Below are 230,686 nucleotides of genomic sequence, written 5' to 3'. Positions count from 1 at the left end.
CGAACTTAGGGGAAGGAGTGTAAATTACGAAGTTTATCCTTTATCTTTTAAGGAGTTCCTTAGGTTTAAAGGGTTCATTTACAATCCCTTAATGGACTATACTCTGCAAAGAGGAAAAATACTCTCCCTTCTAAGGGAATATTTACAGTTCGGTTCTTATCCAGCAGTTGTACTTGAGGAAGATAAAGTTAGACTACTGAGGTCATATTTCGATTCAGTAATTGTTAGAGACCTTTCAATAGTAAAGCCTAGTATTGCTGAAACTTTCGCAAGTTTCCTTATAGCAAATTATTCTAACCCTATTACCGTGAATAGGGTTTACAATTACATAAAGGGGTTAGGAATTAAGATAGGTAAAGATACAATTCTTGAACTGTTCTCGAAGGCTAAAGAAACTTACTTTTCATTCTTAGTTGAGGAATTTGAAAAGAGCGAAAGTAAAAGGAGAGCTAATCCTAAAAAGCTCTATATAATTGATACCGGTTATCCGACAGCCTTAGGTTATGAATTCTCAATTTCTAGGGCAATGGAGAACGTAGTGTACATTGAGCTATTGCGAAGGGGGTGCAAGGAAGTATTTTACTGGAAAGGCAAAAAGAGGGAAGTTGACTTTGTTGTATCTAAAAATTTTGAGCCTAAGATTTTAATTCAAGTAACCTACGCTACAGATAAGATAGAGGAAAGGGAGATAGAAGGCCTTAAAGAGGCAATCTCGTCTTTGAAAGCCGAGGAGGGAATAATAATAACTTGGGATTATGAAGGAAAGGTGAACGGATTTAAAGCGATTCCTTTATGGAAGTGGTTATTGCATAGTAGGTAAGGTAGGTAATAGTAGCTGTATAAATAGAGAATCTCATCTAGATGAAGTGCTCTTGAAGAAAGTTATTTTAACTGGCTATCTTCCCAGTAACTTGAGATACCCCCGTTATTTGATCCTAAACCTAAGGAAGACCCTAAAGATCTCTTTGATAGAGAGAAAGAAATGGAAAAACTTAAGTTTGAAAAATTACCCAATGCCGGTTAATGAAGGCGTAAAAATCGATGATAAAAGGTTTACTGAATTATTTAATAATCTAGTAAAAGCATCATTTTTTTGGTAAAGGAATGAGAATTATATAAACCAGTTGACATAATGATAGGAAAGGCGTTTTCTAAGTAAATAGGAATTATATGTCTGCTCATTTTTTATATATCTAACTCTTTTCAAGTATTCTCCTTATATCATCCTCTGTAGTTAATAACAATCTTTTGAATATAAAATAAGCTGGTATTGATATTATCAAAATTAAAGTGCCTAAGAGCATAAAGATTGTTTTTATGCTCAAGAAATTGGAAAGAAGGCCGTAAATCGTTGCCATTACTGGAGAGGACGAGGTTACGAAAATGGTTATTAGTGAATTAGTTCTTCCTAGAATTTTATTCGGAATAAGCTTAATAATAAGAGATTCAAGTGGGATATTTAATAACGATGAACCAATTCCTAAGAATAATGTATATAAAGGCTCAAGGCAAGGAATGTCGACTATAGCTATTAAGTAGAAAAATATGGAAAAAGTGAAAATAATTATAGAAAAATATTTTGCGTTCAATAACCTTGCTGAAAATCTATGTCCTAATATACCTCCTAAGAGCAAACCTAAAGAAAAGGACAATACAAAAGTAGTATAAGTCAAGGCTCCCGTATGGAAAACGTCGTAAAATAATCCTGCTGCGAATACATATAATGCTATAAATACTCCGTTTAGGCTTAAGCTAAGTATTAATGCAGGCAATATGAATCTTATAATTCTAAACACGTGAGAATAGATTAACTCTACTATATTCTTTCTATTAGTTCTTATTTCACTACTTGGAAAACTTAGGATTATTGAAATTAATGAAGTTAACAACAATAAATCAGGGAATAATGACGGTGAAAAAGCAGCAGAAATTCCGCCTATTAATATTCCTGAAATCTCAGATAGGGCAGTAGAAATTGTTTCTACTGACATGGCCTTCGCTAAATACTCGCTCTCTACTAAATTCTTCACTAATGTATAGAATATATCTGACGAAATTAGAGAAAATATTGATGAAATCAAGTCCAAAAAATAAATTAATAGTAATGAAAATAAAAAGTAAAGGTAAATGTGACAAAAATAAAATGACTGAGGATATAAACATTATTTTCTCTCTATTAAACTTATCTAAAATATAACCTTCTGGAATTGAAACGAGCAAATATCCTAATAACGAAAACGTGGGATTAAGCTAACAAGGAAAATAGAGTTATATTCCGTGATAATTTTCCACATGAAAAATATAGAGAACATCAACGAACTAAGTCTTATAAAACTCTTGGCTATCAGAGATCTTAGAAAATCTCTTTTCATTGGAATAACAGAATTACAATTACTTTAAAACTTTGATGTAGAATTTTAGTTAAGCCAAGTTGGTTGAATATTCATAAGTTTAAACTAATGAGCAAAGGACAAAGAGACCTCAATTAACTGTATTTAAAGTTTGAAAAAATAAAGGAATTTATAAATATTCATATAAGTTCTCTTAATTCCTCTTTAACCTCTTTTTCCTCTATAATGTCTAATGGAAAGTAAGCAGTAACTATCCAGTTGGGGACATCTACTACCTGGCTAACTTTCAGATCGAGAACTGCACTAGCTAACATATAGGCCTCAACCGGTTGCATGAATCTAGATAGAATTGAAATAATACCCTTAACAGCTATTTTTGATGCAGTCCATAAATCGTTAGATATTCCAGGGTAAGCTATATACTCTTCATAATCCATTTCTTTAACCTTTTTTGCGTAAAACATCGGCTGGGAAATTCCTAAGTTCTTAATTACCTCAATTCTCATTTTTACCTTCAAAGGTGCTTCTATCGCACTTCCGCAAACTTCTCCATCACCTTGGGCTAAATGAGTATCTCCTACAGAGAGTAAGCCGCCTTTCTTAAAAACTGGTAAATAAAGCACTGAACCTACTGTTAAGTGTTTAATGTCCATATTACCTCCATTTTCCCTTGGCGGAATTGTACTCCACTTCCCTGGATAAGGTAAGGCAGTACCTATAACTCCAGGGAAGGGAAAATTCTTAACTTTTACGCTTACCTCACCGAATTTGGCAATGGAAAATCCGTCCTCGCTTTTCCATATCTTTAAAGCAGGCCCTGCTAAGTCCACGGGAGTGGTATAAGTGTCTTGAGCTAGAAAGCCGAAGCCTGGAATTACTGCAGTCCAGCCCCATCCCATGTCTTTGAATTCCAAAAATTCTACTTTCAATGCGTCACCGGGCTCTGCACCCTCAACTTCAATAGGTCCAGTCAGAGGATGAATCAAGTTGAAGTCTAACTTCTTTAAATCTTCTGCTGTAGATGAAGGAGTTATTTGATTATCTGAGGCCTCCTTTGTTTCTACCTCTATTATATCTCCACTTTTTATACTTATGATTGGTTTTAATGAATTATCCCATTTATTATGAGTTATTGCATGTATAGTGTACATGAGTTAATTATTAACGCCAGCTATAAATGGCTTACGTTAAATAAGTTTTGAATTTTGGTTAAAGAATTAAAAAGTTTTCTCTATCAATTACAGTAAAAATTAAATACTGTTTAATGTGAGACAATTTTATGTCCAAGAAGTTATTTATTAGAGAATCTTCTGGACTAGTAAGGCAAATGGGAGCTAAGCATGCCTTTGCCAAGGTTTTAGCTCTTATTGTGCCAATATCCCTTTATTATACTTTAATATATTCGCCATCAATACCTGCCGCAAATTGGTTTATAGGAATAATAATTGCTCCTATACTTGCTTTACCAATATTTTTAACATACTTAAAACTAGCTGAATATATTCCAAGATCCTCTGGAGAATATATTTATATATCAAGAATAGTTGGTCCCTTACCTGCAACGATTCAAGGAATAGCTAATATAATTTCCACTCCTTTATTAGCTGCGATATTATCACAAATACAAGTCTCGGCCGGTATAGTGCCAGCTTTTCAAATCATAGGCTTAGCCTTTCATAATTCCGCATTATTTAACTTGGGTACGTGTATTCTAGTTAATCCTACTTACTTCTTCATTGCAAGTTTGATTTCATTAATATTAATGTGGTTAGTGAGCATATCTCCTCAAAGGATTATGGGCAACTTCCTATTTGCAATAGCTAGTATGCAAGTGATTGGTGCTTTATTCATTATTGGCCTATTTGCAGAAGGAAATTCTGCATTCGTAACAGATTTTAATAAATTCTCTGCATCTTTCTCGGGGCCCTCATATTCCTACTTATATTCACAAGGATTATCTTACTATTCTCCAGTCACTAACCCCTTACAAACTCTAGTATTTTCAATATTAATGCTAATGTGGCTATTCATATGGTTCTTTGGACCGTCCTATTTTGCAGGAGAATACAAACAAGCGACAAGGTCTTTAAAGCTAGGCATGTTATCAGGGTATACTATAGCAACAGTCATTATTATTGCACTAACTTTTCTAACCGCATTTACCATGGGAATTCCATTCTTTAATTACGTTGCGCTATGCGGTTGGGGTAAATCTAATCCGGTCTCTGCAGGAGAAGGCTATATAGCTTGGGCAGGAATAATGACTTTATCCTCTCCAATCCTGGCATTATTAGTAGGCGTATTAAACATAGGCATACAGTTTGTTGCGGGTCCGTTATCTCTTGCAATACCCTCTAGAGTAATGCTTGCAATGGCATTTGATAGGATACTTCCAGAAAAGTTAGCATATGTAAACCCAAGACTTCAAACTCCTCTAGTAGCCTCAGGAGTTGCTTTAGCTTTAGGAATATTCTTTGATGTAGCCATACTTTATTTAGGTTTTGCTGTTTCAACTATTGCGTTGATAGCAATATTATTTATTTACCAATTTTTGCAAGCTACAATATCTGCAGCTGTAGCAGGATTTAAAGGAATAGTTGGCGTTGAGCTTACTGATAAAGAGAAAAGTATGCTTAAGATTTACGGTATACTTGGCTCTATAATACTCGCAATGTCGGTAATAGTCGCGATAGGTTACGCTTTCGTAAATCCCCTATATAATTCAATGGTATTTACTGGTAATTTGCTACTTAACATCGCATTGATTGCAGTAATTCCTGTACTGGGAGTTATAACGTATTTCATAGCAAAGAAATATAGGGAAAGTCAAGGAATAGAGCTTGGACTAATATTTAAAGAGATTCCACCAGAATAATTTATAAACTAAAGCCAATAACTTATTATATGTCATCATTAAATATAATTAAATCTTTTTCAATTTTATTTCTGATATTTTTATCTACTTTCCAATTTTTTGTGACTTCATCAAGTAGCCAAGTTTACTATATTTCAACGAACTCTCCCAAATACGATATACTACCCGGTTCAATATATGTTCAACCACTTCCTAAGAATTATACATTACCTTTTGCAGTTTTACTCAATTTTACTAATTATAGCAAGCTTATATGCATAACTTGCAAGCTAGCAAAACACTGTGAAACTATATATTTAACTCCCTGCCAATTTAGAGAAGATTTTTACCCCAGTAAGTCTTACGTGCATTGTTTAATTGACTATTTGGAATCCTTTGGGATAAAGTTCACTGGCTGTTACGGTCTAATATTAACCTTTAACGGTACAGTAGGAGAAATAGAAAAAGCGTTTAATACTGAACTTAACGTGTATTACTATCCTTGTAAAAACATCTATTGGTATGGATTATTAGGCATAGCTAATGTAGGTCCGTTCTATTATTTCAGTAATAATGTTACACCTTCATTACCTTACAACATAGGTAAATACGTTCTGGGAATCGTAGGGATAGACAGCGTAGACCCTAAAGTCTATCCTGTAATTAAAGAGGCTTGGAAGGTTAATTTACAAGGTCCTTCATTAGTATCTTCAGTTTTGGTAACTCCTTCAACAATTGCTCAATACTTTAATTTCACGGAATTGTATTCTCAAGGCTACACTGGGAAAGGAGAGAAAATAGCCATTGAAGGCGTTCCTGAGAGTTTCATTAATGAGAGCGACATTTATGCCTTTTGGAACCAGTTTTACATAGTTCCTAGAACAGGAGGGCTAAACGTGGTCTACTTGGGCAATATAACAAGTAGTGGTCAATCTGGAGAAAACGAGTTAGATGCAGAATGGGCTGGAGTATTTTCTCCTGCTTCTTGTATTTACGTAGTTTTCAGCAATGGATACGTAGGCGGTCAAGCGTTGGTAGGAAACTTGCTTAACTACTATTATGAGTTATATTACATAGTAAATTATATAGATCCTGATGTAATTTCAATATCCGTTGCATTGCCCGAGTCTTACCTTTCCGCATATTATCCTGCAATGTTATACATGATTCACAATATAATTATGCAAGCTGTTGACGAAGGAATATCGGTTTTAGCTGCTGCGGGAGATTGGGGATTTGAAAGCGATCATCCTCCACCAAATTTCATAATAGATGTATATAATACAATCTGGTATCCTGAGAGCGACCCTTACGTCACTGCAGTAGGAGGAATTTTTGTTAGAGCAAATTCAACGGGAGGAATAGTCAGCATTTCAGGATGGGATTACAGTACTGGAGGAATAAGTACTGCTTTTCCTAGGCAATGCTATGAGACAACGTCTTTAATACCGTTTACTCCTAAAATACCGCAAAGAACTTATCCCGACATAGCCTTCGTATCTGCAGGAGGATATAATATTCCAGAATTCGGTTTCGGACTACCTTTAATATATCAAGGTCAGCTCTATTTATGGTACGGAACTAGCGGTGCAGCTCCAATGACTGCTGCAATGGTTAGCCTTGCTGGAGTAAGACTTGGAATGCTGAATAGTATACTTTATCATATTTCTTATTGCGGAGAAATACTTACACCAAAAGGATGCATAAAAGGCTTACCGGCATGGATTCCTATAACTACTGGTGCTAATCCTACTCCTGCTCATTACGGATGGAACTATGTGACTGGACCAGGGACATATAATGCATACGCTATGGTTAAAGACTTTCTAATATATTACGACTTCATTACTAATGAATGTTAGAATAGTGAATATAATAATTAATAATTTTTTATATATCTTTTTTATCTGAAAATAATTTAAATTTTTTGCACTTAAATTAATAATACGCTCTAACAGTATAAGAGATTATGATCTAGTAGTAAAATATGAATATAGGAATTTAATACCTATTTAGAGTTTATCCTCGATTAAAATAATCTTTTCATTGTACTAAAATTCTCTCTTTACAGAAAATAAATCGAAATCTTTATCGTTAGAATAAACAACGTCTATTCCAAACCTTTTCATTTGGTTAAAGATAATTATGTCATCCCAAAGTTTATAACTTAATTTGGAAGACTGTAAAATTCTTGTTGCATCAATAAAATTTTCCCAAGTAGTTTCTATAATTTTAATTCCAGATTGTTTTAAATAGTTTATAAATATTGGAATTACTTCAACCTTTTTCCTACTCTCTAAATGGGCCAAAACTTGAGAAATAACCAGCGTGAAAGAATACGCATCTTCTTCCTCAGCAGTCTTTATAATTCCTTTGCTCTTTCACCGTATGAAGGGTCAGAGAAGAGCAAATAAGTACGTTTGTATCACTCATTATCTTCAAAACTTAATGCCTCCTCTATCTCCTCAATTTTAATGCTTTCCTTCCCAGCTATTCCGTAAATATTGCCAACAGTCAATCTCTTGACGCTAATTATAATCTTTCCGTCTTTTTCCATGTTTATCTCGACTTTACTACCTTCTTTTAAGTTTAATTTTTCTCTAACTTCCTTTGGTATCACTATCCTCCCCTTTTTATCCATTGTAACTATAATTTATTTTATATTCCCACTTTAAAAATTTTCCTAGAAGATTGCAACCTCGTTACAGAAATTGATCTTCAAGTCTGAATTTTACGTTAAGGAGTGTAGTAATATTTGTAAAGAAGAGATTTAGCTAATTCCAAAGAATTGAGTATTTAAGTTTGCTGTATAAAGTTATGATAGAGATGAAAAAGAGAGTCAAAGAGTTAACAGAAAAATGGTTAAAAGAAGGTTTACCTTTTGATTTACCTTCGTCTAATGACGTTATACGGGATAGAGAATAAAGTATCATATATGCTATTAGCTCGAACTAAAAGAGCGTGATTAAGAAATATGAATATGGAGTTTTACATTCAGTTTATTTCAAGAATTTGATGAGTTTACTATTTTAATATTATTCCCTTCCTTTCTGCTTTTTCCTTAGCTTTTCTCCTCATTTCCTCAGCATTTCCTACATAGAATATCATATTAGCAAATGCCTTTTCCCTTATAGAGTACATAAAACCGTCGATTTTCCCTAATTTTCTTGCTCCAAGTTTTTCTAAAACTTTCTGAGATCTTATATTTCTCTCATCAACCCAAGCCGTCACTATGCTAACGTTTGATAACGCATAAAACATTAAAGCATATATCAGCCCTTTTCCTCTAAATTCTTTAGCTACAGAATATGCAATCTCAGCAACGTGAGATTGCCTTAAAGCTCCAAAGTATTTTCCTCTCATAACTTGTATCGATCCTACGACCTTCCCTTTTTCTATGGCTAGAAATAAAGGGTAATCGTTCCACTTTATCTTTTTTACGTCCTCTAGCGTGACGTCATCATATCTAATGATTGTATAATTTTCAGGATCGTCCTTTAACGACTGTAAATATTCATAAAATTTTTCTGCATAGTCTTCATTGGCCTTGATGATTTGTATTTCTCTTCCTTCAAGTATCATCAAAAACCGTTAATCTAAGGATTTTTATTCTTTTTTATTGGCAGTTTTTAAAGTATATGACGATATTCTGACTTATATTAAAGATTTTACGATATTAGTTAAACATTAATAAAATAGGCAGACTATTACAAGAAAAGTTTAAAGAGTTAAAAAAAAGTCACTTTGTATTATATATATCTAGGCATGAAGTATATCAATAAGCATATGGAAACGAATTATTATCGCAGGTTTCATAATAGCTATAAGCATACTAGGGGTGTTTAATATGGTTAGAGCTTGCAGTTCAAGTTGCCCTAGTGTTAATACAAATAATCTAAGGCTCGTTTTAACTACACAATGGAGCTGTGCTTCTGCAAATTGTGGCCAAACTGTTGTCAGAGACGAAGTTAGTGTATATTATGCAAAAGGAATAACTGAAGTTAATGGTAATACCATACTTCCTGTATTTGTAATTAATTATGGACAAGTGCAAGCAAGTGATTACAGGTATGAAGACGATGGAGGATTAAGCGATTCAAATGGACCAACTATGATACAGTATATAAATATAACTAATAATCCTCCTAATACATGGATATATGAATGGTGTCCCAATAATTTCTGGCAACAAGACTGCTATGGAACTGTAATAGTGTCAAACAGCATTTCAACTACTATTATCGAGTGTTGTGTATCTGCTACTGTTACTGCAAGCATGTCAGTAAGTTATAAAGTGTATAGAATAGAAGGAAGAACTGGGCCTACTCCTAATCAAAGTTATATAAATGTATGGTGTTGGGCTCTTAATGAAGGTGGTAAAGGTTGGTGGGCTCAAACAAAATGGACATGGCCTACAATGACAGTAATATATACGCCGGCAAATGGAAAGTATTGCCCATTAAATCCAGAATATACTATAAAGTTTGTGGTGATGACCATAGGGAATTTTTGGGATGGTTCATATCCATGGACGGAACAGCATGGGCCAGGAGCAGGTTGGGTAGTTCAAATATGAGGTGATCTAAATGAATAAGTGGAAAACTATTTCAATAGTATTAATCTTTATAGTAGTAGTAGAAGGTATTATAATATTCAATCAATATAGGCACGTAAATCTAATAAATAATAATTCAGTGAATAATTCTGAGCAAATTCAGCCAGCTTATGCAGTTACAGGACCAGAATATAGGTTAAATCCAGTAATAGGCAGTTATCTATTCATAATCAATTCTACAACTCAATTTGTAAAAATATGCAATTATATGCTTATAGTAGCAGTGGTAAATATTAATTTAACAAAAGTAAAAGAAGGTGATTCCTTCTTACTTTATCCAGCAATAAACATTGGAAGTGTCGTAAGCGAAGCTTTATATAATAATCCTATATTAAACGTTACAATAACTTGTAATAAGTTATTTGAGCAAAATAGATGCCAATATCTTAATTTTACAATAATTGCAAATTCGCCGAAAAACTTCGAAGCGTATGGGGGAGTAACTTTACTTCTATCTCAAAAGAATCTATCTGCTACTTCTTTAACTCATTTATGCGAAAATACATATTTATTCACAGTGTTTAAGAGTGACGGAAATCCAGAAGAGATAACATTAGAATTTTACATAGCGCCTCTCTCTATCGGTTCTAAGTTATAATCTTTTTTCTTTTATCCTAAACTTTCATATTCTTGGTAAAAATACAAAGAATGTTCTATAGCCTTATAGAAGTTCTCCAACTTTACGTTCTCGTTTGGGGCATGTGCATTGGACGAAGGTGTACCAACGCCGTTGCCAACAGTTTTCGATGAACCGTAAAGTTTATATTATTTCATCATAAACTCTTATACAATGCTAAGACCTAAAGAAGTATGCCAACGCTTAGGAATATCCTATGCAACGCTTAGAGAATACGTAAAGAAGGGTTACATCAAACCAGTAATATTACAGAGCGGGAAGTGGAGGTTCAGAGAAGAGGACGTAGAAAAACTGATGGGTATTGTAAGAAAGAGAAAAGTAATATTATATGCTAGGGTATCATCAAACACACAGAAAGATGACTTGGTAAACCAAGTAAAATATTTACAAGAACAAGTAAAGGACTACGACCAAGTAATAACAGACGTAGGTTCTGGATTAAACATGAAGAGAAAAGGATTCCTCAAGTTGTTAAGAATGATACTAAACAACGAAGTGTCAAAGGTCGTTGTAGCTTACCCAGATAGACTAGTTAGATTCGGTTTCGAAATCCTTGAAGAGGTATGCAAAGCACATAATTGTGAACTCGTGGTATTAAACAATGAGGACAAAACACCGGAACAAGAGCTAATAGAGGATTTGGTCTCTATACTTGTATCATTTAGCGGAAAATTGCAAGGAATGGGGAGTCAAAAATACGAAAAGGTGAAAAAGTGTGTTGAGGAAATTAAGAATTAAATCACTCCAACCAGAAGAGGAGTACATTTACCTAACTTACTCCTTGGAGAATGATAAGAAGGAGGAGAGCAAGATATTATTAGAGAACTACAGAGTCCTACTGCAAAAAGCATTAGACTGGTTATGGGAGAGAACTAAGATGGAGAGAAAAGAAGTGAAGAAGGGTAAGAAAGTACTCACTAAGGTTAAAATAACCTTGCCTAAGAAAAAGCAAGTATACAATACGCTAAGGGATGAGTTAGAGAAGATCAACAACTTAGCTTCACACTACGTGGATAAGGCAATTAATGACGCTTATTCCATTTTAAGGAGTTGGAAGAGGAGAGTCGAGAAGGGACAAGCGTCATTGAGTAAACCAACACTGAGGAAGGTTTACGTTAGGGTAAAATCGACGCTCAGAAAGGTTGAGGGCGAAGAGGTTAGGATTACTGTAAGACCTTACGAGTATATTACCTTCTCTTGGTCTCACAAATGGTTCTCTAAACGAGTTAAAGGGCTAGAACTAGGTGAGCCCGTGATAAAGGAGGATAAGGTGTATTTACCATTCCGCTACAGATTACCCTGGTTTACTCCCCTTGACTTTCTCTCTATTGATAGTAACCTCTATACTCTAGACGCATATGATGGTGAGAAGTTCGTTACTTTCTCAATGAAGGAGTTGTACAGCATGAAGTATGGTATGGAGTTGAAGAGGGGTAGAATACAGTCTTTCGCTTCAAAGCATGGTAGGAAGGGGAAGGAGTTGTTGAGGAAGTATTCTCATAGAGAGAGGAACCGTGTACTGGATTATGTTCACAAGTTTGTGAATAAGTTGTTGGAAATGTATCCTCTCACGTTGTTTGCTGTTGAGAAGTTGGATAAACAAGAGATGTTTGAAGATGCTAACGACTCCCTTTCTAAAAAGATTTCAAGGACTGTGTGGAGGTCAATTCACCGTGTGCTAAAGTATAAGGCTCCTCTTTACGGTTCCTTTGTTAAGGAGGTGAACCCACACCTCACTTCCAAGTCCTGCCCCAGATGTGGATGGGTTTCCCGAAAGGTTGGCAGGACTTTTCATTGCGAGAGATGTGGGTTCACTCTAGATAGACAACTGAACGCGTCACTAAATATTTACCTCAAGATGTGCGGGTTTCCCCACATCCGTGATATTCCGCGGGTGTGGGTTGGGGTTATCCCGCTAAAGGGGCGGAGGGGTAACGGGTTTCCCCGTGACTCTGTTGAAGCCCAAGGGCTGAGGATTGATATTAAATATTATGAAATCCTATGAAGCCCAAACCCCAGCTGGATGCGTCTCTTATACCTTCTCCAGTAGCTGAAATCGAAGGTATCTTTAGGAATTCTTGATATTTACTTAAGAAGAAATCTAACTCTTCCTTTGAGAATTCCATAAAAATGATAGGCGGAAGAAGTATTTAAATAAAGTAGGTTGATTCAGAAATCTCAGCTATTATAGTATTGCATCTATCATTTTAGCACTCCTTTTATCAATGGCATTTAATTCTATCTCAAAAACGTCGTCTTCAGTATCTATTATGAACACTTTCCCGTCTACTTTAAATAAGCTATTCCTTCCCCTGGTTTTAAAGCTAGTATTTCCTTTATTAGTAATTACCTTCCATACGAACTCATCTCCAGTAGTGTCTATCTTTATTATCCTCTCTATCTTAGGAATGAAGTACTTCCTTTCCAGTTCTTCCTCTATAATTTTACTACCTTTTACTTTCCTAAAATCCTCCACTGTAAAATATCGTCCTTCGTTAGTCTCTATTAAGAGGAAATAAGGTCTCGTTATGGGAAATGGTTTATAATAAGATTTAACCTCGTAAACTGTTCCTTCATAGACTACCTTATTCTTAGATAAAATTTCCAAATCCACTGGTTTTAACATTTCTAAATAGTAAGAGAACCCTTTTCCCTCTATTCTAGGTTTAGTTTCCTCCATGTATGGGATTTGCGTTTGAAATATTTGGTAAAATTTGCTATCCTTCTTCTTCAGTAATTCCTCCAAAGTTCCTTCCTCAACTATTCTACCTTCTTCCATTACGATTATTCTATCCGCGTAGTAAAGCGTAGAAATCCTGTGGGCTATCATAATAATTGTAGAATCCTTAAATTGTGAGATGATAGTGTACATTATTTTCCTCTCACTATAACTATCGACAGAAGACGTAGCCTCATCAAGTACTAACATTTTAGGATTTTTAAGAAATAACCTAGCAATTTCTATCATTTGTTTTTGTCCGCTGGAAATCTTATTCCCTCTCTCTCCTAAGTGGGTATCGTAGGCAAAAGGCATTTCCATGATAAAGTCATGTGCTCCGCTTGCCATAGCTGCTGCAACTATTTCCTCTGGCTTAGCATCTATTTTACCGTATCTTATGTTGTACTCTACCGTACCGTAGAATATTGTGGGTTCAGCTTTTATTAACCCTAATTGTTCCCTATAATTCTTAAGATCTAACTCCTTTAAAGGCACGCCGTCTATTAATATTTCACCACTCTGAGGATCGTAAAGCCTCAGAAGGAGCTTTACAACGGTTGACTTACCGGAGCCTGATTTACCTACTATCGCAATTTTTTCTCCCTTCTTAACCTTCAGGCTAAAGTCCTTAATTATAGGCTTTACTTGATCGTAACTGAAGGTAACGTTATTTAACTCAACGTCACCTTTTACCTCTATCTTCTTAGGATTATCAGCAATTTTTACGTCACTTTCTGCGTTAAATACTTCCATTAGTCTGTCCATTGAAGTTAAGGATTGTTGAGTAAAAGGAATAACGTTGTTGATTAAGTTTTGTACTGGTTGATAAAACATTGTAGTATAAGTTACGAAAGCTACTAAGCTTCCTAGCTCTATTTTTCCAGCAAGTACTTCCTCACCGCCAACGTACCATATTAGGACTGAAATTATGGAAATTGAAGCGCTTATTAAAGGAAACCACGTAAGGTTTGTTTTTATTACATTCATTTGCGCATTTATTACTTCACTGTTTAGCCTCGATAACCTTTTACTTTCAAAGTCCTCTTTAACGTATGACTTTATTGAATCTATGTTTGGTACGGTGTCTGTTAGTAGGGAAGATATATCCGCAGTCCTTCTCCACAACTTATGGTAAGCTATTTTACTCCTTTTCCTATACATTATTGTTCCTAGCACTATAATTGGAAATGGAATTAATGCGTAAAGTCCCAGTGAAGGAGTTATTAAAAAGATAGCCACTCCTACACCTACTATTGTTCCCACGTTTGTTATAATCGAAGGAATACCCCATGTTACGAACCATAAAGTGTTGCTAATATCAGTAGTAAGCCTGGATAGAATTCTTCCAGTGTTATATCTATCAATGAAACTAGAGGACATTTCCATTACATGTTTATATAATTTTAACCTAAGTTCGTTAACTATCCTTTGACCGTTCAAGTTTAAGATAAAGTTCTGTAAAGCGGAGAGAATAACGTTAAGGACGTTAACTGAAATCAGCGAAGCAATGAGGATAGGGAATAAGTAAATCTCCCTAACTTGAAATACATTATTTATTAGAATTTTCAGTAAATAGGGTGGAATTAAACTAAGTATTACAAGAATAGATGAAAGTATTGTTCCTAATATTATTTTATATTTATAAGGAGATATCAAAGAGATGATAAAATGCCTAGTATCCTTTTTTCTTTTTGTTTTTATTCTCTCCTCTTCTTCCCTTTCTTCTTTTCTTCCATCATACCTATTTTTAAGCGCATAATATAGGGTTAGTAGTTCCTCCTTTTTCCTGTTAGTAAACTCAGCTACTAATACTCTCCTTCCTTTATACGTGATATAAATTCTGTTAATTCCCAAACCTTCCTCTAAACTTACGTCCTCAATATCTGATAAATTGTAAGAATTTCCATTAACTTCCAATTTACCGTCATGAAGAGAAATCTTAACTCTGGAAAACTTTCCGTCATTAACGTCGGCTTCAAAATCCATATTAGAAGTATATAAATATCGATTAAAAATTTTTGAGTGTAAACGATTTAATGCATAAACATGCGTAGTTAAACTCATGTAGGTAAATATTTCCTTATTTCTGCTTCTACATTTTCAGGAAATTTTACGTCTCTTATTATCTCTACTTTTCCAGATTTTAATATAATGTATATTGAGCCAACGTTAAATTTTCTAGCCAACAGACCAGAGGAAATGAAATAGTCGTCAATAACATTATATTTTATTAGCTTCTTGGAGTAGGGAGACTTAATAATTATTCCATCCTCGCTTATCTCATATAAATAAGCCTTCTTCCATAAAGCATACATAATTAACATGAGGAAGGCTATCAAAAGGAATATAAGGAAATTAAATAGAGTCTTGGGATTAATGTTTAAAAATATGGAAAACACTCCAATAAGGATCGAACCTTTAATTATTGTTTTCTTAAGTTCTGGTCTAGTAACCAACATGCTACACTTCTCCCGCCAATATCAAATAATGGAGGTTCTTTTTCCTTGCATATATTCATAACGTAAGGACACCTTGGATGAAACCTGCAACCGCTTGGTGGATTTATTAATGAAGGGACTTCACCTTCGGGGGGTTTTAGTTCTTTCTTAGACAAGGATGGAACTGATGATATTAAACTTTGAGTATAAGGATGTTTCGGAGACGAGAACACGTCTTCAACGCTTCCTATTTCAAAGATTTTTCCTGCATAAAGTACAGCTATCCTATCAGAAATGTACCTCGCTACGTTTATATTATGCGTAATAAACATGTAAGTTATCTTCCTTTCCCTTTGGATCTTTACTAGTAAATTGAGGATTTGAGCTTGTACTGAAACGTCTAAAGCAGAAGTAGGTTCATCAAGCACTATAAACTCTGGATTACTAACAAGCGCTCTCGCTATTGTAACTCTCTGTTGTTGTCCTCCAGAAAGTTCCCTCGGATACTTATTTGCAACGTAATCAAAATCTAAACCTACTTCTTCTAAAGTATCTTTTACTATCTTCCTCTTCTCTTCCTTAGGAATATTTCTAATCGGTTCTGCAACTATGTCGAAAATCTTCATCCTGGGATCCATACTACTTGCAGGGTTTTGAAAGACCATTTGAATTTTCTTCCTTATTTTCCCTACATTATCCTTAGTAATTTTTTCACCTTTAAATATAAGTTCTCCTTCAGTTGGTTGTTCTAAAGTTGCTAGAATTCTTCCTAAGGTTGTCTTACCGGATCCGCTTTCACCAACAACACCCAAAGTTTCATTTTCAAAAATGTCTATGCTCACATCGTCTAGAGCTCTTACAACTATAGGCTCTTTTTTACTTATCCTATCCAGTAGTCCATTTCTTCCTACGACGTAGTACTTCTTTATGTGTACAGCGGAATAAAGTACATCACCCATGACCTAGCCCCTTTGCTAAAAGTCCTATGATATCCTTATATAAAACGTTAATCTGAGCAAGCGTGAATCTCTTCTTCTTTAACATGAAATACATTATAACTATTTATTTTTAAATATTATGCACATCAATGCTGAGGTTTTAATTCTTTGAATTCATGCTAGTATAAACATTTACAATAAACTTAACGTTGCATAATGTTTAAAAATCAATTAGTATAAAGTACTTCATGCCAAGCGCAGAACTAATAAAGTTTACAATAAGGAGAATAATAAACGGAATCATTACATTATTACTCCTTATATTATTCGTATTTATATTAGTTCACGCCGCAGCACCTAACCCTTATGCATTAGCAAGAATATATGCAGGTAATCCTCACGCTCCTCCTACAGAAATTCAACAAATCATAAAGGAGTATGGATTAAATGAACCTATATATGAGCAATTTATTTCGTATATAACGGACATATTTAGAGGCAATTGGGGTTTAGATCCAATCTATAAAGTTCCAGAGATTACCTTGCTTTCAAAGTTCCTTGCAATTAGTTTGCAAATAGTAATTCCCGGAGATATATTAGCTGCAGTACTAGGCATAATCACTGGAGCAATAGCTGCTGCTAATAGAGGAAAAGCTAAGGACAAGACAATAAAGGTAGTATATATATTAACTTGGGCTTCACCGCCGTTTTTAGTAGCATTTTTACTTCAGTTATTTATAGCTTATGACCTAGGATTATTACCGGCGACTGGAACCGTAAACGTGCTTCTTCCAGATCCTCCTAATTATACTCCATTCCCAATTCTTAATGCATTAATAGCAGGAGATTGGCCTTACTTCATTTCAGCAGTAAGACACGCAGTTTTACCTGCAATATCTATAGCAGTAATAACATTTGGCCTTTTCACCAGAGTAACTAGGGCGTCAATGTTAGATGCTTTAGAATCAGAGTATACTAAATTATCCCTTGCAAAAGGCTTGTCAAGGAACTACGTAGTTTATAGAATAGCCTTAAGGAATAGTTTAATACCGGTCATGACGCTAATAGCCTTATTTTTTGGCTATTCAGTTGCCGGTGCAGTAGTAGTTGAGGATATATTTGATTATCACGGTATAGGTTGGTTTGTTACTCAAGCTATAGAAAGCTTGGACTACATTGCCGTACTGGATTTCACAATAATAATAGGTATTGCAATCATTATAGCAAACTTTATTGCAGATTTACTTTATGCAGTATTAGATCCTAGGGTGAAGTTAGGATGAAAAAGTACTTGCTAGGTGTCATCGTATACTTAGCCCTTAACTTAATATTATTTATGATATTCTCATCAAGGTCGACTTTAAGGTCAATGGGAATCCTTTCAGAGAACGCAGTTCCTTATATTCTATTCTTTTCCGTAAGTATTATGGCTAGTGCCGATTTTATACTGTTCTACTTTTTTAAGAATAGTGGTTCTATTAGAGCAGTTATGAGGAGTAAGATAGCACTAGTATCGCTAGTCGTCATCTCAGCTTACTATAGTTGGTCAATACTTGAAGGATTATTACAGTACGCTGCCTCTTCCCTGGATTATATTAAATTATCTTATATGCTCTTACCTTACAATCCTTTCGCCTTTAATTTTCCATTTCAATCCCTTCAACCTCCTTCATTAGCTCATCCATTTGGAACAAATTATAACGGAGAAGATATATTAACCAGAATACTTTATGCGACACCTTCTGCCGCTGAAATATCTACAGTAGTAGTTATATTTGCCGTAATTGTTGGTTCGATAATAGGAATATTTGCAGGTTATTTTGGAGGAATTATTGACGAAATTTTAATGAGAATAACCGACGTATTCCTAGCAGTGCCCGGGTTAATAATTGTAATAGCTATTAGCGTAATTTTACACCCTACTTATACTAGCGCAATGATAGGCTTAATGGTACCATGGTGGTCTACATATGCAAGGCTATTTAGAAGCCAAACTCTTGTAGTTAAGAACATGAATTATATAGACTCCGCAAGGCTTAGCGGTTTAGGAAACTTTGGAATTATAATAAAACATGTATTTCACAATACGATTGACCCAATAATAGCTTATGCAGCTTTAGATTTTGGAAACGTTATACTAACTTATTCAGTACTAACTTTCTTAGGAATAGGTCTTCAAGCTCCAGGCTATCCTGAGTGGGGTTCAATGGTTTCAAACGGAATGGATTACTTACCTCAAGCGTGGTGGTATCCTTTATTTCCTTCGTTAGCTATACTGCTAATAGTTTCATCATTTGTAGTACTAGGAGACAGATTACAAGACGTGATGGCAGGTAGAATAAGTTATTAAGGTGATTTCATGTTACTTCAGATAAAAGATCTCACGGTAAGTTACAAACTTCCTATCGGTAAAGTAAAAATTTTGGACAACGTCAGTATGAACATTGATAAAGGTGAAATAGTAGGCATTGTAGGAGAATCTGGATCGGGAAAATCTACTTTAGGACATTCTATAATTAGATTAACTCCTCCAAATACGGTCTTTGATGGTGGAGAAATAATATTTGATGGAAAGGATATACTCAAAATGAAGGAAGTTGAATTAAGGCAAATTAGAGGGACAGGAATTTTTATGGTTTTTCAAAATCCGCTAAATAGCCTTAATCCCGTTAAGATAATAAAACAACAACTTCTAGAGGCACTTAAAGTAAGAGCTGAAAGGGACGGAAAGGAAATTGACGATAAGGAAGCTGAGGAGATCATAATTAACACAGTAAAGGACGTTAGATTACCCGATCCTAAGGAAATTATTAAAAAATATCCTCATCAGCTCTCCGGAGGCCAAATACAGAGGGTAGTAATAGCAATGGCGCTTCTATTAAGGCCCAAATTACTAATAGCTGATGAACCTACATCTGCATTAGACGTTACAATTCAAGCTCAAGTAGTAAAGTTATTTAAACAATTGAGGGAAGAAGAGGGTACTGCAATAATATTCATATCCCACGATATTTCATTAGTATATGCAATAGCTGATAGGCTAGTAGTATTGTATGCAGGAAGACTTATGGAGGATGGAAAGATAGATGACGTGATAAAGAATCCCCTTCACCCTTATACTCAAGGACTAATATCAAGTATTCCTAATATAACTAAAAAGGAAGGAGAACTAAAGGCAATTGAAGGAAATCCACCATCGTTCCTTATCTTGCCAAAAGGCTGTAAATTCAGCCCTAGATGTCCTAAAGTCATGCAGGTTTGCAAAGAAAAGGATCCAGAAATTATAGAGAAAGACGGAAGAAAAGTAAGATGTTGGCTATACGACTAACGGGTATTAATTTTGTTTAGTTTTATTAAATAGCGTAATATAGAAGATATTAAACTATATATTATACTCTTTAAAAGCTGATAATTTTTAACATTAAATTAAGAATTCCACATAACTAATGGATAATTTTTTATACCATAAGTAGTCTTTTAAAACGATAAATATGTCTAATAAAAAACTCTTAGGATTGAGCAAAACTTTAGGCGTTATAATTGCTATAATAATTATAGTTGCTGTAATAGGAGGAGCAGTATATTATATCAGCACTACACATCATCCTACAACAGTTACTCCAACTATATCATTAGCCCCACCAACTACAGACACATTAACAGATGTTGCACAAACTGCACCACCAGACGCTCTAGATCCAGCAACTGGCTTCTACGTACAGGACGGTCCTTTGTTTACTGCTGTTTTTCAAGAGCTTGTTGAATTTAATGGCTCAAATTACCACGAGGTAGTTCCAGTAATTGCCGAGAATTACACAACTCCTAACTATCAGAATTACTACTTCTACTTGAGGCCTTGCGTGCACTTTGCTGATGGAGTTCAAGTTAATGCTTCAACCGTTTGGTTCTCCCTCTATAGGACTATATTAATGGGTCAAGGACCGGGAGTTGCAAACTACATCGGTTTACTATTTAACTCGACAGTTTACGCAGTTTCTGGTTACGCAATACCTTGGGGAGTATGTTACGCAATAGAGAACGCAACGGGATTACACACTGTAGGAAATTATAATTTAACCGCTCACGTATTAGCTTACATACTCTCTCATTTCAACGCAAATAATGCTACAATACAGAAGATAATGAGTTATCCAAACCAAGCAGTAGTAGTAAAAGGACCATATGAAGTAGAAATAAACACACTAGAGCCTTACAAGTTCTTCTTATATGATATAGCATCATGGTGGGGTGCTATTGTTAATCCTGTTTGTGTTGACATGCACGGTGGTGTAGTTCCTAATTCTCCAAACTCTTGCTTGGACGAGCATGGAATGAATGGTACCGGTCCTTACGTTATAGTTAAGGTCTGTCCGGGATTCTCAACGATTGAATTAGAAGCTAATCCTAACTACTGGGCAGTAGGAAAGAATGTTCCGGCAGTTGCTGAGCCTGCACACATAAAGTACATTATCATTAACTACGGATTGAGCCACAATGATAGGGTAGAAGACTTCGTAAAGAATCAAGCACAGATTTCGTATATATCAATACCATACTTATCACAAATACTAGGAACATCACCATATAATGAAATTCCAATGAATGCATCATTCAGAAACTTTGGTGCAGAACCAGGAGTACTGTATATTTCATTAAATACTCAGAAGTTCCCGACCAATATTACAGACTTTAGGTTGGCAATAGAGCATGCAATTAATTACAGTGCATTATTGTCAATATTCTCCTATAATGGCAAACCATTAGCAGCAGAATTTGTAGGCCCAATATCTCCACAATTCCCAGGTTACTATAATCCAGATAATTTATCAGTATATTGTTATAATCCTTCATTGGCAATGCACTACTTGAACGAAGCTGGATACATTGGTCACTTCTATGTGGTCCTACCAAATGGCACAACGATAGGTGACACTTCCGGAACTCAGTTACCACCGCTTTCCTTATATGCATTAGCTCCGGTTAACGAACTTGAGCAGGACGAGTTAGAAATAATATCTCATGATTTAAGTCAAATAGGAATATCAACAACAGTATATTACGTGTTACCATCAGTAACCGACGGTTGGACTACTACAAACGGAACGCCAGTAATGGTAGATTTAGGCTGGTTCCCAGATTGGCCTGACCCAGTATTCCAGCAATTAATGCCTTTAACTGACGTTCAATTCGGCGGAATTTCCGGTAACTTAGCGTGGGTTGATAATTCTGAATTACAATCAATGTATAATACTCTACCCTTCATTACTAATACAACACTACAAGAAGAAATGGTTGCAAAGGCATACAGCATAATTTACAACTGCGCACCATACGTATGGTTACCAGTGCCGGACACATACTTCTTCGTACAACCATACGTACACGGATTTGTATACAACCCCTATGTAGGATACTTCTATAACATGATGTACTATAACGGAACGTATACATATACAATGTAATAAGATATTTTTGTTTTTCCCCTTCCTTATTATGTAACTTGCTTGGATTCATTTAAAAAGAGAGAGTGCACGTAGATAATTTCCTTCTAATAATCTTTACGCGCAATAACATACGGAAACGCCTTTAATTCCCTTTTGCATGAATATTATATGCTAATAAAAAACGTAAAATTCCAAGAGGATAGTAATGAGAATCATTCTATATATATTAACGATGAGGGAATAATAGAGTGCATAGACTGCAATAATAAAGATGGAGAAATAATAGATGCTAAAGGTAGGCTAATTTCTAAACCTTTTGTAAATCCGCATGCTCATTTAGGTTATGCATTAACTTTAAACTATGCAAGACATAACTTGAGCGGTACGCTAATAGAAGGAGTTGAAATAATAAGGGAAGAGGTGTCTCAAAAAATAACTCAGGAAGATTTAGAGAAAAGATTAGAAAAAATAATAAGAATGCATTTCATTAACGGTGTATTTTATGTTAGGTCACATGACCCGGTTTGGAACGATGTTGTATTTAAAATGCTTAAGGCTAGGGATAATCCTTTAGTAGATATTCAAGTTGTTGCATTTCCTTCTCCTGGATTCTTTTTTAATGAAAACCTCGAAAAGATTAGGAAAGCATTAGAAGAAGGTGCAGAAGTTGTTGGGTTAATTCCTCACAGTGAACGTTCTTATGAAGAAGGCATTAAGTCTGTTATGGTTGCTTTTGATCTTGCTGTTGAGTATAATAAATTGATTGACGGTCACGTTGATGAGACTGACGATCCTAATTCTAGGTTTTCTGAGGTTGTTGCTAGGGAGGCTTTGAGCAGAAATTACGGTTCAAAGACTTCTATTAGCCATATGACTGCTTCCCACTCTTATGATAATTGGTATTTTCATAAGTTAACTCTCCTGCTGAGGGAGGCAGGAGTTTCAATAATTTCTAACCCAATTGTTAGCATGCATTTACAAGGCCGTTATGATAATTATCCTAAGAGGAGGGGTATTGCTAGGATTAGGGAGTTAATTAATGCAGGAATTAACGTAGCTTTGGGGAGTGATAATGTAGCAGACCCAATTTACCCCCTTGGTGACTATAACATGCTAAGAGTAGCACAAGAAGCATTCTTAGCAGACCACTTCACATCAAACGAGATTAACAAGCTACTTGACTTAATAACTACTAATGCTTATAAAGCGTTAAACATAAAGACTCCTCAGATAAGAGAAGGAGAAAAGGCAGAATTCATAATCCTACAAACTAAGACAATTTACGACGCAATAAGGACAGCATTACCACCATACTTAGTAGTAAGAGGAAAACACTACGCAATTAATGAAATAAAAACAAGAATAGACGAAAATGAAGAAACGGATAAAATAATAAACATAATGGATAAATAAGTCAAAATATGAGCTTCCTATAAAAGGAGCAGAATTAATGTCCGTTTAAATGAAGAAAAGTAAGTTCTGATGCAGATTATCTAGGCATAGGAGTTAACACTCTAAAATATATGTCTGCACAAGAGGATAATGTAGCAATAGTGTCATTCATACATCCCTCGTATTTTACTACTAACTTATATTCTCCTATACCATTACTGCATATTACTGACTTAGGTATGCATATTAGCACTTAATGTCCATTCTCGTTATAGGTATTTTTCCATATTAAGTTATTCCCCTTATAAAGGCAGGCTACTAGTTTTCCGAACATTACGTTTAAAGTAACTGGATTTTGTACGGGAGTACAGATAACACAATGAAAGCTCACATCAACGCTAAATATAATATAGCTTGGAAGACTATCAATGAAATATTCCGTATTTCCTGTTATATAAACGAGTGTACAATAGGATTTATAAACTTGATTTGAAGATATTCTAAAATAGTATACTGGAATATTAAACTTGAAGCCGTTAAGGCAATAAGAATATGAACTAGTAGCAACGCATACTAAAAATTGCTCGTTTATTGGACAACTTATTACGAAATTGTTATCATATGCTACTAAGCTTTCGCTACTTTGAGCTATTTCAAAATCTAATCCTGCTGAGGATAAAATTATTGGCATTGCAGCTTCAGGAGCGCCAGAAAATAAACCTAGAGCTAACGCAACAGCTCCTATTGTAAATCCCAAATCCAGGGTACCAGCCATCCCTTTCTTCAAATTGTGACGTATAGGATAAAAATTCTGACGGTTCACCATGTTTTGGTTCAGCGTGATAGTACGGTAAAAATTCTACGTCTTTAAGGTATTTAGTTAATATTTTATAATATTGTGAACTAGGATACGCATAAGATAAAGTATTAGGCTGAAAACATTTTATAAATGTCGTTACAGTATAATTATTTAATGGCTGTTCTTTATTTCCTCCGTTTTTATAGGCTTGAAATACTACAGCTTCAATTTTTCCTAAAACGTAGAGGAAACCAGAACTGGGATGAGATCTCCACCTATAGGAAGTGTGCTTGATATTAAACAGCAATGCGTAACTTCAGTTACTGGGCCTTCAATAGAATACTCAACTTCGCCATATTCATTCTCTAACGCAACGGAACCCCATATACATTTTATAAAAATTGTTAGAGTATCAGCACTATTTGCATTTGTCGTTGAATTTATAAATACAAGGGGTATTGGAATTATTGTAGAGACGTTACAGAATACTGGAACCCATCTAATATTCAAACAAGAGGAGGTAGTATAATTTATGAAATTATTAAGATTAACATCAACTATTGAAGGAATAAAACAACCATTAAAATTTAGAGTTGCGCTCCTAACTGCATAATACATTTTATTTCCTTCAACATAACTTATAAGGAATATTAAAGAAGGAGTATTGAAATTTCCTTGCCATACTGAAATTAGTCCAGAGAGTTGAAAAGATTGCAGAGAGGCATAACCTAAAAACGTAGTTAAGGAAGCTACTTGGGTTATTTTACTGCTTGAAGGATAGTCCGCAAAACCTGAACCTCTGCACCGTTTACCGGAGTTGAATTAAGGGTTACATATATTGTAAGTTTTTTATCAAACGCCGGAAAGCTGATAAAAGAATTAAAAGGAGGTATAACAGAAAGAATCTTGATTACTATTACTATTAAAAGTATAATGGAGATGTACTTTATTATGAGTTTTCCTTTCATATACTAAGCAATTTCTAACCTTATATTTAAGTCTTATTACTGCTAAGAAATGAATGAATTAAATATAAAATAAGAATATTAAAGATTTTAGATCATTTTGGTATTAAATTTGAATAGTACAAAGATCTAGCGAATTAGAATCTGTGATGCTATCGCTATTCTGGAGGAATTTCCTTGAAAGTTAAGGATAAATCTATTCCCTGCTTCTCCCTAATCTTTCTTACTACCTCATAAAGTGCAATAGAAACTATTGGAACTCCAACTATTATCCCTATATTTAAAGGTAAGTTAACGAAAACCACAGAGCTGAAAGCTTTACATATTATAGCGTAGAGTATCATTAATATTGCAGGGAACACTACTGCGAAGGCTGAGATACCGCCTAGAATCGCAAGTTTGTTATCTTTTACTCCGTACAATTTCTTCTTACTAATTACTATGGCAGAAATTGCGGCAGTAAAGTATTGATATAACATGAAAACTATTATAGTAGTCATTGCACTCTCGCTAAAGCCCAAGTATATTTCTAATACGTCAAATACTACTGCTAACGCTACAATGAATAGCGTAGAATATATTGGAGTCCTAAACTTCTCGCTGACCTTTGTAAAGAAAGAAGGGGCTAGCCAATCGAAGGCTATTGCGAATAAAGTCCTACTCGGTATTGCTAAGTCTATTATTGAATAAAGCAAATACCAGGTTATTGCGCCGGCTACAATTAGTATAATAAGCGGAACATTATTTAAGAAAGGTACTGCAACGTACGCCAACAGGGAAGTAGTTGCTATGGGAATTCCTCCGCTTGAAGAAGACCATCCCATTGAGGAGGTGTAATCGTAAAACCCTTCTCCTACAAAGTATTGTAATTCATATATAAGTATTATTGATAATATTGCAGTTATAATGTAAGAAATTATTATTCCAGAGAATAGGCTTTTTTCAGCCTTCTTAATTTCACCTCCAAAGTACGTTGGAGCGTTATTATATAGGAATAGAAAAGCTGCTATTGCTGACATCAAAACTAACGTCTGGACGGAGTTAAAGCTATATGACGTTGACGAGATTAATGAAGAGTAACTTGGCCCTCCAAAGCTTTCCGAGACCTTTGTGAAAATTGCGGGATAAGAAGATCCCACAAGTGCTAAGCCTATTATCATTCCTAGCGTACCAATAATTTGTACTGCAGTTAAAGTAGTAATTATCCTAGCAAAAATCTTAGTCCTTACTATTGTAACTAATGCTACTAATCCTATTATCAATAATGTAGTCCCAAAAAATATTGGAGAAGTCTCAGAGCAAAAAGCAAAGTTCCTTGCAAAGGAAATAAGCGATGGGTCGTGAAAGGTTATTCCCAAAATTTGTAATGAAGGCTCTAAAACTAATGGAAGTTCCAGTTGTGCTAATATAGGAACACCGCTTGCGAAAATGAAAATGTTTGATATTGCTTGTATAAATCCAATCCTGGGTCCCAAAGTTCTTGATATATAAATATAATCTCCGGCAGATCTGGGTATTATCCTCGAAAGATAGTAATACATTATAGCCACAGGGAACATTAATAAAGCTGCTATGACGCCGGAAATTATCCAACTAGCTCCAACTAACGCTACCGCAAAAGTTAGCGGATAAGCTACTCCAGCTGCAGGACCTAAATATGAGAAGTTCATGGAGAATGCATCCTTAGCATCAATTTCCCTAATTAGCCCAGACGATTCTCTAACAAAAGTTCTCTTACCTTGCATAGAGGACGTTAATAAGAATTATAAATAAATTTTCTTATCCATTACTTTAAACAGAGTTTACTTTATAGCCAAGTTTACTTTCCATTTATTAAAAATGTCTTGCATTACAGCTCTATCGTCTTAAATAGATTACATGAATAATGTATAAGAAAAAATAATATTATTCTACAAAAAACTAGATTATATAAAAAGTTTTTATAAATTAAGGGTTATATATTGTTAACTTTTTAACGAAAGTGATGTATTGAAAGCAATTAACTGAAAAGTTTTAAGAAGGCTGAGCCCTTTAATACAAAATTATCATTGTGCTAGATTGACCAAGGTCTTCCATAAATTATCTGGAATTTCTAAATCTTTTATATTTTTTAGTTTACTCTCTTTATTTAGTAAATAATAATTGCTTGGCAATCTTAATAAGACATTCTTGAAATTTTCGTTAGCTCTTAAAACCAACGCTATGAAAGGATTAACGTCCTCTTCGTCCGAGAACATTGTAGTAAATAGTTCTATTCCTAAGGCTATATTAAATCCCTTGTAATCACCTATCGGTAGTAAAGCACCGCCTTCTAAAAGGTCCTTCGGATTGTCACTCAGTTCGCCTTCTTTATTAACAATAACGTTCGAGTCTAACTTTTCTCCTTTAATATACTTTTCTAAGGCTTTGCCGAAGGATGTAACGCTTAACGCTGTATCTATTATTATTCCAGGAAAACCGAAGCTTATAGGGTTATTACCCAAAATCCTTCCTTTCATACCTTTTAACGAAATTAATGGCGGGGATCTTGCCATAATTAGACTGGCGTAGTTGCCTTTGGATAACCCCCTAGTAAAAGTGGAAAGTCTACCTAAATGCGAGATATTTTTTCCTATAACTACGTAATAATCCAGATTCTTTTCTAAGAGATAATTAACGAGCTTTCTCAAAACTACTTGGCCGAAAGTCATGTTCCCATTAACGGTAATAAGGTTTTCTCCACTTATCTCTACTTTTCCCTTAGGGTTAATTGGAGGAATTTTCTGTCCTCCTATATCTACTTCTTCTCCATTTGCTAATTTTATATAATAAGGAATTAGTTGTAGACCGTGGTCTGAATGTCCTTCAATTTCAGCCTCTACGAGTTCTTCGGATAAATATTTAGCGTATTCAGCATAAGTTACCTTAGAGAAGATCTTGTAAACCAATTCTTTTGCTTCTTCAACGTCTACCTTCATAATTAAAATGAGGCTCTTATATTTTTAAAACTTCATAAGCAAGCGGAGAGATAGCCCACGATGCATTTAATAAGGCCCAGAAAGAAATAGCATATGGTAAACGAGATAGAAATTGCTTACGAAAACGTCTGGAATTTTTTATTAAATAACAAGGAAGTATACGTCTTAAGAGCAAGCTATATTCAACCCGGAAAATACATTTGCAGGCATAATATACAGGAAGTTGAGTGTGTCATTGACCAAGTTATTGAAGCCAATCCAATGATAATGAGGCAGTATTTAGATAAGAGCGGCTTCTCCTCATTACCAGAGTGGATGATGAGTGCGGCTAAAGTTCACATGAGCCATGTTAGGGGAGGTCCGTTTAGAAAAATGATGTCCTTAGCTGATAAGAAGTATTTACTACATGTAGTGTTAGCCAAATAATTCTCAATTTAATGCACTATTAGAGAATGAGGGATTGAAAATTCTATCAAAATTTGATTTAGAAGTATCCGTTTCGCTCACTTTGTATATTATATGCAGTATATCTAAGAATAATCATTTGTTGTCCTCCTTCCTCTTCTTCTTATAGAGAATAGAAATTAAAAATGAAAGTAAAAACGCAAAGATCAAAATAACAATTGTAGCAATGATCTGATTGATTATAAGCATAATTCTCTAACAAAGGGATAAGCTAAAAGATTAAGTGCTTTCATCTCGTTAGCCTAATAAAGGATAAAAGCATAACTCATTTTAAATACTATTAATTATAAAATATTCATAGAATTCTCTCCTATATATAAAAAACTTAAACATTAATACAAAGGTAAAAGAGAGCATAGAATAATTTAGGTAAGAATAACTTACATCTCCTGCAATATTTTTTAATCCTCTTACCACTTTAAAAATTATGATTAATAAAGATGAAATAGTTAAGCAATTAAAGAGAGAGAATATAGAAACTTATGAAGACACTAAGTTAGTTAGGGAAAAATCTAGATTATTGAGTCTCAACCTTTATATTAGCCTGATCCAGTAGTACTTTAAGTACGGTTTTGCCTATTTTATCCCCAGTATATTTAGCCTCAAAATTATTTATCTCAACCCAATCCCTTAAAGAGCTGTAACCCAACGACTTCAACGCCTTATTAATTACATCACTATAATCGGATACATTTACCATTTCTTCATCTATGAACGTTGAAATCCAGAGGTTTAATATTCTCTCTAACTCCTTTATAGGTTCCTTATGATCGTCAACCCTTACGTCCACATATTTTCCTATTTTTATAGGGTTTATTTTGTCATTAACTGTAATGCTTTTCTCATCTTCCTTCTTAACTACAATAATAGCAGCACTCTGTTTTCCTCTTCTATCTCCTCCTTTATCCTCTCCAGCTTTTAACGCTCTCAGTATTCTTTCGTATATTTTTCCTCTCCCCTCGGCCTCTTTAGCCATTGCCTCTAATACTTCCTCTCCTGCCAGTATGTTACCTTGAACTGTGAATTTATCTCCCACAATATGCCCTGCATATGGATGGCACTCTTTTCCGGTAAATGCTACTGCTAATCCCTTAGAATCTACAATACCTACTTGCCTTCTCTCTCTTAAAGGATCGGAATCGATTAAAATTTTTAGGGTTTTGTCTGCGTCGTATTTCTCTAGTAATTCTAAACCTTTTCTTCCAAATTCAAGGTTAGCTAGGGCTTGAGTTGCTATTGCACCTACTCCTGCTTTTAGCCAAGGTACTAGAGAACCCACAGCTAAAAACTTACTTGCAACTCCTACTCCCCAAGCTTCCTCGTTTGGGTCGTATACAACGATTGAAAAGGTCATATGCATGATAGCGTAAAGGAGATAATTAATCTTATGGTAATTATACCTCGTTATTAGCCAACATTAACTTTTAAATAGGCCATGAAGTTAAGAAAGTTGAGCTAGTCGGAAAAAGCCTTGATGGTTCAACAGTCTAGAGAATATAAAGCAAATTTTATAACTAGAGAAAAAATGCATATCACATGCTAGCAATAAAAGGCAAGTTATTTGACGGAGAAAAAGTGGACGAAGGAGTAGTACTAATCGAAGGAGGGAAAATAATCAAGGTTGGTAAAGACATAGATACTTCAGACGTAAAAGTCATAGAAGGTGACTTCATAACCCCAGGATTAATTGATGCACACGTTCACTTCTTTGGAGTAAGTAATGACAACGTGTTAGAGTGGAATATAACCTCAGAAGGATTATCGACTGCAAGAAGCGTAAGCGATATGATAAGGCTTTTATCAGCTGGGTTTACCACCGTAAGGGACTTAGGTAGTAAATCTGCAGTTTATTTAAGTAAGGCAGAGAAAGAAGGGACGATTATAGGGCCTAGAGTTATAGCCTCAGGTTACTCAATAGCCGAAACCGGTGGTAATGATGACCCAAAGGATTTGCCTTTAGACATGGCTCAACGCCTTTCTTACTCTTTTTACTGCGATTCCCCTTGGGAATGTAGAAAAGCAGTAAGGCTGGCAATAAGGCAGGGAGCAGGAGTAATAAAAGTTTATGCCTCTGGTGCATTTTCGCAAGGAGGAAAGGTTAAGGTAGCATTAACTATTGACGATTTAAAGGCAATAGTCGACGAAGCTCATAAAGCAGGCTTAAAAGTTGCATCCCACGCTTACGGAGAAGAGGCAATAGCGAACAGCATTGAGGCAGGAGTTGACACAATCGAGCACGGACTAGGTCTCACAGAAAGCCTGGCAAAGGAGATAAAAAGGAAAGGAATTTGTTACATTCCAACGTTAGCAACTTACGACGTTAACCCTAAGATATCTAAGCTTGACGAGGAAATAAGGGAAAAGCGGGAAGAACTAATAAGGAGGCATTTTACAGACGATATGACGATTGCGGTAGAACATGAACTTAAGATAGCCGCAGGCACGGATTACGTTGGCTCAGCAGAGAGGCCTCATGGTATGAATTATAAGGAGATTGTTTTGTTAAGTAAGTACATGTCATTGGAGAAAGCGTTATCATCAGCTACTTCTATAGCTGGAGAATGCCTAGGTATAAATGCGGGGAAATTAAAAGAGGGTTACGTAGCTGACATTGCTATATTCGGTAAAGTTAATTCAGCAGAGGATTTGAATCCTTTCAACGTTAAATACACTGTTAGAAAAGGAAGATTATACGACTCTAAAGTACTTAGGGACTTATTCTGGGACACTATAAAGAGGTAAAAAGTTATCATAAATCTTGTTTATAAATTAAAAATATTTTTCTACTAATATGAGAAAGAATTAAATACTATTTATCAATAAATCTTAATATGTCAAAGGGACTCTTCATTAGGGAGTCTTCTGGTTTAGTAAGGCAAATGGATGCCAGACATTCTTTTTCTAAAGTATTTGTTTTTATAAATCCATTATCAGTTTATTATACACTACTTTACGCCCCGGCTCTACCTTCAGCCAGTTGGAGCATAGGCATAATACTTCCTGTAATACTTGCATTACCTGTTTTTCTAGTTTATTTATTCCTATCAGAATATGTGCCTAGGTCTTCAGGAGAATATATTTACATTTCAAGGATATTAGGTCCGATTCCTGCATCAATACAAGGTTATGCTACAATAATCTTTAACGTCCTAATAGCAGCAATTGCCTCACAGTTGGAAGTAACTGCAGGCATTTCTCCGGCTTTACAAATAATAGGACTTTCCCTTCACGACAACTCATTATTTAACCTAGGTACAAGTCTGTCTACTACTTATTTCTTTCCCTTTACTACAGCGTTAATCATAATCTTTTGGGTAATAAGCCTTCTTTCACCTAAATATTTTTCAACATACATATACGTTGTAGCCATTATGGATACTTTAGGTTCAATACTAATATCTTACCTCTTGTTATCCTCTGGGGTTGGAGTATATAGTAACGCTTTCAATCACTTCTCTTCATTATTCTCTGGTCCTACATATCAAAGTCTTTATTCACAAGGGCTTAATTATTATTCCACAAGCATAAGTCCTTTACAAACTCTAATTTTCTCAGTTTTAATGCTCATGTGGGTTTACGTTTGGTTCTTTGGGCCATCCTATTTCGCAGGAGAATATAAGCAGGCAACTAGGACTTTAAAAATAGGTATGATATCTGGCTATCTAATAGCCTCGATCATAACTATTTTACTGGTCTTAGGAGTAAGTTATACAATTAGTATACCGTTCTTTAACTTTGTAGCATTGCAGGGTTGGGGAAATATTCCAATTTCTCCATCAGAAGGATTTTTAGCTTGGACTGGAATTTTAACTCTTCCCTATCCTTTCTTTGCCATTATTACTATGGCATTAAGTGCTTCAATCTTTATGGCAATTCCGTTAAATTTTGCATTACCTTCTAGGGTTATCCTAGCAATGGCTTTTGACAGATTATTGCCAGAAAAATTAGCTTACGTAAGCCCTAGACTTAAAACGCCCATTATAGCTAGTGCAGTTTTACTTCCAATTTCAATATTCTTTAATTATGCTACAATTTACCTTAACTTAGCAGTATCTTTAATTGGATTGGTTATTCTAATCTTCATTTATCAATTTTTGTTAGCTACAATATCTGCAGCTGTTGCAGGATTTAAAGGAATAAGAGGAGTAAGCTTAACTAGTAATGAGAAACTGAAATTAATGATAAGCGGAATTTTAGCCTCAATTATTTTGGGGCTTTCGATAGTAGTAACGCTTTGGTACGGTTACGTTAATAGCTTATTTGGTAGTATGGTTTTTGCTGGAAACGAGCTAGGTACTTTAATCTTAATAGCTATTGATCCCTTGTTGGGAATTATAACTTATATTCTGGCAAAGTGGTATAGGAATAGACAAGGTATTGATGTCAACTTAGTATTTAATGAGATACCGCCAGATTAGAATATTTAAAAATTAATATAGAGTTTTAAAATTAAATTTATATCATAATATTTGAATTTTATGTTAACTTTTTATTACTAGATTGTGTAGTGGCCTCAATCACTTTTATCTTATCTTTGAATTTATGATATTTGTTCCATAAAACTACTGAGAATATTAGTGAAATTAATCCAAGAGCAATATAAACACTGAATCCCAAGGAATATCCTATCTTTCCTAATATTAGTACAAAGTACGCTAGCACTGGAGGCAATATTAAGCCACCTGCAGAACCTAATCCACCCACTAGGCCCGAAGCTCCACCTACCGCGTCTGGCTCGTATTTTGGTACTAACTTATATACTGCAGCATTGGCAATACCCATTCCTATTGCCATTACTATTTCACCTGTAATGGCGAAGGGGAGGGAATGGGCTAATATCATTATTGAACTGCCAACTATAAGTATGGTATAAGACATTATAGATATTCTCTCACCTCCGAATTTATCCGATAAAAAGCCGCCTAAGACTCTAATTAATGCTGCCAGTAATGAATATACAATACCAGTTAATATTCCAGCCTCAATTAGCGATATTCCTATGTATTTAGTCCAGTAAGTAGGAAACCACTCTGTTAAAGCTTCAAAGCCGCCAAAACTTGTAAAATACATTGTTACTAACAACCATGTTTGCCATTTCCTTATAGCATATTTTAGAGTAGCTTTTGCATTAGTAGGAAACACCTCTTGACCTAATGCTAAGGCCCTACTTTTAGCCTCCTCTTGACTATAGCCTCTCTTTAATAATTGTTGGTAATAATTATCATAACCAATAAGGACAAATACTATAGTCATAGCAACTAAGAACGCTAGCCATCCTTCGTATGCCCCTATTAAACCTAAAGACAATAGCGCATATGGAATGATAGCTGTAAATATTCCAGGTGCAGTATTTCCTAAACCTGCATATATTCCTAATGCGGTACCTTGCTTCTTCTCAGGATACCAATAGGAGACGTAAGTAATCCCAGAAGAGAAGATTGAGATTCCTGTCCCGGCTAATGCTCCAAATAATAGTAATAACCAGTATGCCTCTAAATCTGATAAAGATTTAAGCTTGTAAAGTGTAGAAATTATTCCTAATACTCCTATAATAGAGATTGTTAACTGTAAAAATATTATTCTCCTCCCTCCCCAAGTGTCAACTAAGGCTGAGAAGGGTATTCTAAGGAAAGCGCCAGTTACTAGTGGAATTGCTACTAACCAAGCTGCTTCAACAATGTTTAAGTGAAGTATTGGCTCTATCTTATGAACGGTAATTCCATATAAGGCTACAGCAGCGAAGCCTGCGAAAAACGCTATTGTACCTGCTACGAGGCTTACTTGTCTATTACCTTTAACTTCTGTCATATACACACCCTAAGGGGTCTTAACTTGAATTTTTTGTTTTTCTTCAAATTCTTCAAATCCTTGGACTTTCTCCATTAATCTCTCTTTTATTAGTTCAGAGTCTAAGTCATTTTCGTCAATCTCGCCTTTTTTAATCATATCTACTATAATCTCTGTAACTTCCATGTACTTATCAGCTGGAATAGAGCCGATCAGCTTACCTAGATTTTTATTTCCTCCACCTATTACTATGTTGAGTCTTACATTGCCCATATTAGCGACAGCTCCGAATCCTATGTCCATAATCCAATGCCTACCACAGGAATGAGTACACCCGCTGAATGATATGCGTAGTCTTATATTTTCCTGCTTTAATCTTTCGTAAACCTTTGCGGCCATTTCGGTAGTTGGAACTAGGGCAGGAGGACAGTAATCATTGCCTATACAAGAATTAACATTAAACGCTTTTTCCCATATTTTATTTGATAATTGATATGGAGATAATATGTCTACCTTCTCTTTTATGTCATTTTTTGTAATTGGAATATATAACTCTTGAGTGTTGAATAAATATCCGTAACCCTCATTTTCCTCCATAATTCTCACTAATTCTGGAACATCGTCTGTTGGTAACCATCCGCCAATAGGTTTAATTGTAAGAATTTTATCAAATTCAACTTTTTCTGGCGTCAAATCCTCGTTAAATATTGGTAAAGAGTTTGCTATAGAATTTGCCTCTTGAATAATCATTTCCTTAATCTTTTCTTCTCCATACCTCTCCACTACGTGCTTAAAACCTCTTTTTTCTTTCTCTCTTTTTAAGATATTTGCTACAGCAACACAAATTGGTAATAATTTATCTGGAGGCACGTCTGTAAAGAGGGTTTTTCCTTCAAAAGCCTGGTCACCGATTCCTCCACCTATCATTACATCAAACTTATCTTTATCCTTAGCTATAATACCTACATCCATAATAGCTGGAGTTGCACAGCCGATTTCGCATGCAGAAACGGATATTTTAACTCTCTTAGGTAACGCAGGATATTCATAATCTTTATTATGTCTGAAAAAGCTTGCAATAAATAGTCCTAATTTTTCAGCATTGACTTTAGCCTTTGGGCATAGCTGAGAAGGACAAGGTATTACATTTCTAACAGATGCTCCGCAAGAGTCCCTAGGATCTAAACCTACCGACTCTAGATCTTGTAATACTATTTCTAAGTTTTTCATGTCTATCCCATAAAGTTCTACATCACCCCTTGTAGTTAATTGTATCTTTTTATTTCCGTAGTTGTTAGCTATTTCAGCCAGTTTCTCCCATTGATTGGCATACCATTTTGCAGGATCCCTTCCAATGCCTTGCCTTATTCTTATTGATACTAACGGATTATCTCCTCTACTTGTATAGATTCCTTCATACCTTTTTGGGTAAAACTGTTTAAACTTATCTCTAAAGGTTATGCTCATAAGTGTACAAGCAGTTGAAAAAGTATAAAGGTATTATGGCCATAAACGTAAATTATTTTTAAATATAATGATAGATTCTTTTGAAGTAGATAAATGAATTTCATACTCTATAAGGAAAGTTCATCTCTTCGGAACTTGTTTTCTAGCTGTCCCTTATTATTAAAAATAGATTTATCTCGAACAATAAGAACAAGAAATAATAAAATCTACAAAGATTAGTATAAAAATTATTTTGAAACAAAGAAATTGACATCTAGCTCTTAACAACTTTAATAGAGCTTACTATAATTTCCTTAAATGCAGGTTCCTTACTAATTTTGTCGATTTTCCAATCCATTAAAGAGTTCGCTTTTCCCCAATGAAAAGGTACAAAGATAATACCCTTAGATAATCTATTAGAGGTCTTAGCTCTAAATATTAACGAGTTCTCCCTTGTACTTATTTCTACAATATCCCCAGTCTTTATCCCTAATTCTTTCGCGTCTTCTTCAGAAATTAACATTTCATCTTCTTCTATATCATTTATCATAATTAGTTTGAGATTATTCCTATATTTAGTGTTCCATAAGGCTAATAATCTCCCAGTTATTAATACAAACCCCTCCTGTAGACTATAATTAGGTTCAACAGCTTTTGTCCTTAATACTATTGGCTTATATTTGCTTTGCTTGTAACCGCTGAATTCACCATATCTTATCCCCTTGTAGTCTACTGGTGTATTTTCAGTAATTTTAACTAATTCATCAAATATATCCTTAATATCTCTGTTCATCTTAAAGTTTAATTTTTCTCCAACTATCTTAGCAATTTCATAATCAGCCTTAAGATTTGACTCACGTATCTTTGGCATATAAGATACAGTTCTATCTCCCGTAGTGTGAATTCCGGCTCTCTCACTCCAAGTAGCAACTGGAATAACCATATCCGAAGAGCTTACAGTCTCAGTCTCATAAGCGTCTTGAGTTACTACTAAATCAACATAAGATAATAATTCCTTGAACTTATTTGATCTAGGCAAAGATATTACTGGATTCGTACCTATAATCCAGAGAACTTTTATTTTTCTCTCCTCCATTAATTCGTAAAACTCTGTTATTGTATAATAATTTCTAGATATAGTGTAACGTGGAATCTGCCAGAAATCTTCGACTTCCCTAACTTGATCCTCGTTATCTACATATCTTAAACCCGGCAACATTCCAGCTAATGCTCCTATTTCCCTTGCGCCCATAGAATTATGCTGTCCGGTCAACGGCAATACTCCTTTACCTTCTCCGTAAACGTTATCCGTTAGCATAGCCATCGTAGCTATAAGTATCCCTAAATCTGTACCGTAACTCCTCTGATTTATTCCCATGCCCCACATAAATACTGTATTTGTATTAATTATTCTCTCAGCAACGTCTCTAATAACTTTCTCGTCTATGGACAAAAGTTGTGAAACCTTTGACGGATACCACGCCATTGCGATATTCTTTAGGTCTTCAATATTCTCTATTTGATCTATATTTCTAGATTTAGATATTAAATAATAAATTAATCCATACAATAAAATTATATCCCCACCAGGAGGTATTTTAATGAAATAATCTGCATGTTCAGCGGTTTCCGTTAATACTGGATCAATTACAATAATCTTCTTATCCTTATCAGAATTTTTTGCATGCAACATTTGATTCCACAATACTGGGTATGAAGAAGCAGGATTTGCACCTATTATAAATAGGGTTTCAGCTTTATCTATATCGTCGTAATTAGCTGTAGGCAACGGATATCCGAAAGAATACTTTAATGCGTAAGCAGCACTAGCCATGCAAAGCCTTACATTGGAGTCAAATACTCCAGTACCTATAAATCCCTTCCCAAGCTTCACAAAAAGATATTGATCCTCAGTAGGTATTTGAGCGCCCATGTAAAAAGCTATAGAATTTTTACTATATTTCTTTATATTTCTCCTAATATATGTGGAGAGTACACTTAAAGCATTGTCCAAATCAATTTCCTTACCGTCCAATGTAGGGTTAATAAGCCTTTTAGATTTCAGAGTGTCAGGAAGCAAAGCAGCCTTAATACACATCATTCCTTTATTAGTTATATATTTAGTAGGAGTTATCCTATCTTTTTCAAACTCTACTCCGCAACCAATTCCACAATAAGGGCAAATTGTTTTCATTTAGCTTTAATTTTTTATTAGTTAGATTTAAGAATTTTGCTCATAAAAATAAAAAATGATTAATCTTCATTATAATTATAATTAAGAAGATCTTTCTTTTTCCCTCTTTACGCTCCTCTATTAAATAATTTTGACTCACGTTAAAAACCATTCATGGGTATCTTATAATTATAAAAACTGAAAACCATGCTTAAAAGATTGTGAGACTTACCTTTTAATGCATGTGAAAAAGTCAATTTCCTTAAATATAATGACCAATAAATTTCGCATCTACTAGTCTATCAATTCTTCCTAATTTCCTTTAGAATAGTTGCAAATTCCAGTAAATTCCTCTCTAACTCCTCTTTATTTAGACTACTGAAGCTCATTCTGAAAGAGTCTTCTCCTAACCCTTTTTCGAAGTAAAACTTATCACCTCCCACTACTTGCACTCCTTGCAAACGTCTATAATTAAATCCGCTACAGAAAGTAAAGAAACCCCCTCTTGGGAAAGTGCATTGTATATAGTCCGGGAACTCCTCGCTAATTATCTTCATTGCTAAATCCCTTTTCTCCTTGTACGCCCTCTTAGCCTTATCCAAATTATTTAGGAATCTAGGATCCCTTATTACATCTTTAACTATTAACTGGTCTAATGACGATATTTGGTGGTTTACCTCCATCTTAATTTTTATTAGTTTATTAAGCAAGTCCTCATCATTAACTAGAATAAAGCCTACACGCAAGCCAGGAGAAAGTATCTTACTAAAACTAGATACGTAGATTACTGAGTCACTAAAGGATCTAAACGTATTTACGTCTTCTTCATACGAAAAGAACCCGTAAATGTCGTCTTCAATTATCCTAAATCCGTATTTTTCAGCTAATTCTATTATCTCCTTCTTAGTATAATCCGTTGTAACGTACCCTGTTGGATTATTTATAGTTACTGTGTAGAAGAACTGAAATTTATGATCTCTAACAATTTTTTCTAAGCTTTCGACGTTTATCCCATCTTCGCTTATGGGTACAGAATAAACGTTGGTAAGCCCTTTAAATTTCAGTATGCTTATAAAACCTTGATACGTAGGGGATTCTATTGAAACATCATTAAACAAATAAGAAAGCAAGAAAAGCGCCTCTTTCGCACCTCCGGTTAATATTATATTTTCCGGTCTAGCCCTCACTCCCCTTAACTTTAGGAAATCTGCTATAGCCTCTCTAACTTCATAAATCCCTTGAGCATCAACGTATTGCAACGCTTTATCGTATTCTTCATTAAGTACTCTAGCCGAGGCTTCCTTGATAATCTCTGTAGGCAATAGGCTAAGATCAGGTATTCCGTAAGCTAGGTTTATCATTTTTTATTTACCATTTTGCGTATTTTAGCCATTTTCCGTTGAATTTTAGTATCATTCTTTCGTTTCCTTTTTCGTCTTTTGTTTTATCCACGTCTATCATTACGTCTATCATGCTCATTATTCCGTCTCCGAACATTTCGTGTGCTACGTCCTTTATTGCTGGGCCGTATAATAGTACTGCCTCATATAACCTGTAAATGAATGGGTCTGTTGGCGGCCAAGGTTGTGCTGGAGTCCTCATCGGTACCTCCATTAATATATCCTTATACTCTGGAGGTAATTCCAAGAGTTTCACAATTTTCTCTGCCTCTTCCTCAGTAGCTTGACCGTAACCGTATAATAACATTGCAGCATAAACCGGATTACGACCAATTGCCTTACCAATCTCCTCCCAAGATAACTTCTTCTCCCTCTTCCTCTCCAACATAAATTCCCTAGCCTTAGACTTATCCAACATGCAAATTACCTAATTATTAAAACTTTTATATAGTCTATATTCTTTTACCTTTAGTTTTTAATAACTATTTTATATCAGTCGAGAGTATATTAACACTTTCTAAAAGTAATTGTTCTATAACAATCTCAAAAATAAAATTCTTTTAATTTATCTCTATTTATAGAATTATATTAATATTTAAATTTTCCCATTCAAACTTATTAAAGATCTTAATGAGCCTTAAGAGAGATAAAAAAGCAGTTTCCGTTCCAGATTTAGGAGCAGTAACAGATATTCAAATGAGAAAATCACTAAATAAACTTGAGTTACTGTTCCTTTCACTTCAAGGAGTGATTGGCTCAGGTTGGTTATTCGCATCGCTCTATACTGCAGCATATACTGGGGGTTCAGCGATAATAGCCTGGATAATAGGCGGTTTAATGCTACTTCCAATAGCGTTAACATATTCCGAAATAGCTTCAATAATACCAAAATCGGGAGGCGTAATAAGGTATCCTCATTATACTCACGGCGGCCTTTTAGGTTATATAATATCTTGGAGTTACTTCGCAGCAGGAGCCACTGTACCTGCAATAGAAGCTACCGCTGTAGTTACCTATCTTTCAAGCCTATTTCCCCAGCTTACAGTTAATGGCTATTTAACTACTTATGGAATTTTATTGGCATACGGATTAATATTTCTATTCTTTATAATAAATTACCTAGGAGTCAGTATATTAGGTAAAGTAGCCCACGGAGTAGGTTGGTGGAAGTTAATAATTCCCTCAGTAGCCGTAATTCTGCTACTGTCCTTCTATTATAACCCTTCTAACTTTACTGCAGGCGGTGGGCTATTTCCATCTCCTTCAAATTTAGCTACTTCTTACTATGGAATGGCTGCAGTATTATATTCAATCCCCGCCACCGGAATTTTATTTGCATATACAGGATTTAGGCAGGCAATAGAGTACGGTAGCGAAGCTAAAAATCCTAAAAAAGATATTCCGTTTGCGGTAGTCGGTGCAGTATTAATTTCAATCGTCTTATATACCTTACTTCAAGTTGCATTTATAGGGGCAATAAACTGGAGTGCAATAAACGTAAAAGTAGGAGACTGGGGAGGAATTCAAAATTCTATATTATCCTCCGGGCCTTTCTACGAAATTTTTAGCACTGCAGGCGTGAGCGGACTAGTAAGGCTAATATTCATTTCATTTGCAATACTGTTGTTAATTGATGCGGTAGTATCTCCTTCCGGGACAACGTTAGTAGGCATGGGTAGCGGTACGAGAGTGCTGTATGGCTTAGCGTCCAATGGATACTTTCCAGAAATATTCTTAAAATTGGGAAAAACTAGAGTGCCCGTAGTGTCTTTAATAACTGTTACAGTTTTAGGGTCTATATTCCTATTACCTTTCCCGGCGTGGATAGCGTTAGTAGGAATAGTGTCCTCAGCTGCTGTGTTCTCTTATATCATGGGAGGCGTAAGCTTAGAGGTATTAAGGAAGAAGGCCCCAGATGTAAATAGGCAATTTAAAGTACCTTTTAGTAAGGTTATAGCACCTTTATCCACAATCTCAGCCTTGCTGATAGTGTACTGGTCTGGATTTATTACATTGTTTGAAGTAGTAACGATAATATTTTCTGGAATTCCAATATTTATAGGTTATTATACTAGAAAGTTCTGGAACGTTAAGAAGAGCATTTTAATACCTTCCCTTGCGGTTAATATCTTTGGAATAGTGATAGGCACTGCCTTATTTTATATCCTTACTTCAGGTTTAAGTACAACAAATAACCTAGGATTTGTAATTTACATCGCAACACTCTCTGCAGTATCATTATTTGATTTTATTGTGGCATATAAATATGGGAACAGCGGTGAGGCTAAGGCTGGAGGATTAATGCTTTTCTTAATCTTAGCCAGTCTAGTTTTATCCTATTTCGGCAGTTTCGGTATGTATCCTATAATACCGTTCCCAGAAGATCTAATACCCGTCATAGCTCTAGGGCTTGCATTTCACTACTTAGCTATTAAAAATAGTCTTGGAGAAGAGGAAATAAGAGAAATAATAAGGAGGACGACTGAAGGATTAATATAAAAATATTTCAAGGTTTAGATTATAATAATATTTTTTATTTCTATTTCAAAATTCTTGTATAAAATCTTTTATAATTTCAAGAGATCTTCTGGAGTAATGCCTATCATAACGTATTTCTTTTCTGGATAGTTTACAGTAAATTTTATGGAATAAGGTTTTAATCTGGAATTTCTCCACATGTTATTCTCATAACATACCTTAAGTCTTGTAGCTTCTAATACTTCATTTTTGCCTGTTTTTATCTCTATATAATTATCGTATACCTTAAAATACATAGGTGTAGAAGAAAAATTATTAATGCAGAAAAATATTGAAGCTGTAAATATCAAAATTATTACAAATAGTAAAGGCGAGAGCTCGTATGTTCCAAAACATATTACAACATATATTATCTACGGAGTGAGAATTATAAAGATTATTACAAAAATAATGTAATAAACCTAAATATATTATAATATATTATTTAACTACATAAATCCTTGATAAAAGTAGGAATTGCCTATCTTACCTAATTAGATTTGGTTAACACATTGAACAACTAAGCTTATATAAAACTTCTAAAATGAATAGACTATGAAAGCATTAAGTAAGGTCTCATCCGTAGTTCTAATTTTAATTGTTATTATAGCTATAATAGGAGGAGTATTAATTTACAATCAAATATCTAAAAAAACTGTTACTACTACTACGATAGCTCTAAAACCTTCTAATACATCAGTACTTGTGGATGTAGCTCAAACGGTAGCTCCAGATTCCTTGGATCCTGCTACAGACTTTTTAGATCAAGTAGAACCCTTATTCTATGCGGTTTTCCAAGAGCTCGTAGAACCTAATGGAAGTAATTACTTACAAGTAGTACCTATAATTGCTCAAAATTATACAATATCATCAAATTATCAGAATTACTACTTCTACTTGAGGCCTTGCGTGCACTTTGCTGATGGCGTTCAAGTTAATGCTTCAACCGTTTGGTTCTCTCTCTATAGGACTATATTAATGGGTCAACCTCCAGGAGTAGCAGATTATATTTGTATTTTGTTTAATCAAACCATTTATTCAGTTAGCGGTTACGCAATACCTTGGGGAGTATGTTACGCAATAGAGAACGCAACGGGATTACACACTGTAGGAAATTATAATTTAACCGCTCACGTATTAGCTTACATACTTTCTCATTTTAACGCTAACAATGCTACAATACAGAAGATAATGAGTTATCCAAACCAAGCAGTAGTAGTAAAAGGACCATATGAAGTAGAAATTAACCTACTTCATCCGTATAAATACTTTTTGCTAGATATGGCAAATTCATGGGGCGCAATAGTTGATCCAGTTTACATTGATGAACATGGCGGTGTTCAACCTAATGAAGCAAATTGTTACATAAATGCTCATGGTATGCCGGGTACTGGCCCTTACGAGATAGAATATGTAGGTCCGTCATTTAATTGTGTTGTATTAGTTGCTAATCCTAATTATTGGGCAACTGGTAAGAACGTTCCGATAATAGCGGAATCACCACATATTAAGGTTATAGAAATATACTATGGAGTAACACACAATGATAGAGTAGAAGATTTCTTAGAAAATAAAGCACAAATATCCTACGTTTCAATACCTTATTTAGGTCAAGTGCTTAATCAATATCCTTACTCTAAGATTAATGAAAGTCAAGTTTTCTATAGTCTAGGTATTTTACCTGGAGTTCAATTTATTGCCATGAATACTCAGAAGTTCCCAACTAATATTACAGACTTTAGGTTGGCAATAGAGCATGCAATTAATTACTCACAATTGCTCTCGCTGTTCTCCTATAATGGTAAGGAATTGGCATCAGAATTTTTAGGGCCTATATCTCCTCAATATGGTAAACTTTATAATCCCAATAATTTATCTGTATACTCTTATAATTTGTCCATGGCTATACATTATCTGAACGAGGCTGGCTACGAGGGACATTTCTATGTAGTATTGCCTAATGGCAGTGTAATAGGTGATTCTAACGGAATTCAATTACCTACATTAGAAATCATTGCCTTAGCGCCAGTTACACAAGTAGAACAGGAAGAATTTCAGATAATAACGGAAGATCTAGCTAAAATAGGAATTTCAGTTTCTGTTCAATATGTTCTATTTTCAGTTATATCCTCATACACTTCACCTCAATCGACTCCTAATATGGTTGCGATAGGTTGGACTCCAGACTGGCCAGATCCAATATTTCAGCAAATGATGCCGTTAACTGATATAGCGTTCGGTGGTCCTTCGGGCAACTTCGCTTGGTTCAACAATTCTGATTTACAATCAATGTATAATACTCTACCCTTCATTACTAATACAACACTTCAAGAGAAAATGGTAGCAAAGGCGTATAGTATAATTTACGACTGTGCACCATATATATGGTTGCCGGTTACTTGCTCTTATTACTTAATTCAGCCATACGTAAAGGGCGTTATACTTAGCGTGGCCGACGGGTATCTAATATATTTCTATAATACTATGTACTATTCTAACTAAACTACAAGATTTACCATTTTTTCAATATCATTAAAGTTATTTAATAAATGAAGCATAGTACATATATATTGTGTAAAATTTAAATATTATTCTCCATAGACTATAAAACATCCAAGGAGATGACATGCATTGCATAAGGTTGCGTAAAATTTTAATTAATGCATTATAGAAATCAAGTCGATGAAAATGTATGCTAAAAAACATTTGGCGTTAAGTAAAATTAGTGCTATAATAATTTTAATAATTATAATTATTGCAGCAGCAGGCGGTATATATTATTTTGAGACTTCACATTATCACCATGCTGTAACCAAAGTTATTACTCTAGCTCCACCTAATCCTAATGAACTAACAGATGTCGCACAAACTGCACCACCAGACGCTCTAGACCCAGCAACCGGATTTTTTGTGCAGGACGGTCCTTTGTTTACTGCTGTTTTTCAAGAGCTTGTTGAATTTAACGGCTCAAATTACCACGAGGTAGTTCCAGTAATTGCCGAGAATTACACAACTCCTAACTATCAGAATTACTACTTCTATTTAAGACAGTGCATCCATTTCTCTGATGGCGTTCAAGTTAATGCTTCAACTGTTTGGTTCTCTCTCTATAGGACTATATTAATGGGTCAAGGACCGGGAGTTGCAAACTATATCGGTTTACTATTTAACTCAACAGTTTACGCAGTTAGCGGTTATGCAATACCTTGGGGAGTATGTTACGCAATAGAGAACGCAACGGGATTACACACTGTTGGTAACTACACATTGACAGCAGAAGTTCTAGCGTCAATACTCTCTCATTTCAACGCTAACAATGCTACAATACAGAAGATAATGAGTTATCCAAACCAAGCAATAGTAGTGAAAGGACCATATGAAGTAGAAATAAACACATTAGAACCGTATAGATATTTACCCCTTGTTTTAGCAGGTTGGTGGGGTGCTATTGTTAATCCTGTTTGTGTTGACATGCACGGAGGAGTAGTTCCTAATTCCGTAAATTCATATATCAATGAGCATGGAATGAATGGTACCGGTCCTTACGTTATAGTTAAGGTCTGTCCGGGATTCTCAACGATTGAATTAGAAGCTAATCCGAACTACTGGGCTGTTGGAAAGAATGTTCCGGCAGTTGCTGAGCCTGCACACATAAAGTATATAATAATCGACTATGGTCTAACACATAATGATAGAGTTGAAGACTTCGTAAAGAATAAAGCACAGATTTCGTATATATCAATACCATACTTATCACAAATACTAGGAACGCCGCCATATAACGAAATTCCAGAAAATGCGACTTTCGTCAACTTTGGTGCTGAGCCTGGGGTACTCTTTATTGCCATGAATACTCAGAAGTTCCCGACCAATATTACAAACTTTAGGTTGGCAATAGAGCATGCAATTAATTACAGTGCATTATTATCAATATTCTCATATAACGGTAAACCGTTAGCTTGTGAGTTCTTAGGCCCTATTTCACCAGAATGTAAGGGTTATTATGATCCGGCTAATCTTAGCATGTATAATTATGATCCTTCCTTAGCAATGCATTACTTGAATGAAGCTGGATATATAGGCGATTTTTACGTTGTGCTACCTAATGGTACTGTTTTAGGTAATCCTTCTGGAACTCAATTGCCACCGCTTTCCTTATATGCATTAGCTCCGGTTAACGAACTTGAGCAGGACGAGCTCGAGGTAATATCTCATGATTTAAGTCAAATAGGAATAGCAACAACAGTGTACTACGTGTTACCATCGGTAATACCGTCCTTTAATACACCTAATGACAGTCCACAACTACTTGATTTAGGTTGGTTCCCCGACTGGCCTGATCCGGTATTCCAAGAATTAATGCCTATTACTGATATAGAGTTTGGAGCTATAGATCATGCATGGTTTAACTGTCCTACTCTCCAGTCAATGTATAATACTCTACCGTTCATTACAAATGTAACATTACAAGAGGAACTAACGGCAAAAGCATATTCTATAATATATAATGAAGCACCTTATGTCTGGCTACCAGTTCCAGACGATTACTTCCTTGTACAACCATACATTCACTGCTTCCAATATAACGAATTTGTAGGATATTACTATAATATGATGTACTATAGTAATTATACATATACCACATGATCTCTCAATTTATTTATTTGTATTTTTGTAATTATTTTATTATATGGTATTATATATTGAAAATATTTTTCTATGAAACTGCTCACCTAACTAATAGCATTTATGTTCTTCTTAAAGTTTATACCAAATATGAAAGGGAAGCCTTTACTAGAAGGGCTGGAAACACCAGAGTAATTCCTTTACTTGCTAGTTTCATCTAATGCTTTGCCCGTAGTTGCTTTAGTAAATAGTAATAATATTCCACCAACTATCATCATCACAGCTAATATAAGCATAGTACTGAAGAATCCGTACTTAGCCGAAACCGTTAGGATTATTATTGGCATAAATGCTAATAACAAATGTGCTATTCCGTCAGTAAAAGCAAAAGCAGTTGCCCTAACTTCTGTAGGGAAGTGCTCTACTGTAAGCAGGTATGTATAAGGAAATATAAATGCACCTAATGAAGATAGTGATGCTAAAGATATATATATTAAAATAGCATTATATAACGTACCTAAAATTGCCATGAAAATACCGGTTAGGAATGCAGCTAGGTACTTTCTTTGAGTTTTTTCTGCAGTAAGTGCTGAAATAATATAGAATACAAATGCTACACTGCCAGAAACTACAAAGAATCTTAGCGTTGAAGCTAATGTATAGCCATGCTCTGTCAATATAGTAGGTACAGTTATACCTTCACCATCAAAAGCAGAATAAAACATAATCCATGAGAATAAAAATATAAGGAAATATTTTAGATGGCTTTTATCTACTAATATTTTCAAGTTAGAGAATGATGATTTGTGAGAATTATCATAAGTAGAAGGTATTAATGGTTCTTGAATATTTATATGAAGTTTTTCTAGAGTTAACTTAGCTTCATCTAATTTCCCTTTTTTCTCTAGCCATCTAGGAGACTCTGGTAAATCTTTTCTTAAAACCGCAAACGTTATGCCAACGATACCTCCTAGTATAAATACTAAACGCCAGCCTATATTTGGGATTGGAGCAAGCAAGTAAGATACGACAATAACTACTAATGCTCCTAGTGCTATACCTATCGATGAAGAGTAAGAAATTATTTTGCCCCTAGAACGTTTAGGTGACATTTCTGCCAAATAAGTTACAACTGAATTAAAATCTACGTAAGTCCCCCAACCTACAAAGAATCTTGTTATAATTAGCATAAGGATGTTTACTGATAACGCTGATAAAATCGTTGCCATTGAATATGTAACTAATCCAATTATTAACATGAACTTTCTGCCAAAATTATCCGATAAATATCCACCGCTTAGCTCGCCTATAACTCCTCCTATAAATGTACTAGTTAAAGCTAGTGATGCTAATGTTGAGGGTATCTTAAAAGTACTAATTATTGCTGGAAGTACATAACTTAAATCAAACAAATCGTACTCGACAAAAAAGTAGCTTGCGCTAATTACCAGAAATAACCATGTAGAAATAGGTATTTTCTGTAAATTATCCATAATTTCAGAGATTGAGCTATTAGTATTATTACCCATATATAATAATATTTCTTCACATTTTTAAACTTTTCTATTCATCACATTTATTTTATCGTTAATTCCTCTAAGTTATCTGGAAATTTAGTAAGTAATTCTATTCCATTTTCTCTTACCAAGACTGTATCAGAATGCCTGTACCCTCCTAAGCCGGGAACATATATTCCTGGCTCTACAGAGAATACCATGCCCGGTAAGAATTTACCATCATATCCTATGTCAATAAACGGTCTTTCGTGGACTTCTATACCTAATCCATGGCCTACATGATGGCGTAAGTACTCTTGAACCCCTAGTTCTTTTGCTTTTTCTCTAACAGCTTTATCTACATCTTTTATATTACCATAAGGTTTAATAGCATTTAGAGCAGTTTCTCTTAATTTCATCATTTTCTCGTACATACTTTTATGAGTATCATTAGCATATTTTACAAATAGAGTCCTTTCTAATTCTGCAGAATATCCTCCTATATCTGGTCCCGATCCTATGCCTAAAATGTCACCTTCCTTTATTCTCCTATAAGTTGATAACACGTGAGGAAATGCAGAGTACTCACCCACTTGGCCTCTGAAACCTACTACTAATGGATAAATAGACTTAATTGGTTTATATTCTTCTCCAAAGTATTCTTTAATTTTCTTACTAGCTTCTAAGCTGGCCTCAAGAGAGATCTCCCAATCATATTTCCCAGGTTTAATATAATTCATTGCAATTTCAATCGCCTTAGAAGCCCAATAACCACTCATTTTAATTAAATTAATTTCCTCCTCTCCTTTTATAATTCTCATTTCTTCAATAAGGTCTTTAATTGAAGTAATTTCTATTCCATTTTTACTCAGTATTTCTGACAGTAATGGACCATAGTATCCCCAATAAGACGGAGCCCCAGCTAAATTATCCATTCCAAGTCTCTTTATATTGTATTCTTTAGCTAAGTCTAAGATCTTATCTCTAATAAATAATATAACGTGAGGCTCTCCTGGAAAATCAAAATAGAAGTATTTTCTTCCTATAATTTTAGTCATCGTCTCAATATGATCTTTTTCAAGTAATGGTGATATAAGAGTGATTTCACCGTCTTTTGGTATAACTAATACAAATGGCCTTTCTGTAGATAAAATGTATAGATTCGTTAAATAGAATATATTTGATAAATTAGTTAGATAAATAGCATCTAAATTTAGTTCTGCCATTTTCTTTTTAAGATTATTGAGCCTATTCCATAATTCGTTTTCACTAATTCTAGGTATCATGAAGATTGATCTAATTGGATATATATAAATTTTTATATCTTATCTATTAATTTTGGTATAACATGTATTTAGGCTAGCGTATAATAATATTATCGATAAATATCATTTGCGGTCCATGACTCTCAAATGATGCCTAAGATAACTAAAAAATTAGGAATGATATTTATATCCAGCAAGGGAGGAATTATTCACTCGCAGAAGAATGAACTGATTGGGAAGACTCTTATAAGGGCGCGCAAGTACTAAAGCGGAGCGTTATCAATTTGGATCGAAATAATGATAGTCACACTTGAAAATAATAAGACGATTTTAACTATTAACGCTTAGACATTATTATTAACAATTTCATAATATAAATTTATATTAAAAAAATATTCTACCTTAATTTTTATGCCATTTTTATTACTCCGGTTTACCTCTTCTTCTTATTATGGTGAATACAACTGCTACTACTATTATTACTACTAAAATTCCTCCAACTATTGGTAATATACTAGATTTAGGTGCAACTGAGGGGGAAACAGTAGTCGTAGGAGGAGTTGGCTTTACATAGGTAGGCAAGTGTGGAGTAACGCCAGGCGGTACTATATAGCCCATTAGCAAACCTATTACTGGCCCCATATATTCAAAGTCGTATGCTATAAATGGGAATAAGATTGTAGATATTAAGGTTTGATTATGAGTAGATAATATAGCATTCCAGTTTGCTTCATAAGGATTAAGCTCTACTGGTTCTACTTTTTGTACATCAGCAATAGCAGGTAACCAGTAGTTGTACCACGCCATAAGCTTTCCTGTATCATTTATATACTGAGGAGAACCATATTGTAGAGTATGCATTTGAATAACTATTTGTGATACATTTATTGTATAATTTTCACCATTATAGATATACCATGTTGGTTTTGATAAATTAAACGGCGGTTGTGGTATTATGCTGGCTATTCTCCACGCATCTATAGTATCTGTAAATGGTGTAAAGAACGGTGCTGCTTCAAAATCTCCACTGAAGAACTCTGAATAAAAGTCGGACGTAGATAATTCATAAACCTGCGCTTTTATACCGAAAGCGTTTAGCTGCGTAGCAAATTCTTGTGATAATGCGACAAAATCTGTAAATCCTGATGGTACTATAATACTTATTGTTAACTGAGATCCGTTTGGTAAGACCCAATAACCATTTACTTTTTTCAATCCCGCTTCTTCTAGCAACTGGGTAGCCTTTTGTAAATTATATGAATAATTATTAAGACCTTGGAAAAACGATGAAGGAATCATTTTCTGGAACTCTGGTAAGAAACCAGAAGGAATTCCAGCAAAATTAGTTGGACCAGATATGTAATCTGGTGCATATGCCTCAGCAAGCTCTGTAGTGTTTATGGCATAGTATAAAGCTTGTCTTACTATTGGATTATTAAATGGGTATATTTGAGGATTAAGATAAAATCCTACGCCACCATAGGTACATGCCATGTATATTATATATCCCTCAGATTTTATTGTTTCGTATATGCTATATGGTATTGCAGTAACGCAGTAGCCTAATAGACCACCTTCTAAAAAGTTATAAGTTTGAGTGTTACCACTGGACCAATAAGTTATCATTTTAGGATAGTATTTTATAGACGAGTTAGGAAATGCCTGCTCGAAATATGGATTTGCTACCCAGCACATTAGTTCGTCGTTAATACTAGAGACGTTAGGGAAATAGAATCCATTACTTGTAGGAGTTACATTTAGAGATTCTATATAGCTAGTTAGGTTGCTTAGATAACTGCTTAATGCTAAATTTGACGTATTTAGAGTTGCCAGTATTTTAGCATATTTACCAAATTGGAAATATGGGGCTCCTATATAAGATGCTAAGACTATAGCTGCCGTTCTATCTAAGTTTTTCCAATAAATTCCTTTAAACCAAAACGCTACAGTATAATTATTTATTACAGTTACATTATATAATCCATAGTTTGAGTACCATCCGAATAATCTTATTCCTATCATATAAGTAGTCCATACGTCCCAGGCAGTAAATGGCTTTGGTCCGTTTACTGTATCCCAGTAATATGGATGTCTAAGCGTTACTATTAGTTCGTTTCCATTCCACGTCCAGTTAGTTGCTAAGATAGGTATGAACTGATGATCATTATGCACATAAACAGCCAATGGTAAGTATTGGAAGAATCCTAAAACTAAATTAGTAGGTGACCAGAAATTCCAATATATTCCCCCAGGAGTAGGAGGAGCTTCGGGTGCCCAAACCCATGTGCCATTAGTTATTTTATCCGTAAGTGCGGAATGCGTTATTACATTGAACCCATTAATAGTAGGTAGATAAAATCCTAGCATTACTATAATTACCAAAATTGAGGCATATAATCTACTCTTTTTATATAACATTTTTACTTCTCACGAGTTAATGCTCGATAAATTTATTTTTAAAAGTTATTTTAATAGGTCATTATATAATACTTATATATTTGTATTTTATTATTTAGTGATATATTTGTATTAATACTATCTATACTATGATTTTGAGATATAATTGATGTCTATACCGTCTTTTACATAAAATGCTCATAAATTTTACGAGGAAGTCACTTTAATTCCTAAGCATATTTATTAGATAAGTTTATATAGTATCAATTAGGAAACTTTATTTTATATATTTGAAATATAATATATTTCTATAATATCTCAGACATATTTCTTTACGAAAAGGTTTTATATTAAATTTATTTTACCATTATATATGAAAGTTAAGAGAAGAGATTTTATAAAATTGTTAGGATCTAGTATTGTATCCGTTACATTATTAGATAAATTGCCCTCCTCCATTATTTCTAGGTCACAAGTAATATGTACACCTTGCTCGTGGCAGTACGGAATTGAGAGCCCGCAACCCAATAAGACTATTTATGGCGGATTTATAATAATCAAAACTCCGAAAAAATTAGAGGACTTAGATTGCTTAATTGTTATATGGCCTTCATTAACTACTTCTACTGGATATTTTTATCAAGTATCTTTAGGATATCATCCAGAATGGGGCTGGCATGTTTCCGCTGGTTCAACTAATCCACAGTTATTCTGCGGATTAAGTTGCGGACCTTTTGCTGTAAATAACGAGCTTTTCAGACCAAAACCAGATAGCTTATATGAGCTAGGAATAAGATTAATTCCTAAAGAAAATACAAATGAAGTTTGGCTATATGTAGTTGATTGGCAAACCAAAATATTATATACAATATTTAAATTAACTGATCCAGGTAAAGTTGCTACACCAATTGGAGGCATTTTAGAAGGTTTTACAAAAAGTGAAGAAGCTTTATCCAAAATAAGTGGAGATAACGCATTTGAAATCATTACTGCAAATTGGTTAATAACTCCTTGGAGTTCCGAACTATGGCCTCATGGATACGTTTACGGTCCTACTCCTCAAACATGCACTCCTACTAATAACGGGTTTAGTGGATATGAGAGTGTACCATCATCGATTCAAATAAAGCCTCTGAAACTTGGTAAAATAGTAATAGGAGCCAATGTTGGAGGTCAACAATATGGGAGTGGTTACGAGTTATGGTAAAATATAGGGTCATTTTGATCTCTTTGATTTTAATAATATTAGCCATATTCCCTTACTTACCTACATCCATTATTAAAGCTCAGCAACCATATAATGTAACAACAATAACAGTCACTGTAACTATAATATGTACTACTACCATAACAGAGTATGTGACTTCGTATATAACTTCGATTCATACCGTGTTATCTACATCTATCATCACTAAGACTATAGTTCATACAGTACCATACAATTTGCCCGAGACTATTATAATAATAATTCTCGTAGCAATAATAATATATCTGCTAATACGTAGGAAATAGTAGTTAGGTTAAAATAATATGATATCAAAATAGGAACACGTGGCAGGAATATCTAATATCATAAAACTGATTATATTTCTTACTTTAGCGAAGCTTCTGGTATTTCTTCCAATATATTTTATTTCTGGTTCAAATTTCTTTTACTTGATAACTACTAAATGGGATTCTATACTTTTTGAAACAATAGCAGAATATGGTTATATAAAACCTTGCTTATTTGCGTTTCCACCTATATACCCTTTACTTATCAAGCTAGTCTATAATATTTTCAATAACTACTGCATTAGTGCTTTTTTAGTTACAAATATATTCGGATATTTGTTTCCAATAATAGTATATAAAACATTTAATTATAAAACTGCATTACTTTTGGAGCTGTTTCCGGTTTATATAATCTATTCTACACTTCCTTATTCAGATGTTATCTATTTAACAGCGGTTTCATTGACTTTTTACTTTTTAAAGAAGGAGAAGATCTTGTCGGCATCAATTGCAATGGGTTTTGCTATAGCAACATTTTATAGTATAGCTTGGACTCTACCTTCATTTATTATTAAACTTAAAAAATCATTCTTAAAATTTATTATTATTCCATTACTATCTGGATTTTCTATATTTGCGTGGTATTATTTATCTACCGGTGATCCATTCTATTATTTTAAACTAGAGAAAATAATTTGGGGAGTGAAATTAGTTACACCACTATGTCAAATTAATTGGCTACTTAATGGCTGGTTTACTACTCAAAACTGGACTATACTCTCCTTAAGCTTAAGCCCAATGGACTGGTTAGTTAGAAATTTAGGTTTTGAAATTTTCTTTATTATATTAACTATAAATATAATAAGGCTTAACGATAATAATAAGTGGTTATACTTTACTTATTCCATTTTAGCAATATCTCCATTACTTTTTATAATCGGTACACCGGCTATTTCGATACCAAGAATATTACTTTCAGCCTTTCCATCATTTTATTCATTAAAAATTGAAGGTATTTGGCTAATATTATATATAATAATTTCAATAATACTAACACCACTATTTGTATTATGGCAAATTTATGCCTTTTTCTCTTAATCTCTTTTTCTATCTTTATATTCTAAATAAATGAAAAAAACTAGTGCAGGAATTATGATTAATAGATCTAATATATCTATACTATAAAAACCAGCAAATGCGATTGAAAATAAGGTCATCAGAAGGAGAATAATTAATAAAGTTATTACTAAAGAGATAATGCCCATGTAATCACCTAAATGGGTCAAGGTACGACTCTAGTAATAATTTAGTATACTCATTTTTTGGCGATTTTATTATCTCTTCTGCATACCCTTCTTCAATAATTTTTCCATCATACATAACTATTATTCTACCTCTATCTTCAGAAAAATATTTAGCTATTCCTATATCGTGGGTAATGAGAATTATAGAAATGTTATAAGTTTCCCTTATTTCCTTAAGTAGTTTAATTACGTCTATTCTGAGACTAGCATCAAGCATAGAAACTACTTCATCAGCGAACAATATTTTGGGCTTTAATAAGAGTGCTCTAGCTAATGCAGCCCTTTGCAATTGACCTCCACTTAACTGGTGAGGATATTTAGTTTTAATAGACTCGTCTAGTCCTACCATTTGCAGATATTTATCTATTAAATTATCTGTCTCGTTACCCTTAGCTAGCTTATATTCTGATATTACTGTTTTGAAAGAATCACCCACTTTCCTAAATGGATTAAATGCGGAGTATGGATTTTGCATTATGTATTGTACACTTCTTCTAAATTCCTTATACTCTTTTCCTTTCAACTTATATACATTTTTACCGTTATAAAGTACATTACCTTTATTGGGCTTTTGAATTCCTGCTAGAACTAAACTTAATGTAGTTTTTCCAGAGCCGCTTTCACCTATAATAGATATATTTTCGTTATCAGATATACTAATTGATACATTATTTAATGCAATTTTTTCTCCTTTTTTAGTCTTAAAAATTACAGTAATATCTTTTCCTTCAAGTGTATACACTTTTCTCAACCTCAAAAGGCTTATTACACAGAACTTCGTGATCATTAATTCTAATATTAGGTGGGAATTCTTCACTACATATGGTAGTAGCAAAAGGACATCTTGAATAGAAAGGACAACCACGATTCTTATTAATATTATGTTTAACCATGAATTTTTCTCTAATCTTTATAAGTTTATTTTTACTACTTAAGCTGATGACGCTACTTAATAGATATAACGTGTACGGATGAAGAGGATGATTTATTATCGCTTCTTTACTACCACGTTCTACTATGTGCCCATTATATAACACAATTATCTCATCAGCAACGTAACTCGCAACAGAGATATCGTGAGTAGAAACAAGAAAAGTTATATTTAGCTCATTATTGATCTTTTTTAACAAGTCTAAAATTTTCTTCTGTGTTATTACATCTAATGCTGAAGTAGGTTCGTCTGCAACTGTAAGTAAAGGCCTTAAAAATATCGCGAGTGCTATTACAACTCTTTGCTTCATGCCTCCTGAGAGTTCAAAGGGATAGTAGTTTAGAATTTTTTCATCTAATCCTATTTGAGGCAAAATTTCTTTAGCGCTATTTAACGCAACCTCTTTAGGTATATTATAAGCCATAGCTGTATCAATAAAGTGAGACCTTATTTTCCGTAGAGGCGATAATACGCTCATTGCGTTTTGAGGAATATAGGAAATAAGTCTCCATCTATTAGTTCTAAATTTTTTGCTATATTTTCCGTTTTCCATAATTTTCTCGTTATTAAATATTATTTTACCACTTATTCTAGCATTCTGAGGTAAGAAGCCTAATATTGCAGACAATAATGTAGTTTTTCCAGAGCCGCTTTCACCTATAATTGCTGTTATACTAGATTTTTTAATTCCAAAGCTAACGTTTTCTATACCTTTTACTATACTATCTTCAAGTCTATAATTTACTGTCAAGTTTTGAACTTGTAAAATTTCATCTTCCACATAATCAAATCTAGTAAGCTTATATATAAACTATAATATACACTATATATGGAATTGAAAAGGTAAAGTTTCATATTAATCAATATTATTCCCATAATTATGAATACATGAATCTTCAAAAAGTTTATATAAACGGAATATGGAGAATTATATTAGATATGAATGACTTCTTTAAGTGGATAATAAAAAGAATATTATTGGCTATAATTACAATATATGTTGTAATAACCGCAACGTATATATTATTATACATATCTCCAGGAAATCCAGTGCAAATATATATAGACTCTCTATTGGCTAGAGGTTATTCTAAGGAATATGCTCTAATGAAAGCAAGGGAAGTTTTTGGAAATTATGTTAATCAAACCGCATTTCAAGCATATTTAAGTTATATAAATGGTTTACTCCATGGAGATCTTGGGAGGTCATTAATATATCATGAGCCAGTAATTAAATTAATAGCATTGGAGACTCCATATACGGTATTTCTTGTTTCGTCATCATTAATTTTATCTTATATAATTGGAGTATTAATAGGACTATTAACTGCAAAGTATTCTGGTGGAAAAATAGATAGTTTAATAACCATATTGTCGGCGGCATTTAATTCAATACCTAATTATATTGTTGCAATTATCCTTTTATTATTTTTTGCTATATATAATAATTATTTCCCAATAAGTGGTTCATACGGAATAGGAGTTCACCCAGGTTTTAATTTACCTTTTATTATTAATATGCTAGATCATTATACACTTCCTATTTTATCTTTTTCACTACCAATGATACCGGGTTGGATATTAAGTATTAGATCTGCTGCTTTCTCAATTTCACAAGAAGATTATGTAAGATACGCTAAACTTAGGGGAGTTAAGAGCAGAACTATACTTCTAAACTATATAGGTAAAACTGCAGTAATTCCGTCGTTTACTAGATTGATGTATTCTTTTGGATTATTGCTAGGTTCAGCTACTTTCATAGAATCAATTTTCGGACTTTACGGAATAGGAAGTTTATACGCTACTGCGCTGACTAGTAAGGATTACCCGCTTGCTATAGGTGTTCTATTAGTAATAGTCATAATTAGTATAATTGGCAATATATTAGCCGACATAATTTATGGAATATTAGATCCCAGGGTGAGGGTCGGTGAAGAATAAGTTCGTAATATCATTGTACAGACTATTTAAATTAATTTATAGAAATAAGATTTTCTTTGCTGGTTTTATAATATTTGTATTTTATATCCTAATGGGCACAGTAGGGTTATTGATAATACCCTACCCTTCTCCATCACTAGCCAATCCATTTAACGCATTTCAACCGCCTTCCTTAAATCATTTCCCATTATATATATTTGGCACAGATTATGAAGGTGAACCGTTATTACCAGAGATCGTGTGGGGCACGCCTTTTATATTAGAAGTTACTAGTATTGCATCTGTAATAACTATAGGTGTAGGTCTAATCTTAGGACTATTAGCTGGCTTTATGGGAAGATTCGTAGATTTAGCGTTAAATGCTTTTTTTGAAATAATACTTACACTTCCTGGATTTCCAATAACGTTAATTTTAGCCACAATAATTCATACTAGTAATCCATTAATATTAGCAGGGATTTTAAGTATGTTTTCCTGGGCTGGTCTTGCTAAGGCTATAAGAAGTTTTACATATTCTCTAAAGAAGCAAGAATACATTACCATGGCAAAAATTCTTGGGCTGAGCAAGATTAGGATATTGAAAGAGATTATTTATCCAATGAGTTCATATATTTTAGTACATCTATTTCAAGATATGATGTTTTACGTATTTGGTTTAGTAGCACTTTATGCTTTTGGCTTTCTACCTTTATCCAATAATAATTGGGGTGTAATATTAAATTTTGCAATAAGTATAGGAGGCGCGATATATTCGCCTTTGGGTTTTTGGAATTTAATAATACCTATGATAATTATAATAATTTATGAAATAGGCTTAATGATGATGTCAATAGGCTTAGGAAAACTTGTGGACCCAAGACTTAGAGAGTACTAATACGTTCCTAAGAGATATACACCAGGTTGAACCTTTAAAATTCTTATAAAAGGTTTGTTAATTACTCTATCTGGAGATGACAATAATGTTTGATAGTTATTTATATCAGATGTTCTCGAGAAATAGAATTTTAAACCTTTAAGCTTACAGCTCATTGTAAAAATATATGTAGGGTATTTAATCCAAATTCCTGAATATAAAATTTTATCAGTAATATTAATATTAGAGGCATAAACTTTTTTTCTAATATAAAAAAATTGGTCATCTATTGTTATTTTTACACCTTCTTCGACTATTCTACTTCTTGACACTACACCCATTGGTGGAATTAACTCTATCTCTCCTTCATTTTTAGACATTATTATTCCTTTTAGTCTTAACTCTACATAATTTTGATTTTCTATCATTGATGCGCTATAAAATATTACCGGATACTTATCATAAATTGTAATATACCTTAGAGAAGTTCTCTTTGCTACTCCAGTATCTAAAAGAAATCTAACAAATTTCTTATCCAATTGTCTATCAGTAAGAATAATCATATTCTTTTCCCTTAATTATAAAAAAATATCCTACTTTTGGTTCTAAACTGGTCTTAATCATAATACTATTCAAATTACATATCTTTATATAGTCCTTGACAACAATAAACTCCTTAGGCAATTCACCTGGGGTGTAATTTTTACTTTTTATTAAATCGATATCTAAGTTAATAATAGGTAATTGAAATGTAGCCATATATTTCTCTACTGGATAATTTGAGTTTTCAATAAAATACAATTTTCTGTTTTTTATGAGTTCTGCCAGATTTCTGAGTCCATTATCGTAAATAATAAGTTCTACATCTGTTGTAATTTTGCTCTTTGGTTTAAACGGTTTCTCCATTTCTGAGTATATATAAAAATGAAGTTTATTACCGAATTTTCTTACTTCCATATTGCTCGAAACAACATTATTATCTGTTGATCTGACTTTAATTTTATAGTATATAATGCTTGCATCATCAGAAAAAACGAGTCTTGTATCAGAATAACCGGTAATATTAGATGAGCTAACATTTTTATAATGAGTGAATGTATGCCTTTCATATAAGTATGAGCCTCGAATCTCGTAATGATTCTTCATAGAAGTTATTATTCCAGCATAATCTTTCTCACCTAATAACATAAGAAAGAGTTAGCTTATCTACTATAAAAACATTATTCAACTAATTTTAAGCGTTATAATTTCATAGTTATTATATTCTATCTCAATCTCATTTCTGGATATTTTTATTTTTCTTTTAATTTTATCTGATTCTAATAAATCTGTGGAAATCACATCCCTGGGTTCATACCAAAGCCTTATTTTTGCCTTACCTTTTTCGTTATAAATATTATAAAGTCTGATTATTATACCATCTCTATCTTCAGCTGGTTTTATTGCCTCTACTATTAAATCAGAAGCTAAGAAGCTCATTGAACCGCCTTTACCCTTTGTTACCCAGATAGGATAGGTTAATTCATAAGCCCTCTTAAATGTCTGGGCTTTTTTCCAATCACCTAAATGCGGATAAATATATATTTTAAAGCTATTTTCTTCTAGAAAATCAGATTCATAATCTGGATATAATGGCGTTTTAATAAGAGAAATTCCTACACTACTAAATTCTACTGTAGAGCCTTGTTTAGTATCAGAAATTATTGTAACTCCATAATTATCTTCAGATAAATCTAACCATTTATTAAATGGTACTTCAAACTTTGCTTTATCAAAGCTAGTATTTCTTAACGTGCTCCTATTTATTACTCCATAGGGTATCTCAAAAGTTGCATTATCTGTATTTAAATTGAAATAAAACCATTCCTTAATTAATAACTCTCTATCATAAGCTTTCATATTATATCTTAACTCTATTCTACGATCCTTAGCATAAAGGCAAACACGTTTAGAAAAATCTGTATTTCTAAACTTATAATTAAATTTTATACAAGCTCTTAACGGGCCATTCTCTACTATCTCGTGCGAATTAGCTTTGATTTTAAAACTTGTATTCTTAAAGGAAGGTTCAATATCCCACGCGTCCCAAACCGGTATATTCTCATATGCAATTATTTCACTAGGTTTACTTAATAGTTCTCTTTCAACTTCCTTATCATAAATTGATATAATATCGCCATCATTATTTAAAGAAACCTTTAGAATACTATTTTCTAACGTTAGGCCATTTATTCTTACTTTATCATCAACTCTCTCTGGATTGCATTCTGAATAACCAATAGAAGGTATTTTAATCCTAGCTAAATAGCCTTCGTCCGTTTTTTGACTATTGGGCAATTCAAAAGGTGATATTACATAATCTTCTCTATCCCAAGAAAGAGAATTAAAAGCTATTATTTTATCTCCTTCACCAGATATTTTCCTTAAAGAATTTAATACGATTTCTTCACATTTTTGAATTATATTCTCTAGTTCTTTATAAACTTCATTGTAAACTTCTTTTATTGCTGAACCCGGTAAAATATCATGAAATTCAGACTTCAACAAATTTAACCATAAAGGTTTTAAATCAACTTTTTCTCCGGCTATAGTACTCCATAATTCTGCTTCTCTTAAATATATTTCCGCCTTTCTATGTAAATACTTCATTTTAGAATGAGAAGTATAAACTCCTCTATGTGCTTCCAAATATATTTCTCCCTTCCAGATTTCCTTTGGCTCGTACTTTGGAATTTCCTTTAAGTTTACCTTTGGTAATACTGGTAGGTAATTTATTGCCTCTGCTCTAATTAGCATTTCCTCCGTCGGCCCTCCACCCCCATCACCGTAACCATACGAGTATAACATTGGCTGATCTTTATCTTTCCAGTTATTCCACTGCTCATAAATTGAATCTACACTAAAGTCTGAATTATAACCACCCCTGCCATTACCAAATGCTATCGCAGTAACAGAAGATCCATCAATGCCAACCCAGTTAAAAACTGAGTAAGGGAACTTATTTGTGTCGTTCCAAAAAACCTTATGGGTAGCAAAATATTTGATACCAGATAATCTCATTATCTGAGGTAATTGGGCAGAAAATCCGAAAGAATCAGGTAACCACAAAACCTCGGCAAATCTACCAAAATTCTCAAAAAAGAACCTTTGGGAATATAAAAGCTGCCTAACTAAAGACTCACCAGAAGGTAGATTTGTATCAAACTCTACCCAACCGGCACCCAAAATCCATTTACCTTCGGCAACTTTCCTCTTGATATAATTGAACAATTCGGGAAAATTATCCTTGATCCAGGAATAATACAAAGCCGAACTTTGAATAAATTGAAAATCGTACTTTGACATGAGTGTAAGTACAGTAGAAAAACTCCTTACTATTTTCCTTTTAGTTTCATCAAACGTCCATAACCATGCTGCATCGATATGAGCGTGGGCGATACCGTAAATTTTACCAAATTTTCCTAAGCCTAGATTAGATAATTCTTTCCTTAAATATTCTAGGGCATATAGGTATTTATCATCATCAAATCCTCCCTCTTCATATTTCATATCATTAGAAAAATATAGGAAATGCCTAGGAAAATCTTTCCAAACAGCAGAAGCGACAAGTAGTTGAGATCTAGATACAGAAGTGAAAGGAACTAGTGATAAAGTTTTGCTCAAGATTTCCAAAAGCTTATCTCTATAAATATATTTACTTGCTTCTAAAACAGTAACACCATAAACCCATAATTTATACGCGTTATGTAATTTGTTTACAAATGCTATTTTCCCTGTATACTCAGAATCTAATGTAAGTTCGTTAATACCAGATGGAATAGGAACTTCCTTGTGTGCACTGTCTATTTCGAAGTATGGCTGATTATTTACTAATAATTGAATAGCTTCATTATTATCAAGAAATACCATATAATTTCCACTAAGGACATGAATCGTTTTACCATTAATTTCAGTTATCTTAATATTTCTATATGAATTTGCCAATAAAAAACCTAGTCTTAGGCGTATTTCTGTCTCATTTAACATAAATTAAAAGATAATTCGAAGTATATAACTTTTACATTTAAAGGACTTTTTGGTATGTTCTAATGCAGTAATCTCATTGGATATTCTATTATAATAATATTATATTCTTTATAATATTCTGTGCTCTCTTGTGTTTAAAAAGTTTTTACATTTATCACTAATAAACCTTATAATATGGATACATTAAATTATCTTATGTCTAATAAAGGTTTAATATTTGTAAGAAATTCGTCAGGTTTAACTAAGAAAGTTAGTTTACTTGATGCCGTGATGCTTAATATAGGTAATATGTCGGCTGGTCTTGTATTATTTACAGCAGTAACTCCATTAGATCAGCCAGGTGCTCTTCTATGGGTAACTTCAATTATAGGATTTATTTTTGCTATTCCGCAATTAATAGTATACACATTATTAAACAAGGAAATACAGAGAACTGGTGGAGACTATATATGGATATCAAGAATTCTAAACGGACCATTAGGTGCCGTAATGGCTATGATACTAATGTTTCAGTCAGCTGCGTTTTTTGCGTTAACAGCATTCTTCTTTTCTTCTGCAGTTCAGAGTGTATTACAATTAATAGGAGAAATTAACTCTATTCCGTCATTACTATCATTATCTAACATAATCGTATCTCCAATTTATTCTTATATAATCGGCGCTATAGCTTTTACTGTATTTATAGCAATTAATATTTTTAAGGCAAAATGGGGATATAGTGTTATAACTTCACTTGGTATCATTTCTGTATCCATTACTATCTTGGCCTTCATAATTTTAGTTATTCATATGGGAGATTTTAAAACTGCCATAATACCCTTCTTAAAGGCCACTAAATCCCTTCCCCCTTCTTCCTATTATGTTCCAGGATTTTCATGGGCATCGACGCTTGCTATGTTACCAGTTTTGGCTTTATTTGCATATCCGTGGATGCAGGCTGGTCCTGCTGTATCTGCAGAATTTAAGAGCAGTAAAATAGTAAATTATAATATTTTGCTAGCATTAGTATTTACTGGAATTATAATAACTTTAGGTTTATTTATTCTATACTATGAAGGTGGATATTGCTTTACGACGTATGAATTTATTAATAATGGCTACGTATATAACTTCTGGTCCGTAGCAATTGGACTTTCTAATAATTACATCCTGGAGTGGATACTCGGTATTGGATTAATGAGTTGGGAGTTATTAGTATTATCTTATGGAGTCTTGGTCTTTTCAAGGTATATATTTGCTCTAGCCTTTGATAGAGTATTACCAGAAATATTTACTAAGTTGAACCAAGGAGGTTCTCCAGTATATACACATTTATTCGATTTAATTTTAACATTATTATTTTTAATTTTACCAGTTATATCCATTAACGGTGCCCTAGCGCTTTATGGAACAACCTTCATAGGTGCTACTTATTTTCTAATAGTAAGTATAGCTGGAGTAAAATATGGGCTTACTAAGAATAAAATTTTACTTTTAGTAGCATCCATAATATCAACGGGGTATTTTGCATATTTAGATTACCAAGCTTCCACAAATCCGCTTTTCGGCTTTATGGAGAGTAATGGATCAATTAACGTCATAACGCTAATTTTTGCAATTATACTCATTATAGGTGGCGTTTTAACATATATAATAGCATATTTAAGAAATAAAGCAAGAGGAATAGATATAAACATGGTTTATAAAGAAATTCCTCCAGAATGAACCAGCTTACCATTACTTATAACTAAGCGATTGGGAGATAATTTTCTTACAGCGTCAATGGGGGATTTAGCATCCAGAATAGCCAAATTAGCTGGCATATTTTCTACTATTCCTGGCTCACATACGTCTAATAAAAAATTGCTATCAATGTGTGCATGAGAATCGACAAAACCTGGAATTACTAATCTACCTTCTAAATCTTTCCCTAGCTTTTTATCATAGTATACCTTTGATATAATGGATATAGTCTTACCATCAATAGTCTTTAGGTTACCTAATATCATTAAAATATTAAATTCAAGAACATATCAAAACTTAACTTTTAGACTAAATATCTTACCATATCAAAAATTTATCCTTATTACTGCCGTTAAGAACTTGTCAATATATATGGATAAAAATAAGATAGAAATTAAATGCAAGTTTTAATAATTATTAATTATTTTGCCGTCTAAAACTTCTAATTTACCTTGTTTTATCACGTGAACCACTTTAGATACATCCTTAATATTTTCTAAAGGATTCCCGTCTATAACTATTATATCAGCATCTTTTCCTTCATCAATTAAACCAGAATTTAAACCCAATGCTTTAGCGGAGTTATACGTTGCAGCTCTTAAGGCTTCCTCATTAGATAAACCACCCACTTCAGTTAGAAGTAGTATCTCAGTCCAATTTTTACCTATATCGTAATCTTCCAAACCGGTCTCAAAGCCCATGTCAGTACCGGTTATAATAGTTATTCCTAGCTCTTTTGCCTTTCTTAATACTTTGTGCAAATTCTCTCTAACCTCAACAATCTTTTCCAATCCCCACTCGTCAACCCCTATTGTTTTACCATATTTATATATAATTTCGGTAATGGTCAGCGTAGGCGTTAAGCTGATGTTTTTCTCCAGCATTAGCTTTAACGTGTCTTCTTTAAGTAAACTTCCGTGTTCCAACGTCTTTATTCCAGCCTCTATAGCAATTCTTGCTCCTTTATCTCCATGAGCGTGAGCTGCAACGTAAGTTCCAGCTTTTTCTGCCTCATTAACTATTGCTCTTATTTCGTCAAAAGACAACTGTGGCATATCTGGTCTGTCTCTTTGAGACAATACTCCTCCCGTCGCAAATATTTTAATAAAATCGGATCCATCCCTTAATACTTTTCTAGCCGCATGGATACACGACTCAGTTCCATCACATATTTCTGAAAATCCTAGAGAAATCGAAAATTCTAAAGGTATATCATGGCTAAACTCTCCGTGACCGAAGGTTTGAGTTATTGGCTTCCCTGCTGCTATAATTTTAGGCCCTTTTATATATCCTTCATTGACAGCCCTTTTTAAAGAGATACTTATAGGTTCTCCGCAATCCCTCACCGTGGTGAATCCAGCCAATAGTAGTTTCTCTAACCATTTAGTAGCTCTTAATGCCCTATATTCTGGTTTTTCAAACATAATTTTTAATAAACTACCTCCCTTAAGCCCAGATATATGCATATGCGCATCTATTAAACCTGGCATTACTAACATATCTTTAGCATCTATTTCTTGTTTTGCATTAAGATCCTCTTTAGAAACTTTAGATATCTTACCATTGCTTATATAAATATTCATTTTACCTATGAATTCTGTACCGGTAAATACGTTCCCGTTTTTTATTGCAACGTCATATTGCATAATTATAACCACTTTTACATGCTTATATATGTTTTTTATTTATATTTTAAGTAATTGGCAGAGAGTTGATGATAAATATTTAAATTTAGGTTAATTTTATATTATGCGATCTGTTATGAGGAACGGTGAATCGGTTAAGAATTTAGTTCGAAAAAATAGAAAATTTTATATATTAATGATAATTCTTGCATTAATACCTTGGTTTCTTGAAGCCTATGATTCAGAATTATACTTTTTCGCTTCTCCGTACATAATAAATACGCTTAAGATAAGCCAGTCATATATAGGCATAACTGCCTCAGTCTTTGCAATAGGAATAGCAGTTTTTAGCATGGTAGGAGGATATTTGTTTGATAAAATATCACCCAAATACGTTATAGTATCTGCAGTAGGGCTTTTTACAATATTTACTATATTAACTGGATATGTATCAAATGGAATAGAACTAGTAATTTATAGGTTTTTAGTAGGCGTAGGAGTCGGAATCTTTCAACCAGCAACTGCGGCTTTTGCAGGAGATTTGCTAAATACTACAAGAGCTTTAAGAATTGGAGCTAATAGCGTTGCCTTTGGAATAGGGTTATTTGTAGCACCTTACGTAATATCGCCTTTCTTACCTAATTTTAGTTTGCCATTTTTAATCTCTGGAATTATGTCAATAATAAGCTTGGCACTGTTCTTTTATTTTGTTCCAGTTAACTATAGGGAGGAGGTAAGAGAAAGGATAGATCTTAGGAAAATTATAAATTTAAACACAATAATTCTAAGTATAATTATATTATCTTTTGGTATAGCTTTATTTGCGTTCCTAGGGTATTATTCCGACTACTTATTATACGGCTTAAATTTGAGCAAGTCTGAAGCTACAATAATAGCTTCAATGAACGGATTGGGAGAATTAGCTTTTCTACTTCCAATAGCTCTTCTAAGCGACAAGGTAAGTAGAAAAATAAGTTTAATCTCGAGTAGTATGATATTAACTTTAGCGTCAATAGGATTATTTATAGGTTATACAGGATATTTACAAATGGTTTTACTTACTATCGCTTGGGGAGCAGGATATGGCGGTTTAATAGTTAGCGTAATATCCTTCTCACAAGATATAGTTCCAGACGAGGTAGTAGGCTCCGTTACCGGCTTTATGTTTCTCACTTTTAATATTGGAGCTATATTCGGCGCACCTTTAATGGGATTGCTTATACAGAGCTATGGTTTTGAAAAAGCCGGCCTATTAGCTATAGCTCTTCCTAGTTTTATTGCTCTCTTATTAGCAGTAATTATTAGACATAAAAATGGTAAAAAAGATTAGTTTCTTTTTATTATTTTTCTATTCACTATCTTGCATAGTAATAAGTATGTTCCCAATGATATTAAAAAACCGGAAATCCATGAGGCATCTTTCATCAACTCAAGAATTAGTATTTTAGGTCCATAAAGTGGTTCGAACACTATAAAAAATGGGATAATCAGAGCAATAATGGCGTTTATATTGAAACCTTTGTAGTAAGTGTACTCTCCAAGTCTTTTATATACATCTTCTACTTTTATGTTAAATTTTTTCAATATAGCGTAATCAGCTACTATTATTCCTGCTATTGGGCCTAATAAGCCTGAAATATCATCTATCCACGTGCTAAAATAAACGTATGCGCCCTTTAGATATAAGGACCAAGCACCTATCATTATTCCAAGTAAAGTAACTATTATAGTTCCCTTATACCAGCTAAGCTTTGAAGGGAATGTATTGTTCAAATCATAAACTGGTGGAACTACGTTACTGAAAATATTAGTATTAAGCATTGTAAATGAATAAGCTAAGAGTATTAAAATTGCTATTAATGGCTCAGTAATGAATCTTACCACCAATAGGCTCGGGTCATATGTCACGCTGTTTGTTACTACCTTAGTTATTGCAGACATTATTGCACCGTAAGCTACTACGAGAGTATAAAATATTGGTAAACCTACTTGTCCTACTAACATATGCTTGAAAGATTTTCCGAACCTCATTATATCGGGCCAACTAATAATTTGTGTAGCATGAATATTAGAAGTAAGAAATATGAGAAGTATTGAAAGATCATAGACGTTTATGGGTTTAAAAGGTTGGTTAAAAGCTATACTTAACGCCTTAGGATAAAGGGAAACGAAATACAAAAAGGTTGCTGTTAGGGATATTATCGAAACTATAGGCATTACATAACCTAGCACTTTTAATGAAGGTGAAGCTTTAATTGGTTTAGCTAATAATAGAATTATGGTTTGCACCACGATGATAATAATAAACGTTCCCCAGAATAGGCAAGGAAAATTTGAGACTAGAATTTCGGGAGTAACCGCTGAATACTTAGACAATAAATAAGCTTTACCTTCAATCTCTAATGCTATTCCTACAGTTGCCTCAGTAATTAGGAAAGTTTGAACTCCGAAGAAGCCCATTGCAACAAAGAATCTAATCCAAGAAGGAATATAAGTACCCCATATTCCAAACCTTGTTCTGTCGAGCTGAGGCTCTGCTAAGCCGTATTTTACTGCACCGTGACTTTGTATAATTAGGGGAACAAGGGTTATTAAATCACCTAAAAGAGAAATTAGTATCACTTGGATTATATTAAATCCGAAAAGAATCCCTACACTTCCTACTAGCATTGAATTAGGTGCTGCTATACTAGCCCAAACTCCGAGTAAGGGTAAATATCCCCAGTTTTTAACTTTAGCCGGAGCTATATCAGGATTCCACAATAGTCTATCGAACTCGTTTTTCTTCTCCATATTTCATCTCACTTAAGAAAGTAATTTTCGTTTTTATATTTTATTTTCATTAACTTCTTCAAGTCTGAATCCAGTAGTCTTAGGAGTAAAAATTAACGTAAGTCCACCCATGATGAGTGCAGGAATCCATAAAATTCCCCAGACGCTTATATTACCTAAACTGTTGGCTAAGGGTAAAAGCGCTAATAAGCCTAAAGCCCCTCCTAAATGTCCTATTCCATCTGTTAGAGAATATCCAGTTGCTCTAGCAATGGTTGGAAAGTTATCAACGTCTAGGAGGTAGTAGACGTTAAACCAACCCACTCCTATAGTTTCAGCAATAAATGAACCTATAAAGAAGGTAGTGAAATTATGACCTACAGCGCCTATTGACATTATTATTGCACCTATCATATAAAATAACGCATCTATTATTGCGAGCTTCCTTCTATCGTATCTGTCTATAAAAAATCTCAGAATAATTGAACCTAATATTACTCCTAATCCAGATAACCCAAATAAGAATATTGCATAACTTAGCTGAGAGGACGAATAACCTAAATTTGCTTTCAACCATGTAGGAGTTAATACTAGGAAAGGATAATCTATAAAGTAAAACCAGAAGGATAGAAAAAATAGCACTATAAGTCTTTTTAAATATATTGGCTTTAATAATATTTTTAAAGGGTTTTCTTTTGGTGGCTTATAATTCATTATAATTGGATCGGGTAATTTGTCAATTTTGTATCTTTTTATTGAAATTTCCTCCATAATAGAGATAAGTTTTTCAGCTTCTTCAAGTTTTCCGTGAAATGCTAAAAATCTCAAACTCTCTGGTGCATATGCCCTTATTAGCAGTGCCCCTACTGCTAATATACCGCCTATCATGAAAACTATTCTCCAACCTATGTTAGGTATAGTAGTTACGACTTCGGCTGCTATATATGGGCCTATACCGAGTCCAGCATAACCTGCTATAAACGCAATATTGGAATATATCCCTCTCTTCTTTGCAGGCGACATCTCAGCTATGTATGTCATTACTAGAACTAGATCTGCGCCTATTGCCATTCCAGTTATAAATCTAAATAATGACAACATAGGAAAATTAACAGAGAAAGCGTCACCAAAGCTTCCTATAGCTATAAGGAAAGAAGTAAAGACCATTGCTGGTTTCCTTCCTATTCTATCCGAAAGAAAGGAAAATATTGGAGCTCCAACAACGTATCCGAAAAGTCCTAAAGATGCAACTAACGATGCTTCTGAGCTAGAAGTTATAAATGGTATATAAGGTAATGCAAAACCCACATTTATTACATCGTATAAAGTAATGAAGAAACTAAATCCCAGAGCCCAAAATATTATGTAACTTAATCCCCAGCCTGGTAACCTATCTAATCTAGCTATATATATTTCAGGGTTACCTTTAACTGATGCCATATAGTTTAGACATTTTGTACGGTATTTAAATATTGAGATCGATTGACTTGTACATTATACAAGAAATTTAAACAGAATAAGAGCGCATTCTAAGACTAACAAAACTATGAAAACATTAACTTTAATATTCAATAGTCTCTTTCTTTCTTTGATTTAGAATGATATTGGATAAAATAGATAAAATTGTAAACGAATATAAGGAAGAAATTATAGATAGCCTTAGGCAGCTAATTAAAATTCCAACAGAAAATCCTCCCGGTCTGAACTATAATGAATTTGTATCCTACGCTAGTAAATGGTTAAGTTCGTTAGGTTATTCAACAGAAGTTATAAAAGTTCCAAACACTGAGCTTCCAAAGTTAGCTAAACTGGGCTATGGCGATAGACCTAATTTAATAGCAACAACCGGTAAAGGTAAACTGTCCATCGCATTTAATGGGCATTATGATGTAGTGCCTGCAGGAAAAGGATGGTCAGTAAATCCTTACGATGCTGTAGTAATTAATGACAGAATATACGGAAGAGGAGCCTCAGACATGAAATCTGGGATAGTTGCGCAAATATATTCTGTAGAAGTCCTAAAGAAGATAATAAATGTGGATCAAGCTTTTAAAATAAGGCATTTTTTAGTCCCCGATGAAGAAACCGTAGGCAATGAAAACGCTGGAACATATTTTGTTATAAGGGAGGGATATTTATCAAAATCTAATACAGATTATGTAATTTTTACTGAACCCAGCGGCGTAGAGAACATATGTAATGGACATAGGGGATCTCTATGGGGGTTTATAAAAATCTTGGGAAAGAAGGCTCACGGAGGATCTCCTCAATTAGGTATAGACGCGATTAGAAAATCCACAGAAGTACTTACTCAGCTTTATTCCTTGCAAGATAAGTTATCTAACAAGAGGACTAAATATAATATTATTCCTTCTGATGTGAAGAGCCCAAGTTTAATAGTAGGCCAAATTAAATGCGGTGACTGGGTTAACATGGTGGCAGACGAATGCACGTTCGGTTTCGTGAGGCGTCTAATTCCTGAGGAAAAATTGGAGAATGCAAGAAAGGAGATAATAAATATTCTAGAGAGTAAGAAGACAAGAGATCCTGAATTTAAATATGAATACGAGGAGTATTATGCCGTAGATACGATAGTTGAGGACACTAAAAACCCCTTATACGAAAGTCTTAGTGAAGCTATAACTTCGGTTCTGAACGTTAAGCCTAAAATTGGACTACTTGCTGCGACTTTTGATATGAGGTTTACTCATTATGCGGGTATACCAGCGGTAAATTATGGTCCCGGAAAAATAGAACTTGCTCACGCTACAGATGAATATGTTAATATCGCAGACCTATTAAATTCAATTAAAGTGCTTTCGCTCTCTTTATATTTGTTAGGTAAGAAATACGGAATGCTGAATTGAGGTATGTTAGCTTTTAGATAAATGTTTATAACGGATTTTGCCGACTTAAATATATTTAATATTTACCGAAAATTCCATCATTACTTTTATGTCATGTGTAAAAAAGTTTACGTGTAAAATTAAACTCTTTAATGAACGTTTGGAAAGAAGAACGCATAAAATTTTTTATAAAGCATCAAAGAACTACATATGGAGACTTACAGGCTAAAAATAGGCGATATTAATAAATTAGCAATTGGATCTTCTTTACTTGGATCTGGAGGCGGAGGAGATCCTTATATTGGAGTTTCCATGCTAAAAAACGAGCTTGAAAAAAGGAAGACCGATGTAGAAATAATAATTGGAATCAATGAGTTGAATAAAAATGAGTATCTAGTATCTACTGCAATGATGGGGGCAACTACAATATCAATAGAAAAACCTCCAAACGGTAACGAAGTTTTAATGGCAATGAGAACGTATATTAGAATAGCGGGTAAAAATATAAGTTACATAACTCCAGTAGAGGTAGGAGGAGAGAACTCCATTACTCCTTTAATTTCCTCTCTAAAGACGGGAATACCAGTACTAGATGGAGACGGAATGGGAAGGGCGTTTCCAGAGTTACAAATGACTACGTTTTACTTTAACGGTGTAAGTCCTTCACCGCTAGTGCTTGTTGACGAAAGAGATAATGTGTCCGTAATTTATGGAATAGATGGGTTATGGTCGGAAAGAATAGCTAGAGCTGTAACATTAAGGTATGGTGGAAGTTCGTATGTAATATCTTACGGTATGAGCTTAAGGGACTACGCAACCTCATATATTCCCAATACGCTTAGTTTATCAATTGAAATAGGAGAGCTACTTAATGAACATAAACTAGATGAGGTTCTAGATAAGCTTCACGGAGTAATATTGTTCAAGGGTAAGATAGTTGACGTATGGAAGGGATTAGATAAAGGATTCAGTAAAGGTTATGTATTAATAGAGGGATTAGACGAGTATAAAAATATGAATTTACGTATACATTTTCAGAATGAATTTATTGTTGCGATTATTAATGAGAGCGTTGCTGCTTCCGCTCCAGATATAATTAGCCTACTTGACTTGTTTAGTCTAAAGCCCATTACTACTGATAGAGTAAAGTATGGACAAAAAGTTATTGTAGTTGGAATTCCGGCACACGAAAAACTCAAGACTGAAAAAGCATTAAAATATGTAGGACCTAAGGCATTTGGCTACAATATAGAATACTTTCCTTTAACAAGTAAAAAGAAATTATTTCTTTAAGTTTTTAGATATTATGCTAAGTCCCTCAAAAACTATTGATGCTGCTAAAGTTGACGTTATCTCTGCTACATCGTATGGAGGTGAAACTTCAACTACATCCATACCTATAATATTTAATCCATATAATTTTCTTACAAATTCTAGAATCTCTCTACTTGTTAATCCCCCTGGATCTGGGTAACCAGTCCCTGGTGCATATGCTGGATCCATCACGTCTATATCTATTGATAAATAAACTGGCTGGTCTCCTACCTTTCTTTTCAGCTGTTCTACAGTTTTAGATAGACCTTCTCATCTATTATCTTCATGGTTAATAAGTCATAACCTAGTGCCCTCACGCTTTCCATATCTTCTTTACTTGAAAAAACTCTAACACCGTAATGCACTGAAGATTCTCCAATTATTACGCCTTCTTCTACGCCTCTCCTAAATATCGTTCCGTGATCATATTTTTTACCGTATAGGATATCTAAACTATCATGATGGGCATCTACATGAACTACTGCTACTTTCTTGTACTTGGAACTTAAACCCCTAATTATCGGCAATGAGATTGAATGATCTCCTCCTAAAACAACAGGAATTACGCTAGAATTTTTCTTTAATATTTCTTTTACTTCTTTTTCAACCTCATTAAACATGTCTTCTATGTATCCTGCATGCACTTCAACGTCTCCGTAATCCACTATTTTTGTTACTTCAAAAGGATTAATATCAAGTACATAGTTATATTTCCTATTTGGTAATATGAAACTACTGGCATTCCTAATGTCTAGTGGGCCATATCTAGCTCCGGGTCTACTTGTCGCTAGGTCATCCCATGGTACTCCAATTATTGCAATGTTAGCATCACTAACGTCTTTAGTGTATTCTAATCTTGCATAAGTGTTTAAGCCAGTCGACACGTATAATCCAGATTTAGGTAAGTATTGAATACTCATTATATCTCACTAGTCTGGAGGTATTTCTTTGAATAAGAGGGTTAAATCAATATTATCTCTATACTGTCTTATTAACTTAGCAAGGAAATAGTATATTGCACCACCTACTGTAACTAGGGATACTGTAACTAGTGAAGGTATTCCGTTAACTCCGAAACTTGCATTGGTTAAGTATAAGTAAGCTATTAGACCTAAAGTTGCTAGCCATCCTATGCTAGCGATAGAGAAGACTGGAAACTTACCTATTTTCCACTTCTCGATGATTGTTCCTTTAATTAACATATTAGACTTACGTAGGAATGGTAAAAATATGAAAACTAATGCTTCTATTATCCATGCTAACACGTTTCCAAAAACTGCATTAAGTGAGAGTAAAGAGCTACCTACGGTCGAATATACTATAATCATAACTATCATAAGCGATCCGTTAATAATATGACTAGCATATGGAGTATGCCAATTCTCCTTCACTGCACCGAAAAAGCCCGGTAAAAGTCTGTCCATGCTTAATGCCAATACTACTCTTGAGCCGATCAAAAAGTTAAATGGTATTAGGGCGAAATTCCATGTTATGAACCCTATTCCAATTAATATAGATAAGGCAGGATTAATATAATTAGCAATTATAGAAGCTAAATAGAAATACGATGGAGATACAGGTAACGAATATGCTGATGGGTCAGTATTTGCTAGATAGTCGATGCTATTGATGAATGTGAGTCCGACTTTGTCTATAAAGAGAACTATTGTCAAAATTGATATTATACCAGATATGGCTAACGGTATAAGAGTACCGTAAAGACTTATTTTTGCCCTTCCTTTAATTTCTGCGGCCACGTATTGTTGGACAGAAACGTATAGGAAAGTCCATGCTGCAAGACCAACTATCCCTAAAGTACAATAGAAAGAGAAGGAAGTAGAGGAATAACCCAGTTTTTGAGCTTCTGAGATAATATACGAGTAATAATTGGTGTTAGAAACAAAACGAGCCGCGTAGGAATTGAAAATATTAACGAACTGAGAATGAGAGACCATAAGTAGGGATATTATTACTATAATATTAGCAAGCGTACCTAAGCCTACAGATATTGTCACAATGTTCATTAAAGCTTTATTACTTCTTACTGCTATAAAAATAAACGCTACTATCGTTAATATTCCTAGACCTAGAATATATGGTGTAGTCGTTAGTTGGGTTGATATATTTATTAAACTTGGTATCCCTAAAAAGTATCCTATTTCTGTTAACGTTATTGGTAATGCGTAAGTAATAAAGAAGTAAACGAAAGTTGCAGCCCATAACCAGGCCCAAAATAAGGTAGAAATAGCTATAGCAGTACCTAATGCTGGATGCGAACTTCTCGCTACCGTTACATAGTCACTATACGTTTTACCTACTGCGTGAGTCAGCATTCCGTAAACTATAGCTGGGAATATTCCTAGCAATGCCGCAATAGCTGTACCTAATATCATTGAGCCATTAGGGAAAAGATATCCGTCATTTATAATGTATATTAACCCAATTCCAAAAAGTAGGTTAGATAAATTAAGCGATGCAATATCCTTTAATCCAAATTCTTTTACCAATCCCGAAGATTCCCTTAGAAATATATTTTTACCAATCCTATTTGTATCTACCATCTTATCTCAATATTAGGCTTTTAAAACAGCTTATAAAGATTTCCAACATATCGTTTAAAAACTTTTTATTCTAACATAGTTAGTATTAACAAATAATTATAAGATTTATATATTGATATTAACAAAAAATGACTTTTATAACTTTTTATATATATCTTTTAGTAAATTTTTTAGTAAATTTTTGTCCAATTTATATACTTTTTCTGCAGTATCTATGGAAATATATTCGTTAATTATGTCATTTAATATAAGATTAAGGTCTCTCTCTACAGGATTTCCCCAGCCCCCACCACCTGCACTGTGTAAGCTTATTTTATCGCCATACTCCAGTTTTAACGCAGCGGCTTTTCTTATAATTCTAGGTTTTTCTCCCTTCTTATATACTACACAATAATTAGGAGGTCCATTCATACCTCCGTTTACACCCCAAGGAGTATATTTGTATCTTCCTATTGAAACTGTAAAGTATGCCTCTTTACATAAGATAATATAGTCTTTAATTATACCAAATCCTCCACGATACTTACCATGACCCACACCGTCCTCCGTGTTTAGTGCTATTCTATCTACTAATATTGGCATTCTATTTTCATAAACTTCGGCTGAAGCAATATATGTTTCTCCATCTCCACTCGCTACTAGTGCACTTTCACCGTCAGAATTATAGCTAGCTCCCCAGCCACCGGGTTGAGGTTCTACTATAGCAAAAGGTTCTCCAGTTCTGTCGTCAATTCCGCCTATTATTGTAGCTAATATTGATAAGAAATGTCCAGCCGATAATTTTTCTGGAACATGTGGAGCTAAGGCTTTCCATACTAAATCAGTAGCATAAGACATTGATTCCCAATAGGTTGAAGTTGCAGCAGGTTTTTTAGGATTAAATATACTACCTTCTGGTGCTATAATTTTCAAAGGCTTAAAATATCCAGCATTAGGTAAAGCGTGAGGATCTGTAACTGCCATATAAATCTCTCTTACTGCTGATACTGTAGCAGGTAAAGGAGAGTTTATTGAACCATTTACTTGGTTAGAGCTTCCAGTAAAGTCGACTATGAACTCGTCATCTGTTATTGTTACCTTTACTCTTACGTAAATTGGGTTATCGTTTATTCCGTCGTCGTCAATGTAATCCTCTGCTTCAAAGGTTCCTTTAGGTAATTCTTTAAGTCTTAGTTTGCTTAATTTTTCACCATCTTCTATCAATTTTTCCATAGCCTCCTTTATTGCTTCAATTCCGTATTTTCTTACTAACTCGTCAATCCTCTTTTTTGCAACTTTCATAGAACCTATCTGAGCTTCCATATCACCTAAAGTTGCTTCTGGTAATCTAGAGTTAGCTTTAATGATATCTATTACGTCTCGATTAGGGCGATCCTCTATATATATTTTAATACTGGGAAGTTGCAATCCCTCCTGGAAAATTTCATTTGCGTCAGAAGTCCAACTACCGAAATGCATGCCTCCTATTTCACTCCAATGTCCTTTATTTACAATGAAACCTAGTAACTCGTCTTTATAAAAAACTGGCATTACTAACGCTACGTCGTTTAAATGCGTACCACCAGAATATGGTATATTAGTTGCTATTATATCTCCAGCGTTTAATTCATTCTTCCATTTATTCAGTACTTCCCTTATTGTGAAATCTAGAACACCCGAGAAGCCAGGAACTCCAGGAGACTGAGCTACTAAGCCTCTTCCTTCGTAATCAGTTATCCCTACTGCATAATCTAATACTTCGTAAATTACGGGACTTTTAGCTGTTCTTTGGAACGCGTAAAACATTTCTTCCGAAGCAGCAATTAGTCCATTTTTGATTATTTCTAATGTAAATATATCTACCATACGTATCACCACGTTATGCTTAAATTACCGTATTCGTCAAGAACTCCTTTCTGATCATTTAGTATTATAGCAGTAGACGTATCATCTTCAATTATTGCTGGGCCTTGAACTTCGTAATTAAGTGGCAATAATTCCTTGTCGTAAACTGGCCATTCGTCGTATTTTCCAAGATACGTCTTTCTTATTCCTCTAAATGCTTTATCAATTTGTCTGTTCTCTTTATTAATTTTAATTATTGGTAATTTATTTAACTTAGCTATACCAGATACATGGAAGTTGACTATTTCGATCGGACTATCTAAAGTAAAGGAATAAATAGCCTTATGAACTTCGTTGAATCTTCTCTTTATTTCTTCAATTTCTACATCTCTAATTACCCCGCCCATAATTGGTACTTTAACTGTGTGCTCTTGGCCGTAATACCTCATTTCGGCATATCTTACTATTATTATATCATTAAATCCCTCAGACGCTAAGGTGCTTTTGACCCTATTTTCCAATTCATAGAATTTATCATTTATTATTTTAATAGAATCCTCCTTATCAATCCTTATTGGAAAACTCATAACTAAGTCGTGCCTAATATCAGTAGCTAACATACCCCAAGCTGAAAATACCCCGGCAGGGATATAAGGTATTACGATTTTCCTTATCTCTAATTCTTTTGCAACAAACGGAGCAAACATTGGACCCGAACCTCCGTAAGCAAATAATGTAAAGTCTCTGGGATCGTAACCCCTCTGTACTGAGATAAGTCTTATTACGTTTGATGCATTATAGTTAGCAATTTTTATAATTCCATATGCAGCTTCTTCTATTGGAATTTTATAATGAGTAGAAATTTTACTTATAGCTTCTTCTGCAAGTTTTCTATTAACTTTGATTTTACCACCCAGTAATTCTTCCTGATTTAATAATCCGCATATTATGTAAGCATCTGTTAATGTGGGATCTCTCCCTCCTCTTCCATAGGCCGCAGGCCCTGGCATAGATCCTGCTGCTTTTGGTCCAACATTAAGGTTGTTCGTCTCATCAATCCAAGCTATGCTAGTACCTCCATTGCCTGTTTCAATTATATCTACAGTAGGTACTTTAACCGGATATCCTGGACTGTATCTATTTCTATTTATATAATACTCGGTAGTAATATTTGGTTCCGAATTAAACACTAAACTCGCTTTAGTAGTTGTACTACCGCCATCAAATGTAATAATGTCTTTTATACCCATTATCTCACCTATCTTTATTGCTCCAACTATGCCTGCAACTGGACCGGACTCTAATGTATAAATTGGATATTTTTTAGCAAACTCGAAAGTACTTGTTCCTCCATTAGATAACATTGCAAATAAGTTTCCTTTAAATCCTCTATTTCTAAACTCTCTTTCTATTTTATCTAAGTATTCATGAATTTTTGGCATAATATAGGCGTTTAGTACTGCAGTATTAGTTCGCTCATATTCTTTCCATTCTCTCGTAATGTCACTAGATAAAGTAACGAATACCTTGCCATCAATTTTTTTAATTAACTCGTATACTTTCTTTTCATGAATTGGATTAATATATGAGTTAATTAAACTTACAGCTATCGAAGACACTTTCATTTCCAATAGCTTTTGGACAACAGCGTTTACTTCTTCCTCATTTATTGGTCTTAGAATTTCGCCATTAGACTTAATCCTCTCACTTATTTCTAACCTTAAATACCTCGGTACAAATGGTTCAGGTTTTTTATATCTAAAATTATACATGTCACGCCTATTAGCTCGCTGAATTTCTAGAATATCTCTAAATCCTTTAGTTGTAATTAAGCCTACCTTTGCACCCTTTCTCTCTATTATTGTATTAATAGCCAATGTCTGCCCATGTATGATTAAATCCGCATTTTTTAGATCAAGGTTTAAACTTTCCACACCTTTGATAACTCCTACTGAAGGGTCGTCTGGCGTAGTTTCTACTTTAGTCCATAATAAGTCTCCAGAATTTTCGTCAAAAACTACTACATCAGTGAATGCTCCTCCAATGTCTATTCCAATTCTCACGCAAATACTAGTGATTGAATGAAATATAAGTATTAAGTTTTTAATTTCTACGTCATGGATAGTCTATTGGAAAATTTTTGCTTACCTAAAGACTAGTTATTATGCTATAAAGAATTCTAATGGACTACAAACATTGTATGTCAAAAGAAAATGATAAATAATAGTTCTGCTTATAAAGCATAAAATGGTATGGGAAGAGGTATTTGGTAATAAGCTAGATGATAAAGATATTAGAATACTAAAAATACTTAATGAAGACGCAAATATCTCAGACGCAAAAATAGGAAAGTTAATAGGACTATCCAAGACTAGCGTTAGAGTTAGAAGAATAAGACTACAAAATAGTGGGATATTAAAAATTGTTGGAGTAGTAATATTACAGAATCTTAATATTCCATATGCTGATATCCTAGTCAAATTGAGAAATGATCTGAACATGAGAAACGATTTCTTGCGTAGACTATTAGACAATGAGTTAGTTTATGAGGTAACAGAATACATGGGAGATTGGGATCTTCTTATAAGAATATTCCATAAAGACGCCTCTAGTCTAAAGGAAGAAGCACTTAAGATAATAAATGACAAGGCAGTTGTTGATTATAGACTAAATTTAGCCGTAAAAACATACAAGGCGTGGGGAAAATCAGTCCTAATTTCTTCTATATAAGCTTTTCTCTAATTTGCATAGTCTATAGGGTATTGATTTTATAATCCTTTAAACCATATAAAGATTACAAAAGGAGGTTAACAATGCTAAGTTATAGTTCGTTGTGTTTACCTAAAATCTTCTTCAAACTATAAAATACTTTTATTCTAAATTTATACTTTAGGATATATGGCAGGAGAAGAGAAAACAAAATCCAGATTCGATGATTACTCTATTAGGCCAGTTCCCAAAGAGTCTAGATATGGATTCTACAATATCTTTTTAGTATTTTCTTCAGTATACGGAGCTATAGCGGTAATTTGGGCCGGAGGTGCTCTAGGCTACGAGCTAACGTTCTCTCAAGCAATATTGGCTGTAATCTCTGGAACAATAGTATTAGCTATATTAGGAGCCTTAATCGCTGCAGTAGGCTCTTACAGTGGTCTGTCAACTTATGTTATGTGGAGATTCCCTCTTGGTAGATGGGGCGGAAAAATTGCAGGACTATTATTAATTACTATAACCACTGGAATAGGTTGGTATGCTGTAGAAACTTGGTTATTCGGTATAGTTATGAGCGAAATATTTCCTAATAATCCATTCTTCTCAGTAGGTATGGCATCGATATGGGGCGGCATATTAATGATAATAATGACGTATGTAGGGTATAGAATGTTATCGTTCCTAAGCTATTTTACCATTCCATTTCACATATGGTTAATAGGAATAGGCATTGCAATAGTTTTAGCATTAAAAGGAGGAATGCCTGCAGTATTTGCGGCATCCCCTGCTCATGAAACTAATTTGCTATATGGAATTTCTTCAGTAATTGGACTATATATTGCAGGAACAATAATTTCTCCAGATATAGCCAGATTTGCTAAGTCACCCAAAGACGCAAGCACTGCTTGGATATCACACATAATATTCCTTTATCCGTTCTTAATACTAGGCGGCGTGGCCATAGTATTAGTTACGGGATCATATTTAATAACGAATGCAATGTTAGATTTGGGAATGGGCATAGGTGTATTACTAATAATAGTTTTTGGTCAATTTATTATAAACACCGACAATTTATATAGCGGGTCATTATCTTTAGTAAATTTATATCCAATAAGGCGTGAAATTGCTTCGATAATTAATGGAGTTATAGGTACAGCTATAGCGGCATATATAGGCTTTACTGCAGGCTCATCTATAGTTCCTTTTGAGAATTTCATATCGTTACTGGGAGACTTCCTACCTGCAATGGGAGGAATATTAATAGCAGATTTTTATGTCGTGAAAAACTTTCTAACTAAAATGAGGAATCCGCATGAAAGATATCAATTCATGCCGGGAAACATATATTACAACTTAAATATTGCAGGAGTCCTTGCATTAGCCCTTGGCTCCATAGTAGGATACTTTGTTAGCGTAGGAATACCTGCAATAAACTCCTTATTAACAGGATTCCTATCCTATATTATAATATATTATGTTTTCATAAAAATGGGCAGAAAACCTGAGATATTTCCATATGTTTATAGAGGTGGAGACTTAAAATGAATCTTAACATTCTTTTCAAGAACTATATAATTTATAATATAATAGCAGGTATAATTTTCTCAATATTATACTTGTTAGTTGATGGATTTGCAAAATATTATAATTTAATTTACGGCATCCTTATCATTGGAATAGCAGTATGGAGCTTAGGTAGATATACGCTAAATAAGTCTGAAGACGATAAAATAAGGTCAGGAGTTCAAGCTGCCTGGTTGTTAGTATCATTTGCGCTAGGTTATGTTTCCATAATTTACGCCCCAGTACTATCTAGCTCTATTCAGATAACTGCTGTGGAAACCATATTGTCCCTAATACAGATCATATGGGGAGCAATATTATTAGGTATGTCTTATAAAAACGGATATTCTATTATAAAGGTGTAACTAATGGAGACGTATTACATAAGAATAAACGATGTTAATAACCTAACTGCAGGGGCGTCCTTTTTAGGCTCAGGAGGTGGTGGAGACCCCTATATTGGAGGATTAATGTTAAAAAGAGAGCTTAAAAGTAAAGGGGAACTAGAAATCATAAGAAGACCAAAATCTAGCAAAGCCTTTGTTTTAGGTAGCGCAATGATGGGTGCACCAATAGTTATGATAGAGAAAATTCCTAGTAGTTCTGAGGCTAAGAAAGCTCTCGAAATGTATTCATATGTAATGGAAAATAAGACGATCGATTATATAACGCCTTTAGAGATTGGGGGTGTAAATTCAACTATACCGCTCATAACTTCAGCAAAGACAGGAATTCCAATAGTCGATGGAGACGGAATGGGAAGGGCATTTCCAGAGTTACAAATGACTACGTTTTACTTTTTCGGTGTAAGTCCTTCTCCTATGGTAATATTTGATGAAAGAGGAAATACTAGCGTGATACAAGGAATTGATGGATATTGGACAGAAAAAATTGCTAGGATAATAACAGTTAGATTTGGAGGAAGTGCGTACATAGCGCTTTACGGTATGAATATGCAAGACTATTTAAAAAATGCTGTACTGGACACGTTAACTTTAGCCTTAGAAATAGGTGAACTGTTAAACGATAGAAAATTAGATCACGTTCTAGATAGGCTTAAGGCTGAAATCTTATTTAAAGGCAAAGTAATAGACGTGTATAGAAAGGTTGAAAAGGGATTTTCAAAAGGATATGTAGTAATAGAAGGAATAGAGAATTATTCTAATAAAACTTTACAAATAGACTTTCAAAATGAATTTCTGATTGCTAGAACAAATAATGAGATTTTAGTTACTGTACCAGATTTAATAGTCGTACTCGACTTGTTTAATCAAAAGCCCATTACTACTGACAGACTAAAATATGGGCAAAAAGTTATTGTAATCGGAGTTCCTGCCAATGAAAAATTAAGGACCGAGGAGGCTCTAAAATATATAGGTCCGAAAGCTTTCGGATATAATATAGAATACATTCCTATAGATAAGAGGTTATGAAAATATGGGAATCAAAATAGGAATTGACATAGGTAGTACTCACACAGACGCAGTTGCCTTAGAGGGCAAGAGCCTAATAGCTGCAGATAAAGTAATGACTACTCCAGACTTAACTGAAGGTTTGATAAATGCTCTAAGGTCTATAATATCTAAATTAGGAGAGAGGAAAAACGAAATAACTTCATTAATGATAGGGACAACTCACGGGCTTAACGCATTACATCAAGCAAGAAACCTTAATAGAGTTGCTATAATTAGGATAGGCCTCCCTGCAGGAGAAGGAATACCACCTACTTTTGACTGGCCTGAGGCACTAGAAAGATACGTAACCTTTAAGTTTATGGTTAGAGGAGGTCACGAGTACACTGGTGAAGAAATTACGGAGTTGGATACTAATAAAATAAGAGAAATTGCTGAAGAGATAAAAGACAAAGTTGACGCAGTAGCAGTAGTATCAATCTTTTCTATAGTTAACAGAGATCATGAAATACGAGCTATGGAGATACTTAGAGAAAAAGGAATTACTACTCCCATAGTACTATCTCATGAAATAGGAGGTTTAGGTTTACTTGAAAGGGAAAATGCTACAATTCTTAACGCATTGATATTGAACATTTTCAATAATCTTATAAGTAAACTAAAGAGCGTACTGAGTTCCATGGGACTGGAGAACGTTAAAATTTATTTTGCACAAAACGATGGAACTGTAGCCTCAGAAGATTTTATAAGAAATTATCCAATTTTCACAGTGGCAGGCCCCGTATCTAATAGTATTAGAGGAGCATATTTACTAACCGGAATAAAGAATGCAGTAGTTATGGACGTTGGAGGCACAACAACAAATGTAGGAGTTCTAAATAACGGGTATCCTAGAGAATCCTCAGTAGCAGTAGAAATAGTAGGTATAAGAACTAATTTCAGAATGCCAGATATTTATACTATAGCATTAGGTGGGGGCACTATAATTAACTGTAATAAAATAGGGCCAGAGAGCGTGGGCTATGCCTTATTTGATAAGGGAATCTCATGGGGTGGAAATATTCTAACTGCTACTGACGTTGCTATGGTTATAAAGAATTTTTCATTACCAAATGCAAATCCTAAGCTAGTCCTTGAAAAATACTCTGCGGAATACCTCAGTAAAGTTTACGAGAACATGAAAAGAATGTGGGAAGATGCGATAGACCTAATGAAAACTGAGAAAGGAGATGTGGAAGTTATAGCTGTAGGCGGTGGAAGTATAATGATTCCAGAAAAAATGATAGGCGCATCAGAAATAGTTGTGCCTCAAAACGCTCAATACGCTAATGCAATAGGAGCAACCCTCACTAAAGTCGGTGCTACTGTGGAGAGGACCTTCTCCTATGAGACAATAAATAGGGAAATTGCAATAAAATCTTTGATAGATGAAGCAAAACAACTAGCAATAAGGGCAGGAGCTATTGAGAATACAGTAGAAGTAAGGGAAATAGAGGAATTGCAAATGCCTTATTTACCTGGAAATGCAGTGAAGGTTAAGGTAAAGGTAGTGGGAGAATTCTCTTAATCTCATTCATTACAATTTTTTGCATAATTTCATAACCTCCTATTTCCCTCCATTTTTTATTAACGGGAATGGTGACAACTACTACCTTTAGTCCGTATTTCAAAGAATCAGAAGTGATTACATTATGTTGATTATAATCTAATAATGTTATTATCTCTGGGGATAGTACTTCACACTTAGAATCAATCATGAAGCACAAATATTCATTTTTAAATATTATCGTTGCAGTACTCCCCTTAAATTCTTCCAAACCTTCTAACGAGATAGAACCAATGTTAAAACCTGATACATTAAATTTCCTAACGTCAAATATCTTACCTTTAAAGACAATTTTGCCCTTAGCATAACTTAACATTTCGTCCAGTCCTTCTTCTACTAACTTATTACCTATTTCGTAAGCTAAACTTACTGAACCAAATATAGCACCTTTCGTGTAATCTTCTCCATTCGTTGGATATATTGAAATATATCCCCTACCACCGAATCTAACTGTAATATCTCTAGCTATCTTTTCTGCATAGTAATTATCAGCAGTACTTATGATTGCATAATTACCCCTTTCATCAGTTATAGCCATCGGAGTAGCAGAGAACCCAGAAAAATGCATTGTAGTCATATATAATTCAGGGAAAGCCCTTCCCTCGTAATCGCCATCTATTACTGGAACCTTAGCAAATATAGACGCTATAAACGGTACTAGTGAATTTATACCACCAATTTCTATTGGGCTAATCTTAGTAAACCTCTTCCTCATAAACTTAGATAATACGAGCATGGAGTTATAATATTCATAACCAGCAGGTAGTTTTTCAATTCCTATTAACGGAGATCCCATTCCTCCAACGCCTATTATAAAATCATTATCGTCGATATAATCAATTGTTTCTACATAGCTAAGATTATATTCCAACATTTTAGCTTTAAGAAGTTTATATCCCAAAAAAGGATTACCTCCTCCACCAGAGCCTAATATTGCACTACCTATAGCGAGTTTGTATAAATCATTAATATAAAATCGCATAATATATTTTCAAAACTAACATTAATAAGCCTTAAACTTTCTCATATATTCATAAACAGTAGCTTAAGTCTCATTTTAGTATCTCTATCAAACTAATTATATCCTTGATCTTATGTATTACAGTTACTAACTTATAAAGGAGTTAGATAAAGGTTATCGCGGTATAGCTCATGTTACTAAACTCATTACGTCCTTTGCAGCCAATACTAACCCCTTCCTATCTGGCTCATCCTTAGGTAGAGAATACTCTTCATTCTCTTTCTCAATAAATCCCATGTTAACTAACCTATTTAAAATCTCGTAAATTCTTGGTTCAGGTACCTCACTTAATATTGAGCTAACAACCTTTGTTACATCGGCAACACTTCCTTTTCCTCCAAGCCTATCAAGAGCGAGTATTGCTGCTGAATACCTCTCGGGGGATTGAGTTCCTAAAATGAAGTCCTTTACTTCCTTCCTCACTTCCTCTACAGCCATCTTCTCTATATCGTCCACATTTACTTGTTTTTCACCATGCCTAATTCTGAAAGAATATTCAGAACCGAAAAAGGTTAACCAGCCCGGAATTCCGTCAAACCTCCTCAACGCGTCGTCTATTACATCTTCCTGCACTGTAACGCCTTCTTCTGCGAATCCTTTAAGTAAGAAATCTCTAGAAAGCTGTTCATTAAATCTCTCTATCTTTATTCTCCTTATGCCAAAGAAGGGTTTTTCGTATTCAAGATCTTTTAGCATGTTTTCCAGTATACCTACACTACTCCCCGTAAATATAACAGTAGTATTCTTACAATAATCATAAATATCGTGAAACACTGAGGAGAAATTAATCCCGTTAACTTTTATCAACTCTTGAGCTTCGTCAAAGATAAGGACTAAAGTCCTCTTATTGTCTCCAGCCAACAAGTCCAGTTCCCTAATCGTAGAGCTAACGTCCTCTCCCCTAAATTTCTTAAGCCTAGGCCTTATCTTGACTAGGTTAAAATCTATGAACGAATTCTCGTCTATGCCTAATACGTTAGAAACAAACCTAATTAGCCTATCGCCTAAAGTGTACTTCTTTACGGCCTCATTAATGCTCTCTAGGAATAAGGACACGAAAGAAGTCTTAGGATATTTCTTCTTTTTAGGATCGTAGATCCTCATTAGGTTTAATTACTATGTATCTGGAGTCGTTAACTGCAACATTAACAACACTTGTCTTTCCTACCCTCCTCATTCCGTATACTGCAATCCATACTTTCCTATCGATACTCTCCTTTATCTCATCTACTTCCTTGTCTCTATCGTATAAGTCCTTTCTATCTTCCTTAGGTCTAACGTCAAATAGCATTATTACGCCTCCGTAATTATTACGCCGGCGTAACATAAAAATTTATTTTAAGAAAATAGTGAGTACACACTCTCATAAGTTTCTAGCTCACAAATGTTACATCTCTGCACTTGCTTAGTCTGCAGTTGCATTATCTATCTTGTCACCTTTTTATATTATCTAAAAAATGTAATACAGAACGCTATATGAGTAAGAATGTTAAAATATGTTCACCAATTCTCCTAAAGATTTTGAACAAAATTTATCATATCCTTGAAAGAAGAAAGGCTACGCCGATAATAAAATTTTTCCCAATAAACAAAGGCTTAACGTCTTACACTCACCTCTTGTTATCGAGGAAAAATGATAAACGTCTATAAATTAAACCTTGGAATAAGGTATGCAATAATCATTTTAGGCTTAGGAATAGCAGCACTAGGCCTAGCACATCTAATTGCTAACGCAGGATTAAGTGATTCTGCAGCTATAGGATAAACACCTTACAAACTTTTTAGATATTATAAGCTCAATCTTTTTAAGTCCAAGTTTGAATTTTTCTCGTGTTAATCGAAAAAGAATATCTTAAGCTTTCTGAGATTTTGTATTATTTACAGAGATTTGGCGATTTAAATCCCAAGATAATTAGTGCAATTTCCAGAATAAGAGATGCGGATAAATTAATTCAATGGTTAAGGGAAAATTACCATTATAGACTTGCTCCTTTTCCTAGGTACGAAGCTTTAGGTTTAAAGAAGTATTATGTTACAATTTACTCAAATTATTATAGGCTACCTCTCCTAGATCTTTATGACGTATTCGATGGTATAACAACTTTCATATTTCGAGACGTTAATAATCCTCTTGTTATTAATACTGCAATTTATTTCACGTCAACTAGTTTTGACAAAGTTTTAGATTACCTGCAGGACGAAGGAGTAATATTCCATTACGATATCCATAAGGTTAATGAGGAGAAATTTTACCCGATAGATTATTCTATTTTTAATTTTAATAAAGGAGTATTTGAAGGTCTCTTGAGCTCTCCTAGAGAGCCTTTCGAGTTACCTGATTTATCTGAAGGCTTCTCTCCTGACGATCTGGACGTAAAAATTTTAGGAAAGAAACAAGAAAGAAGCGTGTCTTCGCTTAAGGATTTATCTTCGCTGCTAGGAGTCTCTTTTAAAGACGTACTTTACCACACTCAAGCACACGTAATAGGGAAAGGATTAATAAAATTCTATAGCGTTTATCTTTATAAGCCGGACTTTAGACTTGAGGTCAATTTCAAGGAGGAAGAGGTTTTAGAGGAGTTATCTAAAATTCCTTCCATGTACTACGTTTATAAGTTAGATGATAAAAGTTACGTGGCTCATATCCTAGACTCTTCGTCCACGTTACTTTCCTACCTAAAGTTTATCTCATCACTAAAGGAGAAGGACACAATAGAAACTTACTTGCATCCTTACGATCAACAATATATGATAACTGCCTCAATTCCTTATGAGCACTTTGAGAAAGGAAGGTGGAATTTCAACACGGAAGTTATGATGCTAAGGGCAGAGAAGTTAGTAAAGAAAATTGAGGAGAAAGAAGAGAACGAAGAATAACACTATTGAGTTTTATACTTAAGTGATAATAGTAATAAAAAGTAAGGTATTAATAGCCATGTAAAAAGTTCTATGCCTTCTTCTTGAAGTCTGACTTCTTTGTGGAATATCATTATCATTTTATCTTGGGTTTCTTCAAATTCAAAATAAGGAAAAGAGGAGTATTTGTATAATATAAGATTTCAGTAATTTAAGGAAGTGCGTGATAGTGAATCACGCGGACATGAAAAATTAAAGTACGTATAAAGTTATACTTCATGTATTTTCGTAATCACTTTTTCTTCTTAAACTCTGACTTAAGGTATACGTACATTCTTCAGTCATACTTAATTTCTTCTTTTCTAATTCATGCTTGTGATATATAGAGTTAAAGCGAAGAAAGGCTTTCTGATTTTACCTTTTGACGCTGAAAATTATGATGTTTATGATGATAATAAATTGACTTTATATTCCTATGGTGAAAAAGGTAAACTTTACGTTCATGTGGATCGTGAAACAGAATATGTGTACATAGTTAAAACTGGTAGTGAAGGTTATCCTGAGGATAAAATATTCCTAGATTTTGACTTTAAGGCTGTAAAATACGCGGATTGTAAAATAAGAACGGAAGGCAATACTTCTGTTCTTGTAGATGGGAAGACTGACTCCGAAACCTATCTTTTCTCTAATGCAGAAATTAGCGTTCCATTTTACGTTGAAGTAAAATACTGCTATCAAGGAAAAGGAGACAATTTTTAGTAGGTTTTCTAGCTAAAGAAGAGCCTAATACAGTACCGCAATGTCACGGCTAGCTATTAGGAGGGTGCGGAAAATATTTTTCTAACGACAGTTATGCTGTTGGTTTTGACCCTTTTTATGGCAATAGTATTATAGTTATATCTCCAGGTGGAATTTGCATGAAGAGTGACGTAAACTTTGACCTTAAGGGGTGTCACAGCTTAGGTATTATTGTAGATAATCAAACAGCAACTTTCGTAATAGACAATAATTATAAGCTTTCTTATAACTTAGGAAAATTATCTTCTAATAGTGGGAAAATTTACATTGCAGGAAATAGCGGAGTGGAAGCTTCTACTTAAACCGTGGAAAGTATAAAAGTTTTCCAAGGACATGTAAGTATTTATTCCAGAAATGATATAGAGAAAGTTGGATTTGATTCTCTTATTATTAATAATTTTAGGGGGATTTCTAAGGGCGAAATTACGCTAGGTAAAACTAATTAGGAGCAAATAACGCAGGGAAAACTACAATACTCGACGCATTTTATTTGTTGTCGGATGTAGAGCAAATTCCTATGGACTTTTCAAATTCTATAGAACTTTTAGCATTCATAGAATAGATAGGAAGAAAGCTATTTCGAGTAGATTTCTCTTTAGTTACTATAACTCAAATAAGAAAATATTTTTAAGCGATAATGAAGGAACGACACTAGAGATAACCTTTGACGAGATCTCAAAGAGAATCGTAACGAGTAGAGAACTTGGGAAAAGCAGAGAAATTAAAACGCTTTACAAAAAATGGGGGTTAAGGGGGCGGAAAGCCTAGCCTCTGTGAGGCGGGGAGGAGCCAGTTAAATCCCAGAATCCTAGATCATTATATAAAATATCTTAAAGATAATTGGGAGAAATTCTCTGATAGGGCAGAGATAAATAACGTACTTTCTGAAATAAATAGCGTAAATAACGACACTCTCTACTCGCCCATCAAGTACTTAGCTAGGTTAACGTGGTAAACTCCAGTACTTTCAATACCCACTTTGCAACCCTTAGGCAAGATCTTCCTTATATCCTCATAACCTCGCTTGTCATTAGGAAACTCGTAGTATTTGTCTTGGAAATACATAATTAATTTATCTTTTGATACATCTATCCCGCAACTGGGGCCTCCAGGTATACTCACCCTTATTCGGGCTTTAAGCCCAACTTCCGGTTCGAATTGGAGGTGGGCTAAGCTAACAGCCGAGCTTTGAGCCCAAGAGGCGAAACGGTCTACACCCCAGTCAGATCTGTATTACACAGATCTGACTAATATGTTTATATAAGAGGCGAATCATCTGGTGCTTACCCATTTTACGCATAACGTTACTAAGACCTCATTATCTATAAGGGCTCCAAAGAATCGTAAATCATTAGAAATCGATGAGAGGGGATAGTGAACTAGTAGGATCTATAAGGAAAACCTTGAATTCCCATAAGTTCAAATATAGCGGATATACTACCAAGCAAGAGCAGTAAAATTCCAATAATCATCAAAATTAAAACTAGTTTCATAAACCATCCTTTAAACGGGATATTTGATAGGATATACTTAATGTTTTAAACTATCATATTTCAAATAAAATAGAAATCAAATATAGCATTTCAATCAGCTCATAAAAACCATAATATTTTAGCCTTTCAGCAGAATATAGCTTGCTTAGATACTCCTTTAAATAAGCTATTCCCCCTATAAGGTGAATTATGAGATAAATATATGATATTACAAGGATAATTTTATTTTTTATATAATTGTTGAAAATATGATCATAAAATAAAATATCATTTCATAGACTGCGATTAAATTACCAATTAACTTTGGGAAAGTCCTTTTAGAAAAAGACAGCGAGACTCCTAATGCATGTATAACGATCATGATGAATGTTAAATATAACAGTAACATATTAAGACCAGTTTAAGGTTAAATTAAAAATAGATACCCTTAATAATTAGGTTAAAGCGGTATAGATAAGATGATCGTGATGGTGGTTAACACGGCCAGAGATTTGATCAGCTCCCTTAGCTTGAAGAGCGTGGAGGAACTTCTCCGGTTCGTTGAAATATGTTTAGGAGGTGCTCTAGGTTTGATGAAAATCTTTAAGCTGCGTTAAAGTAGAACAACTGCTATTAACGTTAAGTTTCCCTCAGAGCACAGAGTAGAAGGATAATAATTCTTTTAGGATTAGTTCGCTTTCTCTTTACAGTTCTTCTTCAGTTCTCGTTTTTACTCTCTTCCCGTCCTTATAAAGGATTGGGAGGGTTATAGTTATCCAGTGTAATTTGTAAGTTATTCTTCTTCTTGTCTTTGTGATGTTGAATCCTTTGATGAACTTGTAGTGTGAGTAGCCTCTTCTTTGTATTTTCTTTCCTCTTGCGTATTTTGGGCTTATTTTTCTGCTTCTTCAAGGGCTATCCTCTCGATCTCGTCAACCGTTTTGTTTAATAATGCGTTTTGTTGAAGTACATTTGGGGCGAGGAGGACCGTGGAGTGGAGGACTCCGCGATTACTCGTGAATTGTGCTTCTTGCATAGTGTAATATCCTGCTCGTCCCCTATTAGTATTACCTCTTAGTGTACAATCAATTATTCTAAGCTCATTTTATAGAAATAAAGTGAATTCGCAATGGAAGCCTAAATAGCCCTCCCATACTGTAATGCATTTTTATTCTTACCTTTCTTCGATTTATTGAACTCCAATCATTTATAAATTTCGTTATCCTTAATCTTTATTCTCCATTGGCAATAGGGATGATAGTGTCTTCAAGGTAAAATGCTCCAGAAGATGGAAAGCTGGTAAGCTATGATTATAGCAAATGCCACTCTAAATTTTCTTAGACATTAAATTTATTTAATTGGTTTAAATTCAAAATTAAATATTAGATTAAAAGTGACTTTAATGCTATCTCTGAGAAAAATTGAAGTAAACTATAAAGTAGGAAATACCATAAAGTGAAATATTAGGTAAAGCTAAGCCCATCTAGAAAACCGGCTATACGTCCTCTAGTGATCTAACAAAAAAGGAATAAAGTTTTCCGTTAATTGATATCGAAAGGTATTCTATGCAAAACTGCATAACAATTAAGTATAGATATGCCTAATATTTCGTTTTCCGCAGCCGATTGCCAAGGAATAGTAAAGAAAAGTATCCAACCTATTATTATCATCAACAATATTATAGAGATTCCTATCGGCTTCTTCACAAAAATAAGGAGATACCTATTGGTATATAAGAAATAGCCTATAGGATGAAAAACCACAAAGATACGAAGTTATGAGGATATGTAGCCTCATGATATATGCCTATTAAAGCTAAGAATAATGCCGTAATTATAAAGAAAGAAACTAGTTCAAATTGCATAATTAAATACGAACCAAGAGCCCTACTGTTATATAAAATAAAGAATAATTGCAAATATACACAAAGAATGTAAAAATAAAGTCGTTGCTAAAGTCCCACTACCAGTTACAAAAGTGAAAAAGCCAACGCTAAGTGTAGGACTAGTTAGATTATTTAAAAACTCCATTTAAAAACAATAATTCTAACTATAAAAGATAAATAAAACAGTATAGGAAAGTAAATCTATCCACATCAATATTACCGAGATTAAGTTAAATTTTGGCAATTGTGCATCTATTGAAATAATACCGATACCCATTACTATTGCAAGACATGCTGCATGAAGTCGTTTAATAGCATCTGTAAAACCAGTCAACTCCGACATTAATAGTCACCATTGTTTGTCTTTGAGTTGTCTAATCTTCACTAGTGGGCTTCTATATATTATATAAGGTCTCCATAAATAGGTTACTGGAAAGCTCCATACATGAACTAATCTACTAAAAGGCCATATTATATAAAGGAACATTGAGACTGCTATATGAACTTTTAGTAATAAAGGAACGTCATTCATGAAATTCGGGTTAGGATGAAGCGATAGTAAACCTTGTAACCACGGTCCTACAGTAGTTTCGTACTCTGGGTGCACTACTAATGTATTATATAGACCTAAGACTATAGTTACTATCAGAATTATATACACGAGATAATCAGTAAATCTTAATGTAGCTCTTACTCTAGGATTAGTAAGATATCTTGTGATTAATCCTATAATTCCTATTAGTGTAATAGTTCCAAATATTCCTCCTAAATAAAATGCAAGTTCCGTGTGCAAAGTTAGCGATATACCTAGTGCGAGTAAGATTGCTGTCGGAATTGCTATTCCTACTATATGCCCTATTAATACAATAATTATTCCATAATGAAAAAGATATGAGGACCACGATTGCATCCTTTTTTCTAATAACTCAGTAGATCTGGCGCTCCAATAATATCTTCTTAATGTATATGTGTATACATGTCCAGTAAGAAAAATTGTAATCGATATATATGGATACACAACCCATAACAGCAGATTTAAGAGGTCAGACATCTGGATCACCTAAATACAATTCTTTATATAATGAAACGAGAATATAATAAAAAATTGAATTCTTAGCTTTTAGGTTGATGGTTAACTCCTTCAATGGAAGCTTAATAAGTTCCAATATCTCTTTAGTATTCTCATTGGCATTATTTGCAATAAATCGGATTAGATTTGGCAGATAATCTGGTAGCTCTTTTTCAGTGTTGATATTAGCTAACTCTTTTAATTTTAATAATAATATCCCACGTTTATTATTTCCTCTTTGTTTTTCATCTCCCGTATAATAATATGTTATGTTTAATGTTGTTTCTTTGCTAAAATCGAACGTACTGACATAAATTTCCTCCAAATCTATAGGTTCTATTGATTTAACCTCTTTGAGGAATTCGGCCATGAAAGGATCATTTATCTTGACTAATTTTGCCTCAAATTCACTTAATTTGGGAAGCCAATAAGCAGGATATTCAAGCAAATCCGCTATAATAACAAGAAGCCCCCTATTCATGCTCTCAACCTCAAATCTCTAGGCTTTTTAGCAGCAATTTCCATACCTCTATGCCCTTGCCCATATTCTGGAGCTATTTCCTCTTCAAACATCTTGATTGCTTTTTCTTTATGTGCAGTTGGTATTACAAATCTATCCTCTATTTTTGCTATGGCTAGCACTTTATACATTTCTTCAAAATCTTTTTCAGTTAGGCTAGTTTCTTTGAATATCCATCCTGGGGGATTTTTATGTAATCTTATATATCTTTGGTAAATTCTTAGAGCCAACAATTTTTTCAAAACATTCTTAACCCTATCAACATCTCCAGCAGTAAATAGCGACGCTAAGTATTCTAGTGGAATTCTCATTTGATCCACTAACGGGAATATTTGTTCATCCGAAATCTTCATGTTTTCCACGATTGGGCTTAAAGGTGGGATATACCATACCATAGGCAGTGTTCTATATTCGGGATGTAACGGTAACGCAATTCTCCACACTTTCATCATTTTATAAACAGGCGTTCTTTGAGCTGTTTTTATGAAGTCCTCATCGATTCCATTTTCCTTAGCATTTTTTACGACATCTGGATCATAAGGATCTAAGATAATCTCAAGATGTCTATCAATAATTTCTTTAGGGTCTCCAGCAGAGACAGCCCACAAAACTCTGTCAGCATCATAGAATACGGGACCAATGTATCTAATCCTACCGACGCACTGTTGAAAACAAGCTGGCGGTTGTCCGTTCTCTATCCTTGGATAACACAGTATGCATTTTTCGGCTTTTCCAGTACTCCAATTATAATATACCTTTTTATATGGACAAGCTGCTATACAGAATCTCCAACCTCTACATTTCTGTTGATCTGTGAGCACTATCCCATCTTCTACTCTCTTATAAATAGCACCTGCAGGACAAGCCGCCATACATGAGGGGTTAAGACAATGGTTACATATTCTCGGCAAATACATCATGAAGGCATTCTCGAAATCGGTCTTTATTTTATCTTGCAGTTTCTTGACATTAGGATCTTGTAATATTGTCTCCGTTCCTCCAGCCAGATCATCATTCCAGTTAGGACCCTTGTCTATTTCAATCGGTTTTTTAGAGATTAACGAGATTGGCTTCGCTACTGGCTGTTTTCCATCATCTTGTTTTACTAAATCGCTATATGTATAAGTAAACGGCTCGTAATAGTCGTCAATTGTAGGTAAATAAGGATTAGAGAAGAGTTCCAGTAGCCTAGCTATCCTTCCTCCTATCGCTAACTTTAGTTTTCCATCTTTAGTTAATATCCATCCGCCATGCCATTTATCTTGATCCTCCCACTGATTCGGATATCCTGGACCCGGCTTAGTTTCAACGTTATTCCACCACATATACTCAGTACCTTCTCTATTAGTCCATAGATTCTTGCATGCAATGCTGCAAGCATGACATCCCAGGCATTTATCTAAATTAAATACCGCCGCAAATTGTACCATAACTTTCATGTTCTCCACCTCCTTACAGCTACTATTGTATCTCTTTGAGTACCAACTGCTCCATAATAATTAAGTGCATAGGAGAATTGAGCATATCCACCGATTAACCACGTTGGTTTTATGTGAACCATAGTAACCGCATTATGGGAACCCCCAATGATTCCCCTCAATCTAGACTCATTTATATAGACTGTACGTTCTTGAGCATGATACATTATTGCTGTACCTCTGGGTATTCTATTACTAACTACTGCTCTAACTACAGTCACTCCATTTTCGTTAAACACTTCAACCCACTCATTATCTTTTATCCCCACGCTTCTTGCGTCTTCTTCATTTAACCAAATAACTGGACCACCTCTGAATAGTGTTAACATTCTTAAATTATCCATAAAAGTACTATGAATTTGCCATTTTCCATGTGGAGTTAGATACCTCAGAACTAGGGTATCCTTATCTTTAATTACTTTGTTATACTCTAAAGGTGGTGCATAGATTGGTAGCTGTTCTCCTAATTCCCTTATAATCGGATGATCTAAGTAAAAATGTTGCCTTCCAGATAATGTCCTCCAAGGTACTTCATACTCTATATTAAACGTGAACGGATTATAAGTCCTTTCTCCTTTCACTATTCCGGACTCGATAGGTGAGTCTATAACTCTTTTAGGTGAAGCTATTATATCGTCAAACTTAATCTTTATTTCGGATATTCCTTCATACAGATCGCTAAAGTTAAGACCCGTTTTCACTTCAAGTTGTTTATATTCTTTAACTGAAACCTCACCGTTAGTAGCCCCGCTTAATCTAAGTATTACTTCAGCCACTTTCTTAGCTTCCTTAATATCTGGTCTATCATCTATCTCTCCTAATTCTTCTTTCAATTCTTCGTATTCCTTACGATAATTAACGGGTATGCCGACATAAAGTAATTCCTTATCTCTTATCAGAGGCCCCAACGAAATCATCATCTCGTAAACTTTAGTATAATCTCTTTCAATGACTATAAGATTCCCAAAGTTCCTCTTTGGGATTATCTTACTTGCAAGATGAGCTGAAATATAAGGAGGATCTAATTCCTCCTCAATTAAAGATTGTGAGATTTCATCTGGCGTATCGTGGAATAAAGGTAAATAGACGACATCCTTATGCTTTCCATTAAGATATCTCGATGCCATCTCTGAGAATTTCTTAGCTAAATTTACGAAAATATCCCAATCATTTCTAGCTTCCCAAGGAGGATCTATAGCTGGTTGAAATGGATGAACAAAAGTATGCATATCAGTAGAACTTATATCATATTTTTCATACCATGTTGCAGCTGGAAGCACGATATCTGAATATAACGCACTACTATCCATTCTAAAGTTAAGATCGACTATTAGGTCAAGCTTTCCTATTGGTGTAGGTTCTCTCCAAGTAATTTCAGTCATCTTATCTTTAGCATCTTCAGTATTACTCACACTGTTATGAGTACCTAATAAGTGCTTTAGAATGTATTCGCTTCCTTTTCCACTAGAAAACAGTAAATTCGCTCTCCAAATGAAAAGTATTCTCGGGAAATTAATTGGATTATCTGGGTCAGTTATTGCAAACCCCACTTCACCGGATGAAATCTTATCGATAACATTTTCTGGAGAGAGATTTAGAGGATTTTTATCAAACTGTGGATAGAATGGCGTCCAACCTCTTTTTACTGCTAACACTATGTAATCTGCTGGATGTTTATACAATGTGTTATTAGGAGTTAATTTATCTAACGTTAAGCTACCATATTTCCATTGATCAGAATGAATGTATATCCAAGTAGTAGTGTTTTGAAATCTTGTAGCAGGCATCCAATCTCTTGCAAAAGCAATTGTTTGCCACCCCTCAAAAGGTCTAACTTTTTCTTGACCAACATAATGTGCCCATCCCCCGCCATTAACTCCAATCGCACCTATTAGCATTAAAATAGTTATTATAGCCCTATAGATTAGGTCACTGTTAAACCAGTGATTAACGCCAGCTCCAACTAATATCATGGATTTACCGTTAGTATCTTCCGCATTCTTGGCGAATTCTCTAGCTACTTGTATTACTAGATCCCTTGGGACTCCCGTTATTTTCTCTTGCCAAGCAGGAGTATAAGGCTTATCATCGTCATAACTAGTTGGATACCCTTTCAGATCTCCTCTTTTAATACCTAAATTGGCTAATAATAAATCAAATACTGTTGTAACGCAAATTTGTTTACCATTAGCTAATTTTACTAGTTTCACAGGGATTTCCCTTTCTATAAATCCTTTCTCATCAAGTCTAGTGAGAGATATCATCATCCTTTGATCTTCTATCCCTAGAAATGTTAAAGCTGGTTCTATATTTTCTCCCGTTAAGCTATCTTGTAGTTTTAGATTCCATTTCTTTTCGTCTGACCATCTAAACCCTATAGATCCATGTGGAATTACGAATCTTCCCTTTAATGTATCATATACTACTAACTTCCATTCTCCATTTATTACGTTTTCAATAATATCAGATGCTCTAAGAAATCTTCCAGGTATAACTCTTCCATTTTGTTGTTCCAAGATTACTAAAAATGGAGCATCGGTATACTTCTTTAAATATTCTGTAAAGTACTTCACTTGCCTATCAACATGGAACTCTTTAGCTATTACATGCGCCATAGCTAAAGCTAGTGCTCCGTCAGTACCAGGTTTAGGATGTAGCCATAAGTCTGCAAATTTTACATATTCCGCATAATCCGGAGAAATCGCAACTACCTTAGTTCCTCTATATCTTACTTCGGAGAGAAAATGAGCATCTGGTGTTCTTGTTTGAGGAATGTTAGTGCCCCAATCTATTATATAGGTAGAGTTAAACCAATCAGCACTTTCTGGAACATCAGTTTGTTCACCCCATACTTGAGGAGAAGCTATAGGTAAATCCGCATACCAGTCATAGAAACTCATTATTACTCCTCCTATTAATGATAAAAATCTAGTTCCTGCAGCATAACTAACCATTGACATGGCAGGTATTGGTGTAAAACCAGCAATCCTATCTGGTCCGTATTTTTTAATCGTATATATTAACGCAGCAGAAACTAACTCCTCGACTTCATCCCAACTAATTCTAACGAATCCACCTTTACCTCTATTCTCCTTATAGAGCTTGACCTTTTCCGGATCTTCGACTATATTTTCCCAAGCTTTGATAGGATCTTTTGTCTTCTCTAATTCTTCTCTCCATAACTTAAGTAGTTGCTTACGAATGTAAGGATGTTTTATTCTATGAGGTGCATATTCATACCAGGAAAAGCTGGCTCCTCTAGGACATCCTCTAGGTTCATAAGGTGGAATTTCCTCATTTATAGTAGGATAATCTAGTGCTTGCATTTCTGTAATTATAATACCATCTTTTACATATATCAGCCAACTGCAAGACCCCGTACAGTTAACGCCATGTGTAGATCTAATTGCCTTTGCATAAGCCCATCTTTGCCTGTAAAACTCTTCCCATTCACGTCCTTTATTTTCAAATTTTTGCCATGTCATTTTTATTCACCTAGCTTTTTCCTATATTTTCTTTCTTTAGTTCTGGCGATATTTCATGCTTATATTTGCCATATTTATAAAATAGGAATATTGAGAATCCGATAGAAATTATACCAAATATAGTATATACAATAAATCCAAGTGCAAAACCAATTTTCCCGAAAATTGTCACAACATAAGCTAACGCAGGTGGAATAAATAAGCCTCCAGCAGAGCCTAAACCCCCTACTAAACCAGATGCTCCACCAACAGCATTTTTTGCATATTTAGGTAGTAATTTAAAGACTGCAGCATTAGCAATTCCCATACCAATAGCCATAACTATTTCTCCTATAGTACTTAAAATTAGATATCGAGAGAATATCATTATCAGACTTCCAAATGTAAGAATTCCATACGAAATAATAGCTATTTTTTCACCACCATATCTATCTGACCAAAATCCCCCTGGAACTCTAAACAATGCTGTTAGTAATGAATAAACTATTCCAGTTAGTATTCCAGCTTCAGTTATAGTGACACCTATGAATTCAGTCCAATATGTAGGAAGCCACTCAGTTAAAGCCTCAAATCCACCAAAACTAATAAAATATAATATTACTAATAACCAAACCTGCCATAATCTTGCCGCATTCTTTAATGTTTCTTTTGCACTAGTAGGAAAGATTTCTTGCCCAAGTTCTTGAGAAATACGTTTAGCCTCAGTATCCGAATAACCCTTCTTAAGCAGTTGTTGATAATAGTTATCACTACTTACAAAAAGGAATATTATAGTTACTACTATTAAGAACAGCCACCAGCCTAAATACGCACCTATTAGGCCGAGAGTTATTAAAGCATAAGGTATAATCGCGGTAAAAATGCCTGGCGCAGTATTCCCGAAACCTGCATAAATTCCTAAAGCAGTTCCTTGCTCACGTTTAGGATACCAGTAAGATACATAAGTTGTTCCAGAAGAAAATATTGAAATACCTGTCCCAGCTAATGCGCCAAATGATAACAATAATTTATAAGCCAAAGAACTCGATAAAGATGCAATATTTTGTAATGTCAAAATTATTCCTGTTACTCCTATAATTGAAATAAACAGTTGTAACAATATTACTCTTTTACCTCCCCATGTGTCTACTAAAGCTGAAAAAGGTATTCTAAGAAAAGCTCCAGTTACTAATGGAATCGCTACCAGCCAACCTACTTCCATAACGCTTAAATGTAGAATGAATGCTAACTTATGAACCGTAATACCATATAAGGCTACAGCGGCAAAACCTGCAAAAAAAGCAATTGTAGCAGAGAGAAGTCCTATCCTTTTGTTACCTTTTACGTAAGCCATTATCCCACAAGCAATAATCCTCTATAAGAATATATTAACAAAGTGCCTAATAATTTAGGGATACATTTAAAAACATTGACGTACTATTTTGGATAATAAATATTATGTGTTGTATATGACATAAAAAAGGTATAATGTATATTAATATCCAGAATGTTTGATATTTGTATGAACTTTCTCATATATATATATAAAATGAACATATTTATACAATCCTCTAGGATCATGAACCCATTTGATTTCTAAGGAAAATGAGAGTTCATTAATGAAAGACTATATTTTAGTACTCTAAGATCCTTGTTCTACATAATTCCTTTTACCAAATGTTGGACTAGTGAGATGCAATGTAGATGGTTAGCTATCAGTGTAAAAACATTTGATAGTGAGGAGAAACCATTCATAAAAGAAGCGGGGAAATTAGTAATAACTAAGCCTATACCTTCGATGCCGATTTATTTTTGGGAGATGAAAACTATAAGTGGTATAAGGAGAGTTACTTTAGCTTATTCCCTAATGTATGGTGGCACGGAGATTGGATAATGATAACAGATAGGGGTACTGCAATAATCTACGGTAGATCTGATTCCACGATAAAAAGGAAAGGAGTTAGAATGGGTACCTTAGATATATACAAGGTAGTTGAATCAATTCCAGAAGTTCAGAATAGCATGGCAATCGAAGCTTATGATAACCTTATATTATATGTGGTACTTAAGGGAAATTTAACTCTTGACGAATCACTTAAACAAAAGATTAAAGATAAAATGAGACAAGAATTAGGCCCCTATTTCATACCAAACTACATTATACAAGTTCCAGATATACCTTTAACGTTAAACTTTAAGAAACTTGAAGTTCCAGTTAAGAAAATATTAATGGGGTGGGATATTAATAAAGCAGTGAGAATAGACTCGATCTCTAATCTTGATGCCTTCTATACGCTTATGGAACTATCTAAGCCAGTAATTGAAGAAATTAAAAGAAAAAAGAATGTGAACTTTTATTAAGAACTTACTCTATAATTTCTCTTTTATGAAATACTCCTTATACTGTTCTCTCAATACCTTTTTATCGAACTTACCAGTACTGGTTTTAGGGATGGAATCCGTAAAAATTATTTCGGGTAATTGCCACTTTGCTAATCTCTTTAATAAATGTTCTAAAAGTTCTTCCTTAGTTATGTTACCCTTATACTCTGGTTTTACAACGACAAAGGCTAAAGGTCTCTCTTGCCATTTAGGATGAGGGACGCCAACTACTGTAGCCTCAAGAACCTTAGGATGAGCCATCAAGAAGTTCTCCATATCTACGCTTGATATACACTCACCTCCGCTCTTTATAAGATCTTTAAGCCTATCTGCTATCTTTATATAACCGTACTGATCTACAGTAACAGCATTTCCGCTTTTCCACCAAATTTCATAACCATCTCCTATGAAAGATTCGAACGTTCTTGGGTCATTATAATATTCTTTAACCACCCAAGGCCCTCTCTCTAAAAGTTCTCCAATGGTTTTATTATCCCAAGGTATATCTCTTCCATCTGGAGTTACTATTTTTCTTTGTATCGGAAATACTGGAATTCCTTGCTTGGATTTTAACTCCTCATATTCCTCCTGACTTAATCCTAAATAGTACTTTATTACGTTTATATGGGATAGTGGTGTAGTTTCGTTGACCCATAACCGTGTATTACCTCTATTCCAAATTCCCTAAGTCCCCTTATTAAGGCTAAAGGAGGCTCGCTTCCGCCTATAAGTACTTTCAAATTGTTAAATTTAGGCTTATCTTTTAGTGACGATAAATAGTTATGAATTGCTATCCAGAGAGTTGGAACTCCATTAGATATTGTGATATTTTCGTTTATAAGCAGATCAATGATAGGCTTTAAGTTATCTAAACCGTATTGCCCAGGAAATACTTGCTTAGCTCCAACAATGGTAGCGGTAAAAGGCCATCCCCAGCCGTTTGCGTGAAACATAGGAACTAACTGTAAAAGCGCGTCATTAGCGTTTACGGGAACTGCTTGAATTACTGCCATAGAATGTAATACTATGGACCTATGTGAATAATAAACTCCTTTAGGCATTCCAGTAGTACCGGAAGTGTAACAAGCAAAACAAGCGGATTTCTCATCGATTATAGGGAAGTCGTAATTTGGAGAACTACTTTTAAGTAAGTCCTCATAATGGTAAACTTTAGAAATCGTGGAAAATCACGCCAGTGATTCCACAAACCTTATATAAACATAAGTCCTTCTTCTAGGAATTTCGCTTTCTTTTTCCCTTCTCTTTATATTTTTGAGATATTACCCTACTTTATCTAAATAATACTTGACGACTTTCCTTAACGCTCTCCTCATAATTTCCTCCAAAGTCGGAGTTGATATTCCCAATTGCTTTGCTAATTCAGTTAAAGTTACTCTCCTATCATCATCAAAATAACCCATCTTGTATGCAAGTTTCAATATTTCCATTTGTCTATCAGTTAAGTCGTTACTGCTTATTTCATAGATGCTTAAGACTGTAAACTTTATCCTTTGACTAGTAAGATTAGCTAGAAACTCCTTAAAGGCTATCGTATTAGGGACCAAAAGCGTATAGAGTAATGTTCTCTCTTTTATTACTTTTATTTTCTCTACGATAACATTTGAAGAATAGAGAATCTTACATACTGAGCATCCCTTAGTTTTAACCCATACTTTGCTATCATTAAACTTTAAGACTTTGATACTATGGGACTTAAGTTTAATTAGATCATCTTTTTGGACCTCTTTTTCGAAAAGGACTATGTGATCAGTTGTATTATCCCCGAGTTTAACGTTGTCAACAGTTGCTTTAAGCCCAGTACTAGATATTACTCCCATAACCTCACAAGGGTGATCTTCAATCAAGATTGTTACTTCGAACGGTGATTTTAACATCTAGTAATTAATATCAACTATTCTTTTAATATCTTTTTCTCTAGATACTCCTTTAACGCAATTGCATTATTATACGGTGATTTGGAGGCGTAAAGTAAGGTAATATTTTCGCCCTTTCTAATTAATTGTAATAAAATACTCATCTTTGGATTAGCATCTAGTTCCTCAAAATATTTCCTTTTGAACTCATCCCATTTACTGGCATCATGACCGTACCGTTTTCGTAACTCATCACTGGGTGCTAAATCTTTAAGCCATAAATCCACCTTATTTTTGCCAATTCCTCTTGGCCATAATCTATCCACTAAGACTCTTAGTCCGTCATCTTTCTCTATTGGATCGTAAACCCTCTTTATCTTAATCATAATTTAAACTTCATTAGTGGTTTAAAAAACAAAAACGCTAACAGATTAGGTTTACAATAGTGAAACCTTTATTGTAGTTCAACCCTTATTGGCTTATTAGTTATATGTTGTAATCCAATATGTGTGAGCATGCTAGCAGCTCTTCTCCTTTTTTCATGGCAAACTGGGCATTCATATCCATCTTCCTTTACTATTGGCTTATACTCAGAGTGCTGAAGTACCTTGTGCTGATAGTAAAGGGAATTGGAATTGAATGTTTCTCCGCATACTTCACATTTTAAAACTATACGTTTAACCATAACATAATTCCTCTCTGATATATAAATAACCAGTACCTTATTACTTAGGGGTGCTATATAAATTTTCTAAATGCATAAAAGAAAAATATATGAATGAGAAGGAAAAAGGCGAATGGAAGGAAAAGATAATTCAAGGTTTACACGAGGTTTATGATCCTGAAATACCAATAGATATAGTTAACTTGGGATTAATCTATCAAGTGAACTACCACGCCCTAACGGACGTGGCTTCCTGCTTCATAGCCGAGGCTTGCCAAAGGTAGAGGTCTCAGCTCCACAGGCACTAAGGGTCGTTCCGACCCCGATCTACTCAGAATATTAAGAGAAGCATTATAATCACGGTCTACAGTCCAACCGCAGGAAGGACAGACAAACACACGATCAGCCAAAGTCAAGTCCTTCTTAACGTAACCGCACCTAGCACAGATCATTGAAGTAAAAGCAGGATTAACAAAACGAATCTCCTTACCATACTTCCCAACTTGATATTCCATGACACTCCTAAGCTCATGAAAAGCAACATCGTGTAACCTCATCCTCAGCCTTCTGAGAGACTTACCCACAAGTTGCTTAACATGAATATCCTCCATTACGAGAACATCATAATGCTCAGCAAAATACTTCCCCAGTTTCATGCACATATCAATCCTCGGGTTCTTCAAGTGCTCATAAGCCCTTGCAAGCTTAATCTTTGCCTTAAACCAGTTGTGTGACAAGAACTTCTTCCTTGAAAGAGCTTTATGAAGCCTCTTCATCTTGTTGAGTGCCTTCTCGTAAGGCCTTATGTTTGGCACGTATTCCCCGTCAGAGGTAGTGAGAAGTTTCTCTACACCAACGTCCACAGCAACAACTTTGTTTGTCTTGGGGAGTTGAGGATACTCTTGATCCACAACGAAAGTGATGTACAATCTGCCTGAAGGTGACAGCTTGACTACTACTCTCTTTACCTTGTCTAGCGGGAAATCCCTATGAACAACGACGTTGAAGATACCTAGGTTTGAAAGCTGAAGCGTCATTACCTTCTTCTTGTTCTTCTTGCTTTTCGTCCTTATTTCTCTCACCTTCATGACTTTCCAACCTGACTGAGGGTATACTAGTGAGTACCACTTGTGTGCTTTCTTTTCCTTGGGGAAGTGTGCTAACCCTTCGAAGAACCTCTGTCTAGCGTCGTAGAATCTGTCTGCGATCTGTTGTAGTGTTTGGGAATATAGATGTTGATATTGTTTATCCTGTTTTCTTAGATCGAGAGCTAGTTGTCTCAACTCCGTCTTAGTGAGTCCTTTTCCGTCTCTCTCATGAAAATAGATGTCTGCCCAACGTAGGGTGTTGTACACTTCACACGCTAACCTCAATTGGGCTTTTAACGCCCTCAATGTTTGTTCGTCAGCGTAAGCTCTAAAGCGTAACCCTACGTCAGACATTAATAGAATATTTGAAAAAGAATTATTTAAATATAAGGGGGCTATCCATCCCCTCCCTCACGGAAGGGGTCTTTCGCCCCCTTAACCCCCGTAAAGTTAAAACAAACGGAGGAGTTATTGAAATCTAATGAGATTGAAGGAGCGAAAGATAAAATAAGGGAGTTTATGAGAGTACTTTTAGAACACGATGGTGCTGAAGAGGGGAGTGTGTATCAGTTTCTTGAATCATTATCCGATGAGGAACAAGCTAAGTTAGTCTTGGAAGATATAGAGTTAGCGGAACCACCTAGTGATTGGAAATGTCACGCAATCACCTAATAGCTTAGGTGTTTCGTATAAATCCTTAGTCTAAAAGCAAGAAACGTATGAGATTACCACTTTTATTGATGATTACGGGGATATTACTGCTTTTACTTGGAGGAGTACCAGCAGTATTTGAGTTCATGAGCATGCAAGGGTTCTTCATAGACCCTACGGAGTCATTATTCCCAGCTCACTGGTTTATAATGATATATGGCTTTTTTGGTGCTTTAATAGGAAACGAAGTATTGGTAGCATTAAGTGTCGAATGGAGTGGAAAAACTGCTGATAATAGGCTAATAGCAGTTTATTTATCGTCTGTGATCTTAGGTTCAATTTCATTCCTTTTCCTTAGTCAACAATTGGGACTTATTTTTATCCTACTTAGTATGGGAATCCTCCTTTATCATTCAAAGGAATACTTAGGTGTATCAAAAATAGGCTTGTCACCTACAACCTACAATTGGTTACTATTTTACTCTATCATGATATCATCTGCTATAGTAGCGTTCCAACTTGGATTGGGATATACAATACCTTACATAAACCTAATATTCCCTGCTAGCATGAGTTTGGCAGTGATGGATAGAGATATCGCCCTTGTAACTGGAGTAAAAATTGCTAGACATTGGAAAAACGTATTGGCTTTCATACTATTAGCTATTGGGATGGGAATTTACCCTAATGGTAGTATTTTAATGATTTTAGCGTGGATTTTATCGTTTCACGCTTCTGGGTTATACAGATTTAAGGGAAGGAGGTATCCGATTCTCCACTTGGCCACTGCTTGGATATATCTTTTGATTGCGTCAATATTAGTTTTCAATTATGATATATACATCCACGCAATAGCAGTGGGTTTTCTCTTCAACACAGTATTTGGAGTTGATGTAGTACTGATGGATTTATTTGTCAATGCCTTCAATAGAAGGATACATGTGAAGCCTTCATATATTCCATTTATCTTGTTAAATGTTGGCTTAATAATGAGGTTCTTGTACGATTTCGGATTATCAATACCAATTTTTTATTGGCCTCTCCATTACAAGGAATTGGAATACTTTCATTTTTTGTATTAACACTTAAACAAGTGGTGATGGCTAAATGAATAGAGGTAAAGTTAGAAATCATGCGTTATATTTCCTAGGAGTACTCACTTATGTAGTTGCTCTACTACCGTTCTTCAGTGTTAATTTAGTAAAGGCATTGGTACTTATTCCAATAATAGCTTACACTTTACCTATAATGGAATATTTACAACCTAAAATTATGTCCTTAAAGATAGGATATAAGGACATTCTGTTAATGATACCTCCGATTATCCCTTATGTATTTCTCCCTTATAACGAGATAAGGATAGTCTACGTTTTGATACCGTTAATGCTAATGTTACTCACATTCACATTATATCTTACAAAATACACTATGTGGGGAAACGTAATAGGTACTGCATTTGAAGCATCTATATCGATTGTATGGGGATTATTCATTAATAACCCTCTCTTCCTTATACCATCAATATACTGGCTTTTCTACATTTTTACTGGTGCATTATATGTGGAATATAAGATACCATATAGGAAACTAGATAAGAGGGTTGTACAGATAAGTTGGGTAGTCTCATTAGTTCTACTAATAGTGCTGAGTTTAAATAACCCAATCACTCTAATAACGTTAATTGAGCCGTCAACTAGATACCTAATACCGGGAGAAAAGCTGAAATCTCCTAAGGAAATAAGGGAATTAGGCAAGAGAGGATCAAAGAAGGATATACTCTTTGTAGTGTTGTTAACGATAACTTATACTTTATCAAGAATATTTCTTACCATCTAGCTTCTATAAGGGAAGTATTTGATCTGAGCAAAACTTTCGCTGTTGTTACCTTTTTCCCCACTTTTCCCTAAGCTAAATGACTAAGCATTCTACCTTTTGGGTGTCTAACTTGAGCCTAAGTTAAAGCTAATTGTAAATATCAGAGTACTAGTCTATTAGAAAAATTGGATGACTTATAAATACAATCGACACTAAATATATTCAGAGAAAGTAAGAAATAACTCGATTAATAGGATAAGAGGTGCCAAATTAAAAAAATTTGCATATATAAGAAGTTTTAGAAACCTTAAGGAGAATCTTATATTATGTCTCAAGAGGTTAGGATTGCAAAGACGTTAGATGCTAGGGGGATGTATTGCCCCGGCCCAGTTTTAGAACCTGCAAAAGGCAATTAAGCAAATAAATGTTGGTGAGGTTTTGGAAATACTTGTAACTGATCCTGCTGCGAAACCTGACATTGAAGCGTGGGCTAGGAGAACCGGAAACCAAGTAGTTGACATACAACAACAAGGAGGAGTAACGAGGATATTAATTAAAAGAATGAAATAGTTAGGAGTAGCTAATTATTGATTTCCTTTTTTTATACCATTTTCTTTAAATTTCGGTATTAGATTGATTGGATAAGATTGCCTTATATTCCATTTGTCAGTCTTAAATGGTTCTCCATCTATTGTAATTACTCTTTCAGCTACGATATCACGATATTTACATTCCTTGCAACTTCTCGTATCGCAATCGTTGGTAAGGAAGAACTTTATCCATCCCTCAGGGAACTTTGTATTGTCTATCTTCACTTTAGTTAGTACAGAATAGGATGATGGCCCATTAACCATCTGAATAGCCTTTGTTGCCGCTCTCCCTTGAGGGTAGCTAACAAGATCTAAGAGATCTCCTTCATACCTTCTCTCGGCAAAAGCCTTAACCACGTTCAATATCCATTCTGTCTTTTTATTTCTCCCAGCGATCTTAAACCTATTTATCCCTATCTCCTCGTAGTATTTTATATCCTCTGGCCTAATCCACCTACTCCTTATCAAATTTACTGGATCGTTTAAGACATCAGTTGCACAATGATTGTCCCTCCCTCTTTCCCATCGAGCTGAGGAGGGGCATAATTAGCATTACTAAGAGATACTAAGAAAAAATGAGGTATTAAACATTTTTACAAAGGAGGCTATTTATTCTCACTAGCGAGGCTTTTTATCCCTTTAAACTACTATTTTTGTAATCTTTGGTGGTTTGTCATATATGACAAATTTATATTAGCAGAAGCGTTATACTATATTGTGAATGATGAAGAACTACTTAAGGTAATGTCAGAATGGAACTTCTGGGGAAAGGAAAGACTTAACCTGGGAATAGAGAGGAAATGTTATATAGAGAGAATAATAAAACTGCTAAACAGCGTGAAAGTCATAGCAATTTCTGGGGTTAGAAGAGCTGGGAAGTCCTTCATTGCAAGGCAAGTACTGAATAGATTAATAGAAAATGGAGTAAACCTTGAAGATACTTTAATTATCAGACTCGACGACGAGAGACTGATAAACCTTAACTATGAGCTACTTCTGAAGATGTAAACCTTTATCTAACTTTCGTAAAAAAGGATAAGAGTAAGCCTACTTATATTGTACTAGATGAGGCACAAGAGGTTAAAGGTTGGGAGAGATTCGTTAGAGGATTAGAAGAAAGATGCGAGGCAAAGATAATTGTTACGGGATCGTCAGCAAAGCTATTGAGCTCAAAGTTTACAACTCTACTCTCTGGAAGGCACGTTGAAGTTAGAGTCACTCCTCTCTCCTTCCGTGAGGTGCTGGAATTTAAAGGGATAAAAATAAAAGATGTACTCGAATTCGCTGAAAACATGGATAGGATAAAGAGAGAACTGATAGAGATGATTAACTATGGCGGATTTCCGGACGTTGTACTTAATCCAGAAGTTAGGGCTGAGCTTATTCACTCCTACTTTGACACTATTATTGTAAAAGATGTTGTTAATAGGTATAAACTTAGAAGGGAGGAGAAGATAAGGACTCTTGCAAAGTTCTACATTTACTCCTCTGCCTCTAAAATAACTTACAATAGCGTATCTAAGTTCCTTAAAATCCCAGTAAAGACCGTCGAGAGGTATTCCGAATATCTTGAAAAGTCATTCCTAGTCTTTTTCCTAAAGAACTATTCAATATCTCCTAAGGCCATAGAGAATTCTCCGAGGAAAGTTTACGTAATAGATAACGGCTTTCTAAAGTACTTTTCTACCGCATCTCTTGGAAGGGCTTTTGAGACCTTGGTAGTTCAGCATCTATATAGATATGCTTTGAAGAGATTTTATGAACTGTACTATTGGTCTTCTGAGAACTCCGAAATTGACGTTATTATAAAGAGCGGGAAAAAGATCCTTCCTATACAGATAACTTATGAACTGAATAATGAAAATGAGGAGAGAGAGTTGAAAAGCTTAAAGAAGTTTAAGAAATATGCTAGTTATGATAATTCGCTTGTGATTACGTTTGAGCAGGAAAGAGAGATAGAAGGAATTAAAGTTCTCCCTGCATATAAGTTCCTCCTTAGCCTAGATGATGTACTAGACTCTTTAATAAGCTAGAACTATTTGTACATAGAAGGTTAATATTCTTGCTTGTATTCCCCCGTTTAATGGTAAGCCTTATCTTATGAGCCTTTCTTCTAAGATTCTAGGGTTTTCATTACTTTTCTTTACTTACTTAGGGTTAAGAATTCCGATTCTATCGTGTTAATAATGCTGGTTTTCATAAGTCTTCTTACGTTATCGTTACTGCTTCCAAACTTTGCTCTTCTTGCCTCTCTATTCTCCAGTTTTGAATAAGTTAGCTTGAAGCGTTGGGTTAATACTTATTATGGCTTGATTATGCTCTTGAATTAAGGATGAATTCTATTATCTGGTTTCTAAAGGTAATTATACTAGTTATTAGATTAATAAGTTTCACGACTTACTTGAGGAAGGTATAAGTACGGAAAAGTTTCCTCATCTCTAGTTTATTATCTATTATAAGTTTTGTCTCACAATAATATAAGTTTTTCCAATATTTTTGAATGAAGCTATAAGTCCGTTGCAGCTATTATGAAAAAGACTATAAGATAATTGATCCTTAACTGCTATATTTCTCGTTGAATAGCTTTAAGTAAAGTACTCCGCTCAGGGCCTGAAGGATCCCTCCTATCTCTAATGGCAAAGGTACACTTAGATCCATTAAATACCCTCCTAACCCAGAGCTCATGTTAGCTATTCTCGACGCTAAGGACTGAAGGCTTGAAGCAGTACCGTAATCTTCTGAAGATATCCCCCTAACGTTAACCACTGTCCTATTAGGTGAGCCAAATCCCATACTAAGTCCCCTTAATGCGAATATGACTGCTGAAAGGGTGAACCATGGAGATAATGCTATAAGGGTTATGGTAAGCCCATTTATTATTCTAGTAAAAGAAGCGAAATTAAGTATGTTTCCCCTAATTTTCGTAGCTAAATATGAGCCTAAGGATGATAAGGCGAAGTTGAGTGTAAACACTTCTCCTATTTCCGTATTTTTAGCGTGGTAGTATAGTGAGAAAAATAGGGATAAGAAGGGAACACTCATACCTACACCTAACGAGCCTATAGAGTTTGCAGTAATTACTTTAATTAGGTATTTTAGGCTACTCTTCCTCATTATTTTCGAACCCTTAGGAGGTCTTCTCTCTTCCCTTATTGGAACTATTAAGAGAAGAGAAGTAAGAAGCATTAAGAATGAGAGGAAGAAGAGGAACTTGTAATTACCTATTTTCCCAAAGGGTAAGTAGTTAGTTAAGGAAAGCATTAAGCTTCCTCCCATTGATGATATGGATGAAACTGAGGCTAAAGCTCCCATTTTCTTAACTCTCTCAGTTTCGTCTCTCCAGTTAGATACTACTAGTGCTGTTAGACCGGGAGAGAATAGACCTCTTAATCCAGAAACTCCTCCGGTTATTCCGGCAAATATTATTCCTAGAGCCGTTATCAAGGAAGAGGGTGATATTAAGAGAAGTAAAACCCCTAACGTTGAGATTCCTTCAGCTATTATTAATGATTTCTTATATCCTTTTCTATCCCCCAACATTCCTAAGGATACTGACATTATTGCAGTATAAGCGAAAGTACCAGAAAAGGTCAAACCTATTAATAAGGGTGAGAATCCTATTTCCTTTAGGTAAAGCGGTGAAGCTATAGAGATAAACACTAATCCCACGCTCCTTAAAGCTCTGGAGAGTAGCAATTTTCTGAACATTGGGTTATGTATTAGTAAATAGGGGATTAAGTTTATCCCCAATTCTAGTGCTGAGTGTGTCCAACAATTTCATTCACCTTGTTGTAAGAGGTTGTATAAGGTGAAGAACGCCTTAACCCACCTCAGTATTGTAACCTTACTGGCATTGTGTGGGAAGTGATTGTCCATGCTTGCAAGCCTTAACTTTAAACTCCTGAACACTTGTTCAACTAGGTTTCTCTTGACAAAAGTCAAAGTGCTCGTGTTTAACACCGAGTTTTGAAAGTATAATATACCAAGGCTAACAGTCGTGGTTAATAGTCTTCTCAAGCCTCCGCCTTCAAATAGTAATATTACAAATAAAGGGGGTTAAGGGGACGGAAAGCCTCGCATCTCTGAGGCGGAGAGGAGTCAGAGATCTGTATTCAAGGACGTGAGAGTTCAGCTAAAGGTGAACGGAGAAGATAACTCTGCTTAAGGACTAGGAACATGCTAGAAGGTTAAACTCCATTATTGATAAAAGGAGGTAATAGATAGTAGTAGTTATTTTTCCTTATTAATTACGCATTGTCCAGAGTAAGCTTATTCTATCTTCAACACTTTAACTTCTCCAAAACCGATACTCCTACTCTTACCTACTCCGAAATAGTTAGCATAATCCAGAAGTTTCCTAATGTTCTCCCTTATCTTACTGTTCCTCTTAGCCTTAAGCTCGAATAGAACCCAACCCGTGAAACCTCTCGTAGGAGTTTTACCGTAATACGTAGTAACAGGGCGAATGTTGTAATCCACTTCCCTGAAATAGTAAAGAGTCTTACTTCCCGTGACTCCTACTATTTTTTCATTCATGAACTTATTCCAGTGAGACGACAAGGAGTAGAAAAAGGAAGGAACGTAAGGGAAGAGGATGAACCTATTTTCCTTCCTCTTAAACTTAGGCCTAGGAGGCTGGAGCAAAGTAGGAGTATTAAAGAAAACCTTGTAAAGCCTCGAATCCTCCAGTCCCAACTCCTCCTTCATCTCCATATTATCAAGTTCAACGTGAAATTTTGCGTTAAATATTTCCTTATCTATACTAGTAGTCCTAACTACTTCTTCAACAACCTTTTGTAATGTAGTGGTAACGCTAAAATTATATATCTTCCCTCCGGTCAAAGTCACCATGCCGTTTCCCTTGGAGTAAATCGGAGTACTTCCGTCCTTTAAGACCGTAATCCTAAAGGGCTTATAAGGTTCTTCCGCTTCTATAAACTTCGAATAAGTAGGAGAAAAGTCGAGGAAAATAGATCTACTAAGTTTTGAAGTAAAAGGAGGGATTATAGCGTCCCTATCAGGCTTAACTTCGAAAGTAAAAGTGAATATCACAAGATAACTAATTAAGAGATTAATTATAAGTTTTAGGAAAACTTATTCCTCAATTTCTTCACGTGATGCAATTATTTAACAAAAATCATAGACCCTCAGAATTCTTTCAATCCCTTTTGGGATGCAACATAATCTTCTTCCCATCTAAACGTTATCCTCTGCTTAACTTTCAATCCCTTTTGGGATGCAACCTCCTTCCTCTTCCTCCTTTGGAGACTAGATAATGTTCTTTCAATCCCTTTTGGGATGCAACGATAAAGAGGGGACCATTAGAAGATGTCTATGAAATAGCCTTTCAATCCCTTTTGGGATGCAACCGATGATGAGTTTTGTTACATTACAAACCCAGACGGGAACTTTCAATCCCTTTTGGGATGCAACTTTCAGACTTTAGCAGAACAAGGACATTTATCAGTTTTCTTTCAATCCCTTTTGGGATGCAACGTACAATAAATAATATCTATTTCTCCTAATTGCATAATATCTTTCAATCCCTTTTGTGATGCAACTCGTTCTTCCTAAGTAGGAGTGGTGAGGTCGTTGGAAACTTTCAATCCCTTTTGGGATGCAACATCACGGCAAATAATAATATCACGCTCAACGTCAACGTACTTTCAATCCCTTTTGGGATGCAACAAGACTACGTTCTTCTAGAAGTTGAAATGAACATGAAAACTTTCAATCCCTTTTGGGATGCAACATTCTATAATTTCTGCATAATCATAAATTATTGCATATCTTTCAATCCCTTTTGGGATGCAACTTAAAATTATATCCAAAAGCGTATTTAAGACGTCAGATGACTTTCAATCCCTTTTGGGATGCAACTAATTATCAATGATAAGAAGATTGAAGGTCTAGAATTATCTTTCAATCCCTTTTGGGATGCAACTATATTTTATGTGCAGTTATCGAAACAATTGCTATTGACTTTCAATCCCTTTTGGGATGCAACTGAAATTAGCGGTGATTTTAACGGTTATGAAGTTGAAATCTTTCAATCCCTTTTGGGATGCAACTTCATTACTGATAACGTTACTGATGCTTCCATAAGAAGCTTTCAATCCCTTTTGGGATGCAACAATGCTTAATAATGCTGGCTTAGTTACTTCTGCCGATAACTTTCAATCCCTTTTGGGATGCAACTACTTGCGGAAACATAGATATTAATGGGGATAAGAAAACTTTCAATCCCTTTTGGGATGCAACATGTCAAGAAGAAGTGATTAGCACATGCATCACAGATTGTCTTTCAATCCCTTTTGGGATGCAACATTAGAACAGTTCACAAAGGCTAAGCGGGGCGTATTATTCTTTCAATCCCTTTTGGGATGCAACTTCCTAAAAGAACTAGGATTTTACCCTACCAATGGGGCCTTTCAATCCCTTTTGGGATGCAACAGATTACGTTTACACCATATTACCTTTACCTAAGGAAATCTTTCAATCCCTTTTGGGATGCAACCTACGAATACTACTAAGCCGTACTTCATGAGTTCTTGGGCTTTCAATCCCTTTTGGGATGCAACTGTTTGTTTTATTAACCTCTATCCTTATTTTTCTCTTTTCTCATTAATAAGTTTTCATCACACCTCTTATTTCTTCATGCGACCAATTTTCGTTGTAATTTTAATTTCGTAATACGGTCGCATGGTCTTTTTCACTAATTGAAATAGAAAATGTATTTATAAGGCTTCAATTCTTCTTTTGATTCTCGCAACGGTCGCATTGAGACCAAAACTTTATCGCTTTTAAACTCTTAATAAAACTCGAACTTATTTATACCAGTTATTCTCGTTAAACAGTTCAAGATTAGTTACATCCCTTAAACTATATTTAGAGTATAAGGAAATATAGTTATCAGTTTTCATTAAAAGGAGCCAATATCTTTATAAAAGAATTTATAAGTCTTGATTTTTCCCTCACAGAATTAACAGCGTAAAACTAAAAATCGTTTTTAATAAAATTACTTAAAAAACTCTTAAATCTTGAAAGTTAAACTGGAGATTTTTGTAAAAACTTTTTATGATTAACAGACTTAGAAGGGAGAAAGGCTTATTTTCCTGTTCTCCGTAAATCTTTGTGTTCTTTACTTCATCGGATATCCTCCTGTTATCTAGGAGGATAAAGAAGAGTCCTAGGACTGTAGACGAGGAGCTTAGGGGATGGAATTGGAACGAACCGCCGATATATTCGCAACACTTTTCTCAGACTTCAGTCTCGGAGTTAATTTACTGCAGTACTTTGAGGAACTTGTACTTGAGGCAAAAGGGCTATAAGATAGGAGAGGAAAGCAGTTTAATCAAGAAAGGCCGAGCTATTCATGACACTTATTCGACTGCAATAAACACTATAAAGAGGTTGTTGTATTCATCTCCCCAAATTGACGGTAACAAATTGAAGACCTTGATGACTGACGAGTTTTACAGTTTTCTAAAGAAATATGAAGACCAAGCAGACTACGTTAAAACTCTTTGGGATTACATAACTAACATTTACTCCGCCGAATTAGATAGAGTGAGGAGTAAGTTTTTCAATCTTACTGAAGATTCTCTAGTATCTTCAGTCGTCCCATTTTGCGTTGAGTACCCAGTAGATGGAAGCCTTGTTGGGCTGAGTAGTTCTTTGAGAATAGACGCCTTCGTTCCCTTTATCCCTTTAATAGCAGAAATGAAGACCGGGAAATATAAATACTCCCACGAGTTACAGCTTGCTGGCTATGCTTTAGCCTTTGAAAGTCAATACGAAATCCCTATTGACTTCGGTTATTTATGTTACGTTAACGTGGACGATAAGGAAGTTAAAAGCAATTGTAAGCTTATCCCAATCTCTAACTCCCTGAGGAGCGAATTTTTAGATAAGAGGGACAAGGCTTTGGAAATAATGGACAACGTAATTGACCCTGGGATTGCTAACGATTGTGAAAAGGAATGCCCCTATTATAAAGTCTGCCATCCTAGCTGACTAGAACGGAATGCGTGTAGTCTATTCCTGCTTTGTTGAAATTTCTTAGGTAGAAGAAGCAAAATAAATTCTAAATCTTATGTTGAGTTAAAAGCTAGCTATACGCTCTTATTGAGAAAAACTGAAGAATCCAGAGAAGCGTTTTTAAAAATCCCTCCATCTAGATAGAAGTATGGAATGCGCAGTAATTCCTATAAACCGTTCAGACTTCACCTTTGAAAGCGCTTTTTCGGTAATTGTAAGGACTTACGAGTTAATAAGACCTGAGAAGTTCATAATTTTATATGCCGAATTTAACGACGTACATCTAAGGAAATTGGAGAAATTGTTCGAGGAGCTTAACTCTCACAGCGTGGAAGTCGTAAAGAAAAAGCTGTACATTATGTCCTTTGATGATTTTAAGAAAATGATAGAAGAGGAGACGAAGTCATGCAACAAGGTATTCTTAATCCCCACTTCAGGGGCTAATATAATAGCAGTTTACTTGACTTTACTTCACGCAGAGGATAAAGGCAAGTACCCTTTAATAAATTACCTCTTTGCTTTCGGCCCTTGGATAAGGTATTATTATCCCTTTGTGCCTAGGAGTTTAGAGGAAAAGCTATTGTTGGGTTATTCAAATATCGCGGGAGTTAACCTTGACTTAAACCTCGAGGATTACGTAGAGAGGGATTTAGAGTTTACCGCAATTATACAATTAACTGCTGAAAAACTTAACAAGTTCAATTCCGAAGACAAGGATATATCCTTAAGAGTTAGAGGTAAGGAAATCCTAAACACTTCTGCTACAAGCTACGATAAGGCTAAAAAGTCTTTATCAATGTTCATACAAGATGATGAATTAAGGGAAAGCATATTAAGTCTTGCCGGGGCTTATAAAATACTTGTCGACGATGAGGATATAGAGAAAGTAGCCTACGGGAGGCCTCTGCTGATAGATACTAACTTAATCTATTATGGAATACACACTCACGAAATAAGGGATTTGGTAATTCCTTACTGTGTGCATAATGAGATATTAATGACGGTAAATAAGAAAGGTAAGGAGGAAGCTTTCAGCAATGCAGTATTCATGGTTTACGACACGCTGAGGGCTAAAAGTAGGATGCTACCAAGTGAAAATACTATTTGTGACGTCGCAATACCTAAAATAGAGGCTGACTTAATTAAGAATTACCTCGTTGTTACTTCGGATAGAAGAGCTTATCAAAGGTGGAAGAGGTTAGCCATTTCGAGTTATGCCGATATAAAGCTTGCCGAGGTCGAAGGAGAGAGGACTTCCTACGCAGAGGTAACAAGCGTTATATTCAACTTAGCATCAATATTACATTTTATGAAGGTGGAAGGAGTAGAAGTGTGCATAAAGAATAATTGCGTTAAAATTGACGATGTGGCTAAAGAAGTAGAGCTAAAATAATATCTCAACGCGTTCACCACAATCGAAGTTGTTTTTACTCAACTTGTGGGAAAAAGTCTTTATTTTATATTCCCACCACGATTTATGGATGTAAAAATAGCTGATTCTAAAGGAAGAGTTTACCTAGGTAAGTGGTATGCTAATAAGAAAATCTACGTTATAGATTTGGGTGGAATTATAGTTTTAACTCCTTACACAGCCTTTGCTGAGGAATTAGAGAAGTTAAAGTATATTGAAGACTTTACGGAATTCCTTAAATCCATATCGTCTAAGAAATTGAAAGAGGCTTTTAGGGAATCACTTTAGGAGGAGACGAAGCCTTAATAGATACAAGTGCTTTTATAAGGAGAAAAGGTAAGGCTAGCGTTATAACACTAATAGAATTCATGGAGTGGGCTTTAAGGAAGTACATGGAACTGAGTTAAAAAAGGTGAGAAGTTAAGGGCTTTAGGTTATCTGAACCTTATAGCATCACTGCCAATAAACGTGGGTGAAGTAATTGAGATAAAAAATGATGAGATAAGAGATTTAGTGTGTTATGTTGTAGAGAAGAATTTAGACCCTGCTGATGCTTACCTAGCTGTTTTAAGTAAGAAGTTGAAGATTCCTTTAGTTACGAATGATAAGGACTTTGAAAGGGTTAAAGATGAGATAGAAATTATAGACCTATAAGTGACTAAATCGTGGCGTAACTCCTTCTTACTGTCGCTGGCAAACACATTATCAGTGGAAAAACCTATTTGCAATACTATATAATGTGTTTACCCGTGGCGTAACTTATCCTTACTTCCGCCACGGGCTAAGGGATCATACACATTGGGGCTAGTTGAGGGAAACACCAATACCCTCCCATCCTTGTGAGCAGTCATCAGTTGGAAGATCGTCAACAAAAACTACTTCGGTAATACTGTTATGAACATAATCATCTGAAAATGTTATTAACGGCATAGGATCTCAATATTTAACCAGCTAATAGTTTACATGATTTAATCCCTCATCACCATATTATTCACTCTTCTTTCTCTTCGTCCTCTTTCTCGTCAGATATTATAATCCTCTGCTTAAATTGGTTCTCGGTAATAGGGACTATTAAAATGAAAAACCTACCTTCTCCCTTTTTCTTCCTAATCATCCTTAATCCCGCTTCTACGTCCCTCAACCTTGAGGAATTCAAATCTCCTAAAAACACGCTCAATTGAACTCCCTCTAAACCTTTCTGCTTAAGGAAAGACGACACCTTATTCCTTAACTCGTTATCTGTTATATCATAAAATACTAGGAAAAGCAACTCGCTTCGCCGTGAAAGGAGTGTATTCCTCCCCTTCAATTATTGCTTTAGCTAATTTTCTTGCCTGTGTATAAATTTCTTCTTCATTAATTTTAGAGAGCAAAGAGTAAACTTCCTTTGCCTCAGATACGTCGTCAGGCCTTTCCATCGCCATACCTATCAAAGGCTTATCTACAAAGGGGGACCTAAATTCTTCCATAAGGTCAAAAACTAATGAAGGTCTACCTTCCCTAAACTTGTGCAGAAAACCTATGTAAGGATTTAATCCCACGGAAACTATTGCAGACCATACGATTTTCCTCAACATTCCGTAACCCATGTTAAGTGCTACGTTAAATACGTCAATGTTCTCGCTTTGTCTCTTCCTCCTTCCTTTAAATCCTAACGATTTAGGTAAAAGCGATTTAACTCCCCTCCAGTAAACCCTTGCAGCCTCAGCTTCTTTGCTCATCACTTCTTCAACGCTCTCAACTAACTGAACTTCTGTAGAAAGTTCGTCCAACCTTTTAGTATTCAAATCGTAACCGTACTTCTTCTCATAATAACGTAAGGGTTACTAGCTGGTTGTGAATCTTGCAAATTCAACTTTTCTCTTCCTAGATTTTAACTGCATAGTCCAAAGCCTAAAGGATCCGCCGTACTTTGCTGGAATAAGCTTAGCGTAAGGCTCGTGGTTATAAAAGAAAACTAAGTCAACTCCGTTCTCATTAGCAAGCCTTACTACCTCTGAAGAAAGGGAGGAATTAACTAAAAAGACGATGGAGTGGAGTTCTACTGGAGATAACTTCCATTTAACTTCCTTATTTACTACACACTCGAAAAGGCCGTTATTAACTCTTACATATGCTCCATAATCTTTGACGAATGCAATCTTCTTATCCATAGGAAAATTTGGTATTACCAAGTTATAAACCATGAATAAAAAGTGTTCAATAATACTGCGTATAAATGTAAATTATATAGCTTTATTCTTGATAAAAATTTTAAGAAAACGATTTTTAGTTTTACGCTGTTAATTCTGTGAGGGAAAAATCGAGACTTATAAATTCTTTTATAAAGATATTGGCTCCTTTTTATAAAAAGCTATTATTTATTACTCTTTATTTTCTGAATAAATTCTTACGAACGTAACTATTCTAGAATCGTTTATTGACGATAGTTTAACCAAGATGTTCGAGTTTTATTAAGAGTTTAAAAGCGATAAAGTTTTGGTCTCAATGCGACCGTTGCGAGAATCAAAAGAAGAATTGAAGCCTTATAAATACATTTTCTCTTTCAAATAAACAGGAAGACCATGCGACCGTATTACGAAATTAAAATTACAAGGAAAATCGGTCGCATGAAGAACTAAGAGGTGTGATGAAAACTTATTAATGAGAAAAGAGAAAAATAAGGACAGAGGTTAATAAAACAAACAGTTGCATCCCAAAAGGGATTGAAAGCATTCGGATATGAGCCATGGGCTTTTTGCTCACCATATTGTTGCATCCCAAAAGGGATTGAAAGTTAGAGATTCGTTTGACTATAGAGAATGTACCTTACGTTGCATCCCAAAAGGGATTGAAAGAGTAGATAGAATATCGGGACTAACGAAACTAGTGTCGCGTTGCATCCCAAAAGGGATTGAAAGATCGATTAAGTTCTCTCTATTTTTCAGTCTGTAGATTCTGTTGCATCCCAAAAGGGATTGAAAGTTTTACTTGAGAAGGAGAAAGGGGTTCAACTAGGACTAGGTTGCATCCCAAAAGGGATTGAAAGTGATTGTTTGTTATATTATAATAATTAGGAATTATTGAATTGGTTGCATCCCAAAAGGGATTGAAAGGTTGTTTTTAACCCGAATTCGTCCCTATAAGCCATTGCGTTGCATCCCAAAAGGGATTGAAAGATAATTTAGTTTTACAGCTCTGATGATATATCTATATATGTTGCATCCCAAAAGGGATTGAAAGTTAGACTGGGAAGAAGAACTGAGCGAGGACTTCCAACAAGTTGCATCTCAAAAGGGATTGAAAGCTGAATTGTTGATTCATTTCGCATTCTACAACTAATAAGTTGCATCCCAAAAGGGATTGAAAGTTGTTAGTCGTCCCTTTTACTATCGTCGGTGGATATCGTTGCATCCCAAAAGGGATTGAAAGGTAAACTGGGGTGTTTATTCGAAGTTTAGAGACTGGTGGTTGCATCCCAAAAGGGATTGAAAGAATATAGCAAGTTTGTTATCGTTATTGTTCAACCTTATGTTGCATCCCAAAAGGGATTGAAAGCATGAATAAAATAATAAATTCGTAAGAAGGAAGTATATATTATGATATCAGGGACTACAGTAAAGCACTTTGCTTACTGCCCTCAAATAGTCAGGCTTGAGGCCATGGGTTTTACCGAGAGAGTCACTGAGGCAATGCGTGAGGGGCTAGAAGTTGATAGAGAGAAGACTGTTAATTTTCTTTACGGAGTTCTTAAGCCTTTGAACATCGTCGCTAAGCCTATATTTAGATATAATGATCTTGTAGGCTCTCCGGATTACGTATTATTTTTCAACAACTACGTAACTCCTCTGGACATTAAGCAGGGAAAAGAAAGGATTGACCACGTAATGCAGATTCTTTTTTACCTTTATATCATGGAAATGAAAGGATTTAACGTGAAGGAGGGGTTATTATATTACGTCCAACAAGGGAGGTTAAAGAAGGTAAGGTACTCTTTCAGGGAGAGGAATTATGTAGCTAGGATCATAGATGAAATAAGGGACGCAATGAAAGGTAAAGTAAAGGTTACTCAGCCTGCCAGTAAGTGTAAAAACTGCGGTTTCTTCCATTGGTGCAGGCCTAAGATTAAGGGAATTATTGCTGAAATTGAATGAATTTCGAGAGAATTTACAGAGAAGGGGGGTTAAGGGGGCGGAAAGCCTCGCAGGCGGGGATGGATAACCCCCTTATATTTAAATACTTCTTTGTCAAAATTTTCTTTTGATGGCTAGGAGGGTTAAAGCGATCAGATCAACTGTTTCGATGAAGATCGCCGTATCAGACTCCCTCCTAGCCCTTGTGAATAACTACGTTAAGGCACTCCGTTTCACCCTATTCTGGCTGAAGGAAAATGTGAAAAACCCGGAAGAGAAGGGAGTGTTAGGGAAAGTCCACGAGGAGTTGCATGAGAAGTTAAGAGGGGAATATAATCTACCGTCGAAGGTTGCTGAGGATTGTTATAGGGATGCCCTTTCAATATACAAGGGTTGGTATAATAATCCTAGGAGGGGACGTTTTCCAAGAGTGTACAAACCTACGGTATGGTTAACGCCTAAAGCGAGTTATAGCGTGAACTTCGAGAGGATGACTGTTAGGATAGCAAGTGTTGGTGAACTACCAATTCTGGGTTATCCTAGAAACCTCAAGGAGTACTTAAGCTGGAAAATGAAGGAGTCTAGGTTAGTGGTTAAGGATGGAAAGGCTTTTCTCAAGGTAGTTTTTGAGAAAGAGGAAGAAGGGAAGGTTGAGTCAAAGGAAAGTATTGCCGTAGACATTAACATGAGTGAGATAGTAGTTGGCAAGGACGACAAACACTACGTTAGGATTCCAACTCGTCTCGAAGAGGTTCATCATTGGAAATCATTAGCTGAAAGCCTACAAAGAAAATACCCTAGAAGGTGGAGGGAGAATAAGGGGATCCTAAACAGGATTCGTTCTTTCCACATAAAGGCTAAGAGGGTTATGGAGGATTTCGCTAGAAAAGTGGGGAAGTGGGTTGTTGAAATTGCTAGAGATTTTGGTGCTAATGTTATTAAGTTGGAGAGTCTTAAGAACCTCATCAAGAATGTAGATAAATTGCCTAAGGAGTTTAGGGATAAACTATATCTAATGCAGTATCGTCGTTTGCAGTATTGGATTTCTTGGCAAGCTAAGAAACACGGAATGATTGTTGAGTTTGTTAATCCTAGTTATTCTTCTGTTTTGTGTCCTAGATGTGGTAGAAGGATGGAGGAGAAAGGATATCGTTGGTTTAAGTGCTCATGTGGTTATGAGAATGATCGCGACGTTATTGCTGTAGTTAATCTTAATGGGAGGGGGTCTTTGAGCCTCCCGACTTCCCCTCAAATGTAAACCCGAATCGATGAGGGGAACCCTCGCTGGCTGGGAGGAAGTCAGTATGCACGATAATGCTTTACGCCGTGTATTCATGGAGTTAGAGGGAGGACGATCTTATACTAATTCATGCTTTGTGGACTAGTTGAATTTTTGTCGATCTTAAACTCACTAGATCAAGATAAATTCTAAATTAGTTAAAAGTAAGTTTAACGCCATTTCTGAGAAAGAAAAAATGAGGCAATCCACAAAGCAACTGAGAAGGGGGTTTGCACTATCTTAAGAAGGCGAAGTAATAATCGACTGCTTTGTGGAATCTTTCTCAATTGGAACTTATAACTCGACGCAAGATTTAGAATTTATTTTGCTTCTACCTTTTAATTAATCCGCAAACGATATAGAGGAGAATCGTCTTCTCACTTTTCGTCTTCATTTTTAGTGGTAAATCCCTTCACGATTAATAAATTATCTTTTACGTAATACACGGTCATAAACGTCGTTGTTGTTAGAATTAAAATCAACTTAAAAGAGATTTATGCCGTAAAAAATGATGACAAAACCTTCTCTATACTATAAAGGTTTAAATATTTGTTGTTAATAGTTAAAATTAAAAATATTTAGTAAATAATTAGTATAAAGTATTAAAATTTATTATCTAACGTATTTCCTTGTAAGATACAAGGAGTATTATTTAAACGGTGTGCAAATACTGGAATCAAGCATATAGTAGAGGTACATCTCTTGGATGAATTGGTTTGGCAAAATGATTTTTAGGATATTAATCTAGTACATTTACTCTGATTAGAAAAGATTTTAAAATGATTTTTAGCCATTTTAATTCATGAAGATTCTTTTTGCACCTATAGGGGATCCTACAGGGTACGATGACGTAACCTATTCAGTAAAAGGGAAAGAATACAATACTAATGCTTCCTTTCTTGCAATATCTCAAGCATTAAACATTGATAAAGTAGTAGTTTATGCCGGGCTAAGCTTATGTGATACTAACTGTAATGATTATAATTGTTGTAGAAATTCTGTAACACAAAAAGTGACTCAAAAGCTGGGTAATAAATTTGACCTATTAATTGCTCCAAACGTTTTCAGTACTAGGTTCATTCAAAAGGATAGGAAAAACACTCTTTATTTCAATTTCATATACTTTAACTCGCTAAAAATCCTTGAAGAGAATAAGCCGGACGAAATTTACATAGATATTACTCACGGAATAAACTACATGCCTTTATTAGCAACAGATGCAATAAGGCTTGCTGTATATACTTATATTGTAGAAAACAAGAAGAACGGAGTTAATTTAACAATATATGATTCTGAACCGGTAATTAAACCTAATAAAGGCCCTTATACCATAGATAATATATACTCTGAGAAAATTACTGTGAGGCAAGCTTTATTGTCAATTTTGTCGCCTTTCTTGTCTAGTGAGAGCAAAAACGTAATAAAAAATAAGGTATTTAAAGTAATATATAATTCACTTAAAGCGAACTCAGAGGACGTAAATACTAGCTCATGCAATGCAGATTTCATTTACTACATTGTTAATGCCTTATCCGCCGGAATATTCCTATATTTAATATTAAAGAAGAGCGACATTAATAACTGTTTGAACATCATAGATAATATTCTCAGAAAATTAAGCTTCAACAACTTCGCGGTACAGTTAAAGTTTGAGGACGGCAAAGTAATTTACGACGAAAATATTCCTATTGAGATAAGTTATTTACACTCGTTACTTAGGATTGCCAGTCATATAGCTCAAGGTAATAATAAAATAAGCGAAATCCATGAAATGGCTGAGAATTACTCAACTTCAGACTCTGTAAAATATGTTATTCTAAACGAAATAGATAAAATAAAGAAGGAAAAAGATAAAATTCCCAACTCTCCAACTCTCTATGCAAAAATCCTTGGCATTGACTCGCCTAGTGTATGCTCAGCAGATAAAAGGAACCTAATAGCTCACGGCGGTTTTGAGCAGAACGTGACATTCCTTTGGAAATGCGGAGAAGATATTTGCGTAAGTTATACTGATGGAAATTGTAACTGTATTGGAAATGTGGAAGAGCATTTAGGATAATTTTGCTTTTCTCGATTTTTATGAACAAATTCTTAACTGGCTAGTAATCTCAAAGATTTCTTGGTTATAGAAAGCTAATTATAAGGTTTGTAGAACTTCTGGCAAGAGATTACAAACTATGTTTGTCTTGGTAAGAGCAATTTTATCTCCTTATATCTTCGTCTAAAACTTATTAATAGATAGTCATGGATTCCCTACCGGAAATTGACTTAAGCTTTTCTCCAGGTAGTGAGTGGAAGCCAACTAACTTAAGCTTTTCTCCGGGTAAAGAGCCAAATCTAGAGCCGAATCCAATAAAAAGATTTTTAGAAAGGGCTAAATGGTCTTGGAAGTCCGCATATGAAAATGGAAAGATTGTAGAATATAAGGAATATAAAGATTGCAGAAGAATTCTAGCTTACTACATTCCGTATTCTGTTGATAAGAACAATTGGGGAATTTACTTAATATGGCAAGAGATAAAGAATGACATAGACCTCTTAAATAATTGCCTTAATAATGTGGGCATTAAAGCGGACATCTTTCCATTTTACATATCTTTAATTTTCATACACGAACTAACTCATCACGTGATAGAAGATTGGAGGACTTCTTCTGGGACATATAGTTATTTACCAGAAGATGAGAGTTTGTGTGAATATACAGCATTTACTTTGACTCAAGCAATTTTAGGTAATCTATTACGAAACCAAGCGATTCAAACTCTAGTACACGGCAATCATATGCACATTATTAGAGGTATAGTCAATGGAGGAATAATAGGCTTTCCAGTACCGGGTTTCTTTATTCCCCTCGATATGTATCTCACACCACTACGTGACGTCAAAGAATTTCTGTCCTTGATTTACTATTATTGGAGTAGGGATACAGATCCTTTATATAAACCTTTAGTTCCAGCGTGGGTTAACGAAAAGAAGTTCGTTAGGTTTCTAAGTCAAAACTTAACAGTGGGTTTAGATAGTGCTTGGAATAAAAATGGACTGCCTTCAGTATATACCAGGGTGAGGTTTGTTTAGAAGTTCTAATAGCTAGTAGATAATAAGAAGTCGTGTTTACAAAAAGTAAACTATTTATTTTCACGAGACAACTTCATATTATGGGCAAAAGCGTGGTAATCTCGGTAAGGATTCCAGAAGAGCTGAAGAAAGAGTTGGAAAAATATAACATCGACGAGGCGGAAGTAGTAAGGAGAGCTTTAATAAATGAAGTAAAGAAGGCTAAAGCTAAAGAGCTAGAGAAGGAGGCTAAGGAAATTAAGGAGGTTCTGAGTAAAATACCTATCGAGGACGTAATCAAGGAAATTAGAGAAGACAGGGATGAGCGCTAAATAAAAAATGGAGATAATACTTGAGCCACGCGTTATTTAATCCTAGGTAGATAACGCTTGAGTTACGTTTTTGATTCTTCATCAATTTATTCACTGCTAACGAAGGGTAAAATTGAACTTCTTGGAGGAAATTATACAGTATTTCTGGCGAAGTTCGAGCTGGGGAATATAGTTTGGAAAGAGGTGTTTCTTCACAAAAGGATAAGCAGGGAAGAAGGGTTAAGATTACTCTCTTTCATTTCCAAAGTGTTAAATACCATGAACCTAGAGGACGTAAACTGCAAGGAGACCGAGGAGATTGCACTTGATTATGGCATAACTTTTTACGACGCTTCCTACGTTTGGTTGGCAAGGAAGCTTGATTTGCCTTTAATTACTGAGGATAATAAGCTCAGGAAAGCAGTAGAGAAGGATTTGAAAGTTTTATCTGTAGACGAGATTATAAAATAACAATAATAGTATGAAATCTAATTTTTAATAGTTTTTAGATATAAGAGAATAGAGATAAATAATATATTTATATAAAATCCAAAATAATTATAATAGAGTATTTGAAGCACCTTTCATGCTTTGTGAGCTAGTGGAATTTTCTTAGATATAAACTAACTTCTTTGGTATAAATTCTAAATCAGCTGTAGAATTAAGAGTAAGCTTAACGTAATCTTAAGAAAAATTGAAGTATATCAAGGAGTGTATTTCAAAAGCTTCATAAATGAGGCACCTTATTATGTTTTCCCACTTAAAAACTCTCATGAGCTTACATTCTGTAAAGATATGAGGTAATAAAATGATGAGACAAGCATAATTAATTTAATATAGAAATATCACAGAAATATTGTCATGAATTATTACATTAGAATAGACCCCCTTACACTATATGGAAGGAATAAGGTTACTGATAGCATAAGGGAAAATACAAAAAATCTCCTGGTAAATATAATAAGAAGTATAAATTCTACAGACTGCAAGCAAGATATCAAGAAATGTGGTAATTTCCTTAACAAAGTAGCTGATAGAATAGTCGATGAAATCAATGAGGAGTGGGAGAGGTACTACTTTAATTCGGTCTTTGGAACGAGTGCACAAAAGGATGAAGAATTAGGCCTTGTAAATACCCCAGCTGATACCAGATTTCCAGGTTTTGTTAATTCTTTAGCCGATCATATGTTGACTACGTCAGCATTTGCCGTGGCTGCCGCTTTATCCTATTACGATAATAAATGCGGTGAATTAAAGGCATACGATATAGATTTTTCTGATAGGGAGCTTCTTAGGGGATTTGTAAGGGTAGCAGCTTTGCTTCATGACATAGGAAAACCTCCACCGGTCGGACATACTCAGCGTACTAAAGAAATAGTTTACGCTTTATTTAAAGATATTAATGAGAGGTTAGCTAACGCGCTAAGTGAAGCCTCATCTAGACATCACTATGGTTATAAGTATACTAATAAGCCTCAAAACTTTATAGAGTGGATAATATCATATGCCGATAAAGCTAGTGCTTCATCAAGAACGTTCTTGCCTAGGAATAGAGAAGTTTTTGAAAAATTTCTTGATTTTGCCGAAAAACTTCAAGACCTTTACGATATTGGCGGAAAAGATTACATTAATGAGATAAAAAATAAGGTAGTCGAAAACGATGAAGACAGTGAAGAATTAAGGACTTATGGTTTCTTGTCAGACAATGAAAATAAGGCTATAGATCTGGCATTAAAACTAAGAAATGCTGAAAATGAGTTATGCAGTGGAAAGAAACTTTTGGCGTTATATCACTTTGAAATTCCCAGCATAAAGTCGTATTTAAACAGAGGGAGAGAACTTTCAGTTTACGCAGGATATAGTATTATGATAGACTCTTTAATTCACGACGTTTCAGATTATATTAAATCAAAAATAGGTAAAGAGGCAGTAATAAGCGATGAAGGGGGTTCCTTATTAGCAATAATTCCTTCTTCTTTTAACTCTGGGGAATTAATCAAAAGCCTAGATCTAAGCCCATTTGACACATATAAGGAGAATAAAATGGAATTTAAATTTGCAGAGGCACACTTAGGTCCAGAAGAAAATTGGAAAGGCTGGGGATCAACTGATCCTTATCTTAGAGACTCGTTAAGAGGATTTGGTAGTCTTATAAATAAGTTCTTAAGTTCCCCCGGTGTAATAAAAAGTTCTTCGAGCGTCAATTTACAAAATAAGAGCACAATTCCAGTTGATAAGATATGTAAAAAGTGCAGAATAAATTACGCAGATGACGGTGATGAATGTGAGAGTTGTAAGACTGCGGAAAAATTCTACAAAACCTTCGTCTCAATGGTAAAGGGAAAGAATAGCGATACTGAGATCTCAGGAAAAATTAAAAGATTAAGAATTTATAAACTTATTGAAGAATTAAATAAGAGAAACGAAAGAAAAATATCGATAAGAGTGTGGGATACTGTAGATGATTTAAACAAAGACTTCTCTGGGGAAGAAGTAGATCTGAAAAAGAGAAGGTTCCCCACAATAATAGTGGGAGACGGAGACAATTTTGGACAATTAAAGTCTACTGCAACAACGCTTACACAATATTTGGAAATAAATAGATTCTTTACATACATGATATATTATTCAATTTTATATGCTTTAGAGAATACAGCACTAAATTTCTACAAACATTTTGAAGTTCCTGTCATAGAGTTTCAGCCGATACTATTAGGGGGAGATGATTTTTCGTTGCTACTTACATCTCAAGAGCTTGTTCCGTTTTTATATTATGTGGACGAGGCATTAGTAAGAATCGGCGGAAGAATTTGTAGGAACCTTAAATCTGAATATAAAGATATAGCTGAAATGATATCGAGTAAAAAACCATATCAATGGTTTGGAATTTCAGTAGGAGCTTATATTTATAAGAATACGTCTTTTCCAATATTCTTAGCTAGGGAAATGGCAGAAGAACTAGAGCATGTATCAAAAACTGTATCAAAAAAGGTATTCCAAGACCAGTTCTTCGGCACTGGAGTAATATCAACAATAATGGATGAAAAATCGTTTGGATTACTGGAGCGCATTAAAAACAATAAAGGTATATGCGTTCTTGGCAGCGATATGAAAGAGATATATGACACTATAGCAAGATTTGAAAATGCAGGAATTTCTTCTAGAAAAATTTTTGATTACATCAAGCTGGAAGGCGATAGAATAAGAATATTTTATGACGTTGCGAGAAATAATTCAGATTCATTAGAGACAGTAATGAAAACTATCAATGATGTCATTAAAAGAGGATATGACATACAAGGTTATCTCGTATTGTTGGGTACTTTAATGAGTAGCCTAGAACAGAAAAATTTTGATGGACAGGAATATTATAGAGTCCCATGGAATCCAAATGGTGATCCAACATGAAAGCCTATGAAAATGTCTTAAAAGTTTATAACTTGAGAGGACACACTAACAACACCAGTATAGATAATTATGATGTAGATTTGAGGGCTATCTTTATAAAATACGATAATAAGATTTACGTAATACCCGGATCTAGCATTAAAGGACTTATTAGGAAAAATATGAAGGTCTTAGACTGCGACACGTCTATCCTAGGCTCAGAATTTGGGGAGAAAAGCATTATGTCAAAAGTAGTAGTAGGTTGGGGATACATTACTGAAGAGAAAAAGAAAAAAGTAAGATATGGAATAAAGGTTAACAAAGAGTTGGGTATAGTAGAAAAGGGGGCTTTATTCTCGTATGAAATAATACCAGGTGATATTGAAATAAGGTTTGATATAATTCCTTTAGTAGACCTAACGAAAGATGAGAGAGAGTGCTTGAAGAAGGCCTTATTATTAATGAAATATTCAACAATAGGTTGGGGAGGAAGTAAAGGTATAGGAATAGTAGAGGAGGTGAAATTAGATGATGCACTACTTAGTTAAGGTAAAAAATGAAACGCCTCTAGTAATAAACTATTCTTCTGGAAATTATTATAGATCATTAGACTATATACCATCTTCGTCAATTATTGGGGCATTGAAAGCTAGAAGATTGACAGAGAAAAAAATATGGGGAGGAGAAATTAGGGAGGAAAAAATAGACTTATATTTGACTGATGCTTATCCTTCTACTACTCAAGAAAAACAACTTAATCCACCTTCATTAGTTACGTTATATAAGAAAAATGAAACAGACGATTACTTTGTAGACGGTGCAAGAGTAATTATAGAGACTTACCAAGGTAAAAAGAAGTGGGGAGAGGAAGTAATAAGATTAAAGAAGGGTCCTAGAAATTGGTTTATGAAAAATGGAAACGCGTATCCTATACAAATTGAAAGAATCTCAACTAATATATTAAAGCTTGACGATGAATTAAAAATAGCATATCAAGAAACTAAAAATAACGAAAAGACCGGTTATCTTGCACATATAGAATCAATTTCTCCAGGGAATATTTTTGCCTTTGAAGCCATTGGTGAAGAAGAGCAATTAAACTTCCTTCTTGATACACTAAAGGAGGGAATATTTGTAGGATCCTTTAAAACTAAGGGCTATGGGCTCTTAAAACTTAAAGATTATTCGGAAATTACAGAAAAGGAAAAGCCTAAAAATTCACTATACACCTTGGATTTTTATGGAAACGTTAGTTACAGTTATTTTCAAGAAATAAAATCAATGTTAAAAAATGTAATATTCGAAAGTATTGGTATAGAAAAGAGGAAAAGATTGAACTATAATGAATGGGTTATTGATTATACGATAAGATCTGGGTCTGTATTAATCGCCGAAAGCGATAGAAATCTTTATGAATTGGAAACAGAAAGTATAATAAAGAGTGACGGTGGAAAAATTGTCATCAACCACCCAATCCATAGATTATAAAAGAAAAGGAGTAGAAGATATTTGTAAGATTAAGAAGGATTTGGCTTATGCTGATAATGACGAAGGAAAGTTATCAAAAACGCTGATTAGAAAGATTTTCGATATGATTAATGATTCGCAAAACCTCCCTTCAATAATCCCAGATCTAGCATATTTAGCTGCTAGGAATAAAGGATTAAGTTATGATACTGAACTGGGTAGATTTATCACAAACCTCCTTGACCTTATTCGACAACAGCCTCGAGATAACGTTGTCAAATACGTAGAAGGAGCTGTGATGGCAGTATATATAATTGAAGAAGCTCAGAATAACGACTTAAATCCTTACAAATTTTTAGGCTGTTAGGTGAAAGTAATGGGATATTTGCATTCGTCACTAAAGTATAAAAGAGTAGTTACATTTGAAATAGAACCCAAGGAGTTTCTACACATAGGAGATACTAAAGGCCTGCAAATAGGTGGTGCCGACTTACCCGTAATTAAAATTGGTAACAAACCTATAATCCCTGGTTCCTCACTAAAAGGAGCAATAAGAAACGAATTCTCTAGAACTATTAGCGGTTTACCCGAAGATAAACTAAAACAATTGTTTGGTTACGCTAAGTTATTTACCGATAATATACAGGATATTTTAAAAAATTCAGACACTAACAAGATAGCGGAAATGATTAAGAACAGTCTTAACGGTAAAGACTCCAAGGTAGGGTTACTAGATTTATTGTTCGGTAGCGAAATATTTGCATCTCCAACAATATTTACCGATGGACTGCCTGTAACTCAAACCGAGGAATACGTAACTAATCGTTATCACGTAAGGATCGATCAAGATAGGGACGTGGCTAAAAAGGGGAATCTAGTGGACGTAGAAGCAGTGTATCCTGAGATAAAATTTGAGTTCAGGATAATTTATAATTCCTTAAACTATGATACTACAGATCCTAGCCCCGTAGATAAAGCCTTTGATTACTTGGTAAAATTTCTAGATAAAAGTGAAATATTATTAGGTGGTTGGAAAAGCAGAGGTTACGGCCTAGTACAACTAACAAAGAAGAACGATGAAATGATAAATTTAAATAATCTGTTGGTGGTAAAATGAGTAATAGTAGTATTTATTTTAAAACTTATTATATAATAACAAAAATTTCGGCAAAAATCACTAATCTGAGCCCATTAAGAATAGGAGCGGGTAAAGGACAAAAAATAGGAGAGCCAGACTTGCCTATACTAAGAACGCCAGACGGACATGCAGTAATTCCTGGATCGTCACTAAAAGGTATTGTAAGAAATAACTTAGCAAGATTCTTAATGCTCGACGCAGACAAGGACTTATCTTATGCTTTCGGAGGAAATATAAATGAAGAAGACATGCCTATAGGTTCGTCTCTAATATTTAACGACTTTGTATCGAATAAGATTATCGACACTTATGAAAGGTCTCATATAAGGATAGACTTGGCCACAGGTGGAGTGAAGAACTTATTCCAAGTTGAATATGTACCACAAGGCAATGAATTCTACGGTTCCATAGTAGGTAGGAATATTTCAATATCAGATATAAGTGGAATTATATACATGATTAGTAATCTATTAAACTTAGGAATTATCAGAGTAGGCGGATTCAAAAGCAGAGGTTACGGAATAGTGAAATTAGACGTAGATAATGTTCAAATACTACTACCTACCGCAAATGTCAAGTATAAGACAAAGATTCGTATTAAGGGAGGTGAAAGAGAAATAAATATTATTGTGAATCAAAATGAGATAGTCGAAAATAATAAATATAGATTTAAGATAGAAAAAGTTGATAATAATTTATTCATGAATTCTTATATCTTAAATAACGAATCGTTTAATTCTGTAGGAATGGAGGTAGTTAAGGAATGGCAAGAAACTACACATGCATAAATGCAAGCTCAAATAAAGCATTTCCTAAAAATTTTAAACCAAGGGACAAGATCCAACAAGTATACATTATTAATTCTCAGTTTGTGACAAAGACTCCGACTTGTACTTGCACCGGTGAAATGGATATAGACTTTACACGAAGAAAAGTAACTTACAAGACTTATACTATTAACGGAAAGCCAGCAATAATGGGATCTTCAATAAAGGGGGCACTTAACGCATATGCACTAATGCTTTCAAATCCAAATAAGGTAGGAGACTTATTCGGATTCTCAAAACTGGAAGGGAGGGTTTATTTTAAGGACGCAATAATAGACGCTTCGTATAAGGAGTTTAAATTAGGAAGGCAATGGAAGCCTAGGAAGCCGTGCAGAGGAATAAAAGTTTACCCATTTAATACACCTTCCCCTACTCCGGAGGATATTTACTTCCAAGCAATACCGCCAAATACAACTTTTTCTACCGAGATAATACTGATTAATGGAGATTTAGAAGAGCTAAAATTACTAATAGCCTCTATGGGAGCTACTTTATATGGAATAAAATTAGGGAGAGGAAAAGATAGGGGGTACGGAATAATCAAACTGAACAAAGTGGAGGTAACTGATATGAATATGAACAAGATAAACGTAGCACAAATTATTAAAGGAGCACAAGATCTACTTAGACAGGAGTGGAATCGTGTCAAATCTGCTTTCTTTTCTTGATAATACATATTATAATGAGCTATCAAGAATAGTTAAAAAGAATCTATCTATAAGCGATGAAGAAGTTGATAAGTTCTTAGAAGAGTTACTAAGGCAATACTTGGAAAGACGCACAGTTAATAACAATGATTTTACACTCATGGTGAATAGCGCCCTATTAAAAATACGAATATTAGATAAATTGGCTAAAAGAAATATAGTCAAAAACGCTGATGGCATCTATAGAGATCTATACGAGTTTCTAAATCGAGCAGATAAGAACAAGCTCAAGAACGCTTTCGTATATGTATATATTAAGGCGAGACAATATGAGCGAATGAGGATTCGATGATACAGATATCCTAATTAATATCCTTTGCAATACCTCGACCACTGACGATATAATGAATTTCTTAGACACTCTTTTAACTAGGTATAAGGATTATTTTAAATGTAGGAATAATAACGGTGCATTAAGATTAATTGAATTAGCGAGCAATATACAAGAGAATCTAAATCTAAGATTCGATTATGCGCATATATCATTATGCTTTATTGCAGATAAAACAAGAGATAGAAAAAATATTAATTCACTAACTCCAAAAGAAGATGAATTAGAGAACCCATTAACGGATGACGAAATTATACATATAAAGGATAATTTAATGGAATCATGCAATTTTCTCAAGGCATCTTTAACGCTAGACTTCATTATTAGTTGTCCTAATGGTTTAACTTACAGTACTGTATATAAAGAATAATAAGAGCGTAGTTGGAAGATATATTCCGCAGAAAGGTGTTAATAATGTTCCTATGAGCTTAATGGATTTCATTAGGAATAATTCTTTTCTTGCACATGGAGGCTTTATTTTACCTTCTGATTTAAACGTTATAAACAATGTATATAAGCGTTTATTAGACGATTCTTTTTGTAAATTAAAGGATTTTCTTGATAAAATTAATAAAATTAAATTGAAAAACGAATAAAACATTCTATTACCTCTTTATTATATGATTTATGATATTAATATAAATTAAGATTATTTACGATTTCTAGTTCTTAGTCTATAAGATTAGTATAGTTAACTAAACAAATAAATAAAATAATAACTAGCACTACTTAGTACATTGTAATACCTAATGATTACTTGTTAATTTCATCACCTAGCAGAGCTAATAGCTCTAAACATTCTTGAACATGTTAGCAAACTTTTAGCTAGCTCAGGTAACTCGTGGTTACATGGATTAGTTTTTCAACTCTAAAATTAAAAGGAATCGCTAAAGATATATTATCCTTTCAATCCCTTTTGGGATGCAACTGATATGCCATTTGACAAAGTAAAAAAATATGTCAACTTTCAATCCCTTTTGGGATGCAACTAGGCATACAAATACGGATTTAAAGACGGCGGGTGAAATCTTTCAATCCCTTTTGGGATGCAACATGTTTTAATTTCGTACTGATGAAACGTGAAGAAGGAGAGCTTTCAATCCCTTTTGGGATGCAACATACATAAATTATGCAAATAATTATACTGATGGAATAATTTCTTTCAATCCCTTTTGGGATGCAACTTTTAGAAGTATTTTATGTATAGCCGCAATAATTATCAACTTTCAATCCCTTTTGGGATGCTACTTAGATGAATTTTTTGAAGAATGTGATTGCGATGAAAACTTTCAATCCCTTTTGGGATGCTACGTTCTATCTTCAGTTCATTTTTTATCTCTAAGTTATTACTTTCAATCCCTTTTGGGATGCAACCACGTTGGATAACAGTAAGTTGTCTGTTTGTGACACACCTTTCAATCCCTTTTGGGATGCAACTAGCCATTTCCAGTTCGTATTCTTTTTGTATAAGTAAACTTTCAATCCCTTTTGGGATGCAACAGATTAAGATTTCGAAACCCTATGTTGACAAATATGTTACTTTCAATCCCTTTTGGGATGCAACAAAGTACTGTCCGTCAACGGCAAACACGTAACATACATCTTTCAATCCCTTTTGGGATGCAACCGTTAATAAGCATAGTATCTCTTGGACAGAAGTGGATTTTCTTTCAATCCCTTTTGGGATGCAACATATGTAAAAACGATGTTATATTTCTTGTCAACTGTCATACTTTCAATCCCTTTTGGGATGCAACTGCACTTGTGTACATTGACAAAGATGCGGGTATAAAGTTCTTTCAATCCCTTTTGGGATGCAACTGTTTGTTTTATTAACCTCTGTCCTTATTTTTCTCTTTTCTCATTAATAAGTTTTCATCACACCTCTTATTTCTTCATGCGACCGATTTTCCTTGTAATTTTAATTTCGTAATACGGTCGCATGGTCTTTTTCACTAATTGAAATAGAAAATGTATTTATAAGGCATCAATTCTCCTTTTGATTCTCGCAACGGTCGCATTGAGACCAAAACTTTATCGCTTTTAAACTCTTAATAAAAATATAACTCTTAGGTTTACCTATCCACGATAAACGGTTCTAAATCCTTTCCGTTCGTTATATTTTATTCATTAATATTTCGTATTTTATTTAATACTATTTACTTTCAAGTGTAGCTATCTTTTTAAGCTAATTTTTAAACTACGTATTTTCCCTCATCGGAATAACGTCGTATAACTAAAAATATTTTTTCTGAAACAGAATACTAAAATTCCTTTAAATTTAACAGTGAATATGCGAGTATGATAAAAATTTTTAACAAGCAAGAGTAAAGTCGGTTCTAAAGGAGAGCATTTTAGTTTGTTTTGTTATTTATACTCATGCCTAGGTTGGTCTCCACCTTGGGAAAATCGCCCGGAGGCATAGCAGAGACCTTGATTAACCTAACAGATGGAAATTACGTCGCGCCTTTCGACCCAGTCCCGATAAAAATAGAGGAATTGCTAGTCGTTAAAACTAAGGAAGTGGAGGAAAGTTTTTACGTACTAAAAGCCCTGCTCTTGTGCTGTTCTAGCTTCGTAAACGTCAGGGCAATTAACTTGCCTTTCGATGACGTTAATTCTCCTAACGATTTCGTACAAGTTAGGGAAACAATAAGGAAAGTGCTGAAGGCAGGAGATTATCTAGATTTTACAGGAGGAAGGAAAGCGATAAGCTCTGCAGCAGTGTTAGCTGCTAGGGAAGCAGGAGCACACCTAGTTTCTTCAATCATTCCCCACGAAGAGTACGACTCAATTAACAAGAAATTCAACGCAGTAAAAGACAGGGCAATGAAGATTTATAAAAAAGAGGACTGCGTAAGTTACGTCTGTGATTTAATTTCAAAGAATTCAAGAACCATAGTATTCTTCTGAAAGAGAATATATTTTCCAGGTTTTAAATGGGATTCACTCCTAAAATAAGCTAATAGGAGTCGGACTTTCATTGAATGATTCAACCTCTCGTCCTCATTCCGGCTCCCCACGCCTAGGTTAGGGAGCAGGACATGAGGAGCCTCATTGAACCCCTCACATTGTAGGGCCCTCTTCTTAGCTACAAAACTTTCGTTAAGGGATAGTTAGGAATGTTGAATGACAACAAATGACATTAATTTCACGGTTTAACGGAAACTGTTGACAACGGCCAAATTTTCTCTATACGCAACGAATTATTTTCAACATCACTTCTTTAGTCGTAGTAATGAAATGTATTATTTTTCGTACTTTTCCAGATTTGTTATCATTTTACGTATTTGCCAATTATAATCTAAAAGTTCGCTTATTAGCAATCCCGCTAATAAGAACTTACACTTGTGCTCCAAAAATTCCTAAAATTGTCAACTTGAGAGGAGACAATCCTTGTTGGGAAGTGTGCCGTAAAGAATTTGAAACATAGTCGGTATAGTTATTACAGCTATTAAAGTAGCAATAATAGTTACAATAATCTCTATTGGCAGCGTGCTCTAATTTTAACGCTTCTAACAAGTATTGCCTATCTTTAGCGGTAGCTGGTAATATCTCTAACGATCGAGGCGAAAGATAAAAGTGTATCATAATTATAACCGAAGCGGTGAATATTGCGGTGTAAACCTAAATCGAATAAATTAAATATGCCATTAATAAAGATGATTTCCATAATATATGCTATTAATACAATTATTGGAATGGTGACAAATCTGATGAAATGTAAAGCTTTACAAAGTTGGGGGTTAAGGGGGCGGAAAGCCTCGCAGGCGGGGATGGATAGCCCCCTTATAAAAGGTTTAAATATTTCTTTGTCAAAATTTCTCTTAGTGACGCTAACGACGCTCCTCCCCAGCTCGATTGAGGGCTTAATGGGACTGTGGGAGGAGCAACCAGTATCTCTTAAGGGACTAGAGCTCAGCAATGAAAGTCCCCTACCCACTCTGTCCAAATGGGAGGGGTTCTCTGAGCCACTCGACTGCCCACCAAATGTAATCCCGAATCGATGTGTGGGAACGATGAACCCCTTGGAAGGGAACCCTCGCCCTTCCAGGGCGGGGAGGAAGTCAGGTATTTCTTCGTGCAGTTTAGGATTCTCAAATCTTCTTTTCAATTTCGTTAATAGTATGGCAAGAATAATGGGTAATGGAAATAGATATATTGCCTAAGGTAAAGCGCATTCTAAGGAAAAACGTAACCTATTGATATTCCGAGTCCTTTTAATTCTTCATAATATCCCGGCCTAATATATCAGCTAGAAATCCAGAATGCATAATACATAAGGCAAACTATCTTCTCTTAGATTATTCGCAATTATTTTCCGAAGATTTATGCTATTCCTAAAGGTTTTTATCATAATATTTCTAAGTTATAGTAGATCCATAATTATAAAAGATAACTATATTCCGAAAATTATAAGATAAACTGATTATAAAATAGTAACTATAAGTAATAAAAACTCTGCTGATAATTGATAAAGTCCTTGAGTAACATTAGAGAGGTCGCAATAACGACTTGAGCTTGCCTTTAGAGGGTAGCGTTTATCCATTTATTATATTCTTCTAATACACTCCTTTTTTCTTTCTTTTCCCTCTCGTCTGTTTCTATGAACCTCTTACAAGAGTGTAAAAACACTCCCATGCTGGATAGAAAGTTTTAACTGTTTATTAATTTAACACGATAATAAACGATTTTTATTTCCACGCGAAGGAATAAACAAGGGAAAATACGATGTTTAAAAATCTATTTAAAAATATAACTGTGCCTAATTTTAAAAATAGTTAATATATTAAGGGCATCAATCTAAATATAATTCAATGAATGTGATAATCTTTGAATTGTTTAATACAGATAAATAGTAGGAAAAGGTTCGAGTTTTATTAAGAGTTTAAAAGCGATAAAGTTTTAGCCTCAATGCGACCGTTGCGAGAATCAAAAGAAGAATTGAAGCCTTATAAATACATTTTCTCTTTCAATTAGTGAAAAAGACCATGCGACCGTATTACGAAATTAAAATTACAAGGAAAATCGGTCGCATGAAGAACTAAGAGGTGTAATGAAAACTTATTAATGAGAAAAGAGAAAATAAGGACAGAGGTTAATAAAACAAACAGTTGCATCCCAAAAGGGATTGAAAGTTATCATTGGTTGGAATTCTGTACTTTTCTAATTTAGAGTTGCATCCCAAAAGGGATTGAAAGATAAAGTTCTTAGGTATTTTAACTGCTTCTAAGAGTGATGGTTGCATCCCAAAAGGGATTGAAGAATCGACTAAGTAGTGTATACAATGTAAACTTTATATACATATACGTAGAGTTTATCTTATGAGTGAAATTATAAGGGTTAGCAAGGAAGTTAAGGAGAAATTGGTTAAGATTTCAGCTGAGCTGCAGTTAAACAAGGGAAAGAGGGTTAGTCTGAACGATACTGTAGAATATTTAATATCCTTTTATGAAGAGAATAAGAACTTAAAGAAGGACCCGCAGTTACTTTTTTCCCTCTTGGGTTCCGCAAAAGGTATAAGGGAAGAATTTGAGAGGTCGAGAAGAGAAGATGAGAGTAGTTGTTGATACCGGATTAATAGTTGAGGTTTTAGAAGGATCTGAGTTGGGTGAAAAATTTCTTAAATTGGTCAAGGATGGAAAATTAAAGCCTGTAATTACTAACTTAACATTAATTGAAATAACTTACGTAATATGCAGGAAATACGGAATAAGTAAAGCTAAGGAGTTGGTTAAGAAATTATTAGATTCAGGCTATTTTGAGTTGGTTAATGCTTTAGATTTCTCAGATTATATAGTTGAGGTAAAGTGTAATAATTCACTCTCTATACTTGATGCCTCTGTTATTGCCGCAGCTAAAGGTCTAAAAGTTAAGGCTTTGTTCAAAATGGAGAAAGAGCTGAAAGATAAAAGGTTTGATAATGTTTTATTTATAGAAAATGAATAGTTGGATTGAATAATGTCGCTGTCATTGCCGGACTGCTAACGCACGGGAGTAAGTAATGTGTAGAGATTGAAAGAAAAATAATAACTATTTAGTAATTAAGAAATTTAATAAATTGGTCATTCATTAATGTTAAGAATTCTTAATCTGTAATTTTTGTATTTAATAACTATCGACTCTGAAGTATTTAAAACTGGAATTTAACAAATTTGATAATAAAACTTCACATTTTAGTTGAAGGAATAAGAGGGATCTCAGTAGTTAAAACTTCTTAGAAAGCATTCTGTTCAGTAACCAATGGCCTGCGGAAGAAGTAAATTAGATAACTGTAAAGCCTGTAATTCCTAGTTCCTTAAGGCAGTTTTTAGATGTTTTGCGGTTTAGCTCATTTTCTTAGATACTAAGCTTACTTATTAATTTCCATTAAATTCAACTTTGATTTATAAAGAGCTCGTAAAGCAGACTGACTTCCTCGCGCTAGCGAGGTTCTCCTCATTGGTTCGGGATTACATCGCAGTCGAGAGGGTCAGAGAGATCATCACCAAGCTCTAGTCCCTTAGGAGATACTGGTTGCTCCTCCCACAGTCCCATTCAGCAAGGAGCGTCGATAGCGTCACTAAAAGATTTAAACACGGGGCTATCCATCTGGCGAGGCTTTCCGCCCCCTTCTCTTCAAAGAAAAGAAGGAAAACACAGAGAATAAGAAACTTATAGTTCAGATTAGGCCGTTGCCAACAGTTTCCAATAAACCGTGAAGTTTATATACTTTGTATGTAAAACTAATTACAATGTTAAAACCTAAAGAAGTCTGCCAACGCTTAGGAATATCATACCGCACTTTACAGAGCTACGTAAAGAAGGGTTACATCAAACCAGTAATACTACAGAGCGGGAAGTGGAGGTTCAGAGAAGAGGACGTAGAAAAACTGATGGGTATTGTAAGAAGGAGGAAAGTGATACTTTATGCTAGGGTATCATCAAACACACAAAAAGACGACCTGGTAAACCAAGTAAAATACCTAGAGGAGAACGTCAAAGAATACGACCAAGTAATAACAGACATTGGATCTGGATTAAACATGAAGAGAAAAGGATTCCTCAAGTTGTTAAGGATGATTCTGAACAACGAGGTGTCGAAAGTAGTCATAGCTTACCCAGACAGACTAGTTAGGTTTGGTTTCGAGATAATAGAGGAAGTGTGCAAAGCACATAATTGCGAAATAGTAGTTCTTAATATGGAAGACAAAACACCAGAACAAGAGCTAGTAGAAGACCTAATCTCAATCCTAGTATCATTTAGCGGAAAATTGCAAGGAATGAGGAGTCAAAAATACGAAAAGGTGAAAAAGTGTGTCGAAGAACTTAAGAATTAAATCACTCCAACCAGAGGAGGAGTACATTTACCTAACTTACTCCTTGGAGAATGATAAGAAGGAGGAAAGCAAGATATTACTAGAGAACTACAAGACGCTACTACAGAAAGCATTAGACTGGTTATGGGAGAAGGTGAAGGTAGAGAGAAAAGAAGTGAAGAAGGGAAAGAAAGTACTCACTAAGGTTAAAATAACCTTGCCTAAGAAAAAGGAAGTGTACAAGGTTTTGAGGGATGAGCTAGAGAAGATCAACAACTTAGCTTCACACTACGTGGATAAGGCAATAAACGACGCTTATTCCATTTTAAGGAGTTGGAAGAGGAGGGCTGAGAAGGGACAAGCGTCACTGATGAAACCTAGATTGAAGAAGGTTTACGTTAGGGTAAAATCAACTCTTAGGAAGGTTGATGGCGAGAGCGTAAGGATTACTGTAAGACCTTATGAATACGTCAAATTCTCTTGGTCTCACACTTGGTTTTCTAAGCGGGTTAAAGGGCTTGAACTAGGTGAGCCCATAATTAAGGAGGATAAGGTGTATTTACCATTTCGTTACAGATTACCTTGGTTTACTCCCCTTGACTTTCTCTCTATTGATAGTAACCTTTATACTCTAGATGCTTACGATGGTGAGAAGTTTATCACGTTTTCAATGAAGGAGTTGTACAGTATGAAGTACGGTATGGAGTTGAAGAGGGGTAGAATACAGTCTTTTGCTTCAAAGCACAGTAGGAAGGGGAAGGAGTTGTTGAGGAAGTATTCCCACCGTGAGAGGAACCGTGTGCTGGATTATGTTAACAGGTTCGTGAATAAGTTGCTTGAAATGTATCCTCTCACGTTGTTTGCTGTTGAAAAACTGAATAAGCAAGAGATGTTTAGAGACGCTAGCGACAAACTGTCCAAGAAGATTTCGAAAACTGTATGGAGGTCAATTCACCGTGTGCTAAAGTATAAGGCTCCTCTTTACGGTTCCTTCTTGAAGGAGGTGAACCCGCACCTCACTTCCAAGTCCTGCCCCAGATGTGGATGGGTTTCCCGAAAGGTTGGCAGGACTTTTCATTGCGAGAGATGTGGGTTCACCATGGATAGACAACTAAACGCATCTCTCAACATCTACCTCAAGATGTGCGAGTTTCCCCACATCCGTGATATTCCGCGGGTGTGGGTTGGGGTTATCCCGCTAAAGGGGCGGAGGGGTAACGGGTTTCCCCGTGACTCTGTTGAAGCCCAAGGGCTGAGAATTAGATACAATTTCATGAAAATTCAATGAAGCCCAAACCCCTAAAGTGAGTATTATAGATTATGGTTTTATTGCATCTGAAGCTTTAATGGTGTTCCATGAGTTTTTAGATATAATTAGAATGAAAATAGCTCTAGGATAGTTAAAAGTTATAATTATCCCTTTTGTTTGGTGATTAAGTCATTGATACCTTTGATTACTAATTTTCTTAATATATCGTTAGCTTCAATGGCATACTCTTTAAAGTCTCCGCGAGGATCTGCATTTCCATTTATAATATCCTTTAAATGATCCAACACAGTATTATGCATTCTTTCAAAATCATTATCATCTGTAATGAAAACGATCTTATCATAAATCCTGCCACGTAATAACAAAAAGAGGTATACAAATATCAACTGATCGTTTCTACTTGGCGTCTTGTTATATCCTTTGGACTTTAATTTGCGTATATGTGCATTAATACCTTCATAAATTAGCTGAATTTGTCTGATGGTATTATCACTAAAAAGTATTTTAGTATCGTCAAGTACAATGCATTTTTGCTTGATTAAATATTCCGTACTAGCTAAATAGTCAATTAGATCCTGTGTTCTCTCATTTAAAACTATATGATTCCTAAGAGCTTCAAGATTTGAGTTGAGCAACTTTTCTTCTAACTTTATGAAGAACTCCTTTGCAAGTATTTGCCTTATTCCGCCTGGTAAAATCTGTCCATTATAGTACTTAGTTAGTATTTGTTCATAGATTTGCTCAAAATTCTTTCTAATATCTTCAAGAACTCCTAGTTTATCTTCTACCCCTAGTTTATCCCAATCCTGTCTAGATAGTATTTTCTCATAAATCACATGGGAGGTTATATTATAAGCGTCGTAAATTATTGTCTCAAATTCAATTAAATTGATATGAAGTATAACGCATTGTCCTTTACTTAATGAGTTAATAAAATATTCAACAGCTGGATTTTCATTCAAAATTTCTCTATATATCCATTTTATAACAATATTGGTATCTAAGAAAAAAGTTTCCTTTTCACTCATGAGTTATCAGCGTGGATCTTTGAAAATAGATAATAACCTAAGGAGTCCTTTGAGGGTATAGGTGCCCTATCGGCAACTAGTGCATGTAATAATGCTCCGCTTAGCTCAGATATATAAGGGAATACTTCTTTTTTCTTTATATATATCAATATAGGCATCCCGAAAAATCCTACTAGGAAATTAGCAATGTTAAATATATTTTTAATTTTAGAATCTTTTGTTTTTATGTTAGGATCGGTTATGTTAATCTTATGTAGTTTTAAGTATACTGTTGTTACGAAGCGTAAATACAACGAATAATAAGCGGTTATTAGGAAATTAGGGTTGCCGGAATTTAATACCTCTTTGTAGAACTCTTCTTCATTTTTCTTCAATCCGTCAATAAGTTTCTGTAACCCATTCATTGTTATTTCTGCATATTCTCCTATAGTGGTATTGTTTTCTAATAGTGAGTTGTATAATTCAAAATCTTCCCTTATTTTTTCAGTCTCTTCCGACAGTATTTTTAGTTTGTTTTCATCTTTAGGGTTTAGAACTAATATTAATAAATCTTCATAGATCTCAAACAAATTTTTCTCATATTTTTCAATCAAATAATCCTTCATTTTCTCTAGAAGTTCGACAGGGAAGTTCCTATTTTTCACTCCCTGTAAAGAATTATAATATTCCTCAAAAGGAATTGAAAGTTCGACTGACATAACTATCAATCTACATTATATACTTATAAGACACCATACAAAAAACTTTTCTCTAACTATCCTGCAGTTAGCCCTTATTCCCCCTTTAACTCTTCTAGAGTTCATGGTAATTTTTAGGCTAAACTCCCGTAGAGTTTGAAATTCTCAGCGAAAAGTATTTAGCTATAGAAGGAGAATAAAAAGTGAATGACGATGAGGAAATTCAACTATAATGAAATAGTAGTCCTTAACCCGATGCAAACTAGATATCAAATGATGACTTCTAGAGTTTTTGTTCCGTTATATGCTGCTGCAAATGATGGAATTTACAGAATGAATAGAGCAAAGAGGATGGGAGGTTTCATTGCTACGTTGGGAATAGCAATAGGGATAATAATTTTAGCTTTTATTACTATATTTGTAATATATTTTTTGGTTTCTGTTGCGTTGCGTACAGGTTTCAATTATCCTGTATACTGGATCCCAACTTTAATCGGCGTCGGGGTAATCATGGGCAGCGTGTTTGGAATAATTAAGTTAGTAAAGATTGGAAAGAGGTTTGGCAGAATTGCTAATGAATTGGAAGGGGAGCTTGTTGTATCGTGGAGCCAAGTTAAATCGATAGTTATAATGAATGTAAGGCAAGAAAATGTTGCTAATAGACCTAGTTTAATCCTCAACATTATAGCCCCTATTTACAAAGAAATAGGGGACTGGCACGTCTTAACGGTTGACGGAAGAGATATAACAATACTAGACGTAGACGACCCTTATAATAAGCTAAATTATGTAAAAAATAGGTTTAACTTAAATTTTAGCTAATTTTTTACATATACATTCCAGCTGGAGATTCTGAGAGTCCATTAGATTCTGTACTACTAGACGACGACCCATTGCCTTCATTTGTACCTTGATTCTTATTTTTCTTGAAGGTTCCTAGCATTTGTTCTCCTGGAAAACGAAGTATACTAGACTGCAAAAATTCCCTATACATAGCTATTGGGTCGATTATAAACGCTAATGCACCTAATGGGGTTGTTGCTAAGATCGCAAACGTTATAGCAGCAACTAACCCTGCTATCATCAAACCGATTAAAAGATCGACTACGACCATTGCTATTCTCTGCGTCCACTCTAAAAGCCATAACGTTGCCCATAATGGTATTGTTGCTATAATTGCCATCATCACAGCATATCTTATTGTAGCTATTGCTAATCTGACTTCCTCGCGCCAGCGAGGGTTCTCCTCATTGGTTCGGGGTTACATCCCTCATTTGAGGGTCAGAGAGCCCCTCTCATTGAGGTTCATAATTGCAATAACGTCTCTATCATTCTCATAACCACATGAACACCTAAACCAACGATGGGAAACCTCGATCATCCTTTTACCACATTTTGGGCATGAGATTGAAGAATAACTGGGATTAACATACTGAACTAGCATCCCACGCTTCCTAGCTTGCCAACCAATCCGATACTGCAAAAATGTGCTGTATATTACCTTACTGTAGATAAAACTTATGGTGAAAAAGCAAAAATTGGTTAAGCAAGGAAGACGATAGTGACTCCATTTTTATTGATAGTCGTATTGGGTAAAATACTTGGTAGGTCATTAAAGGATTACGATAATGCACTGGAGAGCCTAGAAATAGAATACTTAGAACTGCCGGAATGGAGTAAAATTGTGGATAACGTTAAAAGATATGATATGGATCTAGAAGATTCGATCCACGTTATGACTGCATTAGAAAAAAGGCTCGAAGTCATATCTAATGATAGCGAGCTAAAAAAGAAAGTAAAGGCTGAATTTTAGTTAATGAAGATTCTTAATTTATAAATTGGTTAAATGGCCTAGGGATATCAAGAGGGGATGATCACTCGAGTTTAAGTTGAAGGGTCGCGGACTGTAGAATGTTGGGATTAAAGCTTAGAAATAAGCGGGTATTCTCACTTTTGCGAACCTTACTGAGTACAGCTACTTAACGATCTAAAGCCTCATGGAAGTGTTTAGCCTTCCCGTTATTAGTAAACTTAAAATGTTTACGAAAAAAGAAAACAATATGACCACCACTGTTATATCGATAAGAGTTGACGAGAAGCTTAAGAAGGATTTGGAAGAATTAGGGATAGATTATGCCGAGCTTGTTAGGAAATACTTGGAGGAAGTTGTAAGAAAAGAGAAAAAAAGGAGGGAATTAGAAGAGGCAGACAAGATAAGGGAAGAGCTTTTAAAAACTCACGGCTATTATTCATCCTCTGCAGAACTAATTAGGGAAGATAGAGATGACTATCATTGATACTTCAGCACTTTTAGCGCTTTACGTCCCGGAGAAGTTAAGCAATTTTGTAAGAGAAGAATTGGAGAAAACTGATGAATGCTATTTTCTTGACTTAATATTTTACGAATTTCCTAACGTTATAAGAAAAAGGATTGTGAGGAATGAGTTAAGTGACGAGAAAGGTAAGGAAATATTAGAGAGAGGGTTGTCGTACATAAATTTGTGTAAAGTGGTAGAAGGTAGAGAATTAGCTAGAAAAACTTATGAGCTGAGCTTAAAGTATAACTTAACAACTTACGATGCTGCACTAATAGCTTTAGCCGAGAAGGTAAATGACGTAATATTGACTACCGATGAAAAACTGTTAAGAGGAGTTAGAAATTATGCAGAAATTTCAAAGTATTTTTTATTACCTTACTGAAATACATGGCATTACATATAACCTTACATAAGGAAATATTTGATCCGGCTTAAATCTGAATGAAAAGTGATAGCAAAAGCCTTGTACACAAATTGTCAGGTAAGAAAGATTCCAATATATATTTAAACTTTCATTCTAAAGTATTATGTATGAAGGAAATTGTTATGAAGAAAGCTGACGATTGGAGGAAGGTTTACGAGCTTTACAGCAGGTTATCTAATGAGGACCTTTACTTGAGGTTCTTCCATTATTATAGGCCAAGCGAAGAGGAAGTTAGGAAGTTGGTGACTGAACAGGGAGATCACATAACTATAATTGCTGAGAATGAGGAAGGTAAAGTAATTGCCGAGGGGACTATTTACGACGACGGAGAATTTTCGTTAGTTGTTGATCCGAACTTTAGGATGAGAGGAATAGGAACTGCAATAGTGGAGAAGTTAATAGAACTAGGTAAGGAAATGGGATTAAAGAAAATAAGGTTTTACACTTTGCCGGAAAATATTCCAATGATTAAAATAGGCAAAAAGCTTGGATTTAAATTGACTTTTACTAGTGACGAAGTTTATGGAGAGAAACCTTTGATAGTTGAGAGCGTGGCGTCGTATGTTAGCTCTTAAGTACTACTCCTAATATTATTAATATAAGCCCTACTATGAGCAAGGCGCCCGCAACGAGGAACGTTACGACGGAGGATAGCAGTAGATCTAAAAATGACTTAAGGGGATTTGCATAGGATGGAGGTATGTAAGAAAGCTTATAAATAACTTTAACTGGGAAAGGATTGGGGTTTACTATGGTTATGTTTCCTTCTTTTTCTGTAGGTAGGAATATGAAACTCCTTGACACAGTCTTACCGTTTATGTCGTTCTCTACTTTCGTAGCTGAAGGGGGTATTCCGAGTATTTTTACGCAAGAGGTATTGACGTAATAGAAGCAAATTGCACTACCGTTGTTGACGTAATGTACAGTGAAGTTTGAGTCACCGCTTATAGTAATTACTGTAACGTTAGTAGGAGTTACGAAAAACGAGGAAATTGTTCTCAAGATAAAGAATGCCCCTACGCCTCCTACTACGAAGCTGAGGATTATGAAGATTAATCCTATCTTTAATAATGTCCTCATAAGATTGCATTTATCCTTATATTTAATAAGTTTATTCAAAATAGTTGGCGTTTTGCCAAAAGTTTCTAGTTCTGCAGTACTTTTGGAAAAGTTGTAGTAATAGAAGATAAACACCTAGTAGATTTTGAAGAAAAGTGAAGTGCACAATGTAGAACTTAAGGAAGATTTGATTCGTGAGTGTTGTTATAAATGAATCGAAGTTTAGGTGAGGAAATACATAGGCATTTTCTCCTTACGGTTTTCAGTCCTAGGCGGTATAGATTTTCGTCTTTCTGGATAGATTGCTCTGTTTAATTAAAAGTAAGTTCAACATGGACTCTGAAAAAATTGAAATTCTATACAAATTTTTACACATACTCATAGCGAAGGTCTAAGCGGACTAATCGAGAGGTTATTTAAGGCCACCTTTTCCAATACTGCCCACGTTTCTACTTAAGAAGTTTAGTAATTTTATATTTTCTTTTAATCTCAGATCCCTACTCCTAAGAGTTTCTAGTGCAATCCATGGCGCGTCAGGGTACTTTTTAGCCAGGTTTAGTATTGCCTTATAAGTTAAGTGGTAATGTTTATTTCTCTTTAACATCCCTTCAATTACTTTTATTGGATCTTCTAGGTGTAAGTTAGCCCTTATTACCATTGAGTAATAGTCTTCTTTAGATCCCAACTTGTAATTTTTCTTCACGAATTCGGGAAAGTTGTATGAATAAGCAAAGGCTTCAAGCTTTTTAGAGTGTGTGTCAATTAGAAGACTCCTATTTTTAATTAAAATCGCCCCGGCTAGGATTGTATATTCCCTATTCAGCATCTTCCATTCATCGAAATACTCTTTGTCAAATATTAACCCAATCCACTCCTTAAGCCTACCTTTAGGTAACTTCCTCAGAATATCGTAAATGAATAAGAAGTCCGGTTCTATGTATTCTATAACCTTCTCGAACTCATAAGCCCTCATCACACTAGCGTATTTACTTACTACGTCCTTCACTACGTAAACGTTTATGTCATCTCTCAAAAGCCAGTCTATGTAACCCTTTGTTGAGATTATGTAAGTTAACGCGTCCGTAGCCATGTCGAAATATTGAGCGAAAAACTCCTCATCTTCATCTATTAACTTCAGTATTTGATTAAAGTCGTCTTTTTCTAACTTAGAGAACTCGCCTTTTTCCAGTATTTCAACTAATTCTTTCTTACTGTGCATTAAGAGATTTCATAATGGTTTTTAATAAATATTTATTGCATCAGCGAGTAGTTGAATTTTCTAAGGCTATATGCTCACTATAGATTCTAAATCTCTGTCGAATTAAAAGCAAGTTTAAAGTTATATATTTGAAAAATTGAAGTAAGCCACAAAAGCATCACATAAGGCGATATTGAAATCTCTTTATAAACTTCTTATTAGTTTAACTTTGTGCCAACCCAATATTCTATCGAAGAACTCACTCCTCACTATTGGGTTGCTCGATTGCACGGCATCAATGCCCGGGCCGAATAGCCAACAACTATAGTAGTTGCACCGGGGAAGCCCGTACCTATCAAAAGCGATGAGCCTATATCCACTGCATCAATTCCCAACACGTCACCTACCAAGCTATAACCAAAGAACGATACTCCCAAGGTTAAAGCAAGTAATAATACTCCAGAAACCCATTGTAATTCTTTAGGCTTCTTGTAAGCTCCTTTATAAAAGTTCCTGAACATGTGTATATAAACGAGGACTATCATTATGTAAGCTCCGTAAAGGTGGCTGAATAAAATTACAGGCCCGTAAGGCACGTGGTATATTATATTTTGCGTTGAACAGTAAGCTGCAGCGGGCTCATAAAGGAGGAGAAGAATTAAACCAGTTATTACAGTGTAAGCGAAAGCTGCAGTAACTAATGCCCCCAGCCAATATGATACGTTATACATGTAGTCCGGAGTCCTAAATAGCGGGGCCTCATTTATTCCTATTCTATCTAATATCGAATCTAGAAAACCTTTCTTTCTCTCCATTTTTATCGCCTCTTAGCCATTACTCCAGGGGGGATATTTGGATTGAAGTAGACGTGCTGACCTCGCTTTTGATGAACTCTCCTAGTGCTGTTGAGATTGTTAAAACTAAACCTGGGATTCCCACTTCCGCTAAAAACGATATTAACTCCATGTAAGGTACGAACATTGCTGGATAAGCTATCACTCTCCTTATCAAACCTAAGTAACCTTCAATGCTCATTAAATATCCTATAGTCACGAATGGTACAGTCCACCATATTAAACCTACTACCATCAATTTTACTTTGGATTAATAACTGCAATATTTGTTGGTTTAGCTTTTTATGCTACCTATAATTACGACTTCTCGTACTTAATGGCAATATCTTTCATGATTGCCATAATCTCTTCCATAGGTGCATTAGTATATTCTCTTTAGGCGATAGGCTTGGTTCCAATAAATTTTATTTTAAACGTAATTCACGGTTTTTTCGGCATGATATATTATGGAGCAGTTTTGCTCTTCGGATTATTCTTTCCAAAATTAGAAAAGTTAGAAAAAGAGGAGGAAATTTTAACTTCATTGTTTCCGTCTCTTGTTTCATTCATAGAATCTACCGGTATGATAACAGTAGTTTTCGGAGCTGGAGAATTCATTCACTACATGATAGGATATTATAAAGACGGCGGAATGCAGGTTGTTCAGAAAGTTCTGCTTACAGGTTGGGGATTTTCGATACTTGTAGGGGGTATTTTAGGTTTGGCAGGGTTTTTTGTAGGACTTAATGTTGCATTTCTATTTGAGAGAATATTCAAGGCTTATAAGTCAATAGATCCTTCTTCAATTGAGGAACTTGACATGCTAAAGGGAAAATTATCTTTTTACAGAGAAGGGGGTTAAGGGGGCGGAAAGCCTCGCCTTTTAAGGCGGGGATGGATATCCCCCTTATATTTAAATATTTCTTTTTCTTAAATTTCATTAATGGCTAGGAGGGTTAAAGCGATCAGAGCAACTGTTTCGATGAAGATCGCCGTATCAGACTCCCTCCTAGCCCTTGTGAACAACTACGTTAAAGCACTGCGTTTCACCCTATTCTGGCTGAAGGAAAATGTTCCAAACCCGAATGAGAAGGGAGTGCTTTCGAAAGTCCACGAGGAGTTGTATGAGAAGTTAAGGGAGGAGTATAATCTACCTTCAAAGGTTGCTGAGGACTGTTATAGGGATGCCCTTTCAATATACAAGGGTTGGTATAATAATCCGAGGAGGGGACGTTTTCCTAGAGTGTACAAACCCACTGTTTGGCTAACGCCAAAGGCAAGTTATAGCGTGAACTTCGAGAGGATGACTGTTAGAATTGCAAGTGTTGGAGAACTTCAAATTCTGGGTTATCCTAGAAACCTCAAGGACTACATGAGTTGGAAAATGAAGGAGGCTAGGTTAGCGGTCAAAGGCGGGAAGGCTTTTCTAAAGGTCGTTTTTGAGATAGAAGGAGAGAAGGTTGAACCAGGGGAAAGTATTGCCGTAGACATTAACATGGCTGACATAGTAGTTGGCAAGGAAGACAAACACTACGTTAGGATTCCAACTCGTCTTGGAGAAGTTCATCACTGGAAGTCTTTGGCTGAAAGTCTACAAAGGAAATACCCAAGGAGGTGGAGGGAGAATAAGAGGATCCTTCACAGGATTCGTTCTTTCCATCAAAAGGCTAAGATGGTTATGGAGGATTTTGCTAGAAAAGTGGGGAAGTGGGTTGTTGAAGTAGCTAGAGATTTTGGTGCTAACGTCATTAAGTTGGAGAACCTTGAGAACCTCATCAAGAATGTAGATAAATTACCAAGAGAGTTTCACGACAAACTCTATTTGATGCAATACCGTCGTTTGCAGTATTGGATTTCTTGGCAGGCTAAGAAGCATGGAATGATTGTTGAGTTTGTTAATCCTAGTTATTCATCAATCTCATGCCCTAAGTGTGGGCAAAAGATGGTTGAGGTGGGTTATAGGTATTTCCGTTGTTTAAAGTGCGGTTATGAGAATGATCGTGACGTTATTGCTGTAGTTAATCTTAATGGGAGGGGTTCTCTGACCCTCTCGACTGCCCCTCAAATGAGAGATGTAAGAGCGAATCGATGAGGGGAACCCCCGCTGGCGGGGAGGAAGTCAGTCTAAGCTCGGGGCAATATTACTAACATTATCAGTAATTTTCATGATTTTAGGAGTATCTTTCTTACCTTTACCTCAAATTAAATAAAGGAAAAAGAAAGAGAGTATCTCTTTACTATAGCCTATAGCTATACTTTGACTTCGATAAGACTATCATAAAGATGGAAATTAGCAATAATATTGTGGGAGTATAAAACCTTGGCTCTGGGGCGAAGTAGTCCATGTAGGAAGTAAATATTGCAAGGTAATATAATATTAGTGAGAGAACGAGTAACGCTATCCCCCCTATTAGCCAGGATTTCATGTATGTATAAGTAGTAAATAGTTCCTGCCAATCGGCTTTTTTATTATCCACTAGGAGTGCAGTATCTTTCATAAAGGTTAAGCTTTTTGTTGAGCCAAACATCGCAAAGCCGTTGATTTTATTGAATCCTAATTCTTTGGCCTCCTGATTTCCTTTTTCTACGTTAAATTTTAGAATTTTTGCAATTTCATCGGCATTATCCACGTTAGACTCTACAACCTTCCCTTCCTTATCTATTTTTACGTGACCTATATAGCCCTTAACTCTTTTCATACATTATCCCCTCCAAGGTTTTTATGACTAAATCCCAGTTGGTTTTCACTGCATCAACAACTACAAGCACTCCGTTAATATAAGCAAAGCCTGTATCGTCTAAAATCATGGCAAATCCTTGTAAAGAACCTAGTCCTATCTTTCCTGCTTCCTCTTCTCCTATTCTCATGTTTTCCATTACTATATTAGTTAGCTTTTCCACGTCTACGTTTATGCCTTCTCCTTCGACCTTAGTAAACTTGCCTCCTTGAAGTTTGTAAACTCCTAGTAATCCGGGTATTCTTGAATAGTTCATGTCTACCAATATGTATATATGTATACTCAGTTAATAAATGTTATTATCATAAGTTTATCAGTTTAATAAGAAGAATTTAATAAACATTTTTTCTTGATTTTTAGAGTTATCAACGATAATGAAATGTATAAAACTTTATATTTTTCGAATATAAATAGATTAAGAAAAGTTTAAATTCTTAGTAAAGAATATTATAATGATAATCATGATAAAAGCTTCCTTCATTGGTATAGGAAAAATAGGTCAAACGATAGCTTATTCAGCAATAACTAAGGGAATATTTGATGAAGTAGTCCTTTATGATATTATTCCAGAACTTCCAGAAAAATTTGAACACGAACTTAGGCATGCACTTGCTTCACTTAGAATAGACACTGAAGTAATAGGTACAAATTCAATAGATGACGTCACAGGCTCTGGCATAGTGGTAATTTCCGCGGGAAGGCCAAGAAAGCCTGGAATGAGTAGGAGAGACTTGTTTGCTGATAATGCAAAAATTATTATTAACTTAGCTAAGGAATTGCCAAAAAGGAATCCCGGGGCAGTGTATGTAATGGTAACAAACCCTGTTGACATGATGGCTTCGGTGTTTGCAAAGTATTCCAAGAAATACGTTATAAGCACTGGAGACCAAGTTGAGAGCATGAGATTAAGGGCTTACATTTCAAAGATCCTTCATGTTCCAGTTAGTCAAGTTGATGGTTTTGTTGGAGGAGAACATGGCGAGGACGCAGTAGTATTATGGAGCACTGTTGCAGTTAACGGTAAACAAGTTGAAGATCTTCCTAAAGAGCAAATTGAAAAGTACGTAAAAAGAATCCCAGGAGATATAATAAGGGTAATGGGTGGGACAACTTGGGGACCAGGAACGATAATTGCTGACATAATTAAGGCTATTATGCTCAATGAAAATAGGGTAATGAGTATTGCAGTGCCAAGACAATACGAGGACGAGATAATTCATATTAGTATTCCTACAGTAGTTGGAAGTAAAATAGGCCCAACATTAGAAGATCATCTAAGTGAAGATGATAGGTGGCATCTGATTGCAGCAATGAAGGATTATTATAGCGTATATAAGGATATGTTAAAGAGCATTAAGACTGAAGGAGAAATAGTAAGCTAAAAAGAGAAGAAATAAATTTTGATTATTTTTCGCTTTTTCTTTCTTGTTGTTTTCTCTTTTCTATACCTTTGTATTAAGCATTTGATCTGCACATCTTTTTAAATCGTTTTCAATTTTTTCCTCTATTCCTACCGGCAAATAATATATATAGGTAGGTCTACCTATTTTCCCGTTTTCCGATTTTTTCCTTATTACTAGACCTATATCGACTAACCTTTTCAAACTTCCGTCAACAGTAGTTTTACTAACCTTTAGCATCTTTGATAATTCTTGCGAAGTTATAGGTCTTCTTACTTCGAGGATTTTTAGAAAAACATCTACGTCTGATTCACTAAGCTTATAACAGCATTTAATATTGTGCCTTATATCTATTTGCGTTTCCATAAGATAAGTTTGTTAATCAACCTAAAAAACTTTTTTATCTTTTTTATTGAAGATTATACTAAGATAAATTATAAAAAATAATTTTTAACTAAAGTTAATAGCGGTCAGTAATAATTTAAAAAGTGATGTGTGGTTCTCACTTCAATATCTCTTTGGAAATTATCAACTTCATAATGTTCAACGCGCCTTCTGCGCCTACTAGGTAAGACATAAGTCCCCTCATTCCTGACTCAATTAACGCATCTTTAGTATAACCATATGCACCAAACCATATCATTACGCTCTTGATTACGTCAAACGCTGTTTGGGGAGCAATTAATTTGGCCATTGCGGAAAACTTCGGTATTTCGTCCTTGTACTTCTCTTCGTGATCCAACATCCAGGCTGATTTATAAACGAGTAGCCTTGCCATTTCTAATTTAGTATATAACTCTGCAGCCTCAAAGGCAATTGATTGTAAATCTTTCAGTTTTACGCCAAATGCTTCCCTTTCTTTTATGTACTTTAAACCTTCCTCAAGTATTGCCTCAGCTGAACCAATACACGCAGAAGCCACCAAAACTCTTGCGTGATTAAAGCCATCCATTGCGTAATAAAAGCCTTTATTTTCCTCTCCAACTAGGAATTTTTCATCAATCTTCACATTATCATATTTTATTATGCCAGTAGATATTCCCATTCTACCCATGTTTTCAATTCTTGAGACCGTTATTCCTTCAGAGTTTATAGGAACGTAGATCATCGAGATTCCTTTATGTCCTTTTCCTCCAGTTCTAACAAGCGTTAAGTGACCTCCGCCCATTTCTTTTGCCTCCATAACTCCGCTTATGTAAGCTTTTTCTCCGTTAATTACGTATTTTCCTCCTTCTTTTTTTGCTGAAGTTTCTAGGTTTGCAACGTCACTTCCTCCGGAAGGCTCTGTAGAGGCTATTCCGAGAAAATTCTCTCCGCTAGCCACTTTATGCAAAACTTCCTTTCTTAGTTCTTCTGAACCATATTTATCTAAGATGTAGCCCCAACTATTTTCTAGTAAGAAAAATACTGCGGTAGCCATGGTAAAATCTGCCCTTGCGATTTCTTCTGCAGCAATTGATGCTAAAGTAAATGATGCGTGTTGTCCTCCTACGTCTTCTGAAAACGTTAATGATCATAAGCCAACCTTGGAGGCGTCTAGTATGAAATCCTTGGGAATTCCTTTTTCATCAATTTCCCTTAACCTAGGTCTTAGAGACTTTGAAAAATAGTCTCTAAGGTTTTCTTGGAATATTTTTTCCTCATCGGAAAATTCGAAGTCCATATCAAAAAGTAGTTTTGAGAATTAAATTTTCATCTAATGCAACTATATACTTCTTTTTCAAAACTTATAACCTAGTCTACTTGAATGAGAAGGAAGCTAGCTCTTCATTAAACGATATGAATTATAAAATAAGATTTGCCAATAAATAAAAAATTATTTCTTAAGTTCAATTATACTTATATACGTTATTATACTCTATATTATAAATATAAAATTTATTAAAAAGATAATTCCTTTTTCTTATTCTCTATATTTTAATGGAACGAAATCCCTCTTTATTGGTCCAACGTATAAAGCTCTAGGTCTAATTAGTCTATGTTGTTCCTCAACGTATTCTATTATATGAGCAAGCCATCCCAAAACCCTGGATAACGCAAATAAGGTAGTATACATATACTCAGGAAATCCAAGAGAGTAAAATACTATTCCTGAATAGAAGTCAACGTTGGGATAAATTCTCTTCTCAGCAAAATGTTTAATTCCTAATTCCTCGAGTTTTGTAGCTATCCTTAAGTACTTCTTTGCCTCAGGAGTTTTCGCAATTTCTTCAGCGTATTTCTTGAATATTTTTGCCCTAGGATCGTAAGTCTTGTAAACTCTATGACCGAAGCCCATTAGTCTGTTCTTTTCCTTAATTATCTTTTTATCAAACCATTCCTCAACCTTACTTTGGTCTCCTATCTCCTTAAGTTGTTCAAACGTAGCCTCTGCCGCACCCCCATGAAGAGGACCCTTAAGTGCCGCTAAGGCTGAAACCATGCAGGAATACATGTCCGAAAGAGTTGATGCAGTTACCAATGCCGCAGTAGTTGATGCCGGAACTTCGTGGTCTGCATAAATTATTAGCGTAGCGTTCATCGCTTTCACTTCCTCATCTGAAGGTCTCCTTGAGAATGCAGTTTCTAGGAAAGTCCTTGCATAACTGTCCGAAGGCTCTGGTAATCTAGGCTTCATTCCTTCTTTTATCCTATAAATATTGGAGACTAGGGTAGAAGTCTTGGCTATTATTTCTATAGCCCTCCATTTGTTTTCGTCCTTCTTCCAAGGATAATTGTAAAATGAACTCAGCATACTAAATGCAGTCTCCAACATTCCTACTGCATCAGCGTCGTGAGGAAGCTTTTCTAAAACCTCAAATACTTGATAAGGTACGTTATAGCTTTCGTTTGTCTTTTCCTTTATCTTCTGTAACTGAGAAGCTGAAGGCAGATCTCCGAAGAGCATGAGGTGAATTATTTCTTCATATTCGCAGTTTTCCACTAAATCGTTAATGTCGTACCCTCCGTAACGTAAAATCCCTGCCTCTCCGTCAATGTAAGTAAGTGACGTAGTCTTTATGAAAACGTTTTCTAAGCCTTTACTTACCTCACTCATTTTAATCACTTCCTAACCATTCTTCCTGTGAAACGTTAGCCAAAGCCTTTAGAACGTAACTTTCTCTGATAAGGTCCCTAATTGATATTACACCCTTGAAATTACCTTCTTTATCTATAACGACAAGATGCCTTATGTTATATTTGTTCATCTTCTCTGCAGCAGTATAAATACTGTCGTCCTCGAATACTGTAATTAAATCCATTGTTCCAACGTTCTCTATTTTCTCAGTGAGAGGAATTCCCTCTGCGAGAGCTCTTATTATGTCTCTTTCAGTAATTATACCAACCGGTTTCTCTTTATCAGTAATTATAACAGAGCCTATGTTCATTGAAGCCATCATCTTAACAACGTCCTCTAACTTTGTTCCTTTTTCAGCTGTTACTAGCGTTTTAGATATTAGGAATTTAACTTTACTTGTCATAAATTATAATATACTTTTAGATAATTATAAAATTATCGCTAATTAACTATTATAGGAATTATTTTATACTTAATAAAAAGAAAGAAGAAAACTTAACGTATTTCGTTTAATGATGCGTAGAGAACATCCCTTTCAGTCACGATCCCCTTAATTCCGTCAACTAAAAGCGAACCTATTCTTTTCTCGTTCATTATTCTCACTGCCTTCATTATAGGGTCGTCACTTTTAACTCCTATTGGGTTTCTTGTCTCAATTTCGTTTACCATATGAAGACCTTTCGCTAACGCTTTAACTATATCTGCAGCAGTGATTATTCCTTCAATTTCTTTTCCTCTCACTACTGGTAACCTCCTAACGCCTTCGTATTCCATAAGTTTGGATGCAAAAAGCAAGTCCACGTTTGAAGGAATTGTTATGACGTCAGTGCTCATTATTGATTCTACTAATCCGGAGAATGTCATCTTTGATAGTAGTCTTATAACGTCCCTTTCCGTAAAGATTCCTCTCAATACCTTACCAGAGGTTATTACCAAACTGCCTATCTTTTTACTTGCCATGATCCTTACAGCATTTCCTATTTCCTCATTTTCGTCAACAGTAATTACTCCTTTTGTGGCAATTTCGTCGGCCCTTGCCTCAAAAACGTTATCCTCCATTTTTGAATATGCCTTAACTACGTCTCTGGAGGATATTATGCCCACCGGTTCATCTCCGCTCATTACTATTAGTCTTCCGGATGGCGTTGACGAAAGGGCTTCAATAACTTCCTTTCCACTGTCCTCAGACCTCACCGTTACGACTATTTTACTCATTGCTTCTCCTACTTTCATAATTATAATTATCTTTTTCCTCATTCATAAACTTTTAGTTAAATAGCTCGCTCCAATTCTTCCATGAGTAGACAATAAATAATTATTTTACAAAGTTGGGGGTTAAGGGGGCGGAAAGCCTCGCCAGATGGATAGCCCCGTGTTTAAACACTTCTTTTTCTTAAACTTCATTAATGGCTAGGAGGGGAAATAAAGCGATCAGAGCAACTGTTTCGATGAAGATCGCTCTATCTGATTCCCTCCTAGCCCTCGTGAATAACTACGTTAAGGCACTCCGTTTCACCCTATTCTGGCTGAAGGAAAATGTCCCGAACCCAGACGAGAAGGGAGTGCTTTCGAAAGTCCACGAGGAGTTGTACACGAGGTTAAGGGAGGAGTATAATCTACCATCAAAGGTTGCTGAGGATTGCTATAGGGATGCCCTTTCAATATACAAGGGATGGTATAATAATCCTAAAAAGGGTAGGTTTCCAAGAGTGTACAAACCCACTGTTTGGCTAACACCAAAGGCAAGTTATAGCGTGAACTTCGAGAGAATGACTGTTAGGATTGCAAGTGTTGGAGAACTTCAAATTCTGGGTTATTCTAGAAACCTCAAGGAGTACATGGGTTGGAGGATGAAGGAGGCTAGGTTAGTGGTTAAGGATGGAAAGGCTTTCCTCAAGGTCGTTTTTGAGAAAGAAGAAGAGAAGGTTGAGCCAAAGGAAAGTGTTGCCGTTGATATAAACATGAGTGAGATAGTAGTTGGGAAGGATGATATACACTACGTTAGGATTCCAACTCGTCTCGAAGAGGTTCATCACTGGAAGTCATTAGCCGAAAACCTGCAAAAGAAATACCCTAGAAGGTGGAGGGAGAATAAGAGGATCTTGTATAGAGTCCGTTCTTTCCATCAAAAGGCTAAGAGGGTTATGGAGGATTTCGCTAGGAAAGTGGGGAAGTGGGTTGCTGAAATTGCTAGAGATTTTGGTGCTAATGTTATTAAGTTGGAGAGTCTTAAGAACCTCATCAAAAACGTAGATAGATTGCCGAAGGAGTTTCACGACAAACTGTATCTTATGCAGTATCGTCGTATTCAATATTGGATTGAGTGGCAAGCTAGGAAGCGTGGGATGATTGTTGAGTTTGTTAATCCCAGTTATTCTTCAGTCTCATGCCCTAAGTGTGGGCAAAAGATGGTTGAGGTTTCCCATCGTTGGTTTAGGTGTTCATGTGGTTATGAGAATGATCGCTACGTTATTGCAGTAGTTAATCTTAATGGGAGGGGTTCTCTGAGCCTCTCGACTGCCCCTCAAATGAGGGATGTAAGAGCGAATCGATGAGGGGAACCCTCGCTGGCGGGGAGGAAGTCAGTTCGCCCTATCTAGCTCTTTTTAATCAAGTTTTGTCTATTTATATAATATAATATCTGCATATTTTACCCTAAGATTGTCTGGTAATAATAGTTATTTGTTTAAACTTTTTTAGTAAACTTTTCATCATTCATTACATTGTTTTAAATATTCTTTTTCCATAATTATAGATTGAGGAGCAATGAAAATTACTTGGATGATTGGAGGAGCACAAGGAACCGGAGTTGACACCTCGGCAAACATTTTCGGTAATGCAATAGCAAGAGCCGGTTACTACATTTACGGTAATAGAGAGTATTATTCCAACATTAAGGGCAGACACTCATATTTTAACTTGACAATATGTGATGAAAAAGCTAGGAGTATTTCGCATAAGGTTGATATTTTGGCCTCTTTTGACGCGGAGACCGTCTTTCAACATTATCAAGACGTTCAGAAGGTGATTATTTATAATAAAGGAGTACTTAATGTAGAGAAAGATAGAATACAGAGCATTGAACCGGAAACTGCAGAGAGAATACCATTTAAGACAGTAAAGGAAGTAATAGACTATTTAGAGAGTAAAGGAGTAACTACTATAGGCATAGATTATGATGAAATACTGAAGAAAGTAGCAGAAGAAATGAAATTACCGCTTTCCGTTGTGGACAGAGCAAGGAATACTATTGCTATATCAGCGTCTTACGATCTTTTAGGTTTAAGGAAAGATTACTTATACGAGGCTTTAAAAAGGACTTTTAAACAAGAAACTTTCGTAAAGCTAAACCTTAGCGCAGCAGATAAAGTTAAATTATCACCCATTTTCGACTTGAAGGAATTACCTCAGAAGAAAAGGAGAGTTCAAATAGACGGTAATACTGCAGTTGCAATAGGCAAAATATATGCCGGTATCGGTTTCCAATCTTATTATCCAATTACTCCAGCAAGTGACGAAAGTACGTTTATAGAGGCACATCAGGAAGTCCTTTATGTAGACCCCGTAACTGGAGATAAGAGGAAAAGGACTATAGTTGTAGTTCAAGCTGAGGACGAGCTAGCTGCAGTAAACATGGCTTCCGGAGCAGCTTTGACGGGAGTGAGAGCCGCAACTGCTACTTCTGGTCCAGGATTTTCCTTAATGACAGAAGGAATAGGTTGGGCTGGTATGAACGAAGTTCCAATAGTAATAACTTATTACATGAGAGGTGGACCATCTACAGGCCAACCTACTAGGACTTCTCAAGCAGATTTACTTTTCGCAATGCACGTTAGTCACGGAGAATTTCCTAGGATAGTAATAGCTTCAGGAGACCATGTAGAGGCATTAAAGGACGCAATATGGGCTTTCAATTTAGCTGAAAAATACCAGACACCGGTAATCCATTTAGTTGAAAAAGCGTTAGCCAATGCATATTCCATTGTTGATCTAGACGAGTTAGGAGGCGATATAGAAATTGAGAGGAGTACATTAGGCAACGATAATGAGAGGTTTAAGTTCACAGATTCCGGAATTTCACCAAGGTTGCTTTTAGGCGAATCCACGGTATATTATACAGGGGACGAACATAATACTTTCGGTCACATCTCAGAAGATCCAGTGAATAGAGTAAAAATGTACGAGAAGAGAATGAGAAAGTTGGAGACTGCAGATAAAGAAATTCCAGAAGAAAAGAGGTACAACGTTTACGGAGATTTGGACTCAAAATATGCCATAGTAACTTGGGGCTCACCTAAGGGTGCAGTATTAGATGCCGTTGAGGAATTGGATCAAAAGTTTGCGGTAATTCAACTTAGGATGTTCAATCCATTCCCTAAGAGTGTAAAGAAATTGCTTGAAGACAAGGATCTCATTATAGATATAGAAGGAAATTACGAGGCTCAGGCAGCTATTTTACTTAAGCAGTACGGAGTAGAAGTTACGAACTATATTCTTAAATGGAACGGAAGACCAATGGGCAGAGACGAAGTAAAGGATGGAATTTTATCCGCAATTAAAGGAGAAAAGAGGGTGGTGTTAAATGCAGGTAGTTGAATGGAACGATTGGTGCCCAGGCTGTGGTAATTTCGGTATACTTAATGCTGAACAACAAGCAATAAGTGAGCTAGGGATAGACTTAAAGAAGGTAGTGCTTGTCTCTGGAATAGGTTGTTCAGGGAAGCTACCGCATTTCGTTAGGATACCCATTTCAGGAGTTCATACGCTTCACGGTAGAGCTTTACCATTTGCAATAGGAATAAAGTTAGCTAACCCAGAGCTTGAGGTAATAGTTAACGCTGGAGACGGAGACCAACTAGGCATTGGAGTAGGCCACTTTGTAAGTGCAGGAAGGAGAAACGTGGATATAACTGTGATTGTTCACGATAATGGAGTATATGGACTAACAAAGGGGCAGGCTTCACCAACGTTGAAGAAAGGTGTAAAAACTAAATCCTTGCCTAAGCCTAATATAAATGACGACATTAATCCTTTAACTGTTGCTCTCGCTTCCGGTTACACCTTCGTTGCAAGAGGTTATGCATACGACGTTAAGCATCTTAAGGAGTTAATAAAGGAAGCTATAAAGCATAAGGGATTAGCTTTAATAGATGTTCTCCAGCCTTGCCCAACTTATAATGATATAAATACTAAGGAATGGTATGATAAGAGAATTTACAAACTTGATTGGGACCCAGTAGTGAGAAACGAAGAGGATAAGAAGAAAAAGTTCTTGCAGGCAATGGAAAAGGCATTAGAATGGGGTGATAGGATACCTATAGGAATATTCTATAAGGAAGAAAGAGATACCTTCGAGGAGAGGATATCTTCTGCAAGTCCAAGCTATAAAATACTGCCTCCTGCTAAAGTTAAAATAGAGAAAGAAGGAAAGCCGACTACTATAATTGACGAGATATTGAAGGAAAAAGAAGTTTGATCGTATTTTCCCTTCTCCTTATATTTTTCTTCATTCCTCTCCTCTCATTATTTCTCTTTCATCTTCTTTCTCCAGTTTATCCATGAATTCTGATAATTCTAAGCACGAGATCTCATAGTACCTTGTCCTAGTATCATCTAGGCAAATCTTACTCCTTATTGCACCCCTTTCTTTTAATATCCTTATTGCCTCTCTTAAAGTCCTATCCGGTAAGAGAGTTTCTTCTTTTAATTCCTTAAACGTAGTCCTTCCTTTCATTTCTATTACTTTTAAGACAAGCTTAGCCGAGCAAGGAAGGTCTTCAAACTTTTTGTCCATATTATTAACTCGGTTTTAGGAGATTTAAACTACTTTTTCCTTAGTTTATAATAAATTTCAAAATATTCTAGAACATCATTATCTCTAAGACTTGAAGGCCTCTATTCAATCTAGAACTTTAGTATGTTATTTTTACTCAGTATTCCAATAATTTCTAACTCTTATTATAGAATATCCTATAATGTTTAGCCTATCCTTTAAGATATCTATTATCACTGAACGTAGCTATTCATAGCTTAAACTCTTTATGCAGTCTTTCGTGGCTATCCTCGATCTTTTTTATATCATCTTCGGAAAGAAACTCTCTTAACTCACTTATTTCCTTGTTTAGCCTACTCATCTTAATAAACTTGAACTAAATGAACTGATTTCCTCCCCGCCAGCGAGGGTTCCCCTCATCGATTCGCTCTTACATCCCTCATTTGAGGGGCAGTCGAGAGGCTCAGAGAACCCCTCCCATTAAGATTAACTACTGCAATAACGTAGCGATCATTCTCATAACCACATGAACACCTAAACCAACGATGGGAAACCTCAACCATCTTTTGCCCACACTTAGGGCATGAGACTGAAGAATAACTGGGATTAACAAACTCAACAATCATCCCACGCTTCCTAGCTTGCCACTCAATCCAATATTGAATACGACGATACTGCATAAGATACAGTTTATCCCTAAACTCCTTAGGTAGCTTTTCCACGTTCTTAATGAGGTTCTTAAGGTTCTCTAGTTTGACGACGTTAGCACCCATCATTCTTGTTACTTCAACAACCCACTTCCCCACTTTTCTAGCAAAATCCTCCATGACCCTCTTAGCCTTTTGATGGAAGGAATGAATCCTGTTTAGGATCCTCTTATTCTCCCTCCACCTTCTTGGGTATTTTCTTTTGCAAATTCTCAGCTAAAGACTTCCAATGATAAACCTCTCCAAGACGAGTTGAGATCCTAACATAGTTTCTGTCGTCCTTGCCAACTACTATCTCACTCATGTTAATGTCTACGGCAATACTTTCCTTTGACTCAACTTTCCCTTCTTCCTCTTTCTCAAAAACGACCTTGAGGAAAGCCTTCCCATCCTTAACCACTAACCTAGCCTCCCTCATTTTCCAACTCAAGTACTCCTTGAGGTTTCTAGGATATCCCAAGATTGGTAGCTCTCCGACACCAGCAATCCTAACAGTCATCCTCTCGAAATCCACGTCATAGCTAGCTTTAGGTGTTAACCAAACTGTTGGCTTATACACTCTTGGAAACCTACCCTTTTTAGGATTATTATACCATCCCTTGTATATCGAGAGGGCATCCCTATAACAATCCTCAGCAACCTTTGACGGCAAATTGTATTCCCCTCTTAACTTCTCATACAACTCCTCGTGGACTTTCGAAAGCACTCCCTTCTCTTCCGGGTTTTTCACATTTTCCTTCAGCCAGAATAGGGTGAAACGGAGTGCTTTAACGTAGTTATTAACAAGGGCTAGGAGGGAATCAGATAGAGCGATCTTCATCGAAACACTAGCTCTGATCGCTTTACTACCCCTCCTGGCCATTAATGAAATTTAAGAAAAAGAAATATTTAAATATAAGGGGGCTATCCATCCCAAAGGCGAGGCTTTCCGCCCCCTTAACCTCCAACTTGTAATGCATCTATTTCCTTCTTTCTCTCTCTTTATTTTCTCAGATAAAACGATAAAATTGGGTCTATTATCTTATATTTCTCATCAACTTTCTCCACAAGACCCTTATTTATTAACGATTTGACAACTCTATATACGTTAGATACTTTTATCTCGCTCAACTTTTTCCCCTCCGATAGTCCCTTCAGCACTTTAATTTCGTTTCTCGTAAGGCCTTCTAAGTCCTTTTTCAATTCTATTTCTATATTAGGATCCTTAAGGAAGGCTTCAATACTACATTCACCTCTTTCAAAAATTAAACCTGCTAAGTTTAACCAAGCCGGAATTCCTTCAGTTATTTCATAAATTTTCTCATAGTATTCTTTGCATTTTCCTCTTAATCCTTCATTTAGGAAGCGAATAGAGGTTTCCTTATCAAATGGTTTTAATTTTTCTATTTTAAAATAATTATAAAACGGTTCTTTGGGCTGAGTTATCATTTCTTCCATTAAGCCTAGTTCTGAACCAGAAACTATTACTTCAACGTTTTTACTTTCCTGAAACCTTTTCCTGGCCAGTTCAAGGATTTTAGGGAAAGGCTGTTTAAGTACTCTAATCTTTTGGAACTCATCTATCATTAGTACTACGTTCTTCCCTAGGTCTTCAGCAGTTCTCTGCGGCAAGAGGAGTACATGATCCAGAATTTCGCTAGGTTTTAGTCTTTCCTCCTTAAATAGAGAATAACGATCTATATAAAACTCTAGGTTTGAAAGTTTTATTCCCAAACTTTTGATTGAACCTAAGAATTGATTTAGGGATGAAACTAAAGAAGACGCTACTGTTTTAAACCTCATTTTTAACGAACTAGACACGGCCTCTAAGATTAACTTTTCAGTGAGTTCATCGGTAAATTCCTCTATCGACGTAATTCCTTCTAAGCTTATCTTAGCAACTACATATTTGTCCTTCACTTTTAGTTTAACGTAATTTAAGAGCGAGGATTTACCCATCCTTCTAGGAGCGAGTAGGGCAATAGGCTGTCTTCTTTCTATATACTCCATAAAAAGGTTGACATAATCTTCTCTATCAAAGAATTCATCTTCTTCCGTTAATTCTCTTCCAAATATGAACTTCACCATACGGTACCGATATTATATCGGTACCGTAGTTTAAATAGTTATACGGATAGTATGCAATTGTACTATACCTAAGGTATTTAGTTGCGTAATCTTCTTATATTAAGAGATATAATTTATCATTATGGATTACTTCCTAGTTATTAAAAACAGATACCAAGAGTTCATGAGGGCTTATGGAAATTGTAAAAAATGCGTAGATTGTGAAGCATGTGATGAGGCGGAGTTAACTGCTGATGAAATACTAAGCATAATAAACGACATGGAAGTAGATAAACTGTCTGAAGAGGAGAGGAAAGAAGTTAAGGACATATTATTCACCGTTTCCTCAATATTTGATCAATTAAGAAAGTCAAAAGAAAGATAATTTTCTATTATCATCGTTTTTCTAAATCTATTAGCTCATTACTAGATTTATTTATAACAAAAATTGAATTTTTACGTATGACAATGTAATGAAAAGTCTTGTCAAGGAAAATGGATTTAAGGAATACTTGAGAGATTTGCTTATGGATCTTAATAGGATTATTAAAGATAAGACCAGAAAAGATATCTTAATTTATCTAAAAAATAAAGGAAAAGCTACTTATTCAGAAATTCTTAGAGATATGAAACTATCTACAGGGAAATTAAATTATCATTTAAAAATTCTAGAACCTTTAATAGAAAAAGAAGGAGAGTATTATAAACTTAATGAAAAAGGTGAACAGCTTGTTAGTATAATGCTAAGTATTGAAGGAGATAAGGACGAAACTCTGTATAATAAGGTCTTGCCACAATATTTAGCATTATTAGGTGTAGTTCTATTAATACTTTCAGCATCTATACACCAAGGTTCTCAGATTTTCTACGTAATTTACGTTATGTCGATTATTGCATTAATTTCATCAGCATTTTTAGGTTACGTAATAGAGCCTAGAGGTTTCGAGAAATTAATGGTTATTTTGTCCTTGGTAGTACCGTTTGCATTTTATCTATTTACTGGGTATACGATTAAGTTACCCATTATAATATATACTTTCCAAGGATTCGCGACTATTAAAATCTACTTTTATGCGTTAATACCTACGCTAATATACTTTTTCGGTATTCTACCTAGGTATGTGAACGAAAACAGTGAGTTTATTACAAATATAATATGGTCAGTAATAATAATTATTGATGCATTTACAGGATTTCTTCCTATCCCATTTATAGATTTAATGTCATTGCTGATGGGCTTTAGTTTATATCAAAAAAGGAATGAAATGAAAAATTATTTTCCATTGCTAGCCTTAAGCATTGCAGTAATTATCCTTTCACTAGTCATTAAGAAATTTTATTTTATTAACTAAAATGCTACATGTTTCCTTTACTTAATATACTTCTCAAAAACGTCTCTAGAAATTCTTACCAGGTCTCCTGGCCCTAGCTCTTCATCTGCGTTAAAATTTGGTTTCTCTTTTAAACTAATTAATCCCGCTTTAGGAATTCCGGCTCTTCTTATTCTCTCTATTGATTTTTCTGCTTCAGCTTTTGAAAACTCTCCCAATTTCACTTCATAACCTATAATTGGCTTCCCTTTCTCCAATAACACAATATCTATATCCTCATAAGGAGAATAAGCTAAAGTAGCGTTATGTTTTTCTGCTAATAGCTCATCTATGGAAAATTGAACTTCCCTACCTATAGGCAGTTCTCCAACGCTCTCCGGGCTATCCATCCCCGCCTCAGAGAGGCGAGGCTTTCCGCCCCCTTAACCTCAAATTTTATTGTATCAATGATAGCAAAGGGTCGCCTACTTGACTCAAAACGTCAGAATAATGGATAATTTCCAGATTATAAGGTAAAACAAGGCCTAAAAGCGGGCTTTACTTATCTACCAACTTTTGCATTATCCTAAAGCTTGAGCCTACAAGGATGAGTTTTCCATTAGGATGCTCAACACTAAGTGCATCCCAGTATTTTTCGGGCATCCTTTGGAATTCGTCTATAACAACTGTTTTATTTTCCCTCAAAGTTTTGATTGTTAAGGAAAAAACTTCATTAAGATTCCTAAAAGAGTTGTCTGCTGGAAAATAAGCTTGTAAATCTCTAGTTATTACATAGTACAAATTATAATTTACGTACTTTCTAACTAGGAAGGATTTACCAACTTTTCTTCTACCGTAAACTAAAGTCCAAGAGCTGAAGTTCTTTACGTCATTGTATTCCCTTCGCAATATTTCCATGAATATATTTTCACCATTATATAATCGGGAAAATATTATCAAAAATTTTGCTCTCTGTCTAGGAAACTCATTAAAAGAAGAAATTTCAATTTATATTCCCATTAACTTGTACAGTGCTGAATGCTTTTTAATAGAATTGCGTGATATCCATTTTATTTTTTATATATAACCTCATAATACTTTTATATTCGTTGAAATACTGTATAAACAATGATAAAGATTAAACGAACAAATAAGACAAGCTTTCTTGAATACGAAGAGGAGCATTACAAGACTTTACTTTCAGATTTAGAGAGAATTCCAGACTTCTTTAAGTATGTACAATTAATAAATGAGTTAGCATATAGAGAGGGATTTACTTTCTATACTGGAAATTATTATAGATCAATAAAAATTGATCCTATACCTAGAATTTTGAAGAAAGAGGAATTCTGGAAAATTTCTGAAGGTTTAAAAAGTAGGGCAGAGGCAATAAATAAATTCCTTTATTCTTACTATCATGGAGATAAGGTAGTTGTCCCAGAAGATCTGATAGAAACATCACCTTATTTTAGGCCAGAAATGATGGGATTTGATCCTCCTAAAGAAATATACGTTTACATATTTGGAGAGGATTTAGTTAAAGTGAAGGGAATTCCTTATATCCTAGAGGATAACGTTAGAATACCTTCAGGAATGAGTTATGCAATAAAGGCTCATGAACTTACAGAAAAGGTTCTTGGAGATAAATTTTCAGTTAAAGGAAATGAAGGCGACGGATTAGAAAAATTAAAGAAAACTTTAACCTCTGCTTCTGATACTAGGGACCCGGTAATTGCAATATTAACTGACGGTACATTGAATTCCGCATACTTTGAGCATAAGTTCTACTCCGATAAACTCAACCTTCTTCTTGTTGAGCCGTCAGATATTAACATAAGGGAGGGAGAAGTTACAGTCTCTACCCTTGAAGGAGAAGTCCACGTCGACGTTATTTATAGGAGAATAGAGGATTTGGACTTTTTAACTCCAGGTTTGATGAATGCTTACCTAAGGGGTTGGGTTAATATAGTTAATGCTCCTGGGACAGGAATAGCAGACGATAAAATAACCTTTTGCTTTATGCCACAAATAATGGAGGAGTTAGGAATAAAAGAAGGAGTTAGGCAACCGTTCTCATTCCCTATAGGTACAACAAAAGAAGACATAGAGGAGAAGATAAAGAATATGGTAATAAAAAGGAGAGAAGGCTACGGTGGGTCAGGAACTTTTGTTTTACATGATATGAGCGAAGAGGAGAAGAAGAAAGTGCTCAATGAAGTGAGGAAATCTCCTGAGGAATTCATGGCTCAAGAACTTCTTGATTTCGATACAGTAATATCTGCAATAGGCGATTCGTTTTATCAAGCTTATGCTGATTTGAGGTTCTTCGTTTTTGTTAATGACTCATCGACTTCAATCTTAAGTAGGGTAGCCCCAGTTGGCAGTAGAGTTACTAATAATTCCTCTGGAGGTTTGGTGAAGCCTCTATGGATAGTTTAAAGTTTCACGTACTTTATGAAGCTAAGTATGAGTACGAGGACGTTGTAACCAGTAATGATAACACACTAAAGATTGTGCCTTACGATGGCGATAACCAAGAATTGTTGGAAGAGAACGTTGACACTGAACCTAAAGGATACAAGACAAGATACAAGGACATGTTCGGCAATATAGTGTACAGGATTAAGGTAATAGAACCTCATTATTCCTTAGTAATTAGAAGTGAAAGTTCTGTAAATGTCAAGTTGAAGGAAATGGAGGATTGTATGCTACCTTGTCAGATTGAGGACGGGGTATTCCTAAATTCTAGTAGGTTAATAGATGTTGAGTATTTTAAACCAATAGCTAAAGAGTTGTTAAAATCCTCCAAAAGCTTAGACGACCTTGTTAAAAATACCGTAGAATTCGTAAGGAGTAGATTAAGATATAAGGAAGGAGTAACTAACGTTGATACAACTGCAAAGGAAAGCTTTGAACTAGGCATGGGAGTTTGTCAGGATTTTGCTCAAGTTACTATAGGGATACTTAGGGCCTCCGGAATACCTGCTAGATATGTAATGGGCTTAGTTAACGATAACCCTATAAGTACTCACGCTTGGGTAGAGTTTAAATCGCCTTCAGGATGGATTCCTGTGGATCCTACTAGGAGAAGGTTCTATAATATTGCCTACGTTAAGTTCGCAATAGGCAGGGATTATTATGACACACCTCCAATTCTAGGCACTTTTGTAAGTAAAGGAAAAGGTTGGCTTAAAAAACTCACAGTTATGGTGAAAAAAATTGATTAAAAGCCTTGCTTATAAAGTATTTTGGGCAGGAAGGTATTTAGAAAGAATTGAAAACATAAGTAGAATGTCATTATTAGCCATAGATAAAGGCGGAGATCTTTCCTCTATTCCTTCATACCTAGGAATAAGTGAGGATGTACAAAAATACTTAATCAAAAACTTTGAAATATTAAGGGAAGACTTAAGAGCTATTGGAAATGAAAAAGTAATGAATGCGTTATCATCACTAGAAGGAGCAATTTATTCCTCAACTTCAGACTTAAGGGGATATTTCTCGTCAGTTTTAAGATCAACACTTTACTTAGGTGAAGTAATTGAAGACGAACTAAAGCCAGTAATTACGACCACACTACCAAGAAAGCAAGAGGAAATAAAAACTCAGTCAGTCTGATCGTTAATTTTTTAGAATAACTTAAAGTTTTAAGGTGAGGTTTATATTCTATCTTTCAAGCTTACCTTAAAGTCTATTCCTTATTTAGATGTATCGTAAATTTTGGCGATCAGTAAGTTATTCTTTCTACTTTCTTATTTTTAACAAATGTTCCCCTCCTCAAATCGTTTAATGCCTCAATAATTTGCTCCTCAGTATTCATAACTATAGGCCCATACCAAGCTATTTCTTCTCTAAGAGGTTTACCGGAAAGTAAAATTAGCCTAGCTCCACCTTTAGATTTTATGTAAATTTCATCCCCATCATCAAATATTAGCAAATTACCTTCTCCTACTTTTACAGGGAAATCAATAGAACCTTCTATTATAAACGCTAATACTGTATATTTAGGATGAACACCATGACGAAATTCTCCTTCCTCCTCAAGTTTTATATCAAGGTAAGTAGGATCGACATCAATCCCTGCATTTACTGGGCCTTCGACTCCCATGAATTCCCCTGAAAGGACCTTAACCTCGCCTTTATCTATTTTTACCTTAGGAATTCTCCTTATATCTCTATATATAGGAGATGTCATTTTCTTATTAGCCGGAAGATTTATCCACAATTGTAGTCCTTTATTTTCAGTAGTTAAAATAGGAGTGTGCAAAATGTCACTCTCGTCAAGAGGCTTTGGCATTTCTTGATGAAATATTCCGCTTCCTGCGGTCATCCACTGTGCTTCTCCGGGGTAAATAACTCCTTTATTTCCTTCACTGTCTTCATGCTCTACCTTACCTTGTAATAAGTAAGTTACAGTTTCTATTCCCCTATGAGGGTGCCAAGGAAATCCGTTAATGTAATCTTCTACGTTTGATGAGCCGAAGAAATCCAAGAGTAGAAAAGGATCTGTCAGATGATAAGTTGACGTACCTCCAAAAACCCTGTATAATTTAACTCCTGCACCGTCATAAGTATATTTACCTTGTATTAAGCCAGAAACTTTTCTTATCATGATTTAATCGTTAATTTATATAGTTATAAAAGTAGTTCAACATAGTTATGGTTATCTTAGATAGAGAAAAATTATATGAAAGTCACGAGTAATGATAAATAGTAATTACTAAAGAAGGAAAAGAAGAGAGAAAGAAAGAAGAAAAACAAACAAACAAAAATACTTCACTATTAAGCTTCTCACATCTCTTCCTTCAACTTGATGAACAGTTATTTATATAACCAATACTAATGTTACCCCGTGAGAATTTGGCTTCAATATTCAGAGAAAACACAAGCAGAGAATCAGGAAAGGACGTAATTCTTTCAAACATAACTGCAGTAAGGACTCTAGCAGAAATGCTAAAGACCTCCTTAGGACCAAGAGGATTAGACAAAATGATGGTGTCTTCAACAAACGATATTACAATAACAAACGACGGAGCTACAATAGTCAAGGATTTAGAAGTTCAGCATCCAGCTGCAAGGATAGTTGTAGAAACTGCAAAAGTTCAAGATTCTGAAGTTGGAGATGGTACAACTACTGCAGTAGTACTTTCAGGTTTCCTTCTAGATGAGGCAGGAAAACTTCTAGACCAAAATATTCATCCCACTACTATTATTGAAGGATTTAAGAAAGCCTTAGACAAGGCGTTAGCGATCTCGAAGGAAATAGCAATAAAAATAAATCCAGAGGATAGAAATTATTTAAGAGAAGTAGCATATACAACACTCTCAAGTAAGTTCTTCTCTGAAGGCGAAGAACTAGATAAGATAATAGACCTATCTATTGATGCAGTGCTCTCAGTAATGGATAAAGTAGGAGACGAATACGTCATTGATTTAAGTAACATAAAAATGGTAAAGAAGAGAGGAGAATCCGTAGAAGATACAGAGTTAATTAAAGGTTTCGTACTAGATAAGGAAGTTGCCCACGAAGGAATGCCTAGGAGGATTGATGAAGCTAAGATCGCGGTAATAGATTTTCCATTAGAAGTTCAGAAGACGGAAATTTCCTCAAAGCTAAGTTTGACCTCTCCTGAGCAAATTAAAGCTGCACTTGATGAACAAGCAAAGTACTTAAGGGGTATTGTAGATAAGATAGCTGCTACTGGAGCCAACGTTGTTATATGCCAAAAAGGAATGGACGATATTGCACAATATTTCTTAGCTAAAAAGAAGATCATGGGAATCAAAAACGTTAGTAGGAGTGACCTAGAGAAAATAGCAAAGACTACCGGAGCAACAATAATAAGTTCTGAAATGGATTTGGATTCCTCAGCTTTAGGCTATGCAAAGGTAGTTGAAGAAAGGACAGTAGGAAAAGATAAGGCAATATTCATTGAAGGAGTGAAAAACGCTAAAGTAGTTACCATATTAATAAGAGGAGCAACTGACATTGCTATGGATGAAGTTGAGAGGAGCTTAAACGATGTATTAAATTCAGTAAGGAACGTAATAATATATCCTTATGTAGTTGCCGGCGGAGGAGCATTTGAGGAAGAACTAGCAATGAGACTTAGAAAAGAAACATTACCAGGAAAGGAACAGTTGGCATTAGAGGCATACGCTAACGCATTAGAGGAAATCGCTGTGACTTTAGCAGAAACTGCCGGATTAGATCCTACAGAGGCCTTGGTTAACTTAAGGACAATGCACGCAAAAGGCTTAGATAAGAGCGGAGTCGACGTAATGCAGGGTAAACTGGTTGAAGACATGACTAAGATTAAGGTTGTTGATTCTCTAAAGGTTAAAGAACAAGTATTGAAAGGTGCAACTGAAGCCGCAACAGCAATATTAAAAATTGATGACTTAATTGCTGCAGCTCCAGCAAAGCAACAGCCGCAACAGCAAGAAGGCGGATATCCAGGAATGTCAGGAATGCCGGGAATGTAAAATAATTTTTCTATATATTATTACACTTATAGTAATAATTGCTAATACTATGATTGAATACAATATAAATCCATTAGTAGGAGTTATGTTAGTAGTCGTAGTTATTTGAGGCTTAAGACTGAGAGAGACTATGATAAACATAGCTGAAGACCACGTGAGAGGAGAAGTTGTAGGCAATGGGTATCCCTTTACAGGGGCTACCGCTTCTGGCAATAATCCTTGTTGGGAATGATTATATGCCCAACATAATAGTCTAATAGAAGAGTTAGTCTCACCTTTTTCTGCATAATACAACGCCTCAAACATTGTAGTAATAATCCAAGGAGGGCTGGACTCACAACTATCATACAGAGACTCGGAATAATGATAAAGGTCGTCAGGGAATCTCGAAAGCCCTCCATTAACTGTTAGGTTAGAGACTACAGAGTTAAAGTCTTGATTAGTATAATTTGAATCCAAATGTAAATAACCCATATCTAGTGGTAGTAGCGTTGACGAATCTATTGCAGGCGGTAATGGACATAATACTTCTACTTCTCCATTTTCTTCATAGAGTACAGATTCTCCTAGAGCTGAGGCGAAATATCCATTTTTCCAGAAATATTTCAATATACTTTCATTTAACAATTTTTCCTCATAACTAACATTAAACCCCAGTTTTTCCATATCGTACAGACCTAGATCGTTAAAGGATTGTGTCCAGAAGTGATAAGCTAACCTATCTTCCCATACGCTTAAGTCTTCGGGAACTAAGTGGAATTTAGATTCGAGAATTTCATAGGTTTGATACTTTATTATTTCGCACAGCCTAGGCTTAACCTCGTCTAGGAAAGAAACGTTGTGCGTAAGAATGTAAAAATTGTATACTCCAATTTCAAATAAACCTAGACTGTCTAATTCTGGTATTCCAAATCCTATGCAAGGCTTTCCAGTATAGAAGTTGTATCTCGTATACCATGTTCCGTTACCCATTGAAGTAGCATTAGCCATCCATAGCCAATATTTTAAAGCTGAATAATAATGCCCAGACTCTTGTAATGCTAAAGCTGCAAAAGAAGAGTCTCTAACCCATGAATAAAGATATATTGGAGAAGGAGAAGCTGCAAAATCTCCTAAATAGGGATTTTGATCGTCCTTTATTAAAAGTAAAGATAAATAATATTCTCTCAATAAAGATTTAGGTAAATATTTAGGAGTAACGCTTTTACCCAACCACGATTTAACAGCTTCATTGTTCAGCAACAGTAGGTGAGATATGTTTTCGTAAGGAGGCACAAGTAGTGAGATCTCTGCATAATACTCTCCTGTCTTTTGGAAAGAGAGAATTAAGTTAGTACGCTTTATTATTACACTCCCATTTGATATTAACCAAGAGATGTTATTCTTGAACTCGTTATCCTGAGCCAGCCAAGAAGAATTTGACTTTATAGTAATGTTGAAAGGAGTTTTTACGCTTAGGATGAGTAACAAATAACTAGTATAAGGAGGAAGTATTATACAGACTGAATTATTACATTCTAGCAACACAGTGTTGTTAAGTTGAAGATAGGCTTTCTTTGTATTAATTCCAAGGCAAACAGTAAGATTAAGTATACCTATTCCTCCTAGAAATACATTTCTTATTGATGCATTGTATTGCGGAAAGCCATTAAGTTCTCTATTTATAACTTGTATTCCGGTAGGAATCCAAACTGAAATATTCTTCCAGTTACTTAACAATAAATAAGATGGATAATAAGGGTTAGAATAACAACTTTCAGAACTTGTATCTATTACGAAAAAACCTGGAAAAGAAAGCAAAAGGATGAAAAGCAATATTATAACTTTAACTATCCTCTTCTTTTTTCTGTTATCCATTTTTAATCATCAAGTTGACTCCAGATTCTGCATCAAATAGTTCAATTCTGCTATAATCGAATTTCAACTTAACCTTCTCTCCTTTTTCCCTCTTTATGAACGCCTTATCAATTACCTTTATTATATCATTTCCTACTCTTACGTGAGTGATTGTAAAACTTCCAAGTTTTTCTACTAGCTCTACTACTCCTTCAATGTCACCATCTTGTGATATTTCGATATTCTCAGGCCTTATACCAAGAATTACCTTGTTTGAGTTAATAATCCCTTTAAACCTCTCAGGCAAAGGTATTGCTTGCCCATCAAATTCAATCTTCTCACCGGCTATTTCAGATCTTATTAAGTTCATAGCAGGATTTCCAAGAAAACTTGCTACCCAAGAATTATTGGGCTGTCCATATAATTCAAGAGGATCTCCGTAAGCTTGTATTTTTCCATCATGAAGAAGTGCTAATTTAGTAGCTAAGCTAAGTGCCTCTGCTTGATCATGAGTTACGTATATAATTGTTGGCCCTAGCTTTTGTTGCAACTCTTTTAGCTCTTCTCTAGCTAATACTCTAACCTGGGCATCTAGGTTTGACAATGGTTCGTCCATTAATATTATATCCGCATTTTTAACTAGAGCTCTAGCTATTGCGACTCTCTGTAACTGTCCTCCGCTCAGCTGTGAAGGCTTTCTATCAAGTAAATTATCGATTTTTAACATTTCTGCTACTTCTAAGACTCTTTTTCTTATTTCTTCCTTAGGCACGTGCTCTATCTTTAATGGAAATGCTATGTTATCAAAAACGTTCATGAAAGGATATACAGCATAGTTTTGTGGTACCATGGCAATATTTCTATCTTTAGGTGACATATCGTCTGCCAGTTTTCCTCTTAAGTAAACGTGACCTTTATCTTGTTTAAGTAATCCAGCTATTATCCTTAGTATAGTAGTCTTACCTTCTCCCGAAGGTCCTAAAATGACTACGAAATCTCCTTTCTCTATCTCCAGATTTATGCCCCTAAGTACTTCAACCGTCTTCTTCTTTTCCTTATATATCTTCCATATATCCTCTAGCTTTACGTGAGCCATTTACTTCACCCCAGCTAAAGTACTATAAGCCCTAGTCATCATCCTTTGCGAAGCAATAAATAGTGCCGTTAATGGGATTCCCATTATAACAGAGCCTGCGGCAAAGAGGTTATATGCCGGAGCACTAGCGTAGTTTAAAAGTCCTGCAGCGTAATATAGTCCAATAGTTGCAGTCCACTCACTTATATGTGGTAATAAGAATGCATAAGCTAACGCAAAATCTAAATAAGCTCCTGAAAAGCTAAGTATAGCTGTTAAAGCAACTATTGGTAATGCAAGTCTCATAACAATCCTTAGAAATACTTGAAATCTAGAAAGTCCATCAACCATAGCTATTTCCTCATACGACGGTGGAATAGAATCTATTGCAAGCTTTGCTAAGAATGCCGCGAATATTGAAGTTCCTGGCGTATAGGCTATAATTAAACCTATATAATTTAACATATGGAATTTTGCAAACATTAGATATAATGGAACTGCTGTAGCCGTGTAAGGGAAAAACGTTACTATATAAATAAACGCTGCTAAGGTTTTCTTTGCTGGAATATTCAACCTAGACAGAGCATAACCAGTTAGCATTGCAAGCAGAATGGAAATAAGCGCAGTAGAAGATGCTAAAATTATGCTATTCCTAATCCATAAAGGAAAGCTTCCGCCATAGTAATTAGCTGTTAATAATTCCCTATAAGCGGTAAAGTAAATATGTTTAGGAAACAAATCTGAAACATCTAAGGATATTAAATTAGGAGCGTTACTTAAAGAGGTCATTATTATATAATATAATGGAAATACGGAAAAAAGAACCATGAATATTAAAATTGCATATGAAATTGCCAATCTAATATACTTAAAGAGTTTCATTTATATCACCTTAACTAAACGAATCTAATATATGAGTATATTTTATTACAATTAAGCCTAAAATTATTACGAATATCGTAGATATTACTGACCATGCTGAAGCTAAGGCAAAATTACTGTAGTCAAATGCTTCTTCATAAGCATAAACTATGAACGTTTCTGTGGAAATTCCTGGACCGCCACCTGTTAGGATAAATATTGGATAAAAGTTGTTCCACGTAAATACAAAACTCGTTATGAAAACGAAAGCTATAGTTCTCTTAAGTGAAGGCAAAGTAATTCTGAAGAATTTAGTTAATGTACCTGCTCCATCTAATTCTGCAAGATCGTAAAGTTCATGAGGTATGCTCTGCAGGGAAGAATAAAATACAGTCATAAAGTACGGGAAAGATAGCCAGTCATTGGTTAAAATTAATTCTATCCAAGCGTCAGTAGTTGAAATTAATGAATTAATCCTAGGTAAATGCAACATAGGTAAAATTAACTTATTCATCATTCCGTAAGGATCGACCCAGAGTCCCTGCCAAATTAGAAGAGATATAAACCCGGGAAACGCCCAAGGTAAGATAAGGAAAGCATAAAATATCGATTTACCCTTAAGATCTCTCTGATTTAATATCAATGCTAATAAAAACCCTAGACTCATCATAGTAACTAGACTACCTAAAGTCCAGATTAAAGTATTCTTAATTAGTTCCCAAAAGTACCCGCATTCAAAAATTATAGCATAATTCTTCAATCCAACAATATTATAGTTGAATAAATGAAATAAATTCATATTAGTAAAGGAAATATATAATGCATAAACTAAAGGTAAAATAAATACGAAAATTGTGAGAATTAATATGGGGAGAATATATAAAAAACCATTATCTTCATTTTTACCATTTTTTGAGCTAGTCATAAAGCTTTCACCTTATATTTTATCTCTGGAATCATAAATACTGATAATAGCAAGAGTATTGCATCAATTAACGCTGGAGGTAATGGAAGTATTTCAAACGAAGAAGATAACAAACCGTTCTTCTTTAAGCAGTTGATAAAGTTGCTCTCCATAGTTTGAGCGGCAGTCTGTGCATTTATCTGCTGAGCGAAAAATTCACTGGCTGCAGTGTGGAATGAATTCCAATAATACGCCATTTGTGGTATATTGGGGAACTTTTGCGTATATTGGGCTTGCTCTAAAATTCCTTCCATTATTTGATTCAAGTAGGATGGCGTTAATTTTCCTGCTTTTAACTCTGCCATAGCCTCATTATAAGCTATTTTATTAGCTGGAATATCGTGGGCTATACACCATAATCTATAATCGGATTGGCAATTAGTTACAAATAATATGAATATTAATGCTGCCTTAATTTGCAAAGGCGTTGCTCCGCTAACTGATGGATTAGATATCATCCAACCAGTAGCTCCTAAGAAAGGCTCAGCCCTTATTCCAGTTTGACTTACTACTGGTAATGGTGCTGCACCTAAGTTTGAACCTAAAGCCTGTAAGTAAGCGTTGAGATCCCAAGGCCCGTCAAATATGATAGCAGCTTTTCCAGCCTCAAATAATTCTCCTTCCGCTCCTCCAGCACCAGTAGATGGTGCTAAATAATTAATGTGTAAATCATAAGTTAGATTATACCAGAAGTTTAGTGCGTCAACCATAGCCGTGGAATTTAACGCAGGAACTACTTGACCGTTTTGAGTAGTAAATATTTGTCCTCCAAATCCTGCAAACCACGCGGCAAATCTATATCCATACTCATCACTCGCACCGTATGCAATTCCCCACACATGATCTGTTGTATTAACTTCCTCAGCAATTTTTACCATTTCGCAAGTTGTATTTGGTGCATAAGGCACGTATTGCTTATTATAGAACATCACGATGTAGTTTATATCGTCTGGAAGACCATAAACTGCCTTTCCTATTGACCAATCGGATATAGAGCAATTAAGATATAATGAAAATACTTGAGGAGGTAAATATTCACTCAAGTTTAGTAAAAGCCCTGCACAGAATAGTGCACCTCCAGAATTTGAAGTATCCCTATATACTATAGGAGCGTCATGACCTTTTGCCGCTTCTTCAAATTGAGAGCATCCTACACCTACTCCATAAGTTACGTCCACATGTATCCATGGAAACTCTTTTTCAAACTGAGCTAAAGTTTGGTTGAAAGCTTGATTCTCGGAAGTGCTGTAACTATTCCAAACTGTTATAGTTACTGGCGAAGAAGGTGTAGAATTAAGACCTACTAATTTCATTAAGTCAGTAGCATTTGTTATGTTTAAAGGTCCACTAACGGAAGGTTTTGTTGACGTAGTGGTTGGTGTTACACTTGACGGTGGTTTAATAAGCAAGTAAAATACCGCTACTGCAGCTATAATTATTATTACAACTATTACCGCAGCAGTTATTTTAGATAAGGCTAGCTTGGAATTCTTTCCATCTTTCATTAATTTACACCTACAAGAAAATTATGGGTATAATATGTTTTAAATTTTGTTGTACAACTTAAGAACTATAACTATATATTAATGTTGGTTATTATTGTTGGAGTAATTTTATAGGCTATGTATCTATATAAACATATAACAAATTCTTATATAAAAAGTAAATATTGGAATGTAATTAGTCAATTTTTATATAAAAAATCCACGATAGGTGTATAGGAATTCTCAAGATAAGATTAAAAACTTTATATAACCTACTAATTTACTTAACTTTTTGAAAGAAAACTTTATTTCCAATCCATTAAGTTTTACATGATACAAATGAAACACAGAATTTTTACATATATCATTTTTATGATTTTATTGATAAGTTTATCATCTACGTTAATGCTAGCTCAGTCCCAAGGATACAAAGTAAACTTTAATGTAACTTCCTCCGGATATGTTACAATTTATATATCCGGAATATGTAAGTCTAACACTGTAATCTTACACTACGGTATAGAGAATGGCCCTCAACAGCCATGGATGGAAGTTTTTAATAAGGAAATGTCGTGGGACGGAAGTAATTTTACAGTAACTATAGATCCGTTCAATAACGGAACGTGGATAGCGTGGGTATTTTATGATAATACTACAGGACAGTGGATAAACTACGATTGCCATCCGTTTTGGAATTGGAACTTAGAAGTAAATCCGACTAACGTTGGACAGACTTATGCTACAGTTCTTCCAAACGGCTCAATATTAATTACAACAATAGGTAGAGCTCCTGACGAACTATTTATTCATTACGGACTAACCACTGGACCTCAAACAGGTTTACCATGGAGTAATATAACTTGTGAGGAAATGCAAATATAACCCATTATGGGGTAACTATTCTATCATTATAGGTCCATTCGAACGAGGCCAGTGGGTTCAGTGGGTGTATCATGATCAAACTCTAAACACATGGATTCATAACGCATCTTGCACTAACTTTTATATTCAAGATGTATATTCTCCAATTTTTATCATAAATTCTACCTATAGTAGATACGTTTACACTGAAGGAGAAGAAGTAACAATCTCTATTTATTTAAACAATGAATATGGCAAAGTAATCCAGCCCTCTTTCTGCTTGCTCATAGGCTCTATTTCACATACTTACACAGTTAACTTAAATCCTGGAGTAAATATAGTAAATTTAACATTTAATACAAATTGCATTCCGCAAGGAATTTACTATCCAACATTAAAGATTTATTATAATAACTCCTTGTGTAGAGTTTCGCAATTACCTGCACTGTATGTATTAAATACAACTGATAAAGAACCGTTAAGTTTCGTATTAGTATGGAATATGCATCAACCATTATACGTAGCTCCAAATGGCTCTTGGGAACAGCCTTGGGTTTGGTTACACACTGGGCAAGACTTTTATTGGAACGAACAGCTTGTAGGTTCATACGAGTTACAAGCAATGCTCATAAATCAATTCAATGTCGCAGTAACTATCGACTTTACGCCAGTTCTGCTTTATCAATGGGAAACTATATTACACGAGAAAAATGCAACATTTACCTCTAATTTTGGCATTAACGTTACTCATGATCTTCTTGCAGTTAACTATACTCTCAATCTATTTAAGAAATTAGTGAGAGAAGGCAAAGTTGACGTACTTACAGTACCATTTTATCATCCGTTACAACCTCTATTACTAGAAGACGGTTATTGGAGTGATGTAGAAACTCAAATACTAATGGGCAAAAACATGACCAAGACTGTGTTTGGAGTTTGTGCTAATGGTACTTGGACTCCAGAAATGGCTTTCTGTATGGCCCTTGTAGGTATTTATAACGAGAGTAATATCTCATATACAATCCTAGACTGCGAAGCGTTTTTACCATACGTAACTGTAGTAAACGGAACTATTAACCCAGACGAACCATTTATCGTTGAGAATAACTTGGGTCAAACAATATATGTCTTATTCAGAAATACAACTCTATCCAACGAATTCGGATTCAAGTTCTTCAGTCAATCTCCTCAGCTCACTGCCAGAGAATTGATACAACAATTAGCGCAAATCTACATGTCCCACCCTGGAGGAGTAGTTACTGTAGCTCTAGATGGTGAAAATCCATTAATATTCAATCCAACTACAGGACCTGCAGATCTTTATGCAATATATTCGTCACTATCTCAGTGTCAAGGAAAATGGCTTATTACACAAACTGCTTATGAGGCAATAAAAACTCATAAGCCAACAGCGGTAATTACTAATTTACCAGTTAACTCGTGGGATCTTAATTTAGACTACTGGAACAATGGTTGCCAATGTAAAATTGAAATTTGGCAGAACCTATCTTTAGCTAGAGAATATTTAGTAGCTTACACGGTAGTTTTAGGCAAAGAACTTTCACCAGAAGTTCCATTATTATTTAATGATACTCCAAACTCTACTAACTTACTTTACTCATTATGGAATTACTTATACATAGCTGAAGGGAGCGATTGGACATGGCAAACTGGTTCTCCTGCTCACGGTCCAGTGTGGTTTAAGGAGCAAGCATTACTTTACACTAGTACAATAGTTAATTCTGTTAAAGCTCAATTCTCAAAAATTGACATAAAGTGTGTAATAGAGGGATTTAACGGTGTAGTCGTAATAATTAATAATGGATTACACTGCAAGGTAACCTTGAACGTTGTAGCAAGTAATGGAACCTATTGCGTATGTAAGATCGTAAAACTATACCCTGGGATAAATATAGTAGCTCTACAGGGAATTTCTGGAAAAATTGAAGTTTGCTTATACTCACAAGTAACCAGCGGAGAGGTAGGTGATGCGATAATACCTATCAATCATCATGGCTTCCTAATTCAGAAAACAACAGTTGAGCAAGGAGGAGAATGCTTTATAAAAATAGATAAGATAGAGTACAGCACACAGCCAGAATTCATACTATTACCGTTAATTCTCTTAGTAGCAATTATAGCAGTTTTTGTTGAGAAAGGATTAAAGGTAATTTAATAATAAGGCATTGTCTTTTTATTTTTAATGAAGTTCGGATTTTCCATTTCATCATTCCAGTTTGAGGAGTTAAATCAGAACTCAGATTGGTACTTATGGCTAACTGATTACGTAAATCTTTCCAGCAAAAAAGTTGTTGGAGAACTACCTACAAAGAACTTTTACTTGTCTAGATATAGGGAAGTGCACAGCCTCGCAGTAAACCTAAACGCAAGCATTTGGAGAATGAACTTGAGCTGGGGCAGATTATTTCCTTCAAAGGATAAGGTTTCTCAAGAAGCTCTATCTAAATATAAGGAAATATTAAAAGACCTTAAGGATAAAGGATTTGAAGTAATACTCTGTTTAAACCACTTTGATTTACCTCTATGGATTCACGATCCAATCGTAGCTAGAGATTCTTTATTAACTCAAGGTCCTTTAGGTTGGTATTCATCCTCTACCGTAGAAGAATTTGTTAAATTTTCGAGGTTCATTCACGATAATTTTTCAGAATATGCAGATCTATGGTGTACTTTTAATGAGCCTAATTTGCTAGTAACTTTTGCTTATCTTCAAGGAATTTTCCCTCCTGGAATAAGTAGTAGGAAAGCTTATGAGACCAGCTTGAATAACGTAATAAGGGCTCATCAAGAGGTCTATAATGAATTGAAAGGTGAGAAGGTAGGAATAGTATATAATATCCCTGCGGTACAAGGGTCTTCGGCAGTTGAAAATGAAATCTTTGAATTTTTGAGGAAGATAGATTTTGATTGGCTAGGCGTAAATTACTATACAAGGTTGGTCACTGACGAGAAAGGCATTCCTCTAGAAGGCTATGGTCCTTTCTGCCAATTTGGGTCTAGGGAAGGCAGAGATGTCTCCGACTACGGATGGGAGGTTTATCCTGAAGGATTAACTGACGTACTTAAGAAGGTATCTAGCTTTGGTAAGCCTATATTGGTAACGGAAAACGGAGTTGCTGACGAGAAGGATAAGATTAGGCCTAGGTTTATAATAGACCATGTTAACGCTATTAAAAAGTCAGGAGTTAATGTTGAGGCTTATATGTACTGGTCTCTTTACGATAATTTTGAATGGAATTTTGGTTATAAAATGAAATTTGGACTTTATGATATTAACTTAAACCCTAGACCTAGTGCATTCATTTTTAAAGAATTACTAAAAATAATCTAAAGCTTTTCAACTTAAGGTTTAATTCCGGTAACTTCTTCATATATACCTTCAAGGATTTTCTTATGCTCTTCAGCTCTCACTTCTGTAGTATTTAAGTGGTTATAAAATTCTGTAGTACTCCTGAACCTTTTACCGCAAACCGGGCATTTCATTCCGTTAGTTCTTAACAAGATTTCCAACCTAGGCATTATAACTTGAGTTATGAAAGCTCTCCTCACATCAATTAAACTTCCAGTAGTTATTTCCTCGCTTTGCACTATTTCCTCCTTAGCTATGTCCAATCCTATTGACGCTAGATATTCCAATTCTTTTCTTGAAATTATTCCTTCATGCACTAACTTGTGTAAAACCTCTTTTTGAGTAGAAAGCTCATAAGTTATGTGAGGTAATCTTACAATCCACTTAACGTTAGGAATGAAGGTTACTGTAATAGTAACGTCTCCCCGCTTTAATGTACGAGGAGCGACTTTTTCAAAACCTATTAATAGAAGAGCCTTGAATAACGTCAAATTTGCCATATGCTATTTTCGTTCAACATATTTTAAATCTTAAGCATACTTTCAGTTCGATTTAAGAATTCTTTGCATCTCGCGAAATTTAATTTTCGTCTATTAAGTCAAAAGTTGTGCTCTCTAATAATACTCCTCTGGAAGTTTTAGCCAATAAATACCTTAAGAAGTCTAACGTATAATAAGGTAAAGTAATAGTTTCATCCTTACCTTGTACGAAAACTTCAACTTTTCTCTTCTCATGATCTACGTAAAGGATGAAGTTATTCTCCTCAAGTAAATCAACTAAGTCTAATACGGTATAATCACCAACGGCGAGGTGACCATAATTTTTTACAAAATAATTCAAATTTACTCCATCTAGTTCATAAACAATCATTGGCCTGGCAAACCTTATTTCCATTCCGTCCAAATCTTGCAACTCTTTCTTAACTTCCCTCACTTTTCCATCGAATAAAAATTTCTTATCTTTAGTTATGAATAAAAACTTGCCAGCCATAATATGTTTTTTCTTACTAATGAATTTAAGCTTTTATTATGAAAACTTCTGAATATATAATGTACATTATGTATATATTTCTCTATATAAGTTATATAAACTATATAGTAATATATAGTTCAGAGCTAATTTAGAGCGTTTATTAATCCTTGTGTTAAATACAGCAATTATAATAGTGAAAGCAACTAAGGATAACACCATTTGTATCCCAAAAGATATTGCAGAGCGTGCTGGCATAAAAGAAAGAGATCATGCCCTAATAAGAGTAAAAGATGAAAGTACAATAGAAATAATTCCTCGTAAGTACTGGGCAGAAATAACTGCTGATGAAATAGAAGAAGTTGGGGAAGAGATTAGTAGATCTCTTGGAATTTAACTACCCTAATCTTTTAAGTAGAAGATTCAACTTAAGCTTATGAAGTTCTTAAGAGAATCCACGGGATTAGTTAAGGAGTTCGGTGCAGTAGATGCTTTCGCATTAAACTTTTCCTTCCTAGGCCCTGCTGCTGGAGTTTCTTATCCTCTTTTCGTCTCAGCGTTCTTGCCAAACTCCAGCTGGATATTGTCAGTAATTCTTGGAGCAGTACTAATGATTCCGCTCGTTCTCAATTATTATTTACTTAATGCATTAATCCCTAGGTCAGCAGGAGATTACATTTACGTTTCCAGAGCTTTCGGACCCTTTGCAGGGAGCATTTTAGGAATGTCTTTGTTGATGTCCTTTATGATGGGCTTCCCCGTGTTAGCAATGCTTGAAGTAATAATGGTCATAGTCCCAGGGTTACAAGCAATAGGTTACAGCCTAGGCAATGAGGCGTTAATCAATTTTGCAAATTCAATACTTTCTTCTCCTGTGAATTTGTTTATTACTACTACTTTAATTGTGCTAATAGCTTTCCTTCTCTCGTCTTCCGAAAGATATTATGCAAGGACTTTCCGTTATTTAACTTTCCTGCAGATAATAGGTACGGTAATAATGATTTATGGACTACTTACCTTCCATTATGCAGGAGTTAGCCTAGATCCTAAATTAAATACTCAAACTTTTGCGTTGTCCTCTATCTTCGTGCTGTCATTATTTGCATTTGCTAACGCTCCTTCGTTTTTTGCGGGAGAAATAAAGAAGAGTAGGAAAAGTTTCCTAGCCGGGTATTTATTATCTTACACTGTTGCAACAATTTTCGCATTACTTTTAATAATTTCTCTAGAAATAGGAATTGGCAAGGAAAACTACGTTTCGGCAGTTATCTCTGGCTGGAATTTACCAATTTCTACTTCATCCCTTCTTTCCTTCGGAGTGTTGCCTTTCATTCATTATCCCGCAATAGTCATGTTTATATTCGTGACGGCGCTTAGTTGGTACTTACTTTACGCAATGATTAATGTAGGAGCCTCCTCAAGGATTTTATTCTCCTTATCTTTTGATAGATTATTGCCTGCATTTTTAGCTGATGTCAAAAGAGGTGTTCCCTTCAACGCTCTCCTACTTAGTTTTCTGGTTTCAATGATATTCAATTACGTTGAAGTGTACTTAGGATATTCAGTAAGTTTCGCAATTGACGGACTTTGGTTCGTTATATGGAATTACTTGATCGTCGCCATAGCGTCAATAAAGTTTTACAAGTTAGATAAAAGAGTACTTTACACTTCAATTTCTTCAGTAATTACACTTTCCGCAGTAGTATTCATTACATTATATTATGGAATAGTTAACTCTACATTTGGAGGAGTGATTTTCGAAGGAAACTTTGCCTTTGACATAATCTCTATTTTCATTCCGCCGATTACCGGTGCAGTGACGTACGTAATATCTCAAAAGGTTAGGAGTAAACAAGGAATAAAACTCTCTTTAATATATAAGGAAATTCCACCAGAATGACAATCTATTTAATTTTAAGGGAAGATAATGTTAATGATGCGAATTCTAAAAACGTCTGCGGACGTTTACTTAGAGGAGGCTGATGAATTATTGGATAGAGGAGATACTTTACAAGCATCAGAAAAATATTACAAAGCTGCAGAAGAAGCAATAAAAATACTTTCTGGTATTCTCCTGGAAGATGATATAATTTCTGAGGTCAGAAATAAGGATTGGAATACAGAAATAATCAATAAGGCGGTATTTAAGTTATCCTCTATTCTTGGCAAGTGGATAATTGAAAGTTGGGGATCTGCAATAGCATTGATAACAGTAAACTTGGATGCCCAACAAATAAAAAAATATAGGGAAAGCATTGTTAGGTTAGTCCAAGTTGCTGACGAAAGATTCAATAGAAAAATTATTGAAAGAAGCTAGAGGAATTTATAAAGGAGATACGAAAATATTATTGTGTCCTCTTTACGGTGAGGATAAACGTTAGAGAACGTTAAGAAATTGATGAATAGGAAGGACGTACGAAACTTCGATTAAGTATTTTATAGGCATTTGGAATGGGCTTTTTACCTCAATAGTAGTTGCTGGATATGTAATACAATATTATAGTACTCTGGTGTCAGTTTCCATAGTAATAGGAGTAGTAACTCCTATACTCCTTATACTATCTTTGAAAACTAGAAATATAACAACTCAATAACTAAAGTTGATTAAAAACTACTAAATATTTACGGAACGCTGCTAAGTATTATTAAAGCTCGGAACTAAGGTAGCAATGAATAATACACCAATTGTATTTATTCTCATCCATCTCTAAAGTCCGTCTTTCCTTATTTTACCAATATCACTATAAAGATCAACAATTTAATAACAAGCATATACCTATAAAGAAACGTCCACATGATTAAAAATTATTACACCTACTAAATGTTGTGAAAATTTTAGGTTATTGAACTAATTACGTAATATACTGCCTTATCCATTTTCTTAATTATCTCATGTGTAATCCCGTATTCTTTAGCTATTTCGCTAGGCAACTTAGTTTGTATAAACGTTTTTCCATCCTTTTCCCAAATTGCTATCCTAAGTGGAAGATCTAGACTTACCTCTATCTTCTCTTGCATTAATAAAGTTCCTGCCCTAGGATTGCCGAATATTATGACCTTATCTTTAGGTAATGAAAGTCCCACCTTTTCAGCGTTTTTAGAATGGTCTATTTCAGCAAATATTTCACCTACCTCCTTTATTTTATCTTTTATTATTTTTTCGCATTCTTCAAAACTAAATTTACATTCTTTAATTATCATATTCTCACTTAAGAAACGTGCAATTAAAAATTTTCCCAGGATCATATCGCTTTCTGAATGATAAAGCTTTTAATTAATTAGACCACATCAACGTATGAAATTTTGTCCAAAATGCGGTTCCTACATGAAACCTAAAGGAAATTCAATGGTTTGTCCTAAGTGCGGGTATAAAGAAGAAGGGGTTGAAAACATTACTTTCACAGAAAAGAAATCTCATGATAGGGACGTCACTATAGTAGCTGATGGAAGAAGGATTAAAGGAGGAGTTGCCTTAAATTTGTGTCCTAGATGCGGTAATGCTGTAGTAATTAAAATAGGGAAGAAATATAAGTGTAGGGCTTGCGGTTATATATTTTAATCATTTCCTGCCGAAGTGCATCCTCCTATAAGGTCTTTGCTTCCTCACAGGTTTCTTACTCATAAATACGTTTTTATTCGCGAAATACTTTAATTCTTTATGATAACCTTCAGCGTAAGCAAGAAGTTTGATGTTTCTCCTCAAGCAGTTTGGAATATAGTAAAGGACGTAAATTCTATTCCTAAATATTGGAAAGGGACTAGGGAACTTCATGTTAATAAAGTTGCAGAAGGAATTTATGAAGGAGTAGTGAGGTTTGCATTTCCTTCTAAGGGTAGAATAAGGCTTATAGTTGATGATGAAAATAGAAAACTTACGTTTAATTATCTTTCTGGCCCTATAAAAGGTTATAATATAGTAGAAGTTAAAGAGAATGAAATAATATCTAGCTGGAGAGTTAAAATGAGCCTTTTGTTAGCTTTAGCTGAGAGCTGGAACGCAAAGCATTTTAAGCAAGGCACTGAACACGCATTGGATAGGATAATTTCTGAAGCTAAATCCGGTATTCCATAATTACGTTTTTAGTCCTTTATATACTTTTTAAAAATCACGGCGGAAAAATTTAAAAGTCTTTCTTTTTACGCCTAATTATGGCTAGCTCAAGTAAAATTTTCGTTCGTGAAAGTTCTGGGTTAATAAAAGATGTTTCATTAACTGATGCAATAATGCTCAATCTAGGAAACCTCTCTGCAGGAGAAGCTCTCTTCGAGTCTATTTCCCCTTACGTTACTCAAGGAGGAGTATTATGGCTAGCATCAGTGTTGGCTTTCGTATTATCAATTCCTCAAATTATCGTTTACACACTAATGACGTTAAAAATTAGGAGAACAGGAGGAGATTATGTATGGATAACTAGAAACATTGATGGAAGACTCGGTTCAATTTTGGCATTATCTTATTTAATACAAAGTACAGCATATTTCGCTATAATAGCGTTCTTTTCTGCATCATCAGTTAATGCAGTACTTTGCGTAATTGGCAAGTTAGACGGAAATCCTTCTTTGCTGTATTTAGCATCTCACATTTTCGTTAATCCTTATTGTTCTCCAACTTTAGATCAAAGGTTAATATTTTACGGAATTTCAGCACTATTTTTCGGAATTGTAATAGCCTTAAATATAAGGAAGGCATCATGGGGATATAAACTGGTTACTGGTTTAGGATTATTTTCGATCCTTTCTCTAATTCTAGGAATTATAGTAATAGGCATTAATGCTTCAGACTTTACAACTAAGATTGCTCCTTTTGCCTCAGCATTTAATATACCAACAACCTCAAGCAAAGTTTTCTTCCCTTCAGATTTCAGCATATTTGCAACATTGGCACTTTTACCTATGTTTGCGTTATATACATATCCTTGGATCAACGCAGGACCAGCAGTTTCAGCAGAGTTTAGGAACGCGGAAAAGGTTGCGAAACTTAATATCATCATTGCGTCTTTATTAACTTTCTTACTAGTTACTGGAGCATTCCTAGAGATGGACCTCGTTGCTGGATATAACTTTAATATTTCAGCGTATCCTACTTTCATTTATAACTTCTGGACAGTAGCTATTGCCTTAGCAGTTAATCCAGTATTACAGTGGATCATAGGCTTGGGTGTAATACTCTGGAACTTCTATACTTTATCGTATGGAGTCGTAATGTTCTCTAGGTACGTATTTGCCTTATCCTTCGATAGAGTATTGCCGGAGAAGTTTTCCGAAGTAAATAAGTACGGCTCTCCAGTTTACGCTCACTTATTAGATTTAACAATAACGTTAATACTACTCGCAGTACCGGTAATGTCAGTCTCTGCAGCCACATCGCTTTACGGAACTACAATTTTAGGCGCAGTCTATTTACTTTTTGGAGTATTAGCAGGAGCAGTGTATGGATTTAAGAATAAAGAAAGAGTACTCCAGATAGCCGGAATAATCGCTGCAGGATACTTATCTTACTTAGCATATGAGGCAGCTACTAATCCATTATTCGGCTTTATGACGTCTAGTGGAGTAAACATGATAACTTTAACATTCGTGGTATCTGCATACGCATTCGCAATCGTAGTATATTTCGCCTCTTGGTACAAGCACAAGAGGGAAGGAATAGACGTTTCGGCAGCTTTCAAAGAAATACCTCCAGAATAAAAATCTTTTACTAAAGGAAAAAGAAGAAGAAGATATTGTCTTTTTTAATCTGTATAAGGTGGAATTACTTCTCCTGCCGTAGGATCTTTACTATAGTCTATATATACGTTCTTTACCTTAACGTACTCTTCAACTCCATATCTTGAGTTCTCTCCAGCTTGGCCAGACATTCTAAATCCTGTGTGATAACCTTGAGTTGCCTCCGGTCCTGGCATGTTAATGTAAAGCTCTCCAAACTTTATTTCCCTAGCAGCTTTCATAGCTAGGCTAACGTCCTTTGTAAATAAGTAGGAAGCTAAGCCGTAGTCTGAATCGTTTGCTAATTCTATAACTTCATCAAAGTCGTCTCCGACTTTCATTGCACCAATTACTGGGCCAAATATTTCTTCTCTAAATATCCTCATATCCTGTCTTACGTCAGTTAATATTGTAGGCATGTAGAAGAAACCTTTAGAATACCTTTCAGGTAACTGTGGTTTACCTCCGCCGTATAATATCTTTGCTCCTTGATTTACTGCCTCTTCAACGAAGCCAGAAACTTTCTTTAATTGTTGATCATTTATTAGCGGACCCATATCACTGGTTCTAGGCTCACCTATCTTTAGAGTCTTGGTCTTCTCTATGAATAAATTGAGGAATTTATCGTAAACGTCTTCATGAACGTAAAGCCTCTCTGCCGCAATGCACGATTGGCCGGCGTTCCAGTACTTTGCCCACATAAGTACTTTTGCAGCTAATTCTAAATCAGCATCCTTCCATACGATGAATGGGGCTTTTCCTCCTAACTCAAGGATTAATTTAGCCATAATTGAGGAGGCAGACTTCATTACTTGAACTCCAGTCCTTGATTCTCCGGTCAAGGTTATTACTGAGATTTTCTTGTGAGAAGTCATGTAATCTCCTATAACGCTTCCTTTGCCGGTTATTAGGTTAACAGTTCCAGGAGGAAATCCTGCTTGTCTTACTTTCTCAACTATCCAACCTGCTACAAAGGGAGTATCTGAGCTAGGCTTTAGAACTACAGTATTTCCAGTAATTAATGCAGGACCAATTTTTCTAGCTATCATTGCAGCTGGGAAGTTCCATGGAGTTATGGCAAGGACTACGCCGTAGGGAACCTTATACTGGAATATAACTCTCTCAGGCTTTGTTCCCTCAACAACGTCACCGGTAATTTTTCTGGCAAACTCTGCATAATACTGTAACTGATCTAAAACTCCATCAACTTCTTGTACTGCCTCTTTTCTAGGTTTTCCTACTTCGTCCATTAATAGGTTTTCTAAGCTCTCTCTGTCCTGTCTTATTAGGTCAATTAATCTGTAGAGATATTTACTCCTCTCAACTGAAGTTAATTTCTCCCATTTCTTCTGTGCATCATATGCTGCGTCTACAGCTCTATCTACGTCTTCTTTTGATGCGGCGGCAAATTTTCCGTAAAGTTCTCCTGTAGAAGGATTGTATTTATTTAGGTATTCTTCGGAAGAAGGCTTAACCCATTCTCCGTTAATGAATAACTCTTGAATTTTCTCCATATATTGATTTCGACTTCCAACTTTAAAAATAATGCCATCTTTAATCAATTAAACTTGAGATTAACGTTGTTAATTTGCTAGACTCTGTAACGTTAAGATATTTTTAAACTTTCACGTCTATTTTAAGAGTAGTTAGAAACAATTGATTTTAATTAATACTCATGAACTTGGATCAAATAGCATATGATATGGTGAAGGAGAGATTTTTAAGGCCTTCTCAATAAAAGTAATCGTACTCAAACCGTAGACTCGACGAAATCAGTAATAAATACATTAGACGTTTTAAATGCAGTAAATATTTATATTCTACTAATAGTATTAATTCTTTACTATGAAAATAAAGGTTACTAGTAACTTTCAAATTACTATACCGTTAGAGGTGAGAGAAAAATTAGGCATTAAAGAAGGTGATTTTGTCGATAGCACTTTAGACGAAAAGGAAGGTATTATAATAGTTAAACCCTATAGGAGAAAATGGACTACTGTAAGGTTTAACAGAACCATAACGCAAGAAGATATAGATAACTCAATTGAGGAAGCATTAAATAACAATAATAGTTGATATTAACGTTTGTTTCATTCTACCTTTAAGAACTCTCAAAAGTATAAACAATAGAATTAAGGCTTAGTTTGCGTACTGTTTAAATTCTTCATACTATAAACTATCTCATGGTTTATAGCGAGGCTAATGAACTAATGGAGAAGGCAAGGAGGTACCTGGAATTGGCTAAGATTTCGCTATTTTATTCTGAGGCGTGCTTTCTTTCAAGCCTTTCAGCAGAATTATACATCAAGGGGGTTAGTATTTCATTGGTTGGAAGTTTTCCTGCAGTTACGATGTTAGAGAAATTCTAAGCTATATAAAGTTAAAAAGAGGGGATCTTGAGATTATTGAAGAATTTGTAAGGAATAATAGGGATAAATTAAAAGATATAAGTAACGAATATCTACTCTCAAGGTATAACTTGTCATACTCCTACACAAAAGAAGATGCTGAGGAATGCTTAAATACAGCAATGATGGTGATAAAATTTGGAGAAGAGCTTCTTCGTTCAATTAGCGGAAAAGATTAGGCCTACCTTTGGAAAAGTGGCTATCATCCTTCACGGTAGCAGGATTAAGGGAAATTATTACCCAGCAAGCGACCTAGACGTTTTAATAATTAGCGAAAGATGCTTAGGCAGGAACGGACTAAGAATTCTTTACTCTTTCGGCGAAGAACTTAACGGAGTAAAGCTGGATTATCAATTAGTTTGTTATAAAAATAAGGATTTTTGGATAGTTAGGAACGTACTTTCTTCGCCTCACCTGGTTGTGGTTGACGATTTTAATGAATTCTAATTTTTTAAGATAAGACTGTGCTTCTCTTAGTGTGAAAAGAAAACTTAACTTACTTGAGGCTACGGCAATAGGTTTGGGAAATATTATAGGAGCAGGAATATTCGTAATGGCTGGAAGCATAATTTACTTAGCGGGGCCAGGAGCTTTACTTTCCTTCATAATTACGGGATTACTGGCTATGAGCATAGGATTAAACAGTGCTGAGTTAGCGTCAAAATTCCCTAACACTGAGGGTGGAGTTTATTCCTTTGCAAAGCTGACTATGGGGGATACTGTAGGCTTTCTAGTTGGATGGATGAGGATGATCTCCTATTCTATCTCTGGAGCAGCAACAGCTCTAGGTTTCGCAAGTTATTTACCTTTTCCTTCCCTTGATTATGTAATTGCAGGAGCTCTAATAATAGCCCTAGGTTTAATTTACTTGGCAGGATTAAAATTAGCATCAGAAATTGAAACTGCTCTAGTTATTATAAACATAATAGGACTTGTCTCTTTCATTTCATTTTCCCTTCTTGTAGGTAAATTTACTCCTTCCCATTTTACTCCAATAGCTCCTCACGGAATTCAAGGTATACTTTCTGGAGCTTCTTTAGCTTTCTTTGCCTACTCAGGATTTAACACTATAGCAACTTTAACTCCTGACGTCGAGGACGGAGAAAGGAAAGTTCCAAAAGCAATAATCCTTTCCTTGATCATAACCTCTATACTTTACATCTTGGTAGTATTTTCAATGCTTTACGTATTACCTTGGCAAGTTTACGGCACTCAAGGTAATCCTTTATCTTTTGCCCTCCAAGAAATTCACGCCCCTACCTACGTAGTTATATTAATTTCGTCCACTGCGGTAATTGCTACAGTAACTGTTACTTTATCAACTATAATAGCAACAGTTAGGACGTTAAAGCAAATGGCGGAAGATAATTTAATACCTAGACGATTTTCTAAAGATCTTCTTTCCTCAGTAGTTGTTCTAGGAATAATGATTTCCTCTCTAGGTTTAGGTAATGTGGAAGTAATAGGTTTAGTTTCTAACTTTGGTACCGTATTTTCATACATTACTACTGCAACAGCAGTAATTATTTCTAGGAGAAGAGGAATGTATGGAAAGTTTTCAGCGCCAGCATATCCTGCTCTTCAAACAATTTCCGTGATCCTCTCCTTGGTAGTTATCATCTCCTTAGGTAAAGAAAGTTTAATGCTTGGTGCAGTTTCACTAATCGTTGGACTGTTGCTTCATGAAGTTCACGTTCAGATAAACGTAATAGAGAAAGGAAAAAGATTAAGTCCTCACGGCAAATTAGAATAACATTTTTAAATTTGGAAGAGAAAGTACTTTATGGATAAATTTGTTACCCACAATCTAAATCCAGAGAGGAAGAAGATAGAAGACCCGGAAAAGTTCCTTCCTTCTATTATCCACGGTGTTGTCGCAGAGTTAGGTTGTGGCCCCGGATATTATTGTCAGTTCTTGGTTAAGTATGCAGAAAAAGTTTACTGTGTAGATAGGAATAAGGAACTTCTAGAGATTGCTAAGGAAATGGCAAAAGGCGCAATATTCCTTAATGAAGACGCTTGTAAAACGTCTATTCCTTCCTCTTCCGTAGACCAAGTTTTATTTGCAAACTCTTTCCACGATATGAGGGATAAGAAAAAAGTTTACGAGGAAGTTAAGAGAATTCTTAAGCCTGAAGGTGAGGTTATAATAGTAGACTGGAAGAAAGACGCTAACTTCGGACCGCCTAAGAGCGTAAGGATGAGTAAAGAAGATTATGTCAATTTCTTTTCACCAGATTTCGAACTAGAAAAAGAATTTGAAGCCGGTCCTTATCATTTTGGATTAGTATTAAAAAGAAAAGAGAAGAAATAATAAAAAGTAAAATTTATGTAACGCCTTTCTTGCTTTCTTTTTATTCTCTAATTTCTTCAACTTCCGTTAATGGTCTTGCGACTTCCTCTAAGCTCTTCCTTTCAGCATTAACACCGTAAAATAGTTCTACTACTCCAGCAACTGCCATTAATCCTGCTCCTAATAGGTAACCATAGAATAGGTTTATCGGCAAACCGGAGCCAATTAATGCACCGAAGACTGAAGGAGCCATTACTCCTCCTATTCCTGTCCCTATTGCATAAAATACTGCAATTGCCATTGCCCTAATTTCTAAAGGAAATACTTCGCTAACAGTCAAATAAGCTGAGCTTGCTCCTGCTGAGGCGAAGAAGAATATTATTACCCAAGCTATAGTTTGAGTTAATGCGCTCAATACTCCTAGATAGAATAAGTAGCCAGTGAAGGGAAGAAGCCCTCCTGATAGTATATAAGTTAATGATATCATCGTCTTCTTTCCTAATGTGTCAAATAGCTTTCCTAGTAATAGAGGACCAAAGAAGTTACCTATTGCAAAAGGAAATATATAAAGGCCTATTTGATCTGCAGGAACACCGTAGAATTTGCCTAGTATTAATGCATAAGTAAAGAATATTGCGTTATAAAGGAAAGCCTGCCCTGCCATTAGCCACAGACCTAAGATTGCTCTCTTGGGGTATTTCTTGAATACTGTATTTACGTCGTTAGATATATACTTCTAAAAATGTTTATATAATCTTTCAAATTTACGTTTAGCCAAAAACTAAATTGAATGAAGAGAATTACTAACATAATACTAAAAGAAGAAGTAAAAATAAATGATCTAATAAGATCTCTTCACGTTTGTCGAACCGCCTAAAACTGAAAATAATGCCGCTACGATTATGATTGTTGCAGAAATCAAAAACGCAAAATGCAATCCGTTAACAAAGGCATTACTTACGTCATCGTCCAAAACGTTAGTTCCGAGGAAAATTTCAAAGGCGACCTGCCTTGGAATTACTAAAGTTGCTACAGTAATACTCATAACGTAACTTAAGGTAGTCCCTATACTGCCTAAAGTCCTCGAAACCCCTGATACGGAACCGTAGTATTCTTTAGGCGCAGAAAACATGACTGCAGTAGCATTTGATGGCCAGAACATTGCTGAGCCTATGCCGGTTATTGCGGTTATCCCTAATATCGTGAAATAAGGAGTAGAAGGCGTTAGAATAAAATAATAGAGCATGAGGGATGCGAAAATGAAGAGTAAACCTATTCCTGCCAATAATCCCGGCCTTCCTTTGTCGGCAATCCTTCCCATGAAGGGGGCCAATACGCTGGCAACAACATAGCCAGGAGTTAAAAGTAATGAAGATTGTAAAGGAGTTAATCCTCTAACTCCTTGTAAGTACATTATTAAAAGGAATGTAATTGAAAGAGCTCCTATTCCTTGAAACAGGCTAGCTAATAGGGAAAATGATAAAAGTCTTATTTTAAACAATTTCAAATTTATTATTGGTGATTGCACTTTACTTTCATTTATAACAAAGAACGGGAGTAAAGCAATTCCGAGGATAATTTCTACCACGTCCATAATGTTTACTCCTATCCCGGCTATCATCATTGACCCAACGGAAATTAAAGCCAAGGACACTCCTAATATGACAGAACCAGTGATATCTAGCTTATTCTTTATAACGCGAGAGTCCCTTATTTCTCTTATGCCTAAAATTACTGAAATTATACCTATAGGTACATTAATGTAAAATATGAACCTCCAGCCGAAAAAGGTAGTTAATACTCCTCCTAAGACGATACCTAACAAAGCACCTACGTTCCACCCAAGTGCGGTTATTCCGTAAGCTTTACCCCTAGAGTTAGGAGGAAAAACGTCTGCAATTATCGCATAGGAGTTTGAGGTAAGCAAAGCTCCACCTATTGCTTGAATAACTCTGAAGGAAATTAATAAACAAACGTTAGGGGAAATTCCAGCCAATGCTGAGGCTAATGTGAATAAAATAAACCCAGAATTGTAAATTTTACCTCTTCCTATTAAGTCTCCTATCCTTCCTGCTTGAGTAGATAGTACTGCCAGGACTATTAAATACGCTAATAACACCCATATTGATGAGAATAGGTTGGTATGTAAGCAATCGGTAATAGTTGGCAACGCTAAAAGTACGATTGTAGTATCTACTGCTGCCATTAAAGTTCCTAACGATAAAACAAGGAGCACAATTTTCTGGTTCATAGTTAACAATGTTAAAGAAGTTAATTTAAGGTTAACTAATAATTCGGTATCATACTACTATTATTTTACAGTTCAGACGGATAAGCCTTTAGAAGACCATTGAAAACTTTCATAGAACCTCTTTTTAATTCTCCATATTATCATAATATGTGGACTTACAAGATTACTTAGATAAGCTGAAAGCATTCAATTGGAAGGATTACAATATATATTACGCTGTGTTATTCGGTTCTCTGGCTAAGAAAGGAAAAGGTAACGACATCGATATTGCAGTAGAATTCAAAGGGTTAAGCTTTGATGAGTACATGAAATTGTGGAAGGATCTCTCAGATTACTTAGATACGGAAAAGATAGATCTTGTTTCAATAGATGATAATACCAGTTGTTACTTAATTCATGAGATATTTAATTACGGTCTAATTCTTTATAAAGAAGATTGGTCAAGAGCCCATAGAAGAGCAGTAGTTTGTGAGGACTTCTTAATAGATGCTAAAAAATTGGATTTGGTGGGAAGGGAAGTTAAGGCGGTGATGAGAAAATGGGGTTTGGGCTTCATTGAATTTTCATGAAATTGTATCTAATTCTCAGCCCTTGGGCTTCATCAGAGTCACGGGGAAACCCGTTACCCCTCCGCCCCTTTAGCGGGATAACCCCAACCCACACCCGCGGTATTTCACGGATGTGGGGAAACCCGCACATCTTGAGGTAAATATTTAATGACGCGTTTAATTGTCTATCTAGAGTGAACCCACACCTCTCGCAATGAAAAGTCCTGCCAACCTTTCGGGAAACCCATCCACATCTGGGGCAGGACTTGGAAGTGAGGTGTGGGTTAACCTCCTTCAAGAAGGAACCGTAAAGAGGAGCCTTATACTTTAGCACACGGTGAATCGACCTCCACACAGTCTTAGAAATCTTTTTAGAAAGGGAGTCGTTAGCATCCCTAAACATCTCTTGCTTATTCAACTTCTCAACAACAAACAACGTGAGAGGATACATCTCCAGCAAACTGTTAACGAACTTGTGAACATAATCCAGCACACGGTTCCTCTCACGGTGGGAATATTTTCTCATCAATTCCTTCCCCTTCCTACCGTGCTTTGAAGCAAAAGACTGTATTTTACTCCTCTTTAATTTCATACCCTATTTTAGACTGTAAAGCTCCTTGATGGAAAACGTGACGAACTTCTCTCCATCGTATGCGTCTAGAGTATAGAGGTTACTATCAATAGAGAGAAAGTCAAGGGGAGTAAACCAAGGTAACTTGTAACGAAATGGCAGGTACACTTTATCCTCCTTTATCACGGGCTCACCTAGTTCTAGCCCCTTAACCCGTTTAGAGAACCAAGTGTGAGACCAAGAGAAGGTAATATACTCGTAAGGTCTTACTGTAATCCTTACTCTCTCGCCATCAACCTTCCTAAGAGTTGACTTAATCCTAACGTAAACCTTCTTCAATCTAGGTTTACTCAATGACGCTTGTCCCTTCTCGACTCTCCTCCTCCAACTTTCCAGTATTGAGTAAGCGTCATTAATTGCCTTATCAACATAGTGTGAAGCTAAGTTGTTGATATTCTCTAACTCATCCCTTAGCGTATTGTATACTTGCTTTTTCTTAGGCAAGGTTATTTTAACCTTCGTAAATACTTTCTTACCTTTCTTCGCTTCTTTTCTCTCTACCTTCACCTTCTCCCATAACCAGTCTAAAGCTTTTTGCAGTAGTGTCTTGTAGTTCTCTAATAATATTTTCGTCTCCTCCTTCTTATCATTCTCCAAGGAGTAAGTTAGGTAAATGTACTCCTCCTCTGGTTGGAGTGATTTAATTCTTAAGTTCTTCGACACACTTTTCCACCTTTTCGTATTTTGACTCCTCATTCCGTAGAGTTTTCCGCTAAATGATACAAGTATGGAGACCAAATCCTCTATCAACTCTTGTTCTGGTGTTTTGTCTTCCATATTAAGAACTACTATTTCGCAATTATGTGCTTTGCACACTTCCTCTATTATCTCGAAACCAAACCTTGTCAGTGTTTCTGGGTAAGCTATGACTACTTTCGACACTTCGTTGTTTAGTATCATTCTTAATAATTTGAGGAATCCTTTTCTCTTCATGTTTAACCCAGAACCCACGTCTGTTATTACTTGGTCGTAGTCCTTTACTTGTTCTTGCAGGTATTTTAATTGGTTTACCAAGTCGTCTTTTTGTGCGTTTGATGATACCCTAGCATAAAGTATCACTTTCCTCCTTCTTACAATACCCATCAGTTTTTCTACGTCTTCTTCTCTGAACCTCCACTTTCCACTCTGTAGTATTACTGGTTTGATGTATCCTTTCTTTACGTAGCTCTGTAAAGTGCGGTATGATATTCCTAAGCGTTGGCAGACTTCTTTAGGTTTTAGCATTGTAATTAGTTTTACATACAAAGTATATAAACTTCACGGTTTATTGGAAACTGTTGGCAACGGCATAAGATTAAATTTTCTCAGACTAAAAAAGGAATGCGTACTTAATTTATCCTTTGATTTCTTCAAGGCTCTTTCCTTTCACTCTTGCACCTTTTAATAGCATCACCCCAGAAAGCATTGAAACAATTCCTATCAGCAGAAATGAATAATCCACGTTGTATCCGTAAGTCAACGCAAACAATACTGGCCCAACCGCTCCTCCTAAGTGTCCTATCCCATCAGCTATACCGTAGCCCAGCGATCTGATTTTAGTACCAAGGTTTTCTGCTGTGTAAGCGTACATAGTGGGGAACTTAAAACCTTGGAAGAACATGGCTATAAACCCTGCTATCAAAAGTGAAACTCCTCCAAGTAGGGGCATTGAAATTATTGCTATTCCGCTTAATAAGTTAGAAGCTGAGGAGGAGAACTTCCTTTCCAACTTATCGTTTAATATGGAAGCTAAAGTTACTCCTAATGGATCTCCGTAAAGTATATAAGTGAAATAGAGGGAAGTGTTGGAAAATCCCTTGTTAGAAAGTAATGAGAAGACTGGAGTACTGAAGAGCGAGTAGCCTGCAAAATAGCTTGTAAACCATATTGCTAGGAAGAGGAGGACTGTATTATCCCAGGCCATCTTCTCTCTCCTTTTCTCTTCCCACATTTTTGATTCCGGAAGTGTAATTCTGAAAATGAGCGCGAAGGCTGAGATTATCAAAGAAGGTAAGAAGAGTATTCTCCAGTTACTTCCAGCAATTACTGCTACTGGTCCTACAACAAGGCTCATTAAGAACCCTCCTAGGGTGGTGAAACCTACTGCCCTTCCTCTGAAATTTGCCGAAGACATTTCAGAGACGTATGCAGGGACTACTGCTACCTCGCCTTCTATTCCGAAACCTATGATGAATTCTGCAATAGCTAACTGAAGAAACGACGTTGAGAAAAATCCAATAGTTGAACCAAGGAAGATGATTAACATTGAAAGAATTATTCCAAGTTTTCTTCCGTACTTTGACGCTATTAACCCGTTTATTGCTCCTCCAGTAAAATATCCTATCATTTCTGCGGATAGGATTAAGGTCGAGTTAATAGAACCTAGTTGTGCAGATGCCTCGTTTTCTATGTAAGGTACGTTAAATATGTCCCAGAAAGATAGTGACGTACCTACGGAGATTAGGGCTAACTGCTTTTTTGTAAGCATGTGTGTTTTTACTGCTTATACATTTTAAACTTTTTCTTTTGTTTCATGAAAATGAGACTAACGATAAGCTAGAGGAAAATAATTTCTCTTAAGCTTTGCTCGATTTTTTCAGAAAAAGGAAGTTTAAACGATTCGTAAGGGATATGACACTTTAATAAGATCACGATTTATAACTTTCATGTAGCAAATTATTAGTCTAAAGGTTTAGCTAATTCTACAATTTCATTTAATTCACTAGGTACGTTATCATCTAACGATACTAGACGGATATTTACCTTGTATTTCAATTCTAGATTTCTCTTCATTAGACTGAACTGTTGTAGTTCGTTGGTAGTGTGGAAAAGCAGTATTACGTGTCCAACATTAACTTTAATTGTTTCCAGAGTTTTCTTCACATTGCTAATTGCTTCAATCATTTTATGTTCATTTTTGCTTTCCTTTATTTCAATTATAGGCTTTGTTATTGGTCTTACAAAAAGTGGGGGTTAAGGGGGCGGGAAGCATCGCCAGATGGATAGCCCCCTTATAAAAAAGTTTAATCTTTCTTTTTCAAAGATCTTTTAGTGACGCTAACGACGCTCCTTGCTGAATGGGACTGAGGGAGGAGCAACCAGTATCTCTTAAGGGACTAGAGCTCAGCAATGATCTCTCTGGGGCTCTCTGGCTACCCTGACTGCTAAATGAGATCCGAATCGATGGTGGGAATGATGAACCGCTCACAGAGGAACCCTCGCCTCTGTAAGGCGTGGAGGAGTCAGCTTCTTAGGGATAAATGGCAAAACGTTAATGGGGCCGTAAAGGATATAAAATGCAGTTGAGAGAAATGTCTTTCCAGAAGAATTCGGGCCTATTATAATTACCTTATCGTTAAAGTCCAAGTCAGCGTAATGAATAGGGCCTAAATTTCTTGCAATTAGCTTCATAACTTACTTATAATATGTGAATCTTAACTTTAAGGTTTTTACATAGGAGTTAATGATTAGTAGCTTTTACAATGGCTTTTATTAAAAATCAATTATTTTTATAATATTTATGCTAGTATTATGAGATATTTCAAATAATTTTATTTTTATACACTATTATAATATTCTCAAGTTTGCAAGTTATACTCATTTTTAGGAGAATGTATTAGATTAAAGAATAATAATTTCATTCTAAATTGTATAATTTTTCCTAAGTAGATCATTATTTTTAAACTCTTTAAGGAGAAGCTTAACCATTTTTATGCATTCCTCGGCTTCCTCTTTCTTTACTTCTCCATACTGAGAATTTTTTCTACAATTACTTACAACGTCAAGTTCCTTCCTATTTTCTTTTATGAAATCGTAAAGGCTCTCGTCATTAAGTCTTCCTAATAACGTCCTAATATCGTGGGAAGGTACTATTGGCTGTTTAAGTCCTCGCTCATTAAATATCGACCTAATTAGGAGCTCTGCAGACACTTGGCATAATAGGCATGAAACCCTGTATCTTCCCTTATTAAATTCCTCAATTGAGGCCTCTAGGAACTCTAAGAATTTATCCATTACCGCCTTATTCTCCTTCAGTGTTTAAAGAATTACTATCAAAAAAGTAATAACTACTGGCTGAGGATCTTCAAATTTAAGTTCATGAGTAACTAGTGAAGTGGGGGTTCGGGCTTCATAATATTTAATATCAATCCTTAGCCCTTGGGCTTCGACAGAGTCACGGGTAAACCCGCACACCGTCACACCTTTCGGGAAAAACCATCCACATCTGGTGTGACTGTATTTGTCACCACCATTAAAGCATATAAATTTCACGGTTTATCGGAAACTGTTATCAATGGCTAAATTCGATCAACTTTGAACCAAAAGGTCACTATGAGTTTATTGCTATGGTTCTTACATAGTTAGGGGTTAAGGGGGCGGAAAGCCTCGCCTCTCTGAGGCGGGGATGGATAGCCCCCTTATATTTAAATATTTCTTTTTTCAAAAATCTTTTAGTGACGCTAATGACGCTCCTCCCCAGCTCGATTGAGGGCTTAATGGGACTGAGGGAGGAGCAACCATCATCTTCCTTTTCCTTCAAGGGACTAGAGCTCAGCAATGAAAGTCCCCTACCCAAATGGGAGTGGTTCTCTGAGCCACTCGACTGCCCACCAAATGAGAGATGTAATCCCGAATCGATGGTGGGAACGATGAACCCTCTGGAGGGGAACCCTCGCCCTTCCAGGGCGGGGAGGAAGTCAGTGCTTAGAGGATAAAAGCAAGCAATTTATAGGATACATGAATTGTATTTTGTTGCGATAATAAATTAGAAAACTAGGAATTCTCATGAATCATTGATTTAATACCTTACTCAGTATATTATCTATTACGCTTAGCAGTTTTAGAATATCTTCTTTGGCAGATTCATCATTAATATACTGACTTAATATTGCTTGAGAATCGGGACCGTTGTATTGGTATTGATGAAGAAGTAAAGCTATGTTTGTGTAAGTGTCAATATCTCCACCTATTGTTTGTGCTACAGCTTTTATAAGACTACTAGGCATTATCGCAATAATCCAATCCACTTTTTGCACTTTCTTATTGCCTCTTATTTTAACCTCACCTTTGAATTTTTGCATTAGCTTATCTCTATAATCAGTTGCAAATGCCGCAACTAGTGCCTTCCAAGCTTGGTAAACTTTTCCTGCTGCATTACGTAAAAGCCCTTCTTCAAGAAACCTCCTTGCAATTTCTGCTTCATATTTTGCCTCTAGTAATCTTACTTTTTTATAATCTTGCATATTAAACCAAGGTTTAGGCAATTCTTCCATAAATTTAGTTCTTATGTCTCAAGATATAAATAATTCCATATGTTGTTTTCCTCCTACTTATTGTTGTCCTTTTATCTTTCTTAACCTTACTCCTTATTTTTATTAACTTTAGCATCTCCTTTATCAAGTACAGCTTATTGCCCTAGCTCTTTTCGAATAACCCCTAGCACCATTATCGTTGTATGTAGTATGGTATAGCAAAAACGCAGCTGAACCGATTAATTTAACCTAATTATTCCGATCTTTGGGATACTTTTAGCTTATTTTTAATAACTTGAGTATATTATTGTCTTTCTAAATATTAACTCACTTCTCTTTATAATACTCTTTCGATGGGAATTTTCCTTCTTTCACTTCTCTTACATACTCTGAGATAGCTTTACTTATTATTTCCTTTAAATCAACGTAAGCCTTAGCAAAGTAGGGCTTAAAGTCAGACAACCCTAACAAGTCGTGAATAACTAGAATTTGCCCATCACAGTAAGGTCCTGCACCTATGCATATAGTTGGTATCGATAAGCTCTCTGTTATTCTCTTTGCAATTGATGAATATACGTTCTCTATAACTACTGAGAAAACGCCTGCTTCTTCTAAAGCCTTTGCGTCTCTTAAAAGTTGTTCTTCTTCACTTTCAGTCTTTCCTATTGTCCTATATCCTCCTAACCTCAAGAACCTTTGAGGAGTTAATCCTATGTGGCCCATGACTGGAATTCCAGCTCTCACAATTTTCTTTACTACGTCTGAAAACTCTTCCCCGCCTTCAAGTTTTACTGCATCTGCACCGTGCTTTGCAAATAACCCAGCATTTTTTACTGCATCTCCTGTTTCGTAAGATAGGAAAGGCATATCTGCAACTATTAATTGCCTAGGCTTAGCCCTAACTACAGCGTCTAAATGATGTAACATTTCTTTCATACCTACCTTAAGCGTATTTTCCAGTCCAAGGACTACCATTGCCAAGGAGTCCCCTACCAAGATGCCGTCTAGCTCAGTGAGGGAAATTATCTTTGCAGTAGGGTAATCATAAGCTGTTAACATTGTTATTTTTTCTTTTCTTTCCTTCTTTTTCAAGAAGGACTTGACGGTTATTTTCTCTATCATAAAACTAGACTAAACGAGGTGGTAAAATAATTTATAGAATGGGTTTAAATATCTATTAAGGGAAGCTTAATGAAGAGTAAAGCGGCATTACTGGCATTACTAATTCTCCTTTTAATGCCAGGTATCTTTTACTCCGATGTTTTGTATTACTATCACGGTGAAAGTCAATTTTACACTATCAAGATAATTAAAATTTACACTTACCATCTACCTAATGCAAATGTTCGTTCCTCTGTGAATTCTGGCAATAACGTTTCTATAAAAATTTGCGAATATAACCCACCACCTCCACCGCACTCCCAAAACGTTAGTACAATCTGTTTACCAAAGTCATCTAAGGTATTTCTAATTCCTATAATATATAATATATCGAAGAATGGTCCAAAACTTTCTTATTGTTGTATTTCTTTAACGTTTACTTCACTTGCAAACACTTATAAAGCATGTCTAGTTACTAAGGCAAAGCCATTAAATAAGACATTTTATTTCGTTACGCAATGCAATTATTACTCTGTTAATGTATGTTGGACTTTTTATGAACCTCCTCCCCCTACTGCATGGGCAAATATTTTACTAATGTTTATAGTACAAGAAGGTGAAGCAAACTACGTGTACTTCTGGTCAATTAATATTACTCTCAGTCCTGCTCAACCTCCGCCACCCCCTCCACCTCCTGGTCCACCACCGCCTCCTCCGCCAGCATCTCCATACTGTTACGTTGTAGAATATCCTAATCTATGTCCATTAAAAGTGGCACAAATCATCTCTTCTTTATATAAACTTTAATCCTCCAGAGTAACTACCTTTTAATATTCTGTCTATGGCAAATAGTGTTACTACCATTACTGGTAATGCTGCGACTAACGCTGAAGAAGCTAATAGGCCCCAGTTTATACTTTCATCTCCTATAGCTAGTAATGCAAATATTGTTATTGTTTGTGCACCTTGTGGTGGGAATGAGTAATTGTAGGGCGTTGAGGTGAATATTAATGGATAAAATAGCAGATGCCAATTGAATATGAAAGATAGTAGAAATACGGAGAAGAGGGCAGGCCTTGACAAAGGCATTATTATTCTGGTCATCTTTCTCCTTATTGAAAATACTTCTGCAACATCTTCATAACTTTTTGGAAAACTTAAGAAGAAGTTGAAAAATAGCCATACTGCAAAGGTTGCAGTAAATATTGGAGTTGAGAGTATTAAAGCCCACCAAGTATTAAGAAGTCCTTCTGAGGAAAAGAAATCATAAAGCGGGATTACAAAAGATGTAGAAGGTAAAGAATAAAGGTAAATCGATAACGGCAAAATGAACTTTAGCTTTCCTTTTGACACTTCATAAGCTGATGGTAAAGCTATAAATATTGTAAAAATTGACGCAGTTATTGCTACTACTGCGCTTGATATTAAATAAGGTACTGCTTGAATTAAGGCAGAAGAGAAATAAGATGGCGTCAAGCATTTTGGAATTAATATTGGCGGATAATGAAAGTCTAAGGAGGAATTTCTAAATGCAACTAAAAACATCCAATAAACTGGAAAATCTAGGAAAAATAACATTAAAGCAAGAAAGGCGAAGATTATCCCTTTAAAAACTTTGTTAGGCATTCTTATCTTTAATGAAACCCACCCTGTCCTTTTACTCCTTAATAAGAAGAGAAGGGCTATTGAAGGAATTGTTGCAATTATACTTAAAATTGCAGCAGCTAAGGAACCTCCAGAGAAGTTATCGTATGAGAACATTTCCTCGTAAACTAATAAAGGTAAAGTAGTAGTTGCATAACCCGGTCCTCCAGAGGTTAATACGTAAGGTAAATCAAAGTTACCTAGGGCTAATATAAACTCTAAAAGGAAAGATAACCAGAACGCCTTTCCTACCATAGGCAAAGCTACTCTAAAGTAGTATTCCGATAAGCTTAGGTTATCTATTTCAGCAGCTTCCTTAACATAAGAAGGAATAGACCTAAGGGCTGACAGCATTATCAGAAAAGGCATCGGAATTGAAGACCATATACTTACTAAAGTTACTGCATATAATGCAGTGCACTTCATGTAAAGAGGATCAAATTTTAAACCAAGGAAATAAGTAAACCATCCGTAACCGCCGTATAAGCTTATAGTCCATATTAAGGCCGAAGAAGTAAAAGGAATTGTGTAAGGTAACATTATAAGTAAGCTTAATGCTCTTTTTCCTTTACTTATTATATCTATTCCCACAGCCAGGAATGTGCCTATAATAGATGAAAATAATGCGGTAAAGAAGGAGAAAAAGAACGTATTATACACTATTACATTGAGAGGAACTAAATTTATGCCTTGAAAAGCTGTCTTGACATTTAGGCCTACAAATGCGAATGTTAACGCAAAGGGAATTATTCCAAATCCTAATATATAACCTAAATAAGGAATAGAGTACTTCAAGGTATCACCTTATATTTGAAATCAAAATTTATTTCTTCGCCAATTTTCAATCTTTTACTAGAAAAAGCCTTTATTTCTTCATTATTAAAGGAAATATAAATTAAATATCTATCTCCCCAAAATTCAACGTCCTTAACTATACCCTTATAGTTTCCTTCACCAATTTTTACGTCTTCAGCCCTTATTCCCAATTTTCCTTTTCCGTCATGTATAATACTCATTGGAGGATTTCCAAAGAATGAGGCAACAAATTCGTTTACGGGATTTTCATAAATTTCCTCTGGAGACCCAACTTGTATGATTTTACCTTGATCTATTATTGCTATTCTATCAGCCAAAGCCATTGCCTCTGTTTGGTCGTGAGTTACGTAAAGCGTTGTTATTGAATTTTCTAATTGTATTTCCTTGATTAACTTTCTAGCAGAAATCCTCTGCGGAGCGTCTAAATTTGATAAAGGTTCGTCCATTAAGAATACTTTTGACCTCTTTACAAGTGCCCTAGCTAAACCCACTCTTTGTTGTTGTCCCCCAGATAATTGTGAAGGATATCTATCTAGCAGTTGAGAAATGCCTAACCTCTTTGAAACTTCTTCTATTATCTTTTCCCTCTCATCTTCCTTTAAATTCTCTATTGGCATTGATAAATTTTCGTAGACAGTTTTGTTAGGGTAGAGAGCAAAGTTTTGAAAAACCATCGATATTTCTCTCTTACCAGGAGGCAAAGAAGTTACGTCTCTCCCGTCAATGAGAATTTTCCCTTCATCTATTTTTTCTAAACCTGCAATAGACCTTAAAAGCGTGGTCTTTCCAGAGCCAGAAGGGCCTAAAATTACAAAAAACTCTCCCTTTTCAACCTTTAGGCTAATTTTACTTAAGGCGTAGAGCTTTCCGAACTTCTTGCTTACATCCTTAAGTTCCACGCTCATGACTTTACCCGCTTACTGCTTTAATCCAATCTTGAGCCGCAATATTTAACGCTTCTTGTGCTGAAATCTTTCCAGTTAGGTAGCAGTATACTTCGTTATTAAAGCTTGGAATTAACTCAGGGTACGTTGGAGGTATGTTTGGTGGATTTGCCCACGCTTCTTCTGCTGCTCTGTACACTTGAGTTAACCATTCTCTTTCATACGTTGGTAAGGATGCGTTGCTCATTAACTCTTGGAATGCCTCCTTAGATATTGGGAATTTACCAAACTTTAAGAAAGCCAGTTTTTGAACTTGAGGAGAAACTAGGAAAGCTAGGAATTCCTCGGCTAATTGCTTATGTAAAGAATATTTGCTAACTCCTAAGAAATCAGTTCCAGTCTCAGCGTAATCTCCGGGTAACGGTGCTAGATATGTGTGCTCCCTTTCAGTAGTGTTTAAGCAAGTTAGTTGTGAAGTAAATATGAAAGCTCCCGCAGCATCAGGATAGAATTTTGCAAAGTTTCCATAACATATTTGTATTGAAGATGGAGATGGTTCATAAGATACGAGATCGTAATATGTTTCTAAAGCTTCTATTCCTGCCGTTGAATTAAATGAAGGTAATGGATATGAGAAACCTGGTAAGATGTAACTCTCGAACATTATATTATATCCAGGGAGTCCACCAATCTTTCCTTGTGTTAACTCGGGGCATCTTTCATAATACCATCCAAAAACTGCGGGATATGCATCAATTATTCCATGCTTGACGTGGTCGTCAATTAGGAAGCCATACTTTGTTATCCCGTGAGATGTTAAGAAATTATCCACGTCGAGTACTACAGTCCAATTCTCCCAAGTAGTTGGGCTAAAGTTCATGTGATATTCATTATAAAATTCTTCAGCTAAAGTAGCATTACAGAAGATACATTCCTTATATGCAGTTAAATAAACTGCAGTTTCATAAGCAATACCTATCATTTCAGTTTTTCCTGTTGTTGAATTATATATTATACCACCAAAATCTTCTTGCGGCATTATTATATCGCTCATATTGAACATTGATTCATTAAGGCAAATTAAGTAAGGAGTTACTTTCTGTGCAGAAGTTGAAGTAAAACCTATTATATCATATTGAGTAGAATGAGCTGATAAGGCAGTTATTTCTTGATCAATGTATTCACTAAACGGATAACAAATTACCTTTACTGTAACTCCAGGATGTTCTTCTGAGAACAAATTACCTGCACATTGGATAAATTTAGCAGATTCTCCAGAAAATGTAACTACGGTCAAGGTTACTGGAGGAGTTGTAGATATGCTTGGAGTCGTAGTTGACTTATGTAATGTGACATAATAAACTCCTACTGCTGCTATTATAACTATTATAACTATGATTAGAGCTATTATTGATTTTGAAACACCTTTCATTTGAAAGGATTAGTGAAATCTTATTAAAAATTTTTATTGTCTTTTCTTTAAGAACGAAAAGATTAAAATATTTAACGAGAAAATAGTAGATTGAATTCATAATAGTTTATAAAGGAATTTTAAAATTATAAATCTATAAAAGGAAATTGGTTCATTTAACTGTTTAAAATGAAACTTAAACTTTTAATAATGTATCTCACTTTTATCTATGTTTAGGTAATCTTATAGAGACGAAAGCTAAATATAAAAATTTAAATGATTTATTATACTTAATTAAAATAAAGGAAGAAGGATATAAATATAATCACAGCATATATTGAAATGATAAAAATTCTTTCTACTAGAATACAAAAAAGGGAACTAATAGTTACTCTGGAGGAATTTCCTTATAATTCAAGTCTATGTTTATCCCTCTCCTCAAATTATACTCTTTTGATGCCACGTATATTACTATTCCTAACCCTATTAAACTTAGAACGTAAGCAATGCCAGGCCAGAAAGGTTGTCCATTTGATATTACTCCAAAGTAAGGATTAGTAAAAGCCTCATAGCCCATGAATATCATAAATGCCGCAGATATTACAGATGATATTAGCATTCCTATCCTCTTTTTACCTTCTAAGCTGAATTTTGCTCCCGCTAATGAAACTAGGAATAAGTAAGCTATTGCTAGAGGAGTGTAAGAATATAAGGCTTGAACACCCTCAGGACTTATTATCGGCACTGCTAAGAAAACTAAAGTAACTGCAAAGTCGAGCAAGTGAGCGTAAACTGGTGAGCTACTCCTATTAAGCCTGGAGAATATCTCAGGAAATAGTCTATCAAATGAGAACGCAAATACATACCTTGCAAATACTATAACTCCGAAAGCCATTACGAAGAATTCCCAACTTATTAATGAAATTCCTATAAACCACTGTAAAGCTTGGTTTCCGGCTAAGGCAATTGCAACGCTCCAGAAGTTATAAGTCGCAGTAGGGAATAGGCTGAAATTAAAACCGTAACCTCCAGCAATACAGAGTAAATAGAAAGGTACTGTGATAAGGAAGAGGGTTAATAAACTACCAAGAATTATGTTATATTTTATTCCTCTCTCACTTTTAATTTCAGCAGAAACGGCAGGTCCGGCGTAAAGCCATATGTAAGCAAAAGAAGCAAAGTAGGGTATCATGTAAATTGTTGCAGGTAAACTGAAAGTAGGTCCAGTGTAAGTTGAGGGAGTTAGATCAAAGTCCGCCAAGAATGTGGAAATTTTACTGTGGAAATCTGAAACATTTATTCCCACTACTATCATTGCAACTATAGTACCTAATATTGCTAAAGTACCCAAAGCAGTTACGAGAGAGAACCCCCACTTAGGCTTCAAGATATTTATTCCTATTATTATTGCAAAAGCTATTGCTGCAAGAATATAAATTAATATTTCTTGAGTTAATGTAATGGAAGGACAATAAGGATTAACGAATACAGTATTAGCTAAATTAAGGAGAGCTTTTTCGTGGTTTAAAGTTCCTATTACTTCAAGGACAGTATTTATTGCGGCAACAGAAAAGAAAGCCGAAAGAGCAAAGTAAGGTGGCATGTTAAAGGCTAGAGCAATTCCCATTATGGATCCAATTTTGCCGTTAAGTTTCCTACTTAGCCAAACGTAATCTCCACCAGTTCTGTGAATTTCTATTATAAAGAAAGTATATAGAAAAACTAGAGGTAAGGTGATCAAGAAGGTTATAAGTGAAGCTAACCATAAAACTGCTCCCTTAACTATATAAGGAGATATACCAGTGAATATTGCGAGCCCTGCTCCCATGTTAGCAATATTTAGCATCATAGCGTCTGTCAAGGAGGCGTTCTTAACTAATCCAGAAGAGTTTCTGACGAATTGCATAAGATGAAATTTTATAGATTATTTTTAAGATTAACTATCGAAAATATGTTCGGTATAATTCTAAGGCAAAAATTTCTCTAATCGAGTTTATGCTAATTTATGATCTTAATTTTTAAAGCCTTATATACTATTTTGCGCACTTTATGGACACAAAAATTTATTACCAACGGCGTTTTGTATAAGACAGTGGTTATTGTGAATAAAATACTTATTATCACATTAGTGTTATTATATATAGTTTCAATAATAAGCATAATTCCTATAACTAGTGCGTCACAAGGATTTAAGACCACAAATATAAGCGTTGGCAGTTTTCCTACAGCAATGGCTTACGATTCTAACAACGGATATGTTTATGTTGTTGATTCAGGGTCTGGCCAAGTTTCAGTAATCAGCTCATCGACTGTTATAGCTACAATATCCGTAGGCTCTGATCCTACTGCAATAGTATACGATAAACAGAATGGTTTAATTTACGTGGCTAATACCTTATCGAATTCCATAAGTATAATTAATGGAACAGAAGTAATAGCAACTGTTACCGTAGGAGGAGGTATAGGTTATTCGCCAGTTGCGTTATTATGTGTAAACGGTTTAATTTACGTTGCTAATTTAAACTCATATAAAGCAGGAGTAGGAATAGTAAGCGTAATTAACGGTACAAAAGTAGTTTGTAATATTCAAGTTGAGTGCCATCCAGTTTGTTTAGTTTACGATCCTAGTAATGGCTATATTTATGTTTCTGATACAGGTTTCGCTACAGTATCAGTAATCAAAGGTGAAAAGGTTATTGCAACAATATCAGTAGGCCAAGCTCCAAGGCAGATTATTTATGATCCTTATAACGGTCTTGTTTACGTATTAAACCTAGAATCAAATTCAACTAGCGTAATAAATGGAACTTCAGTAATTTGCACTATTAGTGTTCCATATCCTGTAGCTATAGCTTACAGCTCTTCTTACGTTTATATAGTCAGTTTATGTAATAATACTGTTTACATGATTAGTGGAACTAAAGTTGTAGGTAACATAACGGTAGGGCAGTCTCCAGTATTCATAACTTATGATTCTTACAATGGTTTAGTTTACGTAGCAAACTTAGGTTCAAACTCGTTAAGCGTAATCAACTCCTCCAGAGTAATATATCAAATACCTACAGGAAATTCTCCTAGATTTATACTTGCAACTCCTTCAGCGGTTTATGTCGCAGATTCTGGGTCCAATGAGGTAACTGAAATTAGTGTTTGTAAGATAATATACTACTTAACATTTAAAGAATCAGGTTTACCGGTTGGTAAATCTTGGACCGTATGCGTTAATGGAACTAATGAGACCTCAACATCAAATGAAATAACTTTCATATTACCTCCAGGAACTTATTTCTATAAGGTATATTCAGCATATTATATTCCTTCACCACCTCAAGGAAGCATAACTTTAAGCTCTAACGCTACACTTCAAATTTCCTTTACTCCAGTAAAGTTTAACTTGACTTTTGAAGAAACTGGATTAGTAAGCGGTACAAAATGGGCTGTCTGCGTTAATGGCACCGTTTCTACCTCAACGTCTTCTAGAATTTGCTTCTTATTACCTTACGGATATTATGAGTATAAAGTACTTAATGTGACTGGCTATAAGGTAACGCCCATAATGGGATACATTGATTTAACTAGCAATATCACTATAAAAGTCGCGTTTTATGCAATGCTCTATAATGTAACATTCAAAGAGACAGGATTACCAAAAGGAGTATCATGGACAGTTTGTATTGATAATGAAAATCATACGACTACTGCTTGCTATATAACAATAACATTACCTATGGGAGTGTATGAATACAAAGTATTCTCTTCACATTATATGCCCAACGTTACTCAAGGTACTATAAACTTAACAATGAACGAAGTAATTAACATAAAGTTTACTGTAATGAATTATACTCTAACAATAATTGAAAACGGATTACCTAGCGGATATGAATGGACAGTTAATATTAACGGAAGTAACTATACAACTACGATGAACGAGATTAATATAACACTACCTTATGGAGAATACATGGTCAAAGTTTACTCTAAATATTATATACCAATAACAGAAGAAGAATTTGTAAACTTAAGTAAGAATACAGAATTGCAATTCACTTTCGTACCTGAGAACTTTACCATAACATTTGAGGAGACAGGACTACCAAGCGGTACAACATGGACTGTATGTATAGATGGAAGGAATTACACAACTACATCCTCGTCACTAACTATAACATTACCTTATGGCACTTATGAGTACAGAATATTTGTTACAACTAATGGTTACTCGCCTAATGTTACACAAGGAACACTGACGCTAACTCAGGCAGTAAAGATTTCAATAACGTATAAGCAAATAACTACTACTAGCACTACAACAACTTCAACCACTTCTACGACTACCACTCCAAGTATAACCACTACACCTCCTCCAACTACTGTTACTTCACCAACTCTTAACACTGCGTTTGTAGTTGGTATAGCCATTGTAGTAGTTATTGTAATAGCTGCTGCAATAATCCTATTAAGAAGGAAGTAATTTTTTATATATCTTTTTAATTATTACATAGAAGGTAGAAAGTAATAAATATTCACCTTATATAATTCATGATATGAAGTGTTCTACTGAAGAGATTAAGGAAATGCGTGGATTCCAATTTTTTGTTAATAATTGCGATAAGGACGAATTATATAAGAGGATAAGCGATATAAAATCCCTTTCCGATTCTTCTGGTAAAACTTATATTCTTAGATTAGCTGAAAGCAATTATTTTAGATTCGAACTACTTTTCATACCAAACACAGTGACGCTAATATCAGTAGCTACTGCTAGGGGTACTAATAATATTAACTTAAGAGATTTTGAAAGCCTAGACGATTTAATCTCGCTTTCATGTTGCGTATCAACTAATGAACAATTAAGAGAAGCCTCAAAGAGTTTTCTTAATGAAAGGACAAATGAGGCAGAAATAGTTGACTTATTTTCTCAAAAAGAAGAATTTGAAGTTAATACGGATTGCAGTAAAGTAAAATGGAACGAAATAAAGTTCCCCGAAACAGTTGAAGGAAAGTGGAATACAACAGAACTTGCTACGGTAGGAAAATTAAGCTTAAAGGCTCTTGCTGGGCAAATAAAGTTTCTAGCTATATCTACAGAAAGGCCTCAAAACTCAATAAAGTTTACAAACTTTGAGAGATTTTCCTCATTATGCTGCTTTTTGAATTTAGTTAAGAAAAAACTAGACGAGTGCCCTGCAATAGTTGAGGCAATTAAACCTTTCTTGATACAAGAGAAGAAGAGGAGAAGTAGAAAACAATAATTACAGGAAAACACTTTTTATTTTCATGCTAATAGAACTGACAAAGAAACTAATTTCTTTCAAGACTTATAATGACAACGAGCTCTATGAATGCGCATTATTTATAAAGGATTATTTGGAAAACCAGGGTTTTAAGGCAGAAATTAAGGAATACGTTAAAGGGTACCCTGTAGTAATTTCCTCAAGCGGAAAGGGAAGGCCTTTAATGCTTAATGGCCATTTCGACGTTGTACCGCCTGGAGAAGGTTGGTCTTCAAATCCTTTCGTTCCTAAGGTAGTAGACGATAAAATATACGGAAGAGGAGCAACAGATATGAAGGCAGGATTAGCAGTTCTCATGGAGACTTACGTATCCATGGCAGATAAGTTAGATTACCCTTTACTTTTTACAGCAGTCCCAGACGAAGAAACTGGGGGCAAAAGAGGAAGTAAATTCTTAGCCGAGGAGTTTTCTCCTTTCTTTGTAATAATAGGTGAGCCTACTGGTTCAGAAAGAATAAACATAGGAGAAAAGGGCTTATTGCAAATAAAAATAAAGGAAAGGGGTAAATCAGCTCATGGAAGTACTCCTTCCCTCGGTGATAATTCTATTTTGAAGTTGATAGACGATATTCTAACGTTAGAGAAAGAGATAAATGATTTTTCCGTCAGTATTCCTAGAGAATTGGAAGATGCTGTAAATAATGTCAAGGAGATTGACGAGAAAATATTTGATGATGTGAGAAAAATAACCTTTAATCCTGGAGTAATTAAAGGGGGAACTAAAGTTAACGTAGTTCCGGACTATGCTGAAGTTGAAATAGATATGAGGATACCTCCGGGAATTACAACTGGAGAAGTTTTAGAAAAAATAAGAGTTAAAGGAGAAATTGAAATTATAAATTCATCAGAGCCCAATTACACTTCTTTACCTTCCTTTCTAGGTCTTAAGCCTTTTATTACTCCTTATGCAACAGACGGAAGATACTTTAGACTAAAGGGAATTCCTACCATAGTTTACGGTCCTGGTGAGCTTAATAAGTTACATTCCCCTGACGAATATGTAAGAATAAGCGACATAAATTCATCATTTGAAAAATTAAAGGAAATTTTAAGGAATTTAGTACCGAAATTTTTATAAAGAATACTTTAAAACTCCACAAGGTCTTTTACATTGTGGCCGAACTAAAAGCTTCCGATCTAGGTATAAATTCAGATAAAAAGTTAAAAAGGGAATTAAGCAAATGGCAATTACTTTTTATGTCGTTCGGAAGTATAATAGGTTCAGGCTGGTTGCTTTCGCCATTGTACGCAGCAAGCGCGGTAGGAAGTTATTCATTACTTGACTGGATTATAGGTGGAATTTTAGTTCTTTTTATAGCATTACCCTATGCAGAGTTAGGCTCGTCCATACCTAAAAGTGGCTCATTAGTTAGATATCCTCACTATTCTCACGGCGGATTTGCAGGATTTATTTCTTCTTGGGTTTATCTAATTCCCGTGATCTCATCTCCTGCTATAGAAGCCTCTGCTAGCGTAGGTTATTTAAGCTCAATTTTTCCTCAGCTTGAAGTAAATGGAGAACTAAGCTATTTAGGAATTGTAGTTTCAATGCTTCTAATTATATTTTATTTCTTCCTAAATTATTTCGGAGTTAAGATTCTTGGCAAAGTAACAGAAGGAGTAGGCTGGTGGAAGTTAGCAATTCCACTAGGTACTGCAATAGTTTTAATAGTCCTCGATTTTCACTACTCAAACTTCAATTTTTCTATTACTTCCTACCAAGGATTCACTGGATTTAATGCAATACTGTATTCAATACCGGTAACTGGAATAATATATTCTTATGGAGGATTCAGGCAGGCAGTAGAATACGCAGTAGAAACAAGAAATCCTAAAAATGTACCTTTTGCTTTAATAGGAGCATTGCTGATCTCTTTAGGTTTATATTTACTTCTAGAAATAGCGTTCATAGGAGCTGTAAATTGGAATTACGCTCAAATTACTCCAGGAAATTGGACTGCACTATCTTCCTCAATATACGCTTAAGGTCCATTTTATGAAGAGATTAAATCAATTTCTGCACTAGGTATTTTATATTTAGCCTTATTTGCCTTGTCTATAATCCTGCTTTTAGATTCTGTTATATCACCAGGCGGAAGCGGTTGGATTTATGTAGGCACATCAACTAGGGTAGTTTACGGAATATCAGCTGACGGATACTTTTCTTCCCTCCTACTAAGGGTTAATAAGAGAGGAATACCAATATACTCTCTAGTTCTATCAGTAATTGTCGGTTCCCTTTTCCTGATACCGTTTCCTTCTTGGATAGCACTAATAGGATTCCTTTCGGCTATAGGAGTTTTTAATTACATAACTTCGGGGATAGTGTTACAGTCGTTAAGAAAAACGGGAAAGGATATAAATAGGTTATATAAATTACCTGCAGCTAGTATTTTTGCTCCTTTAGCTACCGTATCTGCTGGGTTAATAATTTACTGGTCAGGATTTACTTATGACTTTTATCTGGTTGTTGCTGCATTACTAGGCTTACCTATATTTTTCGCATATTATGCAAATAAATTCCTTAATCTCAAAAAGTCTCTTTCGATAATCCTAGGAATTTCAAACATAGCACTAGTTTTAATTCCCTCAATTCTATTTTATAACTATACTGAGTCCTTAAGCTCTCCAAATAACTTCTGGTTCCTTATAACTCTTTTATCTTTCACTGGTGCAGTATTACTTGACGTCGTAGTTTCTATGAAGTTTTTAGTTTATGAGTCCAGAAAAGAAATACTCGCAGGATTATGGATTTTCGTCTATCTTTTAGGCCTTTACATAATTTCCTACTTCGGTGGATTTGGCCTTTATGTATTAATACCGTTCCCTTGGGATACGATAGTTGCAATTCTTCTAGGTTTAGGAATACATTATCTTGCGGTAAAAAGTAGTATAAGGACAAGGGCCATTGACGAAATTATTCAAAGTAGCTCGAAGGTAGTCTGAGTAAATTCCATTCAGGCTTAGAGTATTTTTTCTCATAAAGTTCTTCCGCGAGTTTTATTTCATCCGTTGTTGGCAAGTCGAAGTAAGCTTTTTCTCCTAGCAGAGAAGAATACTCCTTTATTATTGCATCTATTATTTCAGAAGTATCTATTTTCCTACCTAGAGCGTCAACAAGGTTAGTAACACGATATTTTACCTCTGAGACTCCCTTATCTGAAAGCTTTGCTTTAGAGACTTTAAGTACTTTGCCCATAAGTTCCAGGTTAGTATTTATGAGTAAAGTTCCGTGAAGTAAATAGTACTCTCCTTGAAACGTGGCTGAAGTACCCGAAACCTTTCTGTCATTAACAACAACGTCGTTTATATTTTCCACTCTTACATTGGCAAAATGTTTTAACGCGTTAACAAAGCCTCTCAGTAGGAAATCGTATAAATAGTTGACCCCTCCGTCTTTCGGTCCTTTAACTGCTATAGTCCATATTAAGCAGCCCATATCTTGATATACTGCACCTCCGCCGGTAAATCTTCTAACAACGTCAATCTTATACTTCCTAACAACGTCGAAGTTTAATTCTTCCTCTGCAAGTTGAAAATATCCTATAATTGCTACATTCTTATGCCTCCAAAACCTTAAAGTATTATCAACTTTACCCTCTTTAAGATTCCTCCACAGGCTTTCCTCAAAGGCCAAGCTAAAATAGGGATTTTCGTCGTTTTCATAAAAGAGAACTCTCATAACCCCACCTCTCTTAAAGCACCATAAATTGAGTTCTTAAAATCTTCAATTGTGCACCCAAAAAGTGTAGCCTTTGATAAAGTTTCCTCTAAGATCTTAGGCAAGTTTTGTAAGTCGTTTAAAGAGAGACCTTGAAGTTTCTTTTCCAGATCAAAAATTACGTCTTCTGGGAATATCATGAAGTCCCCAGTTATTTTTATGTCTAGCGAATCTCCGTAATATTTTACAGTAGTTCTGATTACTCCCTTCTTTGCCTTTAACTCGTAAATTCCTATTTTCATAATCTTCAAGTATATGACAAGAATTAAAATCCTAATTTTCGAATCTTCGGAAAGGAAGATTTTTAAAGATAAGTAAAACATAATATCTACTTAATAATCAGTTTTATCTTAGATTTTTTAAAAAGTGATAGATGATCATAATAAATTATTTTATTGTAATAATCTAGGGTGCTTGAACAGTTTATTGCAGTAAAACATAGGTTTATATTTCAATGGTATGAGCACATCACTTTTGTAATAAATTATAATTTAAAAGAGGTCATATCCAAATAAATTGCTTAGATAAGCATGTTATAATGTAAATTTTTCCTAAATTAATCTTATATTATTAAAAAATATAAATAAAATTTTCAAGTTTTATTCTTTAATATCACTTTAGAAAGTTACATTTTACAGAAACTTACTTGATATATTTCTGGCAAGCCGTTAGTTTGAACTTTTGCATGCTCAGTAATCTTTAATTCTCCGCAGAATGTATGCCCATTATATACCATGTTAACATATGCGTAGATAACTCCAGATAAACAGTTTCCAACTGCAGTAAAGTTATAGTAATCTATTCTTATATTGAAAGTTGTCACGTTCTTTAATAAACTGTTTAATTGCGGTACTGTGTAATTTCCTGCTAAAGGTAGGTTAGAGCAGAAGAACACATAGCTCGGGAATTGCCCTATTCCTAACTCTGAAATTACTGGGGTATCTTTAGAGCATATTGCGTGAATGTATGTAAGTCCATCTAATGCCATTTGGTACTGAATTTCATTAAAGTAATTATATACATTTACGCTACTTATCTTCCATGTGAACATTGATGGATTGGTTAAGGTCATATGATATAGTACGTAAATGAACGTCGTTCCTCCAGTACTGTTAACGTTACAATATTTTACTAAAGCAGATAATACGAGGCAGTCTGAAGAGGCGTTATATATAACTCCACAACATAAGAATGCCCTAACTATTGGATATGCGAATACTTGTGAAAACATTTTATTTACATTAACAATTCCACTAAAGCTACCGTTAATTTTACCTACAGAAATGAAGCCAGTTACGTTGGGGCAGAACATATTTGCTATTTCTTTAGCGTTTGAGGAAGCTAAATATTCTAAGACTTGATATGCTGTAGCGTATCCGTCTTCAAGGTTTAATTCTGATAGTAGCATAGACTTATTACCGTAGAAGGACTCATTTAAACTCTCATAATACCCTAATAATGTTGTAAAATAGGATTTTAGTGTGTTATAATTATTAGCTAGTTCTGTATAATTAGCCTTTAAATTAGTATATGACGAGTTCATTGTATAGAATTCGCTCTTTAATGCATTATACTTACTAGCTAAGCAATTATAGCTGGAAGATAATGCAGATATTTCAGAATTTAAGTATATTCCTATTGCAGCCACAACAATTAATATAATGATAAATAATATTATTCCTACTTGGCTAGATCTCATATTTATATCCTCAATAGATTGAGTCCATATTAGAATATAAATTTTTATGAAATCTCATAGATAAATAGTGATGTATTAAAGTGAGACCATCGTAGGAGTTAAATTATTTTTAACTTTTAAAGTTCTTTCATCATCATTGTGATGAAATATTCGATTCATATATAGTATTAAAAGTTTAAGTTTTACTTACATATAAAGTGAGAATTTGAGAAAGGTTTTTAAGTAAATATTCCATCAAAAACTTGTATGAAAAGTAAATCTATATACTTTAAAATTCTCTTGCTAGGCATAATAGTTTTATTAGGAGGGATGATAGTTTCGGAAGCTGCAGGAGTTCTTGTAGCACCATCTGCATTAAAACAGCATGTAGTTCCTGCAATAGAATACTGTAAATTCGGCCCATATTTAGGTTCAATAGTATTCTTATGGAATTACACAGAAAATACACAAATCTATGAGTGCTTCTTATCCGGTAATATACAATTAATTAATGCAGTTCCAGCTTCACAGTTTTTAAGCTCTTGCATAGAAACTTTAGAGAAGCTACCATCAGCGTCTGTATATGATGAAGTGACCTATAGCTTTATATTCTATCAAGTTAACTTCAAATATTATCCAGAAAATAATGTATATTTCAGGTGGGCAATAGCTAGTTTAATAAATCCTGCTTGCGTAGAGTCTCAAATATTATGCAATGGACTTAAGGGTGTACCTAGCGGATTATACATATGTCCTGCAGTATTTCCCTGCTTGGCAAGCAATACTACTCTGATAAGTGAATTATATAGCATATATAACGCTCATGAATCTTACTGTCCAAAGAGGGCCTGTCAATACTTAAAGGATGCAGGCTTAGTTTATAACCCGTCATTAGGTGAATGGACATATCCTAATGGGACACCAGTAGTTATTCCAGTTTATATCCAAGAAGATTTCTATAATTGTAAAGCATGGATAAGCATGCTAGAAAGTAATGCGTGTAAAATACATTTTGGTAAGAATTTAGAGATTATAGAATATCCGCCATCATGCCTTATTACTGATTTAGTGAGCTTAAAATACGGTTTAATTAATTTTGGATATCTAAGCTATACAGCAATTATAGCTGACGATTATTTCACTCTGGGACCTCTGGCTCCTATAGTAGAACTCAACTGCTATGTGAATTCAACAGTTAACGCTCAATTGTCTGCTGCATATACTAAAGATCCAACCTTCTCTCAAGCTTTAGTTAATCTAGCTAACGCTTTAGTAGACTTACAATGGGATGAACCATGGATAATATTAGGTTGGAATACATGTATTACGCCTGCTACTATTACTAACTATTATGGCTACGTTGCGTCTCCAGATGAAGGATATACATATACATATAATGATATACATGAAGGAAATACAATAACTGGAAGACTAGTAGAGGCAATAGGAACTTGCGGATTTAAAGCACCTAACATGGATATTTTGTACTGTAACTTCTACTCATCTTCAGAAATATGGGCTCTAGGAGTGCCAACTCCGCTAACTGCACCACCTAGTGAGCCAACGCCTCTAGGTTTGCATCCTTATGTTGCCAATTACAAGATAATACCTATACATAATGTTACAATAAACGGGCATAAGATTGTAAACGGTACTGAGATTATATATTGCTTCGTTCATAACGCTACGTGGATAAACGGTATGCCTCTAACTGCTTTAGACTACAACTTCTCTATATGGTATTTCGACATGCCAGGATATTGTCCAAATAATAATCCATTAGGACTTAACCTTAACCACGTATACATAGGCAATTACTTCGGTATTCCAGTCTACGTTAACTATTCAGAAATACCAAGTTATGCAATGAAGATAGTATATGGTACAATGCCTTCATTAGTATACTCTTGTGTTCCGGCAAATAACACTTATGAAATAAAATTATACTTCAATAGCACAGCAGCGTGCTTACTATCTTCTAGTGATGAATATATTGTACCACCATGTATATACTTGAATTACAAACCTTGCCAGTATAATCCAGACTATCCTAGCTTCGTATGCTTAGCGTATAAAGGAGAATTGCCAGGAGGATTCCCGTGGTATGTATATGAATGGAATTACTCAATAGGCGCTATAGTAAAGCCATTTGTAGGAAACTTCTTGTGGAATCCATTAGCTTGTACATATAACGTTACTGCAGGATCTGTTGCAACTATAACTACTAATATTACTCAAATCATAGCATCTCCATACATAGTTGTTGCGTCAAACGGTACTGTTATAAAGACAGCACCTAAGCCTTGTTGCCCAATAACCAACGCTACTGGATATGCTGAAGTTTGGGCATACGGGTCTACAACACCTATAGAGAAGTTAACTCTAGCTCATGTAGCTGGCGACGAATACGAAGTTGAGGTTCCAACTAGTAGCTTAACTCCAAACGAATTCTACGTAGTATTTATTAATGCAACTTATTACGCCCCAATAACAGTAATGGGACATACGATGATGATGCCTCACTATGCTTATAGGTGGTATGCAGTATATCCGTACTCTCCAACAATTACTACTATTACTACTCATGTTTCTAACGTAAGCTCATTAATATCTAATGCATCTCATTTGATTAGCTATACTCCGCCAACTCCTTCTAGCGTAACAGTAAACTCTACGTTACTAACTTATACGCCGCCATCTGTTCCTTCTGTAAGTGATGCAGTAATAGCAATGATAGGAATAACTGTTATACTAGCATTAATAGGAGTAGCAATTTTGATAAGGTTTAAATAAAAGATAACTCCCAATTTTTTTAGGTGTATTATTTTTGGGTTTTGCTTCTTATTTAGCTAAGAGGGCTGTAGAAAGGTTAATTTTGCTCTTGATTTTTACAGCATTCGTCTGGATGTTAGTTCTTGGAATTCCTCAGCTTTTAGGAATAAACCCTGCTTATCACTTTCTTAATCCATCAGAGTTCATTCATTCTAAAAATCCAGAACTTGCAGAGCAATTAGCAATACAATCTATAGATAGAGGATTAGGACTTTGTTATCCTTTAGAGGTACAATTCTTTATTTATTTTATTCATATGCTAACGCTTAATCTAGGAGTTTGTCCAGTTAATCATCAAAGTGTAGCAGTCTGCTTGCTTTCTGCTTTACCTTTTACGGTAATATTAACTATACCTCCAGTTTTATTTCAGACATTAGCTAGTATATATCTAGGTTCTATAGCTGCAATAAAGAGGAATACAAAGACAGACGTTGCTATAATGAGTTATTTTATAATAGATTACAACTTACCTATCTTTGTAGTAACTTTGTTTTTATGGTTTTTATTTGCTGTAGTGCTAAAGATTTATCCCATTTCAGTATATAACGAGGTTCATGATTGGACAAATATCGTTACGGACTTAAAGGTATTCTGGCTACCTTGGCTCATTCTAACTTTCATATACGGATTTTCAAATAGAGGAATATTAATGAGAAATGCTATGATAGAAAATCTAGACTCGGACTTTATAAAATATGAGAGGTTAGCAGGTTTAAGGGAAAAGATAGTAAGAGCTCATGCAAGAAGAGTTTCAATTATTCCAGTAATAGTTAGAACTGCCATTGATTTAGCTTTTGCGATATCTGGGGACTTTTTCATTGAAGTATATTTTGGCATACCCGGCTTAGGCTATAAGTTATTTTATGCAGCATTAAGTGACGAGATAATGATAGTTCTTGGCTCAACATTTGTGTTAACTTTATACGCTATTATCTTACTATATTTCGTGGATCTAGTGGAATTCATAATAGATCCTAGAGCTAGGAGGTCGGTGAAGTGAATTGAATTTAAAAAGATTTAAAAAAACATTTAAGGAATTATTAAAAACATGGCAATTTTTATTATCATTTATTATATTATTGGGGTTAGTTTTAACTGTAGTGGTAGGCAGCATTGTATATGCAAAATGTTGCCCTTATAATCCTTCTTACTATTATGCTGCAGCACCTTTTGCTAGGCCCTCATGGGCTACCTTATTCTGCGGTAATTTGCCTCCAAATATTAAAATTCCTTCTAGCTATAATTTAATTGCTGCAAAGTGTCCTGGAGTATTATCTTACTGGCATTTAAGAAATGAGACGTTAAATGGAGATAAGATAGAAATAATTTGGAACTCTACATTCGGTCCTTATAATGAAACTCTTAGTAACAAGAATCTTGCCACCTTCGGAAACACTGGTCCAGGGAGTATAGAAATTAAAATAATTGGAAATAATCCAGTAAATATTACTTTGTACCATTGTTTTGATTATACTTATAAATTGCCAAGCATTCACAATATTTACCTCATGCAGTATAGTGTATATTCCAATACATCACAATTATATATTATAAATGGTAAAATTACTGGGCCAAACGGCACATCAGTTTGTGTACTCTATCATGGTAGTGGATTCCCCACGTTTATTAAAAATCCAGCGTTCGATAGCTATATCTTCAACCCTATAAATAAATACAAAATAATCGAGGGACAGTGGAATTTCTTCCAAGCCGGTAGTAATGTTCCCACTTTTACACCTTATTATTATACATTACCGCCTAGCAAGCAAGCATTAGCTAGCTTTTACATGATTCACGATTTATTCTCAAAGGATGGAACATATAATGTAACATTTACTATAATGTATTATCCTTCCTCATCAAATGGAAATTCTACCACAATCTATTTGTCTGATGTATATTTTGAATTTTTAGGTAGTATTTATGGAATATTTGGGACTGATGTAAACGGTGCTAATGTTTTTGCGGAATTTGTTAAAGGAGGAGTATTTGACCTGGAATTAGCAGGCTTAGCAGGTTTAGCAGTAGTCGCCATAGGTGCAGTAGTAGGTATCTTAGCCGGGTACTACGGCGGAATAAGGGATATGGTATTAGTTTCTACAACTGACTTTGTACTTTTATTGCCAGGATTAATAATAATTCTATTAATAGTGGAAGTTTTGAGTCTTTATGACCCACAATTTCTTAACACGTATAGGCCCGTTATATTAGCAGGTATAATAACAACTTTATCTTGGCCAATAACTGCTAGAGTAATTAGAGGAGAAACTTACGTTGTTAGATCTAAAGCTTTTATTGAAGCAGCTAGAGCTTTAGGAGAGTCTAACTTGCAAGTTTTAAGAAAGCACATATTTCCTAACTTGCTACCTATTATATTTGCTCAGCTTACTTTAGATGTTACTGCAGTAGTTTACACTGAGAGTACGCTAGACTTCTTGGGAATAGGAATTCAAACAACAGAATTTCCTACATGGGGTAATATGCTAGGTTATGCACAAGGCGTTATAGCTAGCGCTCCTTCCTTTGCGTGGTGGTGGGTACTTCCTCCTGCTTTAGCGTTAGTTCTCTTAGGGATCTCGTTATTCTACTTAGGAGAGGCTATATTAGAGAGATATAGAGTAAAAACAGGTGTTAGTTAGTATGCTTCAAGTCATTGATCTTTACGTCAAGTATAGTATGGGTAAAAAAATTAAGGTAAATGCAATAAACGACGTAAGCTTTTCCTTGGACAAGGGTGATGTTTTAGGAATAATAGGTGAAACTGGCTCTGGAAAGACTACATTAGCTAGCGCAATTATGAGAATGTTACCAGATACTGCGGAAGTTAAAGGAAAAATAATGCTAGATAATCTGGATCTATTAGCTATTAGTAAAAAGGAATTTAGGACTAAAATAAGGTGGAAAAAAATCTCAATTATTCCGCAGTATTCAATGAATGCACTTAATCCAATCAAAAGGGTAGGAAAGGAATTAACGGAGATCATAATGGAGCACGAAGGAGTAAGCGAAGAAGAAGCTGTTAATAGAGTTTTATCTTTATTTAAGGATCTTAATTTACCGGAAGACGTTTTCTTTAAGTACCCAGATGAGCTTTCTGGCGGTCAAAGGCAAAGGGTAGTAATTGCTTCCGCATTGTTATTAAACCCTGAAGTAGTAATAGCGGATGAGCCTACCACTGCTTTAGACGTTATAAATCAAGCTAGAGTATTAAATTTACTAAGAAATAAGGTAATTAGTGCATCGAGAATATTAATATATATAACTCACGATATAGCTGTAGTAGCAGGACTAGCGAATAAATTAATGACATTGTATGCAGGTAGAATAATGGAAATAGGAAGCAGTGAAAAAATGTTTAAGAATCCTCTTCATCCTTATACTCAAGGTTTACTCTCTTCAGTACCAGATATTAGTAACGGTAAGCCGGTTCACATTAGTTATATTAAAGGCGATCCTCCGGATTTAACTAAAGAAATAAAGGGTTGTCCTTTTTACCCTAGATGTCCCCTTGCAATGGATATATGTAAGGAGGAATTTCCTGAGCCTGTTCAAATAGATGACAGGCTCGTATATTGTCATGCGGTGAGGAAAGATGCTAAATAAAAATCTTATTGATGAATTAAAATTTGATCATGATGTAATTACTGTAGAGAATTTATGGGTAAGGTATCCCTTAAGTAGAGGGCTTTTTGGAAGAGTTTATCTTTATGCAGTTAACGGAGTCTCATTTTCAGTTCAACCTGGAGAAACTCTAGGATTAATAGGAGAGAGCGGCTCTGGGAAAACGACTTTAGGTAGAGCAGTATTAAAGCTAATAGAAATTAATGAAGGAAAGATATTTTGGGGCAATATTGATGTAACTAAAATGAAAGAAAGTAAATTAAGACATTTAAGAAGGTATTTTCAATTAATACAGCAAGACCCCTATGGTGCTTTAGATCCAAGGATGAGTGTATACGAAGCGGTTGCAGAAGGATTAAGAGTGCATAAGCTAGTAAAAAGTAGGGAAGAAGAAGAGGAAATCGTTTATAAAGCTTTAGCTCAGGTTAAATTAACTCCTCCGGAAACCTTTGCCTCAAAAATGCCGGATGAGCTTTCTGGCGGTCAAAGGCAGAGAGTAGTTATTGCTAGGGCGCTGGTATTAAAGCCAAAGTTCATAGTAGCTGATGAACCCATATCTATGTTAGATGCATCTACAAGAGGTCAGATTCTTGAAATACTTGATAATGCAAGAAAGGAAAATAATCTTTCAATCTTATTTATAACTCACGATATCGCAATTGCTAGTTATATATCGAATAGAATAATGGTCTTATATAGCGGAAAAGTAGTAGAAATGGCGTCCTCAGAGGAGATTATAAAGAACCCGATGCATCCTTATACTCAAGCTCTAATTGAAGCAATACCTAGACCCGACCCTAACGCCAAGGTTCCAGAACCTAAGATTAAAGGCGAAGTTGTACCTCTCTTAGATAAGCCGAAAGGTTGTGTATTCTATAATAGATGCCCATTTGCTATGCCAATATGCAAGGAGAAGGAACCTGAGTTGAAGGAAATTAAAAGTGGTCATTATGTTGCGTGTCATCTTTATTAGCGTATTTTTTGTTGCAGTTATTTTATCACTTTTTGCTCCACTTTTAGCATCATCTAATTATACAATAAATTACTCAGGAAGCTATGAAGTTCATTATCTTGTTACAACTTATTTTAGAGCTTATGGTAACACAACTATAAAGATAAGTGAACATAATGTAAGTGTAAGTGAAAATTTTATAGTTTGCAATAAATCATTAGCAACATTAGCTTCGTCTATAAATCCTAATATAACAAGTTTATTTAATTTACATATTTACAATTCCTATTATTATGTACTTAATGAGAATAACAGTAAGATATGTATCAAATTCTATTTTACAAATTCCTCTACAATGCTTATACCTTATTATTTACCAATAAATATTTCGAGCGGTAATTATAGCATAGTTATTTTAAACGAAAATATTACGAGTGGTAAAGTAGTAAAATATAACGGTACATCAATAGTTTATTGCAAGGGAGACATTCTTAACATTACCTTTACTGCTCTATGCCTTAATCCTTTTCATTATTATTATATTCATGGATATTATGCATATAATAAATCTAATAATATTTTACAATCATACGAGAATATATTTAGCGGAAAAGTTAATAATACTAACGGTAAAGCTCCATTAACTTTCGTGGAAATTTTACAGTTACAGAGGACTTACGAAGCTGTAGTCTCTCATACTTCCAATATATTCACGTATATAGAAATTGGAGGTATAATTATAATAATCTTAGTATTGTCCGTGTTGATTATCAAGAAGAAATTCAAGTGATTTTTAGCTTTTTTACTTAAAATTGTATATTTAAAGTTAAAAATTCTTCCTAAAATAGATGTACGTAATCTCATAATCTTAATGCGGCTCTCTTATGTACTGGATCAGAAATCACGTAATTTTTCTCTACCTTTTCAATGATGTACAGTCTCTCTAACTTGTCTAGAAAATTTGATAAAGTTTCAGTAGAAACTCTCGATTTTTCGAATAGTTCACTCCAAGTAGCTCCAGTAGACATTAATTTCAGTGCTTTTATTTTCCACTTCTTATCTGCAGCATTTTTTAGTTCGCTTAGAGCAATACTTATTGCTTCTTATAAACTTTCCTTTAATGCATCTTCATGAGGTTTAACGCATCTGTTAACTCCGTAAAAGTTTAACTAACCTACTAATGTACCTAAAATGGATAGGGCCTCATGTATTTCTTTATCAGAGTAAGCTACTCCACATTCTTCTAATCCCAACTTAAGGTATTCCTTAGCAGTTTCGTAATCCCACGGTTTTAAAGTAATCTTAACCGGATTTCTCCCAGCTAACAGTTGTTCTCCCTTTTGCTCTAATAAAGTTTTCATTAATCCTATTTCTGACCCTGTAAATATAATTGAAAGATTTGGGCATGTATTTAATAGTCTATGAAAAACAAGGATTAGGTAGTTTATTCCAGCTTTAACGTCTTGGATTTCGTCTAGTATTAGTGTAGTCCTTTTATCACATAAGGATTTTATCAATTCCTCAATTTTTGGAGTAATTTTTTGTTTGATTTTTACTTTCACTGGACCTAATCCTATGAAACTAAAATTTTCCTTAATTCTAGAGATCACGTCGGGGGAATTGCTTGATAAATTCTTGTTAAAACGTCTAGCAAATTCTTGCTCTTTATTAAATCAACGTATACTACTCTAGAATCTAAGGAGTGTGACACAGCTTTAGCTAGGCTAGTTTTTCCACTCATTCTTGAACCAAGTAGTGCTACCCATTCGTTTTTCTTTAGTAGCTCAACTAATTGCTTAATCTCTTCTTCCCTATCGTAAATTTCCTCTAATCTTTCTCTAGGTCTAGTGGTAAAGATAACTTTGCCCTCAAACTACTTTGCCTCCCAAATTATTAATTCCTTTAGAACTTCTAAAGCCTTGCTATTTCTTTATATGGGAAAAGTTTACAAAAGATTTAAAGCCTAGCCCCTTCCAGGGGGCGAGGAAGAAAGTCAGAAAAATATGTAGTAAGAGCAGAAAGCACTAGGATAGGGAGGGATTCCCTTATCAGATAATAAAAAGTGCTTTATCTTATCCTTTCAGTTCTTCTAAAGCCTTGTGCTCTCTCTTTTCGAATATAAGGAGGGAAGAAATTACTACTAAGCCTAGCACATCCAGAAATACGCTAGCCTCGACTAGAAGCGTCAAAGGTATTAAGAACAAACCTAGCATTACTATTCCGTTTTCTTCCTCAATATAACCTATTATCTGAGCAGGAGTAGAGTTCCTATTACTATGGAAATTACTGCTATCCAAGAATATAATGTAAATATTGGGCATATTTCATAAAATTGATAAAGAACGTATAGAGCTACTGGTAATAAGACTCCAGAGAACATTGCGCTTATTGGCGCTGGTGCTTCGCTGTGAGCATCTGGTAGCCAAGTATTTACTGGAAAAATCCCTACTTTGGTACCGAAACCTACTAGGGCTATAGCTGATGCAATCCTTAAAGTTAGTGAAGAGTAATGGTTCATTACTAGGTACGATACAACTAGAGAGTGTGTGCAGTAGTATACTAGGATGATGGAAATAAAGGCAAAAGTTACCCCTGCGGAAACTATTATTGTATATCTCCAGCCAACTTCCATTGCGATTTCCGTTCCTTCAGTTATTACTAAGGGTATTGTAGATATTGTTATAGCCTCTATTCCTACCCACACTAAACCTAGGTTATTTATTATCAAAGCAAAGAA

The 230,686-nt window shown here is 35.0% G+C and carries 207 protein-coding genes, 21 pseudogenes and 3 CRISPR repeat arrays (2 of these 231 only partly in view); of the genes and pseudogenes, 113 read left to right on the top strand and 115 right to left on the bottom strand.

Annotated features, from left to right (window positions below; genetic code table 11):
- Window positions 1-820 carry the 3' portion of an ATP-binding protein gene (locus tag D1866_RS09525; RefSeq protein ID WP_152939389.1) on the top strand. It extends 425 nt beyond the left edge of the window, so only the last 820 of its 1,245 coding nucleotides appear in the window; its start codon lies off the left edge, out of view; its stop codon occupies window positions 818-820.
- 373 nt (window positions 821-1,193) lie between these two features.
- Here the strand turns inward: D1866_RS09525 and D1866_RS09520 are convergent, their stop codons facing one another.
- Entirely contained in the window at window positions 1,194-2,087 is an 894-nt protein-coding gene (locus D1866_RS09520; RefSeq protein WP_152939387.1) for an MFS transporter, read from the bottom strand.
- A gap of 443 nt (window positions 2,088-2,530) precedes the next feature.
- Window positions 2,531-3,502 carry an acetamidase/formamidase family protein gene (locus D1866_RS09515; RefSeq protein ID WP_152939385.1) on the bottom strand — a complete coding sequence of 324 codons (972 nt, stop codon included), beginning with the start codon at window positions 3,500-3,502 and terminating at the stop codon, window positions 2,531-2,533.
- Between the two features lie 128 nt (window positions 3,503-3,630).
- On the opposite strand from D1866_RS09515, the gene D1866_RS09510 reads away from it, so the two are divergent.
- Both D1866_RS09510 and D1866_RS09505 read left to right on the top strand, forming a co-directional pair.
- On the top strand, window positions 3,631-5,226 hold the full coding sequence (locus tag D1866_RS09510) for an APC family permease (protein ID WP_152939383.1): 1,596 nt from the start codon (window positions 3,631-3,633) through the stop codon (window positions 5,224-5,226).
- A gap of 29 nt (window positions 5,227-5,255) precedes the next feature.
- On the top strand, window positions 5,256-7,067 hold the full coding sequence (locus tag D1866_RS09505) for a S53 family peptidase (protein WP_152939381.1): 1,812 nt from the start codon (window positions 5,256-5,258) through the stop codon (window positions 7,065-7,067).
- A gap of 189 nt (window positions 7,068-7,256) precedes the next feature.
- Here D1866_RS09505 and D1866_RS09500 read toward each other — a convergent pair whose 3' ends face one another.
- The 3 genes from D1866_RS09500 to D1866_RS09485 form a co-directional block, all read right to left on the bottom strand.
- Window positions 7,257-7,514, bottom strand: coding sequence for a PIN domain-containing protein (locus D1866_RS09500; protein ID WP_231136307.1), 258 nt, complete (start codon window positions 7,512-7,514; stop codon window positions 7,257-7,259).
- Between the two features lie 116 nt (window positions 7,515-7,630).
- Window positions 7,631-7,846 carry an AbrB/MazE/SpoVT family DNA-binding domain-containing protein gene (locus D1866_RS09495; RefSeq protein ID WP_152939379.1) on the bottom strand — a complete coding sequence of 72 codons (216 nt, stop codon included), beginning with the start codon at window positions 7,844-7,846 and terminating at the stop codon, window positions 7,631-7,633.
- 383 nt (window positions 7,847-8,229) lie between these two features.
- A complete protein-coding gene (locus D1866_RS09485; RefSeq protein ID WP_152939378.1) occupies window positions 8,230-8,787 on the bottom strand; it encodes a GNAT family N-acetyltransferase in 558 nt (185 codons plus the stop codon).
- A gap of 265 nt (window positions 8,788-9,052) precedes the next feature.
- Here D1866_RS09485 and D1866_RS09480 point away from each other — a divergent pair, with 265 nt between their 5' ends.
- The 4 genes from D1866_RS09480 (at window position 9,053) to D1866_RS09465 (ending at window position 12,462) form a co-directional block, all read left to right on the top strand.
- Window positions 9,053-9,781 carry a hypothetical protein gene (locus tag D1866_RS09480; RefSeq protein ID WP_152939375.1) on the top strand — a complete coding sequence of 243 codons (729 nt, stop codon included), beginning with the start codon at window positions 9,053-9,055 and terminating at the stop codon, window positions 9,779-9,781.
- Between the two features lie 10 nt (window positions 9,782-9,791).
- The gene (locus D1866_RS09475; RefSeq protein ID WP_152939373.1) at window positions 9,792-10,418 is read left to right on the top strand and encodes a hypothetical protein; all 627 of its coding nucleotides are present in this window, start codon (window positions 9,792-9,794) and stop codon (window positions 10,416-10,418) included.
- A gap of 192 nt (window positions 10,419-10,610) precedes the next feature.
- Window positions 10,611-11,195: an IS607 family transposase gene (locus tag D1866_RS09470; protein ID WP_152939371.1), complete on the top strand. Its 585-nt coding sequence runs from the start codon at window positions 10,611-10,613 to the stop codon at window positions 11,193-11,195.
- Window positions 11,173-12,462, top strand: a complete 1,290-nt coding sequence (locus D1866_RS09465) for an RNA-guided endonuclease InsQ/TnpB family protein (protein WP_155861141.1) — start codon at window positions 11,173-11,175, stop codon at window positions 12,460-12,462. Before D1866_RS09470 ends, D1866_RS09465 begins: the two co-directional genes overlap by 23 nt.
- Here the strand turns inward: D1866_RS09465 and D1866_RS09460 are convergent.
- From D1866_RS09460 to D1866_RS09445, 4 genes are all read right to left on the bottom strand, one after another.
- Window positions 12,440-12,583 carry a hypothetical protein gene (locus D1866_RS09460; protein ID WP_152939369.1) on the bottom strand — a complete coding sequence of 48 codons (144 nt, stop codon included), beginning with the start codon at window positions 12,581-12,583 and terminating at the stop codon, window positions 12,440-12,442. The genes D1866_RS09465 and D1866_RS09460 overlap by 23 nt on opposite strands.
- A gap of 59 nt (window positions 12,584-12,642) precedes the next feature.
- Entirely contained in the window at window positions 12,643-15,162 is a 2,520-nt protein-coding gene (locus tag D1866_RS09455; RefSeq protein ID WP_170254104.1) for an ABC transporter transmembrane domain-containing protein, read from the bottom strand.
- A gap of 74 nt (window positions 15,163-15,236) precedes the next feature.
- A complete protein-coding gene (locus tag D1866_RS09450) occupies window positions 15,237-15,635 on the bottom strand; it encodes a PH domain-containing protein (RefSeq protein WP_152939364.1) in 399 nt (132 codons plus the stop codon).
- Entirely contained in the window at window positions 15,599-16,573 is a 975-nt protein-coding gene (locus D1866_RS09445) for an ABC transporter ATP-binding protein (RefSeq protein WP_152939362.1), read from the bottom strand. Before D1866_RS09445 ends, D1866_RS09450 begins: the two co-directional genes overlap by 37 nt.
- A gap of 227 nt (window positions 16,574-16,800) precedes the next feature.
- Here D1866_RS09445 and D1866_RS09440 point away from each other — a divergent pair, with 227 nt between their 5' ends.
- From D1866_RS09440 to D1866_RS09420, 5 genes are all read left to right on the top strand, one after another.
- Window positions 16,801-17,835 (top strand): ABC transporter permease, encoded by a 1,035-nt coding sequence (locus D1866_RS09440; protein ID WP_152939360.1) that lies wholly within the window; start codon window positions 16,801-16,803, stop codon window positions 17,833-17,835.
- A complete protein-coding gene (locus D1866_RS09435; RefSeq protein ID WP_231136306.1) occupies window positions 17,832-18,902 on the top strand; it encodes an ABC transporter permease in 1,071 nt (356 codons plus the stop codon). The genes D1866_RS09440 and D1866_RS09435 overlap by 4 nt, the downstream gene beginning before the upstream one ends.
- Before the next feature lie 9 nt (window positions 18,903-18,911).
- Window positions 18,912-19,880, top strand: coding sequence for an ABC transporter ATP-binding protein (locus D1866_RS09430; RefSeq protein WP_152939358.1), 969 nt, complete (start codon window positions 18,912-18,914; stop codon window positions 19,878-19,880).
- A gap of 187 nt (window positions 19,881-20,067) precedes the next feature.
- Window positions 20,068-22,014 (top strand): ABC transporter substrate-binding protein, encoded by a 1,947-nt coding sequence (locus D1866_RS09425; RefSeq protein WP_420809237.1) that lies wholly within the window; start codon window positions 20,068-20,070, stop codon window positions 22,012-22,014.
- A 150-nt stretch (window positions 22,015-22,164) separates the two neighbouring features.
- Window positions 22,165-23,409 carry an amidohydrolase family protein gene (locus tag D1866_RS09420; protein ID WP_152939354.1) on the top strand — a complete coding sequence of 415 codons (1,245 nt, stop codon included), beginning with the start codon at window positions 22,165-22,167 and terminating at the stop codon, window positions 23,407-23,409.
- Between the two features lie 76 nt (window positions 23,410-23,485).
- Here the strand turns inward: D1866_RS09420 and D1866_RS09415 are convergent, their stop codons facing one another.
- The 6 genes from D1866_RS09415 to D1866_RS09390 form a co-directional block, all read right to left on the bottom strand.
- Window positions 23,486-23,641, bottom strand: a complete 156-nt coding sequence (locus tag D1866_RS09415; RefSeq protein ID WP_152939352.1) for a hypothetical protein — start codon at window positions 23,639-23,641, stop codon at window positions 23,486-23,488.
- Window positions 23,642-24,163 (bottom strand): hypothetical protein, encoded by a 522-nt coding sequence (locus D1866_RS09410; protein ID WP_152939350.1) that lies wholly within the window; start codon window positions 24,161-24,163, stop codon window positions 23,642-23,644.
- 258 nt (window positions 24,164-24,421) lie between these two features.
- The gene (locus tag D1866_RS09405; RefSeq protein ID WP_152939348.1) at window positions 24,422-24,805 is read right to left on the bottom strand and encodes a hypothetical protein; all 384 of its coding nucleotides are present in this window, start codon (window positions 24,803-24,805) and stop codon (window positions 24,422-24,424) included.
- A gap of 140 nt (window positions 24,806-24,945) precedes the next feature.
- Window positions 24,946-25,155 (bottom strand): hypothetical protein, encoded by a 210-nt coding sequence (locus tag D1866_RS09400; protein WP_152939346.1) that lies wholly within the window; start codon window positions 25,153-25,155, stop codon window positions 24,946-24,948.
- A gap of 155 nt (window positions 25,156-25,310) precedes the next feature.
- Window positions 25,311-26,897, bottom strand: a complete 1,587-nt coding sequence (locus tag D1866_RS09395) for an APC family permease (protein WP_152939344.1) — start codon at window positions 26,895-26,897, stop codon at window positions 25,311-25,313.
- A gap of 300 nt (window positions 26,898-27,197) precedes the next feature.
- Window positions 27,198-28,109: an Ldh family oxidoreductase gene (locus D1866_RS09390; protein WP_152939341.1), complete on the bottom strand. Its 912-nt coding sequence runs from the start codon at window positions 28,107-28,109 to the stop codon at window positions 27,198-27,200.
- Between the two features lie 93 nt (window positions 28,110-28,202).
- Between D1866_RS09390 and D1866_RS09385 the strand changes: the two genes are divergently transcribed.
- Window positions 28,203-28,535: a hypothetical protein gene (locus tag D1866_RS09385; protein WP_152939339.1), complete on the top strand. Its 333-nt coding sequence runs from the start codon at window positions 28,203-28,205 to the stop codon at window positions 28,533-28,535.
- Between the two features lie 556 nt (window positions 28,536-29,091).
- Here the strand turns inward: D1866_RS09385 and D1866_RS09380 are convergent.
- Window positions 29,092-29,928, bottom strand: a complete 837-nt coding sequence (locus D1866_RS09380) for a DUF1028 domain-containing protein (protein WP_152939337.1) — start codon at window positions 29,926-29,928, stop codon at window positions 29,092-29,094.
- A gap of 182 nt (window positions 29,929-30,110) precedes the next feature.
- On the opposite strand from D1866_RS09380, the gene D1866_RS09375 reads away from it, so the two are divergent.
- Entirely contained in the window at window positions 30,111-31,316 is a 1,206-nt protein-coding gene (locus D1866_RS09375; RefSeq protein ID WP_152939335.1) for a metal-dependent hydrolase family protein, read from the top strand.
- Window positions 31,317-31,405: 89 nt separating this feature from the next.
- Complete coding sequence (locus D1866_RS09370) at window positions 31,406-32,992, top strand: APC family permease (RefSeq protein ID WP_152939333.1); 1,587 nt, start codon at window positions 31,406-31,408, stop codon at window positions 32,990-32,992.
- A gap of 58 nt (window positions 32,993-33,050) precedes the next feature.
- On the opposite strand, the gene D1866_RS09365 is transcribed toward D1866_RS09370, so the two are convergent.
- The 5 genes from D1866_RS09365 to cynS all read right to left on the bottom strand — a co-directional run bounded on the left by D1866_RS09365 (window position 33,051) and on the right by cynS (window position 39,798).
- Window positions 33,051-34,382: an MFS transporter gene (locus D1866_RS09365; RefSeq protein WP_152939331.1), complete on the bottom strand. Its 1,332-nt coding sequence runs from the start codon at window positions 34,380-34,382 to the stop codon at window positions 33,051-33,053.
- Between the two features lie 9 nt (window positions 34,383-34,391).
- On the bottom strand, window positions 34,392-35,828 hold the full coding sequence (locus D1866_RS09360; RefSeq protein ID WP_152939329.1) for a nitrite/sulfite reductase: 1,437 nt from the start codon (window positions 35,826-35,828) through the stop codon (window positions 34,392-34,394).
- Between the two features lie 253 nt (window positions 35,829-36,081).
- Complete coding sequence (locus D1866_RS09355) at window positions 36,082-38,001, bottom strand: molybdopterin oxidoreductase family protein (RefSeq protein ID WP_152939327.1); 1,920 nt, start codon at window positions 37,999-38,001, stop codon at window positions 36,082-36,084.
- Window positions 38,002-38,282: 281 nt separating this feature from the next.
- Window positions 38,283-39,341, bottom strand: coding sequence for an aminotransferase-like domain-containing protein (locus tag D1866_RS09350; protein ID WP_152939325.1), 1,059 nt, complete (start codon window positions 39,339-39,341; stop codon window positions 38,283-38,285).
- Window positions 39,342-39,348: 7 nt separating this feature from the next.
- The gene (gene cynS / locus D1866_RS09345) at window positions 39,349-39,798 is read right to left on the bottom strand and encodes a cyanase (protein ID WP_152939323.1); all 450 of its coding nucleotides are present in this window, start codon (window positions 39,796-39,798) and stop codon (window positions 39,349-39,351) included.
- 212 nt (window positions 39,799-40,010) lie between these two features.
- Here cynS and D1866_RS09340 point away from each other — a divergent pair, with 212 nt between their 5' ends.
- Window positions 40,011-41,879, top strand: a complete 1,869-nt coding sequence (locus D1866_RS09340) for an APC family permease (protein ID WP_152939321.1) — start codon at window positions 40,011-40,013, stop codon at window positions 41,877-41,879.
- Between the two features lie 68 nt (window positions 41,880-41,947).
- Here the strand turns inward: D1866_RS09340 and D1866_RS09335 are convergent, their stop codons facing one another.
- A complete protein-coding gene (locus D1866_RS09335; protein WP_152939318.1) occupies window positions 41,948-42,154 on the bottom strand; it encodes a hypothetical protein in 207 nt (68 codons plus the stop codon).
- 298 nt (window positions 42,155-42,452) lie between these two features.
- Here D1866_RS09335 and D1866_RS09330 point away from each other — a divergent pair, with 298 nt between their 5' ends.
- Complete coding sequence (locus D1866_RS09330; RefSeq protein WP_152939316.1) at window positions 42,453-44,399, top strand: ABC transporter substrate-binding protein; 1,947 nt, start codon at window positions 42,453-42,455, stop codon at window positions 44,397-44,399.
- A 180-nt stretch (window positions 44,400-44,579) separates the two neighbouring features.
- The gene (locus tag D1866_RS09325; RefSeq protein ID WP_420809223.1) at window positions 44,580-46,544 is read left to right on the top strand and encodes an ABC transporter substrate-binding protein; all 1,965 of its coding nucleotides are present in this window, start codon (window positions 44,580-44,582) and stop codon (window positions 46,542-46,544) included.
- A gap of 179 nt (window positions 46,545-46,723) precedes the next feature.
- On the opposite strand, the gene D1866_RS09320 is transcribed toward D1866_RS09325, so the two are convergent.
- The 3 genes from D1866_RS09320 to D1866_RS09310 form a co-directional block, all read right to left on the bottom strand.
- The gene (locus tag D1866_RS09320) at window positions 46,724-48,052 is read right to left on the bottom strand and encodes an MFS transporter (RefSeq protein ID WP_152939314.1); all 1,329 of its coding nucleotides are present in this window, start codon (window positions 48,050-48,052) and stop codon (window positions 46,724-46,726) included.
- 47 nt (window positions 48,053-48,099) lie between these two features.
- A complete protein-coding gene (locus D1866_RS09315; RefSeq protein WP_152939312.1) occupies window positions 48,100-49,305 on the bottom strand; it encodes a M24 family metallopeptidase in 1,206 nt (401 codons plus the stop codon).
- Between the two features lie 402 nt (window positions 49,306-49,707).
- The gene (locus D1866_RS09310; protein ID WP_152939310.1) at window positions 49,708-51,702 is read right to left on the bottom strand and encodes an ABC transporter substrate-binding protein; all 1,995 of its coding nucleotides are present in this window, start codon (window positions 51,700-51,702) and stop codon (window positions 49,708-49,710) included.
- Window positions 51,703-52,054: 352 nt separating this feature from the next.
- Here D1866_RS09310 and D1866_RS09305 point away from each other — a divergent pair, with 352 nt between their 5' ends.
- The 3 genes from D1866_RS09305 (at window position 52,055) to D1866_RS09295 (ending at window position 54,273) form a co-directional block, all read left to right on the top strand.
- Entirely contained in the window at window positions 52,055-52,888 is an 834-nt protein-coding gene (locus tag D1866_RS09305; RefSeq protein WP_231136305.1) for a hypothetical protein, read from the top strand.
- On the top strand, window positions 52,882-53,193 hold the full coding sequence (locus D1866_RS09300; protein WP_152939308.1) for a hypothetical protein: 312 nt from the start codon (window positions 52,882-52,884) through the stop codon (window positions 53,191-53,193). The genes D1866_RS09305 and D1866_RS09300 overlap by 7 nt, the downstream gene beginning before the upstream one ends.
- 477 nt (window positions 53,194-53,670) lie before the next feature.
- A complete protein-coding gene (locus tag D1866_RS09295; protein WP_152939306.1) occupies window positions 53,671-54,273 on the top strand; it encodes a hypothetical protein in 603 nt (200 codons plus the stop codon).
- A 171-nt stretch (window positions 54,274-54,444) separates the two neighbouring features.
- Here the strand turns inward: D1866_RS09295 and D1866_RS09290 are convergent, their stop codons facing one another.
- Window positions 54,445-55,221 carry an ATP-binding cassette domain-containing protein gene (locus tag D1866_RS09290; protein ID WP_170254103.1) on the bottom strand — a complete coding sequence of 259 codons (777 nt, stop codon included), beginning with the start codon at window positions 55,219-55,221 and terminating at the stop codon, window positions 54,445-54,447.
- A complete protein-coding gene (locus tag D1866_RS09285; protein WP_152939302.1) occupies window positions 55,208-56,191 on the bottom strand; it encodes an ABC transporter ATP-binding protein in 984 nt (327 codons plus the stop codon). Before D1866_RS09285 ends, D1866_RS09290 begins: the two co-directional genes overlap by 14 nt.
- 158 nt (window positions 56,192-56,349) lie before the next feature.
- Here D1866_RS09285 and D1866_RS09280 point away from each other — a divergent pair, with 158 nt between their 5' ends.
- Together D1866_RS09280 and D1866_RS09275 are read left to right on the top strand one after the other, a co-directional pair.
- Window positions 56,350-57,351, top strand: coding sequence for an ABC transporter permease (locus tag D1866_RS09280; protein WP_170254102.1), 1,002 nt, complete (start codon window positions 56,350-56,352; stop codon window positions 57,349-57,351).
- Complete coding sequence (locus D1866_RS09275) at window positions 57,341-58,225, top strand: ABC transporter permease (RefSeq protein ID WP_152939298.1); 885 nt, start codon at window positions 57,341-57,343, stop codon at window positions 58,223-58,225. The genes D1866_RS09280 and D1866_RS09275 overlap by 11 nt, the downstream gene beginning before the upstream one ends.
- Here the strand turns inward: D1866_RS09275 and D1866_RS09270 are convergent.
- Genes D1866_RS09270 through D1866_RS09260 form a run of 3 tightly spaced genes read right to left on the bottom strand, consistent with a single transcriptional unit; the run spans window position 58,222 to window position 62,230 of the window.
- Window positions 58,222-58,767, bottom strand: a complete 546-nt coding sequence (locus tag D1866_RS09270) for a hypothetical protein (protein ID WP_152939296.1) — start codon at window positions 58,765-58,767, stop codon at window positions 58,222-58,224. The two genes, D1866_RS09275 and D1866_RS09270, sit on opposite strands and share 4 nt — an antisense overlap.
- Window positions 58,751-59,392, bottom strand: a complete 642-nt coding sequence (locus D1866_RS09265) for a hypothetical protein (RefSeq protein ID WP_152939294.1) — start codon at window positions 59,390-59,392, stop codon at window positions 58,751-58,753. Before D1866_RS09265 ends, D1866_RS09270 begins: the two co-directional genes overlap by 17 nt.
- 36 nt (window positions 59,393-59,428) lie before the next feature.
- Window positions 59,429-62,230 carry an alpha-mannosidase gene (locus D1866_RS09260; protein WP_152939292.1) on the bottom strand — a complete coding sequence of 934 codons (2,802 nt, stop codon included), beginning with the start codon at window positions 62,228-62,230 and terminating at the stop codon, window positions 59,429-59,431.
- Between the two features lie 195 nt (window positions 62,231-62,425).
- Here D1866_RS09260 and D1866_RS09255 point away from each other — a divergent pair, with 195 nt between their 5' ends.
- A complete protein-coding gene (locus D1866_RS09255; RefSeq protein WP_152939290.1) occupies window positions 62,426-63,934 on the top strand; it encodes an APC family permease in 1,509 nt (502 codons plus the stop codon).
- Here D1866_RS09255 and D1866_RS09250 read toward each other — a convergent pair.
- Together D1866_RS09250 and D1866_RS09245 are read right to left on the bottom strand one after the other, a co-directional pair.
- On the bottom strand, window positions 63,910-64,218 hold the full coding sequence (locus D1866_RS09250; protein WP_152939288.1) for an amidohydrolase family protein: 309 nt from the start codon (window positions 64,216-64,218) through the stop codon (window positions 63,910-63,912). The two genes, D1866_RS09255 and D1866_RS09250, sit on opposite strands and share 25 nt — an antisense overlap.
- Window positions 64,219-64,359: 141 nt before the next feature.
- Entirely contained in the window at window positions 64,360-65,598 is a 1,239-nt protein-coding gene (locus D1866_RS09245; protein WP_152939286.1) for a metal-dependent hydrolase family protein, read from the bottom strand.
- Window positions 65,599-65,773: 175 nt separating this feature from the next.
- Here D1866_RS09245 and D1866_RS09240 point away from each other — a divergent pair, with 175 nt between their 5' ends.
- Window positions 65,774-66,907 carry an MFS transporter gene (locus tag D1866_RS09240; protein ID WP_170254101.1) on the top strand — a complete coding sequence of 378 codons (1,134 nt, stop codon included), beginning with the start codon at window positions 65,774-65,776 and terminating at the stop codon, window positions 66,905-66,907.
- Here D1866_RS09240 and D1866_RS09235 read toward each other — a convergent pair.
- Both D1866_RS09235 and D1866_RS09230 read right to left on the bottom strand, forming a co-directional pair.
- On the bottom strand, window positions 66,904-68,370 hold the full coding sequence (locus D1866_RS09235) for a cytosine permease (protein WP_152939282.1): 1,467 nt from the start codon (window positions 68,368-68,370) through the stop codon (window positions 66,904-66,906). The two genes, D1866_RS09240 and D1866_RS09235, sit on opposite strands and share 4 nt — an antisense overlap.
- Before the next feature lie 33 nt (window positions 68,371-68,403).
- Window positions 68,404-69,789, bottom strand: a complete 1,386-nt coding sequence (locus D1866_RS09230) for an MFS transporter (RefSeq protein ID WP_152939280.1) — start codon at window positions 69,787-69,789, stop codon at window positions 68,404-68,406.
- 158 nt (window positions 69,790-69,947) lie between these two features.
- On the opposite strand from D1866_RS09230, the gene D1866_RS09225 reads away from it, so the two are divergent.
- Window positions 69,948-71,216, top strand: coding sequence for a M20 family metallopeptidase (locus D1866_RS09225; RefSeq protein WP_152939277.1), 1,269 nt, complete (start codon window positions 69,948-69,950; stop codon window positions 71,214-71,216).
- 189 nt (window positions 71,217-71,405) lie between these two features.
- A complete protein-coding gene (locus D1866_RS09220; protein ID WP_152939275.1) occupies window positions 71,406-72,488 on the top strand; it encodes a DUF917 domain-containing protein in 1,083 nt (360 codons plus the stop codon).
- Here the strand turns inward: D1866_RS09220 and speB are convergent.
- The 4 genes and pseudogenes from speB to D1866_RS09195 all read right to left on the bottom strand — a co-directional run bounded on the left by speB (window position 72,477) and on the right by D1866_RS09195 (window position 78,957).
- Window positions 72,477-73,429: pseudogene (gene speB, locus D1866_RS09210) on the bottom strand (agmatinase). The gene D1866_RS09220 and the pseudogene speB overlap by 12 nt on opposite strands.
- Before the next feature lie 9 nt (window positions 73,430-73,438).
- A complete protein-coding gene (locus D1866_RS09205; protein ID WP_152939269.1) occupies window positions 73,439-75,070 on the bottom strand; it encodes an APC family permease in 1,632 nt (543 codons plus the stop codon).
- Window positions 75,071-75,205: 135 nt separating this feature from the next.
- Window positions 75,206-76,915 (bottom strand): hydantoinase B/oxoprolinase family protein, encoded by a 1,710-nt coding sequence (locus tag D1866_RS09200; protein ID WP_152939267.1) that lies wholly within the window; start codon window positions 76,913-76,915, stop codon window positions 75,206-75,208.
- Between the two features lie 5 nt (window positions 76,916-76,920).
- Entirely contained in the window at window positions 76,921-78,957 is a 2,037-nt protein-coding gene (locus tag D1866_RS09195; RefSeq protein WP_196773423.1) for a hydantoinase/oxoprolinase family protein, read from the bottom strand.
- Between the two features lie 184 nt (window positions 78,958-79,141).
- Here D1866_RS09195 and D1866_RS09190 point away from each other — a divergent pair, with 184 nt between their 5' ends.
- From D1866_RS09190 to D1866_RS09170, 5 genes are all read left to right on the top strand, one after another.
- Window positions 79,142-79,624, top strand: a complete 483-nt coding sequence (locus D1866_RS09190; RefSeq protein ID WP_152939265.1) for an Lrp/AsnC family transcriptional regulator — start codon at window positions 79,142-79,144, stop codon at window positions 79,622-79,624.
- Window positions 79,625-79,792: 168 nt separating this feature from the next.
- Window positions 79,793-81,154: a purine-cytosine permease family protein gene (locus tag D1866_RS09185; RefSeq protein WP_152939262.1), complete on the top strand. Its 1,362-nt coding sequence runs from the start codon at window positions 79,793-79,795 to the stop codon at window positions 81,152-81,154.
- Window positions 81,151-81,537 carry a hypothetical protein gene (locus tag D1866_RS09180; protein ID WP_152939260.1) on the top strand — a complete coding sequence of 129 codons (387 nt, stop codon included), beginning with the start codon at window positions 81,151-81,153 and terminating at the stop codon, window positions 81,535-81,537. The genes D1866_RS09185 and D1866_RS09180 overlap by 4 nt, the downstream gene beginning before the upstream one ends.
- 3 nt (window positions 81,538-81,540) lie before the next feature.
- Window positions 81,541-82,605, top strand: a complete 1,065-nt coding sequence (locus D1866_RS09175) for a DUF917 domain-containing protein (RefSeq protein WP_152939259.1) — start codon at window positions 81,541-81,543, stop codon at window positions 82,603-82,605.
- Window positions 82,606-82,609: 4 nt separating this feature from the next.
- On the top strand, window positions 82,610-84,151 hold the full coding sequence (locus tag D1866_RS09170; RefSeq protein WP_152939257.1) for a hydantoinase/oxoprolinase N-terminal domain-containing protein: 1,542 nt from the start codon (window positions 82,610-82,612) through the stop codon (window positions 84,149-84,151).
- Here D1866_RS09170 and D1866_RS09165 read toward each other — a convergent pair.
- The 3 genes from D1866_RS09165 to D1866_RS13535 all read right to left on the bottom strand — a co-directional run bounded on the left by D1866_RS09165 (window position 84,120) and on the right by D1866_RS13535 (window position 86,502).
- Window positions 84,120-85,172 (bottom strand): DUF917 domain-containing protein, encoded by a 1,053-nt coding sequence (locus D1866_RS09165; RefSeq protein WP_152939255.1) that lies wholly within the window; start codon window positions 85,170-85,172, stop codon window positions 84,120-84,122. The two genes, D1866_RS09170 and D1866_RS09165, sit on opposite strands and share 32 nt — an antisense overlap.
- A gap of 168 nt (window positions 85,173-85,340) precedes the next feature.
- Entirely contained in the window at window positions 85,341-86,315 is a 975-nt protein-coding gene (locus tag D1866_RS09160) for an AAA family ATPase (protein WP_231136304.1), read from the bottom strand.
- Entirely contained in the window at window positions 86,296-86,502 is a 207-nt protein-coding gene (locus D1866_RS13535) for a hypothetical protein (protein ID WP_231136303.1), read from the bottom strand. Before D1866_RS13535 ends, D1866_RS09160 begins: the two co-directional genes overlap by 20 nt.
- A 342-nt stretch (window positions 86,503-86,844) precedes the next feature.
- Between D1866_RS13535 and D1866_RS13700 the strand changes: the two genes are divergently transcribed.
- The 5 genes and pseudogenes from D1866_RS13700 to D1866_RS13835 form a co-directional block, all read left to right on the top strand.
- Window positions 86,845-86,976 (top strand): hypothetical protein, encoded by a 132-nt coding sequence (locus D1866_RS13700; protein ID WP_269199631.1) that lies wholly within the window; start codon window positions 86,845-86,847, stop codon window positions 86,974-86,976.
- A 65-nt stretch (window positions 86,977-87,041) separates the two neighbouring features.
- Window positions 87,042-88,088, top strand: coding sequence for an AsnC family protein (locus tag D1866_RS09155; RefSeq protein WP_155861139.1), 1,047 nt, complete (start codon window positions 87,042-87,044; stop codon window positions 88,086-88,088).
- A gap of 354 nt (window positions 88,089-88,442) precedes the next feature.
- The gene (locus D1866_RS09150; RefSeq protein ID WP_152939252.1) at window positions 88,443-88,826 is read left to right on the top strand and encodes a hypothetical protein; all 384 of its coding nucleotides are present in this window, start codon (window positions 88,443-88,445) and stop codon (window positions 88,824-88,826) included.
- Between the two features lie 158 nt (window positions 88,827-88,984).
- Window positions 88,985-89,167, top strand: coding sequence for a hypothetical protein (locus D1866_RS09145; RefSeq protein ID WP_152939250.1), 183 nt, complete (start codon window positions 88,985-88,987; stop codon window positions 89,165-89,167).
- A 152-nt stretch (window positions 89,168-89,319) separates the two neighbouring features.
- Window positions 89,320-89,427 (top strand): annotated as a pseudogene (locus D1866_RS13835) (hypothetical protein); the annotation flags it as partial.
- Between the two features lie 365 nt (window positions 89,428-89,792).
- Here D1866_RS13835 and D1866_RS09140 read toward each other — a convergent pair.
- Window positions 89,793-89,930: pseudogene (locus D1866_RS09140) on the bottom strand (IS110 family transposase); the annotation flags it as partial.
- An 886-nt stretch (window positions 89,931-90,816) separates the two neighbouring features.
- Between D1866_RS09140 and D1866_RS09130 the strand changes: the two are divergent.
- A pseudogene (locus D1866_RS09130) lies at window positions 90,817-90,954 on the top strand (IS701 family transposase); the annotation flags it as partial.
- A gap of 275 nt (window positions 90,955-91,229) precedes the next feature.
- Here D1866_RS09130 and D1866_RS13140 read toward each other — a convergent pair.
- The 8 genes from D1866_RS13140 to D1866_RS09095 form a co-directional block, all read right to left on the bottom strand.
- A complete protein-coding gene (locus D1866_RS13140) occupies window positions 91,230-91,373 on the bottom strand; it encodes a hypothetical protein (RefSeq protein ID WP_170254100.1) in 144 nt (47 codons plus the stop codon).
- 505 nt (window positions 91,374-91,878) lie between these two features.
- A complete protein-coding gene (locus D1866_RS13530) occupies window positions 91,879-92,043 on the bottom strand; it encodes a hypothetical protein (RefSeq protein ID WP_231136302.1) in 165 nt (54 codons plus the stop codon).
- 339 nt (window positions 92,044-92,382) lie between these two features.
- Window positions 92,383-92,565, bottom strand: coding sequence for a hypothetical protein (locus D1866_RS09120; protein ID WP_152939248.1), 183 nt, complete (start codon window positions 92,563-92,565; stop codon window positions 92,383-92,385).
- A 6-nt stretch (window positions 92,566-92,571) separates the two neighbouring features.
- Window positions 92,572-93,273 (bottom strand): respiratory nitrate reductase subunit gamma, encoded by a 702-nt coding sequence (gene narI, locus D1866_RS09115; RefSeq protein WP_014513554.1) that lies wholly within the window; start codon window positions 93,271-93,273, stop codon window positions 92,572-92,574.
- Complete coding sequence (gene narJ / locus D1866_RS09110; RefSeq protein ID WP_152939246.1) at window positions 93,266-93,772, bottom strand: nitrate reductase molybdenum cofactor assembly chaperone; 507 nt, start codon at window positions 93,770-93,772, stop codon at window positions 93,266-93,268. Before narJ ends, narI begins: the two co-directional genes overlap by 8 nt.
- Complete coding sequence (narH, locus tag D1866_RS09105; RefSeq protein WP_152939244.1) at window positions 93,769-95,250, bottom strand: nitrate reductase subunit beta; 1,482 nt, start codon at window positions 95,248-95,250, stop codon at window positions 93,769-93,771. The genes narJ and narH overlap by 4 nt, the downstream gene beginning before the upstream one ends.
- The gene (locus tag D1866_RS09100; protein ID WP_152939242.1) at window positions 95,247-98,774 is read right to left on the bottom strand and encodes a nitrate reductase subunit alpha; all 3,528 of its coding nucleotides are present in this window, start codon (window positions 98,772-98,774) and stop codon (window positions 95,247-95,249) included. Before D1866_RS09100 ends, narH begins: the two co-directional genes overlap by 4 nt.
- A 10-nt stretch (window positions 98,775-98,784) precedes the next feature.
- On the bottom strand, window positions 98,785-100,107 hold the full coding sequence (locus tag D1866_RS09095; protein WP_152939239.1) for an MFS transporter: 1,323 nt from the start codon (window positions 100,105-100,107) through the stop codon (window positions 98,785-98,787).
- Window positions 100,108-100,446: 339 nt separating this feature from the next.
- Here D1866_RS09095 and D1866_RS09090 point away from each other — a divergent pair, with 339 nt between their 5' ends.
- Complete coding sequence (locus tag D1866_RS09090; protein ID WP_152939237.1) at window positions 100,447-100,647, top strand: hypothetical protein; 201 nt, start codon at window positions 100,447-100,449, stop codon at window positions 100,645-100,647.
- Window positions 100,647-101,114, top strand: coding sequence for an AMP-binding enzyme (locus D1866_RS09085; RefSeq protein ID WP_231136301.1), 468 nt, complete (start codon window positions 100,647-100,649; stop codon window positions 101,112-101,114). Before D1866_RS09090 ends, D1866_RS09085 begins: the two co-directional genes overlap by 1 nt.
- Before the next feature lie 9 nt (window positions 101,115-101,123).
- Here the strand turns inward: D1866_RS09085 and D1866_RS09080 are convergent.
- The 4 genes and pseudogenes from D1866_RS09080 to D1866_RS09065 all read right to left on the bottom strand — a co-directional run.
- Window positions 101,124-102,313, bottom strand: a pseudogene (locus D1866_RS09080) (AMP-binding protein); the annotation flags it as partial.
- A 102-nt stretch (window positions 102,314-102,415) separates the two neighbouring features.
- On the bottom strand, window positions 102,416-103,030 hold the full coding sequence (locus tag D1866_RS09075) for a helix-turn-helix domain-containing protein (protein ID WP_152939235.1): 615 nt from the start codon (window positions 103,028-103,030) through the stop codon (window positions 102,416-102,418).
- Window positions 103,031-103,047: 17 nt separating this feature from the next.
- Complete coding sequence (locus D1866_RS09070; RefSeq protein WP_152939233.1) at window positions 103,048-103,395, bottom strand: DUF488 domain-containing protein; 348 nt, start codon at window positions 103,393-103,395, stop codon at window positions 103,048-103,050.
- A 68-nt stretch (window positions 103,396-103,463) separates the two neighbouring features.
- Window positions 103,464-103,694: a C2H2-type zinc finger protein gene (locus D1866_RS09065; RefSeq protein ID WP_152939231.1), complete on the bottom strand. Its 231-nt coding sequence runs from the start codon at window positions 103,692-103,694 to the stop codon at window positions 103,464-103,466.
- An 89-nt stretch (window positions 103,695-103,783) separates the two neighbouring features.
- On the opposite strand from D1866_RS09065, the pseudogene D1866_RS09060 reads away from it, so the two are divergent.
- Window positions 103,784-103,900 (top strand): annotated as a pseudogene (locus D1866_RS09060) (iron-sulfur cluster assembly protein); the annotation flags it as partial.
- A 9-nt stretch (window positions 103,901-103,909) separates the two neighbouring features.
- Here D1866_RS09060 and D1866_RS09055 read toward each other — a convergent pair.
- Window positions 103,910-105,115: an RNA-guided endonuclease InsQ/TnpB family protein gene (locus tag D1866_RS09055; protein WP_152939228.1), complete on the bottom strand. Its 1,206-nt coding sequence runs from the start codon at window positions 105,113-105,115 to the stop codon at window positions 103,910-103,912.
- 90 nt (window positions 105,116-105,205) lie between these two features.
- Here D1866_RS09055 and D1866_RS09050 point away from each other — a divergent pair.
- From D1866_RS09050 to D1866_RS09035, 4 genes and pseudogenes are all read left to right on the top strand, one after another.
- Window positions 105,206-105,433 (top strand): annotated as a pseudogene (locus tag D1866_RS09050) (hemerythrin domain-containing protein); the annotation flags it as partial.
- 47 nt (window positions 105,434-105,480) lie between these two features.
- Window positions 105,481-106,523 (top strand): annotated as a pseudogene (locus tag D1866_RS09045) (nitric oxide response protein).
- Window positions 106,520-107,248, top strand: a complete 729-nt coding sequence (locus tag D1866_RS09040; RefSeq protein WP_152939226.1) for a hypothetical protein — start codon at window positions 106,520-106,522, stop codon at window positions 107,246-107,248. The pseudogene D1866_RS09045 and the gene D1866_RS09040 overlap by 4 nt, the downstream one beginning before the upstream one ends.
- A gap of 305 nt (window positions 107,249-107,553) precedes the next feature.
- Window positions 107,554-107,797: pseudogene (locus D1866_RS09035) on the top strand (sulfurtransferase TusA family protein).
- Between the two features lie 14 nt (window positions 107,798-107,811).
- Here D1866_RS09035 and D1866_RS09030 read toward each other — a convergent pair.
- A pseudogene (locus D1866_RS09030) lies at window positions 107,812-108,318 on the bottom strand (U32 family peptidase); the annotation flags it as partial.
- A 216-nt stretch (window positions 108,319-108,534) separates the two neighbouring features.
- On the opposite strand from D1866_RS09030, the pseudogene D1866_RS09025 reads away from it, so the two are divergent.
- Window positions 108,535-109,850: pseudogene (locus D1866_RS09025) on the top strand (ATP-binding protein).
- Between the two features lie 523 nt (window positions 109,851-110,373).
- Here D1866_RS09025 and D1866_RS09020 read toward each other — a convergent pair.
- From D1866_RS09020 to cas6, 3 genes and pseudogenes are all read right to left on the bottom strand, one after another.
- Window positions 110,374-111,525, bottom strand: a complete 1,152-nt coding sequence (locus tag D1866_RS09020; protein WP_152939224.1) for an MFS transporter — start codon at window positions 111,523-111,525, stop codon at window positions 110,374-110,376.
- Between the two features lie 69 nt (window positions 111,526-111,594).
- Window positions 111,595-111,867: pseudogene (locus D1866_RS09015) on the bottom strand (IS6 family transposase); the annotation flags it as partial.
- A 219-nt stretch (window positions 111,868-112,086) separates the two neighbouring features.
- Window positions 112,087-112,869, bottom strand: a complete 783-nt coding sequence (gene cas6, locus D1866_RS09010; RefSeq protein ID WP_155861138.1) for a CRISPR-associated endoribonuclease Cas6 — start codon at window positions 112,867-112,869, stop codon at window positions 112,087-112,089.
- Between the two features lie 103 nt (window positions 112,870-112,972).
- Window positions 112,973-114,398: direct repeats of the CRISPR family, unit length 25 nt; unit sequence CTTTCAATCCCTTTTGGGATGCAAC.
- A gap of 553 nt (window positions 114,399-114,951) precedes the next feature.
- Between cas6 and cas4a the strand changes: the two genes are divergently transcribed.
- From cas4a to D1866_RS13830, 4 genes and pseudogenes are all read left to right on the top strand, one after another.
- A complete protein-coding gene (gene cas4a, locus D1866_RS09005) occupies window positions 114,952-115,833 on the top strand; it encodes a type I-A CRISPR-associated protein Cas4/Csa1 (protein ID WP_155861137.1) in 882 nt (293 codons plus the stop codon).
- 172 nt (window positions 115,834-116,005) lie between these two features.
- Window positions 116,006-117,250: a hypothetical protein gene (locus D1866_RS09000; RefSeq protein WP_152939222.1), complete on the top strand. Its 1,245-nt coding sequence runs from the start codon at window positions 116,006-116,008 to the stop codon at window positions 117,248-117,250.
- An 84-nt stretch (window positions 117,251-117,334) separates the two neighbouring features.
- The gene (locus tag D1866_RS08995; protein ID WP_152939220.1) at window positions 117,335-117,556 is read left to right on the top strand and encodes a VapB-type antitoxin; all 222 of its coding nucleotides are present in this window, start codon (window positions 117,335-117,337) and stop codon (window positions 117,554-117,556) included.
- Window positions 117,547-117,922, top strand: a pseudogene (locus D1866_RS13830) (type II toxin-antitoxin system VapC family toxin). The gene D1866_RS08995 and the pseudogene D1866_RS13830 overlap by 10 nt, the downstream one beginning before the upstream one ends.
- A gap of 337 nt (window positions 117,923-118,259) precedes the next feature.
- Here D1866_RS13830 and cas2 read toward each other — a convergent pair.
- Together cas2 and cas1 are read right to left on the bottom strand one after the other, a co-directional pair.
- Entirely contained in the window at window positions 118,260-118,538 is a 279-nt protein-coding gene (gene cas2 / locus D1866_RS08985) for a CRISPR-associated endonuclease Cas2 (protein WP_152939218.1), read from the bottom strand.
- Window positions 118,516-119,421: pseudogene (gene cas1, locus D1866_RS08980) on the bottom strand (CRISPR-associated endonuclease Cas1). The gene cas2 and the pseudogene cas1 overlap by 23 nt, the downstream one beginning before the upstream one ends.
- 534 nt (window positions 119,422-119,955) lie before the next feature.
- Window positions 119,956-120,805: direct repeats of the CRISPR family, unit length 25 nt; unit sequence GTTGCATCCCAAAAGGGATTGAAAG.
- A 41-nt stretch (window positions 120,806-120,846) separates the two neighbouring features.
- Here cas1 and cas4 point away from each other — a divergent pair.
- The 19 genes from cas4 (at window position 120,847) to D1866_RS08880 (ending at window position 142,467) form a co-directional block, all read left to right on the top strand.
- Window positions 120,847-121,401, top strand: a complete 555-nt coding sequence (gene cas4, locus D1866_RS08975; RefSeq protein WP_152939216.1) for a CRISPR-associated protein Cas4 — start codon at window positions 120,847-120,849, stop codon at window positions 121,399-121,401.
- Window positions 121,402-121,510: 109 nt separating this feature from the next.
- Window positions 121,511-122,638, top strand: coding sequence for an RNA-guided endonuclease TnpB family protein (locus tag D1866_RS08970; protein WP_152941307.1), 1,128 nt, complete (start codon window positions 121,511-121,513; stop codon window positions 122,636-122,638).
- An 823-nt stretch (window positions 122,639-123,461) separates the two neighbouring features.
- Window positions 123,462-124,718, top strand: a complete 1,257-nt coding sequence (gene csx1, locus D1866_RS08965) for a CRISPR-associated CARF protein Csx1 (RefSeq protein WP_152939214.1) — start codon at window positions 123,462-123,464, stop codon at window positions 124,716-124,718.
- A gap of 185 nt (window positions 124,719-124,903) precedes the next feature.
- Window positions 124,904-125,734 (top strand): hypothetical protein, encoded by an 831-nt coding sequence (locus D1866_RS08960; RefSeq protein ID WP_152939212.1) that lies wholly within the window; start codon window positions 124,904-124,906, stop codon window positions 125,732-125,734.
- Between the two features lie 80 nt (window positions 125,735-125,814).
- A complete protein-coding gene (locus D1866_RS08955) occupies window positions 125,815-126,045 on the top strand; it encodes a CopG family transcriptional regulator (RefSeq protein WP_152939210.1) in 231 nt (76 codons plus the stop codon).
- A gap of 57 nt (window positions 126,046-126,102) precedes the next feature.
- Complete coding sequence (locus tag D1866_RS08950) at window positions 126,103-126,495, top strand: type II toxin-antitoxin system VapC family toxin (RefSeq protein WP_152939208.1); 393 nt, start codon at window positions 126,103-126,105, stop codon at window positions 126,493-126,495.
- A 390-nt stretch (window positions 126,496-126,885) separates the two neighbouring features.
- Window positions 126,886-129,432 (top strand): HD domain-containing protein, encoded by a 2,547-nt coding sequence (locus D1866_RS08945; protein ID WP_152939206.1) that lies wholly within the window; start codon window positions 126,886-126,888, stop codon window positions 129,430-129,432.
- A complete protein-coding gene (locus D1866_RS08940; protein WP_152939204.1) occupies window positions 129,429-129,959 on the top strand; it encodes an RAMP superfamily CRISPR-associated protein in 531 nt (176 codons plus the stop codon). Before D1866_RS08945 ends, D1866_RS08940 begins: the two co-directional genes overlap by 4 nt.
- Entirely contained in the window at window positions 129,940-130,899 is a 960-nt protein-coding gene (locus tag D1866_RS08935) for an RAMP superfamily CRISPR-associated protein (RefSeq protein ID WP_152939202.1), read from the top strand. Before D1866_RS08940 ends, D1866_RS08935 begins: the two co-directional genes overlap by 20 nt.
- Window positions 130,868-131,245 carry a hypothetical protein gene (locus D1866_RS08930; RefSeq protein ID WP_152939200.1) on the top strand — a complete coding sequence of 126 codons (378 nt, stop codon included), beginning with the start codon at window positions 130,868-130,870 and terminating at the stop codon, window positions 131,243-131,245. The genes D1866_RS08935 and D1866_RS08930 overlap by 32 nt, the downstream gene beginning before the upstream one ends.
- Window positions 131,246-131,254: 9 nt before the next feature.
- Window positions 131,255-131,995, top strand: coding sequence for an RAMP superfamily CRISPR-associated protein (locus D1866_RS08925; RefSeq protein ID WP_152939199.1), 741 nt, complete (start codon window positions 131,255-131,257; stop codon window positions 131,993-131,995).
- On the top strand, window positions 131,992-132,804 hold the full coding sequence (locus D1866_RS08920; RefSeq protein WP_152939197.1) for an RAMP superfamily CRISPR-associated protein: 813 nt from the start codon (window positions 131,992-131,994) through the stop codon (window positions 132,802-132,804). The genes D1866_RS08925 and D1866_RS08920 overlap by 4 nt, the downstream gene beginning before the upstream one ends.
- Complete coding sequence (locus tag D1866_RS08915; RefSeq protein ID WP_152939195.1) at window positions 132,780-133,511, top strand: RAMP superfamily CRISPR-associated protein; 732 nt, start codon at window positions 132,780-132,782, stop codon at window positions 133,509-133,511. Before D1866_RS08920 ends, D1866_RS08915 begins: the two co-directional genes overlap by 25 nt.
- Before the next feature lie 383 nt (window positions 133,512-133,894).
- The gene (locus D1866_RS08905) at window positions 133,895-134,251 is read left to right on the top strand and encodes a hypothetical protein (RefSeq protein WP_152939193.1); all 357 of its coding nucleotides are present in this window, start codon (window positions 133,895-133,897) and stop codon (window positions 134,249-134,251) included.
- A 533-nt stretch (window positions 134,252-134,784) separates the two neighbouring features.
- Window positions 134,785-135,702: a CRISPR direct-repeat array (repeat unit 25 nt; unit sequence CTTTCAATCCCTTTTGGGATGCAAC).
- 558 nt (window positions 135,703-136,260) lie between these two features.
- Entirely contained in the window at window positions 136,261-136,794 is a 534-nt protein-coding gene (crn1, locus tag D1866_RS08900) for a CRISPR-associated ring nuclease Crn1 (protein ID WP_152939191.1), read from the top strand.
- A 2,411-nt stretch (window positions 136,795-139,205) separates the two neighbouring features.
- Window positions 139,206-139,451, top strand: a complete 246-nt coding sequence (locus D1866_RS08895; protein ID WP_152939189.1) for a VapB-type antitoxin — start codon at window positions 139,206-139,208, stop codon at window positions 139,449-139,451.
- Entirely contained in the window at window positions 139,435-139,830 is a 396-nt protein-coding gene (locus D1866_RS08890) for a PIN domain-containing protein (RefSeq protein WP_152939187.1), read from the top strand. Before D1866_RS08895 ends, D1866_RS08890 begins: the two co-directional genes overlap by 17 nt.
- A 785-nt stretch (window positions 139,831-140,615) precedes the next feature.
- A complete protein-coding gene (locus D1866_RS08885; RefSeq protein WP_152939185.1) occupies window positions 140,616-141,200 on the top strand; it encodes an IS607 family transposase in 585 nt (194 codons plus the stop codon).
- Entirely contained in the window at window positions 141,178-142,467 is a 1,290-nt protein-coding gene (locus D1866_RS08880) for an RNA-guided endonuclease InsQ/TnpB family protein (protein ID WP_155861135.1), read from the top strand. The genes D1866_RS08885 and D1866_RS08880 overlap by 23 nt, the downstream gene beginning before the upstream one ends.
- A 125-nt stretch (window positions 142,468-142,592) precedes the next feature.
- Here the strand turns inward: D1866_RS08880 and D1866_RS08875 are convergent, their stop codons facing one another.
- Together D1866_RS08875 and D1866_RS08870 are read right to left on the bottom strand one after the other, a co-directional pair.
- On the bottom strand, window positions 142,593-143,477 hold the full coding sequence (locus D1866_RS08875; RefSeq protein WP_152939183.1) for a hypothetical protein: 885 nt from the start codon (window positions 143,475-143,477) through the stop codon (window positions 142,593-142,595).
- Window positions 143,474-144,175, bottom strand: a complete 702-nt coding sequence (locus D1866_RS08870) for a hypothetical protein (protein ID WP_152939181.1) — start codon at window positions 144,173-144,175, stop codon at window positions 143,474-143,476. The genes D1866_RS08875 and D1866_RS08870 overlap by 4 nt, the downstream gene beginning before the upstream one ends.
- 192 nt (window positions 144,176-144,367) lie before the next feature.
- On the opposite strand from D1866_RS08870, the gene D1866_RS08865 reads away from it, so the two are divergent.
- Window positions 144,368-144,976: a conjugative plasmid protein (pARN3) gene (locus tag D1866_RS08865; RefSeq protein WP_152939179.1), complete on the top strand. Its 609-nt coding sequence runs from the start codon at window positions 144,368-144,370 to the stop codon at window positions 144,974-144,976.
- A gap of 4 nt (window positions 144,977-144,980) precedes the next feature.
- Here the strand turns inward: D1866_RS08865 and D1866_RS08860 are convergent, their stop codons facing one another.
- Window positions 144,981-145,340, bottom strand: a complete 360-nt coding sequence (locus tag D1866_RS08860; RefSeq protein ID WP_231136298.1) for a conjugal transfer protein — start codon at window positions 145,338-145,340, stop codon at window positions 144,981-144,983.
- A 61-nt stretch (window positions 145,341-145,401) separates the two neighbouring features.
- Window positions 145,402-145,637, bottom strand: a pseudogene (locus D1866_RS08855) (zinc ribbon domain-containing protein); the annotation flags it as partial.
- 78 nt (window positions 145,638-145,715) lie between these two features.
- Here D1866_RS08855 and D1866_RS08850 point away from each other — a divergent pair.
- The 4 genes from D1866_RS08850 (at window position 145,716) to D1866_RS08835 (ending at window position 147,471) form a co-directional block, all read left to right on the top strand.
- Window positions 145,716-145,967 (top strand): hypothetical protein, encoded by a 252-nt coding sequence (locus D1866_RS08850; protein ID WP_231136297.1) that lies wholly within the window; start codon window positions 145,716-145,718, stop codon window positions 145,965-145,967.
- 247 nt (window positions 145,968-146,214) lie between these two features.
- The gene (vapB, locus tag D1866_RS08845; RefSeq protein ID WP_187287282.1) at window positions 146,215-146,451 is read left to right on the top strand and encodes a type II toxin-antitoxin system VapB family antitoxin; all 237 of its coding nucleotides are present in this window, start codon (window positions 146,215-146,217) and stop codon (window positions 146,449-146,451) included.
- The gene (locus D1866_RS08840) at window positions 146,438-146,854 is read left to right on the top strand and encodes a type II toxin-antitoxin system VapC family toxin (protein WP_152939176.1); all 417 of its coding nucleotides are present in this window, start codon (window positions 146,438-146,440) and stop codon (window positions 146,852-146,854) included. Before vapB ends, D1866_RS08840 begins: the two co-directional genes overlap by 14 nt.
- A gap of 149 nt (window positions 146,855-147,003) precedes the next feature.
- Window positions 147,004-147,471 carry a GNAT family N-acetyltransferase gene (locus D1866_RS08835; RefSeq protein WP_152939174.1) on the top strand — a complete coding sequence of 156 codons (468 nt, stop codon included), beginning with the start codon at window positions 147,004-147,006 and terminating at the stop codon, window positions 147,469-147,471.
- On the opposite strand, the gene D1866_RS08830 is transcribed toward D1866_RS08835, so the two are convergent.
- The 4 genes and pseudogenes from D1866_RS08830 to D1866_RS08815 form a co-directional block, all read right to left on the bottom strand.
- A complete protein-coding gene (locus D1866_RS08830; protein ID WP_152939172.1) occupies window positions 147,461-147,976 on the bottom strand; it encodes a hypothetical protein in 516 nt (171 codons plus the stop codon). The two genes, D1866_RS08835 and D1866_RS08830, sit on opposite strands and share 11 nt — an antisense overlap.
- Window positions 147,977-148,367: 391 nt before the next feature.
- On the bottom strand, window positions 148,368-149,174 hold the full coding sequence (locus tag D1866_RS08825; RefSeq protein WP_152939170.1) for a hypothetical protein: 807 nt from the start codon (window positions 149,172-149,174) through the stop codon (window positions 148,368-148,370).
- A gap of 210 nt (window positions 149,175-149,384) precedes the next feature.
- Window positions 149,385-149,968: pseudogene (locus D1866_RS08820) on the bottom strand (cytochrome b N-terminal domain-containing protein); the annotation flags it as partial.
- Between the two features lie 19 nt (window positions 149,969-149,987).
- Window positions 149,988-150,242 carry a hypothetical protein gene (locus tag D1866_RS08815; protein WP_196773422.1) on the bottom strand — a complete coding sequence of 85 codons (255 nt, stop codon included), beginning with the start codon at window positions 150,240-150,242 and terminating at the stop codon, window positions 149,988-149,990.
- 153 nt (window positions 150,243-150,395) lie between these two features.
- Here D1866_RS08815 and D1866_RS08810 point away from each other — a divergent pair, with 153 nt between their 5' ends.
- Entirely contained in the window at window positions 150,396-150,848 is a 453-nt protein-coding gene (locus D1866_RS08810; RefSeq protein ID WP_152939168.1) for a hypothetical protein, read from the top strand.
- A gap of 81 nt (window positions 150,849-150,929) precedes the next feature.
- On the top strand, window positions 150,930-152,078 hold the full coding sequence (locus tag D1866_RS08805; protein ID WP_152939166.1) for an RNA-guided endonuclease TnpB family protein: 1,149 nt from the start codon (window positions 150,930-150,932) through the stop codon (window positions 152,076-152,078).
- 145 nt (window positions 152,079-152,223) lie between these two features.
- On the opposite strand, the gene D1866_RS08800 is transcribed toward D1866_RS08805, so the two are convergent.
- Window positions 152,224-152,685 carry a hypothetical protein gene (locus D1866_RS08800; RefSeq protein WP_152939164.1) on the bottom strand — a complete coding sequence of 154 codons (462 nt, stop codon included), beginning with the start codon at window positions 152,683-152,685 and terminating at the stop codon, window positions 152,224-152,226.
- On the bottom strand, window positions 152,672-152,980 hold the full coding sequence (locus tag D1866_RS08795) for a hypothetical protein (protein ID WP_152941305.1): 309 nt from the start codon (window positions 152,978-152,980) through the stop codon (window positions 152,672-152,674). The genes D1866_RS08800 and D1866_RS08795 overlap by 14 nt, the downstream gene beginning before the upstream one ends.
- A 205-nt stretch (window positions 152,981-153,185) precedes the next feature.
- Here D1866_RS08795 and D1866_RS08790 point away from each other — a divergent pair, with 205 nt between their 5' ends.
- Window positions 153,186-154,106, top strand: a complete 921-nt coding sequence (locus tag D1866_RS08790; RefSeq protein ID WP_152939162.1) for a lactate/malate dehydrogenase family protein — start codon at window positions 153,186-153,188, stop codon at window positions 154,104-154,106.
- Window positions 154,107-154,166: 60 nt separating this feature from the next.
- On the opposite strand, the gene lrs14 is transcribed toward D1866_RS08790, so the two are convergent.
- Both lrs14 and D1866_RS08780 read right to left on the bottom strand, forming a co-directional pair.
- On the bottom strand, window positions 154,167-154,490 hold the full coding sequence (lrs14, locus tag D1866_RS08785) for an Lrs14 family HTH-type transcriptional regulator (RefSeq protein WP_152939160.1): 324 nt from the start codon (window positions 154,488-154,490) through the stop codon (window positions 154,167-154,169).
- A gap of 136 nt (window positions 154,491-154,626) precedes the next feature.
- Window positions 154,627-155,580 (bottom strand): acyl-CoA dehydrogenase family protein, encoded by a 954-nt coding sequence (locus D1866_RS08780; protein ID WP_231136456.1) that lies wholly within the window; start codon window positions 155,578-155,580, stop codon window positions 154,627-154,629.
- Between D1866_RS08780 and D1866_RS13520 the strand changes: the two genes are divergently transcribed.
- Window positions 155,543-155,734, top strand: a complete 192-nt coding sequence (locus D1866_RS13520) for a hypothetical protein (RefSeq protein WP_231136296.1) — start codon at window positions 155,543-155,545, stop codon at window positions 155,732-155,734. The genes D1866_RS08780 and D1866_RS13520 overlap by 38 nt on opposite strands.
- A 293-nt stretch (window positions 155,735-156,027) precedes the next feature.
- Here D1866_RS13520 and gltA read toward each other — a convergent pair whose 3' ends face one another.
- From gltA to D1866_RS08765, 3 genes are all read right to left on the bottom strand, one after another.
- Entirely contained in the window at window positions 156,028-157,161 is a 1,134-nt protein-coding gene (gene gltA / locus D1866_RS08775) for a citrate synthase (protein WP_152939158.1), read from the bottom strand.
- 1 nt (window position 157,162) lies between these two features.
- Window positions 157,163-157,585 carry a CBS domain-containing protein gene (locus tag D1866_RS08770; RefSeq protein WP_152939156.1) on the bottom strand — a complete coding sequence of 141 codons (423 nt, stop codon included), beginning with the start codon at window positions 157,583-157,585 and terminating at the stop codon, window positions 157,163-157,165.
- Between the two features lie 92 nt (window positions 157,586-157,677).
- Entirely contained in the window at window positions 157,678-158,415 is a 738-nt protein-coding gene (locus D1866_RS08765; RefSeq protein WP_170254099.1) for a CBS domain-containing protein, read from the bottom strand.
- Between the two features lie 173 nt (window positions 158,416-158,588).
- Between D1866_RS08765 and D1866_RS08760 the strand changes: the two genes are divergently transcribed.
- The 3 genes from D1866_RS08760 (at window position 158,589) to D1866_RS08750 (ending at window position 162,658) form a co-directional block, all read left to right on the top strand.
- Entirely contained in the window at window positions 158,589-159,737 is a 1,149-nt protein-coding gene (locus D1866_RS08760) for an RNA-guided endonuclease TnpB family protein (protein WP_152939152.1), read from the top strand.
- 211 nt (window positions 159,738-159,948) lie between these two features.
- Window positions 159,949-161,778, top strand: a complete 1,830-nt coding sequence (locus tag D1866_RS08755) for a 2-oxoacid:ferredoxin oxidoreductase subunit alpha (RefSeq protein ID WP_152939150.1) — start codon at window positions 159,949-159,951, stop codon at window positions 161,776-161,778.
- Complete coding sequence (locus tag D1866_RS08750; protein ID WP_152939148.1) at window positions 161,765-162,658, top strand: 2-oxoacid:ferredoxin oxidoreductase subunit beta; 894 nt, start codon at window positions 161,765-161,767, stop codon at window positions 162,656-162,658. Before D1866_RS08755 ends, D1866_RS08750 begins: the two co-directional genes overlap by 14 nt.
- Window positions 162,659-162,688: 30 nt before the next feature.
- On the opposite strand, the gene D1866_RS08745 is transcribed toward D1866_RS08750, so the two are convergent.
- The 3 genes and pseudogenes from D1866_RS08745 to D1866_RS08735 all read right to left on the bottom strand — a co-directional run bounded on the left by D1866_RS08745 (window position 162,689) and on the right by D1866_RS08735 (window position 165,729).
- Window positions 162,689-162,976, bottom strand: coding sequence for a hypothetical protein (locus D1866_RS08745; protein ID WP_152939146.1), 288 nt, complete (start codon window positions 162,974-162,976; stop codon window positions 162,689-162,691).
- 395 nt (window positions 162,977-163,371) lie between these two features.
- Window positions 163,372-164,524 (bottom strand): annotated as a pseudogene (locus D1866_RS08740) (RNA-guided endonuclease TnpB family protein).
- A 119-nt stretch (window positions 164,525-164,643) separates the two neighbouring features.
- Window positions 164,644-165,729 (bottom strand): AAA family ATPase, encoded by a 1,086-nt coding sequence (locus D1866_RS08735; protein ID WP_152939144.1) that lies wholly within the window; start codon window positions 165,727-165,729, stop codon window positions 164,644-164,646.
- Between the two features lie 121 nt (window positions 165,730-165,850).
- Between D1866_RS08735 and D1866_RS08730 the strand changes: the two genes are divergently transcribed.
- Both D1866_RS08730 and D1866_RS08725 read left to right on the top strand, forming a co-directional pair.
- The gene (locus D1866_RS08730; protein WP_152939142.1) at window positions 165,851-166,093 is read left to right on the top strand and encodes a hypothetical protein; all 243 of its coding nucleotides are present in this window, start codon (window positions 165,851-165,853) and stop codon (window positions 166,091-166,093) included.
- An 88-nt stretch (window positions 166,094-166,181) separates the two neighbouring features.
- Window positions 166,182-167,060 carry a winged helix-turn-helix domain-containing protein gene (locus D1866_RS08725; protein ID WP_152939140.1) on the top strand — a complete coding sequence of 293 codons (879 nt, stop codon included), beginning with the start codon at window positions 166,182-166,184 and terminating at the stop codon, window positions 167,058-167,060.
- Window positions 167,061-167,077: 17 nt separating this feature from the next.
- Here D1866_RS08725 and D1866_RS13515 read toward each other — a convergent pair whose 3' ends face one another.
- Window positions 167,078-167,428, bottom strand: a complete 351-nt coding sequence (locus D1866_RS13515; RefSeq protein ID WP_231136295.1) for a hypothetical protein — start codon at window positions 167,426-167,428, stop codon at window positions 167,078-167,080.
- A 148-nt stretch (window positions 167,429-167,576) separates the two neighbouring features.
- Complete coding sequence (locus D1866_RS13510; RefSeq protein ID WP_231136294.1) at window positions 167,577-167,936, bottom strand: AAA family ATPase; 360 nt, start codon at window positions 167,934-167,936, stop codon at window positions 167,577-167,579.
- 210 nt (window positions 167,937-168,146) lie between these two features.
- Between D1866_RS13510 and D1866_RS08715 the strand changes: the two genes are divergently transcribed.
- Genes D1866_RS08715 through D1866_RS08705 form a run of 3 tightly spaced genes read left to right on the top strand, consistent with a single transcriptional unit; the run spans window position 168,147 to window position 170,636 of the window.
- Window positions 168,147-169,457, top strand: coding sequence for a circularly permuted type 2 ATP-grasp protein (locus tag D1866_RS08715; RefSeq protein ID WP_152939138.1), 1,311 nt, complete (start codon window positions 168,147-168,149; stop codon window positions 169,455-169,457).
- Complete coding sequence (locus D1866_RS08710; RefSeq protein WP_152939135.1) at window positions 169,445-170,245, top strand: transglutaminase family protein; 801 nt, start codon at window positions 169,445-169,447, stop codon at window positions 170,243-170,245. The genes D1866_RS08715 and D1866_RS08710 overlap by 13 nt, the downstream gene beginning before the upstream one ends.
- The gene (locus tag D1866_RS08705; protein ID WP_152939133.1) at window positions 170,238-170,636 is read left to right on the top strand and encodes an alpha-E domain-containing protein; all 399 of its coding nucleotides are present in this window, start codon (window positions 170,238-170,240) and stop codon (window positions 170,634-170,636) included. The genes D1866_RS08710 and D1866_RS08705 overlap by 8 nt, the downstream gene beginning before the upstream one ends.
- A gap of 109 nt (window positions 170,637-170,745) precedes the next feature.
- On the opposite strand, the gene D1866_RS08700 is transcribed toward D1866_RS08705, so the two are convergent.
- Complete coding sequence (locus D1866_RS08700; protein WP_152939130.1) at window positions 170,746-171,630, bottom strand: pirin family protein; 885 nt, start codon at window positions 171,628-171,630, stop codon at window positions 170,746-170,748.
- A 230-nt stretch (window positions 171,631-171,860) separates the two neighbouring features.
- Here D1866_RS08700 and thsA point away from each other — a divergent pair, with 230 nt between their 5' ends.
- Window positions 171,861-173,504 (top strand): thermosome subunit alpha, encoded by a 1,644-nt coding sequence (gene thsA, locus D1866_RS08695; protein WP_013775099.1) that lies wholly within the window; start codon window positions 171,861-171,863, stop codon window positions 173,502-173,504.
- Here the strand turns inward: thsA and D1866_RS13135 are convergent.
- The 5 genes from D1866_RS13135 to D1866_RS08670 are packed head-to-tail and all read right to left on the bottom strand — an operon-like array spanning window position 173,484 to window position 179,745.
- The gene (locus D1866_RS13135) at window positions 173,484-175,361 is read right to left on the bottom strand and encodes a glycoside hydrolase family 15 protein (RefSeq protein WP_196773421.1); all 1,878 of its coding nucleotides are present in this window, start codon (window positions 175,359-175,361) and stop codon (window positions 173,484-173,486) included. The two genes, thsA and D1866_RS13135, sit on opposite strands and share 21 nt — an antisense overlap.
- Window positions 175,354-176,436: an ABC transporter ATP-binding protein gene (locus D1866_RS08685; protein WP_152939128.1), complete on the bottom strand. Its 1,083-nt coding sequence runs from the start codon at window positions 176,434-176,436 to the stop codon at window positions 175,354-175,356. Before D1866_RS08685 ends, D1866_RS13135 begins: the two co-directional genes overlap by 8 nt.
- Window positions 176,437-177,297: an ABC transporter permease subunit gene (locus tag D1866_RS08680; RefSeq protein ID WP_152939126.1), complete on the bottom strand. Its 861-nt coding sequence runs from the start codon at window positions 177,295-177,297 to the stop codon at window positions 176,437-176,439. It abuts the gene before it with no gap.
- A 10-nt stretch (window positions 177,298-177,307) separates the two neighbouring features.
- On the bottom strand, window positions 177,308-178,201 hold the full coding sequence (locus D1866_RS08675; RefSeq protein WP_152939124.1) for a carbohydrate ABC transporter permease: 894 nt from the start codon (window positions 178,199-178,201) through the stop codon (window positions 177,308-177,310).
- Window positions 178,198-179,745, bottom strand: a complete 1,548-nt coding sequence (locus D1866_RS08670) for an extracellular solute-binding protein (RefSeq protein WP_152939122.1) — start codon at window positions 179,743-179,745, stop codon at window positions 178,198-178,200. The genes D1866_RS08675 and D1866_RS08670 overlap by 4 nt, the downstream gene beginning before the upstream one ends.
- Before the next feature lie 351 nt (window positions 179,746-180,096).
- Between D1866_RS08670 and D1866_RS08665 the strand changes: the two are divergent.
- Together D1866_RS08665 and D1866_RS08660 are read left to right on the top strand one after the other, a co-directional pair.
- Window positions 180,097-182,761, top strand: a pseudogene (locus tag D1866_RS08665) (glycoside hydrolase family 57 protein).
- Between the two features lie 27 nt (window positions 182,762-182,788).
- Window positions 182,789-183,937: a family 1 glycosylhydrolase gene (locus tag D1866_RS08660; RefSeq protein WP_152939120.1), complete on the top strand. Its 1,149-nt coding sequence runs from the start codon at window positions 182,789-182,791 to the stop codon at window positions 183,935-183,937.
- A gap of 11 nt (window positions 183,938-183,948) precedes the next feature.
- Here the strand turns inward: D1866_RS08660 and D1866_RS08655 are convergent, their stop codons facing one another.
- Complete coding sequence (locus D1866_RS08655) at window positions 183,949-184,455, bottom strand: C2H2-type zinc finger protein (protein WP_152939118.1); 507 nt, start codon at window positions 184,453-184,455, stop codon at window positions 183,949-183,951.
- A gap of 79 nt (window positions 184,456-184,534) precedes the next feature.
- Entirely contained in the window at window positions 184,535-184,945 is a 411-nt protein-coding gene (locus tag D1866_RS08650; protein WP_152939116.1) for a hypothetical protein, read from the bottom strand.
- Between the two features lie 151 nt (window positions 184,946-185,096).
- Between D1866_RS08650 and D1866_RS08645 the strand changes: the two genes are divergently transcribed.
- The 3 genes from D1866_RS08645 to D1866_RS08635 are packed head-to-tail and all read left to right on the top strand — an operon-like array spanning window position 185,097 to window position 187,241.
- A complete protein-coding gene (locus tag D1866_RS08645) occupies window positions 185,097-185,321 on the top strand; it encodes an AbrB family transcriptional regulator (RefSeq protein ID WP_231136291.1) in 225 nt (74 codons plus the stop codon).
- A 39-nt stretch (window positions 185,322-185,360) separates the two neighbouring features.
- A complete protein-coding gene (locus D1866_RS08640; RefSeq protein WP_152939114.1) occupies window positions 185,361-186,824 on the top strand; it encodes an amino acid permease in 1,464 nt (487 codons plus the stop codon).
- A 36-nt stretch (window positions 186,825-186,860) separates the two neighbouring features.
- Window positions 186,861-187,241, top strand: a complete 381-nt coding sequence (locus D1866_RS08635; RefSeq protein WP_152941301.1) for a PaREP1 family protein — start codon at window positions 186,861-186,863, stop codon at window positions 187,239-187,241.
- Window positions 187,242-187,759: 518 nt separating this feature from the next.
- Here D1866_RS08635 and D1866_RS08630 read toward each other — a convergent pair.
- A complete protein-coding gene (locus D1866_RS08630; protein ID WP_152939112.1) occupies window positions 187,760-188,125 on the bottom strand; it encodes a DUF302 domain-containing protein in 366 nt (121 codons plus the stop codon).
- Window positions 188,126-188,219: 94 nt separating this feature from the next.
- On the opposite strand from D1866_RS08630, the gene tfs4 reads away from it, so the two are divergent.
- The 3 genes from tfs4 (at window position 188,220) to D1866_RS08615 (ending at window position 190,612) form a co-directional block, all read left to right on the top strand.
- On the top strand, window positions 188,220-188,483 hold the full coding sequence (tfs4, locus tag D1866_RS08625; RefSeq protein WP_013775085.1) for a transcription factor S4: 264 nt from the start codon (window positions 188,220-188,222) through the stop codon (window positions 188,481-188,483).
- A 99-nt stretch (window positions 188,484-188,582) separates the two neighbouring features.
- Entirely contained in the window at window positions 188,583-188,996 is a 414-nt protein-coding gene (locus D1866_RS08620) for an SRPBCC family protein (RefSeq protein WP_152939110.1), read from the top strand.
- A 77-nt stretch (window positions 188,997-189,073) separates the two neighbouring features.
- On the top strand, window positions 189,074-190,612 hold the full coding sequence (locus D1866_RS08615; RefSeq protein WP_152939107.1) for an APC family permease: 1,539 nt from the start codon (window positions 189,074-189,076) through the stop codon (window positions 190,610-190,612).
- Window positions 190,613-190,656: 44 nt separating this feature from the next.
- Here D1866_RS08615 and D1866_RS08610 read toward each other — a convergent pair whose 3' ends face one another.
- Window positions 190,657-192,144, bottom strand: a complete 1,488-nt coding sequence (locus D1866_RS08610) for a D-glyceraldehyde dehydrogenase (protein WP_152939104.1) — start codon at window positions 192,142-192,144, stop codon at window positions 190,657-190,659.
- Window positions 192,145-192,475: 331 nt separating this feature from the next.
- Between D1866_RS08610 and D1866_RS08605 the strand changes: the two genes are divergently transcribed.
- The 5 genes and pseudogenes from D1866_RS08605 (at window position 192,476) to D1866_RS08585 (ending at window position 195,352) form a co-directional block, all read left to right on the top strand.
- Window positions 192,476-192,706, top strand: a complete 231-nt coding sequence (locus tag D1866_RS08605) for an AbrB/MazE/SpoVT family DNA-binding domain-containing protein (RefSeq protein WP_152939102.1) — start codon at window positions 192,476-192,478, stop codon at window positions 192,704-192,706.
- Window positions 192,707-192,813: 107 nt separating this feature from the next.
- Window positions 192,814-193,217, top strand: a pseudogene (locus tag D1866_RS13495) (HEPN domain-containing protein).
- The gene (locus D1866_RS08595; protein WP_152939100.1) at window positions 193,177-193,485 is read left to right on the top strand and encodes a nucleotidyltransferase domain-containing protein; all 309 of its coding nucleotides are present in this window, start codon (window positions 193,177-193,179) and stop codon (window positions 193,483-193,485) included. The pseudogene D1866_RS13495 and the gene D1866_RS08595 overlap by 41 nt, the downstream one beginning before the upstream one ends.
- Before the next feature lie 31 nt (window positions 193,486-193,516).
- On the top strand, window positions 193,517-194,791 hold the full coding sequence (locus tag D1866_RS08590; protein ID WP_155861134.1) for an APC family permease: 1,275 nt from the start codon (window positions 193,517-193,519) through the stop codon (window positions 194,789-194,791).
- Window positions 194,792-194,821: 30 nt separating this feature from the next.
- Window positions 194,822-195,352 carry a class I SAM-dependent methyltransferase gene (locus D1866_RS08585; RefSeq protein ID WP_152939098.1) on the top strand — a complete coding sequence of 177 codons (531 nt, stop codon included), beginning with the start codon at window positions 194,822-194,824 and terminating at the stop codon, window positions 195,350-195,352.
- Between the two features lie 40 nt (window positions 195,353-195,392).
- Here the strand turns inward: D1866_RS08585 and D1866_RS08580 are convergent, their stop codons facing one another.
- Both D1866_RS08580 and D1866_RS08575 read right to left on the bottom strand, forming a co-directional pair.
- Window positions 195,393-196,061 carry an MFS transporter gene (locus D1866_RS08580; protein WP_155861133.1) on the bottom strand — a complete coding sequence of 223 codons (669 nt, stop codon included), beginning with the start codon at window positions 196,059-196,061 and terminating at the stop codon, window positions 195,393-195,395.
- 111 nt (window positions 196,062-196,172) lie between these two features.
- Window positions 196,173-197,582: an MFS transporter gene (locus D1866_RS08575; protein WP_152939094.1), complete on the bottom strand. Its 1,410-nt coding sequence runs from the start codon at window positions 197,580-197,582 to the stop codon at window positions 196,173-196,175.
- A 149-nt stretch (window positions 197,583-197,731) separates the two neighbouring features.
- Here D1866_RS08575 and D1866_RS08570 point away from each other — a divergent pair, with 149 nt between their 5' ends.
- On the top strand, window positions 197,732-198,151 hold the full coding sequence (locus D1866_RS08570) for a nucleotidyltransferase family protein (protein ID WP_155861132.1): 420 nt from the start codon (window positions 197,732-197,734) through the stop codon (window positions 198,149-198,151).
- Here D1866_RS08570 and D1866_RS08565 read toward each other — a convergent pair.
- The 10 genes and pseudogenes from D1866_RS08565 to panB all read right to left on the bottom strand — a co-directional run bounded on the left by D1866_RS08565 (window position 198,135) and on the right by panB (window position 205,114).
- Window positions 198,135-199,424, bottom strand: a pseudogene (locus tag D1866_RS08565) (RNA-guided endonuclease InsQ/TnpB family protein). The gene D1866_RS08570 and the pseudogene D1866_RS08565 overlap by 17 nt on opposite strands.
- Window positions 199,402-199,985 (bottom strand): annotated as a pseudogene (locus D1866_RS08560) (IS607 family transposase). The pseudogenes D1866_RS08565 and D1866_RS08560 overlap by 23 nt, the downstream one beginning before the upstream one ends.
- Before the next feature lie 109 nt (window positions 199,986-200,094).
- Window positions 200,095-201,228, bottom strand: a complete 1,134-nt coding sequence (locus tag D1866_RS08555; protein ID WP_152943050.1) for an MFS transporter — start codon at window positions 201,226-201,228, stop codon at window positions 200,095-200,097.
- 191 nt (window positions 201,229-201,419) lie between these two features.
- Window positions 201,420-201,644 (bottom strand): hypothetical protein, encoded by a 225-nt coding sequence (locus tag D1866_RS08550; protein WP_152943052.1) that lies wholly within the window; start codon window positions 201,642-201,644, stop codon window positions 201,420-201,422.
- Window positions 201,645-201,944: 300 nt separating this feature from the next.
- A complete protein-coding gene (locus D1866_RS08545; RefSeq protein WP_152943054.1) occupies window positions 201,945-202,151 on the bottom strand; it encodes an ATP-binding protein in 207 nt (68 codons plus the stop codon).
- Between the two features lie 231 nt (window positions 202,152-202,382).
- Entirely contained in the window at window positions 202,383-202,754 is a 372-nt protein-coding gene (locus tag D1866_RS08540) for a HEPN domain-containing protein (RefSeq protein ID WP_152943056.1), read from the bottom strand.
- Between the two features lie 24 nt (window positions 202,755-202,778).
- Window positions 202,779-203,012, bottom strand: a complete 234-nt coding sequence (locus tag D1866_RS08535) for a hypothetical protein (protein ID WP_152943059.1) — start codon at window positions 203,010-203,012, stop codon at window positions 202,779-202,781.
- Window positions 203,013-203,070: 58 nt separating this feature from the next.
- Window positions 203,071-203,298 carry a hypothetical protein gene (locus D1866_RS08530; protein WP_155861131.1) on the bottom strand — a complete coding sequence of 76 codons (228 nt, stop codon included), beginning with the start codon at window positions 203,296-203,298 and terminating at the stop codon, window positions 203,071-203,073.
- A gap of 232 nt (window positions 203,299-203,530) precedes the next feature.
- Window positions 203,531-204,013: a PaREP1 family protein gene (locus D1866_RS08525; RefSeq protein ID WP_152943063.1), complete on the bottom strand. Its 483-nt coding sequence runs from the start codon at window positions 204,011-204,013 to the stop codon at window positions 203,531-203,533.
- Window positions 204,014-204,319: 306 nt separating this feature from the next.
- The gene (panB, locus tag D1866_RS08520; protein WP_152943065.1) at window positions 204,320-205,114 is read right to left on the bottom strand and encodes a 3-methyl-2-oxobutanoate hydroxymethyltransferase; all 795 of its coding nucleotides are present in this window, start codon (window positions 205,112-205,114) and stop codon (window positions 204,320-204,322) included.
- A gap of 69 nt (window positions 205,115-205,183) precedes the next feature.
- On the opposite strand from panB, the gene D1866_RS08515 reads away from it, so the two are divergent.
- Complete coding sequence (locus D1866_RS08515) at window positions 205,184-205,900, top strand: hypothetical protein (RefSeq protein WP_152943067.1); 717 nt, start codon at window positions 205,184-205,186, stop codon at window positions 205,898-205,900.
- Here the strand turns inward: D1866_RS08515 and D1866_RS08510 are convergent.
- The 4 genes from D1866_RS08510 to D1866_RS08495 all read right to left on the bottom strand — a co-directional run bounded on the left by D1866_RS08510 (window position 205,886) and on the right by D1866_RS08495 (window position 211,754).
- Window positions 205,886-207,532, bottom strand: a complete 1,647-nt coding sequence (locus tag D1866_RS08510; RefSeq protein ID WP_152943069.1) for an ABC transporter permease — start codon at window positions 207,530-207,532, stop codon at window positions 205,886-205,888. The two genes, D1866_RS08515 and D1866_RS08510, sit on opposite strands and share 15 nt — an antisense overlap.
- Window positions 207,529-208,458 (bottom strand): ABC transporter ATP-binding protein, encoded by a 930-nt coding sequence (locus D1866_RS08505; RefSeq protein WP_152943071.1) that lies wholly within the window; start codon window positions 208,456-208,458, stop codon window positions 207,529-207,531. The genes D1866_RS08510 and D1866_RS08505 overlap by 4 nt, the downstream gene beginning before the upstream one ends.
- A gap of 4 nt (window positions 208,459-208,462) precedes the next feature.
- Window positions 208,463-209,869, bottom strand: coding sequence for an ABC transporter substrate-binding protein (locus D1866_RS08500; RefSeq protein ID WP_152943073.1), 1,407 nt, complete (start codon window positions 209,867-209,869; stop codon window positions 208,463-208,465).
- Window positions 209,870-210,236: 367 nt separating this feature from the next.
- Complete coding sequence (locus D1866_RS08495) at window positions 210,237-211,754, bottom strand: amino acid permease (RefSeq protein ID WP_152943075.1); 1,518 nt, start codon at window positions 211,752-211,754, stop codon at window positions 210,237-210,239.
- Between the two features lie 186 nt (window positions 211,755-211,940).
- Here D1866_RS08495 and D1866_RS08490 point away from each other — a divergent pair, with 186 nt between their 5' ends.
- The 5 genes from D1866_RS08490 (at window position 211,941) to D1866_RS13485 (ending at window position 218,091) form a co-directional block, all read left to right on the top strand.
- On the top strand, window positions 211,941-214,322 hold the full coding sequence (locus D1866_RS08490) for a YncE family protein (RefSeq protein ID WP_170254146.1): 2,382 nt from the start codon (window positions 211,941-211,943) through the stop codon (window positions 214,320-214,322).
- Window positions 214,323-214,395: 73 nt separating this feature from the next.
- Window positions 214,396-215,103, top strand: a complete 708-nt coding sequence (locus tag D1866_RS08485; protein WP_152943079.1) for a hypothetical protein — start codon at window positions 214,396-214,398, stop codon at window positions 215,101-215,103.
- A gap of 25 nt (window positions 215,104-215,128) precedes the next feature.
- A complete protein-coding gene (locus D1866_RS08480) occupies window positions 215,129-216,223 on the top strand; it encodes a M20 family metallopeptidase (protein ID WP_152943081.1) in 1,095 nt (364 codons plus the stop codon).
- Window positions 216,224-216,258: 35 nt separating this feature from the next.
- Window positions 216,259-217,131: an APC family permease gene (locus tag D1866_RS13490; protein ID WP_231136287.1), complete on the top strand. Its 873-nt coding sequence runs from the start codon at window positions 216,259-216,261 to the stop codon at window positions 217,129-217,131.
- Between the two features lie 66 nt (window positions 217,132-217,197).
- Window positions 217,198-218,091 (top strand): APC family permease, encoded by an 894-nt coding sequence (locus D1866_RS13485; protein WP_231136286.1) that lies wholly within the window; start codon window positions 217,198-217,200, stop codon window positions 218,089-218,091.
- Here the strand turns inward: D1866_RS13485 and D1866_RS08470 are convergent.
- The 3 genes from D1866_RS08470 to D1866_RS08460 form a co-directional block, all read right to left on the bottom strand.
- Window positions 218,063-218,827 (bottom strand): lipoate--protein ligase family protein, encoded by a 765-nt coding sequence (locus D1866_RS08470; RefSeq protein WP_152943083.1) that lies wholly within the window; start codon window positions 218,825-218,827, stop codon window positions 218,063-218,065. The two genes, D1866_RS13485 and D1866_RS08470, sit on opposite strands and share 29 nt — an antisense overlap.
- Window positions 218,824-219,108 (bottom strand): lipoate-protein ligase small subunit, encoded by a 285-nt coding sequence (locus tag D1866_RS08465; protein ID WP_152943085.1) that lies wholly within the window; start codon window positions 219,106-219,108, stop codon window positions 218,824-218,826. Before D1866_RS08465 ends, D1866_RS08470 begins: the two co-directional genes overlap by 4 nt.
- 383 nt (window positions 219,109-219,491) lie before the next feature.
- Window positions 219,492-220,565, bottom strand: coding sequence for a hypothetical protein (locus tag D1866_RS08460; RefSeq protein WP_152943087.1), 1,074 nt, complete (start codon window positions 220,563-220,565; stop codon window positions 219,492-219,494).
- 246 nt (window positions 220,566-220,811) lie between these two features.
- On the opposite strand from D1866_RS08460, the gene D1866_RS08455 reads away from it, so the two are divergent.
- From D1866_RS08455 to D1866_RS08430, 6 genes are read left to right on the top strand one after another with little or no spacing between them, the layout of a single operon-like run.
- Window positions 220,812-223,337: a periplasmic substrate-binding domain-containing protein gene (locus D1866_RS08455; RefSeq protein ID WP_152943089.1), complete on the top strand. Its 2,526-nt coding sequence runs from the start codon at window positions 220,812-220,814 to the stop codon at window positions 223,335-223,337.
- A gap of 34 nt (window positions 223,338-223,371) precedes the next feature.
- Window positions 223,372-224,376, top strand: a complete 1,005-nt coding sequence (locus tag D1866_RS08450) for an ABC transporter permease (protein ID WP_152943091.1) — start codon at window positions 223,372-223,374, stop codon at window positions 224,374-224,376.
- A 1-nt stretch (window position 224,377) separates the two neighbouring features.
- A complete protein-coding gene (locus D1866_RS08445; protein WP_152943094.1) occupies window positions 224,378-226,015 on the top strand; it encodes an ABC transporter permease in 1,638 nt (545 codons plus the stop codon).
- Window position 226,016: 1 nt separating this feature from the next.
- A complete protein-coding gene (locus tag D1866_RS08440) occupies window positions 226,017-226,979 on the top strand; it encodes an ABC transporter ATP-binding protein (protein WP_152943096.1) in 963 nt (320 codons plus the stop codon).
- Window positions 226,969-227,970, top strand: coding sequence for an ABC transporter ATP-binding protein (locus tag D1866_RS08435; RefSeq protein ID WP_152943099.1), 1,002 nt, complete (start codon window positions 226,969-226,971; stop codon window positions 227,968-227,970). The genes D1866_RS08440 and D1866_RS08435 overlap by 11 nt, the downstream gene beginning before the upstream one ends.
- Window positions 227,948-228,739 (top strand): hypothetical protein, encoded by a 792-nt coding sequence (locus D1866_RS08430; protein ID WP_152943101.1) that lies wholly within the window; start codon window positions 227,948-227,950, stop codon window positions 228,737-228,739. The genes D1866_RS08435 and D1866_RS08430 overlap by 23 nt, the downstream gene beginning before the upstream one ends.
- A 70-nt stretch (window positions 228,740-228,809) precedes the next feature.
- On the opposite strand, the gene D1866_RS08425 is transcribed toward D1866_RS08430, so the two are convergent.
- The 5 genes from D1866_RS08425 to D1866_RS08410 all read right to left on the bottom strand — a co-directional run.
- On the bottom strand, window positions 228,810-228,977 hold the full coding sequence (locus D1866_RS08425; protein ID WP_152943103.1) for a hypothetical protein: 168 nt from the start codon (window positions 228,975-228,977) through the stop codon (window positions 228,810-228,812).
- A gap of 141 nt (window positions 228,978-229,118) precedes the next feature.
- Window positions 229,119-229,559 (bottom strand): ATP-binding protein, encoded by a 441-nt coding sequence (locus tag D1866_RS08420; protein ID WP_152943105.1) that lies wholly within the window; start codon window positions 229,557-229,559, stop codon window positions 229,119-229,121.
- On the bottom strand, window positions 229,556-229,690 hold the full coding sequence (locus D1866_RS13695) for a hypothetical protein (RefSeq protein ID WP_269199630.1): 135 nt from the start codon (window positions 229,688-229,690) through the stop codon (window positions 229,556-229,558). The genes D1866_RS08420 and D1866_RS13695 overlap by 4 nt, the downstream gene beginning before the upstream one ends.
- Before the next feature lie 331 nt (window positions 229,691-230,021).
- On the bottom strand, window positions 230,022-230,162 hold the full coding sequence (locus D1866_RS08415; RefSeq protein ID WP_196773420.1) for a hypothetical protein: 141 nt from the start codon (window positions 230,160-230,162) through the stop codon (window positions 230,022-230,024).
- A gap of 32 nt (window positions 230,163-230,194) precedes the next feature.
- Window positions 230,195-230,686 carry the 3' portion of a proton-conducting transporter transmembrane domain-containing protein gene (locus tag D1866_RS08410; RefSeq protein ID WP_152943107.1) on the bottom strand. Its footprint extends 306 nt past the window's final position, so 492 of the gene's 798 nt are visible here — the last part of the coding sequence; its start codon lies off the right edge, out of view; it ends in the stop codon at window positions 230,195-230,197.

This window comes from Acidianus ambivalens, assembly GCF_009729015.1.
GTDB classification, from domain to species: Archaea; Thermoproteota; Thermoprotei_A; order Sulfolobales; family Sulfolobaceae; genus Acidianus; species Acidianus ambivalens.
Note: the sequence above shows the minus strand (reverse complement) of the source record. Positions and strands in the feature narration are given on the sequence as shown.

Excerpts from the sequence above, each read along its gene's own strand:
- D1866_RS09355 (WP_152939327.1), bottom strand. The coding sequence starts at position 38,001 with ATGAAAACAATTTGCCCTTATTGTGGAATTGGTTGCGGAGTAGAGTTT.
- D1866_RS08605 (WP_152939102.1), top strand. The coding sequence starts at position 192,476 with ATGAAAATAAAGGTTACTAGTAACTTTCAAATTACTATACCGTTAGAG.
- D1866_RS08635 (WP_152941301.1), top strand. The coding sequence starts at position 186,861 with ATGCGAATTCTAAAAACGTCTGCGGACGTTTACTTAGAGGAGGCTGAT.
- D1866_RS09455 (WP_170254104.1), bottom strand. The coding sequence starts at position 15,162 with ATGGATTTTGAAGCCGACGTTAATGACGGAAAGTTTTCCAGAGTTAAG.
- D1866_RS09170 (WP_152939257.1), top strand. The coding sequence starts at position 82,610 with ATGGGAATCAAAATAGGAATTGACATAGGTAGTACTCACACAGACGCA.
- D1866_RS08860 (WP_231136298.1), bottom strand. The coding sequence starts at position 145,340 with ATGATGGCAATTATAGCAACAATACCATTATGGGCAACGTTATGGCTT.
- D1866_RS13535 (WP_231136303.1), bottom strand. The coding sequence starts at position 86,502 with ATGCTATTTGACGTTAGACCTAAGGAAGATAGAAAGGACTTATACGAT.
- D1866_RS09085 (WP_231136301.1), top strand. The coding sequence starts at position 100,647 with ATGATAACAGATAGGGGTACTGCAATAATCTACGGTAGATCTGATTCC.
- D1866_RS13135 (WP_196773421.1), bottom strand. The coding sequence starts at position 175,361 with ATGGATAACAGAAAAAAGAAGAGGATAGTTAAAGTTATAATATTGCTT.
- D1866_RS08455 (WP_152943089.1), top strand. The coding sequence starts at position 220,812 with ATGAAAAGTAAATCTATATACTTTAAAATTCTCTTGCTAGGCATAATA.
- D1866_RS08935 (WP_152939202.1), top strand. The coding sequence starts at position 129,940 with ATGATGCACTACTTAGTTAAGGTAAAAAATGAAACGCCTCTAGTAATA.
- D1866_RS09445 (WP_152939362.1), bottom strand. The coding sequence starts at position 16,573 with ATGGGTGATGTACTTTATTCCGCTGTACACATAAAGAAGTACTACGTC.
- D1866_RS09180 (WP_152939260.1), top strand. The coding sequence starts at position 81,151 with ATGAATCTTAACATTCTTTTCAAGAACTATATAATTTATAATATAATA.
- D1866_RS13510 (WP_231136294.1), bottom strand. The coding sequence starts at position 167,936 with ATGGAAATATTGCGAAGGGAATACAATGACGTAAAGAACTTCAGCTCT.
- D1866_RS09220 (WP_152939275.1), top strand. The coding sequence starts at position 71,406 with ATGGAGACTTACAGGCTAAAAATAGGCGATATTAATAAATTAGCAATT.
- D1866_RS08555 (WP_152943050.1), bottom strand. The coding sequence starts at position 201,228 with ATGCTTACAAAAAAGCAGTTAGCCCTAATCTCCGTAGGTACGTCACTA.
- D1866_RS08585 (WP_152939098.1), top strand. The coding sequence starts at position 194,822 with ATGGATAAATTTGTTACCCACAATCTAAATCCAGAGAGGAAGAAGATA.
- D1866_RS08895 (WP_152939189.1), top strand. The coding sequence starts at position 139,206 with ATGAGTGAAATTATAAGGGTTAGCAAGGAAGTTAAGGAGAAATTGGTT.
- D1866_RS13695 (WP_269199630.1), bottom strand. The coding sequence starts at position 229,690 with ATGAGTGGAAAAACTAGCCTAGCTAAAGCTGTGTCACACTCCTTAGAT.
- D1866_RS08735 (WP_152939144.1), bottom strand. The coding sequence starts at position 165,729 with ATGGTGAAGTTCATATTTGGAAGAGAATTAACGGAAGAAGATGAATTC.
- D1866_RS13515 (WP_231136295.1), bottom strand. The coding sequence starts at position 167,428 with ATGGATAGCCCGGAGAGCGTTGGAGAACTGCCTATAGGTAGGGAAGTT.
- D1866_RS08415 (WP_196773420.1), bottom strand. The coding sequence starts at position 230,162 with ATGCTAGGTTTGTTCTTAATACCTTTGACGCTTCTAGTCGAGGCTAGC.
- D1866_RS08440 (WP_152943096.1), top strand. The coding sequence starts at position 226,017 with ATGCTTCAAGTCATTGATCTTTACGTCAAGTATAGTATGGGTAAAAAA.
- D1866_RS08610 (WP_152939104.1), bottom strand. The coding sequence starts at position 192,144 with ATGGAGAAAATTCAAGAGTTATTCATTAACGGAGAATGGGTTAAGCCT.
- D1866_RS08915 (WP_152939195.1), top strand. The coding sequence starts at position 132,780 with ATGGCAAGAAACTACACATGCATAAATGCAAGCTCAAATAAAGCATTT.
- D1866_RS09240 (WP_170254101.1), top strand. The coding sequence starts at position 65,774 with ATGATAATTCTTGCATTAATACCTTGGTTTCTTGAAGCCTATGATTCA.
- D1866_RS09000 (WP_152939222.1), top strand. The coding sequence starts at position 116,006 with ATGGAATGCGCAGTAATTCCTATAAACCGTTCAGACTTCACCTTTGAA.
- D1866_RS09205 (WP_152939269.1), bottom strand. The coding sequence starts at position 75,070 with ATGGTAGATACAAATAGGATTGGTAAAAATATATTTCTAAGGGAATCT.
- D1866_RS08630 (WP_152939112.1), bottom strand. The coding sequence starts at position 188,125 with ATGATAATTAAAGAATGTAAATTTAGTTTTGAAGAATGCGAAAAAATA.
- D1866_RS08755 (WP_152939150.1), top strand. The coding sequence starts at position 159,949 with ATGAAAATTACTTGGATGATTGGAGGAGCACAAGGAACCGGAGTTGAC.
- D1866_RS09400 (WP_152939346.1), bottom strand. The coding sequence starts at position 25,155 with ATGAAAGGAAAACTCATAATAAAGTACATCTCCATTATACTTTTAATA.
- D1866_RS08795 (WP_152941305.1), bottom strand. The coding sequence starts at position 152,980 with ATGAACTATTCAAGAATACCCGGATTACTAGGAGTTTACAAACTTCAA.
- D1866_RS09495 (WP_152939379.1), bottom strand. The coding sequence starts at position 7,846 with ATGGATAAAAAGGGGAGGATAGTGATACCAAAGGAAGTTAGAGAAAAA.
- vapB (WP_187287282.1), top strand. The coding sequence starts at position 146,215 with ATGACCACCACTGTTATATCGATAAGAGTTGACGAGAAGCTTAAGAAG.
- D1866_RS08920 (WP_152939197.1), top strand. The coding sequence starts at position 131,992 with ATGAGTAATAGTAGTATTTATTTTAAAACTTATTATATAATAACAAAA.
- D1866_RS09335 (WP_152939318.1), bottom strand. The coding sequence starts at position 42,154 with ATGTATTTTAAGGTATACGATAATTATATAGAGATAAAAACAGGCAAA.
- D1866_RS08700 (WP_152939130.1), bottom strand. The coding sequence starts at position 171,630 with ATGATAAGAAAAGTTTCTGGCTTAATACAAGGTAAATATACTTATGAC.
- D1866_RS09515 (WP_152939385.1), bottom strand. The coding sequence starts at position 3,502 with ATGTACACTATACATGCAATAACTCATAATAAATGGGATAATTCATTA.
- D1866_RS09145 (WP_152939250.1), top strand. The coding sequence starts at position 88,985 with ATGAAGAGTGACGTAAACTTTGACCTTAAGGGGTGTCACAGCTTAGGT.
- narI (WP_014513554.1), bottom strand. The coding sequence starts at position 93,273 with ATGTCTGACCTCTTAAATCTGCTGTTATGGGTTGTGTATCCATATATA.
- D1866_RS08435 (WP_152943099.1), top strand. The coding sequence starts at position 226,969 with ATGCTAAATAAAAATCTTATTGATGAATTAAAATTTGATCATGATGTA.
- D1866_RS08485 (WP_152943079.1), top strand. The coding sequence starts at position 214,396 with ATGAAGTGTTCTACTGAAGAGATTAAGGAAATGCGTGGATTCCAATTT.
- lrs14 (WP_152939160.1), bottom strand. The coding sequence starts at position 154,490 with ATGGAAACGCAAATAGATATAAGGCACAATATTAAATGCTGTTATAAG.
- D1866_RS09200 (WP_152939267.1), bottom strand. The coding sequence starts at position 76,915 with ATGGTAGATATATTTACATTAGAAATAATCAAAAATGGACTAATTGCT.
- D1866_RS09160 (WP_231136304.1), bottom strand. The coding sequence starts at position 86,315 with ATGAGGATCTACGATCCTAAAAAGAAGAAATATCCTAAGACTTCTTTC.
- D1866_RS09265 (WP_152939294.1), bottom strand. The coding sequence starts at position 59,392 with ATGTTATTAGGTGAGAAAGATTATGCTGGAATAATAACTTCTATGAAG.
- D1866_RS08685 (WP_152939128.1), bottom strand. The coding sequence starts at position 176,436 with ATGGCTCACGTAAAGCTAGAGGATATATGGAAGATATATAAGGAAAAG.
- D1866_RS08830 (WP_152939172.1), bottom strand. The coding sequence starts at position 147,976 with ATGAGGACATTATTAAAGATAGGATTAATCTTCATAATCCTCAGCTTC.
- D1866_RS09320 (WP_152939314.1), bottom strand. The coding sequence starts at position 48,052 with ATGGGTAATAATACTAATAGCTCAATCTCTGAAATTATGGATAATTTA.
- narJ (WP_152939246.1), bottom strand. The coding sequence starts at position 93,772 with ATGAATAGGGGGCTTCTTGTTATTATAGCGGATTTGCTTGAATATCCT.
- D1866_RS08640 (WP_152939114.1), top strand. The coding sequence starts at position 185,361 with ATGAAGTTCTTAAGAGAATCCACGGGATTAGTTAAGGAGTTCGGTGCA.
- D1866_RS08710 (WP_152939135.1), top strand. The coding sequence starts at position 169,445 with ATGGATAGTTTAAAGTTTCACGTACTTTATGAAGCTAAGTATGAGTAC.
- D1866_RS08750 (WP_152939148.1), top strand. The coding sequence starts at position 161,765 with ATGCAGGTAGTTGAATGGAACGATTGGTGCCCAGGCTGTGGTAATTTC.
- D1866_RS08885 (WP_152939185.1), top strand. The coding sequence starts at position 140,616 with ATGTTAAAACCTAAAGAAGTCTGCCAACGCTTAGGAATATCATACCGC.
- D1866_RS09365 (WP_152939331.1), bottom strand. The coding sequence starts at position 34,382 with ATGACAGAAGTTAAAGGTAATAGACAAGTAAGCCTCGTAGCAGGTACA.
- D1866_RS09070 (WP_152939233.1), bottom strand. The coding sequence starts at position 103,395 with ATGATTAAGATAAAGAGGGTTTACGATCCAATAGAGAAAGATGACGGA.
- D1866_RS08470 (WP_152943083.1), bottom strand. The coding sequence starts at position 218,827 with ATGAGAGTTCTCTTTTATGAAAACGACGAAAATCCCTATTTTAGCTTG.
- D1866_RS09175 (WP_152939259.1), top strand. The coding sequence starts at position 81,541 with ATGGAGACGTATTACATAAGAATAAACGATGTTAATAACCTAACTGCA.
- D1866_RS08655 (WP_152939118.1), bottom strand. The coding sequence starts at position 184,455 with ATGGCAAATTTGACGTTATTCAAGGCTCTTCTATTAATAGGTTTTGAA.
- D1866_RS08725 (WP_152939140.1), top strand. The coding sequence starts at position 166,182 with ATGAAAAGTCTTGTCAAGGAAAATGGATTTAAGGAATACTTGAGAGAT.
- D1866_RS08545 (WP_152943054.1), bottom strand. The coding sequence starts at position 202,151 with ATGAAGCTAATTGCAAGAAATTTAGGCCCTATTCATTACGCTGACTTG.
- D1866_RS09190 (WP_152939265.1), top strand. The coding sequence starts at position 79,142 with ATGGTATGGGAAGAGGTATTTGGTAATAAGCTAGATGATAAAGATATT.
- csx1 (WP_152939214.1), top strand. The coding sequence starts at position 123,462 with ATGAAGATTCTTTTTGCACCTATAGGGGATCCTACAGGGTACGATGAC.
- D1866_RS08660 (WP_152939120.1), top strand. The coding sequence starts at position 182,789 with ATGAAGTTCGGATTTTCCATTTCATCATTCCAGTTTGAGGAGTTAAAT.
- thsA (WP_013775099.1), top strand. The coding sequence starts at position 171,861 with ATGTTACCCCGTGAGAATTTGGCTTCAATATTCAGAGAAAACACAAGC.
- D1866_RS09235 (WP_152939282.1), bottom strand. The coding sequence starts at position 68,370 with ATGGAGAAGAAAAACGAGTTCGATAGACTATTGTGGAATCCTGATATA.
- D1866_RS09120 (WP_152939248.1), bottom strand. The coding sequence starts at position 92,565 with ATGTCGGAGTTGACTGGTTTTACAGATGCTATTAAACGACTTCATGCA.
- D1866_RS08765 (WP_170254099.1), bottom strand. The coding sequence starts at position 158,415 with ATGAAAGTAGGAGAAGCAATGAGTAAAATAGTCGTAACGGTGAGGTCT.
- D1866_RS09405 (WP_152939348.1), bottom strand. The coding sequence starts at position 24,805 with ATGTATTATGCAGTTAGGAGCGCAACTCTAAATTTTAATGGTTGTTTT.
- D1866_RS09090 (WP_152939237.1), top strand. The coding sequence starts at position 100,447 with ATGCAATGTAGATGGTTAGCTATCAGTGTAAAAACATTTGATAGTGAG.
- D1866_RS09470 (WP_152939371.1), top strand. The coding sequence starts at position 10,611 with ATGCTAAGACCTAAAGAAGTATGCCAACGCTTAGGAATATCCTATGCA.
- D1866_RS09435 (WP_231136306.1), top strand. The coding sequence starts at position 17,832 with ATGAAAAAGTACTTGCTAGGTGTCATCGTATACTTAGCCCTTAACTTA.
- D1866_RS08945 (WP_152939206.1), top strand. The coding sequence starts at position 126,886 with ATGAATTATTACATTAGAATAGACCCCCTTACACTATATGGAAGGAAT.
- D1866_RS08620 (WP_152939110.1), top strand. The coding sequence starts at position 188,583 with ATGATAACCTTCAGCGTAAGCAAGAAGTTTGATGTTTCTCCTCAAGCA.
- D1866_RS09375 (WP_152939335.1), top strand. The coding sequence starts at position 30,111 with ATGCTAGCAATAAAAGGCAAGTTATTTGACGGAGAAAAAGTGGACGAA.
- D1866_RS08525 (WP_152943063.1), bottom strand. The coding sequence starts at position 204,013 with ATGGAAGAATTGCCTAAACCTTGGTTTAATATGCAAGATTATAAAAAA.
- D1866_RS08960 (WP_152939212.1), top strand. The coding sequence starts at position 124,904 with ATGGATTCCCTACCGGAAATTGACTTAAGCTTTTCTCCAGGTAGTGAG.
- D1866_RS08500 (WP_152943073.1), bottom strand. The coding sequence starts at position 209,869 with ATGAAAGGTGTTTCAAAATCAATAATAGCTCTAATCATAGTTATAATA.
- D1866_RS09480 (WP_152939375.1), top strand. The coding sequence starts at position 9,053 with ATGGTTAGAGCTTGCAGTTCAAGTTGCCCTAGTGTTAATACAAATAAT.
- D1866_RS08465 (WP_152943085.1), bottom strand. The coding sequence starts at position 219,108 with ATGAAAATAGGAATTTACGAGTTAAAGGCAAAGAAGGGAGTAATCAGA.
- D1866_RS08550 (WP_152943052.1), bottom strand. The coding sequence starts at position 201,644 with ATGATTGAAGCAATTAGCAATGTGAAGAAAACTCTGGAAACAATTAAA.
- D1866_RS08745 (WP_152939146.1), bottom strand. The coding sequence starts at position 162,976 with ATGGACAAAAAGTTTGAAGACCTTCCTTGCTCGGCTAAGCTTGTCTTA.
- D1866_RS09385 (WP_152939339.1), top strand. The coding sequence starts at position 28,203 with ATGGTAAACGAGATAGAAATTGCTTACGAAAACGTCTGGAATTTTTTA.
- D1866_RS08955 (WP_152939210.1), top strand. The coding sequence starts at position 125,815 with ATGGGCAAAAGCGTGGTAATCTCGGTAAGGATTCCAGAAGAGCTGAAG.
- D1866_RS09410 (WP_152939350.1), bottom strand. The coding sequence starts at position 24,163 with ATGGCTGGTACCCTGGATTTGGGATTTACAATAGGAGCTGTTGCGTTA.
- D1866_RS09250 (WP_152939288.1), bottom strand. The coding sequence starts at position 64,218 with ATGATATTAGGTAACCTAAAGACTATTGATGGTAAGACTATATCCATT.
- D1866_RS08925 (WP_152939199.1), top strand. The coding sequence starts at position 131,255 with ATGGGATATTTGCATTCGTCACTAAAGTATAAAAGAGTAGTTACATTT.
- D1866_RS09310 (WP_152939310.1), bottom strand. The coding sequence starts at position 51,702 with ATGTTATATAAAAAGAGTAGATTATATGCCTCAATTTTGGTAATTATA.
- D1866_RS08460 (WP_152943087.1), bottom strand. The coding sequence starts at position 220,565 with ATGAGATCTAGCCAAGTAGGAATAATATTATTTATCATTATATTAATT.
- D1866_RS09065 (WP_152939231.1), bottom strand. The coding sequence starts at position 103,694 with ATGGTTAAACGTATAGTTTTAAAATGTGAAGTATGCGGAGAAACATTC.
- D1866_RS08790 (WP_152939162.1), top strand. The coding sequence starts at position 153,186 with ATGATAAAAGCTTCCTTCATTGGTATAGGAAAAATAGGTCAAACGATA.
- D1866_RS13140 (WP_170254100.1), bottom strand. The coding sequence starts at position 91,373 with ATGCAAGAAGCACAATTCACGAGTAATCGCGGAGTCCTCCACTCCACG.
- D1866_RS08770 (WP_152939156.1), bottom strand. The coding sequence starts at position 157,585 with ATGACAAGTAAAGTTAAATTCCTAATATCTAAAACGCTAGTAACAGCT.
- crn1 (WP_152939191.1), top strand. The coding sequence starts at position 136,261 with ATGCCTAGGTTGGTCTCCACCTTGGGAAAATCGCCCGGAGGCATAGCA.
- D1866_RS08670 (WP_152939122.1), bottom strand. The coding sequence starts at position 179,745 with ATGAAAGATGGAAAGAATTCCAAGCTAGCCTTATCTAAAATAACTGCT.
- D1866_RS09330 (WP_152939316.1), top strand. The coding sequence starts at position 42,453 with ATGAAAGCATTAAGTAAGGTCTCATCCGTAGTTCTAATTTTAATTGTT.
- D1866_RS08870 (WP_152939181.1), bottom strand. The coding sequence starts at position 144,175 with ATGTCAGTCGAACTTTCAATTCCTTTTGAGGAATATTATAATTCTTTA.
- D1866_RS08835 (WP_152939174.1), top strand. The coding sequence starts at position 147,004 with ATGAAGGAAATTGTTATGAAGAAAGCTGACGATTGGAGGAAGGTTTAC.
- D1866_RS09270 (WP_152939296.1), bottom strand. The coding sequence starts at position 58,767 with ATGATTATTCTTACTGATAGACAATTGGATAAGAAATTTGTTAGATTT.
- D1866_RS09020 (WP_152939224.1), bottom strand. The coding sequence starts at position 111,525 with ATGTTCAGAAAATTGCTACTCTCCAGAGCTTTAAGGAGCGTGGGATTA.
- D1866_RS08940 (WP_152939204.1), top strand. The coding sequence starts at position 129,429 with ATGAAAGCCTATGAAAATGTCTTAAAAGTTTATAACTTGAGAGGACAC.
- D1866_RS09260 (WP_152939292.1), bottom strand. The coding sequence starts at position 62,230 with ATGTTAAATGAGACAGAAATACGCCTAAGACTAGGTTTTTTATTGGCA.
- cynS (WP_152939323.1), bottom strand. The coding sequence starts at position 39,798 with ATGTTGGATAAGTCTAAGGCTAGGGAATTTATGTTGGAGAGGAAGAGG.
- D1866_RS09055 (WP_152939228.1), bottom strand. The coding sequence starts at position 105,115 with ATGTCTGACGTAGGGTTACGCTTTAGAGCTTACGCTGACGAACAAACA.
- D1866_RS08430 (WP_152943101.1), top strand. The coding sequence starts at position 227,948 with ATGTTGCGTGTCATCTTTATTAGCGTATTTTTTGTTGCAGTTATTTTA.
- D1866_RS08515 (WP_152943067.1), top strand. The coding sequence starts at position 205,184 with ATGAAGAGTAAAGCGGCATTACTGGCATTACTAATTCTCCTTTTAATG.
- D1866_RS09165 (WP_152939255.1), bottom strand. The coding sequence starts at position 85,172 with ATGCGATTTTATATTAATGATTTATACAAACTCGCTATAGGTAGTGCA.
- D1866_RS09255 (WP_152939290.1), top strand. The coding sequence starts at position 62,426 with ATGTCTAATAAAGGTTTAATATTTGTAAGAAATTCGTCAGGTTTAACT.
- narH (WP_152939244.1), bottom strand. The coding sequence starts at position 95,250 with ATGAAAGTTATGGTACAATTTGCGGCGGTATTTAATTTAGATAAATGC.
- D1866_RS09360 (WP_152939329.1), bottom strand. The coding sequence starts at position 35,828 with ATGAGCATAACCTTTAGAGATAAGTTTAAACAGTTTTACCCAAAAAGG.
- cas4 (WP_152939216.1), top strand. The coding sequence starts at position 120,847 with ATGATATCAGGGACTACAGTAAAGCACTTTGCTTACTGCCCTCAAATA.
- D1866_RS09225 (WP_152939277.1), top strand. The coding sequence starts at position 69,948 with ATGATATTGGATAAAATAGATAAAATTGTAAACGAATATAAGGAAGAA.
- D1866_RS08875 (WP_152939183.1), bottom strand. The coding sequence starts at position 143,477 with ATGAGTGAAAAGGAAACTTTTTTCTTAGATACCAATATTGTTATAAAA.
- D1866_RS13700 (WP_269199631.1), top strand. The coding sequence starts at position 86,845 with ATGATAAACGTCTATAAATTAAACCTTGGAATAAGGTATGCAATAATC.
- D1866_RS09095 (WP_152939239.1), bottom strand. The coding sequence starts at position 100,107 with ATGGCTTACGTAAAAGGTAACAAAAGGATAGGACTTCTCTCTGCTACA.
- D1866_RS08730 (WP_152939142.1), top strand. The coding sequence starts at position 165,851 with ATGGATTACTTCCTAGTTATTAAAAACAGATACCAAGAGTTCATGAGG.
- D1866_RS09510 (WP_152939383.1), top strand. The coding sequence starts at position 3,631 with ATGTCCAAGAAGTTATTTATTAGAGAATCTTCTGGACTAGTAAGGCAA.
- D1866_RS08425 (WP_152943103.1), bottom strand. The coding sequence starts at position 228,977 with ATGTCTACTGGAGCTACTTGGAGTGAACTATTCGAAAAATCGAGAGTT.
- D1866_RS09245 (WP_152939286.1), bottom strand. The coding sequence starts at position 65,598 with ATGCAATATGACGTTGCAATAAAAAACGGGAACGTATTTACCGGTACA.
- D1866_RS08575 (WP_152939094.1), bottom strand. The coding sequence starts at position 197,582 with ATGAACCAGAAAATTGTGCTCCTTGTTTTATCGTTAGGAACTTTAATG.
- D1866_RS08840 (WP_152939176.1), top strand. The coding sequence starts at position 146,438 with ATGACTATCATTGATACTTCAGCACTTTTAGCGCTTTACGTCCCGGAG.
- D1866_RS08800 (WP_152939164.1), bottom strand. The coding sequence starts at position 152,685 with ATGAAAAGAGTTAAGGGCTATATAGGTCACGTAAAAATAGATAAGGAA.
- D1866_RS08540 (WP_152943056.1), bottom strand. The coding sequence starts at position 202,754 with ATGGATAAATTCTTAGAGTTCCTAGAGGCCTCAATTGAGGAATTTAAT.
- D1866_RS09390 (WP_152939341.1), bottom strand. The coding sequence starts at position 28,109 with ATGAAGGTAGACGTTGAAGAAGCAAAAGAATTGGTTTACAAGATCTTC.
- D1866_RS08480 (WP_152943081.1), top strand. The coding sequence starts at position 215,129 with ATGCTAATAGAACTGACAAAGAAACTAATTTCTTTCAAGACTTATAAT.
- D1866_RS09100 (WP_152939242.1), bottom strand. The coding sequence starts at position 98,774 with ATGACATGGCAAAAATTTGAAAATAAAGGACGTGAATGGGAAGAGTTT.
- D1866_RS09420 (WP_152939354.1), top strand. The coding sequence starts at position 22,165 with ATGCTAATAAAAAACGTAAAATTCCAAGAGGATAGTAATGAGAATCAT.
- D1866_RS08905 (WP_152939193.1), top strand. The coding sequence starts at position 133,895 with ATGAATTTCTTAGACACTCTTTTAACTAGGTATAAGGATTATTTTAAA.
- D1866_RS09350 (WP_152939325.1), bottom strand. The coding sequence starts at position 39,341 with ATGATAAACCTAGCTTACGGAATACCTGATCTTAGCCTATTGCCTACA.
- D1866_RS09475 (WP_152939373.1), top strand. The coding sequence starts at position 9,792 with ATGAATAAGTGGAAAACTATTTCAATAGTATTAATCTTTATAGTAGTA.
- D1866_RS08815 (WP_196773422.1), bottom strand. The coding sequence starts at position 150,242 with ATGGTAGTAGGTTTAATATGGTGGACTGTACCATTCGTGACTATAGGA.
- D1866_RS08760 (WP_152939152.1), top strand. The coding sequence starts at position 158,589 with ATGGCTAGGAGGGGAAATAAAGCGATCAGAGCAACTGTTTCGATGAAG.
- D1866_RS09450 (WP_152939364.1), bottom strand. The coding sequence starts at position 15,635 with ATGTTGGTTACTAGACCAGAACTTAAGAAAACAATAATTAAAGGTTCG.
- D1866_RS08970 (WP_152941307.1), top strand. The coding sequence starts at position 121,511 with ATGGCTAGGAGGGTTAAAGCGATCAGATCAACTGTTTCGATGAAGATC.
- D1866_RS08715 (WP_152939138.1), top strand. The coding sequence starts at position 168,147 with ATGATAAAGATTAAACGAACAAATAAGACAAGCTTTCTTGAATACGAA.
- tfs4 (WP_013775085.1), top strand. The coding sequence starts at position 188,220 with ATGAAATTTTGTCCAAAATGCGGTTCCTACATGAAACCTAAAGGAAAT.
- D1866_RS09340 (WP_152939321.1), top strand. The coding sequence starts at position 40,011 with ATGAGCCTTAAGAGAGATAAAAAAGCAGTTTCCGTTCCAGATTTAGGA.
- D1866_RS09280 (WP_170254102.1), top strand. The coding sequence starts at position 56,350 with ATGAATGACTTCTTTAAGTGGATAATAAAAAGAATATTATTGGCTATA.
- D1866_RS08825 (WP_152939170.1), bottom strand. The coding sequence starts at position 149,174 with ATGCACAGTAAGAAAGAATTAGTTGAAATACTGGAAAAAGGCGAGTTC.
- D1866_RS09185 (WP_152939262.1), top strand. The coding sequence starts at position 79,793 with ATGGCAGGAGAAGAGAAAACAAAATCCAGATTCGATGATTACTCTATT.
- D1866_RS09395 (WP_152939344.1), bottom strand. The coding sequence starts at position 26,897 with ATGCAAGGTAAGAGAACTTTTGTTAGAGAATCGTCTGGGCTAATTAGG.
- D1866_RS08995 (WP_152939220.1), top strand. The coding sequence starts at position 117,335 with ATGGATGTAAAAATAGCTGATTCTAAAGGAAGAGTTTACCTAGGTAAG.
- D1866_RS09440 (WP_152939360.1), top strand. The coding sequence starts at position 16,801 with ATGCCAAGCGCAGAACTAATAAAGTTTACAATAAGGAGAATAATAAAC.
- D1866_RS09230 (WP_152939280.1), bottom strand. The coding sequence starts at position 69,789 with ATGGCATCAGTTAAAGGTAACCCTGAAATATATATAGCTAGATTAGAT.
- D1866_RS09300 (WP_152939308.1), top strand. The coding sequence starts at position 52,882 with ATGGTAAAATATAGGGTCATTTTGATCTCTTTGATTTTAATAATATTA.
- D1866_RS09380 (WP_152939337.1), bottom strand. The coding sequence starts at position 29,928 with ATGACCTTTTCAATCGTTGTATACGACCCAAACGAGGAAGCTTGGGGA.
- D1866_RS08505 (WP_152943071.1), bottom strand. The coding sequence starts at position 208,458 with ATGAGCGTGGAACTTAAGGATGTAAGCAAGAAGTTCGGAAAGCTCTAC.
- gltA (WP_152939158.1), bottom strand. The coding sequence starts at position 157,161 with ATGAGTGAGGTAAGTAAAGGCTTAGAAAACGTTTTCATAAAGACTACG.
- D1866_RS09505 (WP_152939381.1), top strand. The coding sequence starts at position 5,256 with ATGTCATCATTAAATATAATTAAATCTTTTTCAATTTTATTTCTGATA.
- panB (WP_152943065.1), bottom strand. The coding sequence starts at position 205,114 with ATGATAGAGAAAATAACCGTCAAGTCCTTCTTGAAAAAGAAGGAAAGA.
- D1866_RS09460 (WP_152939369.1), bottom strand. The coding sequence starts at position 12,583 with ATGGAATTCTCAAAGGAAGAGTTAGATTTCTTCTTAAGTAAATATCAA.
- D1866_RS09075 (WP_152939235.1), bottom strand. The coding sequence starts at position 103,030 with ATGTTAAAATCACCGTTCGAAGTAACAATCTTGATTGAAGATCACCCT.
- D1866_RS08805 (WP_152939166.1), top strand. The coding sequence starts at position 150,930 with ATGGCTAGGAGGGTTAAAGCGATCAGAGCAACTGTTTCGATGAAGATC.
- D1866_RS08675 (WP_152939124.1), bottom strand. The coding sequence starts at position 178,201 with ATGACTAGCTCAAAAAATGGTAAAAATGAAGATAATGGTTTTTTATAT.
- D1866_RS09485 (WP_152939378.1), bottom strand. The coding sequence starts at position 8,787 with ATGATACTTGAAGGAAGAGAAATACAAATCATCAAGGCCAATGAAGAC.
- D1866_RS09315 (WP_152939312.1), bottom strand. The coding sequence starts at position 49,305 with ATGATACCTAGAATTAGTGAAAACGAATTATGGAATAGGCTCAATAAT.
- D1866_RS09040 (WP_152939226.1), top strand. The coding sequence starts at position 106,520 with ATGAATAGAGGTAAAGTTAGAAATCATGCGTTATATTTCCTAGGAGTA.
- D1866_RS09370 (WP_152939333.1), top strand. The coding sequence starts at position 31,406 with ATGTCAAAGGGACTCTTCATTAGGGAGTCTTCTGGTTTAGTAAGGCAA.
- D1866_RS08495 (WP_152943075.1), bottom strand. The coding sequence starts at position 211,754 with ATGCAATTCGTCAGAAACTCTTCTGGATTAGTTAAGAACGCCTCCTTG.
- D1866_RS13520 (WP_231136296.1), top strand. The coding sequence starts at position 155,543 with ATGGTAAAATCTGCCCTTGCGATTTCTTCTGCAGCAATTGATGCTAAA.
- D1866_RS08615 (WP_152939107.1), top strand. The coding sequence starts at position 189,074 with ATGGCTAGCTCAAGTAAAATTTTCGTTCGTGAAAGTTCTGGGTTAATA.
- D1866_RS08650 (WP_152939116.1), bottom strand. The coding sequence starts at position 184,945 with ATGGCTGGCAAGTTTTTATTCATAACTAAAGATAAGAAATTTTTATTC.
- D1866_RS08680 (WP_152939126.1), bottom strand. The coding sequence starts at position 177,297 with ATGAAACTCTTTAAGTATATTAGATTGGCAATTTCATATGCAATTTTA.
- D1866_RS09305 (WP_231136305.1), top strand. The coding sequence starts at position 52,055 with ATGAAAGTTAAGAGAAGAGATTTTATAAAATTGTTAGGATCTAGTATT.
- D1866_RS08890 (WP_152939187.1), top strand. The coding sequence starts at position 139,435 with ATGAGAGTAGTTGTTGATACCGGATTAATAGTTGAGGTTTTAGAAGGA.
- D1866_RS08865 (WP_152939179.1), top strand. The coding sequence starts at position 144,368 with ATGAGGAAATTCAACTATAATGAAATAGTAGTCCTTAACCCGATGCAA.
- D1866_RS09430 (WP_152939358.1), top strand. The coding sequence starts at position 18,912 with ATGTTACTTCAGATAAAAGATCTCACGGTAAGTTACAAACTTCCTATC.
- D1866_RS09325 (WP_420809223.1), top strand. The coding sequence starts at position 44,580 with ATGAAAATGTATGCTAAAAAACATTTGGCGTTAAGTAAAATTAGTGCT.